The 221,452-nt window shown below is 72.6% G+C and carries 215 protein-coding genes, 2 tRNA genes and 1 pseudogene (2 of these 218 cut by a window edge); 138 read left to right on the top strand and 80 right to left on the bottom strand.

Annotated elements, in window-relative coordinates:
* From gltB to pyk, 3 genes are all read left to right on the top strand, one after another.
* Window positions 1–2,579, top strand: partial view of a glutamate synthase large subunit gene (gene gltB / locus ACLQ21_RS02480; RefSeq protein WP_425661113.1) — the 3' portion only. 1,999 nt of this gene lie to the left of the window's left edge; 2,579 of the gene's 4,578 nt are visible here — the last part of the coding sequence; its start codon lies off the left edge, out of view; its stop codon occupies window positions 2,577–2,579.
* Window positions 2,572–4,026 carry a glutamate synthase subunit beta gene (locus tag ACLQ21_RS02475; RefSeq protein ID WP_425661111.1) on the top strand — a complete coding sequence of 485 codons (1,455 nt, stop codon included), beginning with the start codon at window positions 2,572–2,574 and terminating at the stop codon, window positions 4,024–4,026. Before gltB ends, ACLQ21_RS02475 begins: the two co-directional genes overlap by 8 nt.
* A 110-nt stretch (window positions 4,027–4,136) precedes the next feature.
* Window positions 4,137–5,630, top strand: a complete 1,494-nt coding sequence (gene pyk, locus ACLQ21_RS02470) for a pyruvate kinase (protein ID WP_425661109.1) — start codon at window positions 4,137–4,139, stop codon at window positions 5,628–5,630.
* 109 nt (window positions 5,631–5,739) lie between these two features.
* Here the strand turns inward: pyk and ACLQ21_RS02465 are convergent.
* A tRNA-Leu gene (locus ACLQ21_RS02465) sits at window positions 5,740–5,821 on the bottom strand.
* Window positions 5,822–5,870: 49 nt separating this feature from the next.
* Here ACLQ21_RS02465 and ACLQ21_RS02460 point away from each other — a divergent pair.
* Together ACLQ21_RS02460 and ACLQ21_RS02455 are read left to right on the top strand one after the other, a co-directional pair.
* On the top strand, window positions 5,871–6,515 hold the full coding sequence (locus tag ACLQ21_RS02460; RefSeq protein WP_425661107.1) for an ANTAR domain-containing response regulator: 645 nt from the start codon (window positions 5,871–5,873) through the stop codon (window positions 6,513–6,515).
* Between the two features lie 325 nt (window positions 6,516–6,840).
* Window positions 6,841–7,722 (top strand): DUF559 domain-containing protein, encoded by an 882-nt coding sequence (locus tag ACLQ21_RS02455; protein ID WP_425661105.1) that lies wholly within the window; start codon window positions 6,841–6,843, stop codon window positions 7,720–7,722.
* 198 nt (window positions 7,723–7,920) lie between these two features.
* Here the strand turns inward: ACLQ21_RS02455 and ACLQ21_RS02450 are convergent, their stop codons facing one another.
* Window positions 7,921–8,346 (bottom strand): PaaI family thioesterase, encoded by a 426-nt coding sequence (locus ACLQ21_RS02450; protein ID WP_425661103.1) that lies wholly within the window; start codon window positions 8,344–8,346, stop codon window positions 7,921–7,923.
* Between the two features lie 71 nt (window positions 8,347–8,417).
* Here ACLQ21_RS02450 and polA point away from each other — a divergent pair, with 71 nt between their 5' ends.
* The 6 genes from polA to ACLQ21_RS02420 all read left to right on the top strand — a co-directional run bounded on the left by polA (window position 8,418) and on the right by ACLQ21_RS02420 (window position 17,653).
* A complete protein-coding gene (gene polA / locus ACLQ21_RS02445) occupies window positions 8,418–11,039 on the top strand; it encodes a DNA polymerase I (protein ID WP_425661409.1) in 2,622 nt (873 codons plus the stop codon).
* 104 nt (window positions 11,040–11,143) lie between these two features.
* Window positions 11,144–11,608 (top strand): pyridoxamine 5'-phosphate oxidase family protein, encoded by a 465-nt coding sequence (locus ACLQ21_RS02440; RefSeq protein ID WP_425661101.1) that lies wholly within the window; start codon window positions 11,144–11,146, stop codon window positions 11,606–11,608.
* A gap of 67 nt (window positions 11,609–11,675) precedes the next feature.
* The gene (locus ACLQ21_RS02435; protein WP_425661100.1) at window positions 11,676–12,686 is read left to right on the top strand and encodes an LLM class F420-dependent oxidoreductase; all 1,011 of its coding nucleotides are present in this window, start codon (window positions 11,676–11,678) and stop codon (window positions 12,684–12,686) included.
* Window positions 12,687–12,721: 35 nt separating this feature from the next.
* Window positions 12,722–14,413, top strand: coding sequence for a DUF885 domain-containing protein (locus ACLQ21_RS02430; protein ID WP_425661098.1), 1,692 nt, complete (start codon window positions 12,722–12,724; stop codon window positions 14,411–14,413).
* 250 nt (window positions 14,414–14,663) lie between these two features.
* The gene (gene rpsA, locus ACLQ21_RS02425) at window positions 14,664–16,124 is read left to right on the top strand and encodes a 30S ribosomal protein S1 (protein WP_425661096.1); all 1,461 of its coding nucleotides are present in this window, start codon (window positions 14,664–14,666) and stop codon (window positions 16,122–16,124) included.
* A gap of 83 nt (window positions 16,125–16,207) precedes the next feature.
* Window positions 16,208–17,653, top strand: coding sequence for a serine hydrolase domain-containing protein (locus ACLQ21_RS02420; RefSeq protein ID WP_425661094.1), 1,446 nt, complete (start codon window positions 16,208–16,210; stop codon window positions 17,651–17,653).
* Here ACLQ21_RS02420 and ACLQ21_RS02415 read toward each other — a convergent pair.
* Window positions 17,650–18,273 carry a DUF4126 domain-containing protein gene (locus ACLQ21_RS02415; RefSeq protein ID WP_425661093.1) on the bottom strand — a complete coding sequence of 208 codons (624 nt, stop codon included), beginning with the start codon at window positions 18,271–18,273 and terminating at the stop codon, window positions 17,650–17,652. The two genes, ACLQ21_RS02420 and ACLQ21_RS02415, sit on opposite strands and share 4 nt — an antisense overlap.
* Window positions 18,274–18,374: 101 nt before the next feature.
* On the opposite strand from ACLQ21_RS02415, the gene ACLQ21_RS02410 reads away from it, so the two are divergent.
* Both ACLQ21_RS02410 and ACLQ21_RS02405 read left to right on the top strand, forming a co-directional pair.
* Window positions 18,375–19,997: a sensor histidine kinase gene (locus tag ACLQ21_RS02410; RefSeq protein WP_425661091.1), complete on the top strand. Its 1,623-nt coding sequence runs from the start codon at window positions 18,375–18,377 to the stop codon at window positions 19,995–19,997.
* Window positions 19,994–21,208: a diguanylate cyclase domain-containing protein gene (locus ACLQ21_RS02405; protein WP_425661089.1), complete on the top strand. Its 1,215-nt coding sequence runs from the start codon at window positions 19,994–19,996 to the stop codon at window positions 21,206–21,208. Before ACLQ21_RS02410 ends, ACLQ21_RS02405 begins: the two co-directional genes overlap by 4 nt.
* Here ACLQ21_RS02405 and ACLQ21_RS02400 read toward each other — a convergent pair.
* Window positions 21,190–22,026 carry a response regulator transcription factor gene (locus tag ACLQ21_RS02400; protein WP_425661087.1) on the bottom strand — a complete coding sequence of 279 codons (837 nt, stop codon included), beginning with the start codon at window positions 22,024–22,026 and terminating at the stop codon, window positions 21,190–21,192. The two genes, ACLQ21_RS02405 and ACLQ21_RS02400, sit on opposite strands and share 19 nt — an antisense overlap.
* Window positions 22,027–22,121: 95 nt before the next feature.
* Window positions 22,122–22,634, bottom strand: a complete 513-nt coding sequence (locus tag ACLQ21_RS02395; RefSeq protein WP_425661085.1) for a hypothetical protein — start codon at window positions 22,632–22,634, stop codon at window positions 22,122–22,124.
* Between the two features lie 135 nt (window positions 22,635–22,769).
* Here ACLQ21_RS02395 and coaE point away from each other — a divergent pair, with 135 nt between their 5' ends.
* From coaE to ACLQ21_RS02320, 15 genes are all read left to right on the top strand, one after another.
* Window positions 22,770–23,387 (top strand): dephospho-CoA kinase, encoded by a 618-nt coding sequence (gene coaE / locus ACLQ21_RS02390; RefSeq protein WP_425661083.1) that lies wholly within the window; start codon window positions 22,770–22,772, stop codon window positions 23,385–23,387.
* A gap of 9 nt (window positions 23,388–23,396) precedes the next feature.
* Window positions 23,397–25,448 carry an excinuclease ABC subunit UvrB gene (gene uvrB / locus ACLQ21_RS02385; protein ID WP_425661081.1) on the top strand — a complete coding sequence of 684 codons (2,052 nt, stop codon included), beginning with the start codon at window positions 23,397–23,399 and terminating at the stop codon, window positions 25,446–25,448.
* 126 nt (window positions 25,449–25,574) lie between these two features.
* Window positions 25,575–26,345 (top strand): LamB/YcsF family protein, encoded by a 771-nt coding sequence (locus ACLQ21_RS02380; protein WP_425661079.1) that lies wholly within the window; start codon window positions 25,575–25,577, stop codon window positions 26,343–26,345.
* Entirely contained in the window at window positions 26,342–27,994 is a 1,653-nt protein-coding gene (locus ACLQ21_RS02375) for a carboxyltransferase domain-containing protein (RefSeq protein WP_425661077.1), read from the top strand. Before ACLQ21_RS02380 ends, ACLQ21_RS02375 begins: the two co-directional genes overlap by 4 nt.
* Window positions 27,979–29,757, top strand: a complete 1,779-nt coding sequence (locus ACLQ21_RS02370) for an acetyl/propionyl/methylcrotonyl-CoA carboxylase subunit alpha (protein WP_425661075.1) — start codon at window positions 27,979–27,981, stop codon at window positions 29,755–29,757. Before ACLQ21_RS02375 ends, ACLQ21_RS02370 begins: the two co-directional genes overlap by 16 nt.
* 87 nt (window positions 29,758–29,844) lie before the next feature.
* A complete protein-coding gene (gene uvrA, locus ACLQ21_RS02365; protein ID WP_425661073.1) occupies window positions 29,845–32,757 on the top strand; it encodes an excinuclease ABC subunit UvrA in 2,913 nt (970 codons plus the stop codon).
* A complete protein-coding gene (gene uvrC / locus ACLQ21_RS02360) occupies window positions 32,754–34,712 on the top strand; it encodes an excinuclease ABC subunit UvrC (RefSeq protein WP_425661071.1) in 1,959 nt (652 codons plus the stop codon). The genes uvrA and uvrC overlap by 4 nt, the downstream gene beginning before the upstream one ends.
* Window positions 34,709–35,572, top strand: coding sequence for an RNase adapter RapZ (rapZ, locus tag ACLQ21_RS02355; protein ID WP_425661069.1), 864 nt, complete (start codon window positions 34,709–34,711; stop codon window positions 35,570–35,572). The genes uvrC and rapZ overlap by 4 nt, the downstream gene beginning before the upstream one ends.
* A 14-nt stretch (window positions 35,573–35,586) precedes the next feature.
* Window positions 35,587–36,564: a DNA-binding protein WhiA gene (gene whiA / locus ACLQ21_RS02350; protein WP_425661067.1), complete on the top strand. Its 978-nt coding sequence runs from the start codon at window positions 35,587–35,589 to the stop codon at window positions 36,562–36,564.
* 87 nt (window positions 36,565–36,651) lie between these two features.
* The gene (locus tag ACLQ21_RS02345; protein ID WP_425661065.1) at window positions 36,652–37,275 is read left to right on the top strand and encodes a superoxide dismutase; all 624 of its coding nucleotides are present in this window, start codon (window positions 36,652–36,654) and stop codon (window positions 37,273–37,275) included.
* Window positions 37,276–37,355: 80 nt separating this feature from the next.
* A complete protein-coding gene (gene gap, locus ACLQ21_RS02340; RefSeq protein WP_425661063.1) occupies window positions 37,356–38,363 on the top strand; it encodes a type I glyceraldehyde-3-phosphate dehydrogenase in 1,008 nt (335 codons plus the stop codon).
* Window positions 38,364–38,368: 5 nt separating this feature from the next.
* Complete coding sequence (locus ACLQ21_RS02335; RefSeq protein WP_425661061.1) at window positions 38,369–39,589, top strand: phosphoglycerate kinase; 1,221 nt, start codon at window positions 38,369–38,371, stop codon at window positions 39,587–39,589.
* Complete coding sequence (tpiA, locus tag ACLQ21_RS02330; RefSeq protein ID WP_425661059.1) at window positions 39,589–40,374, top strand: triose-phosphate isomerase; 786 nt, start codon at window positions 39,589–39,591, stop codon at window positions 40,372–40,374. The genes ACLQ21_RS02335 and tpiA overlap by 1 nt, the downstream gene beginning before the upstream one ends.
* Before the next feature lie 130 nt (window positions 40,375–40,504).
* Window positions 40,505–40,753: a preprotein translocase subunit SecG gene (gene secG, locus ACLQ21_RS02325; RefSeq protein ID WP_425661057.1), complete on the top strand. Its 249-nt coding sequence runs from the start codon at window positions 40,505–40,507 to the stop codon at window positions 40,751–40,753.
* Window positions 40,753–41,109 carry an RNA polymerase-binding protein RbpA gene (locus tag ACLQ21_RS02320; protein ID WP_425661055.1) on the top strand — a complete coding sequence of 119 codons (357 nt, stop codon included), beginning with the start codon at window positions 40,753–40,755 and terminating at the stop codon, window positions 41,107–41,109. Before secG ends, ACLQ21_RS02320 begins: the two co-directional genes overlap by 1 nt.
* A 76-nt stretch (window positions 41,110–41,185) precedes the next feature.
* On the opposite strand, the gene pgl is transcribed toward ACLQ21_RS02320, so the two are convergent.
* Genes pgl through tkt form a run of 6 tightly spaced genes read right to left on the bottom strand, consistent with a single transcriptional unit; the run spans window position 41,186 to window position 49,253 of the window.
* A complete protein-coding gene (pgl, locus tag ACLQ21_RS02315; protein WP_425661053.1) occupies window positions 41,186–41,887 on the bottom strand; it encodes a 6-phosphogluconolactonase in 702 nt (233 codons plus the stop codon).
* A complete protein-coding gene (locus tag ACLQ21_RS02310; RefSeq protein ID WP_425661051.1) occupies window positions 41,887–42,822 on the bottom strand; it encodes a glucose-6-phosphate dehydrogenase assembly protein OpcA in 936 nt (311 codons plus the stop codon). The genes pgl and ACLQ21_RS02310 overlap by 1 nt, the downstream gene beginning before the upstream one ends.
* A complete protein-coding gene (zwf, locus tag ACLQ21_RS02305; RefSeq protein WP_425661049.1) occupies window positions 42,819–44,423 on the bottom strand; it encodes a glucose-6-phosphate dehydrogenase in 1,605 nt (534 codons plus the stop codon). Before zwf ends, ACLQ21_RS02310 begins: the two co-directional genes overlap by 4 nt.
* Window positions 44,420–46,015, bottom strand: coding sequence for a glucose-6-phosphate isomerase (locus ACLQ21_RS02300; protein ID WP_425661047.1), 1,596 nt, complete (start codon window positions 46,013–46,015; stop codon window positions 44,420–44,422). The genes zwf and ACLQ21_RS02300 overlap by 4 nt, the downstream gene beginning before the upstream one ends.
* Window positions 46,012–47,118: a transaldolase gene (gene tal, locus ACLQ21_RS02295; protein WP_425661045.1), complete on the bottom strand. Its 1,107-nt coding sequence runs from the start codon at window positions 47,116–47,118 to the stop codon at window positions 46,012–46,014. The genes ACLQ21_RS02300 and tal overlap by 4 nt, the downstream gene beginning before the upstream one ends.
* A gap of 20 nt (window positions 47,119–47,138) precedes the next feature.
* Window positions 47,139–49,253, bottom strand: coding sequence for a transketolase (gene tkt / locus ACLQ21_RS02290; RefSeq protein WP_425661043.1), 2,115 nt, complete (start codon window positions 49,251–49,253; stop codon window positions 47,139–47,141).
* 217 nt (window positions 49,254–49,470) lie between these two features.
* Here tkt and ACLQ21_RS02285 point away from each other — a divergent pair, with 217 nt between their 5' ends.
* Window positions 49,471–50,376 (top strand): heme o synthase, encoded by a 906-nt coding sequence (locus tag ACLQ21_RS02285; protein ID WP_425661407.1) that lies wholly within the window; start codon window positions 49,471–49,473, stop codon window positions 50,374–50,376.
* Between the two features lie 64 nt (window positions 50,377–50,440).
* A complete protein-coding gene (locus ACLQ21_RS02280; RefSeq protein ID WP_425661041.1) occupies window positions 50,441–51,277 on the top strand; it encodes a hypothetical protein in 837 nt (278 codons plus the stop codon).
* Window positions 51,278–51,350: 73 nt separating this feature from the next.
* Here the strand turns inward: ACLQ21_RS02280 and ACLQ21_RS02275 are convergent, their stop codons facing one another.
* The 3 genes from ACLQ21_RS02275 to ACLQ21_RS02265 are packed head-to-tail and all read right to left on the bottom strand — an operon-like array spanning window position 51,351 to window position 53,765.
* Entirely contained in the window at window positions 51,351–51,857 is a 507-nt protein-coding gene (locus ACLQ21_RS02275) for a GNAT family N-acetyltransferase (RefSeq protein WP_425661039.1), read from the bottom strand.
* Between the two features lie 2 nt (window positions 51,858–51,859).
* Window positions 51,860–52,834 (bottom strand): Ppx/GppA phosphatase family protein, encoded by a 975-nt coding sequence (locus ACLQ21_RS02270; RefSeq protein WP_425661038.1) that lies wholly within the window; start codon window positions 52,832–52,834, stop codon window positions 51,860–51,862.
* 16 nt (window positions 52,835–52,850) lie between these two features.
* Window positions 52,851–53,765 carry a COX15/CtaA family protein gene (locus ACLQ21_RS02265; protein WP_425661036.1) on the bottom strand — a complete coding sequence of 305 codons (915 nt, stop codon included), beginning with the start codon at window positions 53,763–53,765 and terminating at the stop codon, window positions 52,851–52,853.
* 185 nt (window positions 53,766–53,950) lie between these two features.
* On the opposite strand from ACLQ21_RS02265, the gene sufB reads away from it, so the two are divergent.
* The 5 genes from sufB to ACLQ21_RS02240 all read left to right on the top strand — a co-directional run bounded on the left by sufB (window position 53,951) and on the right by ACLQ21_RS02240 (window position 58,072).
* On the top strand, window positions 53,951–55,369 hold the full coding sequence (sufB, locus tag ACLQ21_RS02260; protein ID WP_425661034.1) for a Fe-S cluster assembly protein SufB: 1,419 nt from the start codon (window positions 53,951–53,953) through the stop codon (window positions 55,367–55,369).
* On the top strand, window positions 55,369–56,592 hold the full coding sequence (gene sufD, locus ACLQ21_RS02255) for a Fe-S cluster assembly protein SufD (protein ID WP_425661032.1): 1,224 nt from the start codon (window positions 55,369–55,371) through the stop codon (window positions 56,590–56,592). The genes sufB and sufD overlap by 1 nt, the downstream gene beginning before the upstream one ends.
* Entirely contained in the window at window positions 56,589–56,918 is a 330-nt protein-coding gene (locus ACLQ21_RS02250) for a non-heme iron oxygenase ferredoxin subunit (protein WP_425661030.1), read from the top strand. The genes sufD and ACLQ21_RS02250 overlap by 4 nt, the downstream gene beginning before the upstream one ends.
* A gap of 63 nt (window positions 56,919–56,981) precedes the next feature.
* Entirely contained in the window at window positions 56,982–57,740 is a 759-nt protein-coding gene (gene sufC / locus ACLQ21_RS02245; RefSeq protein WP_425661028.1) for a Fe-S cluster assembly ATPase SufC, read from the top strand.
* Window positions 57,740–58,072 carry a metal-sulfur cluster assembly factor gene (locus tag ACLQ21_RS02240; RefSeq protein ID WP_425661026.1) on the top strand — a complete coding sequence of 111 codons (333 nt, stop codon included), beginning with the start codon at window positions 57,740–57,742 and terminating at the stop codon, window positions 58,070–58,072. The genes sufC and ACLQ21_RS02240 overlap by 1 nt, the downstream gene beginning before the upstream one ends.
* A 187-nt stretch (window positions 58,073–58,259) precedes the next feature.
* Here the strand turns inward: ACLQ21_RS02240 and ACLQ21_RS02235 are convergent, their stop codons facing one another.
* Window positions 58,260–58,613: a tryptophan synthase subunit alpha gene (locus ACLQ21_RS02235; protein WP_425661024.1), complete on the bottom strand. Its 354-nt coding sequence runs from the start codon at window positions 58,611–58,613 to the stop codon at window positions 58,260–58,262.
* A 53-nt stretch (window positions 58,614–58,666) separates the two neighbouring features.
* Window positions 58,667–60,451 (bottom strand): DEAD/DEAH box helicase, encoded by a 1,785-nt coding sequence (locus ACLQ21_RS02230; protein ID WP_425661022.1) that lies wholly within the window; start codon window positions 60,449–60,451, stop codon window positions 58,667–58,669.
* Window positions 60,452–60,522: 71 nt separating this feature from the next.
* Here ACLQ21_RS02230 and ACLQ21_RS02225 point away from each other — a divergent pair, with 71 nt between their 5' ends.
* The 6 genes from ACLQ21_RS02225 (at window position 60,523) to ACLQ21_RS02200 (ending at window position 67,701) form a co-directional block, all read left to right on the top strand.
* The gene (locus ACLQ21_RS02225; RefSeq protein ID WP_425661019.1) at window positions 60,523–61,671 is read left to right on the top strand and encodes an ROK family protein; all 1,149 of its coding nucleotides are present in this window, start codon (window positions 60,523–60,525) and stop codon (window positions 61,669–61,671) included.
* Between the two features lie 111 nt (window positions 61,672–61,782).
* Window positions 61,783–62,853: a substrate-binding domain-containing protein gene (locus tag ACLQ21_RS02220; RefSeq protein ID WP_425661017.1), complete on the top strand. Its 1,071-nt coding sequence runs from the start codon at window positions 61,783–61,785 to the stop codon at window positions 62,851–62,853.
* A 7-nt stretch (window positions 62,854–62,860) separates the two neighbouring features.
* Window positions 62,861–64,426, top strand: a complete 1,566-nt coding sequence (locus ACLQ21_RS02215) for a sugar ABC transporter ATP-binding protein (RefSeq protein ID WP_425661016.1) — start codon at window positions 62,861–62,863, stop codon at window positions 64,424–64,426.
* Complete coding sequence (locus tag ACLQ21_RS02210) at window positions 64,423–65,409, top strand: ABC transporter permease (RefSeq protein ID WP_425661014.1); 987 nt, start codon at window positions 64,423–64,425, stop codon at window positions 65,407–65,409. The genes ACLQ21_RS02215 and ACLQ21_RS02210 overlap by 4 nt, the downstream gene beginning before the upstream one ends.
* Window positions 65,406–66,407 carry an ABC transporter permease gene (locus tag ACLQ21_RS02205; protein WP_425661012.1) on the top strand — a complete coding sequence of 334 codons (1,002 nt, stop codon included), beginning with the start codon at window positions 65,406–65,408 and terminating at the stop codon, window positions 66,405–66,407. The genes ACLQ21_RS02210 and ACLQ21_RS02205 overlap by 4 nt, the downstream gene beginning before the upstream one ends.
* Window positions 66,408–66,450: 43 nt before the next feature.
* On the top strand, window positions 66,451–67,701 hold the full coding sequence (locus tag ACLQ21_RS02200; RefSeq protein ID WP_425661010.1) for a Gfo/Idh/MocA family protein: 1,251 nt from the start codon (window positions 66,451–66,453) through the stop codon (window positions 67,699–67,701).
* Window positions 67,702–67,755: 54 nt separating this feature from the next.
* Here ACLQ21_RS02200 and ACLQ21_RS02195 read toward each other — a convergent pair whose 3' ends face one another.
* The gene (locus ACLQ21_RS02195) at window positions 67,756–68,376 is read right to left on the bottom strand and encodes a biotin transporter BioY (RefSeq protein WP_425661008.1); all 621 of its coding nucleotides are present in this window, start codon (window positions 68,374–68,376) and stop codon (window positions 67,756–67,758) included.
* Between the two features lie 78 nt (window positions 68,377–68,454).
* Here ACLQ21_RS02195 and ACLQ21_RS02190 point away from each other — a divergent pair, with 78 nt between their 5' ends.
* Together ACLQ21_RS02190 and ACLQ21_RS02185 are read left to right on the top strand one after the other, a co-directional pair.
* The gene (locus ACLQ21_RS02190; protein ID WP_425661006.1) at window positions 68,455–69,210 is read left to right on the top strand and encodes an isocitrate lyase/PEP mutase family protein; all 756 of its coding nucleotides are present in this window, start codon (window positions 68,455–68,457) and stop codon (window positions 69,208–69,210) included.
* Window positions 69,211–69,402: 192 nt separating this feature from the next.
* Window positions 69,403–70,965: an ABC-F family ATP-binding cassette domain-containing protein gene (locus ACLQ21_RS02185; protein ID WP_425661405.1), complete on the top strand. Its 1,563-nt coding sequence runs from the start codon at window positions 69,403–69,405 to the stop codon at window positions 70,963–70,965.
* A gap of 108 nt (window positions 70,966–71,073) precedes the next feature.
* Here the strand turns inward: ACLQ21_RS02185 and ACLQ21_RS02180 are convergent, their stop codons facing one another.
* Complete coding sequence (locus ACLQ21_RS02180; protein WP_425661004.1) at window positions 71,074–72,705, bottom strand: DUF222 domain-containing protein; 1,632 nt, start codon at window positions 72,703–72,705, stop codon at window positions 71,074–71,076.
* Window positions 72,706–72,895: 190 nt separating this feature from the next.
* Here ACLQ21_RS02180 and ACLQ21_RS02175 point away from each other — a divergent pair, with 190 nt between their 5' ends.
* Window positions 72,896–73,555, top strand: a complete 660-nt coding sequence (locus tag ACLQ21_RS02175; RefSeq protein ID WP_425661002.1) for a trimeric intracellular cation channel family protein — start codon at window positions 72,896–72,898, stop codon at window positions 73,553–73,555.
* A gap of 13 nt (window positions 73,556–73,568) precedes the next feature.
* Here the strand turns inward: ACLQ21_RS02175 and ACLQ21_RS02170 are convergent, their stop codons facing one another.
* The 3 genes from ACLQ21_RS02170 to ACLQ21_RS02160 are packed head-to-tail and all read right to left on the bottom strand — an operon-like array spanning window position 73,569 to window position 74,928.
* Window positions 73,569–74,369 (bottom strand): SURF1 family protein, encoded by an 801-nt coding sequence (locus ACLQ21_RS02170; RefSeq protein WP_425661000.1) that lies wholly within the window; start codon window positions 74,367–74,369, stop codon window positions 73,569–73,571.
* The gene (locus tag ACLQ21_RS02165) at window positions 74,369–74,605 is read right to left on the bottom strand and encodes a hypothetical protein (RefSeq protein ID WP_425660999.1); all 237 of its coding nucleotides are present in this window, start codon (window positions 74,603–74,605) and stop codon (window positions 74,369–74,371) included. The genes ACLQ21_RS02170 and ACLQ21_RS02165 overlap by 1 nt, the downstream gene beginning before the upstream one ends.
* Window positions 74,602–74,928 carry a DUF3099 domain-containing protein gene (locus ACLQ21_RS02160; RefSeq protein WP_425660997.1) on the bottom strand — a complete coding sequence of 109 codons (327 nt, stop codon included), beginning with the start codon at window positions 74,926–74,928 and terminating at the stop codon, window positions 74,602–74,604. Before ACLQ21_RS02160 ends, ACLQ21_RS02165 begins: the two co-directional genes overlap by 4 nt.
* 80 nt (window positions 74,929–75,008) lie before the next feature.
* Between ACLQ21_RS02160 and fabG the strand changes: the two genes are divergently transcribed.
* Both fabG and ACLQ21_RS02150 read left to right on the top strand, forming a co-directional pair.
* A complete protein-coding gene (gene fabG / locus ACLQ21_RS02155; RefSeq protein ID WP_425660995.1) occupies window positions 75,009–75,716 on the top strand; it encodes a 3-oxoacyl-ACP reductase FabG in 708 nt (235 codons plus the stop codon).
* A gap of 69 nt (window positions 75,717–75,785) precedes the next feature.
* A complete protein-coding gene (locus ACLQ21_RS02150) occupies window positions 75,786–76,178 on the top strand; it encodes an SRPBCC family protein (RefSeq protein WP_425660993.1) in 393 nt (130 codons plus the stop codon).
* 114 nt (window positions 76,179–76,292) lie between these two features.
* On the opposite strand, the gene serB is transcribed toward ACLQ21_RS02150, so the two are convergent.
* Together serB and glgC are read right to left on the bottom strand one after the other, a co-directional pair.
* Window positions 76,293–76,937 carry a phosphoserine phosphatase SerB gene (serB, locus tag ACLQ21_RS02145; protein ID WP_425660991.1) on the bottom strand — a complete coding sequence of 215 codons (645 nt, stop codon included), beginning with the start codon at window positions 76,935–76,937 and terminating at the stop codon, window positions 76,293–76,295.
* Complete coding sequence (gene glgC / locus ACLQ21_RS02140; RefSeq protein WP_425660989.1) at window positions 76,934–78,172, bottom strand: glucose-1-phosphate adenylyltransferase; 1,239 nt, start codon at window positions 78,170–78,172, stop codon at window positions 76,934–76,936. Before glgC ends, serB begins: the two co-directional genes overlap by 4 nt.
* A 79-nt stretch (window positions 78,173–78,251) precedes the next feature.
* On the opposite strand from glgC, the gene glgA reads away from it, so the two are divergent.
* From glgA to ACLQ21_RS02125, 3 genes are all read left to right on the top strand, one after another.
* Entirely contained in the window at window positions 78,252–79,460 is a 1,209-nt protein-coding gene (glgA, locus tag ACLQ21_RS02135; RefSeq protein ID WP_425660987.1) for a glycogen synthase, read from the top strand.
* Window positions 79,461–79,491: 31 nt separating this feature from the next.
* Window positions 79,492–80,277 (top strand): ABC transporter ATP-binding protein, encoded by a 786-nt coding sequence (locus tag ACLQ21_RS02130; protein ID WP_425660985.1) that lies wholly within the window; start codon window positions 79,492–79,494, stop codon window positions 80,275–80,277.
* Between the two features lie 91 nt (window positions 80,278–80,368).
* Window positions 80,369–80,617, top strand: coding sequence for a type B 50S ribosomal protein L31 (locus tag ACLQ21_RS02125; protein ID WP_425660983.1), 249 nt, complete (start codon window positions 80,369–80,371; stop codon window positions 80,615–80,617).
* A gap of 183 nt (window positions 80,618–80,800) precedes the next feature.
* Here ACLQ21_RS02125 and ACLQ21_RS02120 read toward each other — a convergent pair whose 3' ends face one another.
* Window positions 80,801–81,616, bottom strand: a complete 816-nt coding sequence (locus ACLQ21_RS02120) for an exonuclease domain-containing protein (RefSeq protein ID WP_425660981.1) — start codon at window positions 81,614–81,616, stop codon at window positions 80,801–80,803.
* A gap of 49 nt (window positions 81,617–81,665) precedes the next feature.
* On the opposite strand from ACLQ21_RS02120, the gene ACLQ21_RS02115 reads away from it, so the two are divergent.
* Both ACLQ21_RS02115 and ACLQ21_RS02110 read left to right on the top strand, forming a co-directional pair.
* Entirely contained in the window at window positions 81,666–82,553 is an 888-nt protein-coding gene (locus ACLQ21_RS02115; RefSeq protein WP_425660979.1) for an alpha/beta fold hydrolase, read from the top strand.
* 7 nt (window positions 82,554–82,560) lie between these two features.
* Window positions 82,561–83,658: a glycosyltransferase family 4 protein gene (locus ACLQ21_RS02110; RefSeq protein ID WP_425660977.1), complete on the top strand. Its 1,098-nt coding sequence runs from the start codon at window positions 82,561–82,563 to the stop codon at window positions 83,656–83,658.
* A gap of 86 nt (window positions 83,659–83,744) precedes the next feature.
* On the opposite strand, the gene ACLQ21_RS02105 is transcribed toward ACLQ21_RS02110, so the two are convergent.
* A complete protein-coding gene (locus tag ACLQ21_RS02105; protein WP_425660975.1) occupies window positions 83,745–84,590 on the bottom strand; it encodes a Sir2 family NAD-dependent protein deacetylase in 846 nt (281 codons plus the stop codon).
* 21 nt (window positions 84,591–84,611) lie between these two features.
* Here ACLQ21_RS02105 and ACLQ21_RS02100 point away from each other — a divergent pair, with 21 nt between their 5' ends.
* Both ACLQ21_RS02100 and ACLQ21_RS02095 read left to right on the top strand, forming a co-directional pair.
* A complete protein-coding gene (locus tag ACLQ21_RS02100) occupies window positions 84,612–85,433 on the top strand; it encodes a TrmH family RNA methyltransferase (protein WP_425660973.1) in 822 nt (273 codons plus the stop codon).
* Window positions 85,430–86,692 (top strand): D-alanyl-D-alanine carboxypeptidase family protein, encoded by a 1,263-nt coding sequence (locus ACLQ21_RS02095; protein ID WP_425660971.1) that lies wholly within the window; start codon window positions 85,430–85,432, stop codon window positions 86,690–86,692. Before ACLQ21_RS02100 ends, ACLQ21_RS02095 begins: the two co-directional genes overlap by 4 nt.
* A 15-nt stretch (window positions 86,693–86,707) precedes the next feature.
* On the opposite strand, the gene ACLQ21_RS02090 is transcribed toward ACLQ21_RS02095, so the two are convergent.
* Window positions 86,708–87,511, bottom strand: coding sequence for an SGNH/GDSL hydrolase family protein (locus ACLQ21_RS02090; RefSeq protein ID WP_425660969.1), 804 nt, complete (start codon window positions 87,509–87,511; stop codon window positions 86,708–86,710).
* A 62-nt stretch (window positions 87,512–87,573) separates the two neighbouring features.
* Between ACLQ21_RS02090 and dinB the strand changes: the two genes are divergently transcribed.
* On the top strand, window positions 87,574–88,833 hold the full coding sequence (gene dinB, locus ACLQ21_RS02085) for a DNA polymerase IV (protein WP_425660967.1): 1,260 nt from the start codon (window positions 87,574–87,576) through the stop codon (window positions 88,831–88,833).
* A gap of 69 nt (window positions 88,834–88,902) precedes the next feature.
* Here dinB and ACLQ21_RS02080 read toward each other — a convergent pair whose 3' ends face one another.
* Window positions 88,903–89,145 carry a PspC domain-containing protein gene (locus ACLQ21_RS02080; RefSeq protein ID WP_425660965.1) on the bottom strand — a complete coding sequence of 81 codons (243 nt, stop codon included), beginning with the start codon at window positions 89,143–89,145 and terminating at the stop codon, window positions 88,903–88,905.
* A 106-nt stretch (window positions 89,146–89,251) separates the two neighbouring features.
* Window positions 89,252–89,337, bottom strand: a tRNA-Leu gene (locus ACLQ21_RS02075).
* Between the two features lie 143 nt (window positions 89,338–89,480).
* Between ACLQ21_RS02075 and ACLQ21_RS02070 the strand changes: the two genes are divergently transcribed.
* From ACLQ21_RS02070 to ACLQ21_RS02060, 3 genes are read left to right on the top strand one after another with little or no spacing between them, the layout of a single operon-like run.
* Window positions 89,481–90,773 carry a M20/M25/M40 family metallo-hydrolase gene (locus ACLQ21_RS02070; protein WP_425660963.1) on the top strand — a complete coding sequence of 431 codons (1,293 nt, stop codon included), beginning with the start codon at window positions 89,481–89,483 and terminating at the stop codon, window positions 90,771–90,773.
* A gap of 42 nt (window positions 90,774–90,815) precedes the next feature.
* Complete coding sequence (locus ACLQ21_RS02065) at window positions 90,816–91,649, top strand: undecaprenyl-diphosphate phosphatase (RefSeq protein ID WP_425660961.1); 834 nt, start codon at window positions 90,816–90,818, stop codon at window positions 91,647–91,649.
* Window positions 91,646–92,914, top strand: coding sequence for a cysteine--1-D-myo-inosityl 2-amino-2-deoxy-alpha-D-glucopyranoside ligase (locus tag ACLQ21_RS02060; protein WP_425660959.1), 1,269 nt, complete (start codon window positions 91,646–91,648; stop codon window positions 92,912–92,914). The genes ACLQ21_RS02065 and ACLQ21_RS02060 overlap by 4 nt, the downstream gene beginning before the upstream one ends.
* A gap of 79 nt (window positions 92,915–92,993) precedes the next feature.
* Here ACLQ21_RS02060 and ACLQ21_RS02055 read toward each other — a convergent pair whose 3' ends face one another.
* Window positions 92,994–93,932 carry a PAC2 family protein gene (locus ACLQ21_RS02055; protein ID WP_425660957.1) on the bottom strand — a complete coding sequence of 313 codons (939 nt, stop codon included), beginning with the start codon at window positions 93,930–93,932 and terminating at the stop codon, window positions 92,994–92,996.
* A 188-nt stretch (window positions 93,933–94,120) separates the two neighbouring features.
* Here ACLQ21_RS02055 and ACLQ21_RS02050 point away from each other — a divergent pair, with 188 nt between their 5' ends.
* The 10 genes from ACLQ21_RS02050 to ACLQ21_RS02005 are packed head-to-tail and all read left to right on the top strand — an operon-like array spanning window position 94,121 to window position 104,578.
* Window positions 94,121–94,792 (top strand): HAD family hydrolase, encoded by a 672-nt coding sequence (locus ACLQ21_RS02050; RefSeq protein ID WP_425661403.1) that lies wholly within the window; start codon window positions 94,121–94,123, stop codon window positions 94,790–94,792.
* The gene (locus ACLQ21_RS02045) at window positions 94,789–95,823 is read left to right on the top strand and encodes a tRNA (adenine-N1)-methyltransferase (protein ID WP_425660955.1); all 1,035 of its coding nucleotides are present in this window, start codon (window positions 94,789–94,791) and stop codon (window positions 95,821–95,823) included. Before ACLQ21_RS02050 ends, ACLQ21_RS02045 begins: the two co-directional genes overlap by 4 nt.
* Window positions 95,824–95,855: 32 nt before the next feature.
* Window positions 95,856–96,839 carry an FKBP-type peptidyl-prolyl cis-trans isomerase gene (locus ACLQ21_RS02040; protein WP_425660953.1) on the top strand — a complete coding sequence of 328 codons (984 nt, stop codon included), beginning with the start codon at window positions 95,856–95,858 and terminating at the stop codon, window positions 96,837–96,839.
* A 10-nt stretch (window positions 96,840–96,849) separates the two neighbouring features.
* Complete coding sequence (locus ACLQ21_RS02035) at window positions 96,850–97,860, top strand: helix-turn-helix transcriptional regulator (RefSeq protein ID WP_425660951.1); 1,011 nt, start codon at window positions 96,850–96,852, stop codon at window positions 97,858–97,860.
* Entirely contained in the window at window positions 97,857–98,801 is a 945-nt protein-coding gene (locus tag ACLQ21_RS02030) for a helix-turn-helix transcriptional regulator (protein ID WP_425660949.1), read from the top strand. The genes ACLQ21_RS02035 and ACLQ21_RS02030 overlap by 4 nt, the downstream gene beginning before the upstream one ends.
* Before the next feature lie 25 nt (window positions 98,802–98,826).
* Entirely contained in the window at window positions 98,827–99,048 is a 222-nt protein-coding gene (locus tag ACLQ21_RS02025; protein ID WP_425660947.1) for a twin-arginine translocase TatA/TatE family subunit, read from the top strand.
* Window positions 99,049–99,051: 3 nt separating this feature from the next.
* Entirely contained in the window at window positions 99,052–99,837 is a 786-nt protein-coding gene (gene tatC, locus ACLQ21_RS02020; RefSeq protein WP_425660945.1) for a twin-arginine translocase subunit TatC, read from the top strand.
* A complete protein-coding gene (locus tag ACLQ21_RS02015) occupies window positions 99,834–102,251 on the top strand; it encodes a DEAD/DEAH box helicase (protein ID WP_425660943.1) in 2,418 nt (805 codons plus the stop codon). The genes tatC and ACLQ21_RS02015 overlap by 4 nt, the downstream gene beginning before the upstream one ends.
* 16 nt (window positions 102,252–102,267) lie before the next feature.
* On the top strand, window positions 102,268–103,857 hold the full coding sequence (gene lnt / locus ACLQ21_RS02010; RefSeq protein WP_425660941.1) for an apolipoprotein N-acyltransferase: 1,590 nt from the start codon (window positions 102,268–102,270) through the stop codon (window positions 103,855–103,857).
* On the top strand, window positions 103,850–104,578 hold the full coding sequence (locus ACLQ21_RS02005; RefSeq protein ID WP_425660939.1) for a glycosyltransferase: 729 nt from the start codon (window positions 103,850–103,852) through the stop codon (window positions 104,576–104,578). Before lnt ends, ACLQ21_RS02005 begins: the two co-directional genes overlap by 8 nt.
* A 553-nt stretch (window positions 104,579–105,131) precedes the next feature.
* On the opposite strand, the gene ACLQ21_RS02000 is transcribed toward ACLQ21_RS02005, so the two are convergent.
* The 3 genes and pseudogenes from ACLQ21_RS02000 to ACLQ21_RS01990 form a co-directional block, all read right to left on the bottom strand.
* The gene (locus tag ACLQ21_RS02000; RefSeq protein ID WP_425660937.1) at window positions 105,132–105,872 is read right to left on the bottom strand and encodes a glycerophosphodiester phosphodiesterase; all 741 of its coding nucleotides are present in this window, start codon (window positions 105,870–105,872) and stop codon (window positions 105,132–105,134) included.
* Between the two features lie 350 nt (window positions 105,873–106,222).
* Window positions 106,223–107,152: pseudogene (locus tag ACLQ21_RS01995) on the bottom strand (SPFH domain-containing protein); the annotation flags it as partial.
* 14 nt (window positions 107,153–107,166) lie between these two features.
* On the bottom strand, window positions 107,167–107,625 hold the full coding sequence (locus ACLQ21_RS01990; protein WP_425660935.1) for an NfeD family protein: 459 nt from the start codon (window positions 107,623–107,625) through the stop codon (window positions 107,167–107,169).
* Window positions 107,626–107,735: 110 nt separating this feature from the next.
* Between ACLQ21_RS01990 and ACLQ21_RS01985 the strand changes: the two genes are divergently transcribed.
* From ACLQ21_RS01985 to ACLQ21_RS01975, 3 genes are read left to right on the top strand one after another with little or no spacing between them, the layout of a single operon-like run.
* Complete coding sequence (locus tag ACLQ21_RS01985; RefSeq protein WP_425660933.1) at window positions 107,736–108,527, top strand: SDR family oxidoreductase; 792 nt, start codon at window positions 107,736–107,738, stop codon at window positions 108,525–108,527.
* Window positions 108,527–110,533: a S9 family peptidase gene (locus ACLQ21_RS01980; protein WP_425660931.1), complete on the top strand. Its 2,007-nt coding sequence runs from the start codon at window positions 108,527–108,529 to the stop codon at window positions 110,531–110,533. Before ACLQ21_RS01985 ends, ACLQ21_RS01980 begins: the two co-directional genes overlap by 1 nt.
* A gap of 10 nt (window positions 110,534–110,543) precedes the next feature.
* Window positions 110,544–110,942, top strand: a complete 399-nt coding sequence (locus tag ACLQ21_RS01975) for a VOC family protein (protein ID WP_425660929.1) — start codon at window positions 110,544–110,546, stop codon at window positions 110,940–110,942.
* Here ACLQ21_RS01975 and ACLQ21_RS01970 read toward each other — a convergent pair.
* From ACLQ21_RS01970 to ACLQ21_RS01960, 3 genes are read right to left on the bottom strand one after another with little or no spacing between them, the layout of a single operon-like run.
* Entirely contained in the window at window positions 110,939–111,994 is a 1,056-nt protein-coding gene (locus ACLQ21_RS01970) for a phosphatase domain-containing protein (RefSeq protein WP_425660927.1), read from the bottom strand. The genes ACLQ21_RS01975 and ACLQ21_RS01970 overlap by 4 nt on opposite strands.
* On the bottom strand, window positions 111,991–112,908 hold the full coding sequence (locus ACLQ21_RS01965; protein WP_425660925.1) for a diacylglycerol/lipid kinase family protein: 918 nt from the start codon (window positions 112,906–112,908) through the stop codon (window positions 111,991–111,993). Before ACLQ21_RS01965 ends, ACLQ21_RS01970 begins: the two co-directional genes overlap by 4 nt.
* 9 nt (window positions 112,909–112,917) lie before the next feature.
* Window positions 112,918–114,057: a DNA glycosylase AlkZ-like family protein gene (locus tag ACLQ21_RS01960; protein WP_425660923.1), complete on the bottom strand. Its 1,140-nt coding sequence runs from the start codon at window positions 114,055–114,057 to the stop codon at window positions 112,918–112,920.
* A gap of 110 nt (window positions 114,058–114,167) precedes the next feature.
* Between ACLQ21_RS01960 and ACLQ21_RS01955 the strand changes: the two genes are divergently transcribed.
* Together ACLQ21_RS01955 and ACLQ21_RS01950 are read left to right on the top strand one after the other, a co-directional pair.
* Complete coding sequence (locus tag ACLQ21_RS01955) at window positions 114,168–114,767, top strand: GNAT family N-acetyltransferase (protein WP_425660921.1); 600 nt, start codon at window positions 114,168–114,170, stop codon at window positions 114,765–114,767.
* A gap of 61 nt (window positions 114,768–114,828) precedes the next feature.
* Window positions 114,829–115,887, top strand: a complete 1,059-nt coding sequence (locus ACLQ21_RS01950; protein WP_425660919.1) for a trans-sulfuration enzyme family protein — start codon at window positions 114,829–114,831, stop codon at window positions 115,885–115,887.
* Window positions 115,888–115,899: 12 nt separating this feature from the next.
* Here ACLQ21_RS01950 and ACLQ21_RS01945 read toward each other — a convergent pair whose 3' ends face one another.
* A complete protein-coding gene (locus ACLQ21_RS01945) occupies window positions 115,900–116,220 on the bottom strand; it encodes a hypothetical protein (RefSeq protein ID WP_425660917.1) in 321 nt (106 codons plus the stop codon).
* A gap of 111 nt (window positions 116,221–116,331) precedes the next feature.
* Here ACLQ21_RS01945 and ACLQ21_RS01940 point away from each other — a divergent pair, with 111 nt between their 5' ends.
* A complete protein-coding gene (locus ACLQ21_RS01940; protein ID WP_425660915.1) occupies window positions 116,332–116,862 on the top strand; it encodes a MarR family winged helix-turn-helix transcriptional regulator in 531 nt (176 codons plus the stop codon).
* 88 nt (window positions 116,863–116,950) lie between these two features.
* Window positions 116,951–117,397, top strand: coding sequence for a GNAT family N-acetyltransferase (locus ACLQ21_RS01935; protein WP_425661401.1), 447 nt, complete (start codon window positions 116,951–116,953; stop codon window positions 117,395–117,397).
* Here ACLQ21_RS01935 and ACLQ21_RS01930 read toward each other — a convergent pair.
* The 5 genes from ACLQ21_RS01930 to ACLQ21_RS01910 all read right to left on the bottom strand — a co-directional run bounded on the left by ACLQ21_RS01930 (window position 117,381) and on the right by ACLQ21_RS01910 (window position 121,946).
* Complete coding sequence (locus ACLQ21_RS01930) at window positions 117,381–118,787, bottom strand: M20/M25/M40 family metallo-hydrolase (RefSeq protein WP_425660913.1); 1,407 nt, start codon at window positions 118,785–118,787, stop codon at window positions 117,381–117,383. The two genes, ACLQ21_RS01935 and ACLQ21_RS01930, sit on opposite strands and share 17 nt — an antisense overlap.
* Before the next feature lie 133 nt (window positions 118,788–118,920).
* Window positions 118,921–119,613: a class F sortase gene (locus ACLQ21_RS01925; RefSeq protein ID WP_425660911.1), complete on the bottom strand. Its 693-nt coding sequence runs from the start codon at window positions 119,611–119,613 to the stop codon at window positions 118,921–118,923.
* Window positions 119,614–119,670: 57 nt separating this feature from the next.
* Window positions 119,671–120,318 carry a DUF4142 domain-containing protein gene (locus ACLQ21_RS01920; RefSeq protein WP_425660909.1) on the bottom strand — a complete coding sequence of 216 codons (648 nt, stop codon included), beginning with the start codon at window positions 120,316–120,318 and terminating at the stop codon, window positions 119,671–119,673.
* 244 nt (window positions 120,319–120,562) lie between these two features.
* Window positions 120,563–120,922, bottom strand: a complete 360-nt coding sequence (locus tag ACLQ21_RS01915) for a DUF1622 domain-containing protein (RefSeq protein WP_425660907.1) — start codon at window positions 120,920–120,922, stop codon at window positions 120,563–120,565.
* A 124-nt stretch (window positions 120,923–121,046) separates the two neighbouring features.
* Window positions 121,047–121,946, bottom strand: coding sequence for a helix-turn-helix domain-containing protein (locus tag ACLQ21_RS01910; protein WP_425660905.1), 900 nt, complete (start codon window positions 121,944–121,946; stop codon window positions 121,047–121,049).
* A 97-nt stretch (window positions 121,947–122,043) separates the two neighbouring features.
* Here ACLQ21_RS01910 and ACLQ21_RS01905 point away from each other — a divergent pair, with 97 nt between their 5' ends.
* From ACLQ21_RS01905 to rarD, 3 genes are all read left to right on the top strand, one after another.
* Entirely contained in the window at window positions 122,044–122,955 is a 912-nt protein-coding gene (locus ACLQ21_RS01905) for an SDR family oxidoreductase (RefSeq protein WP_425660903.1), read from the top strand.
* 44 nt (window positions 122,956–122,999) lie between these two features.
* Complete coding sequence (locus ACLQ21_RS01900; protein ID WP_425660901.1) at window positions 123,000–123,989, top strand: aldo/keto reductase; 990 nt, start codon at window positions 123,000–123,002, stop codon at window positions 123,987–123,989.
* Between the two features lie 126 nt (window positions 123,990–124,115).
* Complete coding sequence (rarD, locus tag ACLQ21_RS01895; RefSeq protein ID WP_425660899.1) at window positions 124,116–125,120, top strand: EamA family transporter RarD; 1,005 nt, start codon at window positions 124,116–124,118, stop codon at window positions 125,118–125,120.
* Between the two features lie 16 nt (window positions 125,121–125,136).
* On the opposite strand, the gene ACLQ21_RS01890 is transcribed toward rarD, so the two are convergent.
* Window positions 125,137–125,727: a hypothetical protein gene (locus ACLQ21_RS01890; RefSeq protein WP_425660897.1), complete on the bottom strand. Its 591-nt coding sequence runs from the start codon at window positions 125,725–125,727 to the stop codon at window positions 125,137–125,139.
* A 72-nt stretch (window positions 125,728–125,799) separates the two neighbouring features.
* Window positions 125,800–126,765: a LysR family transcriptional regulator gene (locus ACLQ21_RS01885; protein ID WP_425660895.1), complete on the bottom strand. Its 966-nt coding sequence runs from the start codon at window positions 126,763–126,765 to the stop codon at window positions 125,800–125,802.
* A gap of 70 nt (window positions 126,766–126,835) precedes the next feature.
* Here ACLQ21_RS01885 and ACLQ21_RS01880 point away from each other — a divergent pair, with 70 nt between their 5' ends.
* Both ACLQ21_RS01880 and ACLQ21_RS01875 read left to right on the top strand, forming a co-directional pair.
* The gene (locus tag ACLQ21_RS01880; RefSeq protein ID WP_425660893.1) at window positions 126,836–128,584 is read left to right on the top strand and encodes an FAD-binding protein; all 1,749 of its coding nucleotides are present in this window, start codon (window positions 126,836–126,838) and stop codon (window positions 128,582–128,584) included.
* A gap of 110 nt (window positions 128,585–128,694) precedes the next feature.
* Window positions 128,695–128,847, top strand: a complete 153-nt coding sequence (locus ACLQ21_RS01875; RefSeq protein WP_425660891.1) for a hypothetical protein — start codon at window positions 128,695–128,697, stop codon at window positions 128,845–128,847.
* A 50-nt stretch (window positions 128,848–128,897) separates the two neighbouring features.
* On the opposite strand, the gene ACLQ21_RS01870 is transcribed toward ACLQ21_RS01875, so the two are convergent.
* From ACLQ21_RS01870 to ACLQ21_RS01860, 3 genes are all read right to left on the bottom strand, one after another.
* A complete protein-coding gene (locus ACLQ21_RS01870; RefSeq protein WP_425660889.1) occupies window positions 128,898–129,425 on the bottom strand; it encodes a COG4315 family predicted lipoprotein in 528 nt (175 codons plus the stop codon).
* A 67-nt stretch (window positions 129,426–129,492) separates the two neighbouring features.
* Window positions 129,493–130,197 carry a zf-HC2 domain-containing protein gene (locus ACLQ21_RS01865; protein WP_425660887.1) on the bottom strand — a complete coding sequence of 235 codons (705 nt, stop codon included), beginning with the start codon at window positions 130,195–130,197 and terminating at the stop codon, window positions 129,493–129,495.
* Window positions 130,194–130,697 carry a sigma-70 family RNA polymerase sigma factor gene (locus ACLQ21_RS01860; RefSeq protein WP_425660885.1) on the bottom strand — a complete coding sequence of 168 codons (504 nt, stop codon included), beginning with the start codon at window positions 130,695–130,697 and terminating at the stop codon, window positions 130,194–130,196. The genes ACLQ21_RS01865 and ACLQ21_RS01860 overlap by 4 nt, the downstream gene beginning before the upstream one ends.
* 89 nt (window positions 130,698–130,786) lie before the next feature.
* On the opposite strand from ACLQ21_RS01860, the gene ACLQ21_RS01855 reads away from it, so the two are divergent.
* Both ACLQ21_RS01855 and ACLQ21_RS01850 read left to right on the top strand, forming a co-directional pair.
* Window positions 130,787–131,287 carry a hypothetical protein gene (locus tag ACLQ21_RS01855; protein ID WP_425660883.1) on the top strand — a complete coding sequence of 167 codons (501 nt, stop codon included), beginning with the start codon at window positions 130,787–130,789 and terminating at the stop codon, window positions 131,285–131,287.
* A gap of 112 nt (window positions 131,288–131,399) precedes the next feature.
* Entirely contained in the window at window positions 131,400–131,897 is a 498-nt protein-coding gene (locus tag ACLQ21_RS01850; protein WP_425660881.1) for a cupredoxin domain-containing protein, read from the top strand.
* A gap of 2 nt (window positions 131,898–131,899) precedes the next feature.
* On the opposite strand, the gene ACLQ21_RS01845 is transcribed toward ACLQ21_RS01850, so the two are convergent.
* Window positions 131,900–132,475 carry a hypothetical protein gene (locus ACLQ21_RS01845; RefSeq protein ID WP_425660879.1) on the bottom strand — a complete coding sequence of 192 codons (576 nt, stop codon included), beginning with the start codon at window positions 132,473–132,475 and terminating at the stop codon, window positions 131,900–131,902.
* Window positions 132,476–132,722: 247 nt separating this feature from the next.
* On the opposite strand from ACLQ21_RS01845, the gene ACLQ21_RS01840 reads away from it, so the two are divergent.
* The 4 genes from ACLQ21_RS01840 to ACLQ21_RS01825 all read left to right on the top strand — a co-directional run bounded on the left by ACLQ21_RS01840 (window position 132,723) and on the right by ACLQ21_RS01825 (window position 136,166).
* Entirely contained in the window at window positions 132,723–133,613 is an 891-nt protein-coding gene (locus ACLQ21_RS01840) for an oxygenase MpaB family protein (protein ID WP_425660877.1), read from the top strand.
* A gap of 18 nt (window positions 133,614–133,631) precedes the next feature.
* Complete coding sequence (locus ACLQ21_RS01835; RefSeq protein WP_425660875.1) at window positions 133,632–134,150, top strand: metallophosphoesterase family protein; 519 nt, start codon at window positions 133,632–133,634, stop codon at window positions 134,148–134,150.
* Between the two features lie 16 nt (window positions 134,151–134,166).
* Window positions 134,167–134,604, top strand: a complete 438-nt coding sequence (locus ACLQ21_RS01830; protein WP_425660873.1) for a hypothetical protein — start codon at window positions 134,167–134,169, stop codon at window positions 134,602–134,604.
* Between the two features lie 77 nt (window positions 134,605–134,681).
* A complete protein-coding gene (locus tag ACLQ21_RS01825; protein WP_425660871.1) occupies window positions 134,682–136,166 on the top strand; it encodes a protein kinase domain-containing protein in 1,485 nt (494 codons plus the stop codon).
* Window positions 136,167–136,177: 11 nt separating this feature from the next.
* Here ACLQ21_RS01825 and ACLQ21_RS01820 read toward each other — a convergent pair whose 3' ends face one another.
* Window positions 136,178–136,846, bottom strand: a complete 669-nt coding sequence (locus ACLQ21_RS01820; RefSeq protein ID WP_425660869.1) for a DUF4166 domain-containing protein — start codon at window positions 136,844–136,846, stop codon at window positions 136,178–136,180.
* Window positions 136,843–137,484, bottom strand: a complete 642-nt coding sequence (locus ACLQ21_RS01815) for an SRPBCC family protein (protein WP_425660867.1) — start codon at window positions 137,482–137,484, stop codon at window positions 136,843–136,845. Before ACLQ21_RS01815 ends, ACLQ21_RS01820 begins: the two co-directional genes overlap by 4 nt.
* Window positions 137,485–137,544: 60 nt before the next feature.
* On the opposite strand from ACLQ21_RS01815, the gene ACLQ21_RS01810 reads away from it, so the two are divergent.
* Window positions 137,545–138,747 carry a cysteine desulfurase-like protein gene (locus ACLQ21_RS01810; protein ID WP_425660865.1) on the top strand — a complete coding sequence of 401 codons (1,203 nt, stop codon included), beginning with the start codon at window positions 137,545–137,547 and terminating at the stop codon, window positions 138,745–138,747.
* Between the two features lie 6 nt (window positions 138,748–138,753).
* On the opposite strand, the gene ACLQ21_RS01805 is transcribed toward ACLQ21_RS01810, so the two are convergent.
* The gene (locus tag ACLQ21_RS01805; protein ID WP_425661399.1) at window positions 138,754–139,218 is read right to left on the bottom strand and encodes an ASCH domain-containing protein; all 465 of its coding nucleotides are present in this window, start codon (window positions 139,216–139,218) and stop codon (window positions 138,754–138,756) included.
* Between the two features lie 127 nt (window positions 139,219–139,345).
* Entirely contained in the window at window positions 139,346–140,017 is a 672-nt protein-coding gene (locus ACLQ21_RS01800) for an alpha/beta fold hydrolase (RefSeq protein ID WP_425660863.1), read from the bottom strand.
* Window positions 140,018–140,305: 288 nt separating this feature from the next.
* Here ACLQ21_RS01800 and ACLQ21_RS01795 point away from each other — a divergent pair, with 288 nt between their 5' ends.
* Complete coding sequence (locus ACLQ21_RS01795) at window positions 140,306–141,007, top strand: RraA family protein (protein ID WP_425660861.1); 702 nt, start codon at window positions 140,306–140,308, stop codon at window positions 141,005–141,007.
* A gap of 36 nt (window positions 141,008–141,043) precedes the next feature.
* Here the strand turns inward: ACLQ21_RS01795 and ACLQ21_RS01790 are convergent, their stop codons facing one another.
* Together ACLQ21_RS01790 and ACLQ21_RS01785 are read right to left on the bottom strand one after the other, a co-directional pair.
* Window positions 141,044–141,430, bottom strand: coding sequence for a pyridoxamine 5'-phosphate oxidase family protein (locus ACLQ21_RS01790; protein WP_425660859.1), 387 nt, complete (start codon window positions 141,428–141,430; stop codon window positions 141,044–141,046).
* 53 nt (window positions 141,431–141,483) lie between these two features.
* Complete coding sequence (locus tag ACLQ21_RS01785) at window positions 141,484–142,203, bottom strand: GNAT family N-acetyltransferase (RefSeq protein ID WP_425660857.1); 720 nt, start codon at window positions 142,201–142,203, stop codon at window positions 141,484–141,486.
* Here ACLQ21_RS01785 and ACLQ21_RS01780 point away from each other — a divergent pair.
* A complete protein-coding gene (locus ACLQ21_RS01780; protein ID WP_425660855.1) occupies window positions 142,178–143,017 on the top strand; it encodes an SDR family NAD(P)-dependent oxidoreductase in 840 nt (279 codons plus the stop codon). The two genes, ACLQ21_RS01785 and ACLQ21_RS01780, sit on opposite strands and share 26 nt — an antisense overlap.
* Before the next feature lie 10 nt (window positions 143,018–143,027).
* On the opposite strand, the gene ACLQ21_RS01775 is transcribed toward ACLQ21_RS01780, so the two are convergent.
* On the bottom strand, window positions 143,028–143,438 hold the full coding sequence (locus tag ACLQ21_RS01775; RefSeq protein WP_425660853.1) for a GNAT family N-acetyltransferase: 411 nt from the start codon (window positions 143,436–143,438) through the stop codon (window positions 143,028–143,030).
* A gap of 83 nt (window positions 143,439–143,521) precedes the next feature.
* Here ACLQ21_RS01775 and ACLQ21_RS01770 point away from each other — a divergent pair, with 83 nt between their 5' ends.
* Window positions 143,522–144,004 (top strand): pyridoxamine 5'-phosphate oxidase family protein, encoded by a 483-nt coding sequence (locus ACLQ21_RS01770; protein WP_425660851.1) that lies wholly within the window; start codon window positions 143,522–143,524, stop codon window positions 144,002–144,004.
* 7 nt (window positions 144,005–144,011) lie between these two features.
* Here ACLQ21_RS01770 and ACLQ21_RS01765 read toward each other — a convergent pair whose 3' ends face one another.
* Window positions 144,012–145,250 carry a saccharopine dehydrogenase family protein gene (locus ACLQ21_RS01765; protein WP_425660849.1) on the bottom strand — a complete coding sequence of 413 codons (1,239 nt, stop codon included), beginning with the start codon at window positions 145,248–145,250 and terminating at the stop codon, window positions 144,012–144,014.
* The gene (locus ACLQ21_RS01760; protein WP_425660847.1) at window positions 145,247–146,851 is read right to left on the bottom strand and encodes an amino acid permease; all 1,605 of its coding nucleotides are present in this window, start codon (window positions 146,849–146,851) and stop codon (window positions 145,247–145,249) included. Before ACLQ21_RS01760 ends, ACLQ21_RS01765 begins: the two co-directional genes overlap by 4 nt.
* Window positions 146,852–146,958: 107 nt before the next feature.
* Between ACLQ21_RS01760 and ACLQ21_RS01755 the strand changes: the two genes are divergently transcribed.
* Complete coding sequence (locus ACLQ21_RS01755; protein ID WP_425660845.1) at window positions 146,959–147,498, top strand: hypothetical protein; 540 nt, start codon at window positions 146,959–146,961, stop codon at window positions 147,496–147,498.
* The gene (locus tag ACLQ21_RS01750; RefSeq protein WP_425660843.1) at window positions 147,495–148,283 is read left to right on the top strand and encodes a thioesterase family protein; all 789 of its coding nucleotides are present in this window, start codon (window positions 147,495–147,497) and stop codon (window positions 148,281–148,283) included. The genes ACLQ21_RS01755 and ACLQ21_RS01750 overlap by 4 nt, the downstream gene beginning before the upstream one ends.
* A 12-nt stretch (window positions 148,284–148,295) precedes the next feature.
* Here the strand turns inward: ACLQ21_RS01750 and ACLQ21_RS01745 are convergent, their stop codons facing one another.
* Window positions 148,296–149,180 (bottom strand): hypothetical protein, encoded by an 885-nt coding sequence (locus ACLQ21_RS01745; protein ID WP_425660841.1) that lies wholly within the window; start codon window positions 149,178–149,180, stop codon window positions 148,296–148,298.
* 77 nt (window positions 149,181–149,257) lie between these two features.
* Here ACLQ21_RS01745 and ACLQ21_RS01740 point away from each other — a divergent pair, with 77 nt between their 5' ends.
* On the top strand, window positions 149,258–149,638 hold the full coding sequence (locus ACLQ21_RS01740) for a DUF2255 family protein (protein ID WP_425660840.1): 381 nt from the start codon (window positions 149,258–149,260) through the stop codon (window positions 149,636–149,638).
* 202 nt (window positions 149,639–149,840) lie between these two features.
* Here ACLQ21_RS01740 and ACLQ21_RS01735 read toward each other — a convergent pair whose 3' ends face one another.
* Window positions 149,841–150,497, bottom strand: coding sequence for a DsbA family protein (locus ACLQ21_RS01735; RefSeq protein ID WP_425660838.1), 657 nt, complete (start codon window positions 150,495–150,497; stop codon window positions 149,841–149,843).
* A gap of 69 nt (window positions 150,498–150,566) precedes the next feature.
* Here ACLQ21_RS01735 and ACLQ21_RS01730 point away from each other — a divergent pair, with 69 nt between their 5' ends.
* Together ACLQ21_RS01730 and ACLQ21_RS01725 are read left to right on the top strand one after the other, a co-directional pair.
* On the top strand, window positions 150,567–150,854 hold the full coding sequence (locus tag ACLQ21_RS01730; protein ID WP_425660836.1) for a DUF1905 domain-containing protein: 288 nt from the start codon (window positions 150,567–150,569) through the stop codon (window positions 150,852–150,854).
* A 74-nt stretch (window positions 150,855–150,928) separates the two neighbouring features.
* Complete coding sequence (locus ACLQ21_RS01725) at window positions 150,929–153,085, top strand: protealysin inhibitor emfourin (RefSeq protein WP_425660834.1); 2,157 nt, start codon at window positions 150,929–150,931, stop codon at window positions 153,083–153,085.
* A gap of 170 nt (window positions 153,086–153,255) precedes the next feature.
* Here the strand turns inward: ACLQ21_RS01725 and ACLQ21_RS01720 are convergent, their stop codons facing one another.
* A complete protein-coding gene (locus tag ACLQ21_RS01720; protein ID WP_425660832.1) occupies window positions 153,256–154,989 on the bottom strand; it encodes a thiamine pyrophosphate-binding protein in 1,734 nt (577 codons plus the stop codon).
* Between the two features lie 135 nt (window positions 154,990–155,124).
* Window positions 155,125–156,318 carry an AAA family ATPase gene (locus tag ACLQ21_RS01715; protein WP_425660830.1) on the bottom strand — a complete coding sequence of 398 codons (1,194 nt, stop codon included), beginning with the start codon at window positions 156,316–156,318 and terminating at the stop codon, window positions 155,125–155,127.
* A 108-nt stretch (window positions 156,319–156,426) separates the two neighbouring features.
* Here ACLQ21_RS01715 and ACLQ21_RS01710 point away from each other — a divergent pair, with 108 nt between their 5' ends.
* A complete protein-coding gene (locus ACLQ21_RS01710; protein ID WP_425660828.1) occupies window positions 156,427–157,131 on the top strand; it encodes a lysoplasmalogenase family protein in 705 nt (234 codons plus the stop codon).
* A 68-nt stretch (window positions 157,132–157,199) separates the two neighbouring features.
* The gene (locus ACLQ21_RS01705) at window positions 157,200–158,012 is read left to right on the top strand and encodes an aspartate/glutamate racemase family protein (protein ID WP_425660826.1); all 813 of its coding nucleotides are present in this window, start codon (window positions 157,200–157,202) and stop codon (window positions 158,010–158,012) included.
* A gap of 134 nt (window positions 158,013–158,146) precedes the next feature.
* Here ACLQ21_RS01705 and ACLQ21_RS01700 read toward each other — a convergent pair whose 3' ends face one another.
* On the bottom strand, window positions 158,147–159,112 hold the full coding sequence (locus ACLQ21_RS01700; RefSeq protein ID WP_425660824.1) for a helix-turn-helix domain-containing protein: 966 nt from the start codon (window positions 159,110–159,112) through the stop codon (window positions 158,147–158,149).
* A 386-nt stretch (window positions 159,113–159,498) separates the two neighbouring features.
* On the opposite strand from ACLQ21_RS01700, the gene ACLQ21_RS01695 reads away from it, so the two are divergent.
* The gene (locus ACLQ21_RS01695; protein WP_425660823.1) at window positions 159,499–160,290 is read left to right on the top strand and encodes a sensor histidine kinase; all 792 of its coding nucleotides are present in this window, start codon (window positions 159,499–159,501) and stop codon (window positions 160,288–160,290) included.
* Between the two features lie 31 nt (window positions 160,291–160,321).
* Here ACLQ21_RS01695 and ACLQ21_RS01690 read toward each other — a convergent pair whose 3' ends face one another.
* Complete coding sequence (locus ACLQ21_RS01690; RefSeq protein ID WP_425660821.1) at window positions 160,322–161,218, bottom strand: LysR substrate-binding domain-containing protein; 897 nt, start codon at window positions 161,216–161,218, stop codon at window positions 160,322–160,324.
* A gap of 75 nt (window positions 161,219–161,293) precedes the next feature.
* Here ACLQ21_RS01690 and ACLQ21_RS01685 point away from each other — a divergent pair, with 75 nt between their 5' ends.
* Window positions 161,294–161,584: a GNAT family N-acetyltransferase gene (locus tag ACLQ21_RS01685; RefSeq protein WP_425660819.1), complete on the top strand. Its 291-nt coding sequence runs from the start codon at window positions 161,294–161,296 to the stop codon at window positions 161,582–161,584.
* On the opposite strand, the gene dhaM is transcribed toward ACLQ21_RS01685, so the two are convergent.
* From dhaM to dhaK, 3 genes are read right to left on the bottom strand one after another with little or no spacing between them, the layout of a single operon-like run.
* Entirely contained in the window at window positions 161,585–162,271 is a 687-nt protein-coding gene (gene dhaM, locus ACLQ21_RS01680; RefSeq protein WP_425660817.1) for a dihydroxyacetone kinase phosphoryl donor subunit DhaM, read from the bottom strand.
* On the bottom strand, window positions 162,268–162,942 hold the full coding sequence (dhaL, locus tag ACLQ21_RS01675) for a dihydroxyacetone kinase subunit DhaL (RefSeq protein WP_425660815.1): 675 nt from the start codon (window positions 162,940–162,942) through the stop codon (window positions 162,268–162,270). Before dhaL ends, dhaM begins: the two co-directional genes overlap by 4 nt.
* Window positions 162,899–163,903 (bottom strand): dihydroxyacetone kinase subunit DhaK, encoded by a 1,005-nt coding sequence (gene dhaK, locus ACLQ21_RS01670; protein WP_425660813.1) that lies wholly within the window; start codon window positions 163,901–163,903, stop codon window positions 162,899–162,901. The genes dhaL and dhaK overlap by 44 nt, the downstream gene beginning before the upstream one ends.
* A gap of 182 nt (window positions 163,904–164,085) precedes the next feature.
* Between dhaK and ACLQ21_RS01665 the strand changes: the two genes are divergently transcribed.
* On the top strand, window positions 164,086–164,862 hold the full coding sequence (locus tag ACLQ21_RS01665) for an MIP/aquaporin family protein (protein WP_425661397.1): 777 nt from the start codon (window positions 164,086–164,088) through the stop codon (window positions 164,860–164,862).
* A gap of 98 nt (window positions 164,863–164,960) precedes the next feature.
* On the top strand, window positions 164,961–166,472 hold the full coding sequence (gene glpK / locus ACLQ21_RS01660; protein ID WP_425660811.1) for a glycerol kinase GlpK: 1,512 nt from the start codon (window positions 164,961–164,963) through the stop codon (window positions 166,470–166,472).
* Window positions 166,473–166,534: 62 nt separating this feature from the next.
* Here the strand turns inward: glpK and ACLQ21_RS01655 are convergent, their stop codons facing one another.
* Window positions 166,535–167,485 carry a hypothetical protein gene (locus ACLQ21_RS01655; RefSeq protein ID WP_425660809.1) on the bottom strand — a complete coding sequence of 317 codons (951 nt, stop codon included), beginning with the start codon at window positions 167,483–167,485 and terminating at the stop codon, window positions 166,535–166,537.
* 7 nt (window positions 167,486–167,492) lie between these two features.
* The gene (trpD, locus tag ACLQ21_RS01650; RefSeq protein WP_425660807.1) at window positions 167,493–168,545 is read right to left on the bottom strand and encodes an anthranilate phosphoribosyltransferase; all 1,053 of its coding nucleotides are present in this window, start codon (window positions 168,543–168,545) and stop codon (window positions 167,493–167,495) included.
* Window positions 168,546–168,614: 69 nt separating this feature from the next.
* Between trpD and ACLQ21_RS01645 the strand changes: the two genes are divergently transcribed.
* From ACLQ21_RS01645 to ACLQ21_RS01625, 5 genes are all read left to right on the top strand, one after another.
* On the top strand, window positions 168,615–169,259 hold the full coding sequence (locus ACLQ21_RS01645) for a cytochrome c oxidase subunit 3 (RefSeq protein ID WP_425660805.1): 645 nt from the start codon (window positions 168,615–168,617) through the stop codon (window positions 169,257–169,259).
* Window positions 169,260–169,272: 13 nt separating this feature from the next.
* The gene (locus ACLQ21_RS01640; protein WP_425661395.1) at window positions 169,273–170,088 is read left to right on the top strand and encodes a c-type cytochrome; all 816 of its coding nucleotides are present in this window, start codon (window positions 169,273–169,275) and stop codon (window positions 170,086–170,088) included.
* 45 nt (window positions 170,089–170,133) lie between these two features.
* Window positions 170,134–171,249: a Rieske 2Fe-2S domain-containing protein gene (locus tag ACLQ21_RS01635; RefSeq protein WP_425660803.1), complete on the top strand. Its 1,116-nt coding sequence runs from the start codon at window positions 170,134–170,136 to the stop codon at window positions 171,247–171,249.
* Window positions 171,246–172,832 carry a cytochrome b gene (locus ACLQ21_RS01630; RefSeq protein ID WP_425660801.1) on the top strand — a complete coding sequence of 529 codons (1,587 nt, stop codon included), beginning with the start codon at window positions 171,246–171,248 and terminating at the stop codon, window positions 172,830–172,832. The genes ACLQ21_RS01635 and ACLQ21_RS01630 overlap by 4 nt, the downstream gene beginning before the upstream one ends.
* An 85-nt stretch (window positions 172,833–172,917) precedes the next feature.
* Window positions 172,918–173,955: an LLM class flavin-dependent oxidoreductase gene (locus ACLQ21_RS01625; RefSeq protein WP_425660799.1), complete on the top strand. Its 1,038-nt coding sequence runs from the start codon at window positions 172,918–172,920 to the stop codon at window positions 173,953–173,955.
* Window positions 173,956–173,970: 15 nt separating this feature from the next.
* Here the strand turns inward: ACLQ21_RS01625 and ACLQ21_RS01620 are convergent, their stop codons facing one another.
* The gene (locus ACLQ21_RS01620) at window positions 173,971–175,134 is read right to left on the bottom strand and encodes a phosphotransferase family protein (protein WP_425660797.1); all 1,164 of its coding nucleotides are present in this window, start codon (window positions 175,132–175,134) and stop codon (window positions 173,971–173,973) included.
* A 58-nt stretch (window positions 175,135–175,192) separates the two neighbouring features.
* Here ACLQ21_RS01620 and ACLQ21_RS01615 point away from each other — a divergent pair, with 58 nt between their 5' ends.
* The gene (locus ACLQ21_RS01615) at window positions 175,193–176,245 is read left to right on the top strand and encodes an FUSC family protein (RefSeq protein ID WP_425660795.1); all 1,053 of its coding nucleotides are present in this window, start codon (window positions 175,193–175,195) and stop codon (window positions 176,243–176,245) included.
* Here the strand turns inward: ACLQ21_RS01615 and ACLQ21_RS01610 are convergent.
* Window positions 176,203–176,718 carry a hypothetical protein gene (locus tag ACLQ21_RS01610; protein ID WP_425660793.1) on the bottom strand — a complete coding sequence of 172 codons (516 nt, stop codon included), beginning with the start codon at window positions 176,716–176,718 and terminating at the stop codon, window positions 176,203–176,205. The genes ACLQ21_RS01615 and ACLQ21_RS01610 overlap by 43 nt on opposite strands.
* 33 nt (window positions 176,719–176,751) lie before the next feature.
* Here ACLQ21_RS01610 and ACLQ21_RS01605 point away from each other — a divergent pair, with 33 nt between their 5' ends.
* Window positions 176,752–177,213 carry an HD domain-containing protein gene (locus tag ACLQ21_RS01605; RefSeq protein ID WP_425660791.1) on the top strand — a complete coding sequence of 154 codons (462 nt, stop codon included), beginning with the start codon at window positions 176,752–176,754 and terminating at the stop codon, window positions 177,211–177,213.
* Window positions 177,214–177,243: 30 nt separating this feature from the next.
* Here ACLQ21_RS01605 and ACLQ21_RS01600 read toward each other — a convergent pair whose 3' ends face one another.
* Genes ACLQ21_RS01600 through ACLQ21_RS01585 form a run of 4 tightly spaced genes read right to left on the bottom strand, consistent with a single transcriptional unit; the run spans window position 177,244 to window position 181,365 of the window.
* Entirely contained in the window at window positions 177,244–178,338 is a 1,095-nt protein-coding gene (locus ACLQ21_RS01600) for a lipid II:glycine glycyltransferase FemX (RefSeq protein WP_425660790.1), read from the bottom strand.
* 11 nt (window positions 178,339–178,349) lie between these two features.
* On the bottom strand, window positions 178,350–179,402 hold the full coding sequence (locus tag ACLQ21_RS01595; protein WP_425660788.1) for a lipid II:glycine glycyltransferase FemX: 1,053 nt from the start codon (window positions 179,400–179,402) through the stop codon (window positions 178,350–178,352).
* Window positions 179,399–180,538 (bottom strand): lipid II:glycine glycyltransferase FemX, encoded by a 1,140-nt coding sequence (locus ACLQ21_RS01590; protein WP_425660786.1) that lies wholly within the window; start codon window positions 180,536–180,538, stop codon window positions 179,399–179,401. The genes ACLQ21_RS01595 and ACLQ21_RS01590 overlap by 4 nt, the downstream gene beginning before the upstream one ends.
* Window positions 180,539–180,591: 53 nt before the next feature.
* A complete protein-coding gene (locus tag ACLQ21_RS01585; RefSeq protein ID WP_425660784.1) occupies window positions 180,592–181,365 on the bottom strand; it encodes an EI24 domain-containing protein in 774 nt (257 codons plus the stop codon).
* Window positions 181,366–181,414: 49 nt separating this feature from the next.
* On the opposite strand from ACLQ21_RS01585, the gene ACLQ21_RS01580 reads away from it, so the two are divergent.
* The 20 genes from ACLQ21_RS01580 (at window position 181,415) to ACLQ21_RS01485 (ending at window position 201,662) form a co-directional block, all read left to right on the top strand.
* Window positions 181,415–182,452 carry a DMT family transporter gene (locus ACLQ21_RS01580; RefSeq protein ID WP_425660782.1) on the top strand — a complete coding sequence of 346 codons (1,038 nt, stop codon included), beginning with the start codon at window positions 181,415–181,417 and terminating at the stop codon, window positions 182,450–182,452.
* The gene (locus tag ACLQ21_RS01575) at window positions 182,415–183,296 is read left to right on the top strand and encodes an SDR family oxidoreductase (RefSeq protein ID WP_425660780.1); all 882 of its coding nucleotides are present in this window, start codon (window positions 182,415–182,417) and stop codon (window positions 183,294–183,296) included. The genes ACLQ21_RS01580 and ACLQ21_RS01575 overlap by 38 nt, the downstream gene beginning before the upstream one ends.
* On the top strand, window positions 183,296–183,553 hold the full coding sequence (locus ACLQ21_RS01570) for a DUF7218 family protein (RefSeq protein ID WP_425660778.1): 258 nt from the start codon (window positions 183,296–183,298) through the stop codon (window positions 183,551–183,553). Before ACLQ21_RS01575 ends, ACLQ21_RS01570 begins: the two co-directional genes overlap by 1 nt.
* Window positions 183,554–183,570: 17 nt before the next feature.
* The gene (locus tag ACLQ21_RS01565) at window positions 183,571–184,146 is read left to right on the top strand and encodes a DUF6328 family protein (protein WP_425660776.1); all 576 of its coding nucleotides are present in this window, start codon (window positions 183,571–183,573) and stop codon (window positions 184,144–184,146) included.
* 105 nt (window positions 184,147–184,251) lie between these two features.
* Window positions 184,252–185,463: a MalY/PatB family protein gene (locus ACLQ21_RS01560; RefSeq protein WP_425660774.1), complete on the top strand. Its 1,212-nt coding sequence runs from the start codon at window positions 184,252–184,254 to the stop codon at window positions 185,461–185,463.
* The gene (locus ACLQ21_RS01555) at window positions 185,460–186,770 is read left to right on the top strand and encodes an O-acetylhomoserine aminocarboxypropyltransferase/cysteine synthase family protein (protein ID WP_425660772.1); all 1,311 of its coding nucleotides are present in this window, start codon (window positions 185,460–185,462) and stop codon (window positions 186,768–186,770) included. The genes ACLQ21_RS01560 and ACLQ21_RS01555 overlap by 4 nt, the downstream gene beginning before the upstream one ends.
* Entirely contained in the window at window positions 186,767–187,753 is a 987-nt protein-coding gene (locus ACLQ21_RS01550; RefSeq protein ID WP_425660770.1) for a methylenetetrahydrofolate reductase, read from the top strand. Before ACLQ21_RS01555 ends, ACLQ21_RS01550 begins: the two co-directional genes overlap by 4 nt.
* The gene (gene metE / locus ACLQ21_RS01545) at window positions 187,750–190,041 is read left to right on the top strand and encodes a 5-methyltetrahydropteroyltriglutamate--homocysteine S-methyltransferase (protein WP_425660768.1); all 2,292 of its coding nucleotides are present in this window, start codon (window positions 187,750–187,752) and stop codon (window positions 190,039–190,041) included. Before ACLQ21_RS01550 ends, metE begins: the two co-directional genes overlap by 4 nt.
* Before the next feature lie 77 nt (window positions 190,042–190,118).
* The gene (locus ACLQ21_RS01540) at window positions 190,119–190,331 is read left to right on the top strand and encodes a KTSC domain-containing protein (protein WP_425660766.1); all 213 of its coding nucleotides are present in this window, start codon (window positions 190,119–190,121) and stop codon (window positions 190,329–190,331) included.
* On the top strand, window positions 190,328–190,711 hold the full coding sequence (locus ACLQ21_RS01535) for a hypothetical protein (RefSeq protein WP_425660764.1): 384 nt from the start codon (window positions 190,328–190,330) through the stop codon (window positions 190,709–190,711). Before ACLQ21_RS01540 ends, ACLQ21_RS01535 begins: the two co-directional genes overlap by 4 nt.
* A 226-nt stretch (window positions 190,712–190,937) precedes the next feature.
* A complete protein-coding gene (locus tag ACLQ21_RS01530; protein ID WP_425660762.1) occupies window positions 190,938–192,608 on the top strand; it encodes a TIGR04028 family ABC transporter substrate-binding protein in 1,671 nt (556 codons plus the stop codon).
* Window positions 192,605–193,546, top strand: a complete 942-nt coding sequence (locus tag ACLQ21_RS01525; RefSeq protein WP_425660760.1) for an ABC transporter permease — start codon at window positions 192,605–192,607, stop codon at window positions 193,544–193,546. Before ACLQ21_RS01530 ends, ACLQ21_RS01525 begins: the two co-directional genes overlap by 4 nt.
* The gene (locus ACLQ21_RS01520) at window positions 193,543–194,391 is read left to right on the top strand and encodes an ABC transporter permease (RefSeq protein WP_425660758.1); all 849 of its coding nucleotides are present in this window, start codon (window positions 193,543–193,545) and stop codon (window positions 194,389–194,391) included. Before ACLQ21_RS01525 ends, ACLQ21_RS01520 begins: the two co-directional genes overlap by 4 nt.
* Complete coding sequence (locus ACLQ21_RS01515; protein WP_425660756.1) at window positions 194,388–196,106, top strand: dipeptide ABC transporter ATP-binding protein; 1,719 nt, start codon at window positions 194,388–194,390, stop codon at window positions 196,104–196,106. The genes ACLQ21_RS01520 and ACLQ21_RS01515 overlap by 4 nt, the downstream gene beginning before the upstream one ends.
* Entirely contained in the window at window positions 196,106–197,134 is a 1,029-nt protein-coding gene (locus ACLQ21_RS01510) for an LLM class flavin-dependent oxidoreductase (protein WP_425660754.1), read from the top strand. The genes ACLQ21_RS01515 and ACLQ21_RS01510 overlap by 1 nt, the downstream gene beginning before the upstream one ends.
* Window positions 197,124–197,762 (top strand): CMD domain protein, encoded by a 639-nt coding sequence (locus ACLQ21_RS01505; RefSeq protein ID WP_425660752.1) that lies wholly within the window; start codon window positions 197,124–197,126, stop codon window positions 197,760–197,762. The genes ACLQ21_RS01510 and ACLQ21_RS01505 overlap by 11 nt, the downstream gene beginning before the upstream one ends.
* Window positions 197,759–198,355 (top strand): alkylhydroperoxidase domain protein, encoded by a 597-nt coding sequence (locus ACLQ21_RS01500; RefSeq protein ID WP_425660750.1) that lies wholly within the window; start codon window positions 197,759–197,761, stop codon window positions 198,353–198,355. The genes ACLQ21_RS01505 and ACLQ21_RS01500 overlap by 4 nt, the downstream gene beginning before the upstream one ends.
* Entirely contained in the window at window positions 198,355–199,014 is a 660-nt protein-coding gene (locus tag ACLQ21_RS01495; RefSeq protein ID WP_425660748.1) for a VOC family protein, read from the top strand. The genes ACLQ21_RS01500 and ACLQ21_RS01495 overlap by 1 nt, the downstream gene beginning before the upstream one ends.
* A gap of 69 nt (window positions 199,015–199,083) precedes the next feature.
* Window positions 199,084–201,366 (top strand): choline BCCT transporter BetT, encoded by a 2,283-nt coding sequence (gene betT / locus ACLQ21_RS01490; RefSeq protein WP_425660746.1) that lies wholly within the window; start codon window positions 199,084–199,086, stop codon window positions 201,364–201,366.
* A gap of 80 nt (window positions 201,367–201,446) precedes the next feature.
* Window positions 201,447–201,662 (top strand): dodecin family protein, encoded by a 216-nt coding sequence (locus tag ACLQ21_RS01485; RefSeq protein WP_425660744.1) that lies wholly within the window; start codon window positions 201,447–201,449, stop codon window positions 201,660–201,662.
* Between the two features lie 60 nt (window positions 201,663–201,722).
* Here ACLQ21_RS01485 and ACLQ21_RS01480 read toward each other — a convergent pair whose 3' ends face one another.
* Window positions 201,723–202,952 (bottom strand): cobalamin-independent methionine synthase II family protein, encoded by a 1,230-nt coding sequence (locus ACLQ21_RS01480; protein WP_425660742.1) that lies wholly within the window; start codon window positions 202,950–202,952, stop codon window positions 201,723–201,725.
* 188 nt (window positions 202,953–203,140) lie between these two features.
* Between ACLQ21_RS01480 and putP the strand changes: the two genes are divergently transcribed.
* Window positions 203,141–204,700: a sodium/proline symporter PutP gene (putP, locus tag ACLQ21_RS01475; RefSeq protein WP_425660740.1), complete on the top strand. Its 1,560-nt coding sequence runs from the start codon at window positions 203,141–203,143 to the stop codon at window positions 204,698–204,700.
* A 12-nt stretch (window positions 204,701–204,712) separates the two neighbouring features.
* On the opposite strand, the gene ACLQ21_RS01470 is transcribed toward putP, so the two are convergent.
* Window positions 204,713–205,750 (bottom strand): zinc-dependent alcohol dehydrogenase family protein, encoded by a 1,038-nt coding sequence (locus ACLQ21_RS01470; RefSeq protein WP_425660738.1) that lies wholly within the window; start codon window positions 205,748–205,750, stop codon window positions 204,713–204,715.
* A gap of 89 nt (window positions 205,751–205,839) precedes the next feature.
* On the opposite strand from ACLQ21_RS01470, the gene treS reads away from it, so the two are divergent.
* The 3 genes from treS to ACLQ21_RS01455 all read left to right on the top strand — a co-directional run bounded on the left by treS (window position 205,840) and on the right by ACLQ21_RS01455 (window position 210,661).
* On the top strand, window positions 205,840–208,059 hold the full coding sequence (gene treS / locus ACLQ21_RS01465; RefSeq protein WP_425660736.1) for a maltose alpha-D-glucosyltransferase: 2,220 nt from the start codon (window positions 205,840–205,842) through the stop codon (window positions 208,057–208,059).
* Between the two features lie 83 nt (window positions 208,060–208,142).
* A complete protein-coding gene (locus ACLQ21_RS01460; RefSeq protein WP_425660734.1) occupies window positions 208,143–209,099 on the top strand; it encodes a GlxA family transcriptional regulator in 957 nt (318 codons plus the stop codon).
* A gap of 290 nt (window positions 209,100–209,389) precedes the next feature.
* Complete coding sequence (locus ACLQ21_RS01455) at window positions 209,390–210,661, top strand: alpha/beta fold hydrolase (RefSeq protein ID WP_425660732.1); 1,272 nt, start codon at window positions 209,390–209,392, stop codon at window positions 210,659–210,661.
* 83 nt (window positions 210,662–210,744) lie between these two features.
* Here ACLQ21_RS01455 and ACLQ21_RS01450 read toward each other — a convergent pair whose 3' ends face one another.
* On the bottom strand, window positions 210,745–211,320 hold the full coding sequence (locus ACLQ21_RS01450; protein ID WP_425660730.1) for an NADPH-dependent FMN reductase: 576 nt from the start codon (window positions 211,318–211,320) through the stop codon (window positions 210,745–210,747).
* A gap of 208 nt (window positions 211,321–211,528) precedes the next feature.
* Here ACLQ21_RS01450 and ACLQ21_RS01445 point away from each other — a divergent pair, with 208 nt between their 5' ends.
* The 5 genes from ACLQ21_RS01445 to ACLQ21_RS01425 all read left to right on the top strand — a co-directional run bounded on the left by ACLQ21_RS01445 (window position 211,529) and on the right by ACLQ21_RS01425 (window position 215,214).
* Complete coding sequence (locus tag ACLQ21_RS01445; RefSeq protein ID WP_425660728.1) at window positions 211,529–212,374, top strand: alpha/beta fold hydrolase; 846 nt, start codon at window positions 211,529–211,531, stop codon at window positions 212,372–212,374.
* Window positions 212,375–212,526: 152 nt separating this feature from the next.
* Window positions 212,527–213,216: a hypothetical protein gene (locus ACLQ21_RS01440; protein WP_425660726.1), complete on the top strand. Its 690-nt coding sequence runs from the start codon at window positions 212,527–212,529 to the stop codon at window positions 213,214–213,216.
* 5 nt (window positions 213,217–213,221) lie between these two features.
* Window positions 213,222–213,935, top strand: coding sequence for a DUF2306 domain-containing protein (locus ACLQ21_RS01435; RefSeq protein ID WP_425660724.1), 714 nt, complete (start codon window positions 213,222–213,224; stop codon window positions 213,933–213,935).
* 44 nt (window positions 213,936–213,979) lie between these two features.
* A complete protein-coding gene (locus tag ACLQ21_RS01430; RefSeq protein ID WP_425660722.1) occupies window positions 213,980–214,207 on the top strand; it encodes a hypothetical protein in 228 nt (75 codons plus the stop codon).
* Window positions 214,207–215,214, top strand: coding sequence for an NAD(P)-dependent alcohol dehydrogenase (locus ACLQ21_RS01425; protein WP_425660720.1), 1,008 nt, complete (start codon window positions 214,207–214,209; stop codon window positions 215,212–215,214). The genes ACLQ21_RS01430 and ACLQ21_RS01425 overlap by 1 nt, the downstream gene beginning before the upstream one ends.
* 5 nt (window positions 215,215–215,219) lie before the next feature.
* Here ACLQ21_RS01425 and ACLQ21_RS01420 read toward each other — a convergent pair whose 3' ends face one another.
* Together ACLQ21_RS01420 and ACLQ21_RS01415 are read right to left on the bottom strand one after the other, a co-directional pair.
* Window positions 215,220–218,006, bottom strand: a complete 2,787-nt coding sequence (locus tag ACLQ21_RS01420) for a LuxR C-terminal-related transcriptional regulator (protein ID WP_425660718.1) — start codon at window positions 218,004–218,006, stop codon at window positions 215,220–215,222.
* A 136-nt stretch (window positions 218,007–218,142) separates the two neighbouring features.
* Entirely contained in the window at window positions 218,143–219,447 is a 1,305-nt protein-coding gene (locus tag ACLQ21_RS01415; RefSeq protein WP_425660716.1) for an alpha-amylase family protein, read from the bottom strand.
* Window positions 219,448–219,532: 85 nt separating this feature from the next.
* Between ACLQ21_RS01415 and ACLQ21_RS01410 the strand changes: the two genes are divergently transcribed.
* Window positions 219,533–220,168, top strand: coding sequence for a class I SAM-dependent methyltransferase (locus tag ACLQ21_RS01410; protein WP_425660714.1), 636 nt, complete (start codon window positions 219,533–219,535; stop codon window positions 220,166–220,168).
* A gap of 87 nt (window positions 220,169–220,255) precedes the next feature.
* On the top strand, window positions 220,256–220,501 hold the full coding sequence (locus ACLQ21_RS01405) for a hypothetical protein (RefSeq protein WP_425660712.1): 246 nt from the start codon (window positions 220,256–220,258) through the stop codon (window positions 220,499–220,501).
* A gap of 10 nt (window positions 220,502–220,511) precedes the next feature.
* Here ACLQ21_RS01405 and ACLQ21_RS01400 read toward each other — a convergent pair whose 3' ends face one another.
* Both ACLQ21_RS01400 and ACLQ21_RS01395 read right to left on the bottom strand, forming a co-directional pair.
* The gene (locus ACLQ21_RS01400; protein WP_425660711.1) at window positions 220,512–220,787 is read right to left on the bottom strand and encodes a hypothetical protein; all 276 of its coding nucleotides are present in this window, start codon (window positions 220,785–220,787) and stop codon (window positions 220,512–220,514) included.
* A 76-nt stretch (window positions 220,788–220,863) separates the two neighbouring features.
* Window positions 220,864–221,452, bottom strand: partial view of a glycoside hydrolase family 65 protein gene (locus ACLQ21_RS01395; protein ID WP_425660709.1) — the end only. 1,784 nt of this gene lie beyond the right edge of the window; only the last 589 of its 2,373 coding nucleotides appear in the window; its start codon lies off the right edge, out of view — the gene reads right to left on this strand; it ends in the stop codon at window positions 220,864–220,866.

Below are 221,452 nucleotides of genomic sequence, written 5' to 3'. Positions count from 1 at the left end.
GGATGCGCGTCGGCATCGTGGTCGAGGCCGGTGACGTGCGCGAGGTGCACCACGTCGCGCTGCTGATCGGCTACGGCGCGAGCGCCGTCAACCCGTACCTCGCGATGGAGACGGCCGAGCAGCTCGCCCTCTCCGGACAGCTCGGCGCCGACGTCGACACCGCGGTGCGCAACGTCATCAAGGGGCTCGGCAAGGGCGTCACGAAGATCATGTCGAAGATGGGCATCTCGACCGTCGGCGCCTACGGCGGCGCGCAGGCGTTCGAGGCGGTCGGCCTGTCGCGCGAGCTCGTCGACCGCTACTTCACCGGCACGCACTCGCCGCTCGGCGGTGTCGGCCTCGACGTGATCGCCGAGGAGAACCGGCTGCGCCACCGCTCCGCCTACCCCGACGAGCGCGCGCCCCTCGCCCACGAGCGGCTCACCACCGGCGGCGAGTACCAGTGGCGCCGCGACGGCGCCCCGCACCTGTTCAACCCCGAGACGGTGTTCAAGCTGCAGCACTCGACCCGCACGGGCCGCTACGACGTGTTCCGCGAGTACTCGCGGCTCGTCGACGACCAGGCCGAGGAGCTGAAGACGCTCCGCGGCCTGCTGCGGCTGCGCGCCGCGGCGGAGCCCGTGCCGATCGACGAGGTCGAGTCGGTTGCGTCGATCGTCAAGCGCTTCTCGACGGGTGCGATGAGCTACGGCTCCATCTCGCAGGAGGCGCACGAGACGCTCGCGATCGCCATGAACCGGCTGGGCGCGAAGTCGAACACCGGCGAGGGCGGCGAGGACGTCGACCGGCTGCTCGACCCCGAGCGCCGCAGCGCGATCAAGCAGGTCGCGTCGGGCCGCTTCGGGGTCACGAGCATGTACCTGTCGCACGCCGACGACATCCAGATCAAGATGGCGCAGGGCGCGAAGCCCGGCGAGGGCGGCCAGCTGCCGCCCGGCAAGGTGTATCCGTGGGTCGCCCGCACCCGGCACGCGACCGCGGGCGTCGGCCTCATCTCGCCGCCGCCGCACCACGACATCTACTCGATCGAGGACCTCAAGCAGCTCATCTTCGACCTCAAGCGCTCGAACCCGGCCGCGCGCGTGCACGTGAAGCTCGTGTCGCAATCGGGCATCGGCGCGGTCGCGGCCGGCGTCGCGAAGGCGAAGGCCGACGTCGTGCTCGTCTCCGGCCACGACGGCGGCACGGGTGCGAGCCCGCTCAACTCGCTCAAGCACGCGGGCACGCCGTGGGAGATCGGCCTCGCCGAGACGCAGCACACGCTGATGGTGAACGGCCTGCGGGAGCGCGTGAGCGTGCAGGTGGACGGGCAGCTGAAGACCGGCCGCGACGTCATCATCGGCGCGCTGCTCGGCGCGGAGGAGTTCGGCTTCGCGACCGCTCCGCTCGTCGTCTCCGGCTGCATCATGATGCGCGTCTGCCACCTCGACACGTGCCCCGTGGGCGTCGCGACGCAGAACCCGGCGCTGCGGCAGCGCTTCACCGGCAAGCCGGAGTTCGTGGTGCAGTTCTTCGAGTTCATCGCGCAGGAGGTGCGCGAGCTGCTCGCGTCGCTCGGCTTGCGGAGCCTCGACGAGGCGATCGGCCGCGGCGACCTGCTCGAGGTCGACCGCGCCATCGCGCACTGGAAGGCCGACGGGCTCGACCTCGCACCGGTGCTCACGCAGCCGGTCGGCGTGCAGGGAGCGCCGCGGCGGATGACCGAGCAGGACCACGAGCTCGAGCAGCAGCTCGACTCACGACTGCTCGAGCCGCTCGCGCGGGCGCTCGACGCGGGGGAGCGGCTCGAGCTCGACCTCGAGATCGCGAACACCGACCGCGCCGTCGGCACGATGCTCGGCAACGCGGTGACGCTGCGTGCCGGCGCCGACGGCCTCGAGCCGGGCACCGTCGACCTCACGCTGCGCGGCTCCGCCGGCCAGTCCCTCGGCGCGTTCGTGCCGCGCGGCATCGCGCTGCGCCTGCACGGCGACGCCAACGACTACGTCGGCAAGGGGCTCTCCGGCGGCCTCGTCACGGTGCAGCCCGCCGCGGACGCGGCGCTCGTCGCCGAGGACAACGTGATCGCCGGCAACGTGATCGGCTACGGCGCCACGAGTGGCGAGCTGTACCTGCGCGGCATCGTGGGCGAGCGGTTCCTCGTGCGCAACTCCGGCGCCACCGCGGTCTGCGAGGGCGTCGGCGACCACGCGCTCGAGTACATGACGGGCGGCATCGCCGTCATCCTCGGCCCCACCGGGCGCAACATCGGCGCCGGCATGTCGGGCGGCGTCGCCTACGTGCTCGACCTCGACGAGCGGCTGCTCAACCAGGACTCGTTCCACCAGGGCGAGCTGCGGGTCGAGCACCTGGAGGAGGAGGACGAGATCGAGCTGCGCGCGATCCTCGCGAGGCACGTCGAGCTGACCGGCTCGAGCGTCGCGCAGCGACTGCTCGACGGCGGCCTGCAGCGCGTCTCCAAGCTCGTGCCGCGCGACTGGGCGATGGTGCGATCCATCCGCCTCGACGCGCAGCGGCAGGGCGTCGACCCCGACTCGGACAACATCTGGCGGCAGATCCTGGAGGTGACCGGTGGCTGATCCCCGTGGATTCCTGAAGGTGACGGAGCGCGAGCTCCCGAAGAAGCGACCCGTGCCCGTGCGCATCCTCGACTGGCGCGAGATCGGCGAGCCCGGCGACAAGGCGGTGCTGCGACGGCAGGCCGGCCGCTGCATGGACTGCGGCGTGCCCTTCTGCCACCAGGGCTGCCCGCTCGGCAACCTCATCCCCGAGTGGAACGACCTCACGTGGCGCGGCGAGGGGAGGGCCGCGAGCGACCGCCTGCACGCGACGAACAACTTCCCGGAGCTGACGGGCAGGCTGTGCCCCGCGCCGTGCGAGTCGTCGTGCGTGCTCGGCATCAACCAGCCGGCCGTCACGATCAAGTCGATCGAGCAGTCGATCGCCGACGAGGCGTTCGCGAACGGCTGGACCGAGCCGCACCCGCCCGCGCGGCTCACCGGCAAGACGGTCGCGGTCGTCGGCTCGGGCCCCGCCGGGCTCGCGGCGGCGCAGCAGCTCACGCGCGCCGGTCACACGGTCGCCGTGTACGAGCGCGACGACCGCATCGGTGGCCTGCTGCGCTACGGCATCCCCGACTTCAAGCTCGAGAAGCGCCAGCTCGAGGTGCGTCTCGCGCAGATGACGGCAGAGGGCACCCGCTTCCGGGCCGGCGTCGAGATCGGCCGCGACCTCTCGTGGGAGCAGCTGCGCGAGCGCTTCGACGCGATCGTCATCGCCACCGGTGCGCCCGTCGCGCGCGAGCTCGACATCCCCGGCCGCTCGCTCGACGGCGTGCACCTCGCGATGGACTACCTCGTGCAGCAGAACCGCGCGATCGCCGGCACCGTGCCCGACAACCAGATCACCGCGGCGGGCAAGCACGTCGTCGTCCTCGGCGGCGGCGACACGGGCGCCGACTGCATCGGCACGGCGCACCGGCAGGGCGCGCTCTCGGTGACGAACCTCGCGATCGGCGTGCAGCCGCCCTCCGAGCGTCCCGAGCACCAGCCGTGGCCGGTGCACCCGACGGTGTTCGAGGTGCAGTCGAGCCACGAGGAGGGCGGCGAGCGCAACTACCTCGTCTCGACCGTCGAGTTCCTGGCGAACAAGGCAGGCGAGGTGCGCGCGCTCAAGGTCGCTGACACCGAGATCGTCGACGGCGTGCGCCGGCCCAAGCCGGGCACCGAGCGCGAGATCCCCGCGGACCTCGTGCTGCTCGCGCTCGGCTTCACCGGTGCGGATGCGTCGATCGGCGAGGCGCTCGACGTGCCGTTCCAGCGAGGCCTGCCGGAGCGCCGGCCCGACTTCGCGACGGATGCGCCCGGCGTGTTCGTCGCGGGCGACGCCGGCCGCGGCGCCTCGCTCATCGTGTGGGCGATCGCGGAGGGCCGCGCGGCGGCCGCCGCCGTCGACGCGTACCTCGAGGGCTCGACCGAGCTGCCCGCGCCCGTCCGCGCGAGCGACCGGCCCTTCGCCGCGGTCTGACGGCGCGGGTCCCGCTCGGACCGACCGAATCGGCGCCGGACACCTCGCTCTGGAAGGATGGGGTGTCCGCGCCGAACACCCAGGCGGCGCGAGGATGGAAAGAGAACCCGATGAGACGAGCCAAGATCGTCGCGACGTGGGGGCCGGCCCTTGCCGGCTACGAGAACACGAAGGCCGCGATCGCGGCCGGTGTGAACGTCGCGCGCATGAACCTCAGCCATGGAGACCGCAGTGTCCATGAGGAGGTGTACGCCAACATCCGCCGCGCATCCGACGAGCTGCGCATCCCGGTCGGCATCCTGGTCGACCTGCAGGGCCCGAAGATCCGGCTCGGCAAGATCCCCGGCGGCCCGTTCGAGCTGGTCGAGGGCGAGCGCTTCACGATCACGACCGACGACATCGAGGGCGACGGCGAGCGCGCCGGCACGACCTTCAAGGGACTGCCCGCCGACGTGAAGGCCGGCGACCCGCTGCTGATCGACGACGGCCGCATCACCCTGCGCGCGGTCGAGGTCACCGCGACCGATGTGATCACCGAGGTCGTCGTCGGCGGACCGGTGAGCTCGAACAAGGGCATCAACCTGCCCGGCGTCGCCGTCAACGTGCCGGCGCTCAGCGAGAAGGACGAGTCCGACCTCCGGTGGGCGCTCGACCTCGGCGCCGACATCATCGCGCTCTCGTTCGTGCGCGACGCATCCGACATCGTCCGCGTGCACGAGATCATGGCCGAGGAGGGCAGGAAGCTGCCCGTCGTCGCGAAGATCGAGAAGCCGCAGGCCGTCGAGAACCTCGCCGACATCATCGACGCGTTCGACGCGATCATGGTCGCCCGCGGCGACCTCGGCGTCGAGCTGCCGCTCGAGCAGGTGCCGCTCGTGCAGAAGCGGGCCATCGAGCTCTCGCGCCGCTGGGCGAAGCCCGTCATCGTCGCGACGCAGGTGCTCGAGTCGATGATCGAGAACTCGCGCCCAACGCGCGCCGAGGCGAGCGACTGCGCCAACGCCATCCTCGACGGCGCGGACGCGGTCATGCTCTCCGGCGAGACGAGCGTCGGCAAGCACGCGATCACCACGATCGAGACGATGGCGCGCATCGTCACCGCCGCCGAGGAGATGGGCCTCGGCCGCATCCCCCCGCTCGGCACGAAGCCGCGCACGCAGGGCGGCGCCGTCACGCTCGCCGCGCTCGAGGTCGCGGACTTCGTCGACGCGAAGGCGATCGTCGTCTTCACGGAGTCCGGCGACTCCGCCCGCCGCATGTCGCGGCTGCGCAGCGCCATCCCGATGTTCGGCTTCACGCCCGACCCCGAGGTCGAGTGCCGGATGCAGATGATCTGGGGCATGAACACCCACCTCGTCGACCGCGTCACGCACACCGACGAGATGATCGCGCAGGTCGACGACGTGCTGATCGGCAAGGGCCTCGTCGCGACCGGCGAGAAGGTCGTCGTCATCTCCGGCATGCCCCCCGGCACATCCGGCTCGACGAACGACCTGCGCATCCACCGGGTCGGCGACGTGCACGCCGAGGCGGTGCCCGCGTACCACGGCCTGCGCCGCATCCAGGTGCCGCACCCGTCGGCGCCGCATCCGACGGAGGGGTAGGGCCGCCGCAGCGGATGGGTCTCGATACGCGGCCCTTCGGGCTGCTACTCGACCTTGACACCTTCGGGCTCAAGTCGGCTGACGCCGACTTGAGCCCTTCGGTGTCAAGTGCCGGTGGTGGGACTCGAACCCACACTCCTCGCGGAAGCGCATTTTGAGTGCGCCGCGTCTGCCGATTCCGCCACACCGGCGAGGAGACCGGGCTGAGCCGGTCCCGCTGCGAACACTAGGCTAGTGGTCATGACCGACGACCTCTTCGCCGAGCCCGAGCTCGACACCGCAGCACCCGCCGAGACCCCCTCCACGGCCCGCACCGTGCTCGTCGCCGAGGACGAGTCGCTCATCCGCCTCGACATCGTCGAGACGCTGCAGGCCGCCGGCTTCGACGTCATCGGCGAGGCGGGCGACGGCGAGCGCGCCGTCGAGCTCGCGAAGGAGCTGAAGCCCGACCTCATCGTCATGGACGTGAAGATGCCCAAGATGGACGGCATCACCGCGGCCGAGCGGATCAGCGCCGAGAAGATCGCGCCCGTCGTGCTGCTCACCGCGTTCAGCCAGAAGGAGCTCGTCGAGCGCGCCGGCGAGGCTGGGGCGCTCGCCTACGTCGTGAAGCCGTTCACGCAGAACGACCTGCTGCCGGCGATCGAGATCGCGCTCGCCCGCTGGGACCAGATCCGCACGCTCGAGAGCGAGGTCGCCGACCTCGCCGACCGCTTCGAGACCCGCAAGCTCGTCGACCGCGCCAAGGGCCTGCTGAACCAGCGCATGGGGCTCGCCGAGCCGGAGGCGTTCCGCTGGATCCAGAAGGCCTCGATGGACCGCCGCCTCACCATGGCAGAGGTCGCGCAGGCCGTCATCGAGCAGCTCGGCACCCCCAAGAAGTAGCCCCCCGCGCATCCCCGCGCCTGAGTGGCGCCTCCCGCGGCTGAGTGGCGCCTCCCGCGCCTGAGTGGCGCCTCCCGCGCCTGAGTGGCGCCACCCGCGGCTGAGTGGCGCCTCCCGCGGCTGAGTTGGCGTCTCCTGCACGTGAATGGCGGCTCCCGCGCTTGAGTGACGCCTCCCGCGCTTGAGTGGCGCCTGGCGGCGTCAATGGCGCCTCCGGCACATATGCGGTGCTGCCCTCTTGGGCCGCGTGCCCCCGACCCACCTTCTGCACAGTCCGTCGCGACGCCTCGGCGGGCAACAACAGGATGCCGTCACCATGCTCGGCATGCTCAGTCCTCACGGCTTCACGATCAGAGAGGGGCTCGAGCGCGGTTACTCTGCGGCGGAGCTTCGCTCGATGGCGTTCACGGCTCCCGCTCGGGGAGCCCGAATCACGGCAGCGGTCGGTGACGAGGGGCGGGCGCTCTTCGAGGCGGTGCGCGTGCTCGCCCAGGATGACCAGTTCTTCTCCCACACGACTGCCGCTCGCATCCATGGCATGCCACTGCCCGCTCGCTTCGAGCGCGAGGCGTGCGTCCATCTCGCATCACCGACCGGGCGCTCGCGGATGCAGCGTCCCGGGGTGGTCGGCCATCGTCTGAAGGCGGCGGTCGAAGTGGTCGACGGCATGCGCGTCGAGGCCAGAGCCGACACATTCGTCCACCTCGCGACAATGCTGAGCCTCGAGGAGCTGGTCGCGGTTGGCGACTGGCTCGTGTCGCCGAAGCGGCGGGCGCCGCTGACGGTGGAGGAGCTGATGGGTGCACTGCGGCGCTACGACGGTGCGCGGGGGCTCCAACGGGCCCGCCGAGCGCTCGCACTCGTCCGCGTAGGGGCCGAGTCACCCCGTGAGTCGCTGCTACGTCTCCTGATCATCGGCGCATTGCCAGCACCGACGCTTCAGCACGAGGTCTTCGACGCGACCGGTGCATTCGTCGCCCGACTTGACCTGAGCTGGCCCCGACTCAAGCTCGGCGTCGAGTACGACGGCGACCATCACGCGGATCCTGCACAGCAGGAGCGCGACCGCATCCGGCTCGAGAAGCTGAGGGCGCTCGGCTGGCACGTCATCGTCGTCACCAAGGACGACCTGCTGGACGGCGGAAAGGAGATCCTCCGCCAGATCGTCGCGGCGTACCAGCGCTACGCCTCGTGGACCGCAGCCTGAGGGACTGCGCCACTCGGAGGCGCGAGCCGCGAGCCGCGTGGGGTGCGCCACTCAGCCGCGGGAGGCGCCACCCAGCCGCGGCAGGCGCCACTCAGGTGCGGGAGGCGCCACTCAGGTGCGGGAGGCGCCACTCAGGTGCGGGAGGCGCCACTCAGGTGCGGGAGGTGCGGGCTGCGCTGCGGGAGCGGGGGCGGCGCGTCAGCGTCGGCGCTTGATGAAGTTCGTGATGCGGATGGTCGAGGCGCGGCGGCCCTGGTCGTCGGTGCAGACGATCTCGTGCACCGTCATCGAGCCGCCCAGGTGGATCGCGCGGCACTCTGCCGTCACCCATCCGCTCTCGATCGACCGGGTGTGGGTGGCGTTGAGGTCGACGCCCACGGCGTAGCGGCCCTCGCCCGCGTGGATGTTCGCGCTCACCGAGCCGAGCGTCTCGGCAATGACGCAGTACGCGCCGCCGTGCACGAAGCCGACCGGCTGCCGGTTGCCGACCGCGGGCATGCGCGCGATCGAGTGATCAGCAGACAGCTTCACGAACTCGATGCCCATCTTCTGGGCGAGCTCCCCGCCGGGCCGCTCGCCCTGCGCCTCCAGCACCGCCTGCGTCTGCGCGTCGAGCTGGGTCACGTGGGCTCCCGGAAGTCGTGTCGGATGCGACGGCTAGGCTGACTGCCGTGTCGGACACGAAGCCTACCCTCATGGTCATCGATGGCCATTCCCTCGCGTTCCGGGCGTTCTTCGCCCTGCCGCTCGAGAACTTCGTCAACTCGGAGGGGCAGCACACGAACGCCATCCACGGGTTCCTGTCGATGCTCCTCAAACTGCTGCAGGACCACAAGCCGACGCACCTCGCGGTCGCGTTCGACATCTCCCGCTTCTCGTTCCGCACCCGCGAGTACGCCGAGTACAAGGGCACGCGCGACGAGACGCCGAAGGAGTTCAAGGGCCAGGTGCCGCTGCTCGAGGAGGCGCTCCACGCGATGGGCGTGCGCACGCTCTCGAAGGAGGACTACGAGGCCGACGACATCCTCGCGACCCTCTCGGTCGAGGGCCGCAAGGCCGGCATGGACGTCTTCGTCGTCTCGGGCGACCGCGACACCATCCAGCTCGTCAACGACGACGTGACGCTGCTCTACCCCTCGGTGCGCGGCGTCTCCGAGCTGAAGCACTACACGCCCGAGACGGTGCGCGAGCGCTACGGCATCGAGCCCGAGCAGTACCCCGAGATCGCGGCGCTCGTCGGCGAGTCGAGCGACAACCTCATCGGCATCGACAAGGTCGGCGAGAAGACCGCCGTCAAGTGGATCTCGCAGTACGGCACGCTCGAGAACCTGCTCGCGCACGCTGACGAGATCAAGGGCGTCGTGGGCAACAACCTGCGCGAGCAGCGCGAGCGCGCCGAGCGCAACCGCCGCCTCAACAAGCTGCTCACCGACGTCGACCTCGGGGTCAGCCCCGAGGCCCTCACGCGCGGACAGGTCGACGAGGCGAAGCTGCGCGACGTGTTCCAGCGGCTGCAGTTCCGCACCCTGCTCGACCGGGTGCTGAAGCAGGAGGGCAGCGGCGAGGCCGCCGCTCCGCTCGAGCCCGAGGTGCAGGCCCCCGCCGTGCAGAAGCTCGTCGACGAGGAGCTCGACCTGTGGCTGAGCCGCGCGAAGGGCACCGTCGCGGTCGCGCTCGCCCCCGACGGCACCGGCGGCATCGGCGGCTTCGGCGTCGCGACCGAGGGTGCGAGCGCCTACGTGCCCTACAAGGCCGGCACCGGCGACTACGACGGATTCGTGGAGTGGCTCGCGTCCGATGCCCCGAAGGCGCTCCACGACGTGAAGGCGTCGATCAAGGTGCTCGAGCGCGCGGGGCTCTCGCTCGGCGGCGCGGCCCACGACACCCGCGTCGGCGCGTGGCTGCAGACGCCGACCGCGCCGCCGAAGACGTTCGAGCTCGACTGGCAGACCGAGGCGCTCCTGGGCGCCACGCTGCCGGCGCCGGACCCGAACCAGCTCGTGCCCGAGATCGAGCCGGAGGAGCTCGGCACCGTCGCGTGGCTCACCGGCGAGCTCGCGCGCGCCCAGCGGCCGCGGCTCGACCCCGGCACGCTCGGCGTGCTCGACGACATCGAGCTGCCGCTCATGCCCGTGCTCGTGCGGATGGAGCGCCAGGGCGTGCACATGGACCGCCCGGTGCTGCAGCGCATTCTCGACCAGATGCGCGAGCAGGCGGCAGGGCATGCCGAGGCCGCCTACGCCGTGATCGGTCGCGAGGTGAACCTCGGCAGCCCCAAGCAGCTGCAGTCGGTGCTCTTCGAGGAGCTCGACATGCCGAAGACCAGGGCGACGAAGACCGGCTACTCGACCGACGCGCAGTCGCTCGCCGACCTGCAGGAGACGAACCCGCACCCGTTCCTGGGGCTGCTGCTGCAGCACCGCGAGACGATGAAGCTCGCGCAGATCATCGAGTCGCTGCTGAAGGCGATCCAGGACGACGGACGCATCCGCACGCGCTACGACCAGACCGGGTCGGCATCCGGCCGGCTGTCGTCGAACGACCCGAACCTGCAGAACATCCCCGTGCGCACCGAGGTGAGCCGCGAGATCCGCTCGGCGTTCGCGCACGGCCCCGAGTTCGAGACGATGCTGACCGCCGACTACTCGCAGATCGAGATGCGCATCATGGCGCACCTCTCGGGCGACGAGGGCCTCATCGAGGCGTTCCTCTCGGGCGAGGACCTGCACCGCTTCGTCGGCAGCCGCATCTTCGGCGTCGAGCCGAGCGAGGTCACGGCCCTGCAGCGCGTCAAGGTCAAGGCCATGAGCTACGGCCTCGCCTACGGGCTGAGCGCCTTCGGGCTCTCGAAGCAGCTGCGCATCTCGCAGGCAGAGGCGAAGCAGCTCATGCTCGACTACTTCCAGCGCTTCGGCGGCATCCGCGACTACCTGCGCGGCGTCGTCATGCAGGCGAAGGACGACGGCTACACGACCACGATCTTCGGCCGCCGCCGCCCGTTCCCCGACCTCACGTCGTCGAACCGCGTGCTGCGCGAGAGCGCCGAGCGGCAGGCGCTCAACTCGCCCATCCAGGGCTCGGCCGCCGACATCATCAAGCGCGCCATGATCGCGATCGACCGTCGCATCACCGACGAGGGGCTCGGCTCCCGCATGCTGCTGCAGGTGCACGACGAGCTCGTGTTCGAGGTCGCCGCGGGGGAGCGGGAGGCGCTCGAGGCGATCGTGCGCGCCGAGATGGGCGGCGCTGCCGACCTGTCGGTGCCGCTCGAGGTGCAGGTCGGCGTCGGCCCCAACTGGGACGCGGCGGCCCACTGAGCCGGGCGCTGCCGCTCGAGCCCCGCGCGCGCGGCAGCGGGCAGAAGCGTGGCCGTCGCGGAGGAGTGGTGCGCGCGGCCCTGTCGCCGCCTAGCGTGGTGCGCATGGCGATCGGTCAGCGCGAGCCCGCACGCACCCCTGCCGAGCGGCGCCGGGACGTCGAGCGCCGGCTCGAGCACGACGTCGATCTCTGGGTCGCGACGGCATCGGCCGACGGCGTGGCGCACCTCGTGCCGCTGTCGTTCCACTGGGACGGCGAGACGATCCTGCTCGCGACCTCGCCGGCGAGCCCGACGGGGCGCAACCTCGAGGCGACGGGGTCCATCCGCCTCGGCATCGGGCTCGTGCGCGACGTGACGATGATCGACGGCGACGTCGAGCCGCTCGACCTCGACGAGCTGCCGGCGGAGCGCGCGGGAGCGTTCGCCGCCCGCGCCGGCTTCGACCCACGCGAGTCGCGGGGCCGGATGCGGTGGTACCGCGTGCGGCCGCGGAGCATCCAGGCGTGGCGCGAGGTCGAGGAGCTGGACGAGCGGCAGCTGATGACGGACGGGCGCTGGCTCGCCTGACGCCGACGCAGCCCGCTGCCGCGCGGTGCGGCCGTCGGTACGCAGCCTGCGCCCCTAGGCTTGCCCCATGCCCGCGAGCACACTGCAGTACGGCCTCTTCGTCCCCCAGGGCTGGCGCCTCGACCTCGTCGGCATCGACCCGGCAGACCAGTGGCAGCGGATGCTCGAGGTCGCCCAGCGCGCGGATGCCGGCGCGTGGGACTCGATCTGGGTCTACGACCACTTCCACACCACGCCGCAGCCGACCGACGAGGCGACGCACGAGGCGTGGACGCTCATGGCCGCGCTCGCCGCGAGCACCTCGCGCGTCCGCCTCGGCCAGATGTGCACGTGCATGGGCTACCGCAACCCGGCGCTGCTCGCGAAGATCGCCGCGACCGTCGACCTCATCTCCGGCGGCCGGCTCGAGTTCGGCATCGGCGCCGGCTGGTACGAGCACGAGTGGCGCGCCTACGGCTACGGCTTCCCGGGCGTCGGCGACCGCATCTCGGCGCTCCGCGACGGCGTGCAGATCATCCAGCGACTGTGGGCCGACGGCGAGGCGACGCTCGAGTCGCAGTCGTTCACGGTCGACGGCGCCATCTGCCGCCCGCAGCCGCTGCAGCGCGGCCGCGACGGCCGCCCGCGCATCCCCACCTGGATCGCCGGCGGCGGCGAGCAGCGCACGCTCCGCTACGCCGCGAAGTGGGCCGACGCGACGAACTTCGGCGGCGGCCCCGAGCAGTTCGCGCGGAAGCGCGACGTGCTGCTCGGCCACCTCGACAAGGAGGGGCGCGACCCGGCGGAGGTGCGGCTCACCTCGAACCTCAACATCGTCGTGCGCGAGACCGAGGCCGAGGCCCGCCGCGTCGTCGACGAGGTGAACGCGCGCGCCGACTCGGCGATGCGCGCCGAGCACGCCGGCACGGGCTTCTCGACGCGCGGCGCGGTCGTCGGCACACCGCAGCAGGTGATCGACCACGTCGGCGCGCTGCGCGAGGCGGGACTCGGCACGCTCATCGCGTACATGCCAGAGGTCGCGTTCGAGCAGGACGGCATCGAGCTGTTCGAGCGCGACGTGATGCGCGCGCTCGCCTGAGCGGGAATCGGCCCGGTCCGCTCTAGGCTGTGGCCATGACTGACGCCAACGTCGGCGCCCCTTCGCGCCCGCAGACCGACATCGACCGCATCGCCGAGGACTACGTCCACCGCGCGGCGGTGCTCAACCCGGAGATCAACGTCTACGTCGGCCTCGAGGGCGACAAGGCGGGCTTCGGCGACTACTCCCCGGACGGTCGCGCCGCGAGCGCCGCCCTCGCGAGCGAGACGCTCGCGAGCCTCTCGGCAGCCGAGCCCGTCGACGACATCGACTGGGTGACGAAGACCGACCTGTCGCGCGAGCTGCAGCTCGAGCTCGACGTCGAGGCGTCCGGATGGGGCGACCGCGACCTCAACAACCTCGCGAGCCCCGCCACCGGCATCCGCGACATCTTCGACCTCATGTCGACCGGCTCGGAGGACGACTGGGCGACGATCGCCGAGCGCATGCGCAACGTGCCGGCCGCGATCGACGGCTACATCGCGTCGCTGCGCAACGGCGTCGCGACCGGCAACACCCCCGCTGGCCGTCAGATCGACAACGTGCTCGAGCAGTTCGCCGACTACCGCCCTGGCGCCGGCTTCTTCCACGAGCTCGCCGAGACGGCGAAGGCCGGCGACGCCGAGCTGCCGTCGTCGCTGCGCTCCGACCTCGCCGAGGCCGCCGCCGTCGCGACCGAGGCGCACGGCAGGCTCGCCGAGTTCCTGCGTGGGGAGCTCGCGGCGTCCGCGAACCGCGTCGACGCTGTGGGCCGCGACTTCTACTCGCTCATGTCGCGCCGCTTCCTCGGTGCCGACGTCGACCTCGACGAGACCTATGCGTGGGGCATCGAGGAGCTCGAGCGGATGCGCGACGAGCAGGAGGCGATCGCGAACGAGATCAAGCCGGGCGCCTCGGTGCAGGAGGCGATCGCGCACCTCGACGGCGACCCGAGCCGCAAGCTGCACGGCACGGATGCGCTCAAGGCGTGGATGCAGGAGACGAGCGATCGCGCGATCGACGAGCTCGGCCGCACCCACTTCGACATCGCCGAGCCGATCCGCGCGCTCGAGTGCATGATCGCGCCCACCCAGACGGGCGGCATCTACTACACGGGTCCCGCGGACGACTTCTCGCGCCCCGGCCGCATGTGGTGGTCGGTGCCCGAGGGCGTCACCGAGTTCGACACCTGGCGCGAGCTGACGACCGTCTACCACGAGGGCGTCCCGGGCCACCACCTGCAGATCGCGCAGGCCACCTACAACCGCGCGCAGCTCAACCTGTGGCGCCGAGCGTTCGCCGGCACCTCCGGCCACGCGGAGGGCTGGGCGCTCTACGCCGAGCGCCTCATGCAGTCGCTCGGCTACCTCGACGACCCGGCCGACCGGCTCGGCATGCTCGACGGCCAGCGGATGCGCGCGGCACGCGTCGTGCTCGACATCGGCGTGCACCTCGGCAAGCCGCGCCTCGACGGCACGGGGGAGTGGGACTTCGACTACGCGTTCGAGTTCATGAAGTCGAACGTCAACATGAACGAGCCGTTCGTGCGCTTCGAGGTGAACCGCTACTTCGGCTGGCCCGGCCAGGCGCCGTCGTACAAGATCGGCCAGCGCATCTTCGAGCAGATCCGCGACGCCGCGAAGGAGGCGGAGGGCGACGCGTTCGACCTCAAGCGCTTCCACTCGCGCGTGCTCAACATCGGCGGCGTCGGCCTCGACACGCTGCGGGAGGCGGTCCTCAGGGGCTGATCGCGAACCCATCCGTCTCGGGGACCCCTTCCACCGGGAGCGACCCGGTGCACCGGGTCCCCGCTGGTGGAGGGGGTCCCGGTGCGAGGGATGCGCGCGGCGGCGGCGGGGTCGGCGTCGGTTGTCGGTGCTGGCGGGCCAGGTGTAGGCTTGCTGGGTCACTCGTGTGGTGACGCACCCAATCCGAAACGCTGGATGGGCATCCGCATGCCCTCCGGCCCGATACCCCCAACAAGGCACCTTGAACTCTATGACCACTGCAACGACCACGGCTCCCAAGCAGGTCGCTGTGAACGACATCGGCTCGGCCGATGACTTCATGGCCGCCGTTGAGAAGACCCTGAAGTTCTTCAACGACGGCGACCTCATCGAGGGCACCGTCGTCAAGATCGACCGCGATGAGGTCCTTCTCGACGTCGGCTACAAGACCGAGGGCGTCATCCCCTCGCGCGAGCTCTCCATCAAGCACGACGTCGACCCGACGGAGGTCGTCGAGGTCGGCGACACCGTCGAGGCGCTCGTCCTCCAGAAGGAGGACAAGGAGGGTCGCCTGATCCTCTCCAAGAAGCGTGCGCAGTACGAGCGCGCCTGGGGCGACGTCGAGCGCATCAAGGACGAGGACGGCGTCGTCACCGGCACGGTCATCGAGGTCGTCAAGGGTGGCCTCATCGTCGACATCGGCCTGCGCGGCTTCCTGCCGGCGTCGCTCATCGAGCTCCGCCGCGTCCGCGACCTCACGCCGTACCTCGGCCAGGAGATCGAGGCGAAGATCCTCGAGCTCGACAAGAACCGCAACAACGTCGTGCTGTCGCGCCGTGCGCTGCTCGAGGAGACCCAGTCGGCCTCGCGCGGCCAGTTCCTGCAGTCGCTCCAGAAGGGCCAGGTCCGCAAGGGCGTCGTCTCGTCGATCGTCAACTTCGGTGCGTTCGTCGACCTCGGCGGCGTCGACGGCCTCGTGCACGTCTCCGAGCTCTCGTGGAAGCACATCGAGCACGCGTCGGAGGTCGTCGAGGTCGGCCAGGAGGTCACCGTCGAGATCCTCACCGTCGAGCTCGACCGCGAGCGCGTCTCGCTGTCGCTCAAGGCGACGCAGGAGGACCCGTGGCAGATCTTCGCCCGCACCCACGCCATCGGCCAGGTCGCACCGGGCAAGGTCACGAAGCTCGTCACGTTCGGCGCCTTCGTGCGCGTCGCTGACGGCATCGAGGGCCTCGTGCACATCTCGGAGCTGTCGTCGAAGCACGTCGAGACGGCCGACCAGGTCGTCGCGGTCAACGACGAGGTCTTCGTGAAGATCATCGACATCGACCTCGAGCGTCGCCGCATCTCGCTCTCGCTCAAGCAGGCGAACGAGGGCGTCGACCCCGACGGCACCGACTTCGACCCGGCGCTCTACGGCATGCTCGCCGAGTACGACGAGCAGGGCAACTACAAGTTCCCGGAGGGCTTCGACCCCGAGACGAACGAGTGGAAGGAAGGCTTCGAGGCTCAGCGCGAGGCCTGGGAGGCCGAGTACGCCGCAGCGCAGACGCGCTGGGAGGCGCACAAGGCGCAGGTCGCCGCTGCTCGCGACGCCGAGCTCCACTCGAGCGACGTGCCCTCGGGCGCCTCGTCGTTCGGCGGCTCGACCGAGGAGTCCGGCGCCGGCACGCTCGCCGACGACGAGGCTCTCGCGGCGCTCCGCGAGAAGCTCACCGGCTCGGCCGAGTAGCACCCACCACGACAGCGGGCCGCACCCTCAGGGGTGCGGCCCGCTTCGCGTCCGGCGGATGCGCGGCGTGCGAGGATCGGGGCATGCCAGCTCACGAGTCGCTCACGCACGCCCTCGACTACGCCGACCGCTGGCTCGCGTACCGCCGCTGGCGCCTCGCCATCCCCGGCGTGCAGGTCGCCGTCCGGGTCGGCGGGGAGCTGCTGCTCGACGCCGCGCACGGCACCGCCGACGCCGCGACGGGCGAGGCGCTCACCCCCGCGCACCGCTTCCGCATCGCCTCGCACTCGAAGGCGCTCGCCGCGATCGCCGCCATGCGGCTCGTCGACGCCGGCCGGCTGCGGCTCGACGACGAGGCGCAGCAGCACGTGCAGGCGATCCGCGGCACCGATGCCGGCGGGCTGCTGGTGCGCGAGCTGCTCTCGCACGGCGGCGGCGCCGTCCGCGACGGCGACGACGTCGCGTTCTGGCACCTCGCCGGCGACTTCCCCGACGCCGAGCGACTGCTCGACCTCGCGCGCGCCGGCGTCCAGCGTGTGCCGGCGTCCACGGAGTTCAAGTACTCGAACATCGGATTCGGCCTGCTCGGGCTCGTGATCGAGGCCGTCACGGGCACCGACTACGCCGACGCGCTCGACGCGCTGGTCGTCGAACCGCTCGGGCTCGCCGCGACGCGCGCCGATGTCGGCGGCGACGGCCCGCTGGTCGCCGGGCACTCCGCCCTGCACTCGCACCGGGAGCGGACGCCGCTCGGCAGCCCCGCCACGGGCGCGCTCGCCGCGGCGACCGGCGCCCTCTCGACCGCGGCAGAGCTCTCCGACGTGCTGCGCACGGTCGCCGACGCCGACGACCGGCTCCTGCTCGCGGCGAGCCGACGACGGATGCGGCAGCAGCTCTGGTCGACGACGGGTCGAGACGGCGGCACGGCCGGCTACGGCCTCGGGCTCATGCTGCGCGAGATCGACGGCCGCACGTGGGTCGGCCACGGCGGCGCGTGGACGGGGCAGGCGACGCGCACGCTCGTCGACGCCGAGCGCGACGTCGTGGTGAGCGTGCTCACGAACGCGATCGACGGCGGGGCGGAGGAGCTCGCCGTGGGCGTCGCGCGCATCGTCGGCACGGCGCTGGGGGACGACGCTGGGCTCGACGACCGGGGGCTCGAGGCCGACGCGGCGCTCGAGCCCAGTGGTCCCGCGCGGAGTGGCGACTCGGGCGCGCTCGCCCTCCTGCGCTCGTTCGAGGGCTCGTTCTCGAGCATCTGGGGGCGCGTCGACGTCGTCGAGCTCGGCGGCCGGCTGCTCGCGATCGCGCCGACCGCGCCCGACCCGCTGCAGGCCGTCGACGTGCTCACCCCCGAGGGGGACGACCGGGTGCGGATCGCGGCCGCGACCGGCATGGGATCGAGCCACGAGCACGCGATCGCCGAGCGCGACGCCCAGGGCCGGGTCGTCCGCTGGCGCGGCGCGTGGCGGATGGAGGCGGTCCCCGCCGTCCCCGAGCAGACCTCGGCCGCGCAGCCCGCCGCCTAGGAGTCCGCGAGCCGCTGCGTGGCGGAGCGCAGGTCGGCGTTGCGGCGCCTCCTCGCGGTGCGCCACAGCGACCACCCCAGGAGTGCGAAAAGCGCGAGCGCGACGAGCACGAGCACGGGCGCGACGATCGCGAGCAGCGAGATGCCGATCGCGCCGACATCCTCGATCGTCGAGACCACCGGCGCGGCCGTGCCCGCAGTCGCGACGTTCGCCGCGGGGCGCGTCATGGACTTGCCGACATGCACGGTGAGCGCGATGACGGCGCCCACGACGATCGGCACCCACTGGTTGGAGGCGAAGAACGCCGCCGGATCCGTCACCGCCACGGTGGATGCGGTGGACGACGACCCGAACACGAGTCCGCCGGCCGTCGGCCGCACGACGGACTGCAGCACGTCGTTGACGCTGTCGACCGCCGGGATCTTGTCGGCGACCACCTCGACCACGAGCAGCACCGCGACGATGCCGAGCACCCAGCCGTTCGACAGCCACGCCCACCCGTCGGGCAGCTGCAGCGCATCCGGGAAGAAGCGGTTCGCGACCCCGACGACGAGCAGCGGGATGTACGCGTTCATGCCGGCGGCCGCGGCCAGCCCCGAGCCGGTCAGGAACTCCAGCACGGTGCCTCCGATCCGGCGGCGCACGAAGCCGCTCGCGGCGATCGTAGCCGTCAGGGCCCGGCGTGCGCCGAGAAGGGTCGCGGGGGCGATAGCGTCTTGCTATGGACGCGGCTGTCACGGTGAGTCGCACCGACGCGGTGCGCCCTGATCGCACTCGCGAGCGCGCCACGGCGGTGAACCAGCTGCTGCTGGCCGCCGCGTGCCTCGTCGCGTGCGGCCTCGTGGTGGTGGTCGGCGAGCTCACCGCGGGCGACCTGCTGTTCGTCGGCATGCTGGTGCTGTTCGCCCTCACGGTGCTCGCGCTCGTCGTGCCCTGGAACCGCGTGCACCCGCGGTGGATCTCGATCGTGCCGATCGGCGACCTGCTCGCGATCTTCCTGCTGCAGATGGGCGACCCCGACTCCGAGCTCTGGCTGCTGTGGATGGTGCCGGCCACGTGGCTCGCGACCGTCGGCGGCTGGCGCGGGCTCGTGATCGGCGCCGGTGGCGCGTCGGTGCTGTTCTGGACGGCGCACCTGCTGGTCAACGAGATCGTCAACCCGGTGCAGACCTACCTCGGCCCGCTCGCCTTCACCGCCGCATCCATCGTCGCCTACGTCGCTGCCCGCCGAGCTGCCGCCCAGCGCGCGCTGCTCGACGAGCAGGCCTCCTACCTCGACCACGCCGTCGAGCGCGCCAGGCGGCAGGAGGACGCCGTGAGCGAGGTGCTCGACGCCGTCGACTTCGGCGTCGTCCGGATCGGCGCCGACGGCTCGATCCTGGTCGAGAACGACGCCCACCTGCGCCTCAACGCCTTCGACGAGTCGGTCGAGCTCTACGGCGCCGACGGCGTGACGCCGATCGAGCGCGGCCAGTCGCCCGCGGCCAGGGCGCGCCGCGGCGAGGTCTTCGAGAACGTGCTGTGCTGGCAGGGACGGCCCGGCGAGAGCCGGCGCGCGCTGCAGTCGACCGCTCGCCGCCTCGTCGACGTCGACGGCGCCGACGCGGGCGCCATCCTCATCACCCGCGACGTGACCGCCGAGCAGCTCGCCGGCCAGATGCGCGACGAGCTCGTCGCCTCCGTGTCGCACGAGCTCCGCACACCGCTCACGAGCGTGCTCGGCCACCTCGACCTCGCCCTCGACGGTGGCGATGTGGGGCCGCAGGCACGCCGCAGCCTCGAGATCGCCGAGCGCAACGCCTCGCGGCTGCTCGTCATCATCGGCGACGTGCTCGCCGCCACGGGCGACGGGCCAGGTCGGTTCGACGTCACGCTCGAGCGCGAGGACATCGCGCGGGTCGTGCAGGCGTCGGTCGAGTCGATGGAGCCGCGGGCCGCTGCCCGCAACATCCGCATCGACACCTCGGGCATCGAGACGGTCGAGGCCGACATCGATCCGCTGCGACTGCGCCAGGTGGTCGACAACCTGGTCGGCAACGCCGTCAGCTACCACACGGGCGACGGCCTCATCGAGGTCGGCGTGACGTGCGACGACAAGCACGCGTGGCTCGTGGTGCGCGACGACGGTCCCGGCATCGCCGAGGATGCGCTGCCGCGGCTCTTCGAGCGCCGCTTCCGTGCCGCCCCGGTCGGCAACATGTCGCCCGGCAACGGGCTCGGGCTCGCGATCAGCCGCGACCTCGTGCGCGCCCACGGGGGAGAGATCACGGTGCAGAGCGAACCCGGCGGCGGAGCGACGTTCGTCGTCCGGCTGCCGCTCGTCCGGCGAGGAGCCATGGCATGACACTCGATGCGAGCACGATCCAGTTCCTCAGCGCCGTCGTCATGCACGTCGCCGGCGGCGCGTTCGTGCTCGAGACGATGCTGCGGAAGGACGACCGAGCCGGCCGGGTGTGGGCGCTCGGCTTCATCGGCGGCATGATCGCCACGGAGGCCTACCTCCTGCGCGTCGTGAGCAGCGAGGCGTCGTGGTGGCTCGTCGCCGTCGGCAACGCGGCGTGGGTCGCCGCCCTCGGGCTGCTGTGGCTCGGCTGCCGCACGTACAACGGCCACCGGCTGCGCCGCTCGGCGGCAGCGGTCTTCGCGGCATCCGCCCTCATCGCCGTGGTCGTGCTGCTCGAGGGATCGGTGGCGGGCGACTGGTCCGGCTCGCCCGTCGTGTTCGCGGCGAACGCGGCGTTCCTGGCGCTCGGCGCGTTCGAGGCGACGCAGGGCGCGATGCGACGCACCGGCACCGCGATCGGCCTGAGCGTCACGCTCGGCGTCGCTGCCGCGTTCCAGCTCGCCCGGTGCATCGCCGCCCTGGTGCTCGGCGTCCAGCATCCCGTCTTCGCGACCTGGCTCAGCAGCGGGCTCGTCGGCATCGTCACGATCTGCCTCACGATCCTGATCGTGGTCCTCACCTCGGTGCTGCGCGCCGAGCAGGTGCGGCTGCGGGGCACCGAGGACTCGACCCTCATGGCGATCGCGCCCGACGGCGTGCTGCTGGAGCCGTCGTTCGTGCGCGTGCTGGGCGGCAGGCTCATGCGCGCGAACCGCCGCGCGGAGCTGTTCGCGGTGCTCGTGGTGAGGATCGACGCGCTCGGCCGCATCTCGACCGCCTTCGGCGCCGACGAGGCGGAGCACGTTCGGCAGGCGGCGCGCGCTGCCGTGCGCCGGCTGTCGCCGACCACGGCAGCCATGGGCACCGACGACGAGGGCAAGCTCATGCTCGCCTTCCAGCCGGCGTCACCGGCGGAGGCGCGACAGCTCGCGTCGCGCATGCACCGCGCGATGCTCGACCAGCTGCGCACGGCCGGGGTGCCCGTCATCCCGCCGATCGGCATGGGGCTCAGCGTGACGAGCACGAGCGGCTACGACCGCGAGACGCTGCTCGACGCGGCGCGCGCGGCCGCGAAGCGCGCGATCGCGAGCGACGACGTGTCGGTCGTGGTCGCCGGCGAGGACGACGACGCGGACGAGGCCGATCGCGGCGGTCAGGCCGTCCTGCGGTAGCCGACGCCGCGCACGGTCTCGATCCAGCGCGGCTCCGAGGGCGACTCGCCCAGCTTCCTCCGCAGGTTGGCGACGTGCACCTCGATCGCGCGCGCGTCGTGCTCGCTCAGGTAGTGGTCGGGCTCGCCGCGCTCGCCGCGCAGCATGCCGGCGAGCTGCAGCTTGCTCACGACGCGCCTGCCGGAGCCGAGCAGCATCCGGAGGATGTCGAACTCGCTGCGGGTGAGCTCGACCTCGGCGCCCTCGAGCTCGACGACCCGAGCGCCGGGCTCGAGGCGGAGCCCGCGGTGCTCGAGCGGCATCGCATCGGCCTCGTCCTCGAGCCACGGCGTCGATCCGGGATGCGTGACCGGCACCGGGGAGGTGACGAGCGACACGGGCTCGGGCACGGAAGCGGGCGCGGCCGCCGGCATCGCGGGCTGGTGCGCCGAGGGGTGGGAGGAGGCGAGCGAGCGCGGCCTGCGCATCATCGCCTCGATCCGGGCGCGCAGCTCGCGCGGCCGGAACGGCTTCACGATGTAGTCGTCAGCGCCCGTCTGGAGGCCGACGAGCGTGTCGATCTCGTCGCCGCGCGCCGTGATCATCACGAGGTAGGCGGTGCTGATGCTGCGGATCTGCCTGGCCGTCTCGAACCCGTCGATGCCCGGCATGTTGACGTCCACCGTGACGACGATCGGGTCGTGCTCGCGCACGAGGTCGACGCCGGTCGCCCCGTCGGCGGCCGTGTGGACGGTGAACCCGCCCTGCGTCAGGACCTGCGCGAGCAGCTCCCGGATGTCCTCGCCATCCTCGATGACGACCGCGACGTCCTGCTCCATTGCGTCTCCCACGTTCCGCACCGCGTGACTCGGTGCATGAGTGCGATCGTAGCGCCGACGTGCGACAGCGCCGACAGGCGTGCCGCCGGACCTGCTCATGCTGCCCTTGCCGTCGGTGTGCGGGGCGCGTGCCAGAGCATCGCGGCCGCCACCAGCAGGCCGAACACGGCCAGCAGCGGCAGCCCGAGCTCGGGTTCGAGCACCGATCGCGCGACCCCGCCGATCACCGGGACGCTCAGCGTCGGCTCCCACGCCTGCGCGCCGACGATGTGCTCCGCCGCGAGCGCTGGGCCGTCGGCATCCGCCGACGCGACGATCGCCCACTGGCCGTCCGGGAGGTGGGTGATCTCGATCACCCGCTGCGTGACGAGCTGGGGTGCGCCGGCGGTGGGGAGGCTGATGACGTCGCCGGGGCGCAGCTCCTCGGTGGCCAACGGCGTCGAGATGACGAGGTCGCCGACGGCGAACGCGGGCCGCATGGCGTCCGACGCGATCACCGACGTGTGCGCCAGTCCTGCGAGCGCGGCGCCCCAGAGGACGGCGGTGGTCGCGGCCACGATCCCGCTGAGGGCGAGCAGGGCGATGGCGATGCGCCGGATGGCGACCACGGCCCCTCCCTTCCGTCGGACGGTCGTGCTGCGGCGAGGCTATGACCGGCGCCTCAAGGAGCCGACGTGCAGGGCACAGGGGTCGCTTGAGGTTCCCTCAGGACATGCCGTGCACGACGTGCCAGACTTCTCGGCATGCCTCTCGTCGCGCTCACCGGCGGCATCGCCTCCGGCAAGTCCACGATCGCAGCCCGGCTCGCGGAGCACGGCGCGGTCGTCGTCGATGCCGACGCGGTCGTGCGCGAGCTGCAGCAGCCCGGGATGCCCGTGCTCGCGGCGATCGCCGAGGCCTTCGGCGACGAGCTGCTGCGGCCGGACGGGTCGCTGGATCGCGCCGCCCTCGGTGCGGTCGTCTTCGCCGACGAGCGCGCTCGGCACGCGCTGAACGCCATCGTGCATCCCGCTGTCGCGGCGGAGTCGGCTCGCCGCTTCCGGGCGGCGCTCGACGCCGATCCGCGCGCGGTGGTGGTCTACGACGTCCCGCTGCTCGTCGAGGCGCGACCCGACGACCCATGGGACCTCGTCGTGGTGGCGCATGCGCCCGAGGAGACCAGGGTGCAGCGGCTCGTCGAGCTGCGCGGCATGACCGAGGCGGATGCGCGCGCCCGCGTCGCGTCGCAGGCGAGCGACGAGCGCAGGCTCGCGATCGCGGATGCCGTGGTCGAGACCGGCGGCGACCTCCGGGTCACGCTCGCCCAGACGGACGCGCTCTGGGAGCGCCTCTCCAGCCAGGATGTGGGCGGCCGCTCGTAGGCTGGAGCCATGCAACCGACCCGTGCCGTCCGGCCGTTCGAGGTCATCAGCGAGTACACCCCGTCCGGCGACCAGCCCAAGGCCATCCGCGAGCTGAGCGAGGCGCTCGGCCGCGGCGAGACCGACGTGGTGCTGCTCGGCGCGACCGGCACGGGCAAGAGCGCCACCACGGCGTGGCTCGTCGAGCAGGTGCAGCGGCCCACGCTCGTGCTCGCGCACAACAAGACGCTCGCCGCGCAGCTCGCGAACGAGTTCCGCGAGCTGCTGCCCAACAACGCCGTCGAGTACTTCGTCTCGTACTACGACTACTACCAGCCCGAGGCGTACATCCCGCAGACCGACACCTTCATCGAGAAGGACTCATCGCTCAACGCCGAGGTCGAGCGGCTGCGGCACTCCGCGACGAACGCGCTGCTCTCGCGCCGCGACGTCGTGGTGGTCTCGACCGTCTCGTGCATCTACGGTCTCGGCACGCCCGAGGAGTACCTCGAGGCGATGATCGCGCTGCAGGTCGGCATGCGCATCGACCGGCAGGCGCTGCTGCGCCGCTTCGTCTCGATGCAGTACCAGCGCAACGACGTCGCGTTCACGCGCGGCACCTTCCGCGTGCGGGGCGACACGATCGAGATCATCCCGATGTACGAGGAGCACGCGATCCGCATCGAGCTCTTCGGTGACGAGATCGAGGCCATCACGACGCTCCACCCGCTCACCGGCGAGGTGCTGCAGACGCACGAGTCCGTCTCGATCTTCCCCGGCAGCCACTACGTCGCGGGCAACGAGCGCATGCAGCGGGCGATGGACCGCATCCGCGACGAGCTCGACGAGCGCCTCAAGCAGCTCGAGCGCGAGGGCAAGCTCCTCGAGGCGCAGCGGCTGCGGATGCGGACGACCTTCGACCTCGAGATGATGGAGCAGATCGGCTTCTGCTCCGGCATCGAGAACTACTCGCGCCACATCGACGGCCGCGAGGCGGGCGAGCCGCCGCACTGCCTGCTCGACTACTTCGCCGACGACTTCCTCGTCGTGATCGACGAGTCCCACGTCACGGTGCCGCAGATCGGCGCCATGTACGAGGGCGACGCGAGCCGCAAGCGGTCGCTCGTCGAGCACGGGTTCCGACTCCCGAGCGCGCTCGACAACCGACCGCTCAAGTTCGACGAGTTCCTCGAGCGCACGCCGCAGAAGGTCTACCTGTCGGCGACCCCCGGCAAGTACGAGATGGGCCTCGCCAGCTCGGTCGTCGAGCAGATCATCCGCCCGACCGGGCTCGTCGACCCGAAGCTCGTGGTGAAGCCGACGAAGGGGCAGATCGACGACCTGCTCGAGGAGATCCGCGTGCGAGCGGAGCGCGACGAGCGGGTGCTCGTGACGACGCTCACGAAGAAGATGGCGGAGGAGCTCACCGAGTACTTCACCGAGGCCGGCGTGCGGGTGCGCTACCTCCACTCCGACGTCGACACCCTCCGCCGGGTCGAGCTGCTGACGCAGCTGCGGCAGGGGCTGTTCGACGTGCTCGTCGGCATCAACCTGCTGCGCGAGGGCCTCGACCTGCCCGAGGTCTCGCTCGTGTCGATCCTCGACGCCGACAAGGAGGGCTTCCTGCGCTCCTCGACCTCGCTCATCCAGACCATCGGGCGCGCGGCGCGCAACGTCTCCGGCGAGGTGCACATGTACGCCGACCGGATCACCGACTCGATGCGCCTCGCGATCGACGAGACCGACCGCCGTCGAGCCGTGCAGGTCGCGTACAACCTCGAGCACGGCATCGACCCCACGCCGCTGCGCCGCCGCATCGCCGACATCACCGAGGTGCTCTCGCGCGAGCAGGCAGACACCGACGAGCTGCTGCAGGGCAGCCGCAGAGGCGCGCCCACGCCCAGGCTCGCTCGCGACCGCTCCGCGATGGACGGACCGACGCAGCTCGAGTCGATCATCGCCGACCTCACCGCGCAGATGACGGAGGCGGCGGGGGAGCTGAAGTTCGAGCTCGCCGCGCGCATCCGCGACGAGCTGCACGACCTGAAGCGCGACCTGCGCCAGATGCGTCAGGCCAGTTAGAGCGGGGGCCCTTTCGGGCCCCCGCCTGGCCTGACGCCGAGGCCCGTCCCGGGCCGAGGAGGCGAGCTGAGCGCGGGCGATCTCGGGCGACCCTGCGATGATGCCCTCCAACAGGAGGACCGCAGCATGCCCACCATCGACCTCAACGCCGATCTCGGCGAGAACGAGCCCGACCGGGTCGTGAGCGACGACGCGGCGATGCTGCGCGTCGTGACGAGCGCCAACGTCTCGTGCGGCTTCCACGCCGGCACGCCGGAGGGCATCCGCTCGACGCTCGCGGCCGCCGTCGCCGCCGGCGTGACGATCGGCGCGCATCCCGGCTACCGCGACCCGGAGGGCTTCGGCCGGCGCCCGATGGACGTCGACTCGGCGACGCTGCAGGCCCACGTCGAGTACCAGCTCGGCGCGCTCGACGCGCTCGCCCGCGCTGTCGGCGGCACCGTCGCGTACGTGAAGCCGCACGGTGCGCTGTACAACGCGATCGCGCGCGACGAGCGGCAGGCGAAGGACGTCGTCGCCGCGATCCGCGCGATCAGTCCCTCGCTCGTGCTGCTCGGGCTCGCGGGCGGCGCCGCGCTCGACGTCGCCGAGCGCGCGGGGCTCACCATCGCGGCGGAGGCCTTCGCCGACCGGGCGTACACGCCGGAGGGCACGCTCGTCCCGCGCAGCGAGCCTGGCTCCGTGCTGCACGACCCTGTGCTGGTCGCCGCGCGAATGGTGCGGCTCGCCGAGGAGGGCGTGCTCGAGGCCGTCGACGGGAGCGACGTCGCGGTGCGCGCGCAGTCGATCTGCGTCCACGGCGACAGCGCAGGGGCGGTCGCGATGGCGCAGGCGACGCGCGCGACGCTCGAGGCGGCCGGCGTGACGATCGCGCCATTCGCAGGGCCGACCGGATGACGCGGATCCTGTCCGCTGCCGACACGGCGCTGCTCGTCGAGGCCGCCGACCTGCAGGAGGCCATGCGGCTGCTGCCCGCGCTTCGCGAGGCCCGGCTGCCCGGCGTGACAGAGCTCGTGCCGGCGGCCCGCACCGTCCTCGTGCGCTTCGATCCGCTCAGCATCGACGCGGCCGCGCTCGCCGCGCTCGTGGGTGCCGTCGAACCGGCTGTTGCCCCCGCCGCGAGCGGCGAGGTGGCGACGATCCCGGTGCGGTACGACGGCCAGGACCTCGCGGAGGTGGCGGCGCTGCTGGACGTCTCGCCGGCCGAGGTGGTCGCACGGCACGCGGCAGCGACCTGGACGGTCGCCTTCACGGGCTACGCGCCCGGCTTCGCCTACCTCGTCGGCGACGACCCGCTCTTCGACGTGCCGCGCCGCCGCTCGCCGCGCACGCGCATCCCGGCGGGCTCGGTCGGGCTCGCGGGCCGCTTCTCGGGCGTCTACCCGCGCGAGAGCCCGGGCGGCTGGCAGCTGATCGGCCGCACCGACGCTCCGCTGTGGGATCTCGCGCGGCCCCAGCCCGCGCTGCTCGCGCCGGGCGCGACCGTGCGCTTCGAGCGCGTTGAGCGCGAGCTCGTGGACCTGCCTCCCGTCGCGCCGCGTGCGCGGCAGCCGGTCGTGGACGCTCACGCGCTCGAGGTCGTGCGACCCGGCATGCAGCTGCTCGTGCAGGACCTCGGCAGACCGGGTCTGGCCGCGCAGGGTGTCGGCGCCTCCGGCACCGCCGACCGGGCCGCGCTCCGCGAGGCGAACCGCGCGGTCGGCAACGCGCCCGGCGAGGCTGGCCTCGAGCTCGGGGGCGGCGGCGCGGTGCTGCGCTTCCGCGGCCCCGCCGTCGTCGCCCTCACCGGCGCGCTCGTGGACGCGTCGCTGCAGGGCGCGGCTGGCGGGCCGGCCGTCGATGCCGCGCGGATCGATGCCGCGGGGATCGATCCCGTGCCCGTCGAGCACGGCCACGCCGTGGCCGTCGACGACGGCGACGAGCTCCGGATCGGCGCGGTGCGCGACGGCGTCCGCGCGGTCCTGGCGGTGCGGGGCGGCTTCGCGCTCGAGCCCGTGCTCGGCAGCCTCGCGACCGACACGCTCGCGCACCTCGGCCCCTCGCCGCTCGCCGCCGGCGACGTGCTGCCGCTGCGCGGCCCGGCCGCCGGCATCGCCGCGGTCGAGCGCACGCGGGCGCCGCGCATCCCGCTGCCGCGAGCGGGGGAGGAGGTCGAGCTCGACATCGTGCTCGGCCCGCGCACAGCGTGGTTCACCGACGCGGCGCTGCGCGCGCTGACCGAGCAGCCGTGGACGGTGACCGCGCGCGCCGATCGCGTCGGCGCCCGCCTGGAGGGCGCGACGCCGCTGGATCGCGCGCTCGACGGCGAGCTCGACAGCGAGGGCGCGGTGACCGGGGCGATCCAGGTGCCGCCCGACGGCCAGCCCGTGCTGTTCCTGCCCGACCGCCCGCTCACGGGCGGCTACCCCGTCATCGCGGCGGTCGTCGACCGGCACCTCGACCTCGCGGGCCAGCTGCCGCCGGGCGCTCGCATCCGCTTCCGCGTCGCCGACGCCGCACCGATCGACCGGACACCGACCGGAGGGACACCGTGGAGACGATCCTGATCGCCAACCGCGGGGAGATCGCCGTGCGCATCGTGCGCGCCTGCGCGGAGGCGGGCTACCGCTCGGTCGCCGTCTACGCCGACCAGGATGCCGACGCCATGCACGTGCGGCACGCCGACGACGCGGTCGCCCTGCCCGGCACGACCGCCGCCGAGACGTACCTCAGCATCGATGCGCTGCTCGCCGCGGCCCGCACCGCCGGCGCCGACGCGGTGCACCCGGGGTACGGCTTCCTCTCCGAGAGCGCGGCGTTCGCCCGCGCCGTCGAGGCGGCAGGGCTCACCTGGATCGGCCCGACCCCCGAGAGCATCGAGGCGCTCGGCGACAAGGTGACGGCGCGGCGCATCGCGCAGGAGGCGGGCGCACCGCTCGCCGCCGGCACCGACCGGCCGCTCGCCGACGCCGCCGAGGCCGTCGCGTTCGCCCGCGAGCACGGGCTGCCGGTGGTCGTGAAGGCCGCGTTCGGCGGCGGCGGCCGCGGCCTGAAGATCGCGCGCACGCTCGACGAGGTGCCGGATGCGTTCGCCTCGGCCACGCGCGAGGCCGTCGCGGCCTTCGGGCGCGGCGAGTGCTTCATCGAGCGCTTCCTCGAGCGCTCCCGGCACGTCGAGGTGCAGGTGCTCGGCGACGGCCGCGGCGCCGTGGTGGTCGTCGGCGACCGCGACTGCTCGCTGCAGCGTCGCAGGCAGAAGCTGGTCGAGGAGGCGCCGGCGCCCGGCCTCACCGACGCGCAGCGCACCCGCATCCACGCGGCGGCCCGCGACATCTGCGCGGCCGTGGCGTACCGCGGCGCCGGCACGGTCGAGTTCCTGCTCGGCGCCGACGGCACCATCGCGTTCCTCGAGGTCAACACCCGGCTGCAGGTCGAGCATCCGGTCACCGAGGCGGTCACGGGCGTCGACCTCGTGCGCGAGCAGCTGCGCATCGCCGAGGGCCTCGGCCCCTCGATCGCCTCGACGCCGGAGCCCGTCGGGCACGCGATCGAGCTGCGGCTGAACGCCGAGGACCCCGGCCGCGGCTTCCTGCCGAGCCCCGGCCGGATCACCGCGCTGCGGGCGCCGGGAGGTCCGGGCGTGCGCTGGGATGCCGGCGTGGAGGCGGGCGACGTGGTCGAGGCCGCGTTCGACTCGCTCATCGCGAAGCTGATCGTGCACGCCGCCGACCGCGACGCCGCGCTCCTGCGGTTGCGCCGCGCGCTCCGCGAGCTCGAGGTCACGGGCGTCGCCACGGTCGCGCCGCTCGGGAGCGCGCTGCTCGACGAGCCGGACTTCTCGACCGAGGGCTTCGCCGTCTCGACGCAGTGGATCGAGGCGGAGCTCATGCCGAGGCTCGAGCCGCAGCTGCGCGCCGCGCCGGCGACGGTTCGGGAGCTGCGCCGCATCGCCGTCGAGGTGAACGGCAGGCGGGTCGTGCTGGGCCTGCCGGATGCACTGCTCGCGCTCGCCGCCGGCGCGCATCCCGGCGGCGCGCATCCTGGCGGTGCGCATCCTGCCGGCGCGCATCCCGGCGGTGCCGAGCCGACCGGCGCCGTGGAGGCCGCGCCGCCGGATGCGTCGGCGCTCCGCACGCCCATGCCGGGAACGGTCGTCCGGTGGCTCGTGTCCGACGGCGACGAGGTCGTGGAGGGCGAGGAGGTCGTCGTGCTCGACGCCATGAAGATGGAGACGCGCGTGGCCGCGCACCGTGCCGGCAGGCTCGAGCGGCTCGTCGAGCAGGGCGCGAGCGTCGCGGTCGACGAGGTCATCGCGCGCATCGGCGGCTGAAGCGGAGCGAGCACTGCAGCCGGGCGAGCGCTGAGCCGTGGGCGAACGCGCGGGACTCGTGTGGGTGGCCGCTCGTAGACTCTTCAGGTGACGACCACGACCCCCACGACCACCTCGGGCACCGCCTCGGGCACCGCCTCGGGCACGGCAGAGCTGCACGTCCGCGGCGCCCGCGAGCACAACCTCAAGGACGTCGACCTGCGCATCCCGCGCGACTCGCTCGTGGTGTTCACGGGGCTCTCCGGCTCCGGCAAGTCGTCGCTCGCGTTCGACACGATCTTCGCCGAGGGCCAGCGCCGCTACGTCGAGTCGCTCTCCGCCTACGCGCGCCAGTTCCTCGGCCAGGTCGACCGGCCCGACGTCGACTTCATCGAGGGCCTGAGCCCCGCGGTGTCGATCGACCAGAAGTCGACGAACCGCAACCCGCGGTCGACGGTCGGCACGATCACCGAGGTGCACGACTACATGCGCCTGCTGTGGGCCCGCATCGGCGTGCCGCACTGCCCCGTGTGCGGCGAGCGCATCCAGCGCCAGACCGTGCAGCAGATCGCCGACGAGCTCATGGGCCTGCCCGAGCGCACCCGCTTCCAGATCCTCGCGCCGGTCGTGCAGCAGAAGAAGGGCGAGTTCGCCGACCTGCTGCGCAACCTCGTCGCGACCGGCTACTCGCGCGCCGTCATCGACGGCGAGCTCACGCAGCTCGCCGACGCGCCCGCGCTCAAGAAGCAGGTCAAGCACGACATCGCGGTCGTGATCGACCGGATGGTGGCCGACCCCGGCATGCTGTCGCGCCTCACCGACTCGCTCGAGACGGGGCTGCGGCTCGCCGACGGTCTGGTGACGATCGACTACGTCGACCTCGACGACGACGCCGACGACCGCCGGCGCATCTTCAGCGAGAAGCTGTCGTGCCCGAACCGGCACCCCGTCGCGCTCACCGAGATCGAGCCCCGTACCTTCTCGTTCAACGCGCCGTTCGGCGCCTGCCCGGAGTGCACGGGCATCGGCACGCGCATGGCGGCCGACCCCGAGCTCGTGATCGCCGACGAGTCGCTCTCGATCCGCGAGGGCGCCGTCCTGCCGTGGACGCAGTCCGGGAAGGGCCTCTACACGTACTTCGAGCGGCTGCTCGCAGGCCTCGCGAGCGAGCTGGGCTTCTCGCTCGACACCCCGTGGAGCGAGCTCGACGCCGACGTGCGCCGCGTGATCCTGCACGGCACCGAGGGCAACGTCATGGTGCAGTGGCGCAACCGCTACGGCCGCCAGCTGCGGTACGCCTCGGGCTACGAGGGCGTCATGCCCTACATCCAGCGCAAGCACGCCGAGGCCGACAGCGACTGGGTGCGCTCGAAGCACGGCGAGTACCTGCGCGAGGTGCCGTGCCCCGAGTGCGGCGGCGCGCGCCTGCGGCCCGAGGTGCTGAGCGTGCTCGTCCACGGCAGCTCGATCGCGACGGTCTCCGACCTGAGCCTCGAGGAGGCGCACGCGTTCATGCACCACCTCGACCTCGACGAGCGCGAGGCGACGATCGCCGCCGCCGTGCTGCGCGAGATCCGCGCGCGGCTCGACTTCCTCATCCGCGTCGGGCTCGGCTACCTGTCGCTCTCGCGCGCGGCCGCGACCCTCTCGGGCGGCGAGGCGCAGCGCATCCGCCTCGCCACCCAGATCGGCGCGGGCCTCACCGGTGTGCTCTACGTGCTCGACGAGCCCTCGATCGGCCTCCACCAGCGCGACAACCGCAAGCTCATCGGCACGCTCGAGGCGCTCCGCGACCTCGGCAACACGCTCATCGTCGTCGAGCACGACGAGGACACCATCCGCACGGCCGACTGGATCGTCGACATCGGCCCGGGCGCGGGAGAGCAGGGCGGCGAGGTCGTGCACTCCGGCAGCTACGAGGCGCTGCTCGAGCACCCGACGTCGCTGACCGGCGCCTACCTGTCGGGGCGCGAGACGATCCCGACGCCCGCCGTGCGGCGACCCGTCGACCCCGATCGGATGCTGCGGGTCGAGGGTGCGCGCGCCAACAACCTGCAGAACGTCTCGGTCGACATCCCGCTCGGCGTCTTCGTCGCCGTCACCGGCGTCTCCGGCTCCGGCAAGTCGACGCTCGTCAACGACATCCTCCACAAGGTGCTCGCGAACGCGCTCAACGGAGCGCGGCAGGTGCCGGCCAAGCACACGCGCGTCACCGGGCTCGGCCACCTCGACAAGGTCATCCACGTCGACCAGGGGCCGATCGGCCGCACCCCCCGCTCCAACCCCGCGACGTACACGGGCGTGTTCGACAAGATCCGCAACCTGTTCGCCGAGACGGCCGAGGCGAAGGCCCGCGGCTACCTCGCGGGGCGCTTCTCGTTCAACGTCAAGGGCGGGCGCTGCGAGGCGTGCCAGGGCGACGGCACGCTGAAGATCGAGATGAACTTCCTGCCCGACGTCTACGTCGAGTGCGAGGTGTGCCACGGCGCGCGCTACAACCGCGACACGCTCTCGGTGCACTACAAGGGCAAGTCGATCGCCGAGGTGCTGCAGATGCCGATCGAGGAGGCCGCCGACTTCTTCGCGCCCATCTCGTCGATCCACCGCTACCTCAAGACGCTCGTCGACGTCGGCCTCGGCTACGTGCGGCTCGGCCAGTCGGCGACGACGCTCTCGGGCGGCGAGGCGCAGCGCGTGAAGCTCGCGACCGAGCTGCAGCGTCGCACCTCGGGTCGAGCGATCTACGTGCTCGACGAGCCCACCACCGGCCTGCACTTCGACGACGTGCGCAAGCTGCTCGAGGTGCTCGACGGCCTGGTCGAGAAGGGCAACACCGTGCTCACGATCGAGCACTCGCTCGACGTCATCAAGTCGGCCGACTGGGTCATCGACCTCGGCCCCGAGGGCGGCTCCGGCGGCGGCACGATCGTCGCGACCGGCACCCCTGAGGAGGTGGCGGAGGTGCCCGAGAGCCACACGGGCGGGTTCCTGAAGGAGATCCTCGGCGCCGGCGTGCGATGAGCGGCGCAGGCGCCTCCCGGCCGGGCGCCTCGCGCCCGCCCGCGTCCAGGACCGTCTCCTACAAGCCGGCGCCCGGCACGATCCCCACCGCTCCGGGCGTCTACCGGTTCCGCGACGAGCACGAGCGCGTGCTCTACGTCGGCAAGGCGAAGAACCTGCGCCAGCGGCTCTCCAACTACTTCCAGCCGCTCGAGGCGCTGCACGAGCGCACCCGCCGCATGGTGCTCACCGCCGTGCGCGTGGAGTGGACGATCGTCGCGACCGAGTTCGAGGCGCTGCAGCTCGAGTTCACCTGGATCAAGGAATACGAGCCGCCGTTCAACGTCCAGTTCCGCGACGACAAGTCGTACCCATACCTGGCCGTCACGATGGGCGACGACGTGCCGCGCGCGCTCATCACGCGCAACCGCGGCATCCGCGGCGCCCGCTACTTCGGGCCCTACACGAAGGTGTGGGCGATCCGCGAGACGCTCGACCTGCTGCTCAAGGCGTTCCCCATGCGCTCGTGCAGCCAGTCGATCTACGACCGCGCGGAGCGCACCGGCAGGCCGTGCCTGCTCGGCGACATCGGCAAGTGCTCCGCGCCGTGCGTCGGCCGGGTCACGTTCGAGGAGCACCGGGCGACCGCCAACGACCTCGTGACGTTCATGAACGGCGGCGACCAGGAGTTCGTCGACCGCGTGCGCGAGCAGATGCAGCGGGCGAGCGCGCGGCTCGAGTTCGAGCGCGCCGCTCGGCTGCGCGACCAGCTCTCCGCCCTCGAGACGGTGCTGTCGCGCACGAGCGTCGTGCTCGCCGACGGCGTCGACGCCGACGTCTTCGGGCTCGTGCACGACGAGCTGAGCGCGGCGGTGCACCTGTTCGCCGTGCGCGGCGGGCGCATCCGCGGCACCAAGTCGTGGGTCGTCGACACCGAGATCGACCTGACCGACGGCGAGCTCGCCACGCAGGTGCTGCGCATCGCCTACGACGGCGGCGACCCGCCGGCGCGGGAGGTGCTGCTGCCGAAGCAGCCCGACAGCGTGCCGGAGGTCGAGGCGTGGCTCGCCGACCGCCGCGCCGACCACGGGCTCAGCGGCCGCGTCGCCGTGCGCGTGCCGCAGCGCGGCGAGAAGCGCCGCCTCGCCGACTCCGCCGCGGTCAACGCCGCGCACGCGCTGCAGGTGTCGCGCACGAAGCGCACGAGCGACTACGTCACGCGGTCGCAGGCGCTCGCCGACCTGCAGGAGGCGCTCGGCATGACCGAGGCGCCGCTCCGCATCGAGTGCTTCGACGTGTCGCACCTCGGCGGCACCGGCGTGGTCGCGTCGATGGTCGTCTTCGAGGACGGCCTGCCGCGCAAGGACCAGTACCGCAAGTTCGCGATCGCGCAGACGACCGACGACACCGACTCGATCTTCCAGGTGATGACGCGCAGGGCGCGGTACCTGGTCGAGGGCGACCCCGAGGACACCGGCTCGCGCTTCGCGTACACGCCTCAGCTGCTGCTCGTCGACGGCGGCAAGCCGCAGGTGCAGGCGGCGCAGCGCGCGCTCGACGAGGCCGGCGTGCGCGGCGTCGCACTTGCGGGCATCGCGAAGCGGCTCGAGGAGCTGTGGCTGCCGGGGGAGGAGTTCCCGGTGATCCTGCCGCGATCGAGCGAGGCGCTCTACCTCGTACAGCGGCTGCGCGACGAGGCGCACCGCGTCGCGATCGGCTACCAGCGGCAGAAGCGCTCGAGCGCGATCGAGTCGCAGCTCAGCGGCATCCCCGGGCTCGGCCCCAATCGCGTGCGGGCGCTGCTGAAGCACTTCGGCTCCGCGAAGCGCGTGCGCGAGGCCGGTCCGGAGCAGCTGCGCGAGGTCGCCGGCGTCGGCCCAGCGCTCGCCGAGGCCATCGCTCGGGCGCTGGGCTCCGAGCCGAGCCAGGCCGATACGATGGAGGGAGCAGCCCAGCGACAGGAACCGGAAGCGTGAACGCCAGAGAGATCGTCATCATCACCGGCATGTCCGGCGCAGGGCGCACGACGGTCGCCAACGCGCTCGAGGATCTCGGCTGGTTCGTCGTCGACAACCTGCCGCCGACCATGCTGAGGGCGCTCGTGCGCACCGCGGGCGCGGCCGCGTCGACCGAGCCCAAGCTCGCGATCGTCGTCGACGTGCGCGGCGGCGCGCTCTTCGACGACGCGAAGCGCTTCGTCGAGATGCTCCGCAACGAGCAGAGCGTGCGCGTGCTGTTCCTGGAGGCGAGCGACGCCGAGCTCGTGCGCCGCTACGAGCAGGTGCGCCGGCCGCACCCGCTGCAGGGCGACGGCACGATCCTCGACGGCATCCGCATGGAGCGCACCCGGCTCGAGCCGCTGCGCGGCATGGCCGACGACCTGCTCGACACCACGGGCCTCAACCCGCACCAGCTGACGACGCGCGTCGGCGAGCGCTTCGCGCCCGGCGGTGAGCTCGAGGTGACCCTCACGGTGATGAGCTTCGGCTTCAAGTACGGGGTGCCGGTCGACGCCGACCTGATCGCCGACATGCGCTTCCTGCCGAACCCGTTCTGGGTGCCGGAGCTGCGCGGCCACGACGGCACCGAGGCCGTCGTCTCGGACTACGTGCTCGAGCAGCGCGGGGCGAGCGAGTTCGCCGACCGCTATCTCGAGGCGCTCGCGCCCGTGCTCGACGGGTTCGCGCGCGAGAACAAGCTGCACGCCGTGCTCGGCGTGGGATGCACCGGCGGGAAGCACCGCTCGGTCGCGATGGCCGAGCACCTGGCGAAGCGCCTCTCCGGCAGGCACGGACTGCGGGTCGCGGTGAAGCACCGGGACCTGGGGCGCGAATGACGAGAGGAGCAGGCGTGACACTGACCGACGACGTCAAGGAGGAGCTCGCGCGGGTGCGCGTGACGCGTCCCCAGACGAAGGCGGCTGAGGTCGCGACCCTGCTGCGCTTCGCCGGGGGGCTCCATGTCATCTCGAGCCGCGTCGCGGTCGAGAGCGAGCTCGACTCCGCGGCCGTCGCCCGCAGGCTCGCGCGCAGCATCCTCGAGCTGTACGGCGTGCGCGCCGAGATCGCGAAGATCTCGTCGTCGTCGAACCGCACGAGCGGCGCCTACCTCGTGCGCGTGATCGCCGAGGGCGAGACGCTCGCACGGCAGACGGGGCTGATGGATGCGCGACGCCGCCCGGTGCGCGGCCTGCCCAACAAGGTGACCACGGGCTCGCTCGAGGACCTCGCCGGCATCTGGCGCGGCGCCTTCCTCGCGCAGGGCACCCTCTCGGATCCCGGGCGCTCCGCCGCGCTCGAGGTGGCGTGCCCGGGCAACGAGGCCGCGATGGCGCTCGTGGGCGCCGCCGGCCGTCTCGGCGTGCCGGCGAAGTCGCGCGAGGTGCGCGGCGCGCACCGCGTGGTCATCCGCGAGGGCGAGCCGATCTCGCGGATGCTGACCACGATGGGCGCGCACGAGACGGTGCAGGCATGGGCGGAGCTGCGGCAGCGCCGCGAGGTGCGCGCCACCGCGAACCGGCTCGTGAACTTCGACGACGCCAACCTGCGCCGCAGCGCGCAGGCCGCGGTCGCCGCGTGCGCGCGCATCGAGCGAGCGCTCGAGATCCTCGGGCCGGAGGTGCCCGAGCACCTCGCGTACGCCGGCCGGCTCCGCCTCGAGCACCGCGACGCGAGCCTCGACGAGCTCGGCCACCTCGCCCAGCCGACCCTCACGAAGGACGCCGTGGCCGGGCGCATCCGCCGCCTGCTGGCCATGGCGGACCGCGCCGCGCAGGACCGGGGGATCCCCGACACCGAGGCAGCAGTCCCCGACGACATCGACGACTGACGCGACGCCCTGCCCGCCGCAAGTCGCGGTGGCTAGGATCGGATGGACCCACCGGCACGGGACCCGTGCCAGAGAGGAGAGCCAGCCATGGCCGTCTACACCCTTCCTGAGCTGCCGTACGACTACGCGGCGCTCGAGCCCCACATCTCCGCGAAGATCATGGAGCTCCACCACGACAAGCACCACAAGACCTACGTCGACGGCGCGAACACCGCGCTCGAGAAGCTCGAGGCGGCCCGCGACGCGGACGACTTCGGCGCCGTGAACAAGCTCGAGAAGGACCTCGCGTTCCACCTCGGCGGACACACGAACCACACGGTCTTCTGGGAGAACCTGTCGGGCGACGGCGGCGGTGAGCCGGACGGCGAGCTGCAGGCCGCGATCACCGAGTTCTTCGGCGGCTTCGGCAAGTTCCAGAGCCACTTCAGCCAGAACGCCACGGCCATCCAGGGCTCCGGCTGGTCGGTGCTCGCGTGGGACTCGGTCGGCTCGCGGCTGAACATCTTCCAGCTGTTCGACCAGCAGGGCAACATCCCCGTCGGCACGCACCCCATCCTCATGCTCGACATGTGGGAGCACGCCTTCTACCTCGACTACCTCAACGTCAAGGCCGACTACGTCAAGGCGTTCTGGAACATCGTCAACTGGCAGGACGCGCAGGCCCGCTTCACCGCGGCACGCACCCAGACCTCTGGCCTCATCCTCCGCTGACCCCCATCGTCACCACGTGACCGGGGCCCCGGGCACCGCGCCCGGGGCCCTTCCCACCCCGACAGTCAGGAACCCATCCCATGACCTTGAAGGTCGCCATCAACGGCTTCGGTCGGATCGGCCGCAACTTCGTCCGTGCAGCGCTTGCCCAGGGCGCTGACATCGACATCGTCGCGGTCAACGATCTCACCGACAACAAGACCCTTGCCCACCTGCTCAAGTACGACTCCGTCGCCGGCGTGCTCGGCCGCGAGGTGTCGGCCGACGAGGGCTCGATCCGCGTCGGCGACGACGAGTTCCGCGGCTTCGCCGAGAAGGACCCCGCAAAGCTGCCGTGGGGCGACCTCGGCGTCGACGTGGTCATCGAGTCGACCGGCCGCTTCACGAAGGTCGAGGACGCCTCGGCACACCTCACCGCCGGCGCGAAGAAGGTCATCCTCTCGGCACCCGCGAAGGGACCGGCCCCCACCTTCGTGATGGGCGTCAACCACGACCAGTACGACCCCGAGAACGACCACGTCATCTCGAACGCGTCGTGCACGACGAACTGCCTCGCCCCGCTCGCGAAGGTCTTCCACGAGTCGTTCGGCATCGAGCGCGGCCTCATGACGACCATCCACGCGTACACGGCCGACCAGAACCTGCAGGACGGCCCGCACAGCGACCTGCGTCGCGCCCGCGCCGCAGCGCTGTCGATCATCCCGACGTCGACCGGCGCCGCGAAGGCCATCGGCCTCGTGCTGCCCGAGCTCAACGGCCTGCTCGACGGCTACGCCCTGCGCGTGCCCGTGCCGACCGGCTCGATCACCGATCTCACGGTGCAGACCCGCGACGGCCTCACCGTCGACGAGGTGAACGCCGCCTACCGGGCGGCCGCCGAGTCGGGCCCGCTCAAGGGCTACCTGCAGTACACCGACGAGCCGATCGTCTCCGCCGACATCGTCGGCAACCCCTTCTCGTCGATCTTCGACTCCGGCCTCACCAAGGTGATGGGCGATCAGGTGAAGATCTCGAGCTGGTACGACAACGAGTGGGGCTACTCCTGCCGGCTCGTCGACCTCGCGGTCCTCGTGGGCTCGAAGCTCTGATCCGCATGGCGATCCGCACGCTCGACTCCCTCGGCGACCTCGCAGGGAAGACCGTCCTCATCCGGTGCGACTTCAACGTGCCGCTGCAGGACGGCGAGATCACCGACGAGGGCCGCATCGTCGCGTCGCTGCCCACCCTTCGCGCTCTGCTCGAGCAGGGCGCGAAGGTGGTGGCGATGTCGCACCTCGGCCGTCCGAAGGGCGCGCCCGAGGCGAAGTACTCGCTCGCGCCCGTCGCGGCGCGGCTCGGCGAGCTGCTCGGCACCGAGGTCGCGTTCGCGGACGACACGGTGGGGGAGGACGCCCAGCGCGTGCGGATCGCCCTGCAGGACGGGCAGCTGGCGCTGCTCGAGAACCTGCGCTTCGACCCCCGCGAGACGAGCAAGGACGCGCTCGAGCGCGCGGCCTTCGCCGCCGAGCTCGCTGCCGGTGCCGACGCGTTCGTCTCCGACGGCTTCGGCGTCGTGCACCGCGACCAGGCGAGCGTCGTCGAGATCGCGGGGGCGCTGCCGAGTGCCGCCGGCCTGCTCGTCGAGCGCGAGCTCGAGGTGCTCTCGCGCCTCACCGAGACGCCCGAGCGGCCGTACGCGGTCGTGCTCGGTGGCTCGAAGGTGAGCGACAAGCTCGGCGTCATCGAGCACCTGCTGCCGCGCGTCGACCGGCTGCTGATCGGCGGCGGCATGCTCTTCACCTTCCTGAAGGCGCAGGGGCACGAGGTCGCGTCGAGCCTCCTCGAGGCCGACCAGCTCGATCGCGTGCGCGGCTACCTCGCGCAGGCCGAGGAGCGCGGCGTCGAGCTGCTGCTGCCGACGGATGTCGTGGTCGCGGCGGCATTCGACGCGGACGCCGAGCACGAGACGGTCGCGGCCGACGCGATCGGCGCATCCCGCTTCGGCGATGCCGGCATCGGCCTCGACATCGGCCCTGACTCGGCCGCCGCCTTCGCCGACGCCATCCGCGGCGCTCGCACCGTCTTCTGGAACGGCCCCATGGGTGTGTTCGAGATGGCGGCGTTCGCGCACGGTACCAAGGCGATCGCGCAGGCGCTCACGGAGGTCGATGGCCTCGCCGTGGTCGGCGGTGGCGACTCCGCCGCCGCCGTGCGGCAGCTCGGCTTCGACGACGCAGACTTCGGACACATCTCGACCGGCGGTGGCGCGAGCCTCGAGTTCCTCGAGGGCGCACGACTGCCGGGTCTCGAGGCACTCGGATGGGAAGGACAGTGATGGCGAACCGCATCCCGCTGATCGCGGGCAACTGGAAGCTGAACCAGGACCACCTGCAGGCGATCGCACTCGTGCAGAAGCTCGCGTGGACGCTGCAGGACGCGAGGCACGACCACGCGGCCGTCGAGGTGGCGGTGTTCCCGCCGTTCACCGACCTGCGCAGCGTGCAGACGCTCATCTCGGCGGAGCGGTTCGAGCTCCGCTTCGGCGCGCAGGACGTCTCGGAGCACGAGTCGGGCGCGCACACGGGCGAGATCTCGGCCGCGATGCTCGCGAAGCTCGAGTGCTCGTACGTCATCGTCGGGCACTCCGAGCGCCGTCAGGACCACGCCGAGACCGATGCGATCGTCGGTCGCAAGGCGGCCGCTGCGCTGCGCCACGGCATCACCCCCATCATCTGCGTCGGCGAGACGGCCGAGGACCTCGAGCAGCACGGCGCCTCCGCCGTGCCCGTGCAGCAGCTGGGCGACGTGCTCGCGGAGCTGCCGGCAACCGGCGAGATCGTCGTCGCGTACGAGCCGGTGTGGGCGATCGGCTCCGGCCAGGCCGCGACCGCCGAGCAGGCGCAGCAGGTGTGCCAGGCGCTGCGGCACGTCATCGCGGAGGTGCGGGGCGACGAGGCGGCGGCCGCGACCCGCATCCTCTACGGCGGCAGCGTGAAGTCGGGCAACATCGCCGGCTTCATGCGCGAGCCCGATGTCGACGGCGCGCTCGTCGGCGGCGCGAGCCTCGACGCGGCGGAGTTCGCGGCCATCAGCCGCTTCCAGCAGCACGTGGGCACCTGACCCGCAGCGTCCGGATCGGCCGATGGGAATCCCTGCGATAGGATGCTCGTTGGACTTGACGCGGGCCGGCACCGATCGTGCAACGGCGCCGCGTATTTCGGCCATGGTCGAAGAATTGAGAAGAGGGCTAGTGGAGATTCTCCAGATCATCATGCAGGTGACCCTCGGCGTCACCTCCGTGCTGCTGACGCTGTTCATCCTGCTGCACAAGGGTCGCGGTGGCGGCCTGTCCGACATGTTCGGCGGTGGCGTCGGAGGCGGGCTCGGCTCGTCGGGCGTCGCTGAGCGCAACCTCAACACGATCACCGTCGGCGTGAGCCTCGCGTGGCTCGCCTCGATCGTCGTGCTCGGCCTCATCACCAAGTTCGCGGGCATCTGATGGCTTCCGGAGGCAGTGCGATCCGCGGCTCCCGCGTCGGCGCCGGTCCCATGGGCGAGCAGGACCGGGGATTCCACGCCGAGCGCGTGGCGATCTCCTATTGGGACGCGATGGGCAACGAGACGGTCCGCTACTTCGCGGCCGATCTCCCCGAGGACGAGATCCCCGAGGTCATCGACTCCCCGTCCACCGGCCTGCCAGCGGGCCGCGACAAGGAGAACCCGCCCCAGGTGGCGAAGAACGAGCCCTACAAGACGCACCTCGCGTACGTGAAGGAGCGCCGCACCCCCGAGGAGGCGGTCCAGCTGCTCGACGAGGCGCTGCAGAAGCTGCGCTCGGCAGAGGGCCGTGGCTGACGCGTCAGCACCATGAACGCCGAAGCGGCCGTCCTCTCTCGAGGGCGGCCGCTTCGCTGTCGGCGCTCGTCCGCCGCTAGTCGGCGAGCCGTCCTGCTGCGGCGTCGTCGAGCAGCATGAGCGTCTCGAGGCGGCCCTCGACCGCCCCGGCGGGCGCCTCGACCGCGCCCGCGCCGCTGTGCGCGAGTGCGACCGCCTCCGCCTTGTCAGCGCCGGCGACGATGAGCCAGACGCGCTCGGAGCCGTTGATCGCGTCGAGCGTGAAGCTGAGGCGCTCCGGCGGGGGCTTGGGGGAGTCGCGCACGGCGATGACCCGAGTGCCGACCTCGCCCACCCCGGGCAGGCCCGGGAAGAGCGACGCGACGTGGGCATCGGGACCCATCCCCAGCAGGGTGAGGTCGATGCCGCCGAGCGCCGCGAGCATCGCCGTCGCGCGCTCCGCGGCGTCGTCGAGCGACCGGCCGTCGGACGCGGGCAGCTCCCGCACGTTGTCGGCGGGGATCGGCACGCGATCGAACAGGGCCTCGCGCGCCTGCCGAGCGTTGCGGTCGGGTGAGTCGGCGGGCACGAAGCGCTCGTCGCTCCAGGTCACGACGACGCGCTCCCAGTCGATGTCGCGATCGACCAGCGACGCGAGCAGCTCGATGCCGACGCTGCCGCCCGTGAGCGCGATGGTCGCCCTGCCCTGCGCGGCGATGCACTCGGCGAGCAGCGCGGCCAGCCGGTCGGCGGTCGCCGCGACGAGCGCGGCGCGGTCGCCCTCGACGATGGCGCGCATCACCGCTCCTCGAGCGTCGAGAGGAGCACCTGCCGGTACATGTCGTCGGCGTCGAGCTTGCGCAGCTCCTCGGCGAGCTGGTCCTCGAGCCCGCGCGTCGACAGCGCGACGTGGTGCGACGGCTGGCCCGGCTGCACCAGCACGCCGACGGAGTCGCGCACCCGCGTGAGCGACGAGTCACCGGTCTCGCGGTGCAGCTCCACCGCGTGCAGCCCGCTGGACCCGACCGGGGTGTCGCCCGCCTCGTGCTTCTCGACCGTGACGCCGAGCCGCAGCTCGAGCCACGCGGCCATGAGGTGCACGCTCGGGTTCGAGAGGTCGCCCGAGACGAGCCCGGATCGCACGGTCTCGAACGGCGGCTGGTCGAGCAGCGCGGCGAGGTGGCCGCGCCAGTTCGTCAGCCGCGTCCACGCGAGGTCGGTGTCGCCGGGTGTGTAGCAGCCGGCGAGCGAGAGCAGCGCGCCGTGCGGGTCCTTCTGCTTGCCCGAGTCGGTGATGCGCCGCTGCGCGATCTGACCGAGCTGCGAGCCCGAGGGCCGGTCGGGCATGAACGACGGCCACCACGCGACCACGGGCGCGTCGGGCAGCAGCAGGCCCTGCACGATGCCGAGCAGGTGCGAGCCGATCTCGCCGTAGCACTGCAGCAGCACGACCTCGCTCGCACCGGCGTCGGCGCCGACGCGCAGCTCGGCGTCGAGGCGCGGCTCCTCGCGCGCGCTGACGTGATCGGGGTTGCGGGAGACGACGATGACGCGCATGGGGTGCTCGCGCGAGGCCGCGTTCGCGGCCCGGATGGCCTCCTCCTCAGCACCGATCTGGGTGTGCACGACGAGCGTGAGCACCCGGCCGAGCGCGACGACGCCGCCCTCGTCACGGATCTCGAGCATCCGCCGCTGCACCTCGGCGGTGGTGGTGCGGGACAGTCGGATGATCACGGTCGCCTCCAGTGCCTGCCGTCGTGTGCGAGCAGGTCGTGAGCGCTCTGCGGCCCCCACGAGCCCGGCTGGTACTGCTCCACCGGCCCGCCCTGCTGGTCCCAGTGCTCCTCGATGGGGTCGAGGATCTTCCAGGAGAGCTCGACCTCCTCGTGCCGGGGGAACAGCGGCGGGTCGCCGAGCAGCACGTCGAGGATGAGGCGCTCGTACGCCTCTGGGCTCTCCTCGGTGAACGCGTGGCCGTAGCCGAAGTCCATCGTCACGTCGCGCACGTGCATGCCGGGGCCCGGCACCTTCGAGCCGAAGCGCATCGAGACGCCCTCGTCGGGCTGCACGCGGATGACGAGCGCGTTCTCGCCCATCGTGCGCATGTCGGATGCGTCGAAGAGGTACTGCGAGGCGCGCTTGAAGATGATCGCGATCTCGGTGACGCGGCGGCCGAGGCGCTTGCCGGCCCGCAGGTAGAACGGCACGCCCGCCCATCGGCGCGTGTCGACCTCGAGCTTGATGGCCGCGTACGTCTCGGTCGCGGAGTCGGGGCGCATGCCCTCCTCCTGCAGGAAGCCCTTGACGTGGGCGCCGCCGTGCCAGCCGGCGTCGTACTGGCCGCGCGCGGTCGACTCGTCGAGCGGCAGCGGCACGCGCGCAGCGCGCAACACCTTCTCCTTCTCGACCCGCAGGTCGCGCGCGTCGAAGGAAACGGGCTCCTCCATCGCGGTGAGCGCGAACAGCTGCAGCAGGTGGTTCTGGATCACGTCGCGAGCTGCGCCGATGCCGTCGTAGTACCCGGCGCGACCGCCGACGCCGATGTCCTCGGCCATGGTGATCTGCACGTGGTCGATGTGGTTGGCGTTCCAGATCGGCTCCCACAGCTCGTTCGCGAAGCGCAGCGCCAGGATGTTCTGCACCGTCTCCTTGCCGAGGTAGTGGTCGATGCGGAAGACGCTGTCGGTGGGGAACACGGACTCCACGACCGCGTTCAGCTCGCGGGCGGAGGCGAGGTCGTGGCCGAACGGCTTCTCGATCACGACGCGGCGCCAGCGGCCCTCCACGGACTCGGCGAGCCCGGAGCGCTTGAGCTGCTGCGTGACGAGCGGGAACGCGTTCGGCGGGATCGACAGGTAGAACGCGTGGTTGCCCATCGTGCCGCGGGTCTCGTCGAGCTCGGCCAGCACGTCGACGAGCCGGTCGAACCCGGCGTCGTCGTCGAAGTCGCCCTGCACGAAGCGGATGCCCTCGGCGAGCTGCCGCCATGCGGCCTCGCGGAACGGCGTGCGGGCGTGCTGCTGCACGGCCTCGCGCACGACGTCGGCGAACTGCTCGTGCGTCCAGTCCCGGCGGCCGAAGCCGACCAGGCCGAAGCCCGGCGGCAGCAGGCCGCGGTTCGAGAGGTCGTAGACGGCCGGCAGCAGCTTCTTCCGCGCGAGGTCGCCGGTGACGCCGAAGAACGTCATCGCGTTCGGTCCGGGGATGCGCGTGAGGCGGTGGTCGGAGGCGTCGCGCAGGGGGTTCTGGCCGGCCGCGATCGTCGCTCCGGGAGCGGGCGCGGGCGCCGCGTCGACCGGGGCCGCAGGCGCGGCCCCGGTCTTCACGTCGGTCATCGCCTGGTGAGGGCGAGGAGCCGGTCGAGGCCCTCGTCGAGGTCGTCGAGCGTCAGTGTCAGCACGGGCCGGCCGTGCTCGGCGAGCACGCTCGCGTCGCCGGAGGCCTGCGCCTGGATGAGCTGCCCGAAGGTGAACGGCCGCCCGGGGATCTCGAGGTCCTCGTGCGGCTGACCGAGCAACTGCAGGAAGACGCCGTTCGGCGTGCCGCCCTTGTGGTACTGCCCGGTGGAGTGCAGGAATCGCGGTCCCCAGCCGAACGTCACCGGCCGGCCCGTGCGTGCGGCGAACGCAGCGCGGAGGCGCTCGAAGCGCGGCTGCCCGATGCGGTCGAGGTACGCGTGCACGGCGAGGTAGCCGCCGTCGCCGAGCTGCGCGAGCAGCGCGTCGACGGATGCCTCGAGCGAGTCGAGCGCGACGTCGGCGGTGCCGCGGATCTCGACCCCGGCATCCACCGCCACGGGCGCCGCCGCCGGCTCGAGGGCGTCGAGCAGGCCGCGGGCGGCGATCTTCGCCGACTCGACGTCGGGCTGGTCGAACGGGTTGATGCCCAGCAGGCGGCCGGCGACGGCGGTCGCGAACTCCCACACGAGCAGCTGCGCGCCGAGCGTGCCGGCCACCTCGACCTCGCCGTGCGCGACGTCGCGCGCCTCGCGCGCGGAGCCGACGAGGCGCACGACCTGCAGGTCGGGCAGCTCCGCCGAGAGCTCCGGTGCGTCCTTCTCGAGCACGACGGGCAGGATGCCGACGCCGTCCTTGCCGGTGGACTCGGCGATGAGCTGCTCCGCCCACTCGCCGAGGCCGACGATGTGCGTGCCGTCGGTCACGATGCCGAGCTTGTCGCGCAGCGGTCGCGTGCCCGCGATCACTGCCGCGAGCCGCAGGCCGGGGTTGTCGTCGGCGTCCTCGCTGATCTCGGGCAGCGCGGCGATCGCCTCGTCGAGCAGCTCGCGCACGTCGACGCCCGCGAGGCCCGTCGGCACGATGCCGAAGGCCGTGAGCGCCGAGTAGCGGCCGCCGACGTTCGGGTCGGCGTTGAAGACGCGGTAGCCGGCTTTGCGGGCGTCGGCGTCGAGCGGCGATCCCGGATCGGTGACGACGATGATGCGCTCGACCGGATCGATGCCGGCCTCGCGGTAGGCGGCCTCGAAGGCGCGCCGCTGGCTGTCGGTCTCGAGCGTCGAGCCCGACTTCGACGAGACCACGAGCGCGGTGCGCTGAAGGCCGTCGCGGAGCGCCCGCCGCACCTGCCCGGGCTCGGTCGAGTCGAGCACCGTGAGGTTCACGCCCTCGGTGCGGGTGATGACCTCTGGCGCGAGCGATGAGCCGCCCATGCCGGCGAGCGCGATGCGGTCGACGCCGCGCAGCCGCAGCTGCTTGCGGAGCGCCTCGATGTCGTCGACGAGCCCGCGGGTCTCGGCGGCGGCCTCGACCCAGCCGAGCCGGATCGACGCCTCGGCCTCGGCGGCCTCGCCCCAGAGCGACGCGTCGCCGGAGACCAGCCGACCGGCGACGCCGTCGGCGACGAGCTGCGGCACGACCCGCTCGATCGCCTCCTTGGCGGCGCCGGAGGCGGTGAGGATGAACGTCATCGGTCCGTCTCCAGGTGGCCCTTGACCGTCTCGACCAGCTCTGCCCACGAGGCGTCGAACTTCTCGAGGCCCTCGGTCTCGAGCAGCTCGACGACCTCGACGTACGAGACGCCGACGCCCTCGAGCGCGTCGAGCAGCGCGCTCGACTCGTCCTGGCGGCCGGTCACGGTGTCGCCGGCGATCGTGCCGTGGTCGGCGAGCGCCTCGAGCGTCTTCTCGGGCATCGTGTTGACCGTCTGCGGCGCGACGAGCTCGGTGACGTAGAGCGTGTCGGGGAGCGAGGGGTCCTTGACGCCCGTGGAGGCCCACAGCGGCCGCTGCGTGTTCGCGCCCGCCTCGAGCAGCGTGAGCGCCCGCTCGGTCGCAAACGTCTCCTGCCACGCCCGGTACGCGAGCCGCGCGTTCGCGAGGCCGGCCTTGCCCTTGAGCGCGGTCGCCTCCTCGGTGCCGATCGCGTCGAGGCGCTTGTCGATCTCGCTGTCGACGCGCGACACGAAGAACGATGCGACGGAGTGGATCTTCGAGAGGTCGTGACCCGCCTGCTGCGCGCGCTCGAGGCCGGTGAGGTAGGCGTTCATGACGTCGCGGTAGCGGTCGAGCGAGAAGATCAGCGTCACGTTGACGCTGATGCCCTCGCCGATCGTGGCGGCGATCGCCTCGAGGCCCTCCTGGGTGGCGGGGATCTTGATGAGCACGTTGTCGCGCGCGACCCGCTCGTGCAGCATCTTCGCCTGCGCGATGGTGCCGGCCGTGTCGCGGGCGAGGCCCGGCTCGACCTCGATCGAGACGCGGCCGTCGACGCCCTTCGTCGCCTGGAAGACGGGGGCGAACAGGTCGCACGCGTCGGCGACGTCCTTGGTCGTGAGCGCCGTGATGACCTCGTCGACGCTCGCATGCTGAGCGGCCAGCTCGACCACCGCGGCCTCGTACGTGTGGCCGTTCGCGATCGCGTTGGCGAAGATCGTCGGGTTCGTCGTGACGCCGACGACGTTGCGCTCCTCGATGAGCCGCGCGAGCGATCCGCTCGTGAGCCGCTCGCTCGAGAGGTCGTCGAGCCAGATGCTGACGCCCGCGTCGCTTAGTGCCTTCGTGTTCTCGTTCATGTGTCTGCCTCCTGGCCCGCTCAGCGGACCGCGTCGATGGATGCGCGAGCCGCCTCGACCACGGCTTCCGCCGTGAAGCCGAACTCGCGGAAGAGCGTCTGCCAGTCGGCGCTCGCGCCGAAGTGGTCGATGGCGACGGTGCGGCCGGCGTCGCCGACGATCCCGTGCCAGGTGAGGGCCGAGCCGGCCTCGACCGAGACGCGGGCGCGCACCGCGGCCGGCAGCACCGACTCGCGGTACTCCGCCGACTGCTCGGCGAACCACTCGAGCGACGGCGCAGCGACGACGCGCGTCGCGATGCCGTCGGACTGCAGCTGCTCGCGGGCCGCGAGGGCGAGCTGCACCTCGGAGCCGGTCGCGATCAGCAGCACCTGCGGCTCGCCGCCCGTCGCCTCGGCGAGCACGTACGCGCCCTTCGAGACGTTCGACGCGTGTGCGAGCGTGTCGCCCTCGGCGTCGCCGTCGCCGCGCTCGAAGACCGGCAGGTTCTGGCGGGTGAGGGCGATGCCGACGGGGCGGTCGCGGCGCTCGAGGATCGTCTTCCACGCCCACGCCGTCTCGTTGGCGTCCGACGGGCGGACGACCTCGAAGCCGGGGATGGCGCGGAGGGTCGCGAGCTGCTCGACCGGCTGGTGCGTCGGGCCGTCCTCGCCGAGCGCCACGGAGTCGTGCGTCCACACGTGGATGGGGTGCACGGCCATGAGCGCGGCCAGTCGCAGCGCGGGGCGCTGGTAGTCGCTGAAGATGAGGAAGGTGCCGCCGTAGGGGCGGGTCGGGCCGTGCAGCACGATGCCGTTGAGGATCGCGGCCATCGCGTGCTCGCGGATGCCGAAGTGCAGCGTGCGGCCGGCGGCGGATGCGTTCGGCCATGCCTTCGTCGCGTGCTGCGAGGGCGCGAAGGAGCCCTTGCCCTCGAGCGTCGTGTTGTTCGACTCCGCGAGGTCGGCGGAGCCGCCCCAGAGCTCGGGGATGACGTCGGAGAGCGCGTTGAGCACCTTGCCGGACGCGGCGCGCGTCGACACCTCGGTGCCCGCCTCGAACACGGGCAGCGCGGCCTCGACGCCGTCGGGCAGCTCGCCCGAGAGCAGCCGGTCGAGCAGCGCCTTCTTGTCGGCGTTCGCGGCAGCCCACGCGTCGAAGCGCTCCTGCCATGCGCCGCGAGCGGCCGCGGCGCGCTCCGCCGCGTTGCCCCGCGTGTACTCGAGCACGGCGTCGTCGACCTGGAACGACTGCTCGGGGTCGAACCCGAGCACCTCCTTGAGCGCCGCGACCTCGTCGCCGCCGAGCTTCGAGCCGTGGATCTTGCCGGTGCCCTGCTTCGTGGGCGCGGGCCAGCCGATGATGGTCTTGAGGATGATGAGGCTCGGCTTCGTGGTCTCGGCCTGCGCCTGCGCGATCGCGTCGTGCAGCGCCTCGACGTCCTCGACGTACTCGTGCGAGGTGGGGTCGTCGCCCTCGCGCCACGAGACCTCGAGCACCTGCCAGCCGTAGGCCTCGTAGCGGCCCTTCACGTTCTCGGTGAAGGCGATGTCGACGTCGTCCTCGATCGAGATCGCGTTGGAGTCGTAGATGGCGATGAGGCGGCCGAGCTCGTGGTGGCCGGCGAGCGAGCCGGCCTCGCTCGTGACGCCCTCCTGCAGGTCGCCGTCGCCGGCGATCACGTAGGTGTAGTGGTCGAACGGGCTCTCGCCGTCGGGCGTCGACGGGTCGAGCAGCTCGCGCTCGAAGCGCTGCGCGTAGGCGAAGCCGACGGCCGAGGCGAGACCCTGGCCGAGCGGGCCGGTGGTGATCTCGACGCCCTTGGTGTGGCCGTACTCGGGGTGGCCGGGGGTCAGCGAGCCCCAGGTGCGGAGCGACTCGAGGTCGCTCTTCTCGAGGCCGGAGCCGGTCAGGTAGAGCTGGATGTACTGCGTCAGCGACGAGTGGCCGACGGAGAGGATGAAGCGGTCGCGCCCGAGCCAGCGCTCGTCGGCCGGGTCGCGATCCATCACCTTCTGGAAGAGCAGGTGCGCGACCGGCGCGAGGCTCATCGCCGTGCCGGGGTGTCCGTTGCCGACCTTCTCGACGGCATCAGCCGCGAGCACTCGTGCCGTGTCGACGGCCTGCTGGTCGGTGGTGGTCCATTCGAATGCCAAGGAGGCTCCTTCATCTGGCGGCACGGAGCCGCGCACGGTGCGGACGGTTGCGACCCGTCCAGCATAGTGAGCGACCGCATCCTGACCGGGTGCGAGTCCCGCAAGGTGACGCTGCGAGTCAGATAGGATGAGGGTTGGCCTCGGCCCCCCACCCGCACTCTCGAACGGAACCTGCTGCATGTCGAACGCGTCCTCGCCCGGCGTCTCGACACCTCCGATGGTGGGGGAGCGCGAGCGGTCGCGCTTCGCGGTGAAGGCAGAGGCGTACGTCGCCCTCACGAAGCCGCGCGTGATCGAGCTGCTGCTCGTCACCGCGCTGCCGACGATGTTCCTGGCCGCCGGCGGCGTGCCCCCGATCGGCGCGCTGCTCGCGACGCTGCTGGGCGGCTTCCTGAGCGCGGGCAGCGCGAACGCGTTCAACATGATCCTCGACCGCGACATCGACCGCGTGATGCACCGGACCAAGCGCCGCCCGCTCGTCACCGGCACGCTGTCGGTGACCGAGGCGCGCGTGTTCGCGTGGACGCTCGCGGTCGTCTCGACGCTCGTGCTCGGCATCTTCGCCCACTGGCTCGCAGCGGCGCTCTCGGTCGCAGCGATCGCGTTCTACGTGGTCATCTACACGATGCTGCTGAAGCGCCGCACCGAGCAGAACATCGTCTGGGGCGGCATCGCCGGCTGCTTCCCGGTCGTGATCGGCTGGGCCGGCGTGACGGGCTCGCTCGACTGGCCCGCCTGGATCCTGTTCACGCTCGTGTTCCTGTGGACGCCGGCGCACTACTGGCCGCTGTCGATGAAGTACCGCGACGACTACGAGGCGGCGGAGGTGCCGATGCTGTCGGTCGTGCGCGGCCGGCCCATGGTGGGCATCCAGGTGATCCTCTACGCGTGGGCGTCGCTGGCGTGCACCCTGCTGCTGATCCCGGTCGCCGGCATGGGGCTGCTCTACTCGGGCGTCGCGATCGTGGCGGGCGGCTGGTTCGTCGTCGAGGCGCACGGTCTGTACGCCCGGGCGATCCGAGGTGCGCGCGAGGTGCGCGCGATGCGCGTCTTCCACGCCTCGAACACCTACCTGACGCTCGTGTTCCTCGCGGTCGGCATCGACCCGCTGCTGCCCTTCTAGCGAGCATCGCGCACCGCTCAGCGGGGCGGTAGGGTCACGGCATCGTCGACTCGAGCGAGGTCGCATGCTGCTGATGCTCCTGTGCGGCGCCCTGCTGGTCGCGGGCGTCGTGATCGCACTCCTCTGGGGCGGCGAGCCGCTCGTCGAACCGCGTCCTTCCTCGGACGCAGCACGTCCGCGACTCGCCGCGCTCGGGACCTACGCGCGCTGGTGTGCACTGCTCACCCTTGCGGGCACCGCCTCCGGCATCCTCATCGTCGGCGCCGGCGGACGGCTCGCCATGCGCCTGCTCGCCTCCACATCGCCCTCCGCGACCGGCCGGAGCACCGAGGGGCTCGCGGTGGTCGGCGACATCACGATCGAGGGCACGCTCGCGTTCGTGGCGTTCGGCGCGCTGCCGCTCGCCTTCGTCGCCGCCGCCGCCTATCTGCTCGCGGCGCCGTGGCTGCCGCGCGGGCGGCTCGCCGGTCCGGCGCTCGGGGTCGTCCTGCTCGTCACCGGTTCGCCGTTCGTCGACCCGCTGCGCGCGGACAACCGCGACTTCGACCTGCTCGGACCCGGCTGGCTCGCGGTGGCGGTCTTCGCGATGCTCGCGCTCCTCCAGGGGATGGCGGTCGCGGCGATCTGCGGGCGCGTCAGCCGTGCACTCGCCTCGGATTCGGAGCGGGCCCGCGGCGGCACCGCCGCAGCGCTCGTGCCGGCCGTCGTGCTCGTGCCCGTCGGCGTGGTGCTCGCGCTCGGAGCGCTCGTCGTCGCCGCGCTGCCGCGAGCGCTCCCGAGCGTCCTCGCGGCCCGCAGCGCTCCGCGCGGCATACTGCTCGGCCGGGTGCTGCTCGCCGTGGCTGTCCTCGCGGCTGCACCCGCGTTCATCGGTGCCGTCGTGTCGATCTCGACGCGGTGACGCGTGCGTCAGACGGTCGAGCAGCCGCAGCAGCCGCCGGCGTGGAGCGCCCCGCTGCTGCCCTGCTGAGCGGTCAGCGCACGCGGTGCTTGAAGCCGCGGTGCGAGCCGACGAAGCCGAGGCGCTCGTAGAAGCGGTGCGCGTCGGCGCGCTGCTCGTCGGACGTCAGCTGCACGAGCGCGGCGCCGGTCGCCTCGGCGGCGGGACCCATGGTCCAGCGCAGCATCGCCGTGCCGAGGCCGCCGGAGCGGTGGGCAGCCGCGACGCGCACCGCTTCGACGAGCAGCCGCGTGGCGCCGCGGCGAGCGAGCCCGGGGATGCGGGTCAGCTGCATCGTCGCGGCCAACTCGCCGCGCGCATCGACCGCCACGACGATCTCGTTCGAGGGGTCGGCGACGGCATCGTCGAAGGCTGCGCGGTAGTCGCCCGCAGCCTCGGGGGCGTCGGACTCGCCGCGCGCGGCCGCGATCGGGTCATCCGCGAGCAGCGCGACGATCGAGCGGAGGTCGTCCGGCGCCGCGCGGCGCAAGCGGTATCCGGGGCGCGACAGGTCGACCGGGAGCGGGAGGCTCGAGATCATCGTCACACCCGGTCGAGCATCTGCAGCAGGCGTCCCTCCCGGAGCGCCCACGGGCTGACGTCGAGCTCCTTCACGCCGAAGGCCCGCATCGTCTCGGACAGCACGATGCCGCCGGCGACGATCTGGAACGTGCGGTCGGGCGTGATGCCGGGCAGCGCCGCGCGCGAGCCCGCGTCCATGCGGGCGAGCCGCGGCACCCAGTCGTCGAGCTGCGCGCGGGTGAGCACGGCCCGGTCGCCGTCGCCGACGCCGGGCAGCACGTTGCCGGCGAGGCGCGCGAGCGACCGGATGGTCTTCGACGAGCCGATCACGTGGTCGGGCTTGCCGTGCGGTTTCACCTGCGCGACGGCGTCGTCGAGCACGGCCTTCGCGTAGAGCCGCAGCGCGCGCTGGTCGGCGGCGTTCGGGGGATCGGCGTGGAAGAAGCCGACGGTGCTGCGGCCGGCGCCGAGCGGCACCGAGAGCGCGATCGCAGGCTCCTCCTCGGCGCCGGAGGCGATCTCGAGGGAGCCGCCTCCGATGTCGAGCAGCAGGATGCGGCCAGCGGACCAGCCGAACCACCGGCGCACGGCGAGGAAGGTGAGCCGGGCCTCGTCGGCGCCCGAGAGGATGTCGAGCGTCACGTCGGCCTCGCGCTCGATGCGCGCGACCACCGACTCGCCGTTCGCCGCCTCGCGCAACGCGCTCGTCGCCATGACGACGAAGTCGTCGAGCGGCTCGCTGCGGGCGATCGCGGTGCACTCGCCGATCGCCGAGAGCAGCGCCTCGACGCCCTCGTCGCTGATCGACCCGTCGTCCTGCAGGTAGCGCATGAGGCGGAGCGTGAGCTTGTGGGACCGCTGGGGGACGGGCCTGCCGCCCAGCTGCACGTCGACGATGAGCAGGTGGACGGTGTTCGAGCCGATGTCGAGCACGCCGAGGCGCGCGCCGTGCTGGACGGCGCCGATCGCACCGTCGACCGGGCGAGTGGAGGTCATGGAGGCGATCCTGCCATCACGCGTCGACGCGACCGCGCACGGGCGCCTGCACCGGGCGCGCATCCGTCGGCGCGGATGCGCGCAGCGAGAGCACGACGGCGACGGCGATGGCGGTGGTGATGACCGACAGCAGCATGTGGATGCCGACGAGCCCGATCGGCAGGCCGGTGCGCGACTGCACGATGCCGACGACGATCTGCACGAGCACGGCGCCGAGCAGCGCGAGCGTCCAGCCGAGGTGGCGGCGAGGGCCGCGCATGGCGGCCGCGACGACCACCGCGACGACGAGCACCGCGAGCACGTAGCCCGGCCATGCGTGCACGTGCTGCATGACGGCCGGGTCGAGGCCGTTGCGCGCCGCGCCGCCGTCGCCCGCATGTGGGCCCGAGCCGGTCGTGAGCACCCCGACGAGCACGACCACGGCCAGCACCGCTGTCATCGCGTGCACGAGCGCCGACTGCCATCGCGGAGCGATGCGAGGGCCAGCGGGCCCGGTGACGACGCGCCACGCGAGGGCCGCGGCGACTCCGACGAGCACGACCGAGAGGATGAAGTGGATGCCCACCGTGTCGGGGCGCAGCGACATCCAGACGACGACGGCGCCGATGAGCGCCTGCGCGACGGTGAGGCCCAGCACGACCGCGGCGAGCGCGACGATGGTGCGGCCTGCCCGCTTGCGGATGGCGAGCACGAGCATGACGATCGCGATCACGACGACGATGCCGCCCCAGACGCGGTTCGAGAACTCGATGATGCCGTGGATGCCCTGCTCGGGCACGGGCGTGAACGACTCGGGCGTGCAGTTCGGCCACTCGGAGCAGCCGAGGCCGGATCCCGTCAGCCGCACGGCGCCGCCGGTGCCGACGATCACGATCTGCGACACGAGCGTCGCCCATGCCGCGACGAGCAGGCCGCGCGAGCGCTCCAGCAAGATGCACCTCTCCTCAGCCGTTCGCGATAGGATGTGAGGGAGCCCATCGGCTCCGAACCCCCGTGCCGCTGATCGCGGCGAGGCATGTGCGAAGGCCATTCAAGTATGGCCGACGCGGCGGTTCGGATCCGCGCGGAATGCCGAGGAGCACCGCCGGGTTGCAACCAAGGATGGAAGGGGGAGCGATGTCTGACGTCCTGATCGACCGGCCCGAGCTCGAGAGCCTGGGACAGTACGAATTCGGCTGGCACGACTCCGATGAGGCCGGTGCCGTCGCCAAGCGAGGCCTGAGCGAAGCGGTGGTCCGCAACATCTCGGAGCTGAAGAGCGAGAGCGACTGGATGCTCGAGCGACGGCTCAAGGGCCTGCAGCTGTTCGAGCGCAAGCCCATGCCGACGTGGGGTGCCGACATCTCCGGCATCGACTTCGACAACATCAAGTACTTCGTGCGGTCCACCGAGCGCCAGGCGCAGACGTGGGAGGACCTCCCCGAGGACATCCGCAACACGTACGACCGGCTCGGCATCCCCGAGGCCGAGCGCAGCCGCCTCGTCTCCGGCGTCGCGGCGCAGTACGAGTCCGAGGTCGTGTACCACCAGATCCAGGAGGACCTGGAGGCGCAGGGTGTCATCTTCATGGACACCGACACGGCGCTGCGCGAGCACCCCGAGTTCTTCGAGGAGTACTTCGGCACGGTCATCCCGTCGGGCGACAACAAGTTCGCCGCGCTCAACACGGCGGTGTGGTCGGGCGGCTCGTTCGTCTACGTGCCGAAGGGCGTGCACGTCGAGATCCCGCTGCAGGCCTACTTCCGCATCAACACCGAGAACATGGGCCAGTTCGAGCGCACGCTCATCATCGCCGACGAGGGCTCGTACGTGCACTACATCGAGGGCTGCACGGCGCCGATCTACTCGTCCGACTCGCTGCACTCCGCGGTCGTCGAGATCATCGTGAAGAAGAACGCCCGCGTGCGCTACACGACGATCCAGAACTGGTCGAACAACGTGTACAACCTCGTCACCAAGCGCGCCATCGCTGAAGAGGGCGCGACGATGGAGTGGATCGACGGCAACATCGGCTCCAAGGTGACGATGAAGTACCCGTCGATCTACCTCGTGGGCGAGCGCGCCAAGGGCGAGACGCTCTCGGTCGCCTTCGCCGGTCCGGGCCAGCACCAGGACGCCGGCGCGAAGATGATCCACATGGCGCCGTACACGACGTCGTCGATCGTCTCGAAGTCGATCGCGCGCGGCGGTGGCCGCGCCGGCTACCGCGGCGAGGTGCGGGTGGACGCGAACGCGCACCACTCCGCGAACAGCGTGGTCTGCGACGCGCTGCTCGTCGACACCATCTCGCGCTCCGACACGTACCCGGCGATCGACATCCGCGTCGACGACGTCGTGCTGGGCCACGAGGCCACGGTCTCGAAGGTCAGCGAGGAGCAGCTGTTCTACCTCATGTCGCGCGGTCTCGAGGAGACCGAGGCGATGGCGATGATCGTGCGCGGCTTCATCGAGCCGATCGCCCGCGAGCTGCCCATGGAGTACGCGCTCGAGCTCAACAAGCTCATCGAGATGAGCATGGAAGGATCCGTCGGTTGATGACTGCGACAGACACGACCCCCGCCCCTCAGGGCGCCGTGGCCGCGCCGGCCGCGCCCGTCGTCCCCATCCAGACCCGCTCCGAGCGGCCCACGTCGTTCGAGCCCGCCGATTTCGGCGTTCCGACCGGCCGCGAGGTGAACTGGCGGCTCTCCGACGTGCGCCGCCTCGCGCCGCTGTTCGTCGACGAGGAGACCGAGACCGGTGACCCCGGCATCGACTACGGGGTGGAGGCGCTCGTCGAGCGCGGCCTGCTCGTCGAGTCGAACGGGCTCGACGCCCCCGTGCGCGGCGAGATCTTCCGCCCCGAGGACGTCATCAGCGCGATCGCGTGGAAGCGGTCCGAGAACGCGCTGCACGTGCGCCTGCCCGAGGGCAAGGAGCAGCCCGAGCCGGTCATCGCCCGTCTCCACGGCACCGGCGCCGACCGCCACGCGAACGGCCACATCATCATCGAGGCCATGCCCGGCTCGATCGGCACGATCGTGCTGCACCACTCGGGCTCGGCGCGCTATGCGCAGAACCTCGAGATCATCGTCCGTGAGGGCGCGCGCCTCACGGTCATCTCGGTGCAGGACTGGCAGGACGACACCGTCCACGCCGCGACGCACCAGGCGGTCGTCGGCGACGGCGCGTTCCTCAAGCACATGGTCGTCTCGTTCGGCGGCGGCGTCGTGCGCGTGAACCCGTCGATGCGGCTCGCGGGTCACCGCGCCGAGGGCGAGATGTACGGGCTGTCGTTCGCCGACGCCGGCCAGCACATCGAGAGCCAGGTGTTCATGTTCCACGAGGGCACCGACACGCGCGGCAACGTGCTCTACAAGGGTGCGCTGCAGGGCATCGGCGCGCGCTCGGTCTGGGTGGGCGACGTCCTCATCGGCCGCGGCGCGACCGGCACCGACAGCTACGAGAAGAACCAGAATCTCGTGCTCACCGACGGCGCCCGGGCCGACAGCATCCCGAACCTCGAGATCCAGACCGGTGACATCGCCGGCGCCGGCCACGCATCCGCGACCGGTCGCTTCGACGACGAGCAGCTCTTCTACCTCGAGTCCCGCGGGATCGACGAGGAGGAGGCCCGTCGCCTCGTCGTGATCGGCTTCCTGATGGAGATCGTGCAGAAGATCGGCGTGCCCGAGATCGAGGAGCGCCTGGCAGAGGCGATCGAGGAGGAGCTGCGTCGCGGCGCCGGCCTCGCCCCGGCGACGAAGGCTGGGGCATGACGGCACAGCGCGCCTGCGGCGTGGGCGACGTCGCCGTGAGCGCGGCCATGAAGGTCGAGCTCGACGGCATCGCCGTCGCGATCGTGAAGGACTCGTCCGGCGCGATCCACGCGATCGGCGACACCTGCACGCACGGCGAGATCTCGCTCTCCGAGGGCTTCGTCGAGGACGAGGCGATCGAGTGCTGGGCGCACGGCTCGCAGTTCGCGCTGCGCACCGGCAAGCCCATGAACCTCCCGGCCTACGAGCCGGTACCGGTGTTCCCCGTGACCATCGACGGCGACGACGTGCTCGTCGACGTGCAGAACCCCCTGAATCAGCATTGACACCCCTGCAGTAGCTGCAGCCTGAGACTGTTCGCGGCTGCTGCCGCGGAGGAAGGAAGCGCCATGAGCGTGCTGGACATCAAGGACCTGCAGGTCTCCATCGAGACCGAGCAGGGCAAGAAGGAGATCCTGAAGGGCGTGGACCTTCGGATCGCCTCGGACGAGATCCACGCGGTGATGGGGCCGAACGGCTCCGGCAAGTCGACCCTCGCCTACACGATCGCGGGCCACCCGCGGTACTCCGTCGACGGTGGCTCGATCACCCTCGACGGCGAGGACGTGCTCGCGATGAGCGTCGACGAGCGTGCTCGCGCCGGCCTGTTCCTCGCGATGCAGTACCCGGTCGAGATCCCCGGCGTGACGGTGTCGAACTTCCTGCGCACGGCGAAGACCGCAGTGTCGGGCGAGGCGCCGCGCGTGCGCCAGTGGATCGGCGACGTCCGCTCCGCCATGGAGAAGCTGCGCATGGACCCGTCGTTCGGCGAGCGCAACGTCAACGAGGGCTTCTCGGGCGGCGAGAAGAAGCGCCACGAGATCCTCCAGATGGAGCTGCTCCGGCCGCAGTTCGCGGTGCTCGACGAGACCGACTCCGGCCTCGACGTCGACGCGCTGCGCATCGTCGCGGAGGGCGTGAACCGCATCAAGGGCGAGACGAACCTGGGTGTGCTGCTCATCACGCACTACACGCGCATCCTGCGCTACATCAAGCCCGACTTCGTGCACGTCTTCGTCGACGGCCGCATCGCGGAGCAGGGCGGCCACGAGCTGGCCGACCGCCTCGAGGACGAGGGCTACGACCGCTACCTGACGGCTGGCGTCTGATGGCACTCGTCGAGATCGATGCCGCGAAGTTCGACGAGGTCTCCGAGGCGCTCAAGGATGTCGTCGACCCCGAGCTCGACGTCAACATCGTCGATCTCGGCCTCGTCTACGACCTCGCGTGGGATGACGAGCAGGACGCGCTCGTCATCTCCATGACGCTCACCTCGGCTGGCTGCCCGCTCACCGACGTGATCGAGACCGAGATCGCCGAGAAGCTCGACGGCGTCGTGGAGCAGTTCCGCATCAACTGGGTGTGGATGCCGCCGTGGGGACCGGAGCGCATCACCGAGGATGGCCGCGAGATGATGAGGGCGTTAGGGTTCACGATCTAGAGCTTCGCTCGAGGCCGGGAGTCAGCTCTCGCAGCGGGACCCGGACGATCCAGTGGATCGTCCGTCCCTAACGCCGTCGCGAGCGCAAGCGAGCGATCTGGGTTTCACGATCTAGCGATCGGATACACCGACACCACGAAGGGGACGACCACGCCGGTCGTCCCCTTCGTCGTGCCTGCAGCAGCCCTCAGCGCGCGCGGCTGACCCGCGGAGACCACGCCCGCTCGGGCTCGGCCGGCGACAGCATCGACCAGACGGTGGTCGCGAGCGGCGGGTAGTCCTCGACGATGCGGCGCAGCACGCGGTCGCTGGTGTCGTGGTCCGGGCGGACGGCGGCGGGCAGCAGGATCCGCTCGGCGCGCAGCAGCAGCACGACGATCTCGTCGACGCTGGGCAGCTCGGTCATGAACTCCCAGGGGTCCTCGCCGGCGCGCAGCCGCTCCTCCACGAGCACCGAGCGCTCGTCCGCGGCCTCGGCGCGCAGCACCTCGAGGCTCGCGCGCCTGCGCGGCTCGGGGTGGGAGGCTTCGGAGTGACGCACCGATCCAGCCTAGCCCGCTGCGCTCACGGACACCGGGGCCGTGGTGCGTGCAGTCAGCGCTCTCGGTCGTGGCGCGGCTTGCGCGGCGGCCGGTCGTCCGACCCGCGCCGGTCACCGCGGTCGCCGCGCTCTGCACGCGACGGTCGCGCGCCCGTGTCGACCTGGATGTCGATGGGCACGCCCATGATGCGGGTCCTCGAGAGCTTCTCGAGCTGCGCGCGGTCGAGCTCGGGCAGCTCGACGAGCGTGTGGTCGAACCGGATCTGGATCCGTCCGAAGTCGTCACGGCCGAGGCCGCCCTCGTTGGCGAGCGCGCCCACGATCTGCCGCGGCTCGACGCCCTTGCGGCTGCCGACGGCGAGGCGGTAGGTCGTCGCATCCGACGGTCCGCGGCGCGAGCGACGCTCACCGTCATCGGCTCGGGCCGGACGATCGGCGCGCTCGGCGCGATCGGGGCGCGACGACTGCAGCGCCCGGTCGGCCCGCTCGTCGAGCAGCAGCGGCGTCTCGCCCTGCGCGACGACGGCGAGCGCCGCCGCGACGTCCTCCTGCGGCACGTCGTGGTGCTCGACGTAGTGGGCGACGATCTCGCGGAACCGCTCGATCCGGTCGGTCTCCGCGAGGGCTGCGGTGATGGCGTCGTCGAAGCGCGTGAGGCGGGTCGCGTTCACCTCGTCGGCGCTCGGCATGGGCATCACCTCGACCGTGGCGCGCGTCGCCTTCTCGATCGCGCTCAGCATGCGGCGCTCTCGCGGCGTGACGAAGCTGATCGCGTCGCCGGTGCGTCCCGCGCGTCCCGTGCGGCCGATGCGGTGCGTGTACGACTCGGTGTCGATCGGCAGGTCGTAGTTGATGACGTGCGTGATGCGCTCGACGTCGAGCCCTCGGGCGGCGACGTCGGTCGCGACCAGCACATCCAGGGCGCCGGAGCGCAGCTGCTCGATCGTCTTCTCGCGCTGCGGCTGCGCGACGTCGCCCGAGATCGCCGCGGCGGCGTAGCCGCGCGCGCGGAGGCGCTCGGCCACCGTCTCCGTCTCGTTGCGCGTGCGCGTGAACACGATGGCCCCCTCGAACGGCTCGACCTCGAGCACGCGCGTGAGGGCTTCGAGCTTCTGCTGGTACGAGACCATGAGCGCGCGCTGCGTGACGCTCGGGGAGCTCGAGGCGCCGCTGCGCACCGTGACCTCCGCGGGCTCGCGCAGGTGCTGCTGCGAGATGGCGCGGATCTGGCGCGGCATGGTGGCCGAGAACAGCGCGACCTGCTTCTCGGCGGGCGTCGACTGCAGGATCTGGTCGACGTCCTCTGCGAAGCCCATCCGCAGCATCTCGTCGGCCTCGTCCAGCACGACGTGCGTGAGGCCCGACAGGTCGAGCGTGCCCTTGTCGAGGTGGTCCATGATGCGTCCCGGCGTGCCGACGACGACGTGGACGCCGCGGCGGAGCGCGGACAGCTGCACGCCGTACGCCTGGCCGCCGTAGATGGGGAGCACGTGGATGCCGCCGAGGTGCGCGGCGTAGCGCTCGAACGCCTCGCACACCTGCACCGCCAGCTCTCGGGTGGGCGTGAGCACGAGCGCCTGCGGGCTCCGGCGGCTGACGTCGAGCGCCGCGAGCACCGGCAGCGCGAACGCCGCCGTCTTGCCCGTGCCGGTCTGCGCGAGGCCGATGAGGTCGCGTCCGGCGAGCAGCAGGGGGATGGTCTCGGCCTGGATCGCCGAGGGCGTCTCGTAGCCGACGTCGTCGAGCGCGCGCAGGATGCCCGGCGGGAGGCCCAGGCTCGTGAACGTCGTGCGCTCACCGTCGAGGTCGGCGGTCGGGGTGGTCTGCGCATCGGTCATGAGTCCAACGCTACGCGCTCGGCGGAGCACGCGCGGCACGGGTGAATGAACACCGGTGCGAGGATGAGCGGGTGAGCTCGCAGTCGACGACCCGGCGCAACCGCGCATCGGTGCTGGCCGCCGCGCGGTCCGCGGGCGACGCGTCGCGCGCGGAGCTCGCCTCTGCGACGGGGCTCAGCGTCGCGACCGTCTCACGAGCCGTCGCCGCGCTCATCGACGCCGGGCTGCTCGTCGAGCAGAGCGCGGTCGGCCCCGCGGGCGGCCGGCCGCTCGGCCGCGTGCGCGTCGACGACGCCGCCGCCACGGTGCTCGCCGTCGACGTCGCCGACCACCACACGACCCTCGCGCTCGTCGACCTCGGCGGCACCGTCCGCTGGAGCGACCGGCTCGACGACGCGCCCGCGGCCCCCGACGAGCGGCTCGCCCACACGCTGCGCGCGATCGAGGATGCGTGGCGCGCGCCACTCCTCCGCAGGCCGCCGGTCGCGGTCGGCGTCGCGATCCCCGGACCCGTGCAAGCCGACGGCACGATCGACTTCGCACCGGCGCTGCACTGGCATGGCATCCGTCTCGGCGACCTGCTGCGGCAGCGCCTCGACGCGCCCGTCGCGGTCGGGAACGACGCGAACCTCATCGCGGTCGCCGAGTCGCGCTGGGGAGAGCACCGCGACGCGACGAGCCTGATGGCCCTCGCCGTGTTCGAGGGCGTCGGCGCCGGCATCGTCGAGCACGGCCGGATCCTGGAGGGCAGCCGCGGCTTCGCCGGCCAGATCGGGCGCATGCTCGTGGGCCCCGACTCGATCGACCGGCTCTACGTCGACTTCGGCGACCTCGAGTCGCAGCTGGGCTCGACGGGACTCGTGCGTCGTGCGGTGGCGGACGGCATCGACCTGCCTGGCGTCGAGCCGTTCGCCGCGGTGTTCGCGGCGGTTGGGGAGGACTCGCCCGCCGGCGTGCTCGCACGGCGCGTGCTCGACGAGTTCGCGGTCGCCCTCGCCAACGTCTGCGCGCTGCTCGATCCCGAGGTGATCGTGCTCGCCGGCCGGTTCGCCCCGCTCGCGGGCACCGTCATCCCCGAGCTCGAGCGCCGGCTCACCGGGCGGGTGCTGCACATCCCACGGCTCGCGCCCGCGACGACGGCGGGCGACGGCGCGCTGCTCGGCGCGGCCGCGATCGCCGTCGACGCGTTCGGCTCGCTCGAGCGCCTCCTCGACGCGTAGGTCACGACTCGGAAACGGCGCTATGCGTCGCCGCATCGACGTGCCACACTGTCGTCACTATTTATCGCAGTCTGCATGAAAGTGCGGACACGGATGCAAGGAGGCATCGCCATGCGACAGCGCGCACTCGGTCTTGCGGCACTGGCGACGGCGGCTCTCGTCGTCGCGGGCTGCTCCACCGTCTCGAACCAACCGGCGCCCAGCGGCTCCGACGGGGCGGCCTCGGCCGGCCCGTTCACGATCGGCGTCAGCAACGGCTTCGTCGGCTCCGAGTACCGGACGCAGATGATCGCCGACATCGAGGAGGCGGCGTCCGAGTACCAGGACGCCGGAACGCTCGAGGACCTCGTGCTGGAGAACGCCGACACCGACGTCAACGGCCAGATCCAGCAGGTCCGCAACCTCATCAACGCGGGCGTCGACGCCATCATCGTCGACCCGAACTCCGGCTCGGCCCTCGACCAGGTGTTCCAGGAGGCGACGGAGCAAGGCATCCTCGTCTTCGCCATCGACCAGGCGGTGACCGCCGAGAGCGTCATCAACGTCGGCATCGACCAGGCGCTGTGGGCCGAGACGAGCGCGCAGTGGCTCGCCGAGAAGGTCGGTGACGGCGGCAGCATCGTCGCGGTCAACGGCATCTCGGGGCACCCCGCGAACGAGGCGCGCTGGGGCGCGGCCGAGGCGGTCTTCGAGGAGGCGGGCATCGAGGTGCTCACCACCGCCGACGGCGGCTGGGACCAGGCGACCGGCCAGCAGCAGATGGGCAACCTGCTCGCGACCTACCCCGACATCGACGGCGTGTGGACGCAGGACGGCATGGCGCTCGGCGTGCTGCAGGCGCTCATCGCCGCGGAGAAGCAGGACGAGATCGTCATGAGCGGCGAGGCCCGCAACGGCTTCCTCAAGCTCTGGAGCGAGCAGGGCGAGGGCTTCGAGTCGATCGGAGTCGTGAACCCTCCCGGCACCGGCGCGACCGCGCTGCACCTCGCGATGGCGATGCTGCAGGGCGCCGAGCTCGACGAGTCGCAGCTGCAGGACGGCAACACCCTCGTGCTCGAGCTCGAGGAGCCCGTGACGGCGGAGAACTTCGACGACGTCTGGGCAGAGGTCCAGGACCAGCCCGACACGTACGTGCTCGACTCGGTGCTCTCCGCCGAGGACGTGCAGCAGTTCCTGCAGTAGGCCCACCGTGACCGAGACCTCGCCGCTCGTGCGGCTCACCGGCGTGCGCAAGCGCTACGGCGGCGTCCGCGCGCTGCGCGGCGCGAGCCTGACCGCCGCGAGCGGCGAGGTGCACGGCCTGCTGGGGCCGAACGGCTCCGGCAAGTCCACGCTCGGCAAGGTGCTCGCGGGCTCCGTGCGTCCCGACGAGGCCGAGATCGAGCTCGCGGGGAAGCCGGTGCACATCGGCTCCCCGCGAGCGGCCGCCCGACTGGGCGTCGCCGCTGTCTACCAGCAGCTCAGCCTCATCCCCGAGCTCACGGTGGGGGAGAACCTCGTGCTCGGCAGCGAGCCGGGCAGGGCGGGGTTCCTCTCGGGCCGCGCCGCCCGCCGCCGCGCACGACCGGTGCTCGAGCGGCTCGCGCCCGCGCTCGGCGACGTCCACGCCGACCAGCCCGTGCGCGAGCTCACCCCCGGGCAGCAGCAGCTCGTCGAGATCGGCAAGGCGCTCCTGCGAGAGCCGCGCATCCTCATCCTCGACGAGGCCACCGCATCCCTGCACCGCGACCAGGTGGCGGTCGTGTTCGACATCGTGCGCGAGCTGCGCGACGGCGGCGCGAGCATCCTGTTCGTCTCGCACCGGCTCGACGAGATCACCGACCTGTGCGACCGGGCGACGATCCTGCGCTCCGGCGAGACGGTCGCCGAGACGGCGATGGCGGGCACCTCGCCCGACGAGCTCGTGCGGCTCATGGTGGGCGACGTGCAGGCGGTGGAGCGCGAGCACGGCGAGCGGCCCCGGGGACGCGTTCGGCTCACCGTCCGCGGCCTCACGGGCGGCGGCCTGCACGGCGTCGACCTCGAGGCGCGGGCAGGCGAGATCGTCGGGCTCGGCGGCCTGCAGGGCCAGGGGCAGTCGGAGCTGCTGCTCGCGCTCTTCGGCGCCACCGCGGCGACCGGCGAGGTGCAGGTCGACGGTGTGCCGGCTCGGCTCTCCTCCCCGCAGACCGCGTCCGGCCAGGGCATCGCGCTCGTGCCCGGCGATCGCGGCACGCAGGGCACGCTGCCGGTGCGACCGATCCAGGAGAACCTCGCGATCGCGAGCCTCGGCGGCCGCTCGCGGGTCGGCGTGCTCTCCGGCACGCGCGAGCGGACAGCGGCCCAGTCGATGGTCGACGCGCTGTCGATCAAGATCGGCAGCCTCGGCGATCCGATCTCGAGCCTCTCGGGCGGCAACGCCCAGAAGGTCGTGTTCGGCAAGTGGCTGCTCACCGAGCCGGGCGTCGTGCTGCTCGACGACCCGACCAAGGGTGTCGACGTCGGCGCGAAGGCAGAGATCTACCGCATCATCCGCCGCCTCGCCGACGAGGGGGCGACCGTGATCATCAACTCGAGCGAGGACCGCGAGCTCGTGACCGTCTGCGACCGCGTGCTCGTGCTGTTCGAGGGCGCCGTGCGCGCCGAGCTCGTCGGCGACGAGATCACCGAGGAGCGGCTCGTGCAGGCCGCGCTCGTGATCGGCGAGGGCCAGCAGGCCCAGGGTCAGCAAGCCCCGAGCGCCCAGGGCGAGACCCCACCGGAGGAGGCGCCATGACCGCGACGAAGGTCGACGCGATCGAGGAGCGGCGCCCCATCGGCGAGCGACTGGGCCGCGTCCGTGTCGCCTCGTGGGCGACGGCGGCGCTGCTGATCGTCGCCGTCATCGCGGCGGTCGCGCTGCAGCCGAACCTGCTCACGCCCTACGGCGTCGCATCGACGTTCGCGACCTTCCTGCCGCTCGTGCTCGTCGCGGTCGCCCAGGCGATCGTCGTCATCGGCGGCGGCCTCGACCTCTCCGCCGGCGCGATCGTCGCGCTCTCGAGCGTCGTCGCGGTGCAGGTGATGCAGGGCCAGGACGGCAGCGTGCTGCTCGGCTTCCTCGCCGCGCTCGGCACCGGCGTGGCGTGCGGCATCGTGAACGGGCTCGTCGTCAGCCGCCTCCGGCTCCAGCCGCTCATCGCGACGTTCGCCACCGCATCCGTCTTCTCCGGCCTGGCGCTGCTCGTGCTGCCCACGCCCGGCGGCACGGTGCCCGCGATCATCACCGGAACCTTCCGGCAGGCGGTCGGCGGGATCCCGGTGTCGGTGCTGCTCGTCGTGGCCGTGGCCCTCGGCTGGCTCGTGCTGCGGCAGCTGCGCATCATGCGGCACATCCGCGCCACGGGCGGCGATCCCGCAGCGGCGTTCGCCTCGCTCGTGCCCGTGGCGCGAGCGCAGCTCACGTCCTACGCGCTCAGCGGCGTCATCTGCGGGCTCGCGGGACTCGCGGTGCTCGGCAACTCGGGCTCCGGCGACCCCTTCATCGGCGGCGCCCTCGCCCTCAACTCCGTCGCGGCGGTCGTCGTGGGCGGCATCGCGCTCCGGGGCGGCATCGGCTCGCCCATCGGCGCTATCGCGGGCGCCATCACGCTCTCGCTCGCGTCGACGATCCTCTTCGCGCTCAACCTGCCGACGTCGTGGCGAGCGCTCGCCGCGGGCCTCGTCGTCATCCTGGCGCTGTCGCTCAGCGCCCTCGGTGCCCCGAGGAGGCAGCGATGAGCGCCGCGACGACGAACCCGGCGGGCACGACCACGACCTCCGCGAGCCGCGCGCGCACGCTGCTGCGCGACCCGGTCGTGATCGCAGGCGTCATCGCGATCCTCCTGGTCGTGATCGGCGGCATCCTGAAGCCCGGCTTCGCTTCGCCCGACCAGATCGTGAACATGCTGCGGGTCGCCTCGTTCCTCGGCATCATCGCGATCGGGCAGACCATCGTGGTGCTGTCGGGCGGCGAGGGCATCGACCTGTCGGTCGGCACCGTCGCGACGCTCGGCGCGATCCTCGCGAGCCGCACCATGAACGGGTCGGATGCGCTCATCGTGCCCGGCGTGCTGCTCGCGCTCGCTGTCGCGGCCGTCATCGGCCTCGTCAACGGCCTCGGCATCGTGCTGCTGCGCATCCCGCCGTTCGTCATGACGCTCGGCATGCTCGGCGTCGTCGGCGGCCTCATCCTGGTCGTCACCGGCGGCGTGGCGGACGGCCGCGCCGCGCCCGCGCTCGTGCAGCTCGTCAACGGCCGCGACGTGCTCGGCATCCCCGGCATCCTGCTCGTGTGGGCCGTGCTCGCCGTGGTCGTGACGCTCGTGCTGCGCCGCACCACGTTCGGCATGCGGCTGTACGCGACCGGTGCCGGCCGCGAGGCCGCCCGGCTCTCAGGCGTGCCGGTCGGTCGAGTCACGGTGACGGCGTACGTGCTCAGCTCGGTGTTCGCGGCGCTCGGCGGCATCGCGATGGTCGGCTACTCGCAGCAGGTGTTCCTCAACCTCGCGAACGACCTGACCCTGCCGTCGATCGCGGCCGTCGTCATCGGCGGCACCCTCGTCGCCGGCGGCGTCGGCGGCTACCTCGGCAGCGCGGTCGGCGCGATCGTGCTGACCGTGCTCACCAGTCTCCTGACGACGCTCAGCATGCCCGAGTGGGCGCGCATCGTCGTGCAGGGCGTCGTGCTCATCGCGCTGCTGGCGGTCTACGGCCGTCAGCGCAAGCTGCGCGCCTGATCCGCAGCCTCGGCTGCACCCCTTGATCGAGAGGATCCCCACCATGGCTCAGCGCCCAGTGCTCGGCGTCGGCATCGTCGGCGCCGGCTTCATCGGCGAGTTCCACGTGCGCTCGTGGATAGGCGTGCGCGACGCGGATGTCGTGGCCGTCGCATCCCGCACCCGCGAGAGCGCCGCTCGACTGGCCGGCATCGCCCAGGAGATCGGCGTCGGCGACGACGTGGTCGCGCACGACGACGTGCGCGCGCTTGTGCGCGACGACCGCGTCGACGCCGTGTGGGTGCTGACGCCGAACGACGTGCGGCTCGAGACCGTGCGCGCCATCGTCGAGGAGGTGCGCGCCGGCGCGAAGCTCACCGGTATCGCGATCGAGAAGCCGCTCGGACGCACGGTCGCCGAGGCGACCGAGATCCTCGAGCTCGTCGAGTCGGTCGGGCTGCTGCACGCCTACCTCGAGAACCAGGTCTACTCGCCGGCCATCACGCGCGCCCACGACCTCGTGTGGCGCCGCGGTGCGAGCGAGGCTGGCAGTCCCTACCTCGCGCGGTGCGCCGAGGAGCACTCCGGGCCGCACAAGGCGTGGTTCTGGGACGGCGCGAAGCAGGGCGGCGGCGTGCTGAGCGACATGATGTGCCACTCCGTCGAGGCCGGCAGGTTCCTGCTCACCCCGCCGGGAGTCGACCCCGCCGACTGGCTGACGCCGGTGTCGGTGACGGCGAGCATCCAGTCGCTCAAGTGGGGCAGGCCGGCCTACGCGGAGCGGCTCATGGAGCTCTACCCGGGCGCGCCCGACTACCGCGAGCGGCCGAGCGAGGACTACGCGCGCGCCGCGTGGGAGTTCGTGAACGGCGACGGCGAGACCGTGATCGCCGAGGGCACCACCTCGTGGAGCTATGTGGGCGCCGGGCTGCGACTCTCGTTCGAACTGCTCGGGCCTGAGTACTCGATGCAGTCGGACACGCTCGCGACCGAGTCGAAGGTGTTCCTGTCGCGAGAGCTCGGGCAGCAGGAGGGCGAGGACATGCTCGAGAAGCAGAACGCCGAGCAAGGGCTCATGCCGGTCGTCTCGGATGAGGCGGCCTCCTACGGCTACACGGGCGAGAACCGCCACGTGGCCGCCTGCTTCCGGCGCGGCGAGCAGCCGATGGAGTCGCTGCGCAACGGCGTCGCGGTCGCGGAGCTGCTGATGGCCGCCTACCTGTCGGCGCAGACCGAGCAGACCGTGCGTTGGCCCGTCGATGTCAGCGACTTCGTGCCGGACGTGGCGCAGGGCACCTGGAACCCGCGGCGCTGAGCCCGGAGACAGCGAAGGCCCGCGCTCGCGCGCGGGCCTTCGTCACGGATGCGGTCAGTCGTCGCGGCGGTCGAGGGCGCGCACCCCGGCCCAGGCGGCGGGCATCGCCGCGGCGGCGATCGCCCACTTCACGATGCCGCCGACGATGAAGGGCACGAAGCCGAGGCGGAGCGCTCCGGCCAGGTCGACGGGCGTGCCCATGGCGGCGAGCACCGCGGCCATGTAGGGGATGCCGAACGCGAAGGGGATGAGGCTCGCTGCGCCGAACAGGGCGATCGCGAGCAGCGGCCGGCGGTCCCAGCGGCGCTCGGCGAGCCAGCCCACCACAGCGGCGGTCGCGATGAAGCCGATGATGAAGCCGAAGCTCGGCTTGCCGACGGCGGCGATGCCGCCGGTGAAGGTCGCGAAGATCGGGGCTCCCGCGACGCCGAGCACCAGGTAGCCGGCCATCGAGGCGACGCCGCGGCTGAGGCCGAGCGTCGCGGCGACGAGCATGACGCCGAGCGTCTGGCCCGTGATCGGCACCGGCCACATCGGCACCTCCACCTGCGCGAGCGCCGCGACGACGGCGATGCCGGCGACGACGAGCAGCAGGTCCTTGGCGAGCGTGCGCTGGCCGACGAGCGCGTCGGCGAGCACGGAACGGCGTGGGAGCGGGTGCGCGATGGCAGTCATGGGGTCAGCCTAGGGCCGCGCCCGTCGCCGGCACCGCATCCACAGCGTGCGACGCCGCTCGCGCCGTAGCATCGAGGCATGAGCGATCTCGCACGCAAGGCCACCGCACTGCTCGCGATGCACGACGAGTTCGTCGTGCTCCCCACCGCGTGGGACGCGTGGTCCGCCCGCACGCTCGTCGACACGGGCTTCGCCGCGATCTCGATCGGCAGCCACCCGCTCGCCGAATCGCGCGGCCAGCAGGACAACGAGGGGATGAGCCTCGACGACGCGATGGAGGGCATCGCCCGCATCACCGCATCCGTCGACGTGCCCGTCACCGCCGACGTCGAGTCGGGCTACGGCGCCTCGCCCGCCGAGCTCATCGATCGGCTGCTCGCAGCCGGCGCCGTCGGGCTCAACGTCGAGGACACCGTGCACGGCGAGGGCAGGATGCGCGAGGCGCAGGAGCACGCGGACTACGTCGCCGGGCTGCGCGCAGCGGCCGACGCCGCGGGCGTCGACGTCGTCATCAACGCCCGCACCGACGCGTTCGCGCGGCCGGAGCTGCACGGCGGCGACCCGCTCGAGGAGGCGATCCTCCGGATGGAGCTCGCCGAGCAGGCCGGCGCCCGGTCGCTGTACCCGGTGCGGCCGCCCAGCGCCGACGCGCTGCAGGCGATCCTCACGCAGGTGTCGCTGCCCGTGAACGTGACGGCGCACCCGATCAAGGGGTCGGTGGTCGGTGGGCTGGCCGAGATCCGCGCGAGCGGCGCCCGTCGCGTGACCTTCGGGCCGCTGCTGCAGATGGCGCTCACCGAGTCGATCCAGGAGTTCGCGCGGCCGTGGCGCTGAGGGCGTGCACTGAGCCCGTGTCGCTGCGTCAGGTGCTGACGCCGCACAGCGCCGACTCGGGCGCCTCGTTGCGCTGGTAGACTGGACGGCTGGCTCGCTCAACGCGGGCCGAACCCCCAACCGCATCGAGAGAGGCTCCCGCGCGTGATCGCCGTGTCCGGATTCGAGCTCTCCGTCGGCCCGCGGACGCTCATGACCGACGTCTCCTTCCGCATCGAGCGGGGCGACAAGATCGGCCTGGTCGGCCGCAACGGCGCCGGCAAGACCACGATGACGAAGGTGCTCGCTGGCATCAGCGATGACCGCGACGGCCACACCTTCTCCGGCACCGTCGAGCGCAGCGGCGAGATCGGCTACCTGCCGCAGGACCCGCGCTCCGGCGACCCGAAGCAGACCGCGCGCCGACGCATCCTCGATGCCCGCGGCATCGGCGAGCTCGTCGAGGGCATGCGCATCGCGACCGAGCAGATGGGCGAGGGCGGCGCCGTCGCCGACGAGGCGATGCGCCGCTACAGCAGGCTCGAGGACCGCTTCCTCGCGCTCGGCGGCTACGCGGCCGAGGCGGAGGGCGCCGCGATCGCGTCGAACCTGCAGCTGCCCGACCGCATCCTCGACCAGCCGCTCGAGACGCTCTCCGGCGGCCAGCGCCGCCGCATCGAGCTTGCGCGCATCCTGTTCTCGGGTGCCGACACGATGCTGCTCGACGAGCCGACGAACCACCTCGACGCCGACTCCGTCGCCTGGCTGCGCGAGTTCCTCAAGGGCTACCAGGGCGGCCTGCTGATCATCAGCCACGACGTGCAGCTCGTCGAGGAGACCGTCAATCGCGTCTTCTACCTCGACGCGAACCGGCAGGTCATCGACATCTACAACATGTCGTGGAAGCTCTACCTGCGGCAGCGCGAGTCCGACGCGGAGCGGCGCAAGCGCGAGCGCGCCAACGTCGAGAAGCAGGCGAGCCAGCTCGAGCTGCAGGCGGCGAAGATGGGCGCGAAGGCGTCGAAGGCCGTCGCGTCGAAGCAGATGGCCAAGCGTGCCGAGCGGATGCGCTCCGGCCTGGAGGACGTGCGGGCGGTCGACCGGGTCGCGAAGCTGCGCTTCCCGAAGCCGGCTCCTGTCGGGAAGACGCCGATCATGGCGCGCGACCTCTCGAAGTCGTACGGCTCGCTCGAGATCTTCACGGCCGTCGACCTCGCGGTCGACCGCGGATCCCGCGTCGTGATCCTGGGCCTCAACGGCGCGGGGAAGACGACGCTGCTGCGGATCCTCGCGGGCGTCTCCGAGAGCGACACCGGTGAGATCGAGCGCGGCCACGGGCTGCGCGTCGGCTACTACGCGCAGGAGCACGAGACGCTCGACGTCGAGCGCTCCGTGCTCTCGAACATGCTCTCGGCCTCGCCCGACATCACGGCGACCGAGGCACGCCGCGTGCTCGGCTCGTTCCTGTTCACGGGCGACGACGCCGACAAGCCAGCGCGAGTGCTCTCGGGCGGCGAGAAGACGCGCTTGTCGCTCGCGATGCTCGTCGTGTCGAGCGCGAACCTGCTGCTGCTCGACGAGCCGACCAACAACCTCGACCCGGCGAGCCGCGAGGAGATCCTCGGCGCGCTCGGCGCCTACGAGGGCGCCGTCATCCTCGTCAGCCACGACGAGGGCGCCGTCGAGGCGCTCGATCCAGAGCGCGTGCTGATCATGCCCGACGGCACGGAGGACCTCTGGAACCCGGAGTACCTCGACCTCATCGGCCTGGCGTAGCGCCGACCTCATCGGCCCGGTCTCGGGCGACCTCATCCGCCCCGCGTAGCGCCAATCGCTCGTCGTAGCGCCAGCCGCCCGGTGTAACGGTGACAGAACCGTGCGGCGTCAGAACGGTGGTGGTGGTTCGTCGTCGGTCGGTTGGGGTGGGATGCCCCAGTGGCCGGTGGTGTCGGGCGGCTGCGGGTCGGGTCGGGTGTCGGGGTTGCGCCAGAGCTCGGTCTCGGCGCGCATCTGCTCGGCGGCCGCCTTGCGGCGGCGGCGCTTCTCGGCGGGCGTGGGCGCGGGGTCGCGGCCGCGGCGGGGCAGGTCGGTGAAGACGGGGCCGATGGGTTCGGGCTGGTCGCGGATGACCTGCCCGATCCCGGACGTCCACTCGAGCACCCCGCCGGGCAGCTGCCGCACGGTCCAGCGGGAGTCGTGCTTGAGCAGGTGGCAGCGCCGGCACAGGTGCTCGAGGTTGTCGAGCCGCGTCGGGCCGCCCTCGGACCAGGGGACGGTGTGGTCGACGTCGGCGCGGCGGGCGGGGTTCGGGCAGCCGGGGCAGCGGCACCAGCCGTCCCTGGCCTGCAGCCACAGCTTCTGCGCGACCGTCTGCCGGCGGGAGTCGACCGCGACCACGGTGCCGGTGACCGGGTCGGTGAACAGCCGCTCCCAGGTCGCCGTCGCCGCCGCGATCCGCCGCGCCGTGTCCCGGTCGACGAGCACCCGCCCGTCGATCGACGCCGGCAGGTCCAGCCCCTGCAGGGCCGGGTCCTGCTCGCGCGGGTCGTGGAGCAGCGTGGTCGCCGGGATCAGGATCCCGACCGTCGCCCGGATCGCGGAGATGCCGTGCAGATCCTCCGGCACCACCCCGGCCAGCAGCAGCTCCTGCGCCGCATCGCAGCGGAACTGGTCGAAGGTGCGCGGCTCGTCCTTCGGCTTGCCGCGCGCGGCCTGCGTGAGCCGGTCGAAGATCGCCGACAGCTCCAACGACGGGCCGTGCACGACGAGGTCGGACATGCCGTCGCCGGCGTCGAACAGCTCCACCCGCCGCCGCTGCCGGGCGGTGTCGTGCCGCACCTGCAACGGCTCGGAGAGCACCTCGTTGACGACGAACTTCGCCCGCTTCCGCAACCGGCCGGGACTGGTGGTCTCGGCGATCGCGACCAGCGCCGCCACCACCTCGTCGCGCTGCGCCGCGTCGACGCCCGGGTCGAGCCGCACCGCGCGCGTCTCCGACTCGATCACCCGCAGATGCCCGGTCGTGATCCTGCCTTCGGCGGCGGCCTGATGGGCGGCGGGCAGCTCGGTGACGATCGTCCACGCCTCCGTCATCCGCCGCTCCATGCCCGCCCCCGACAGGCCCAGCTCGACCGCCGCGAACGACGCCAGCTCCCGCACCCGCGGACCCGCGTCGCCGGCCATGTCGATCATCCGCTGCAGGTGCGCCGCCATCAGCGCCCGCCGCTCACCCTCCACCCGCGCCGACCTGGTCTCGATCGCCCGCATCCGCGCCGCGAACTCGCCGTCGAGCCGCTGCCGCTCCTGCGCCGCGGACTCCGGCTCGCGCGGCAGCGGCGGCAGCTGCGCGCCCGCCTCGACCTCCGCGTCGGTCATCGCCATCAGCTGGGCGGTCGACTGCCGATCGAACGCATCGAGCGACGCCTGCAGCTCCTCCGCCGACGCCCCGTACGGGTCCAGCGCACCGCCACGGACGGCCTCGATGTAGGCCTCCGCATCGATGCCCCACTCGTCCATGACCGCATTGGATCACGGGCCACTGACATCGCTGCCCGGCTGTGGACAACCGCCCAGCCCGGGCGGTCTCGACACGGTCAGGGCACTGCGCGCCCGGACCGGCTCGACCAACGGGGGAGAAGCGGGGCGCGGCCGTGGGATCCTCGATGCTGGGCGCACGAGCGCCATCTCGAGACGGAAGGAGCGCGCGATGGAAGAGCCCACGGGCTGGCTCGCGACCGCGCGGCTCACGTTCTCGATCATCGGCATCCTGGCGTTCGCGATCTCGGGTGCGCTGCTCGCCGTGCAGAAGCGCATGGATGTCGTCGGCATGGCGGGGCTCGCGGTCGTGACCGCGACGGGCGGCGGCATGCTGCGCGACGTGCTGATCGGCGCGACCCCGGTCGCGGCCCTCGTCGAGTGGTGGATGCTCGCGGTCGCGCTCGGCGGCGCGCTCGTCGTCATCGCGCTCCACCGGTGGATGGAGCGGCTCGACAAGCCCGTGCTCGTGTTCGACGCCATCGGGCTCGGCGTGTTCGCGGTCGAGGGCGCGCGCAAGGCCATCGAGTACGGCGTGGGCCCGGTCGGCGCCGCCTTCGTCGGCATGCTGACGGGCATCGGCGGCGGCATGCTGCGCGACGCGCTCGCCAACGACATCCCCGCCGTCTTCCGGCGCGACTCCCGGCTGTACCTGCTGCCGGCGCTCGTGGGGTCGAGCGCCGCGGCGGCGGCGGTCGAGCTCGGCTACGGCAACTGGGTCGTGCTCGCGGTGCTCGCCGCGCTCGTGACCGCGCTGCGCATCATGAGCGAGCTGCTGCGCTGGCACGTGCCGGCGCTGAAGACCGAGGCGATCCCGATCATCCGGGAGTGACGGCGCGCGGGGCTCAGCGCCGATCGAGGATGTCGTCCTCGACATCGGCGTCGCTGCGCCGCTTGCGCGGCGGCCGCTCTACCGGCACCGTCTCGCCGCGCCGCGCGTCGCGCATCGCCCACACGAGCGCCGCGAACCCGCCGAGGGCGAACACGTACCACTGCAGCGAGTACGACAGGTGGGGTCCCTCGTCGAGCACCGGCCGCACGGCCACGGCGACGTCGGTGGGCACCTCGCCGCCCTCGGTCACGAGCAGTCCGTAGGCGCCCGTGTACGTCGGCGCCCCGAGGTCGGCCGCGATCGACGGCAGGTCGACCGACGCGATCTGCCCCTCGGGCGCACCGCGGCCGGCGATCCGCCCCTCGTTCGGGCGCAGTCGCGCGACGACCGTCGTCCGGCCCTCCGGCGTCGCCGGCGCGGTGATGGGCTGCTCGGCGCCCTCGGCCTGGTCGATCCAGCCGCGGTCGACGAGGAACACCGTGCCGTCGAGCGTGCGGAACGGGGTGATGACGTCGAAGCCGACCTCACCCTCGCGCCAGCGGCCGCGCAGCAGCAGCTGCTCCTCGACGAGGTACTCGCCCTCGAGCAGCACGGGCGTCCACTGCTGGTCGACGTCGAACGTGTCGAGCGCCGGCAGCGCATCCGTCACCGCCACGGGCGCGCGGTCGTAGTTCGACTCGAGCCGGTCGATCGCGGCGAGCGCCTGCTCGCGGCGGTCCCACTGCCACCAGCCCAGGAAGCAGCAGACGAGCGCGAACGCGATGGCCAGCGCGAGGTAGCCGAGCCAGCGAGGCTCGCGGAGGAGTCGCAGCATCAGGCGACTCGCTCCACGGTCTCGCCGAAGGCGGTCACGGTGACGGGGAACGCGCGCGAGCGCAGCCACGCCGCGAGCGAGTCGCGGTGCGCGTCGCACGCGGCCCACGTCTTCACCCGGTCGTCGGCGTGGATGCGCGGATTGCGCCAGTGCACCGCGTGCACGGCAGGCGCGGCGCAGCCGGCGGCGGAGCAGCGCGCGCCGACGTCGCCGTCGAGCATCGAGAGCAGGCTCACGCAGCGGTCTCCGTGGGCTCCGCCGCGGACGGGTCGGCGTCGCTCGGTGCCCGATACGTCGGCGTCGCGGGCAGCGCGTTCGGCGCCACGCGAGCCTGATCGGACGTCGTCCGGCTCGTCGCGTTCGCGATCACGACCGCGAAGTAGGGCAGGAAGACGGCGAAGAAGGCGGGGATGAGCTTCCACCAGTCGGGCACGATGAAGAACACCCCAAGTGCGGCCACCCGCACGAGCATGAGGATCAAGTACAGCCGGAATCGCCTCTCCCGCTCCTCATCAGGGGACATCGGGAGGTCGGTGATCGACGCGGATCGAGCTCGCATGGCTCCTAGGAGTCTACGCCCGCGCGACCGGCGCCGTCTGTGCTCTGGGCGGAATCACCGAGAGCCCTAGGCTGGCGAGCATGACCTCTCGCACCGTGCTCGTCACCGGCGGCAACCGCGGCATCGGCCGCGCGATCGCCCAGTCCTTCCTCGACGCCGGCCACCGCGTCGCGATCACGTCGCGCGACGGATCCGGCCCGGAGGGCGCGCTCGCCGTGGCAGCGGACGTAACCGACGCGGCATCGATCGACGCGGCATTCACGCAGATCGAGGCGGAGCTCGGCCCGGTCGAGGTCGTCGTCGCGAACGCCGGCATCACCCGCGACACGCTGCTCATGCGCATGAGCGAGCAGGACTTCTCGGACGTCGTCGACACGAACCTCGGCGGCGCCTTCCGGGTGGTGCAGCGGGCATCCAAGGGGATGCTCCGCGCCAAGTGGGGCCGGGTCGTGCTGATCTCGAGCGTCGTCGGGCTCTACGGCGGCCCCGGCCAGGTCAACTACGCGGCCTCGAAGGCGGGGCTCGTCGGCATCGCGCGGTCGATCACGCGCGAGCTCGGCGCGCGCGGCATCACCGCGAACGTCGTCGCCCCCGGTTTCATCGAGACCGATATGACCGCGGCGCTCGACGACGCGACCCAGGCCGAGTACAAGAAGGCGATCCCGGCCGGCCGGTACGGCTCGCCCGAGGAGATCGCGGCCGTCGTCCGATGGATCGCGAGCGACGACGCCGCGTACGTCTCGGGGGCCGTCATCCCCGTCGACGGCGGCCTCGGCATGGGCCACTAGGCGCGGGGCCACTAGACGCGGGGCACGGGACTACTGGGCACGGGACCACTGGGCACGGGGCAGCACATCGTGGAGAGCCGGCACCTCAGCGTCGTCATCCGTCGCGATCCCCGCGAGGTGGCCGCGTTCGCACGCGATCCACAGCACCTGCCGGAGTGGGCGGCGGGGCTCGCCGAGGGCGGGCTGCGCGACGATGGCGACGCGCTCGTCGTCGAGTCGCCGATGGGGGAGGTGCGCGTGCGCTTCGCGCCGCCGAACCCGTTCGGGGTGCTCGACCACGACGTGACGCTGCCCGACGGCACGACGGTGCAGAACCCGCTGCGCGTGCTCGCGCATCCGCTCGGCGCCGAGGTCGTCTTCACGCTGCGGCGGCTCGAGGGCGTCACGGCGGATGCGTTCGAGGCCGACGCGAGGGCCGTCGCGGCCGACCTCGAGCGGCTCCGCGGGCTGCTGGAGCGGTAGCGCCCGAAGCAGCAGCGCCCGCAACGGAGGCGCCGCCACAGGACGAGGGCGGATCCGCCTCCGCTCGGGCACGAGCGCCGGGATCGCCTCCGCATGGGCGGTCCAGGCCGCGGGTCAGGCGGGCAGCAGCGCGATGAGCTCCCGGAAGTCGGGCACGTCGACGATGTGGCTCGCGCGGGCGCGGACGGCGGGCTTCGCGCAGAACGCGACCGAGATCCCCGAGGCGGCCATCATGAGCAGGTCGTTCGCGCCGTCGCCGACCGCCATGATCCGCTCCCGCGGCACGCCGAGGTTCAGCCGCAGCGACTCGAGCGTGTCCCGCTTCGCCCCACCGTCGATGACGGGACCGGTGGAGCGGCCGGTCAGGCGCCCATCCGCTACCTCGAGCCGGTTCGCCCGGGCGTGGTCGATGCCGAGCTCGGCCGCGAGCGGGTCGAGCACCTCGTGGAAGCCGCCCGACACCGCGGCGATCCGGCCGCCGCGCTCGTGCACGGCGGCGATGAGCTCGGGCACGCCGTCGGTGACGGTGATCTGCGCTCGCGCCTCGTCGACGATCGACGCCGGCAGCCCCTCGAGCACGAGCAGCCGCTCGGCGAGCGATGCGGCGAAGTCGAGCTCGCCGCGCATGGCGCGCTCGGTCACCTCCGCGACACGGCGCTCGGCGTCGGCGCCGACCGCGCGCGCCAGCAGCTCGATGACCTCGTCGCGGATGAGCGTCGAGTCGACGTCGGTGACGACCAGCAGGCTGGCCGCCGTCACTGCATGATCTTCTGGCCCTTGCCGACCGTCACGATGCCGGACGTCGAGATCGCGAAGCCGCGCGCCCGATCCGCCTCGTGGTCGACGCCGATCTGCACGCCGGGCCCGATCTCGACGGCCTTGTCGATGATCGCGCGCCGCACCACGGCGCCGGCGCCCACGTGCACCTGGTCGAAGAGGATCGCGTCCGAGACGGTCGCGCCCGCGTCGACGGTGCACCACGGCGAGACGACGCTGCGCACGATCGACGCGCCCTGCACGACGGAGCCCGCGCCCACGATCGCCTCGTTGACGTCGGCTGCCCGACCCCACGCGTCGCGCGTGAACTTCGCCGGCGGCGCGTTGACCGTCTGCGTGTAGATCGGCCACTCGCGGTTGTAGAGGTTGAAGATCGGCAGCGCCGAGATGAGGTCCATGTGCGCGTCGAAGAACGACTCGATCGTCCCGACGTCGCGCCAGTAGTACTTGTCGCGCTCGGTCGCGCCCGGCACGGTGTTGTTCTTGAGGTCGTACATCGCGGCCTCGCCGCGCTCGACGAACCAGGGCACGATGTCGCCGCCCATGTCGTGGCCCGAGTTCTCGAGCTGGTTGTCGACCGTGACGGCCTCGACGAGCGCGTCGGCGTCGAAGACGTAGTTGCCCATCGACGCGAGCACCTCGCCCGGTCCGACCGCGTACTCGGTCGCGTCGGCGGGCTTCTCGTGGAAGGCCTTGATGAAGCCGTCGCGCTCCTCGTCCTCCTCGATCACGCCGAACTGGTTGGCGAGCTCGATCGGCTGACGGATCCCCGCGACGGTCGCGCGCGCCCCGGAGGCGATGTGCGCCGCGATCATGTCGCGGAAGTCCATGCGGTAGACGTGGTCGGCACCCACGACGACGACGATGTCGGGCTTCTCGTCGGAGATGAGGTTGAGCGACTGGAAGATCGCATCGCCCGAGCCGGCGAACCAGTGCTTGCCGGTGCGCTGCTGCGCCGGCACGGAGGTGACGTAGGCGTTGAGCATCGACGACATGCGCCACACCTGCGAGATGTGCCGGTCGAGCGAGTGCGACTTGTACTGCGTCAGCACCACGATCTGCCGCAGGCTCGAGTTGATGAGGTTCGAGATGGCGAAGTCGATGAGCCGATAGGCGCCGCCGAACGGGACCGCGGGCTTCGCCCGATCCGCAGTCAACGGCATCAGCCGCTTGCCCTCGCCACCGGCCAGCACGATCCCGAAGACCTTCTTGTCCATGTGCGCCACCCTATGTCCCCCCGGTGAGCATCACCAGAGAACTCCGCCGGATGCCGCACCGCGCGGGTAGCGTGAGGCCATGCGCATCGACCTGCTCACCAAGGAGTACCCGCCCGCCGTCTACGGGGGCGCCGGCGTCCACGCGGCCGAGCTCGTGAAGGCGCTGCGGCGCTCGATCGAGGTGCAGGTGCGGTGCTTCGGCGAGCCACGCGACGAGGCGGACGTGACCGCCTACGACGTGCCCGCCGAGCTCGCCGACGCGAACGGCGCGCTGCAGACGCTCGCCGTCGACCTGCAGATCGCCGACGCGGTCGTCGGCAGCGAGCTCGTGCACTCGCACACCTGGTACGCCAACGAGGCGGGCAGGCTCGCGCAGGAGCTGCACGGCATCCCGCACGTCGTCACCGCGCACTCGCTCGAGCCGCTGCGCCCCTGGAAGGCCGAGCAGCTCGGCGGCGGCTACCGGATCTCGAGCGACATCGAGCGCCGCGCGTACGAGGCGGCCGATCGGGTCATCGCGGTCTCCGACGGGATGCGCGCCGACATCCTGCGCTCGTACCCGGCGCTCGACCCCGACCGCGTCGTGACCATCTACAACGGCATCGACCTCGACGCCTGGTCGCCGAACCCCGACGCCGACCGTGCGCGAGAGCTGGGCCTCGACCCCGACCGCCCATCCGTCGTGTTCGTCGGCCGCATCACGCGCCAGAAGGGCCTGCCGCACCTCTTGCGCGCGGCGAGCGCGCTGCCCGACGACGTGCAGCTGGTGCTGTGCGCGGGTGCGCCCGACACGCCCGAGATCCTCGAGGAGGTCAAGGCGCTCGTCACCGAGCTGCAGTCGACCCGCGAGGGCGTCGTCTGGATCGACGCAGTGCTGCCGCGCGACGACCTGCGCGTGCTGCTCACGCACGCCACCACGTTCGTGTGCCCGAGCGTCTACGAGCCGCTCGGCATCGTCAACCTCGAGGCGATGGCGTGCGGCGCACCCGTCGTCGGCAGCGCGACCGGCGGCATCCCTGAGGTCATCGACGACGGCGTCACGGGCTTCCTCGTGCCGATCGACCAGGTGCAGGACGGCACCGGCACGCCGACCGACCCCGACCGCTACGTCGCCGACCTCGCCGACGCACTGCAGCGCATGGTCGCCGACCCGGCCGCCGCGAAGCGGATGGGGGAGGCGGGGCGACAGCGCGCCCGGGAGCGCTTCGACTGGGGCCGGATCGCCGAGCAGACCCGCGAGGTGTACGAGACCGTCATCGCCGAGCGCGCCGCCCGCCCTGCGCGCTGAGGCACCGCCGACGCTCGATAGGCTCGCAGGCATGGCCAGTGTCCTCGAGCTCACCGATGTCTCGTTCGTCCGGAGCGGCAACCGGATCCTCGACTCCGTCTCCTGGACGGTCGACGAGGCCGACCGCTGGGTGATCCTGGGGCCGAACGGTGCCGGCAAGTCGACGATCCTGCAGCTCGCGTCGGCGCACTCCCACCCGACGACCGGCACGGTCGACCTGCTGGGGGAGCGGATCGGCAAGGTCGACGTCTTCGAGCTGCGCACGCGCATCGGCCTCGCGGCCACCGGGCTCGCCCGCCGCATCCCCGCCACCGAGCGGGTCGGCGACGTCGTGCTCACCGCCGCCTACGCCGTCACCGGCCGCTGGCAGGAGCGCTACGAGTCGTTCGACCTCGAGCGCGCCGCGGAGGTGATGGACGCGTGGGACCTCAGCGCGCTCTCCACCCGCACGTTCGGCACGCTCTCCGACGGCGAGCGCAAGCGCGTGCAGATCGCTCGCGCCGTGATGACCGACCCGGAGCTCATGCTGCTCGACGAGCCCGCCGGCAGCCTCGACCTCGGCGCGCGCGAGTCGCTGCTGCAGTCGCTCGAGGACTACGCCTCGAGCAGCCTCGCCCCGGCGATCGTCATGGTCACCCACCACGTCGAGGAGATCCCGCCCGGCTTCACGCACGGCATGCTGCTGCGCGACGGCGGCATCGTCGCGGCGGGGCCGCTCGACGAGGTGCTGACGGATGCGCACCTCACCGAGACCTTCGGCCTGCCGCTCGAGGTGCGGCACGAGGGCGGCCGCTGGTCCGCCCGCGCGTCGCGCTGAGACTCGCCCGACTCTCACATCCCTGATACAATCGTCTGTCGGCCAGCACGTCGGCCGAAGACTTCCCGCGCTCGAGCGACCAAGGACTGACATGAAGACCGAGATCCACCCCGACTACCAGCCGATCGTGTTCCGCGACCTCGCCTCGGGCGAGACGTTCCTCACGCGCTCGACGGTCACCAGCAACAAGACCATCGAGCTGGACGGCGAGACCTACCCGGTCATCGACGTCGAGATCTCGAGCGCCTCGCACCCGTTCTACACGGGCAAGCAGCGCATCATGGACTCCGCCGGCCGCGTCGAGAAGTTCAAGAACCGCTACAAGGGCTTCGGCGGCTGAGCCAGCCCCACACGCGTCGAGAGGGCGGCGAGCTTCGGCTCGCCGCCCTCTGTCGTCTCGCACCGCTCGTCGAGTAGCTCGGCGGCGCAGCCGCCGCGCGTATCGAGACGAGGATGTCGCGGCGTGTGATCTCGATACGCGCGCGGCCTGCGGCCGCGAGCTACTCGATCAGCGGGGCTGGGGTCACCGCCGGAGCGGCCAGCCCCGCCCCGCGCTGAACGACGGATCGGTGCGGCGCCGGAACTCCTCGAAGTCGACGGCCTGCTCCTCGGCCCACGACGCGGTGAGGTCGTGCAGCGAGATCGGGTCGATGCGCAGCTCGGGGAACCGCGCCGCCATCGCCTGGGCCACCCGGCCCGCGGCGATCGCGTCGGCGCTCGCGTCGTGCGCGTCGAGCAGCTCGACGCCGTACACCTCGGTCGCGACCGTGAGCGTGCGCTTGCCGCGGCGGAAGCGGTCGACGCGCCGGTCGATCACCATCGGATCGATCACCGGGCGGGCGACGATCGTGTCGAGCCCGTAGCGGCGGCACTCCGCGTCGAGCAGCGAGAAGTCGTAGGCGGCGTTGAACGCGCACACCGCGAGTCCCTTCGCGAGGTGGGCGGCGATCGTGTCGCGGATCTCGCGCACGGCGTCCGCCGGCTCCGCGCCCTCTGCCCTCGCCCGCTCCGTCGTCACGCCGTGCACGGCGATCGACCCCTCGGGGATCTCGATGCCGGGGTCGACGATCCAGGAGCGCTCCTCGACGACCGAGCCCGACGCATCCAGCACACCGACGTACGCCGTCACGATGCGCGCCTCGGTCGGGTCGACGCCCGTGGTCTCGAGGTCGAACACGACGAGCCGGTCGATCCAGCGGTTCGGCGCGTCGGCGCTCACCTCGAGGATGGGCCGCTGGAGGTTCGGGCGCTGGGCCGCCGCCTGCGGGGCGATGACCGGCCGCGCGGGCTCGGGAGCAGCGCTCTCGAGGAGCGTGCCGTGGAGCTGGACGTCTGCCATGCGCCCACGGTAGCCGCGGCCGCCCACACCCGCCGGTAGGCTCGGCGGGATGCCGATCGACTCCCCGTACCGCGCGCTGCTCGACGCGCTGCCGCAGCGCGAGCGACGAGTCGAGATCGACGGCGTCGGCACCGCCGTGTTCGAGTACGGCGCCGAGGACGCGCCGGCCATCGTCTTCGTGCACGGCTTCCGCGGCGACCACCACGGGCTCGAGCCGATCGCCGCGCACCTGCCCGGCTACCGCGTCATCGCGCCCGATCTCCCCGGCTTCGGTGGGTCGGATGCGCTGCCGCACGCGACGATCGAGGCGTATGCCGCGTGGCTGCGGGCGTTCGTCGCGGCCGAGGCGGGCGCCGCCGGCGCAGCCCCCGCAGTGCTCGGCCACTCCTTCGGCTCGATCGTGGTCGCGCACGCGGCGGCCGGCGGCCTCGACGCATCCCGCATCGTGCTCGTCAACCCGATCGCCACCCCGGCGCTCTCGGGCGCCAACCGGGTCGGCTCGCTGCTCGCGCTCGCCTACTACCGCGCGGCCGCGGCGCTGCCGGAGCGAGCCGGGCTCGCCGTGCTCGGCGCGCCGCCGATCGTGCGCGGGATGAGCGCCTTCATGGCGAAGACCCGCGAGCGTCCGCTGCGCGCCTGGATCCATGACCAGCACGACCGCTACTTCTCGCGCTACGCGTCCCGCCGCTCGGTGCTCGAGGCGTTCGACGCGTCGATCCGCCACACGGTCGGCGACGTCGCGCCGCGCATCGCGCTGCCGGTGCAGCTCATCGCGGCCGATCTCGACGACATCACGCCGCTCGCGCAGCAGCACCGGCTGCGCGGGCTGTTCCCCGACGCGCGGCTCTCGGTGCTGCGCGGGGTCGGGCATCTCGTGCACTACGAGCAGCCGCGCGAGGCGGCCGCGATCATCCGCCGCTTCCTGGCAGAGCGGTAGCCGCGCCGTGCGCATCCTCTTCGACTGCCGCTACGTGCGGCTCGAGCGCCACGACGGCATCTCCCGGTTCTCGGCCGAGCTCGTCGCCGAGCTCGCGCGCGACCACGACGTGACGATGCTCGTGAGCGACGAGCGCCAGCTGTCGATGCTGCCGGCGCTCCCGCACGTGCTCGGGCCGTCGGCGACCGGCGCGCTCGAGCCGCTCACCGCCTGGCGACTGCGGCACGTGCCCGTCGACATCGCCTACTCGCCGATGCAGACGATCGGCACCGGCGGCCGGGCGTGGCCGATGGTGACGACCGTGCACGACCTCATCTACTACCGCCACCGCACGCCGCCGCGCAGCCTGGCGGCGCCCATCCGCGGGCTCTGGCGGCTCTACCACCTCTCCTTCGCGCCGCAGCGGCTGCTGCTCGACGGCGCCGACGGCATCGTGACGATCTCGGAGACCACGCGCGAGCTGATCCGGCGGCACCGACTGACGCGCCTCCCGGTCGCGATCGTCCCGAACGCGGCGGCCCCGCTCGGCGCGCCGGTGACGCACACGGCCCCGCCGACGAAGCGGCTCGTGTACATGGGCTCCTTCATGCCCTACAAGGACGTCGAGACGCTCGCGCGCGCCACCGCGCTGCTGCCCGACCACGAGCTGCACCTGTGCAGCCGCATCGACGCGGCGAGCCGCGACCGGCTCGAGCGGATCGCGCCCGGCGCATCCGTCGTCTTCCACGACGGCGTCTCCGACGAGGCCTACGCCGACCTGCTGCGCAGCGCGACGGCGCTCGTGCACGCCTCGCGCGACGAGGGCTTCGGCATACCGCTGCTCGAGGCGATGAGCCTCGGCGTGCCCGTCGTCGTCGCCGACACGGCGATCTTCCGGGAGGTCGGCGGCGACGCCGCGCGGTTCTTCCCCGTCGGTGATGCGGATGCGCTCGCGCGCGCCGTGCGGGAGCTCGAGGGGGAGTGGGCGGCCGTCTCGCGCGCGTCGCTCGAGCAGGCGGCGCGGTTCAGCTGGCGCGCGTCGGCGGAGCGGCTGAGCGCGTTCCTCGAGCGGATCGCGGGGGAGCGCGGAAGCACGCACAGGCGCTCGCACGGAGCGAGCGGCTAGGTCTCGATACGCGCGCGCCTTCGGCACGCGCTACTCGACCCTGACAGCTCCGCGCTCGCGACTTCGTCGCGTTGAGCGCTCTGCTGTCAGAAGGGCGCCACCAGGGCGTCGGCGATCGCCGTCAGCGATTCGCTCGTGCCGCCCTCGACGCGCACGGTGGCGCGCGAGTCCCAGCGCGTCTCGCCGCGGTTGACGATCACGATCGGCACGCCGGTTCGACGCGCCACCTCGAGCAGCCGCGTCCCCGAGTTCACGACGAGCGACGAGCCCGCGACGAGCACGACCGAGCCGGCCGCGACGACATCACGCGCCTCGGCGAACACCTTCGGCGGCACCGTCTCGCCGAAGAACACGACATCCGGCTTCAGCACGCCGCCGCAGACCGGGCAGTCCGGCACCACGAACTCGCGCGACGGGTCGATCTCGACGTCGCCGTCGGGCTGCAGCCGCACCTGGTCGGGCACGACGATCCACGGGTTGAGGCGCTCGATCTCGTCGGCGATGCGGTGCCGGTCGAACGTCGTGCCGCACTGCAGGCACGAGACCGTGTGCATCTGCCCGTGCACGTGCGTGACCCTCGACGAGCCCGCGCGCTCGTGCAGGTCGTCGACGTTCTGCGTCGCGATGCCGGTGATCAGGCCGGCCTCCTCCATGAGGGCGAGCGCTCGGTGGCCGTCGTTCGGGTGCACCGAGGTGAAGCGGCGCCAGCCCAGGTGGCTGCCCGCCCAGTAGCGGCGACGCGCCGCGTCGCTCGAGCGGAACGTGTCGAACACCATCGGCGTGCGGGCCGGCGCGCCCTCGCCGCGGTAGTCGGGGATGCCCGAGTCGGTCGAGATCCCGGCGCCCGTGAGCACCGCGATGCGCTTGCCGCGGAGGAGGTCGATCGCTGCGTCGAGCACTCCGCCACAGTACTCGCCGCTAGGCTCGTCCATCGGAGACCCGGGGGAGGACGCATGCCGATCATCGCGATCGACTCCCTCGACGACCCCCGGCTCGACGACTACGTCGCCCTCACCGACGTCGCGCTGCGCCGCCGCACGGAGCCCGCCCGCGGCCTCTACATCGCCGAGTCGCAGACGGTGCTCGAGCGGGCCCTCCGCGCCGGCCACGAGCCCCGCTCCGTGCTCGTCGCCCCGCGCTGGCTGCCGCAGGTCGAGGCGCTGCTCGGTGACCGCGACGTGCCCGTCTTCGTCGGCGAGGAGCCGGTGCTCGAGGAGCTCACCGGCTTCCACCTGCACCGCGGCGCGCTCGCGTCGATGCAGCGTCCCGCGCTGCCGGATGCGTCGGCGCTGCTCGCGCACGCCCGTCGCGTCGTCGTGCTCGACGGCCTCGTCGACCACACGAACGTGGGCGCCGCGTTCCGCTCGGTCGCCGGCATCGGCGCGGACGCCGTGCTCGTCACCGCCGCGTGCGCCGACCCGCTGTACCGCCGCAGCGTGCGCGTGTCGATGGGCACGGTGCTGCAGGTGCCGTGGACCCGCATCGAGTCGCTCGAAGCCGCCATGCCCGCCTTCCGCGACGCGGGCTTCGAGGTGGTCGCGATGGCGCTGCGCGACGATGCCGTCGACCTCGACGCCTACGCGGCGGATGCGGCCGACCGCGTCGCGCTCGTGTTCGGCTCCGAGGGCCCCGGCCTCGGCGCTCGCGCGATCGCCGCCGCCGACCGGGTGGTGCGCATCCCGATGCACCACGGCGTCGACTCCCTCAACGTGGCCGCCTCCGCGGCCGTCGCGATGTGGGCCCTGCGCGCCGAGCCGAACGGGAGACGATCATGACGGTCACCGCCGCGACCCAGCGGGCGCAGCGCCCGCATCCGCTCGTCGTGCTGCTGCGCGTCGCCGTCGCGATGCTGCTCGTCGCCGTCGTCGCGCTCGGCGTCGCCGTGCTGCTCGCGCCCACGCCCGCCGTCGAGGCGACGCCCGTCGAGGCGACCGCGGAGCCGCTGCCGCAGGCCTCGATCGACTGGCCACCCGCCGCGAGGGCCGCCGGCTACGGCGTCGTCGGCATCGACGGCGCTCCCGACAGCTGGGCGACCACCGGCAGCGACCAGGCGCATCCGATGGCGAGCGTGACGAAGCTCGTGACCGTGCTCATCGTGCTCGAGGCGCACCCGCTGGTCGGCGACGATCGCGGCCCCACCATCACGCTCGACGGCGACGACGTGTCGGCGCAGGCCCGCGCGCTCGACGAGAACGCACCGATCGCGCCCGTCTTCAACGGCATGCAGGTGACGCAGCGCGACCTCGTCGAGTGGTCGCTCGTCGACTCCGCCGGCAACGCCATCTGGTCGCTCGCGAACTGGGCGTTCGGCGACATGGACGGCTTCCTCGCGGCCGCCGACGCGTGGGCCGAGCGCCACGGGCTCGACCAGACGAACCTCGACGACCCCGCGGGCCTCGCCGCCGGCAGCGTCTCGAGCGCCGAGGACCTCACGCGCATCGCGCTCATGGCGGTCGAGGACCCTGTCGTGCTCGCCACGATCCAGCTCGAGTCGGTGCGCATCCCCGGCATCGGCCTCGCGCCGAACACCAATCGCATCCTGGGCGAGCACGACATCGACGGCGGCAAGACCGGCACGCTGAAGGTGTGGGGCCGCAACCTGTTCGTCACCGCGATCCGCGAGGTCGAGGGGGTCGAGCGGCGGGTGGTCGGCATCGTCATGGGCACGATCGCGGCCGACGAGACCGACGCGGCGATGATCCAGCTGCTCGAGAGCGTCTGGCCGAACTTCGGCGTGCGCACGATCCTCCCCGAGGGCACGGTCGTGGCGGCGTACCGAGCACCCTGGGGCGCGACGACGGATGCCGTCACGACCGGTGCGCTCGAGGCGCACGTGTTCGCCGACGCAGCGCCCGGCTGGACGGCCAGCGCCGAGCCGATCGAGGCCGGCACACCGGCGAGCGCCGTCGGCGAGGCGCGGCTCGAGGTGGGCGACGTCGCCGCTCCGGTGCGGACGACCGGGCTGCTGCTCGGACCGGATGCCTGGTGGCGCGTCATGAACGCGCCGACGGTGCTCGGCTGGTACTGGGACTAGCTCCCCTCGAAGGGGTCAGTCCTCGACGTGCTCGACCGGGAGCACCGGGCCGGCTGTCGGCCGCTTCGGCTGGATCATGTCGCCCGACGACTGCCCGCGCAGCCGCCGCACGACCCACGGCGCGAGGTGCTCCCGCGCCCACGCGATGTCGTCGAGCTTCACCCGCTGCCAGCTGCGCGCCGGCAGCGGCACGGGCTCCATCGGCGTGAGCTCGTGCCGCACGCCGAGCGCGTCGAGCACCAGGATCGCGATCGCGTGGTGCCCGTAGGGCGAGAAGTGCAGCCGGTCGGGCGCCCACATGCGGGGCTGCTGCAGCTGCCGCGCCGACCACATGTCGGCGATGATCGCGCCGTGCTTGGCGGCGATGCCGTGCAGGTTCGCGTTGTAGATGCCGACCTTGCCGCGGATGCCGCGCAGCACCGGCGTCATGGCGATGTCGGGCCCATTGAAGAGCACGACGTCGGCGCCGGTCGCGCGCAGCCGGCCGATGACCGTGTCGATGCGCGCGGCGAGCTCGTCCGGGTCGCCGCCGGGGCGGATGAGGTCGTTGCCGCCGGCCGAGATGGTGATGAGGTCGGGCTCGAGCGCGATCGCCGGCTCGAGCTGCTCGTCGACGATCTGCTGCAGCAGCCGGCCGCGGATCGCCAGGTTCGCGTAGGCGAAGTCCGGACGGGTGCGCGCGAGCTCCTCCGCCACCCGGTCCGCCCAGCCGCGCACGCCGTTCGGCACGCCCGGCTCCTCATCGCCGACCCCCTCCGTGAAGCTGTCGCCGAGCGCCACGTAGCGCGAGTAGGGGTGCTCCATGCCGGGATGCTGCATGCCCCCATCCTGCCCGCCCGTCGTGCCGCGCGCATGTCGGCGGCCCGTGGGACGATGACGGGGTGAGCAAGCAGGACGGGTCCGATCGCCTCGTCTCGGGCCCGGACGTCGACGACTCGACCGCGACGATCCTGCACGTCGACCTCGACGCGTTCTTCGCGTCCGCCTCGCTGCTGAGCCGCCCTGACCTGCTCGGGCTCCCGGTCGTGATCGGTCACGACTCGACCCGCTCCGTCGTGACCGCAGCCACCTACGAGGCCCGCCGGTACGGCGTGCACTCGGCGATGCCCATGGCGCGGGCGCTGCGGCTGTGCCCGAACGCGGTCATCCTCGAGCCCGACTTCGGCCTCTACCAGCGGCTCTCGAAGCAGGTGATGGGCATCCTCGACGACGTCTCGCCCGACGTCGAGCGGCTCGGCATCGACGAGGCGTTCGTCGGCATCGCGGGCCTCCGGCGGCTCGCCGGCGGCGCGAACCGCATCGGCCCCGCGCTGCGCGCGCGCATCCGCGCCGAGACGGGCCTCGTCGCATCCGTCGGCGCCGCGGGGACGAAGTACGTCGCGAAGCTCGCGTCGTCGCGCGCGAAGCCCGACGGGATGCTCGTCGTGCCCGACGACGCCGTGATCGGCTTCCTGCATCCGCAGCCGGTCTCGGCGCTCTGGGGTGTCGGCCCGGCCCAGCAGGAGCGGCTCGCGCGCTACGGCCTCCACACGGTCGGCGACGTGGCCCACACGCCGCAGGAGCGGCTCGCCGCGTGGTTCGGCCCGGCGACCGGCGCCCACCTGGCCGCGCTCGCCTGGGGTCGCGACGCGCGCGCCGTGCAGGAGCGCGTCGTGCAGGAACGCGGCCACGAGCAGTCCTTCGGCCACAACCACACCTTCCACCACGACGTCACCGACCGCAGCGAGCAGCAGGGCGAGATCCTGCGGCTCGCGACCGGCGTCGGGCGGCGGCTGCGCGACGCCGGCGTGCAGGCACGCACGATCACGCTCACCGTGCGGTTCCACGACTTCCGCACCATCACGCGCTCGCGCACGCTGCCCGAGCCGACGGATGTGACGCGCGTCATCGTCGAGACGGCGTGGTCGCTGCTCGACGCGCTCGGCGAGATCCCGCCCGTGCGGCTGCTGGGCGTGCGCGCGAGCGGCGTGCAGGACGCCGCCGACCTCGGGCTGCTGTGGGACGACTCGGCGACGTGGGGAAGCGCAGAGCGCGCGATGGACGCGGTGCACGACCGGTTCGGCGCGGCCGCCGTGGCGCCGGCGAGCATGCTGCGGCGCGAGCGCAAGCGCGACGACACCGGCCCGTCCGGCGGCGACTGAGCCGCAGTCGACTGCGATCAGTCCCGGCTCGATCGGCCGCATCCGCGCCGACGAGCCGCTCGGGGTGCGTCAGCGGCGCCCGAGCCACCGCTCGACGGGGATCGAGCCGGACTGGTTGGGCGTGAGCACCCACACGACCAGGTAGAGGCCCCAGCCGACGACCGGCAGCGCGAACAGCAGGAGCATGACGAGGCGGATGAGCCACACGTTGATGCGCAGCTTGGCGGCGATGCCGCCGCAGATGCCCGCCAGCAGCCGCTCGGGGCCGCGGCGGAAGCCGGAGGAGCGGATGGAGTCGAAGACGGAGGCCATGGCGCGAGCGTAGCCGCGCAAGCCGTGCGGCGGCAGGGAGGCTGCGGGTGGAGGAGACCGGGGAAACGGGAAGAGGCCCGGAGCATCTGCTCCGGGCCTCTCTCTGTGCGCGAGGGGGGACTTGAACCCCCACGCCCTAATACGGGCACTAGCACCTCAAGCTAGCGCGTCTGCCATTTCCGCCACCCGCGCAAGGTGTTGCTGCCACCAGGCGTCTCCGCCAGGTGCCGATCTCGCCGTGCATTGCTGCACTGCAGGACCGAGAGACGACTCTAGCACGACCGCTCAGCGCCCGACGACCATGGGCCGCTCCGCGCGACGGCTACCCTTGGGTGGTGACCGATGGCCTCTCTCGCACCGCGCAAGTCGCTCGCGACCTCATCCGGTTCGACACCCAGAACTGGGGCGGCGGTCGATCCTCCGGCGAGGCCGACGCGGCCGCCTACGTCGTCGGCGTGCTCGCCGCCATGGGCGTGGAGAGCCAGACCTTCGAGCCGGCGCCAGGCCGCGCGAGCGTCGTCGCCCGCGTCGAGGGCACCGACCCGACGCTGCCGCTGCTCGTCGTGCACGGGCACCTCGACGTCGTGCCGGCGGACGCCTCGGAGTGGAGCGTCGACCCGTTCGCCGGGGAGGTGCGCGACGGCTGCCTGTGGGGACGCGGCGCGGTAGACATGAAGGACATGGACGCGATGATCCTCGTCGCACTCGAGCGCATCCTCGCCGCCGGCAAGCGGCCGCGCCGCGGCCTCGTCGTCGCGTTCTTCGCCGACGAGGAGGCCGGCAGCGAGCTCGGCGCGCGGTGGCTCGTGCGCCAGCACCCCGAGCTGTTCGCGGGCGCCACCGAGGCGATCAGCGAGGTCGGCGGCTACTCGGTCGAGATCGCCGGCAGGCGCGCGTACCTGCTGCAGACCGGCGAGAAGGCGCTGCAGTGGATCCTGCTGCGCGCGCGAGGCACCGCAGCGCACGGCTCGCAGCACATGCGCGACAACGCGGTCACGAAGCTCGCTCGAGCCGTCGCGGACGTCGGCGCGCACGAGTTCCCCGTCGAGCTCACCGACACGACCCGAGCGCTCATCGCCCGCGTCGCGGAACTGCTCGGCGTCGACGACGGCGACGCCGACGCGGTCGCCGAGCGCACCGGCACGGTCTCGCGGTTCCTGCGCTCGAGCCTCCGCCACACCGCGAACCCGACCATGCTCGACGCCGGCTACAAGCACAATGTCATCCCCTCGGTCGCCGAGGCGCGCATCGACGTGCGCCCGCTGCCGGGCCGGGAGCGCGAGGCGCTCGACGCCATCCGCGCGATCGTCGGCGACGACATCGAGGTCGAGCTCGTGCACGGCGACATCGGCATCGAGCACCGCTTCGGCGGCGAGCTCGTCGACGCGATGGTCGCGTCGCTCGGCCGGCACGACCCCGGCGCGCCCGTGCTGCCGTACATGCTCTCGGGCGGCACCGACAACAAGTCGCTGTCGGAGATCGGCATCGCCGGCTACGGCTTCGCGCCACTGCGGCTCACGCCCGACCTCGACTTCGCCGCGATGTTCCACGGCGTCGACGAGCGCGTGCCGCTCGATGCGCTCGACTTCGGCACCGACGTGCTCGAAGACCTGCTGCTGACCTACTGACCTGCCCACCTGCAGACCCCTGCCCTCTACCGATTCGGAACCATGGACTGGCTCATCGCGATACTGCTCGGTGCGCTCCAGGGCGCCACCGAGTTCCTCCCCATCTCGTCCAGCGCGCACCTGCGCATCGCCGGTGAGCTGCTGCCGGGCGCGGAGGATCCCGGTGCGACCTTCACGGCGATCACGCAGATCGGCACCGAGGTCGCGGTCGTCGTCTTCTTCTGGCGCGACATCTCGCGGATCATCGCGAAGTGGTTCGGCGCCCTGCGCGGCAAGGTCGCGAAGGACGACCCGGACGTGAAGATGGGCTGGCTCGTCATCATCGGCACGATCCCGATCGTGCTCGCGGGCGTGCTCTTCCAGGACCTCATCCGCGACCAGTGGCGCAGCCTCTGGATCACCGCGACGGTGCTCATCGTCTTCGGCATCATCCTCGGCCTGTGCGACATGCTCGGCAACCGCGTGAAGACGCTCGAGACGACCACGTACCGCGACGGATTGCTCATCGGACTCGCCCAGGTGCTCGCGCTCGTCCCCGGGGTCTCACGCTCCGGCGCGACGACCAGCATGGGCCGCGCGCTGGGCTACGAGCGGCCGGCGGCCGCGAAGTACGCGTTCTTCCTGGCCGTGCCCGCCGTGTTCGGCGCCGGCCTCTACGAGACCGCGCAGGCGATCACCGAGCCCTCCTCCGTCGGGCTCGGCTGGGGGCCGACGATCGCGGCGACGATCGTCGCGTTCCTCGTCGGCATGGCGGTCATCAAGTGGCTCATGGCGTTCCTCTCGCGCGGATCGTTCCTGCCGTTCGTGCTCTACCGGATCGCGCTCGGCACGGTGCTCCTCGTCGCGCTCAGCGCGGGCTGGATCGAAGCGCAGTGAGGGCTTGGCAGCAGGTCCGAGTCCCGTCGCTGGATGCGCTGGGGCACGGCACGGGGGAGCGGCCGAGCGTGCACGACGTGCGCCGCGACGGCCGGGCCGTCGTGCCCGCCGGACGGACGGCATCCATGTACACGTGCGGCATCACGCCCTACGACGCGACCCATCTCGGCCACGCGTTCACCTACCTCGCGTTCGACACTCTCACGCGCGTGTGGCTCGACGCGGGCATCGAGGTGCGCACGGCGATGAACTCGACCGACGTCGACGACCCGCTGCTCGAGCGCGCCGCCCGCGACGGCGTCGACTGGCGCGAGCTGGCCGATCGGCAGCAGCGGCTGTTCCGCGCCGACATGGAGGCGCTGCGCATCCTGCCGCCCGACTCGTGGGTCGCGGTCACCGAGCGCATCCAGCCGATCGCCGACGCCGTGCGGCGGATGCTCGACTCGGGCGACGCGTACACGCTGCCGGCCGACGACGCCGTCGAGCGGGGTGCGGTCGACGTGCTGTTCGACACGACGAAGCGGCGGCAGTTCCCCGTCGGGACCGGCAGCCGCACCGACGCCGCCGAGATGCTCGAGCTGACGCGCGAGTTCGGCGGCGACCCCGACCGCCCGGGCAAGCGCTCGCCGCTCGACCCGCTGCTGTGGCGCGCGGAGCGGCCGGGGGAGCCCGCGTGGGACTCGCCGGTCGGCCGCGGTCGGCCCGGGTGGCACGTCGAGTGCACGGCGATCGCGATGGCAGAGCTCGGCGCCCCGTTCACGGTCGCCGCCGGCGGCCGCGACCTGCGGTTCCCGCACCAGGAGATGCAGGGCCACCACGCGCTCGCGCTCGGCGCCCCGATGTTCAGCGACGTGCGCCTCAACGCGGGCCTCGTCGCCTTCGAGGGCGAGAAGATGTCGAAGTCCCTCGGCAACCTCGTGCTCGTCTCGCGGCTGCTCGAGCAGGGCGCGCGCCCGGAGGCGCTGCGGCTCGCGCTGCTCGACCACCACTGGCGCGAGGACTGGGAGTGGTTCCCGGACCAGCTCGAGGCGGCGGAGCAGCGGCTCGACCGCTGGCTGGTGTGGTCGACGACGCCCGACGACGACCCGTCGCTGTCGGAGTCGATCGTGCCGTGGTTGCGCGTGACGCTCGCCGACGACCTGCACACGCCGGCGGCGCTGCAGGCGGTCGACGCGTTCATCCTGCGGGCGCCGGCCGACGCGGGCAGCCTCGCAGCGATCGACGCGCTGCTGGGCGTCGACCTGAAGAGCGTCCGCCCGCGCTGACAGCCGGTTCCGGGACCTCTTTCACCAACGGGGACCCGGTGCACCAGGTCCCGTTCGGTGGAAGGGGTCCCGTTCCGGGTCAGACGGGCGGCGCCGGCGGCGCGTCGTCGGGCTCGTCGCCCTTCGGGTCCTGCGACGGCCTCGAGCTCTCGTCGCGCAGGAAGCGCTCGAACTCGTGCGCGATGGCCTCGCCGGACGCCTCGGGGCTCTCGACGGCGTCGCGCTGCTCCTCGAGCTTGCCGATGTAGGCGCGCATGTCGTCGTCGCGCTCGGTGAGCTCGTCGATGCCGCGCTCCCACTCGCCCGACTGCTCGACGAGGTCGCCGAGCGGGATCGTGACGTCGACCATCTCGGAGAGACGGTCGACGAGCGCGATGACGGCCTTCGGCGCGGGCGCGTTGTGCACGTAGTGCGGCACGGACGCCCACAGCGACGCCGTGTGGATGCCCGCCTCCTGCGCGGCGAGCGACAGCACCGTCATGATGCCGGTCGGTCCCTCGTACTCGCTCTGCAGCACCCCGAGGCGCGACTGCAGCTCTCGGCTGTCGCTCGTGATCGACGTGGAGATCGGGCGGGTGTGGGGCACGTCGGCGAGCATGGCGCCGACGAAGACGATCGACTCGATCTCGCAGCCGCGCACGATCTCGAGGAACTCGGCCGCGTAGGCGGTCCAGTTGCGGCTCGGCTCCGCGCCGACGAGCGCGAAGAGCTCGCCCTCGTTGCCGCTCGAGACGTCGAGCCCGGCGTCCGCGGCGAGCGCCTTGCGTGCTGACGGGCGCGTCGGTGCGTAGGCGATCGTCGAGGGCCACTGCAGGGCGCGGGTGCCGTCCTCGAGCGTGCGCACCACCGGCCGGTGCATCGCGAAGTCGACGAACTCATCCGGCTCGATCTCGTCGAAGGGCTCGAGCGCGCACGCGTCGATCAGCCGGCGCACCGCGCCGCTCGCCGCATCGCCGGCGTCGGTCCAGCCCTCGAACGCGACCACCATGATGCGGCCCTCGATCGGTCCTCGTGCCACCCGCGACACCTCCTCCACGTCGAACGCCGAGTCTACGCGCGCGGTGGAGCTTAGAGCGGAGGCGCCTGCGCGCCTCCGCCGCGACCCCAGCGCCGGGGCCCGTCCCGGGCCCCGGGAACGCGGTGGAGCTGGGAGCCGGCGGCGCTCAGGGCGGCAGCGCTCTCGCTCACGACTAGGCTGTCGAGGTGATGACCCTGCCTGCCGCCGTGCTGTTCGACATGGACGGGACCCTCATCGATTCCGAGCCCGCGTGGATGGCGGCGGAGTCGCGCCTCGCCGCCGAGTTCGGCCTCGAGTGGACGCCGGAGGACGCTGCGGCGCTCGTCGGCGTCGACCTCTGGGACGGCGCCCGCTACTTCATCGCGCGCGGCGTGACGATGGACGCCGACGCGATCGTCGAGCGGCTCGTCGACGAGGTGATCGCCGACCTCGGCGACGCCCTCCCGGCCCGGCCCGGTGCGCTCGAGCTGCTGCGGCAGCTGCGCGAGGAGCGCGTGCCGGTGGCGCTCGTCACGATGTCGACGCGAGCGCTCGTCGACCGCGTCGAGGCGGCCTTCGCGGCGGCGCTCGGTGCGACGCCCTTCGACGTCACCGTCGCCGGCGACGAGTGCGAGCGCGGCAAGCCGCACCCGGAGCCGTACCTGCGCGGCGCGGCGCTGCTGGGCGTCGAGGCTGCGGATGCGGTGGCCGTCGAGGACTCCTTCACCGGCGTCGCGAGCGCGCTCGCCGCCGGCATCACCACCATCGGCGTGCCGCACGCCGTCGACGTCTCGCAGGTGCCGGGCGTCGTCCACTGGCCGACCCTGGCTGGGCGCACCCCCGCCGACCTCGCGGCCGCGATCAGAGAGGCCCGCGCATGATGGGCAGGACCGGCCCCTTCCAGTGGGGCGACGTGGTGCAGGTCACCGGCCCGAAGCAGCGGATGAACACCATCGTCCTCACCGAGGGCAAGCACCTCCACACGCAGCACGGCTCCGTGCCGCACGACGACTTCGTCGGCGCCGACGACGGCTCGCTCGTGCAGGTGGGGGAGGCGCCGCACCTCGCGATCCGGCCGCTGCTGCACGACTACGTCATGTCGATGCCGCGCGGCGCCGCCATCATCTACCCCAAGGACGCGGCGCACATCGTCGGCTTCGCCGACATCCACCCCGACCTGACCGTCGTCGAGGCGGGGGTCGGCTCCGGCGCGCTGTCGCTGTTCCTGCTGCGGGCGCTGCACGGCACCGGAAGGCTCGTCTCGTTCGAGCGCCGCGAGGAGTTCCGCGCCGTCGCCGAGTCGAACGTCACCGGCTTCTTCGGCGAGCGGCCCGCCAACTGGCAGACCGTGCTGGGCGACCTGGAGGACGAGCTGCCCGCGCACGTCGCCGACGGCGAGGCCGACCGCGTGCTGCTCGACATGCTCGCGCCCTGGGACTGCGTCGACGCGACCGCCCGCGCCCTCCGGCCCGGCGGACTCGTGCTCTGCTACGTCGCGACCGTCACGCAGCTCTCCCGCACGGTCGAGGCGATCCGCGCCGACGGGCGCTTCACGGCGCCGAAGTCGTCGGAGACCCTCGTGCGTGGCTGGCACGTCGAGGGCCTGGCGGTGCGTCCCGACCACCGGATGGTCGCGCACACGGGCTTCCTCATGACGGCTCGGCGCGTGGCCGACGGCGTCGACCTGCCCTCCTTCCGCCGCCGCGCGGCGAAGGCCGACTTCGCCGACGCCGACGTCGAGGCGTGGACGCCCGGTGCGGTCGGCGACCGCACGCCGAGCGACAAGCGCGCGCGTCGCGCCGCCCGCGATGCGCGCATCCAGGCGGAGGCGATCACGAGCGGCGGACGCCCCGGCCAGGCCGGCGACGAGCCGCCCACCGGGCAGCCGCCGACGTCGGCGCAGGTAGACTGACCCGAGTCTCCCCGACCTCGAAAGGCATCGCCGTGCGCACACGCCCTCTCTCGATCGCCGCGCTGCTGGTCGCAGCAGCCGGCCTCACCGCGTGCCAGGCGCCCGCGGGCTCCATGGACGGGTGCACGCCGCTGCTGCAGCCCGGGGCCGCGACCGAGCAGGTGAGCGTCGAGTCCGGCGAGGGCGCCCCGGCCGTCGAGTTCGACATCCCGCTCGTGTCCGATGGCGACCAGGCGCAGGTGCTCGGCGGTGAGGGCGGCGAGCGCGCCGCCGAGGGCGACATCGTCGACGCCGACTACGTCGTCTTCTCGGGCAAGACCGGCAGCCTCATCTCGAGCTCGTACGAGGCATCCGATCAGGGCCAGCCGCCCGCGACGCCGCTGCGCCTCTCGGTCGGCGGCGAGTCGGTGCTCGCCGACGCCATCGCCTGCGGCGCGCCCGGCGCGAGCATCGTCGTGACGACCACGATCGCGAGCCTCTTCGGCCCGAACGCCTCGTCGCCCGAGCTCGACATCGCCCCCGCCGACACCGCCGTCGTCGTGCTCGGCGTGAGCGACGTGCACCCCGGTCGCGCAGAGGGCAGCGCCCGGCCCGGCCAGGAGGGCATGCCGGCGATCGCGCTCGCTCCCGACGGCCGCCCCGGCGTCACCTTCCCCGGCACGCCCGCGCCGGAGGGCCTCACCGTGATGGAGAGCATCCGCGGCACCGGCGAGGAGGTCGCCGAGGGCGACCGGCTGCTCGTGCACTACACCGGCATCGTCTGGGAGACCGAGGAGGTGTTCGACTCCTCGTGGGAGAAGGGCGCACCCGCCGTCTTCACGATCGACGACGAGAACCTCATCCCGGGCTTCGTGGATGCGGTCGTCGGCCAGCCGATCGGCAGCCAGGTCGTCGTCTCGATCCCGCAGGAGCTGGGCTACAACGACCCGGCCACGCGCCCCGCCTCGATCGGGGAGGGCGAGCACCTGCTGTTCGTCATCGACATCCTCGATCGGCTCGAGCCCGCCGCCGAGTGACCGCGCGCTGATGCCGAGGATCGAGGCCGAGGAGCGGCAGTTCTCGCTGCTGCTCGCGCTCGTCGACACGCGCGCGGGCGTCACCAAGCACGAGCTGTTCGAGCGGGTCGCCGGCTATCAGGACCAGCGCCCCGGTGACGCGCTCGAGCGCATGTTCGAGCGCGACAAGGATGCGCTGCGCGAGCTCGGCATCGTCATCGACGTCGTGCAGCCGCCCGGTGACGACAGCAACCACGACGCCCGCTACCGGGTGCTCGACGGTGTGCTCGGCGATCCGGCGGAGCTGCAGTTCGATGCGGACGAGCGCGAGCTGCTCGACCTCGCGCTGCGCGTGTGGCACGAGGGCGGCCTCACGGAGGAGGCGCAGCGCGCGGCGCTCAAGCTGCGCGCCGACCCCGAGTTCCGCGGCGGCCTGCCGCTCGAGCGCACCCCCGGCCGCACGGAGCCGGCCGCCGTGCTGCAGCCCCGACAGCGACCGCGCGAGAGCGCGTTCCAGGCGCTGAAGCGCGCCGCAGACCGCGGCCGCGAAGTGGTCTTCGACTACCTCAAGCCCGGCGAGCGCACCCCGCGCACCCGCACGGTGCAGCCGTGGGCGACCGTGCTGTTCCGCGGCAGGTGGATGCTCGTCGGCCACGACCTGGGCGCGGAAGACACGCGCACCTTCCTCATGCAGCGCATCGTCTCGCCGGTGCGGGACCGCGCGCCGAAGCGCCCCTTCCACGCGCCCGCCGACGCGGCGTCCGCGGCTCTCGCCAAGCTCGAGGAGATCTGGCGCACCGCGACGGTCGGGGTGCAGGCGGTGCCCGGCAGCGACGCGGACATCCGCTTGCGCCACCGGCCCGGCACGGTGGAGGAGGACGGGCTGCTCGTCATCCACCACGCAGACCGCCACCTGCTCGCCGACGAGCTCGCGGGCTTCGGCGCCGACATCGCCGTCGTCTGGCCCGAGGAGCAGCGCGAGCTCGTCCGTCAGCGCCTCGAGCGCATCCGCGACCTGCACGTCGACCGGATTGCCGCGTGAACCCCCGCGTCGAGCGCGGCCTCGGGCTGCTGCTGTCGCTCATCCAGTACGTCACCGCAGCGGGCTCCGTCACCGTGCAGGAGGCCGCGACCCACTTCGGCGTGGACGAGGAGCGCATCCGTGAGGCCGTGCAGCGCGTCTTCATGGCCGGCGTGCCCGACGGCGCGGGCGACTTCGTGCGCTTCGACATCGACTTCGACGCCTTCGAGGAGAGCGACGTCATCTCGGTCACGATGCGGCCCGCCTTCGAGGACGAGACCGTGCGGCTGTCGCCGCGCGAGGCGAGCGCCCTCATCGCGGGCCTGACGCTCGTCGCCGGCTACACCGACGCCGCACCCGAGCGCGTCGACGCCCTGCGCGAGAAGCTGCGGCGAGCCGCCTCGACCGGGGCCGACACCGTTGCCGTCGACGCGCTCGCCGTGCCCCGCACCGCGCAGATCGTCCGCGACGCGATCCGCGGCCGCCGCGTGCTCGCGGTCGACTACCGCAAGCCGGGGGAGGGCACGACGCACCGGCGCGTCGCCCCCGTGCGGCTCGAGCTGCGCGAGGGACAGGTCTTCGTCGAGGGCGTCGACCTCGACCGGCAGGGGATGCGCACATTCCGGCTCGACCGCATCGAGGCCATCGAGCCGGTCGACGACGCGTGGCCCGAGCAGCTGCCCCCTCACGAGCGCGTCGTCGCCGGCACCGCGCAGGTGGTCGCGACGCGCGCCGCCGCCGCGATGCTCGCCGACTACGCGACGACCGAGCCCGTCTCGGTCGACGGCGAGCGGGTGCGGATCGACATCGAGGTGTGGAGCGAGGCGAGCGTGCTGCGCGCCGTCGCCGCGTGCGGCGGTGACGCCGAGATCGTCGCGCCGGAGAGCTTGCGCCGGGCCATGCACCGCTTCGCGGTCGATGCGCTCGGCGACGGCGAGGCCGTCATCGACGGCGACCGCTAGACTGGACACGACGGAAGGGGACGCCATGCCTTGGGGGAACGCGTTCAACGGCTGGCACCTGCTGATCATCCTGATCGTGGTGCTGCTCGTGTGGGGCTCCACGAAGCTGCCCGCGCTGGCCGAGAGCCTCGGCAAGTCGGCGAAGATCCTGAAGAAGGAGCTGCGCTCCGACGACGAGCCGAAGGGCGGCACCGGCGACCGCTCGACGTCTGAGACGGGCAGCGACTCGACCACCGACCAGCGCTAGCGGATGGCGCGGCCACGGGCCCGCGGCACCCGCAACCCTGAGGGCCGCATGCGACTGGGCGAGCACCTCGTCGAGCTGCGGCGCCGCCTCATCATCTCCGCTGCGGCCATCCTCGTCTGCACCATCGGCAGCTTCTTCGCGGTCGACTGGCTGCTCGAGGTGCTGCAGCGGCCGCTCACCGAGCTCGCGGAGCAGGGCAGGGTCACCGACCTCGTCTACTCGACCGTCACCCAGGCGTTCGACCTCAAGCTGCGCATCGCCATCACCATGGGCGTCATCGTCGCGAGCCCCTTCTGGCTGTACCAGCTCATCCGATTCTTCCTGCCCGGGCTGCGCACGAACGAGCGCAAGTACGTCTTCGGCTTCCTCGCCGCCGCGCTGCCGCTGTTCCTCGCCGGCTGCGCCGCCGGCTGGTTCGTCTTCCCGCACATCGTGCAGCTGCTCGTGCAGATCGCCCCGGGCGGCACCCTGACGTACCTCGACGCCACCCCGTACTACGACTTCGCCTTCAAGCTGCTGCTCGCCGTCGGCATCGGCTTCGTGCTGCCCGTCTTCCTCGTGGTGCTCAACTTCGCCGGCGTCATCACGGGCAAGGGCATCCTGCGGGCCTGGCGCTGGGCGGTCATCGGGATCACCTTCTTCACCGCCATGGCGACGCCCGCCGCCGACGTCATGAGCATGTTCCTGCTCGCCATCCCGATGCTCGCGCTCTACTTCGGCGCCGCCGGCATCGCCATCTGGCACGACCGCAGGGTCGCGAAGCGCGAGGCTGCGAAGGTGGACGCATGAGCATCGCGACCGACGCCTTCGCCCGTGCGATGCCGTTCGGCCTCGACCCGTTCCAGCGGGAGGCGTGCGAGGCGATCGAGGCGGGGTCGAGCGTGCTCGTCGCCGCGCCCACCGGCGCCGGCAAGACCGTCGTGGCCGAGTTCGCGATCCACCTCACCATGGAGGCGCCCACCGGCCGGGTCTTCTACACGACGCCCATGAAGGCGCTCTCGAACCAGAAGCACCGCGAGCTCACCGAGGTCTACGGCGCGGCATCCGTCGGTCTCCTCACCGGCGACACCTCGATCAACGGCGACGCCCGGATCGTCGTCATGACCACCGAGGTGCTGCGCAACATGCTCTATGAGGGCCGAGACCTCTCGGCGCTCGAGTACGTCGTGATGGACGAGGTCCACTACCTCGCCGACCGCTTCCGCGGCCCGGTGTGGGAGGAGGTCATCATCCACCTCCCGCGCCATGTGCGGCTCGTGTCGCTCTCGGCCACCGTCTCGAACGCCGAGGAGTTCGGCGCCTGGCTCGACGCGGTGCGCGGCGACACCAGCGTGATCGTGAGCGAGCACCGGCCCGTGCCGCTCGACGCGCACGTGCTCATCCGCGGCCGGCTCGTCGACCTCTTCGACTCGAAGGCGGCGGAGGAGTCGCACAAGCCCGGCCGAGAGCTCGTCGAGCTGGCCCGCGGCAGCGACATCTCGGACTCGGCGGCGCACGGCCACCGCGACCGCGGCGGCCACAACCGGTACCGGTCGAGGCGCCCGCCGCGAAGCGGGCACCGGCCCGTGCAGGGGCGCGGCGGCTTCGGCAACCGGGTCGATCGAGTGCAGCTCATCGCGATGCTCGACGAGCGCGAGATGCTGCCGGCGATCGACTTCATCTTCTCGAGGGCCGGCTGCGACGCGGCCGTGCAGCAGGTCGTGCAGGGCGGGGTGCGCCTCACGACCCCGGAGGACCGCGCCGAGATCCGCGCGATCGTCGACGAGCGGTGCCGCCTGCTCGACGACGCCGACCTGGGTGTGCTCGGCTACTTCGACTGGCTCGACGGGCTCGAGCGGGGCGTCGCCGCACACCACGCGGGACTCCTGCCGGTGTTCAAGGAGGTCGTCGAGGAGCTCTTCCGCGCTCGGCTCGTGAAGGTCGTGTTCGCGACCGAGACGCTCGCGCTCGGCATCAACATGCCGGCGCGCACCGTCGTGCTCGAGCAGCTCGAGAAGTTCAACGGCGAGGCGCGCGTGCGCATCACGCCGGGGGAGTACACGCAGCTCACCGGTCGCGCGGGCCGTCGCGGCATCGACACCGAGGGGCACGGGGTCGTCATCTGGAACGGCAACCTGCAGCCGGTCGAGGTCGCGTCGCTCGCCTCCCGACGCACGTATCCGCTGCACTCGAGCTTCCGGCCGACGTACAACATGGCCGTGAACCTCGTCGACCGGCTCGGGGTCGTCGGCACGCGCGAGGTGCTCGAGACCTCGTTCGCGCAGTTCCAGGCCGACCGCTCGGTCGTGCAGCTGGCGCGCCGGGTCGTCGACCAGCGCGCGAGCCTCGCCGGCTACGAGTCGTCGATGACGTGCCACCTCGGTGACTTCTCGGAGTACGCGGCGCTCCGGCGCGAGCTGACCGACCTCGAGCGCGAGGATCAGCGGCAGGGGCTCAGCCACGGCGAGCACGAGCGGCTGCAGCGCGAGCTGAAGCGCGTGCGCACTCGGATGCGCGCGCATCCGTGCCACGCGTGCCCCGACCGCGAGCAGCACGCCCGCTGGGGCGAGCGCTACTGGCGGCTGCGCCGCGACATCGAGAAGGTCGAGCGGCAGATCGACCGGCGCACCGGCCAGATCGCTGAGCGCTTCGACCGCATCACCGAGATCCTGCGCGAACTGGGCTACCTCGAGCAGCACGAGCACGGCGAGCGGGTCTCCGGCGCCGGCGAGGTGCTGCGCCGCATCTACGGCGAGCGCGACCTGCTCACGGCCGAGAGCCTCCGCCAGGGCCTGTGGAACACCCTCGACGCGCCCGCGCTGGCCGCGATCGCGTGCGCGCTCGTCTACGAGGGCAGGCGCGACGACGGCATGCTGCCGGAGCGGATGCTGCCGAAGGGCCCGTTCCTCGACGCCCTCGACGCCACGCAGCGGCTGTGGTCGCGGCTCGACGACCTCGAGCAGGAGCATCGGCTGCCCGGCTCCTTGCCGCTGCAGACGGGACTGACGCTCGCGATGCACCAGTGGGCCCGCGGCTACCCGCTCGACGGCGTGCTGCGCGGCACCGAGCTGGCGGCCGGCGACTTCGTGCGCTGGACGAAGCAGACGATCGACGTGCTCGAGCAGATCGAGCAGGTCGCGCCGAAGCGGCTCTCGCGCACCGCGCGGGAAGCGGTCGACCGCATCCGCCGCGGCGTCGTCGAGGCATCGGGGTCGGCGCTGTGATGGAGACGGCACGGTGATGGCCGCGACCGCTCGCACCGGCACGCCGCCGAGGCTCCGCGCCCGGCAGCCGCTGCCGCTCGCCTACGCCTGGGCGGCGGCGATCCTCGGCGGCGCGATCCTGCCGTTCGCGTTCCAGCCATTCGACTGGTGGTTCCTGGTCGTGCCGGCCGTCGCGCTCGCCATGGCCGCGCTGCGCGGACGCTCGCTCCCCGCCGCATTCTGGCTCGGCTTCGCGACCGGCGGCATCTTCTTCCTCCTGCACATCCAGTGGATCACCGTCTACCTCGGGCCCGTGCCGCTCGTCGCGCTCACGGCCTGGATGGCCGTGTGGTGGGGGCTGGGCGGCATGGCGCTCGCGCTCGCGTGGCGCTGGGGCGAGCCGCGGATGCAGGGGGCGCTCGGCGCGTTCCTCGGCATGCCCGCGCTGCTCGGCGGCGTCTGGACGCTGCGAGAGTCGCTGTCGTCGAGCGTGCCGTGGGGAGGCTTCGCCTGGGGCCGGCTCGCGCACACGCAGGCGTCGAGCCCGCTCGCCGACACGACGAGCTGGGTCGGGTTCGCGGGGCTGACCTTCCTGCTCGCCGCGCTCTCGGCGCTGCTCGTGCAGCTGCTACTCCAGCACCGCACCATCGTGCGCCGCCGCCTGACGATCGCGGCGGCCGCGCTCATCGCCGTCGTCGCCATCCCGGCGTTCCCGGTCGAGACGACCGGCACCATCCGCGTCGGTGCCGTGCAGGGCGCGAGCGAGGCGGGCCTGCTCGCCCCGTACACGCGCGGCGAGATCCTGCAGGAGCATGTCGACGCGACGCGCCTGCTCGCCGGTGAGGAGCTCGACCTGCTGGTCTGGCCCGAGAATGCCGCCGAGTTCCACGCCGACGAGGACCCGGCGACGATCGCGACCCTCGACCGCGTGACGGCCGCGTTCGACGCGCCGCTCGTCGTCGGCACGGTCACGAGCGACGGCGACGACACCTACAACGCCCTGCTGCAGGTCGAGCCGGGAAAGGGCGCGGTCGCCGAGTACCGCAAGCGGCACCCCGTGCCGTTCGCCGAGTACCTGCCGGAGCGCTGGCTGTTCGAGCCGATCCTCGACGCTCTCGGGTTCCTCGAGCTCATCCCTCGCGACTTCTCCGTCGACCCCACGAGCCCCAACGCGTTCGACGTCGCCGGCACGGTCGCGGGCGTCGCCATCTGCTTCGACATCATCGACGACCAGCTGGCGCGCGAGATGGTCGCGACGCACGGCGCCGAGATCATCCTCGCCCCCACGAACAACGCCGACTTCGGCCGCGGCTCCGCCGAGAACGTGCAGCAGCTGGCGATCGCCCAGCTGCGGGCGGTCGAGGCCGGCCGCGCGGTCGTGAACATTTCCACCGTCGGCACGAGCGCGATGATCGCGCCCGACGGCACCATGCTCGACCGGCTGCCGCAGTACGAGCCGGGCGCGATGCTCGAGGAGCTGCCGCTGTCGACCACCGTGACTCCGGGCATCCGTCTGGGAGCATGGGTCGACGCGGCGCTGTGCATCGGCGCCGCGCTCGCGCTGGCCGGCCTCGGATTCGCGGCCCGCGCGACCCGGCACGACGATCGAAGGAGAGCGGATGCCTGACGTGATGATCGTCGTCCCCACGTACAACGAGGTCGAGGGGCTCGAGCGCACCGTGGGCAGACTCCGCCAGTCGGTGCCGCACGCGGAGCTGGTGATCATCGACGACGGTAGCCCTGACGGCACGGGTCAGCTCGCCGACCGGCTCTCGAAGGCCGACGTCGGCACGCTGGTCATCCACCGCACCGAGCGCGGCTACCGCTCGGCGGTCATCGAGGGGATGCGCTTCGCCATGTCGCGCGGTGCCACGAAGGTGGTCGTCACGGACGCCGACGGCTCCTACGACGCGGACGGCCTGCCGGAGCTGCTCGCGGTCTCCGCGAGCGGGGTGGACCTGGTGATCGGCTCGCGCTTCGTCGAGGGGAGCGACGTGCGCAACATGAGCCGACGCCGGCACCTGACGTCGCGGCTCGGCAACGCCTACGCGCGGGGCCTGCTCGCGACGGGCGTGCAGGACCTGACGAGCTCGCTGCGCGTGTACCGCACCCGCGTCCTCGAGCAGATCGACCTCGACGCGATCCAGGTGGACGCGTACGCGTTCCAGATCGCCATGGCGGTGCGCGTCGCGCAGGCGGGCGGCACGATCGCGGAGGTGCCGATCGGTTTCATCGAGCGCGCGGTCGGCGCCTCGAAGATGCGCCTCGCGGAGGAGCTCCGGGCGCTCTCGGCCGTCACGAAGTGGTCGCTCTCGGGCGTGCGCGCGCTGCCGAAGGCGCCGCGCTGACGCTTCCCCGTTGATCGAGCAGCACGGCCCCTTACCGGTGATCGAGCAGCACGGCCGAAGGCCGCGCGTATCGAGATCCCAGCCGCCGGAACCGGAGAACGGCCCGGTCTCGATACGCGCGGGTCTCCGGCCCGAGCTACTCGACCAACGGAGTAGTGAGCAAGCCGCCGACACCGGAGAACAGTCCGGTCTCGATACGCGCGGGCCTCCGGCCCGAGCTACTCGACCAACGGGACGGGGATACGCGCGAGCCTCCGGGCCGAGCAGCTCGCTCCCTTCTCCCGCTGATCGAGTAGCACGGTCGAAGGCCGCGCGTATCGAGATCCCAGCCGCCGGAACCGGAGAACGGCCCGGTCTCGATACGCGCGGGCCTCCGGCCCGAGCTACTCGACCAACGGAGTAGTGGGCAAGCCGTCGACACCGAAGAACAGTCCGGTCTCGATACGCGCGGGCCTCCGGCCCGAGCTACTCGACCAACGGAGGGGGCGCGGGCCTCCGGGCCGAGCTGCTCGACCAACGGGACGGGGACACGCGGGGGCCCGCGGATCGCGGGTCAGAGCAGGGGGAGCGCCAGGTCGCAGCGGTCGGTCACGATGCCGTCGACGCCGAGCGCCAGCAGCTCGCGCATCTCTGCCTCGTCGTTGATGGTCCACACGTGCACCTCGACGCCGGCGCGCCGGTAGGCGGCGACGCTGCGCTCCGTGACGATCTGGACGCCCTTCGCGCGCCGCGGCACCTGCACCGCGACGACCGGCGCGAGGATGCTCCGCAGCCTGCCGTGCAGGCCGAGCCGCTGCGCGACGATCGCCTGCGCCATCATCGACCTCGACGCGCTCGTCGCCACCTCCGGCAGCAGCTCCTGGGCCTGGCGGCGCCGGCGCTCCGAGAACGAGGTGAGCAGCACGCGATCGACGGCCTTCGCCTCGACGACCGCGCGCACGGCAGGCACGACCGACGCATCCGACTTCAGGTCGAGGTTCCAGTGCGCGTCGGGCAGTGCCAGCAGCGCCTCGCGGAGGCCCGGCACCTGCTCGCCCTGCCCGAGGTCGATCTGCTGCAGGTCGCGCCAGAGCGTCCGCTCGATCACGACGTCGGTGCCGGCGACCCGGTCGAGGCTCGGGTCGTGCGCGAGCACGGCGACGCCGTCGGCTGTGGCGTGCACATCCGTCTCGAGGAACCTCGCACCGGCGTCGACCGCGGCGATGAACGCCATCATCGTGTTCTCCGGCGCGCCGAGGGCGAGCCCGCGATGCGCGAGCACCCTCGGCGACGCCGGGGTCAGATAGGGGCTCACGCCCGGGTGGCGCCGCCGTCGTCGGATGCGCCCGGCTGGCCGCCGAGGTCGGCGTCCGTGGCGGCGCGCCGGCCGGAGGCCGGGCGGGGAGCGTCCGCCGAGGCCTCCCTCGCCGTCTCGATGGCCTCGCTGTAGTCGGTGTCGGGCGTCTCGTCGGCGAGCGACGTCGACGACGAGACCGTGTCGGTGCGGCCCGCGTCCTGCGGGTCGATGCCGCTCGCCTGCAGCGTCTCCGCGATCGACGGCACCTCGACGTCGCTCACCGAGTCGGCCTGGAACGTCTCGTCGAGGATCGACGGCTCCGCGGCGTCGGTGCGCTTGCCCTTCGGCTTCGCGAACGGGAGGTCGGCGCGGCCCTCGAGGAAGCCGCGGCCGACGCTCTGCAGCGCCTCGGTGAGCTCGGACGGGATGATCCACAGCTTGTTCGCGTCGCCCTCGGCGAGCTTCGGCAGCGTCTGCAGGTACTGGTACGCGAGCAGCTTGTCGTCGGCGTCGCCCTCGTGGATGGCGGCGAAGACGCGCTCGATCGCCTCGGACTCACCCTTGGCGAGCAGCACCTGGGCCTCGGCGTCACCCTTGGCGCGCAGCACCTGGGCCTTCGCCTGGCCCTCGGCGCGCAGGATCTCGGACTGGCGCAGACCCTCCGCCTCGAGGATCTGCGACTGCTTCGAGCCCTCGGCGGTGAGGATCGCGGCGCGGCGGTCGCGCTCGGCGCGCATCTGCTTCTCCATCGAGTCCTGGATGGAGTGGGGCGGGTCGATCGCCTTCAGCTCGACGCGGCCGACCCGCAGACCCCACTTGCCGGTGGCCTGGTCGAGCACGTTGCGCAGCTGCCCGTTGATGGTGTCGCGGCTCGTGAGCGCCTCTTCGAGATTCATGCCGCCGACCACGTTGCGGAGCGTCGTGGTGGTGAGCTGCTCGACGGCCGACAGGTAGTCGGCGATCTCGTAGGTCGCGGCGCGCGCATCCGTCACCTGGAAGTAGACGACCGTGTCGATCGAGACGACGAGGTTGTCCTCGGTGATCACCGGCTGCGGCGGGAACGAGCGCACCTGCTCGCGCATGTCGACGTGGTACGAGACCCGGTCGATGAACGGCACGAGGAAGTTGAGGCCCGGCTGCAGCACCCGGTGGAAGCGGCCGAGCCGCTCGACCACGCCGGTGAAGCCCTGCCTGATGACCCGGATCGACCTGAAGAGCGTGACGAGCACGAACAGGACGACCAGGACCACGACGATGGTCAGGAACGCTCCGAGGATGAATCCTCCGTCGAACGGCATGGGTGCTCCTTGGGTTATCGCTGGGCGGGGACGACGACGGCCGTCGCCCCCTCGATGGCGGTGACGACGATGCGCTCGCCGACGTCGGGGTCGCGTGGCTGCACGGCGGGGGAGAGGCGGGCGGTCCACACGTCGCCGTTCGCGAGCGTGACCTCCCCGGCGCCGCGCTCGAACGAGCGCGTCACCTCGCCGCCCATCCCGAGCAGGGCCTCGATGCCCTGCTTGTTGACCTCGCCCGACTCCTGCAGCCGCTCCAGCAGCTTGGGGCGCACGAGGAACAGCAGCAGCAGCGCCGCGGCCGCCGCGATCAGGATCTGCACCCACCACGGCAGGCCGGTGATGCTCGAGACGAGGCCGACGGTCGACGCGAGGCCGATCATCAGGAACGTGAACTCGAGGGTGACCATCTCGACGATGAAGCACACGAGCGCAACGACGAGCCACACGACCCATGCGTACTGGACGAGATCCACGACCCCAGCATAGGGAGCGGATGTGGGAATGCAGACCGGCGCGCAGGCCCTCGGCTCCCGCGCTCCGGGAGGGGCGTAGCAGTAGGGTCGACGGGAACGAAGGAGCTCCCGTGACAGACCACGCCCCCGCCCCCCTCGAGCCAGGCTCGCTCACCGGCCGAACGGCCCTCGTCACCGGCTCGAGCCGCGGCATCGGCGCCGCGACCGTCGCGCTGCTGGCGGCCGCCGGGGCGGATGTCGTGGTCAACTACCGGGCGAAGGCGCCGAGGGCCGAGAAGGTCGTCGCCGCCGCGAAGGAGCAGGGCGTCGAGGCGATCGCCGTGCAGGCCGACCTCACCGACGGCGAGAGCGTCGCGGCCATGTTCGAGGCCGCGCGCGACCGCTTCGGCGGCGTCGACATCCTCGTCATGAACGCCTCCGGCGGCATGGAGAGCGGCATGGGGGAGGACTACGCCATGCGCCTCAACCGCGACGCCCAGGCGGCGCTGCTCGACGCAGCGCTGCCCGTGCTGCGCGACGGCGCGCGGGTCGTGTTCGTCACGAGCCACCAGGCGCACTTCATCCGCACCACGCCGACGATGCCCGAGTACGAGGCCGTCGCCCGCTCGAAGCGCGCCGGCGAGGACGCCCTGCGCGAGCGCATCCCCGCGCTGCGAGAGCGCGGCATCGAGCTGGTCGTCGTCTCGGGCGACATGATCGAGGGCACCATCACGGCGACGCTGCTCGAGCGCGCGAACCCGGGCGCGATCGCGAGCCGCCGCGAGGACGCCGGCAAGCTCTACAACGTCGAGGAGTTCGCGCGCGAGGTCGCGCTCGCCGCCGTCGAGCCCGTGCCGGCCGACAGCACCCGGCTCGTCGGCGACGTCACCGGCTTCGGCGACGCCGAGGGGACTCAGCGCTGATGCACGCCGAGGACATCGAGCGGCTCGTCGCGCTCTCGCGTCCCGCGGTGCATCCGAGCGGCGCGTGGGCGATCGTCGCCACCAGCCGACCGAGCCTGCGCGCGAACCGCAACGTCGGCCAGCTGTGGCGCGTCGACCTCCCTGACGGCACCCGCCGCCGGATCACCGGCGGCGTCGCCGACCGCGAGCCGCGGCTCACACCCGACGGCGCCACGGTGCTGTTCCTGCGCGCCGACGCGTCCGGCAAGGCGCAGGTGTGGGCGATGCGCACCGATGGCGGCGAGCCCGTGCAGGCCACCGCCGTCGACGGCGGCGTCGACGAGTTCGCCATCGCGCCCGACGGCGATCGGATCGCGTTCACGAGCAGCGTCGTCGAGCCCGGCCGCTACGGATCCGTCGAGGGCCTCGACGCCGCGCACGAGTCCCCGCGGCTCATCACCCGCAACCGGAACCTCGCCAACGGCACGGGCAGCCTCGTCGGTCGCCGCACCCACGTGTTCGTCGCCCCCATGCCCGAGCTCGACGCCGAGCCCTTCTACGAGCGCGCGCCGCACCCGCACGACACGCCGGCGACGAGCGACGACGCTCCGCGCGCCGCGGCCGCCACTCGGCTCAGCCACGGCGAGTTCGACCACAGCCGGCCGGTGTTCTCGAGCGACGGCCGACGCGTGCTGTGCATCACCGCCCGGCACGCCTCGCGCGACGACGACCTGCTGAACGCGGTCGTCGAGTTCGACGCCGACGTCGCCGACGGCGAGCCTCACATCATCCTCTCCTCGCGCGCCGGCCTCTCGGTCGGCGAGGTGCAGCCCACGCCCGACGGCGGCTTCGTGCTGCTCGCGCAGCGGATGGGGGAGTCTGGCCGCGACTTCGTGGCACGGAACACGCAGCTGTTCGTGCTCGAGCAGCCGGGCGCGCACCCCGAGGAGGTCACGCACGAGGCGACGTGCGACCTCGGCGAGGGCGGCAGCCACGCGACCGTCGTCGACGACGGCGTGCTCGTGCAGGAGCGGCGGCGCGGCCGGGTCCGCCTGCTGCTGGTCACCGGCGGCGGCACCAAGGAGCTCATCGGCGGCGAGCTCGAGGTGCTCGGGCACGGCGTCGGCGACGGCGTGACCGTCGCGACCGTCACGACGCCCACATCGGCGGGCGAGATCGCGGTGCTCGACGACCGCGGCGTCACCGTCGTGACCGACTTCGGCGCGCGGCTCGGCGAGACCGGGATCGTGCTGCCCACCGAGCACGACGTGCCCGCGCGCGACGGCGGCACCGTGCACGGCTGGGTCTTCGTGCCGGAAGGTCCCGGCCCGCACCCGGTGCTGCTCAACATCCATGGCGGCCCGTTCGCGCAGTTCGGCGTCGGCGTCTTCGACGAGGCGCAGGTCGCCGTCGCCGCCGGCTACGCCGTCGTGCAGTGCAACCCGCGCGGATCGGCCGGCTACGGCCGCGAGCACGGCCTCGCGATCCGCCAGGCGATGGGCACCGTCGACATGCACGACGTGCTGGACTTCCTCGACGGCGCGATCGCCGCGCACGCCGAGCTCGACGGCGCGCGCCTCGGCGTGATGGGCGGCTCCTACGGCGGCTACCTGACGGCGTGGACGATCGCGAACGACGACCGCTTCGCCGGCGCGATCGTCGAGCGCGGCTTCCTCGACCCCGAGTCGTTCGTCGGCACGAGCGACATCGGCTGGTTCTTCTCGGAGGAGTACACGGGCACCGACGCCGCTGCCGTGCGCAGGCAGAGCCCGATGGCGCGCGTGGGTGACGTGCGCACCCCGACGCTCGTGATCCACTCCGAGGAGGACTGGCGGTGCCCGCCCGAGCAGGCGCAGCGCTACTGGTCAGGGCTCAAGCGCAGCGGCGTCGAGACGGCGCTGCTGCTGTTCCCCGGTGAGAACCACGAGCTCACGCGGTCGGGGCAGCCCCGGCACCGCGTCGAGCGCTTCGAGCACGTGCTGGGCTGGTGGGCGAAGCACCTGCCGACGGCGCAGAACCACCTCTGACGGCGCGACGATGATCGGCGACAGCCCGCTCGTGCAGGTGGCGCAGCGCGCCGTCGACCTCGAGCGGGCCGTCGCCTTCTACGTCGACCTGCTCGACGTGCCGGTCGCCGCGACGTTCGACCCGCCGGGGCTCGCGTTCCTCGTGCTCGGCGACACGCGGCTGCTGCTCGAGCGCGGCGCCCCCTCGGCGCTGCTCTACTTCGCCGTCGACGACCTGGACGCGCGCGTCGAGCGACTGCGCGCATCCGGGGTCGCGATCGTCGCCGAGCCGCACACGATCTTCGGGCATGCGGATGCGACGCTCGGTCCCGCGGGCACGGAGGAGCGGATGGCGTTCCTCACAGACAGCGAGGGCAACACGGTGGCGCTCGTCGAGCACCGGCAGCACGGGGCACAGCCGGGCGCCTAGGTCATCGCCCCGCTCTCGGCGTCGACCGCCTTGAAGACGAGGTCGCGCGCGGTCGTGTCGATGAGGCCGAGGCGGTGCACGATCCGCGCGGCGTCGTCGTAGCTGCTGTGGAAGCGGATGCCCGCCGCCTCGAGCTGGTCGCGGGCCTCGCCGGTCACCGGCACGACCTCGTGGATGAGCACGGCCACCACGAAGTCGGGACCGCGCCGCAGCATCTCGGCACCCACCTGAGCATCGGCCTGCCCGCTGTCGCCGAGGAACATGAATCGGCACTCAGGGAACAGCTGGCGCTCGCGCTCGAAGTTCTGGAGCTTGCGCTCCTTGATCGACGCCTTCGTGAAGAGGTTGAGGAACGAGCCGCCGAGCACGGCGTGCGGCGGCAGCCCGAGTCCCGAGAGGCCGTTGCGCGTGTACTGCTCGATGAGGCCCTTCGGGCCCTCGGGCCGCGCGGTGACGAACGTGAGGTCGCCGGGCCGCGACGGCTCGGCGGAGCGTCCTGCGTCGAGCGCGATCAGCAGCTCGATGACGCCCGGGTAGACCTTGCCGCGCGGGTAGCGGTCGTCGTGCAGCATCGCCTTGACGGTGTCGTCGATGTCGCACAGGATGCGCAGGTCGTGGGAGGGTGCGGCCTCCGCCTCCTGGGCGATGTGGTCGAGCACCGCGAGCCGGTCCGCCTCCGTGAGGCGCTCGAAGACGACGTGCTCGAGGTCGTGGCGGTCGCCGGTCGCGTTGAGCAGGTACTTCATGTCGCGGAAGTCGGCGCCGGTGAGCGACACGAGCATCTCACGGATGCCCGTCGAGATGACCGGGTCGGGCGCGAGGCGGCGCAGCGCGTGCACCACTCGGGCGCGCATCGCCGGGCTCAGCTCGTCGACGCGCTCCTCGCACAGCAGCTTCACGAGCGCCCGGCGCTCGTCGCCGCGGAAGAGGCCGGTGATGCGGTTGCCGGCGATCGTCGCGACCGTGCGGTCGAGGTCGCTCTGTCCCAGCAGCGCTTCGAGCGAGCCCACGGGGGTCGCCCGCAGCTCGGCGAGGGATGGTGTGGGGTTCACAGGCTCGATCCTGGCATCCGGACGCTGAGAGCGGCGGCATCGATGCGCGCGTCGAGCCGCGCGACCCGCCCGACGGCGTCACCGTCGAGCTGCACCGGCAGCGGCGCGTCGACCGCTCCGAGCGTCACCCGCAGGGCGCGCCGATGCCGCAGGACGCCCTCCGCGCGCGCGATGCCCGCGCCCGCGGCCGCGATCCTGCCCCAGTGCGCGAGGTGGCGCGGGCTCACCGCGGCGACGTGCAGCAGTCCGTCGTCGAGTCGCGTGCCGGGCAGCACGTGGAGGCCCGCGGGGATGCGCGCGGCGTTGTGCACCAGCACGCTCCAGGCCCGCGTCGACTCGACCTGGCCGCCGTCGAAGCGACCGCGCACGGCGAAGCTGGGGTGACCGAGGCGCCGGGCGCCCGCGGCGAGGTAGGCGGGCCAGCCGACGCGTCGCTTCGCGCGCAGCGAGGACGCCTCGACGGCGAGCGCGTCGTTGCCGACGCCGACGACCACGAGGAAGGGCCGCTCGGCGTCGCGGCTGCCGTCGGCGCGCGTGAGCACGACCCGGCCGAGGTCGACCGCGGTGATCGCGCCGCCGACGGCGATGCGCGCGGCGGCGACGGGGTCGCGGAGCGGCAGGTCGAGGTTGCGGGCGAACAGGTTCGCGGTGCCTGCGGGCACGATGCCGAGCGGCACCCCGGTGCGCGCGACCGCGCCGGCGACCTCCCGCACCGTGCCGTCGCCGCCGACCGCGACCACGGCATCCGCACCCGCAGCGACCGCGTCCCGGGCCTGCCCCGCGCCGCCGTCGGTCTCGGTCGTCTGCACCACTCGGGCATCGATGCCCCGGCGAGCGGTCTCGCGGAGCACGGCGTCGACGGCGCGCTCGAACCCCCTGGCGGTCGGGTTGCCGATCACGACGAGCGTTGGCACCTGGTCAGGCTAGCGAGCGGGACGCGCCGGGCGGCGCGCCTCCTCGATCGCGAGCCGGACGCCGAGGAACGCCGCGAGCGACTCGAGCTCGGCGTCGACGGCCCGACGCTGGCGGGCGTCGGCGTCGACGTCCCAGTGGATGCGCGCGACCCGCAGCGTACCCACGTCGCGATCGGTGCGCGCATCGACCTTGCCGATGAGCCGGTCCCCGTCGAGGATGGGCAGCGCATGCACGCCCCAGCGCCGCTTCGCGGCGGGCGTGTACTGCTCGAGGGCGTACTCGAAGTCCCACAGCTCCGCCATGCGGCGGCGGTCGGCGATGAGCCGGTCGAGCGGCGACAGCAGCGCGACCCTGCCGCTGAAGTCGGCGGCGTCCGCACCGGGATCCAGCCGCCAGCTCCCGCGCATCCCCTCGATCCGCACCGGCTCACCGGTGTCGCCGAGGTGCGTGGCGCGCTCGATGCCGCTCGCCCGCAGCCATCGCTCGCGCCAAGTCGTCCACGCGGCTTCCACGTCGATCGGCTCGCCCGGTGGCAGGACGCGCTCCGCGAGGTCCCAGATGCGCGACTGCCCGACGCGCTCCGCCACGACCACCTCGCCGCGCACCTGCAGCAGCTCGAGCAGCATCGCCACGTCGCGGCCGGTGTTCCAGCCGCTCGAGCGGAACGGCGCGTCGGCGGTGTCGTCGATGTCGGACTGGGGGAGCGGACCATCGAGCCGCAGCTGCTCGAGCACGCGCTCGCGGAAGCCCGCGTTCGCCTGGAGCCAGGCGCGGCTGCCGTCGCCGATCGCCCCTGGCTCGCGGCCGATCGCCAGCAGCCACGGCAGGTCGCGCATCGCCCGCAGCCCGATCGCCCACGCCGGCATGGGGTGGCGGTGCGGGCCGAGGTGCTCGAAGAGCGACTGGTCCACCTCGACCGCACGGCGCACGTCGTCGGGCTCGAGCCCGGGGATGCGCGTGCGCGCGATGTGCTCCGCCGACGGGCAGACGATGTCGGTCGGGTTGAGCGGCAGCAGCGTCAGCTGGGCGACGACCTCGGCGATGTCGTCGGAGCCGTCGACGAGCGCGCGGTCGGCGTCGAGCAGCTGCGCACGCACGGCGATGCGGCGCGCGTCCTCGCGCGACAGGGCGCGGATGGGCTCCGGCATGGCGCCGATCGTAGGGGGCGGGGCCGACACGACGCCCGCCTCCCGGGCACTCGATGCGCGCCGCTCGGCGGGCGCTGGCCGGCGCCGGCCCGCTGCGGCATGATCGGCCCATGCTCGAGCAGCTGCGCATCGTGCCCGCCAACGAGGCGAGCGCCGATGACCTCGACGCCGTGTTCGGTGCCGAGGGCGCGGGTGCACGGTGCCGCTGCCAGCGCTACCGGCTCGCGCGCGGCGAGAGCTTCGGCGGCATGCCGCTCGAGGAGCGCATCGGACGGCAGCTGGAGCAGACGGCCGCGGGCGACCCCTACGCGCCGACGACGAGCGGCCTGGTCGCGTACCTCGACGGCGAGCCCGTCGGCTGGGCGGCCGTCGCGCCAAGGTCGGAGCACCACGGCCTCGTGCGGGTGTTCACGGTGCCGTGGCTCGGGCGCGACGAGGACCCGGCGGATGGCTCGGTGTGGGCGATCACGTGCCTGTTCGTGCGCGCCGGGCACCGCAAGCGGGGCATCAGCCGCGAGCTCGCGGCGGCGGCGGTGCGCTTCGCGATCGAGCGGGGTGCCCGCGCCGTCGAGGCGTACCCGATCGCGACCACCGCGGTCATCGCCGAGGAGCTGCACGTCGGCACCGTGCCGACCTTCGCGGCGGCCGGGCTCTCGGAGGTGTCGCGCCCCACGCGGCGCCGCGTCGTCATGCGGCGCGAGGCCGGCTGATCGCGCGACGCGTCGCGTCACGAACCCGGGCTGCCGGGTCGTCGGATGCCAGGATGAGCGCATGCCTGATCGCCCCACGCTGCGCCCCGAGACCGTCGCCGTCAGCGCCGGACGCCCGCCGCGCATCCCCGACGCGCCGATGAACGAGCCCGTCACGTTCGCGAGCGCGTTCGTCGCGGGTGGCCCCACCGAGTACGCGCGCTACGGCAACCCGAGCTGGACCGCGCTCGAGGACGCGCTCGGCGCGCTCGAGGGCGGCACGTGCTCGACGTTCGCGAGCGGCATGGCCGCCGTCAGCGCGGTGCTGAGCCTCGTGCCGCACGGCGGCACCGTGGTGGTGCCCCGGCACGCCTACCAGGGCACGCTCGCGCTGCTCGACACCGAGGCGGGCACCGGCCGGTTCGACGTGCGTCGCGTCGACATCGCCGACGCGGATGCGGTCGAGGCCGCGCTGCCCGGCGCGGCGATGGTGTGGCTCGAGTCGCCCACCAATCCGGCGCTCGAGATCGCCGACATCCCGCGGCTCGCCGCGACCGCCCGAGCCGCGGGGGTGCTGAGCGCCGTCGACAGCACGTTCGCATCGCCGCTCCTGCAGCGCCCGCTCGAGCTGGGCGCCGACATCGTCGTGCACTCGGCGACGAAGCTCATCGCCGGCCACAGCGACGTCGTGCTGGGCGCCGTCGTGACGGGCGAGGACGAGCTGACCGACCGCATCCGCTCGCACCGCAGCCTGCACGGCGCGATCCCAGGGCCGATGGAGGCCTTCCTCGCGCTGCGGGGCCTGCGCACCCTGTCGGTCCGGCTCGAGCGCGCCGAGGCGAACGCCCGCGAGCTCGCGCGTCGGCTCACGGATGCCCCGGGCGTGCTCGAGGTGCGCGATCCCGGGTTCGGGACGGTGCTGGGCATGGTGCTCGCGGATGCCGCCGCCGGCGACCGGGTCATGGATCGCGTGCGGCTGTGGATCCCCGCGACGAGCCTCGGCGGCGTGGAGTCCACGCTCGAGCGGCGACGGCGCTGGGCGACGGAGGCCCCGAGCATCCCGGAAGGGCTGATCCGACTCTCGGTCGGCATCGAGCACGTCGAGGACCTCGCCGACGACCTGCTGGCCGCGCTCGGGTGAGCGGGGGAGCGGTCAGCGAGCGCGCAGCGCCCTGACGGTCAGCACCGGGGCGCCGGTGTCGCTCCAGTGCGCCGGGGTCGCGGCGGTCGGCTCGTTCGCGCCCCGCACCGCTCGCTTCGCCGACTCGAGGTCCGCGTGCCTGCCGAGCGAGGCGCCGGTGCCGTCGACGGCCACGTAGTCGTCGAGGCTGCGCTCGACGAATCCGAGGTAGTGCACGCCGTCGGCGTCGCTGCGCGACGCGACCCAGAGGTCGACGCCCGGTGAGATCCAGGTGAGGGAGCCACGGAGCGTGCGATCGGAGGCCGTCGTGCCTTGCACCAGCGTCTGCGACATCGGTCCGCTCCTTCGCGATTCGGGGATCGTTAGTTCGACGATCGAAAGGTATCATCTTCGAGCAGTATGCTGGAACCACGGATTCGGCGAAGCTTCTCGAGGAGGTACGGCATGACCGAAGCGACAGCGGGGGCAGAGAGCTCGGGCTACTGGTACCCGGAGCACCGCGTGCCCTCGAGCGTCGACGTGCTGAACCTGCTGCGGCGATACCGCGCGGCGGAGGGTGCGATGCGCGCACGGACGCGCTCGTCGATGGGGATGGGGGAGACCGACCTGCTCGCGCTGCGGATGCTGCTCCAGGCGCAGCGCAGGGGAGAGGTCATGCGGCAGCGCGACCTCGGCGGCGTGCTCGGCCTCGCGTCGCCCTCGGTCACCGCTCTGGTCGACCGGCTCACGAAGAGCGGGCACGTGCGACGCGAGCCGCACCCGGACGACCGGCGGGCGACGATCGTCGTGCCGACCACCGACTCCGACGATGAGGTGCGGGCCACGCTCGGGGCGATGCATCGGCGCATGATCGACGTCATCGACGCGATGGACGAGCGCGAGCGCCTCGCCGTCGCCGGCTTCCTCGACCGCATGTCGGGTGCGATCGAGCAGGTCGACGAGCACGACCAGCAGGCCGCGCCCTTCCAGCGCTGACTGCTCGTAGGCTCGCAGGGTGAACTCCAGCATCCTCTCCGACGGCGCCGTCCTGCGCCCCGCGCACCCCGGTGACGAGCCCAGCATCATGGCGCTCATCCAGGCGCTCGCCCTCTACGAGCGTGAGCCCGACGCTGTCGAGAACACCGCCGAGATGCTCACGGCGACGCTCTTCGGGCCCGAGCCGCGCGTCTTCGCCCACGTCGTCGAGCGCGACGGCTCGATCGTCGGCATCGCGATCTGGTTCGTCACGTACTCGACCTGGACCGGCACGCACGGCATCTGGCTCGAGGACCTCGTCGTCGACGAGGCACAGCGCGGCCGCGGCTACGGGCGGGCACTGATGACCGCCCTCGCCGGGGTGTGCGTCGAGCGCGGCTACCGCCGGTTCGAGTGGACCGTGCTCGACTGGAACGAGCCGTCGATCGGCTTCTACCGCGCGATCGGCGCCGAGCCCCTCGCGGAGTGGACGACGCAGCGGCTGACGGGGCAGCGCCTCGAGGAGCTCGCGGAGGCCGTCACGCCGTCGGCGTGATCCCGTTCACGCCGAGGTCGTGCCACAGGTGCGCGAGCGTCGCGGCACCGGATCGCAGCACGTCGAGCGAGGCGCTCTCGTCGCTGTCGTGCCAGTTGTCCTCGACGAGGCCCGTGCCGAAGAACACCACGGGCACGCCGAGGCTGCGCGCGAGCAGCTCCGCCGGCCCGCCGCCGGCATTGCCCATCCTCCCGACCTCCGGCACGCCGAATCCCTTCGCCATCGAGCGCGCGAGCGCGTCGACCACCGGGTGCTCCGGGGTGCGGTACGGCTCCTGCGCGGTCTTCGCCTCGACGGACAGGCGGTGCCCGTAGCCCTCGCCGATGGCGTCCTCGAGCCAGCGTCGCAGCTGCTCGGCCACCGTCTCGACGTGCTGACCGGTCGTGATGCGGATGCTGAGGTCGGCAGAGGCCATGGAGGGCACGGCGGCGCGCGCGACGCCGACGGGGTCGCCGGCGGCGAGCGCGATGACCTCGAGCGCCGGCCGCTCCCAGAGCCGCTCGAAGACGCTGAAGCCCGCCTCGCCGTTGATGCTGCGCGTGTGGGATCGCTCGAGCCAGTCGTCCGCGTCGAACGGCAGCGCCGCGAGCTCCGCGCGGCGCTGGTCAGAGATCGGCTCGACGTCGTCGTAGAACCGCGGGAACGCGATCCTGCCGTCCGCGTCGTGGAGCAGTCCGAGCAGCCTGCCCAGCTCGATGGCGGGGTTCGGTGCGGTCCCGGAGACCGCGCCGCTGTGGATGTCGGTCAGCGGGCCGAGCACCTCGATGGTCGCGCCGACCATGCCACGGACGCTCGTGCACAGCGCCGGGTGATCCGCCCGCCACAGCAGCGTGTCGGAGAAGAGCACGACGTCGGCGTCGAGCCGAGCGCGCTGCTCGTCGAGCATCGCGGCGAGCCCGGGAGAGCCGGCCTCCTCCTCGCCCTCGACGATCACCTTGAGGTTGACCGCGGGCGCCGTCCTGCCGGTCGCGTGCAGGTGCGCGCGGAGCGCCCACAGGTGCGCGATCACCTGGCCCTTCGCGTCCGAGCTGCCCCTGCCGAACAGGCGTCCGTCGCGCACGACGGGCTCGAACGGCGCCGTCTCGTCCCAGTTCTCATCCTTGACGGCGCGCACATCATGGTGGCTGTAGACGATCACCGTCGGAGCGCCGGGCGCCGCGCACCACTCGGCGTACACCGCGGGGCCGGTCGGTCCGCTCCAGATCTCGGTGAGCGGGAAGCCGACATCGCGGAGCGCGCCCGCGAGCCAGAACGCGGACCTGCGGAGGTGATGCTCGCGCTCGGGCACGCCGGCGACGGACGGGATGCGCACCCACTCGGACAGCTGGTCGACGAGCGCCGCGTCGTGGGCGTCCAGGAACTCCCGGATGTCTTGCTCGGCCTGCTCCATCGACTGCTCCGCCCTGACGCATCCCGTGCGCATCGGCTGCAGCAGACGCGCGTACGGCGAACGCTAGCCCGGGCGGCGCTGCGGCGGTATCTGCCCCTTCCCAGGTTCCGACGCCGAGCGCCGATAATGCACATTATGTCGGATCGGGCGGAGACGACCCCTCCCTGCTCGGCGGTATCACCGGTTCCGCGATCACCACGATGTTCTCGGTGTAGCGCCCGGTGACCTCATCGACAGGCCCGCCGCAGGTGATGAGCACGAGCCGGTGTAGACCGTCGGTCGCGAACAGCGTCGGGTCGAGCGCTTCTCGCGGGCTGCCGTCACGCGCGACGACGCGATAGTCGTGCGGCGTGCCGCCACGGTCCTCGACGCGCAGGACCTGCCCGGGCTCGAGCTCGAGGATGGCGCTCATGGCGCTCCCATCGCCCGTGGGCGTCATGTGGCCCGCGAGCACCGTGCTGCCCGCGGTCCCTCCTGGCAGCGCGCCCGGCGCCCACCAGCCCACCCGCGCCGGGTCATCCGGGATCTGCAGCGCGCCGGAGGGAAGGGTGCCGACCGGCACCACATCGGCGCCGTCGGTCTCGGTGAACGAGAGTCGGGCCGGCGGCAGCAGCACCGGCGCCGCCGGTACCGGGGCTGCCGAACGCTCCTGGCCGTCGTCGGTCGGCGCCGGCGGCGGCGAGGCGGACGGCCGGTCGGTGACCCCGACATAGGCGATCGGCTCAGCAGGACGCGCTTCGACGACCGGCGCCTGGGCGAGCACGTGCACACCGACGGCGATGAGGCAGGCGCCGGTCACGCCCGTGGCGGCGGCGCCCAGGAGCATCGATCCACCCCTGGGCGCCGCCGCGTGGCGCGGCGTCGATCGTCGCCGTGGCTTCACTCAGGCTCGCACCCGCCCGCGGCGCGCGAGCAGCAGGAGCGCCATCGCGACGGCGAGTGCACCCGCGACGGTGAGCGATGCACCGATCGCGGCCTGCGAGCCGTCCGGGGTGAGCCCGGTGGGCACGCTACCCGGGGCGCCGGCATCCATCTGCATCAGGTGGTCGAGGTGGCCCTGGATCACGGGACGCGCCGCTTGCGCCAGCGCGATGACGGCGGCGTCCGAACCGGAGGCGATCTCCTGGTCGGTGGCGGCGAGCGACGCCCTGTGGCCGTCGATCTGCGAGGCGATCCACGCGGTGTCATACGCCTCGCCAGTGTTGGCCTCGACCTGCTGGAGCGCGGCTTGCTGCTCGGGCGTCGGCTCGGCCGGCAGCTCGACGCCCAGCTCGGTCGCAGCTGCGGTCAGGTTGGCATCGAGCGTCTGGTGATCGGTGACGAGCTGCGCGCCCATCTCTCGGACGGCGTCGCTCGCGCCGCGCTCCTGGGCGGAGGTGCCGGCCGCGATCTCGGCCAGGTTGCTCTGATGCGCGGCCTGCATCCAGGTGGTGTCCTGGTCGGACACCTGGGCTGAGGCCGCGGGCACGACCAGGAAGAAGGCGGCGAGCAGAGCGCCGGCGCCGAGGGAGGCGCGTCGAACAAGTTTCATGATCCCATCGCGTCGTTGCGGCTGTGACGAACGTCACCGCACGATCTTGTACCCCATTTCGGCTCGACCGCGATGTGTCAGGCAGGTATTCGCTGGGCACTGGCTGAACGCCGTGCCGCCGGTCGACCACGCACTCCCCCGCCGCATCGCACGGGACGACAGATCGCCATGTTCATGCTCTCTGCGACCCCTCGGGACGATGCTTCGCTGATGCGTCCGCGCCGCGTCGCGGCGCCGAGCGCGCTCACGTCGAGGCCTGCTCGGGCCCCTGCTGCCAGGGCCAGCGACCGGAGACCTCGAGCTCCAGCGTGAAGCTCAGGAACGTGCGGATGAGCACGATCAGGCCGAGCACGCCGACCGACTCGAACGTCGGCGCTATGGCGACCGTGCGGATGATGTCGGCTGCGACGAGGAGCTCCAAGCCGAGCAGGATGGAGCGACCGAGGGACCGCCGATACCGGTGGTAGACACCGTCCTTGTCGCGCCTGCGGATCAGGGCGCCAGCAGCGATGACGGTAGCCACGGCGGCGCCCGCGACGATGGCCAGGACCCCGGCGAGATCGACGACCCTCCCGGCAGTCTCGATGATCTCCTGCACCGGCACGCCCATCCCTTCCCGGAGCCAGCGCCAGCCGGCTGCAGCGGTGGCGCATCCGGCCAGGGCGACGTGCAGCGACGCTAGCGCGGAGGCACCACGCTCGCGATCCCCGAGTTGCGCAACTGGCGCGTCAGCGATCCGTCGCGCCGGCACGTGCGCTGCCGTCGACGGGCTCAGCACTCGTGGCCACCCAGCTCGCGATGAGGCCGAGCGCGTCGCTCGATGCCGAGCCGGGCGCCGCCGTGAAGGCGATCAGCTGCAGGCCGCGCTCGTCGCTGACGTCGAGGGCTTCGAAGGACAGGTCGATGTCGCCGACCAGCGGATGCGTGATGGCCTTCGCTCCGGTGCGGTGCTCGCGGACGTCGTGGGACGCCCAGAGGGTCCTGAACGCGTCGCTGCGCGTCGCGAGCTCGCCGACGAGGTCGCTGAGCTCGCGATCGCGCGGGGCCCGTCCCGCCTCGCTGCGCAGCAGCGCGACCACCTGCTCGGCCGAGTCGTCCCACCGACGGTAGAAGCGCCTCGCGCGCTCGTCGAGGAAGAGGTAGCGCGCGAAGTTCGGCGGCTGCTCGGGGCTCTCGAGCATCTCCGAGAAGAGCGCGCGCCCGAGGCGGTTGATCGCGACGACGTCGAGCCGACCGTTCTGCACCACCGCGGGGACCCCGTGCATCGCTTCGATCAGCTGCTGCATGCCCGGGCGGATGGTCTGCGTCCTCGCGCGCGAGCGCCGCGACCTGCGCACTCCCCCGTCGTCGGCCGCGCGCACGAGGTCGTGCAGGTGATTGCGCTCCGCCGCATCGAGCCGGAGCGCGCGGGCGATGCCGTCGAGCACGGCGTCGGAGACGCCGCTGGCGTTGCCCCGCTCGAGCCGCACGTAGTACTCGACGCTCATGCCTGCCAGGAGTGCGACCTCCTCGCGACGCAGCCCCGCCACCCGTCGGCGGCCGCCGAAGTCGGGCAGGCCGACATCCGCGGGCGTGAGCCTGGCCCGTCTCGTGGTCAGGAACTCGCGGATGTCGCTCCGGATGTCCATGGGACGACGCTAGGCCACCGCACCGGTCCGAGGGAGTCCCTGGCAGTGCCCCTATGGACAGGGACTCCCAGTGCGTGCGCGAGGCGACCTTGACTGGATGCATCCGCAGAGCACGCCCGCCACCGAATGGCGAGGCGGCCGCAGCAGGGAGGGCATCCACATGGTCGACACGCAGAAGGTCTGGCTCATCACCGGCGCGAGCCGCGGCATGGGCATCGACATCGCACGGGCCGCGCTCGCCGCCGGCCACTCGGTGGTCGCGACGGCCCGCGACGCCCAGCGCGTCGCGGATGCCGTCGGCACGCACGATCACCTGCTGCCGATCGCGCTCGACGTGACGGATCCCGCATCCGTGGACGCCGCCGTCGCAGCTGCAGTCGAGCGGTTCGGGCGGATCGACGTGCTCGTGAACAACGCGGGCAAGTTCTACGCCGGCTACTTCGAGACGCTCAGCCCGGCGCAGTTCCGCGCGCAGCTGGAGACGAACTTCTTCGGTCCGCTGCAGGTGACGAGGGCGGTCCTCCCCCGGTTCCGCGCGCAGCGGTCCGGGCAGATCATCACCATCACGTCGACGGCCGGCCTCGTCGGCGGTGGCTTCACATCGGCATACGCCGCGTCGAAGCATGCGCTCGAGGGATGGATGGAGTCGCTCGCGCAGGAGGTCGAGCAGTTCGGCATCCAGACCATGTCGGTCGAGCCGGGCTTCTTCCGCACCGAGCTGCTCGTCGAAGGCGCATCGACGATCTGGCCGGCGATCGAGATCGACGACTACGCCGAGGCCACGGCGGAGACGATCGAGGCGTGGCGCGGCATGCACGGCGCCCAGGCCGGCGACCCGGCGAAGCTCGCCGCGGCGCTGGTCACGCTGTCCGACGGCACCGCGCTCCCCGGCCGGTTCATCGCCGGCGCCGACGCGATGGACGCCATCGAGCAGAAGCAGGCGACGGTGCAGCAGCAGATCGACGCCAACCGCGACCTGTCGGCCTCGCTGTCGTACGCCTCGGCCTGACCATCACCCCCGAAGAACGCAGCACCCGACGACAGGACGCACGCATGCAGACAGCACAGCTCGGGACCCTCGAGGTCTCCCGCATCGGCCTCGGCGCGATGACGATGGCCGGCACGTACACCTCGGAAGGCGGCCTGGACCACGACGAGTCCATCCGCACCATCCGCCGCGCCATCGACCTGGGCGTCACCCACATCGACACGGCCGAGATCTACGGACCGTTCCTCAGCGAGGAGATCGTCGGTCGTGCGGTCGCTGGACGGCGCGACCCGGTCGTCATCGCTACGAAGTTCGGCCTCGTCTCCCACCGCCACGGTGCCGACGCCGTGCCCGGTGCGACCGACAGCCGCCCGGCCAGCATCAGGGCTGCGGTGGAGGGGTCGCTGCGTCGACTGGGCACCGACCGCATCGACCTGTACTACCAGCACCGCGTCGACCGCACCACGCCGATCGAGGAGACCGCGCAGGCCGTCGCCGACCTGATCGCTGAGGGCAAGGTGCTCCACTTCGGTCTCAGCGAGGCATCGCCCGACACGATCCGCCGTGCGCACGCGGTGCAATCGGTCACGGCGCTGCAGACCGAGTACTCGCTCTGGACCCGTGATGTCGAAGCGGAGATCCTCCCGCTGCTGCGCGAGCTCGGCATCGGATTCGTGCCCTACTCTCCCCTCGGGCACGGACTCCTCACCGGCCAGATCCGGTCGGCCGACGACTTCGCCGACGACGACTGGCGCAAGCGCAACCCGCGCTTCGTCGGCGACAACTTCCGTCGCAACCTCGCGCTCGTCGACACGGTGACGGCGATCGGCGCGGAGATCGGCGCCACCCCCGCGCAGACGGCGCTCGCCTGGATCCTCACGCGCGGGCGTGACATCGCGCCGATCCCCGGCACCCGCCGGGTCTCGCGCGTCGAGGAGAACACCGCCGCGGAGGCGATCGAGCTGTCCCCGGACCAGATCCGGCGGCTCGACGCGCTGCAGCCGGCAGCGGGCGAGCGGCATGACGAGGCGAACTTCGCGTCGATCGACCGCTGAGCGACGGTCGCCCGGGTCTGCGGTGCACCGTGCCGCCGCGGCCCGGGTCACTGGCTAGGCTGGGTCGTCACCGCGGATGGGCGATGTGCCGCCTGTTCCCATTCCACGTCGTCCCAGCGGAGTCCCATGGCATCGTCACGTGCTCGAGCGCGGCCTTCGTCCGCCGCTCTCGGCGTCGCGGCGTCGCTCGGCGCCTCCGTGCTGTTCGGCGTCCTCTTCCTCATCCCGCCGTTGCTGCAGCCGCTCGACGACCTCGAGATCGTCGCCTGGCGCGTCGTCGCCACGCTGCCCGTGCTCGTCGTGCTCATCGTCCTGACCGGCGGGCTGCGCGATGTCCGCGCGGTGCTGGCGCGGGTCGCACGGCGGCCGCTGCTCGGGGTCGTGCTCGTCGTCGACGCCGCGCTGCTGGCAGTGCAGCTGTGGCTCTTCGGCTGGGCGCCCATCAGCGGCCACGGACTCGACGTCGCGACCGGCTACCTCCTGCTCCCCCTCACCCTCGTGCTCGTCGGAGTCGTCCTCCACGGCGAACGGCTCTCGCGGCTGCGACTCGCCGCCGTGATCGCTGCCGGCGTCGGTGTCGGCGCGGCGCTGCTGCTCGGCGGAGCGGTCGGCATCGCCACGGTGCTCGTCGCGCTCGGCTACCCCGTCTACTTCGATCTCCGCCGGCGCTTCCGGCTCGACGGGCACGGCTCGACGATCCTCGAGCAGGCGGTGCTGCTGCCGATCGCGGTCACCATGCTCATCACGCGCGGCGCCTCCGGCACGTCGGATGCGTCATGGTCGCTCGCCCCTGGCATCGTGCTGCTGGGCGTCGTGAGCGGCGTCGCGCTCTGGCTGTACCTCTCGGCCAGCCGGGTGCTGCCGCTCGGGCTGTTCGGCCTGCTCAGCTACCTCGAGCCCGTGCTGCTCGTCGTCGCGTCGACCCTGCTGCTGGGCGAGCTCGTCGGGCTCGCCGATGCGCTGGTCTACGGCCCGATCGCCTGCGCGCTGATGCTGCTCGCGCTCGAGTCACGCACGGGCCGCTCGGCTCGAGGTCGCCGACCGCACGGGCCGACTCCCGTCCCGGCGGGTCACGCATCCGCGCACTCCCCCGCCGACGAGGGCAGCAGGCAGGCGTCGCCCACCTCCTGAGCGCGGTGTGGCCGACTCACGACCAGCCATCGCTCGGAAGCTCGCCCGACCACAGACGCTCGCCGTGGCCGAGCAGCGCATCGACCGCATCATCCGCCGCGGCCATCGCCCGTCGTCGTACGAGCGCCTCGATGCCCCGCCGGTGCACAGCCGTCGAGATCGCCCGGAGCAGCTCGTCGGGCAGCTGTGCGGTGCGGCCGCAGATGACGTCGACGAGGGCGAGCAGCTCGTCGTCGCTGAGCGCACCGATGCCGCGGTCGTCGCGCTCCGCCTGTGCTTCGCGCTGCAGCTCCCACGACGGTCTGGTCGAGCTCGCCATCGCCGCGAGCCAGTCGTGGTCGCCCTCCCGGTCCAGCTGCCGCAGCCGTGGGAGCACGAGGTCGGCGGGGAGGTGCCGCTCCTCCGCGGGGAGCAGGCGGCGCAGCTGGCCCCGCAGCGCGATCGTGCTCCGACCGATGCGCGCCGCGATCTCGTCCGGATCGCACCCGTCCCTGCTCGCCGCGAAGACGGCGGCGAAGTCCTCCTCCGTCCACGGCATCCCGGAGCGGGGAGGCCACTGCCTGCGCGTGTCGCGGATCTGCTCGAGTCCGTCTGCAGCGATGCTCATGCGCACACTGTGCGACAGCGGCCGCGCGCGCGTCGGCGACGCCGTCCGGTGCTGTGGAGAACGGCGCTTCCTTCAGCGCTGCGCGCGCGACGCGACGGTGACGCGCTCCGCGAGCTGGGTGCCGGGCGCGGCGAGCCGGTCGACCGTCTCGAAGACGAGCTGCTGCATGGCGGCCGCCGCAGCCGAGGGTCCGACATCGGTGCGCCGAGCCAGGTTGACGGTGCGCGAGAGCTGCGGGCGCACCAGCCGTGTCGAACGCAGTCCCGGACGGTCGATGACGACCATCGCCGGCACGACCGCGACCCCGATCCCCCGCTCGACGAACCGCAGCACCGCATCCATCTCCGCCCCCTCGACCGCGATCGACGGAGTGAGCCCGGCCGCCGCGAACGCCGCGTCGGTCGCGACGCGCAGATCGTAGCTGCGGCTGAACGCCACCTGGGGCATCGTCGCGAGCTGCGCGAGCGTGACCTGGTCCCGCTGCTGCCCGCGCTTCCCCTCCCCCGTGCTGGCGGCGGAGACGACCACGAGCTCCTCGGACAGCAGCGGCAGCAGTTCGGTCGACGGCGCCGCCGCCCGCTCGCCGCGCGTGACCACCAGCGCGAGGTCGAGCGCGCCCTCGTCGAGCGCGTCCACCAGCGAGCGCGAGCCGCCCTCGGTGATGTGCAGCTCGATGCCCGGATGCGCGACCCGGTACGCCGCCAGCACGTCGGCGACGAGCGACACGCACAGCGTCGGCGGAGCGCCCAGCCGCACGCGGCCACGGCGGAGTCCCGCGAGCTCGTCCAACTGCTCCCTCGCGCTGCGCGCGTCGCCGAGCATGCGGCGGGCGACCGGCAGCAGCACCTCCCCGGCTGCCGTCAGCGTCACGCCAGAGGGCGCCCGGCGGAACAGCGCCGTGCCGAGCTCAGCCTCGAGCGCACCGATCTGCCGGCTGAGCGACGGCTGCGCCACGAACAGCTCCTCCGCCGCCCGGGTGAAGTTGGCGAGGCGAGCGACCGCCTCGAAGGAGCGCAGCTGCTCGAGTCGCATGCTCATACCGTATCGACATGGCAGTCAGGAGAACAATGCATTGGACGCATTGCGCACGGCTTCGTACGTTGGATGCATGATCGCACCGCACGCGCCAGAGCGCATCCTCTCGACCTCCGTCCTCGTCATCGGCACCGGTGGCGCCGGGCTGCGCGCCTCGATCGAGCTCGCGCAGCGGGGCGTGCAGGTGCTCGCCGTGGGCAAGCGGCGCAAGCACGACGCCCACACGACCCTCGCGGCCGGCGGGATGAACGCGGCGCTCGGGACGATGGACCCCGAGGACTCCTGGGAGCAGCACGCCGCCGACACGCTGCGCGAGTCGTACTTCCTCGCCGACCCGGCGATCGTCGAGACCGTCGCACGGCATGCCCCGCGCGCGATCGCGGAGCTCGAGGCCTGGGGCATGCCCTTCGCCCGCGAGGAGGACGGCCGCATCTCGCAGCGCTTCTTCGGCGCGCACACCTACCGCCGCACCGCGTACGCCGGCGACTACACCGGCCTCGAGCTGCAGCGCACCCTCATGCGTCGCGCCGCCGAGCTGCAGGTGCAGATCGTCGACACGATCTACATCACGCGGCTGCTCGTCGCCGACGGCACGATCTTCGGCGCCTACGGGTTCGACATCGTCGACGGCACGCCCGTGCAGATCCATGCGGATGCGGTCATCCTCGCCGCGGGCGGGCACACCCGCATCTGGCGGCACACGTCCTCGCGCCGCGACGAGAACACCGGTGACACGTTCCGGCTCGCCGCGCTCGCGGGCGCGAGGATCCGCGACGCGGAGCTCGTGCAGTTCCACCCCTCCGGGCTGCTGGAGCCGTCGGACGTGGCGGGCACCCTGGTGTCGGAGGCAGCGAGAGGCGAGGGCGGGATCCTCACGAACGCGCTCGGCGAGCGCTACATGGAGCGGTACGATCCCGAGCGCATGGAGCTCTCCACCCGCGACCGCGTCGCACTCGCCGGCTTCACCGAGATCGCCGAGGGGCGCGGCACCGAGAAGGGCGGCGTCTACCTCGACGTCTCGCACCTCCCCCGCGAGCGCATCCTGCAGCAGCTGCCGCGGGTCTACCGCACCCTGATCGACCTGCAGATGCTCGACATCACCACGACGAAGATGGAGATCGCCCCGACCGCCCACTACTCCATGGGCGGCGTCTGGGTGGCGCCCGACGACCACAGCACCGGCGTCGACGGGCTCTACGCGATCGGCGAGGCATCCTCCGGCCTGCACGGCGCGAACCGGCTCGGCGGCAACTCGCTCATCGAGCTGCTCGTGTACGGACGGATCACGGGCGAGCACGCCGCGGACTACGTGGCGGCCCGCACCGAGGTGCGCCGCGACCCGGCCGAGGTCGCATCGGCCCGCGCCGAGATGGCGTCGCTGCTGCGCGACCGCGGCACCGAGTCGGCGCGTCGGCTGCAGCGCGAGACGCGCAACCTGATGACCGAGCATGCCGGCGTCGTGCGCACCGAGCAGGGACTCCGGGCGGCGCTCGAGTCGCTCTTGGCGCTCGAGGAGCGCGCGCAGCACGTCACCGCGCATCCCGACATCGCGGGGTTCGACGACCTCGCGCACGCCTTCGACCTGCTCGGGTCGCTGCTGGCCGCGCGGGCGACGCTCGAGTGCGCGCTCGAGCGGCGGGAGACCCGCGGCTGCCACAACCGTGCGGACTTCCCGGAGACGGACCCTGCGCTGCAGGGGAACTTCGTCTGGTCGCCGCGCGACGGCGTCAGCTTCGAGCCCCTGTCGCCCGCTCCGGAGAGCTTCCGCGCCCTGGCGGAGGCGGGCGTCGACGACTCGGTCGCGGGCAAGCTCGTCGAGTAGGCGCGTCCCGCGGGCCGGAGGGCGTGGGATGCGCGCCCACGCCCGATCGCTGGCAGGCTTGGACCGGCACGGTCGACGCGCCGGGCCCTCGTTCCTCAGGAAGGCAGACCATGGACCTCATCGCCGCAGCAGCGCACGACTCGAGCGTGGCGCTCGACAACCCCTTCATGCTGCTCATCATCGTCTCGGCCGTCGCGGTCACGGCGTCGATCGTCGCGCTGCTCGGCGCGTTCGCGCTCGTCATCTCCGGGCGCGCGGAGTGACAGCCCGCCGCCGCTGACGGCGATGCCGTCGAACGGCGGCGGCGAGGACGTCACTCCGCCATGCGCTCCCCCGCCGGCGACAGCACCCACCAGACGTCGTTGACGCCTTGACCCGCGACATCGCCGGGCACCGAGTCGCCGGCGAAGGTGTAGAGCGGCCAGCCGTTCAGCGTCAGCTGCGTGGCACCGTCGACGCCGGTGATGGTGCCGACCTCTCCGGTGAGGCCTTCAGCCGCAGGCATCTCGGCGTCGGTCGTGACGGCCGGCCAGTTGGCGGCGCACTGGCCCTCGCACGAGCTGGTGCCGCTGCCCTGCGTGTCGTTGTCGAACATGTAGACGGTCATCCCGTCGCCGTCGACGACGATCTCGCCGAGCGACGACTCCGCGACCATGAGGTCGGCCGATGCCGTCGACGCGTCGGGTGAGGCCGACGTCGTCGGCTCGGCGGTCGGAGCCGTGGATGCCTCTGCGGGTGACGAGGCGGGCGGCGCGCTGGATTCCGGTGTCGAGCTCGCGCAGCCGGCGAGCGCGACGATGAGCAGTCCGGCGGCGAGCGCCGGGGTGTACCTCGAGGTCATGGGAGCGTCCCTTCGTGAGCGGCCGCGGATGCGGTCACTGGGAACACGCAGCAGCGGCGCGCGAGGTTCACTGCTCGGCGATCTCCGCTCGCATGAGCACCTCGCCGCTGCCCTCCATGCGGATCTCGACCGCTGCGATCTCGTCGACGTCGAGTGCGGTGGCGGCCGTCAGCCTCGCCGTCGCCCCGGGGACCGCACGCCAGCTGGACACCTCGCTCGCATTCCCGTCGCGGTCCCGCACGACGAGCGTGTAGGGCAGACCCGTCGAGGCTCCCGCTCCCCCGTCGCCGCCGTAGCGGCACTCGAGCTCGATGCGGGTGCCCCACGCGGCGGATGCGAGCTCGACGGAGGCGACGAGCGGTGCGTCGACCACTGCGGCCAGCTCGACGGCGCGGCCGCCGCCGGCAGGCGGGAGCAGGGCGCTGACGGCGACGATCACCGCGACGATGATCGCGGCGGCGGTCGCGAGCGCGCCGGTCCACCGACCGCGGCGGCGACGCGCGTCGTGGGCGGCGCGTGCGAGCAGCGCCGCCCTGGCGCCCGTTCCCACGGGCGGCCACTCCTGGGGGGCCTCGTCGCCCCGCAGCGACTGCGCGCGATCGGGATCGACGCGCCCGAGCAGCCCGAGCGTGGGCGCGACGTCCGCGATCGATCGCACGCACCGGTCGCACGACTCGAGGTGCTCCTCGAACGCGCGCCGGTCGGCCGGGCTCAGCGCTCCGAGCAGGTAGGCGGCGTCCCAATCCGCGAAGTCCGCGTGGTCGGCGCTCACCGCGTCACCCCCTTCTCCTGGAGCGCGAGGCGCAGCGCGCGCAGCCCGTAGTGGAGGCGCGACTTCACCGTGCCCTGGGGGATCCCCAGCTCCTCCGCGATGCTGGCGACCGAGCGGCCACCGTAGTACGCGCGCACGATGACCGCTCGGTGCTCGACGCTGAGACCGGCGAGGGCCTCCTCCACGAGCATCGCCTCGAACAGCGCGTCGGTCGCGTCGGGCGACTCGCGCTCCGGGGTCTCCGGGAGCAGCACCTCGTGCCGGCGCCGCGCGCTCCGGGACTCGTCGATGACGAGGTGCCGCGCGACGGTGAACATCCACGCTCGCGCGGTCGCAGGGTCCTCGAGGATCCTCGGCGTGCGCCAGGCGCGCAGCAGCGTCTCCTGCACGACGTCGTCGGCGCCCGCCCGGTCGCCCGTCAGGTGCACGACGTAGCGCCAGACCGGTGCTGCGTGCGCGTCGTACAGCGCACCCAGCAGCGTCGCGTCGTCGGGCGGCATCGCATCCCACCTCCTCATGGAGGACACGGACTGGCGCGTCCCCAGGTTCATCGATGAACCTCGCACGTCCGCGCGTCGTGTCACAGAGTATGGACCCGCTCAGCGCCGCCGGCGCCTTCGAGATCACCGGACTGCCGATGCATCCGCTGCTCGTCCACGCCGTCGTGATCCTGACCCCGTTGACCGCACTCGCACTGATGCTCGGCAGCGTCTGGCCCGCGGCGCGTCGGCGGCTCGGCATCGTCACGCCGCTCGCCGCGCTGGCGCTCGTGGTGCTCGTCCCGGTCACGGTGGCCGCCGGGGAGGCATTGCGCGACATCGTCGGCCGCCAGCCCGCCGTCGACGCGCACGAGGGCTACGGTCGGATGCTGCTGCCCTGGGTCGCCGGGATGCTGGTCGTCGCGGTGGCGCAATGGGCGTGGTTCCGCTGGGGTGCACAAAAGGCGACGGATGCGCCGCGACCGGGCGCGCGCCTCGTCCCGATCGTCCTCACCGTCCTCGCGATCGCGGTCGGGGGCGGGTCGACGGTCATGGTCGCGCTGATCGGCGACTCCGGCGCCAGGGCCGTCTGGGGCGGGCTCGTCGGATGACGCCACCAGCGCCCATCCGGGCGGGCGACCCGCACCGAACCACCGTAGGGCGACGGGCTACGCTCGTGCCCACCCGACGGCCACCACCGGCCTCGACCGACTGGAGCAGCGCATGACACGCAGAACCCTCAGCATCGCGGTCTTGCTGACCGCCGCATCCATCGCCCTCGCGGGCTGCAGCGGCGCTGCGCCCTCGGCACCCGCCGACAGCGCCGCGCCGCCGGCCGCCGAGACGCAGGCGCCGGTCGAGACGACCGGCCCGACCGAGAGCGCGTCGGAGTCCGCCTCCGACCCGGCCGCCTCGGCCGCGACGACCCTGCTCGCCGTCGTCGGCACCGAGGAGGACCCCGACGCGTACGAGATCGCCCTCACCGACGAGAGCGGCGCCCCCGTGACGACGCTGCCGGCCGGCGACTACTCGGTCACGTTCGTCGACCGCTCGTCGATGCACAACTTCCACATGACGGGTCCCGGCGACGTCGACGTCAGCACCGACATCGCCGGCACCGACGAGTCGACGGTCGAGCTCACGCTCGTCGAGGGCACCTACGAGTACGTCTGCGACCCGCACGTGCCGAGCATGAACGGCTCGCTCGAGGTCACCGGCTGACGTCAGTCGCGCTCCCCGAGGACCTTGCCCACGACGGGCCACGACTTGAGCATGCCCAGCTTCACGTTCTTGGGCCGCTGCATCTCGCCGTGCTTGGCGCCGAGGATGATGACCGTGCCGGCGAACGCCGGGATGATCCACTGCAGCACGCGCAGCTGATCCTGCGCCGACTGCAGCTCAGGGGATGCGGTCGCCGAAGGCTCCGTGGCGCCCTCGGCGCCCTCCTCCGAGAGCGCGTCGACCTTCTTGCCGAGGATGCTCGAGTACAGCGTCACCCCTGCCCCCACCACGGTCACGCCAGCCTTGATCCAGGTCCAGCGCATGACGCCGTCCTGGCTCGCGTAGCGTCCCTTGTTCTCCCACAGGATCGGCACGAGCGAACCCAGGTGCGCGACGAACGCGCCGGTCTGCACGGGCGCCCACTTCATCCATCCTCGGCTCGACAGGCGCGTGCGCTCCCTCGGGTCCTTCGCCTCAGCGGTGGCGCCGTTCAGGCCGATGGCGCCCATGAGCGAGCCGCCGAACCAGGCTGCCGCCGTCAGGTCGTGCACCGAGCGAGCGATGAGGTTGCCAGACATGTTGACTCCGATCCGTGAGTGTCGTGAGGCTCAACGCTGACCGATATGTACCCCAGAGTAAAGACCTGACTCCAGGCGCACGCCGGGTCTACGCTGGAGCGCACCACGCCTGGCCGTCGCGCCCTGGCCGAACTCCGGGAGGTCACCGGTGACCCGAGCACCCGCGGCACGGCCGCGCCGCACCGCTCCCGCTGCCCGGCGCTCGTCGGGTCTCCTCGGGCGCGCAGGGGGTGGCGCGGAGGACGCGATGGGCAGGCTGCGAGCGCGGCTGCTCACCGCGCTCGCGGGCGATCCCGACGGCTCGCCCGCCTGGGTGCGAGCGCTCGCCCGCGGCGACGATGCCGGCTTCTTCGCCGAGGATGGCCCCGCGTGGACGGTCCACGCCAGCATGGCGACGATGGTCGCCGGCATCCGGGCGCTGCTGCTGCAATCGCTGCATCCCGGTGCGCTCGCCGGCGTGCACGACTGGTCCCGCTACCGGGAGGAACCGCTCGCGCGACTGGCCGGGACGGTGCGCTGGGTCGTGTGCGTGACGTACGGGTCGACCGAGCAGGCGCGGCAGGAGACGGCGCGCGTGGGTCGGCTCCACTCCCGCGTCGCCGGCACGTACGTCGACGGCCACGGCGTCGAGCGCGCCTATGCGGCGAGCGATCCGGGTCTCGCCGATTGGGTGCACCTCGCGTTCACCGACGCGTTCCTCACGTGCCATCGCGCTTGGGGCGGACCCATCCCAGGGGGCGAGGACGCGTACGTCGCCGACTGGGCGACGGCCGCCCGGCTCATGGGAGTGCCTGATGCCCCGACCACGACCGCGGAGCTGCAGCACCGGCTCGCCGGGTACCTCGAGCGCGGCGAGCTGCGCGGCGGCGAGCGCGTGCGCGAACTCGTCTCGTTCCTGCGCCGGCCACCGGTGCACGGCGCGTCGCGCCTCGGGTACCGCCTGCTCTTCGAGGGTGCGGTCGCGACGATCCCGCGCCCTTGTCGACGACTGCTGGGCGTGCGCCGCTCGCCCCTGCCCGTCGTGACCGGCACGCGGGTGGTGCTCGCCATCGCGGGGCGCGCGCTGGCCTCGGGCGACGGCCGACCCGCCCACGACTGGGCGCGCGAGCGGCTGCAGCGACTGCGATCGGCGGGCTGAGCCCGGCAGACTGGCCCCGTGACGACCCGACTGCTGCTGCTGAGCGACACCCACGTGCCCGTGCGCGCGAAGGCGATGCAGGACCAGGTGTGGCGGATGGTCGACGAGGCGGATGTCGTCGTCCACGCCGGCGACTGGGTCGCGGCCTCGCTGCTCGACGAGCTCGAAGGCAGGGCGAAGCGACTCGTGGGCGTGGCAGGCAACAACGACGGCCCGGAACTCTGGCAGCGGCTCGGCGAGGTCGCGCGCGTGGAGGTCGAGGGCGTCCGATTCGCCGTCATCCACGAGACGGGCGCCGCCGCGGGCCGAGAGCGCCGGTGCGACGAGCGGTTCGGGCACGGCTCGCCCGATCCGGCCGACGTCGTCGTCTTCGGACACTCTCACATCCCCTGGGACTCGGCGACGCCGGGCGGGCTCCGCCTGCTCAACCCGGGCTCGCCCACCGATCGCCGTCGCCAGCCGGTGGGCACTGCGATGACCGCGATCGTCGACGACGGGGCGCTGCACGACGTGGCGCTGGTCGCGACGCCGCGCTGAGGGCTATCGTCCACGCATGGACGGCGACACGGGCACGCTCCCGGTGCAGCCCTACCGGGGCATCAAGATCGTCCTCGCCGTGCTCGGCACGATCACGCTCGCCGCGGGCGCCACCGCGGTCTTCCTCAGCTCGAACGACGCCGGCGCCGCCTCGCTCGTCATCGCGGGCGCGGCGCTGCTCGCGCTCGGCGTGCTCGTCGAGCGGATCAGCTGGGTGAAGGCCGGCCCGGTGGAGCTGCAGCTGCTCGAGCTCGCCCGCATCCAGGCGGAGACGGCGGCCGCGGTCGAGGCGGGTGACCGGGAGCGGGCCGCGCAGCTGAGCGACCAGGCCGCGACGCTCGTGGCGTCCGTCAGTCCGCTCGCGGCGCAGTACAGCCGGCTGCGGGGCGCGTCGGCGAGCCCGCGCCCGGCCCCGCCGTCGGACGGCGGGGCCGGGCCGGCCGCATCCCGCTGACGCGGTCGCGCGCAGCTCGGCCGTGGGGTACATCCGCGTGCGCAACCGATACGCTGGCCGTGACGGTGGAGGACACCATGCATGCAGCCGACCCGCTCCAGCCAGGGAGCGTGCTCGCCGGGCGATACCGCCTCGGCCCGCTGCTCGGCTCCGGGGGGATGGCCTTCGTCCACCGCGCGACCGACGAGGTGCTCGGGCGCGAGGTCGCGCTCAAGGCGCTCATCCGCACCACCACCGATCCGACCGAGCTGCAGCGCATCCAGTCCGAGATCGACCTGCTCGCGACCCTGAGCCATCGGTCGCTCGTGACGCTGTTCGACGCCGGCAGCACGACGGTCGACGGGAGCACGATCACGTACCTCGTGATGGAGCTCGTCGACGGGCCGGCGCTCGACGCGCGGCTCGCGCTCGGACCGCTCGCGGAGCCCGATGTCGCTCGGATGGCGCGGGACCTCGCGGAGGCGCTGGTCGTCGTGCACGCCCAGGGCGTCGTACACCGGGATCTCAAGCCCGCGAACATCCTGCTCGCCCCCTCGCCGCTGCCGGGCCGGGAGTTCGACGCGAAGCTCGCCGACTTCGGGATCGCGGCGCTCGTCGACGCGGCTCGCCTGACCGCGACGGGCACCGTGCTCGGCACGGCCGCGTATCTCAGCCCCGAGCAGGCGACCGGCGCGCGCGTCGGCCCGCCCTCGGACGTCTACTCGCTCGGGCTCGTGCTGCTCGAGACGCTCACCGGACGCCGCGAGTTCGCGGGGTCGATGCTGGAATCGCTCAGCGCGCGCCTGACGCGCGACCCCGACATCCCCGGCTCGCTCGGCTACGAGTGGAAGTCGCTGCTGACGGCGATGACCGCGCGCGACCCCGACGCACGGCCGACCGCCGCGGCGGTGCTCGAGCGGCTCGAGGAGCGCCCGGGCGGCACGCCGATGCTCGTCGGCGGCGCAGCCGGCGCGACGGCCGCGATCGCGCCGGCCACGGACGCGACCGCGGTCCTCCCCGCTGCGGCGGCCGCGACGACCGCCGACACCGCGCCTGCGATCGCGGAGGCGACTCCGCCCACGGCGGCGCGCGCACCGCAGCCGTCGCCGGTCGCAGCACCCCCGCGCCGACGGCGGTGGGCACTCGTCGGCGGCGTCGCGGCCGGCATCGCGCTCCTCGGCGCGACCGTGGCGTTCAGCCTGCAGGGAGCACTGGACCAGCCGACCGCCCAGCCGGAGGTGGTCGAGACGACCCCACCCGTGGCCGATCCCACGCCCGCCCCGGTCGAGACGACCGCGCCTGCCCCCGTGGCGGAGGAGCCCGCCGTCCAGGAGCCCGCAGTCGAGGCACCGGTCGTGGAGCAGCCTGGGGTCGAGGCGCCCGTCGTCGAGGCGCCCGTGGTCGAGGAGACCGTGGTCGAGGAGGACACGGGCAACGCCGGCAACGGGAATGGCAATGGCAACGGCAACGCCGGCAACGGTGGCGGTCAGGGCAGCGGGAACGGCGGCGGGAACGGCAACGGCGGCGGCAACGGCGGCGGCAGCGGGAACGGCGGCGGCAACGGGAACGGCAACCGCCCCTGACGCCGTGCGCGTCACGTGCGCACTTCGTGGCGCCGCGGCTTCAGCCGCTCCGGCGCATCCGTGACCGGCACCCACTCGCAGTCGAAGGTGCCCCGGTACCCGAACAGGAACCCGAACCGCTCGTGGTGCACCTCGAGATCGATGTGGAACCTGCCCTCGCGATCATCGAAGCGCTCCCGCAGCCTCGCGCGACCGCTCGCCCACATCGGGAATCGGAACGCGACCGGACCCTCGTAGAAGCGCTGCGCATCCGACGTCAGCAGCAGGGCTCCCTCGTCGTCGACAGCGAGGTCGAGATCGACGGCCAGGTGCTGGTGCGTGCCGAGGTAGTCGACGATGCGGCGCCCGTCGAGCACCATGGTCGCGTCGAACCGACGCAGGCGTCCCCGGAGGTCGTACTCGCGCACGAACGTGACCGTCTCCCGGCCGAACGGGTCGCGGTACGGGTAGTTCTCGATCCGGAACGGCACGTCCTCTCCGACGTCCGGCACGAGGATGTTCCGCAGCCGGCCGAGCTGCAGGAAGGGCACCGTCCACCAGGGGCCGCGGCGCACGCTCGTCATCACGCCGGTGCCGATGCACGCCTCCCCCGAGTCGAGGCCGACCCCGAAGCGCCGCTGCAGCATCGGGTGCAGCCGCGCGAAGTCCGGGCCCAGCGCCTCGGCGAACATCGACGTCATCGGGGGCGCTCCGGACGGGGACGCTGCGGATGCGGCAGCGCCGCGAGCGCCGCGGGCGCGTCGTGCAGGTGGTGGGCGCGGCGCGCGCCTCGGGGCTCTCGTGAGCAGCGACCGGCGCGCGGGCGCTCGGGTCGCCACACCCACAGCACGCTGCGGAGCGGCCACTGCTCCGGCGCCTCACCTCGCTCGAGCCAGATGCGGAGGCGGTCGAAGCTCCACGCCGTCGCCCAGCCGAGCAGCGGCCGCACGAGCAGGTCGAGGGCGCGCCCCCAGCCCGGCTCGTAGTCGTAGCCGGTGCTGAAGCGGGTGCCGCCGTCCGCGGCGACGTACCGCCAGTAGCCGCGCCCCTCCCGGATCGCCGACAGCGGATCGGCGGTCGAGAACCGCAGCGCCGACGTGCGCGTGCCGTCGGACCGCGAGCGCTCGCCGAGGCTCACGCCATGGCCCCGGATGGTGCGGAGCGGCACGCGCCGCGTGTAGGTGAACCGCGATGCGCCGGTGTCGGTCTCGCCGTCGGGCACGATCTCGGAGAACCGCAGGTCCCAGCGGCCGTGCAGCTGCGGGTCCTGCGTCAGCGCCCAGACGGCCTCCGGATCCACGTCGATCCCGATCTCGACGTAGATGCCCCTGCGCGCCACCCTCCGAGCCTAGGCGACGCCCCCGTAGCCTGACCTCGACCCACGCACCCCAGGAGCACCATGACCCTCGATGTCGCAGCGCTGCGCGCCCAGTTCCCCTCGCTCACCTCGGGCATCGCCCACTTCGACGGCCCGGGCGGCACGCAGACGCCCGCGGTCGTCGGCGAAGCGATCGCGCGCACCATCACCGCCCCGCTGTCGAACCGCGGGCGGGTGATGCAGAGCGAGCGCAACGCCGACACCGTCGTCGGCGACTTCCGTGCGGCCATCGCCGACCTGCTCGGCGGCCGCGCGGAGGGCGTCGTCTACGGCCGCAGCGCCACTCAGCTCACGTACGACGTCTCGCGCGCGCTCGCGAAGACGTGGGCCGCGGGAGACGAGGTGGTCGTGTCGCAGCTCGACCACGACGCCAACGTGCGGCCGTGGATCCAGGCCGCGGAGGCCGTGGGCGCGACGGTGCGCTGGCTCCGCCTCGACCCCGGCACGGCGGACCTCGACCTCGGCGAGCTCGACGCCGTCATCACCGACCGCACGCGACTCGTCGCGGTCACCGGCGCATCCAACCTGCTGGGGACGAAGCCCGACGTCGCGCGCATCGCGCGGCGCGCGCACGAGGTCGGCGCGCTCGTCTACGTCGACGGGGTGCACTTCGCGGCGCACGCTGCCGTCGACGTCGCGGCGCTCGGCGCCGACTTCTTCGTCTGCTCCCCGTACAAGTTCTTCGGCCCGCACTGCGCGGCGCTCATCGCCGAGCCCGCCCTGCTCGAGTCGCTCTCCCCCGACAAGCTGCTGCCGTCGAGCAACGCCGTGCCGGAGCGGTTCGAGCTCGGCACCCTGCCCTACGAGCTGATGGCCGGCACCACCGCCGCGGTCGACTTCATCGCGGCGCTCGCCCCCGCGGGCGGGACGCGGCGCGAGCGCATCGTGGTCGCTCACCACGTGGTCGACGAGCACGAACGGCGGCTGCGCGGCAGGATCGAGGCCGGCGTCGCCGAGCTCGACGGCAGCGTCACGCTGCACTCCGTCGCGGCCGACCGCACGCCGACGCTGTTCCTGACGTTCCGCGACCGCGACGCCACCGACGCGTACCGGTCCTTCGCCGACCGCGGCATCCTCGCGCCGGCCGGCACGTTCTACGCGCTCGAGCCCTTCCGCGCGCTCGGCCTCGACGTCGACGGCGGTCTGCGCATCGGGCTCGCGGCCTACAACGACGACGCGGAGATCGACCGGCTGCTGGAGGCGCTCGTCGAGTTCGTCGGCTGATCGCGCCTACCGGCGTGCGTCGGCGTGCTCCGGGGGCCAGACGACCGCGAAGCGCTCGAACACGATCTCGTCGTCCTCCGACCACTCGGCGCCGCGGGCGGCCGCGGTGCGCTGCCAGTAGCGACGGTGCTCGCGCCGCCAGCTCTCGAGCGAGCCGTCGTCCTCGCCCTCTGCGGCGGCGAAGGCCTCGTCGGCGCTGCCGAACGGACCGACGCGCAGCTCCACGCTCCGGATGACGATGCGCGGCACGCCGCGGCCATCGCAGGCGATCCAGTGCGACCCGATCCTCGGCACCGGGTCGCCGCGCTCGAGGAAGTCGGCGACCAGCTCGGCCGTCGCCCGCTTGCGCCCGCTCAGCACGATCTCGAGGAGCGCGTCGGCGAGGCGCACGGAGTCGCCGAAGTGCTCGACGGTGTGCTCCGGGGATGCGGTGACGGCCTCCGGGTGCGCTGCGGCGTACGCGCGCCACATGGCGGCCGCGGCTGCGAGGTCGGGCGGAGCCGCGGGCTGCGAGGGATCGGTCACGGGATCGATCGTGCCAGACCGCGCCGGGTGCCGGATCCCGTGCCGAGTCCGGCGATCGTGCCCGCCTGCGAGCTCAGGCGTGGGCGAGGATCGCCGCTGCGACCGCGCGGGGCGCGGACCTCTGCGCGTTGTGCGGGCGGCCGGGGATGTGGACGAGCGAGGCCACCGGAGCGCGATCGCGCAGGAGCCTGCACCACTCGGGACCGGCGATGGGGTCCCGCTCACCGCGGATGATCAGCAGCGGCACGGTCAGCAGCGCGACCCGCTCCTCGAGCGGATACGCCAGCATCGGCCGCAGCTGCGCGAGGTACCAGGGCACACCGCAGCGCACGTAGTCGGTGGCGACGATCCAGTTCGTGCCCGGCGTCTCCAGGAGCGTGTCGACCGAGAGTGCTCGCAGCTGCGCGCCGGCCGAGCGGTGGGCGACATCCGTCACGGGTCCGATGATCACGACGTGCGACACGAGGTCGGGCCGCTGCACGCCGAGCTCCACCGCCCACTGCGTGCCCATCGAGTGGCCGACCAGCACGACGGGTCCGGCATCGAGCGACGCGACGACCTCCGCGAGTGCCGCCGCCATGGTCTCGACGTCGACGTCGCCCCGCGGCTTCGGCAGCCCGGCGAAGCCGGGCAGGTCGACCGAGAAGACGGCGGCGTCGGGCAGCAGGGCGTCGTGCAGCTTCGCGAGGTAGCGGCTCGACATGCCGATCCCGTGCACGAGCACGACCGCCGGCCCTCCCGGCACGGGCGTCCGCGTGTCCGTCGTGACGCGGAAGGCGAGCTCTCCGACACTGAACCGGCGCGCGCGTCGTCGTCGCTGGCGCCTCACGCGGGCACGACGGCGAGATGTGACATGACCTCACCGTAACCCGCGCCACGGAGGCCGTCCCGCCGCGCCACGCCGAGCGCGAAGCCGATGCAGCGACCCGGGAGGACGCGAGCCGTGCCGCTCGGGCACCGTGACACGCGCGACGGCATCCGCCATGATCGACGTCGGCGCCTCCAGCCGCGCGCCCGCAGAGATGGAGCCACGATGACCTCCGACCCGCTCGCCGCGTTCCGCGACCTGACCACGGCGCACGTCGCGGATGCGTGCATGCGGCTCGGGCTGCCGGTGCGATGCGGTCCCAGCTCGCTCAGCCCGCTCGTCGCCGGCACGCGCTTCGCGGGGCGCGCGCTGCCGGCCCGTCACAGCGGCAGCGTCGACGTGTTCCTCGAGGCGCTCGAGCATGCGGCGCCCGGTGACGTGCTCGTCGTCGACAATGCGGGACGCATCGACGAGGCGTGCGTCGGTGACCTCGTGGCGCTCGAGGCGGCTCGCGCGGGACTCGCGGGCATCGTGATCTGGGGGCTCCACCGCGACACCGTCGAGCTGCGCGAGATCAGCCTGCCGGTGCTGAGCCTCGGAGCCTCGCCGACCGGCCCGGCCGCCGTCGAGCGCCAGCCGGCCGACGCGCTGATGGCAGCGCGCTGCGGCGACCACACGGTGACCGCCGACGACGTCGTGCTCGCCGACGACGATGGCGCGATCTTCCTGCCGCGCTCGGACGCGAGCCGGATCGCCGAGGCGGCGACGGGCATCCGCGACACCGAGCGACGCCAGGCCGCCGCGATGCGCGAGGGCATCAGCCTCCGGTCCCAGACCCGGTTCGCCGAGTACCTGGCCGCCCGCGACGAGCGCGGCATCACGTTCCGCCAGCACCTGCGGAGCATCGGCGGCGCGATCGAGGAGTGACGGGACGGCTGCGAGCGCACCGGCGGCGACCCACCGTCAGCCAGGTCGGACGTTGCCCAGCAGCCGCTCGACCGCGATCTCGATGACGACCCGCTCGGGGTTCGGCCGCGGCTGCCGGTAGCGCTCCGCGTATCGGCGCACCGCCTCGGCGACGCGCTCCGGGTGGTCGCTCACGGTCGCGCGTCCCTCGACCGTGCACCACCAACGCCCCTCGACCTGCGAGACCGACACTCGGCTGCCGGGGTGCGCCCGCAGGTTGCGTGCCTTGTAGCTCGAGTCCGAGGTGATGACCCGCACCAGCTGCGACGCCGCGTCGAAGGTGGCGCCCACCGGCACCTGGTGGATCGTGCCGTCCGGGCGCAGCGAGGCGAGCGTGCAGAGCCTCCGCTCCCGCCAGAACTGCTCGAAGTCCATGCGCTCCATCGACCCTCCCCCGTCAGCGTAGGGGGACGGCGCCGCTCGCAGCGTGCGACGGGTCAGGCGGCGAGCGAGCGACGCATCAGCCACCGCGGCCGGCCGCCCGACTTCGAGGAGGTCAGGACGACGCGCTCGAAGCCGACCGACTCGAACAGGCGCGTCGTGCCGACGTAGGCGAACGCCGAGCTCACGCGATCCGCGCCGGTCGCGATCGGGTACGCCTCCAGCACGGGCGCACCCCGGTCCTGGGCGAACACGATCGCGCCCTCCAGCAGGTGCGTCGCGAGGCCCTGCCTGCGGAACGCGGGACGGATGACGATGCAGACGATGCTCCACGCACCCGTGTCGTCGACGGCCGGGATCGTCCGCGAGTGCGTGAGCCGGTGGTGGCTGCTGCGGGGGCTCACCGAGCACCAGCCCGCCGGCTCGCCGTCGACGTAGCCGACGACGCCCGGCGGGGTGCCCTCCTCGGCGAAGCGGCGGAGGCGCGCGGGCCGCTCCGCGGACGGCAGGTCGCGGAGCTCGGCGTTCGGCACGCGGTAGCTGAGGCACCAGCACGCCGGCGCGGCGGGGTCGCTCGGCGCGAGGATCGCGGCGACATCGCCGAAGCGGTCCGGCGTGGCCGGATGCACCTCGACGGCGGCGATCATGCGCTCGATGATGCAGCGCGGCGCGTCGCGGCGCCAGTGCCCGACGGCTGCAGCGCCTACAGTCGATCCATCGCGCGAGCGCGCGCCGACGACCCGGAGCCACATGCCCTCTCGCACGATCCTGCTCACCGGCGCCTCCGACGGCATCGGCGCCGCCGCGGCGCGGCAGCTCGCCGCACGCGGGCATCGCCTGCTGCTCGTCGGACGCTCCCCCGACAGGACGGCGGCGGTCGCGCGCGAGATCGGCGCTGCCCACTTCGTCGCCGACTTCGCGAGGCTCGACGACGTGCGGAGGCTCGCGCGCGAGGTCTCCGCGGCGACGGACCGGATCGACGTGCTCGCGAACAATGCCGGCGCGCTCCTCGGGCGGCGCACCGTGACGGTGGACGGCAACGAGGCGACGCTGCAGGTCAACCATCTCGCGCCGTTCCTGCTGACGCAGCTGCTGCTCCCGCGACTGCTCGCCGGCGAGGGCATCGTGGTCAGCACGGCCAGTTCGGCGGCGCGCCGGCTCGCCCGCTTCGACATCGACGACCTCGGCGGTGACCGCTCGTACAGCCCCAGCCGCGCGTACGGCAACGCGAAGCTCGCGAACATCCTGCACGCACGCGGCCTGCAGTCGCGCTACGGCCGCGACGGCATCCGCGCGGTCGCGTTCGATCCGGGCAACGTACGGACGAGCTTCGCCCGCGAGAGCACGAGCATCCTGCGGCTCGTCTACCGCACGCCGCTCGCGCGGCTCGTGCTCATCAGCGCCGAGCAGGGCGGCACGAACCTCACGTGGTTCGCCGACGGATCGCCCGGCACGACATGGCAGCCCGGCACCTTCTACACCGAGCGGTATCCCGCGACGGCCGCGCAGACGAATCCGCTCGTGCATGACGACGCGCTCGTCGACCTGCTCTGGGAGCGCAGCGAGGCGCTCGTGGCCGCGAGGGAGTGACGCTCGCTCGTCAGCCGCGCACGGTCAGCGTCATCCCCTGCGGGTCGCCGTCGGCCGCGCGGAACCCGATGCTCTCGTACACCGAGACGGCCTCGGGGCTCGCGAAGAGCCCGACGACCGCCTCGGCGGGCGCGGCGGCGCGCACCCAGTCGAGCAGCCGCTCCACGATCGTGGTCGCGATGCCCTGGTCGGATGCCGCCGGGTCGACCATCACGTCCTGCACGTAGCAGTAGCGCACGCCGTCGCCGACGAGCCTGCCGACGCCGACGGGCGCGCCGTCCTGCAGGGCGACGACCCCGTGCAGCGAGCGATCGAGCGAGCCGCCGATCGTCTCCCAGTCGAAGTGGTCGAGCCAGCCGACCGCCTCCGCGACCGCGCGCTGCTCCTCGACGGTCGGCACGCGGTCCTCGAAGGTCACCATGCCAGCACGATACGTCCTCCGTGCCGCCCGCGGGCCGGACGCCGCTCGGCGTTCGCACAGCCGGCGGTGGCAGGTTCTCCTGCATGACCGCATACGACGAGCAGCTGAAGACCATCGCCGACATCATGCGCTCCACGCGCATCGCGTCGCTCGCCTACCTCTCGATCGACGGCGGGCTCGTGTCGACGCCGATGGGGACGCAGGACTTCACGGAGCCGGGCACCGTCTGGTTCATCACCGAGCGCAGCACCTCCAAGGTCGCCGCGATCGAGGCAGACCCGCGCGTGAACGTGCACTACGCGGGCAAGAGCGGCTGGGTGTCGCTCTCGGGCACCGCGCGCTACGTCGACGACCGCGCGAAGCTCAAGGAGCTGTGGGATGCGTCGGCCGGAGTGTTCATGTCCGGCGGCCCTGACGACGCCGACAACGGCCTGCTCGAGGTGACGGCGTCGACGGCGGAGTACTGGGACTCCCCCGGCAAGGTCGCGACCGCCGTCAACCTCGTGAGGGGGCTCGTCTCGGACGGAGAGCCCGACCTCGGCGACTCGGGGGTCGTGCCGCTGTAGGCGCCGCTCAGGCGGGGCCCACGTCGAGCGCGAAGCCCGCGCGACGCAGCCGCTCCACCAGCACGTCGCCCATCGCGACCGCCGCGGTCAGCACGCCGCCCACCTGGCTGCAGCGGCCGCCCTCCACGGCGAGCGCGAGCCCCGCCTCGCCGAGCATCACCGAGGTCGCGGCGTAGCCGGGGTCTCCCTGCGCCTTCACCTCAGCGCGGTAGCGCCGGCCGTCGGCGGTGCGCGTCGTGGTCTCCATCGTGAACGAGCCGGAGCGCCGACGCTCCTCGGACGGCCCGTCGCCCGGCGATGGCAGCAGCCGGTCGAGCACCAGACGCACGCCCGGTGTCGCCATCGCGGCCACGAGCGCGGCCATGGCCGCCGCGATCCCGGCCGCGCGCATCCGCCCGCCTATCCCATGCCCGGTCGGCACGACCTCGCGATAGCGGAACCGCGGCCCGTAGCCCGTGCCGTCGGCGGCGCGCAGCAGCGCGTCGGAGCGGCGCACGAGCCTCGCGTTGTAGCCCGCCATCACGAAGGGCGCATCCCACTCGCCGGTCTCGGCGTCGAGGAACGGGCGCGAGACGTCCCGCTGGCCGGGCGCGGCCTCGCCGGCACGACCGCTCAGCGAGGCCGGATCGGCGAGGATGCGCCGCAGCGACGGGTCGTGCCGCGCGCGGTCGAGCTGCAGCCGCATCGTCTCGATCGTGCCGCCGCTCAACCCGCCGGCGAGCCGCCGCACCCGCAGCGTCGTGTCGGTCAGCGAGCCGGCGCCGTCGGCCATGGCCCGCCGGTGCAGCAGGTGCACGGCGAGGTCGGAGGGGACGGAGTCGAAGCCGCATGAGACGACGATCCTCGCGCCGCTCGCGCGTGCCGGCTCGTGCACCCGCTCCACGAGCTCCCGCACGAACAGCACCTCGGCGGTGAGATCGGCGTAGTCGGTGCCGGCCTCCGCGCACGCCGTCGCGAGCGGCAGTCCGTGCCGCTGGTACGGCCCGACGGTGCTGACCACGACGCGGGAGCGCTCCACGAGCGAGCGCAGGCTGGCCGTGTCGCCGCTGTCCGCGACGACGGTCGGCCAGTCCGCGGCGGCTGGTCCGAGCTCGCTGCGCACCGCGCGGAGGCGCTCCTCGGAGCGCCCGGCGAGGCCGATGCGGAGCCCGTCGGGCGCGGCTCGCGCGAGGTGCTCTGCGACGAGCCGGCCGACGAAGCCGGTCGCGCCGAAGAGCGCGAGGTCGAGCTCGCGGTCACCGCTCACGGTCGCGGGTCGCCGCGGCCGTTCCGCCGCGCTCGCCGCTCGCCGGGCACGCGCGGGCGGGGCGCCAGCACCGGGGCGATGCCCGTGATGCCCTCGCGCTGCGAGGCCGCCGCCATGATCGTCGGGCGCGCGGCGAACCAGCCGGCGATGAGCAGCGGGATCAGCACGACGAGCGACAGCAGCACCCAGCGGCCGGTCTCCGAGAAGCCCATCGTCACGAGCACGAACAGCAGGAACGCGAGCGTCAGGTAGCCGGTGAAGGGCGCGCCCCACAGCCGGAAGGCCGGCCGCTCGAGCCTGCCCTCCCTCGCGAGGCGCACGAAGCGCATGTGGCAGAGCATGATCGTCGCCCAGCCGCCGATGATGCCCAGCGCAGAGACCTCGAGCACGATCTCGAAGGCCTGCGACGGGAACAGCGCGTTCAGGCCCACCCCCAGCAGCGTGAGCACGCCGGTGAGCATGATCCCGCCGTACGGGACGCCGTGGGACGACATCCGCCCCGTGAACGCGGGCGCAGAGCCGTTGACGGCCATCGACCGCAGGATGCGGCCGGTCGAGTAGAGACCGGCGTTGAGGCTCGACAGCGCGGCGGTCAGCACGACGAAGTTCATGATCGCGGCGCTCGTCGCACCGGCCGCCGGGCTGCCGATGCTCGCGAAGAAGGTGACGAACGGGCTCACGCCCTCCTCGTACGAGGTGAAGGGCAGCAGCAGCGAGAGCAGCAGGATGGAGCCGACGTAGAACACCGCGATGCGGATGATGACGGTGTTCACCGCGCGCGGCATCACCTTGGCGGGCTCGGCCGTCTCGCCCGCGGCGGTGCCGACGAGCTCGATGGCGGCGTACGCGAACACGACGCCCGCGATCGCCAGCACCGGCGCCACCACGCCGTTCGGGAACCAGCCGCCGTTCTCGGCGATGACGCTGAAGCCCGTGGGGCCGTCGACGGTCGTGCCGTTGAACAGCAGGAACGCGACACCGATGATGAGGAACGCGACGAGCGCCGCGACCTTGATGATCGCGAACCAGAACTCCATCTCGCCGAACACGCGCACCGAGACGAGGTTGAGGGCGAGCACGACGACGAGCGCGACGAGCGCCGACACCCACTGCGGCGTCTGCTGCATCCACTCGATCTGGAACAGGTCGCCGAAGGTGCGGAAGTAGAGCGCGGCGGCAGTCACGTCGACGATCGAGGTGAACGCCCAGTTGAGGAAGTACATCCAGCCGGCCGCGAACGCCATCTTCTCGCCGAAGAACTCGCGCGCGTACGAGACGAACGAGCCCGACGACGGCCGGTGCAGCACGAGCTCGCCGAGGGCGCGCAGGATCAGGAACGCGAACACGCCGCACAGCAGGTAGACGAGCACGAGCGACGGCCCGGAGTTGGCGAGCCGGCTGCCGGCGCCCATGAACAGGCCAGTGCCGATCGCGCCGCCGATCGCGATCATCTGGATCTGTCTGGGCTTGAGCGTCTTGTGGTACCCGGACTGCTCGTCGGCGTAGTCCTGGACCGCCATCAGCTCGTCGCCGAGATGCTCCCTGTCGTTCTCCAGCTCGCTCGCGAGGTGCTCCTCGTGCGGACGGGTCGGTCGTGCCATGGTCGCCTCCGCGCGACGCGCTCCAGCGTCGCAGGAAGCACGCTAGACCCAGCGACGGCGACGCCGCGATCCCCATCTGCACAAGTGCCGGCCCGTAGCATGCGACCGTGGCAGTGGATCCCGAGGAGGCGGTGTCTCCAGAAGACGCCGCGGCGGTCGAGCGCGCGCGAGCCGTGCTGCTCGCGGTCGCGGCGCGGCTCGCGGCCGCCGGAGCCCGGGACGAGGCGCTCGCCGAGCACGTCGTGCCGCGGCCGCTGCTCGGCATCCCGAGGCGACCCACCATGCGCAGGCTCGGCCGGGCGTGGCGGATGGGTGCGCTGCTGCTCACCGCGGACGGCTCGGTGTGGCGCACGGGCGTCTCGACCCGCGTGACCGAGCCCGGTCGCCCGCAGCACCACTCCGCATCCGTCGAGCAGCGCCGCGCCTGGCGCGCTGCGGCCATCCAGGGCGGATTCCCGATGGGCGAGACGGTGAACCACGGCGTCGAGCGGATCGCGCTCGACGACTCGCTCGTGGACGGACCCGGGCCGCTCGTCGTGCGCGACGGGCAGGCGTGGGTGCGCTGGGGCTCGGATGCGCCGGTGCAGCTCGAGCGCTACCTCGACGACCTCGCCGACCTGCTGCTGCACCCACCGGAGGGCACGTGACCGACGCCTACCTCACCGCCCTCGGCGGCGACCGCTACCTCCCGAGCGAGCACGCGGGCGGCGCCTGGCAGCCGGGCGAGCTGCACTTCGCGCCGCTCGGCGGGCTGCTGACGCACGCCATCGAGTCGCATCGGGCGGCCGCGGGCGGCGCTCCGCTGCTGCTCAGCCGCATCGCGTTCGACATCCTCGGCTTCCTCGCGCTCGACGAGATCGCGGTGCGCGTCGCGACCCGCCGCCCGGGCCGCACGATCGAGCTGACGGAGGCGACCGCATCCATCGCCGGCCGGGACGTCGCCGTGGCTCGCGCCTGGCACAGCGTGGCCGGCGACACGGCCGCGGTCGCCGGCGGTGCCGCCGATCCGCTCCCGTCCCCGTCGACGGCGCGACCGGCGGCCTTCGACCCCGCGTGGGGCGGCGGGTTCGTGCGCTCGCTCGAGCTGCGGCAGTCGGGCGAGGCCGCGCCCGGTCGCAGCACGAGCTGGATCTCGAGCCGGCACCCGCTCGTCGAGGGCGAGGCGGTCAGCCCGCTCGCCCGATGGCTCGGCCTCGTCGACGTCGTCAACGGCGTCGCCGTGCGGGCGACGCCCGACGCGTGGATGTTCCCCAACCTCGACCTCACGGTGCACCTGCTGCGGCAGCCCGAAGGCGACTGGGTCGGGATGGACACCACCGTCGCGTTCGGCCCGACGGGCCAGGGCATCACCGGCGCCGCGCTCCACGACGAGCGCGGCCACGTCGGGCACGCGATGCAGACGCTCACGGTGCGGCCGACCGCACGATCCTGACCGCTCCGCGGCTCAGCGTGCGCAGCTCGCGACCACCCACGCGAGCAGCGCGTTGCGCTGGTCGTCGGGCACGGGGAGCCGCAGGTCGACCGGCTCGTCGCCGGCCGTCGCGCGGATCGTGAGGATCGTGCCCTGCTTGTCCTCGGCGACCGCGTGCAGGTCGCACCGCGCCGGCACGAGCGGCACGTCCACGACCGTCGGCGCGGCGCCAGCGATGACGCCGATCGCGACCGGCAGCGCCTCGAGTCGCTGCCCGGCCGCATCCGCCGGCGCCAGCAGCACGGTCGCGAGCACCGCGTCGATGCTGCCGAGCGGGGCCGCCGCTCCGGGTCGCGGCGACACCTCGAGCCGCAGCACGGCGGGGCCTACGCCGTCGGGCGGGATGTCCGGCTCGAGCCAGGAGACCGCGGCGACGTCGCGCTCGAAGGCGCGCAGGTCGCAGATCAGGTCATCGGCGGTCCTGACGTGCCCGAACGGGTCCTCGGGCACTCCTTCGAGCACCGTGCCGTCCTCGAGCTCGAGGGTGGCACGGTGCTCCACCGGTCCGCTGGCGCACGTCGGCTCGGGCAGCTGCAATCGCAGGTTGCGGCGAGCGCCCGACGGGATGCGCGCCTCGTCCACGCGCTCCATCGGGGCGCTCCACACGCTCGACTCGTACGTCGCCCGCTCGACGACCAGCTCGTGCGCGCCCGGATTGGTCACGCGCAGCTCGATGAAGCCGCCCGCGACGTCGCCGCGCAGCTGGACCACCTCGAGCTGCACCACCTCGGGTTCCACCGAGGCGACCGTCGCCTGAGGCGCTCCCCCGCAGCCGGTCAGGCCGACGAGCGCCAGGAGCGCCCCGGCGGGCCCGGCGCGGCGCACGAACCAGGCTCCGCTCATCGTCCGCCGTCGCACGCCGACATCCTCGCACCGGCGCATCCACAGCGCGATGCCCCCTGTCGCCCGGCCCCGCGCGCGGCCATCATGGCCGCATGAGCGCGCAGTGGGATCCGGTCGACCTCACGGCGATCGCGGCCGCCGACGAGCTGCGCATCTCGTCGCGACGCCGGGACGGCAGCCTCAGCACGCCGGTCACCATCTGGAGCGTGGCGCTCCACGGGGTCGTGGTGGTCCGTTCCGCGTACGGCGCCGAGAGCGGCTGGTACCGGCGTGCGCTCGCACGCGGCGCCGGGCGGATCAGCGCCGCCGGCGTCGAGCGGGATGTGCGGTTCCAGCCCGGCGACCACTTCGACCAGGCGCTCGTCGACGACGCCTACCGGCGCAAGTACGCGCGCTACCCGGACGCCGTCGTGCGCACCGTCGCGGGCGAGCACGTGCACGGGCTCTCGCTCATCGTCACGCCGGAGGCCTAGCGCGCTCCTTGGAGTCGCGGCTTCCGGTACCGACCTGCGGGTCGACGGGGCGCGCACCCGCAGACCCGTACCGGAGGGTCGGCAGGGTCGTGACTCCCGGTACCGACCTGCGGGTGTACGCCGCCCGCACCCGCAGATCGGTGCGGGCGCCGCGGCGCGCTGCGGGAGACTCGGCAGCCGGATCGGCGACCGCCGCTCCCCGTCAACCGGCGAGCGCCGCCTGGATCGCCGTCTCCACGTCGTCGTACCGCTGCAGCTCGACCTGCTCGCCATCGACGAAGAACGTCGGCGTCGACTGCACGCCGAGCGCGACCGCCGCGTCGGCGTCGAGCTGGACCCGCTCGAGCGTCGCCGGGTCGGCGACCGCCGCGTCGTAGGCGGCGAGGTCGAGCCCGAGCTCCTCCGCGTAGCCGCGGAAGGCCGCAGCGGCGTCCTCGGTGCCCGCCCACTCCTGCTGGCGCTCGAAGAGCGTCGCGTGCATGGCCTCGAGCTCGCCCTGCTGCGCTGCCGCCTCGGCAGCGAGGGCGGCAGGCACCGCGTTCGGGTGGCCCGGCAGCGGGAAGTACCGCACCGCGAACGTCACCTGACCCTCGTAGCGGTCGCGCAGGTCCTCCACGATCGGGTGGAACTGGCCGCACGACGGGCATTCGTAGTCGAAGAACTCCACCACCACCGGAGCGCCCTCGCCCGCGTCGTCCAGCACGTGCGTCGACTCGTCGACCACGGCGACCGCGCCGCTCGCGCCCTGCGCGGCGGGCGCGGCCGATTCCCACGGGCGCACGACCGCGAGGGCGACGGCGACGATGAGGACGAGCGCCCCGACGACCGCGACGATGCTGACGAGCGCGTTCTTCTGCATGGCTCCCAGGCTACCGGCGGCACGGGCCGCACCCGCCCCGTCCCGGTCGGCGGGCGGTAGCGTGCGCGCATGGAGCTCGCGTTCACGGCCGTCGCGATCGAGTGGCGGGGTCCGGCCCCGTTCGTCTTCGTGCCGGTCCCGCCGGACGAGTCGGAGCTCATCCACGAGAGCGCCCGCGAGCTCACCTACGGCTGGGGCGTCATCCCCGCGGAGGCGACGATCGGCGGCACGACCTTCACCACGTCGCTGTTCCCGCGCGACGGCGGCTACCTGCTGCCCCTGAAGGTCGCGGTGCAACGGGCAGAGGGCGTGGGCGTCGGCGACGCCGTCGGCGTGCGGATGCGCCTCGGCCGCTGATCGGTCAGCGCCCGCGGGTACGATCGGCGACGCCTCGCGGCGACCGCGGGGGCGACGCGCTCGAGGAGGCCGGCATGGACATCGCAGCAGGGATCGGCCGCGGGCTCGCCGACATCGCCCGGCACGCGGAGCGCACCGTGCACCGCCTGGCTCGGCCGACCGCGATCGCGCTCGCGCCCGTGCTGCTGCGGCAGGCGAAGGGGCTGCAGACCTCGCTCGTCTGGCTGCCCGAGCCCCAGGGCTCCCGCCACGGCGTCGTCGGCGAGGGCGACGGCGCCCCGCTGCGGCTGCTCGCCATCGGCGACTCGACCGCGACCGGCGTCGGCGCCGAGCGGCTCGACGACGGGCTCGTGCTGCAGGTCGCCGCACAGCTCGCGGCTCGTCGGCAGCGGCCCGTCGCGTGGCGCATCGAGGGCCAGGAGGGCTCGAACGCCGGTGAGGTGCTCGGGCGGCACCTGCCCGTCGTCGAGACCGTCGCGCAAGAGGGGCCGTGGGACGCCATCCTGCTGCTCGTCGGCGCGAACGACGCGCTGCAGCTCGTCAGCCGACGCGCGTTCGAGCGCTCGATGCGCGGGCTGGTGGAGGCGCTGCTGCCGCACCTCGCGGAGGGCGGCGTGCTCGGGCTCGCCGGAGCGCCGCAGATCGACACCTTCGAATGGCTGCCGCAGCCCATCCGCTCCCTGCTCGGCGGTCACGCCCGCAGCCTCGACGAGGCGCTGCAGCGCATCGCCGCGACCGAGCCGCGCACGATCCACCTGCCGACGCCCGCGATCCTGCATCCCGAGCTCCACGCCCCCGACGGGTTCCACCCCTCGCCGGCCGGCTACCGGCTCTGGGCCACGCTCATCACGCCCGGCCTCGACGCCGCCATCACGTCCATCGCCCGCGTGCGGCACGGCATCGTGCCGCCCTACCTGCTGGAGCGCATCGCGGCGGCGCCGTCGCCCGCCGCTTCGGTCGCCGAGCGCACCCTGGGCGTCGACCACGGCATCCGCGCCGAGCGCGCCACCGCGCCGCTCAAGCCGCACGCGCGCGCCGAGCGCCCCTCCGTCGTGCCCGGCGAGGCGGGGCCGGAGCGCACGGTCAGCGACGCGCAGCACGCCACCACGCTGCCGGGCACGAGCGTGCGCGAGGAGGGCGACGGGCCGACGGGCGACGTCGCGACCGACGAGGCCTACGACGGGCTCGGCCTCGCCTGGAGCATGCTGCACGAGGCGTTCGGGCGCGACTCCCTCGACGGCACCGGGATGCCGCTGCTCGCGACCGTGCACTACGGCACGCGCTACGACAACGCGTTCTGGGACGGCGAGCGGATGGTCTTCGGCGACGGCGACGGCGAGGTCTTCGCGGGCTTCACGAGCGCCGTCGACGTGATCGGCCACGAGCTCGGCCACGGCGTCATCGCGTCGACGGCCGATCTCGTCTACCGCGACCAGTCAGGCGCGCTCAACGAGTCGATCGCCGACGTGCTGGGTGCGCTCGTGAAGCAGCATGCGCTCGGCCAGTCGGCGGACGAGGCCGACTGGCTCATCGGCGCGGGCGTCTTCACCGACCGGGTGGCGGGCGTCGCGCTGCGCTCGATGGCCGAGCCGGGCACCGCCTACGACGACCCGGTGCTCGGCAAGGACCCCCAGCCGGCGCACATGCGCGACTTCGTCGTCACGAGCGACGACCTCGGCGGCGTGCACATCAACTCCGGCATCCCCAACAAGGCGTTCCACCTCGTCGCGACCGCGATCGGCGGGCGCGCGTGGGAGGCGCCGGGTCGCATCTGGATCGACGCCCTCACCGGCGGCCTCCCCGCCACCGCCGACTTCGCGACCTTCGCGGCCGCGACCGTCGACGCATCCGTCGCCCGCTACGGCGACGACGCGCCCGAGACCCACGCTGTGCGGAAGGCGTGGGCGGCCGTCGGCGTCACCGATGAGCCGGTGGCGGATGCGGCGGCCGACGACGCCGTCCGGGTGGCGCGCACCGGCGGCATGCTGGGGCGCACGCGCGCGGCGGTGCTCGAGCTCGAGGTCATCCCGGGCGACGATCTCGAGCACCTCGACACGCTCCTCGCCTCGGGCACGCTCGCCGAGCTCGACGGGCAGGCGCTGCCCGACGCGCCGATGTGGCGGGTCACGGTCGAGACGCGCTGCGACGTGACCGTCGCGGAGCCGCTGCTGCCGGAGGAGGTGCTGGCGCTGTTCCGCCGGCTGCTCGAGCTGGGCGACGAGCCCGCCTGACCCTCCGCCCGACGCCGCGCGTCGGGTGTCGGGTGTCGGCCCAAGGGTCGCGACACTCCGGCCGGATGCCGACACTCCCGCCTTGTCGGCTCGAGGCCGCGCGCGTCGGGCGTCGGCCCACGGCTCGAGTGTCGCGACACTCCCTCCAGGAGCCGACACTCGCTGCAGGGTCAGCGCGTCGCCGCCCGCATCGCCGCCTCGCGGACCTCGACGATGTAGGGCGCGACGACCTGCTGGCTGATGCGGCAGTCGGCGACGAAGACCCCGTCCGCGCCCGTGGCGATCCAGCCCTCGAGCTGCGCGAGGTCGTCGAGCCGCTCGATCACGGCGGCCTCCGCGCCGAGCGCGCGACCCAGGGCAGCGAAGTCGACCTGCTCGATGAGCATCGGCTCCTCCGCGACGCCGCGCACCCCGTACTGGTGCACCTCGGCGCCGTAGGCGGCGTCGTTGCAGACGATCACGATGCCGCGCCGCACCGTGCGCACGACCGAGTCGAGGTCGGCGAGCCCCATGAGCCCGCCGCCGTCGCCGGTGACGAGCACGACGGTCGACTCCGGCCGCGCGGCGCCGGCGCCGACGGCGCTCGGCAGCCCGAGCCCGATGGTCTGGAAGGCCGTGCCGACCATGAGGAGCCGCTCGGGGTCGGCGACCGAGAGGTGGGTCGGCGCCCAGCCGATGAAGTGCCCGCCGTCCTGCACGATCACGCGGTCCGCGGGCAGCAGCGACTCGAGCGCGTGGAACAGGCTGCGCGGGTCGAGCCGGCCGTCCGCCGCGAGCTCGTCCCCTGCCGGACGGTCGCGGTGCACGCCCGCGACGTCGGCGAATCCGGCCTCAGCCCAGCCCGCATCGCCGCGAGTCTCGACGCTCTGAGCCTCCTCAACGCTACCGAGCAGCGCGAGCAGCATCTCGGCGACGAGCCGGGCGTCGCCGCGCACGAGCTCGTCGACCCGCGAGTTCGTCGGCGCTTCCAGCACATCGACCTGGACGACGTGCGCGTCGTCGTCGAAGGCGTCGCCGAAGCGGGTCTGGAAGGCGTTGAGCCCCGCGCCCACCACGAGCACGACGTCGGCGTGCTCGATGGCCTCCGCGGCGCGCTCGGCGGCGAAGCCGCCGCAGATGCCGAGGTGCCGCCGGTCGTCGGCGAAGATGCCGCTGCCGAGGGCGCTCGAGGCCGTGCGCGCGCCGAGGCGGGCACCGAGGGCGCGGAGCGCCTCGGCAGCACCGGCGAGGTGCGCGCCGCGGCCGGCGAGCAGCAGCGGCCGGCGCGCCTCGGTCAGTCGCTGCGCGACCTCCGCGAGCTGCTCGGCGTCCAGCGCGATGAACGGCTCGACGGGCGCGTGCTCGGTCGCGCGCTCGCCGTCCTCCTCGAGCTCGGCGTGCGCGATGTCGTAGGGGATCGCGAGCACGACCGGGCCTCGCGCGGCGAGCGCCGTCTCGACCGCTCGCCCGGCGGCGGCTCGCGCATCCGCACGCCCGACGACGATCGTGGGAGCGCCGACCGCGGTGGCGATGCCGGCCTGGTCGATGTCGAAGGGCCGCGCGCCTGCGGTCGGCCGGTCGCCGACGACCATCACGAGCGGGATGCGCGCGAGCGCTGCCTCGGCGAGCGGCGTGATGGCGTTCGTGAAACCGGGGCCGTAGGTGACCGACGCGACGCCCAGGCGGCCGCTCGCGCGGTGGTACGCGTCGGCCGCCGCGACGGTCGCCGCCTCGTGCCGCACCGCGGTGAGCGTCATCGCGCCGCGGCGCACGACCGCGTCGAGGAACCAGGCGTTGCCGTTGCCCATGAGGGCGAAGACATCGCTCGCGTGCTGCTCGAGCTCGGCGGCGACCGCCGCCGAGACGGTGATGCTGCGGGCCGGGGCGTCGGTGAGGCCGTCGGTGTAGTCAGAGGCGTCGGACATGGTGCTCCAAGGGAGACGGGAGGCCCGGCGACACTGCACGGAGCCTCGATCGATGAAGGTCCATGTGTGTCGCGCGCGGCTGCGCGTGGCCCCATTTCTCGAGACCCGGCACCCGAGGCGCCTGACAGGGAGATGCTAGCCGACCGCCGGGGCTGTCGTCGGCGGCTCGGGATCGGGCTCGCGGAACGTCTCACGGGCGGCGGTCGGCAGCCCGAGCTGCGCGTCGTGCGGATGCGCGCGCAAGTGCTCGCGCATCCGTGGGATGGCGAAGTCGACCCTGCCGCGCTCCGGCGCGACGATGATGCCCGCGTCGAGCAGGCGCGACCGCTGGCGCCCGGCGTTGCCGATCGAGACGCCCATCCGCTCGGCGACGTCAGCGGTCGACGCTGGTCCGTCGTCCTCGGCCATCGCGATGAGGTAGTCGCGATCCCTGCCGGAGAGCCCGCGCAGCGCGGGGACGATGACGCTCTCGCCCATCGCGGCGTGCGCGACGTGCACGGCGTGCTGCACCGCATCCGTCACGATCTCGGTGACGCTCGGCTGGTACTCCCACGCCCGGGCGCCGATCGACTGCACGAGGAAGGGATAGCCCTCGCTCGCGCGAGCCGCCATGTCGAGCGCGGCCTCGCCGATCGTGCGGCCGCGCTCCCGCACCGGGATGGCGATCGCCGCGCGGGCCTCGGCGAGCGTGAGCGTGTCGAGCCGCACCTGCTGGGCACGGCGGAAGAACGTGAGCCCGTCGGCGTCGAGCGCCGCGGCGATCGACGCGGGCACGCCGGCCGCGACGATCGCGACCCGGCGGTCCTGGCGCTGCAGGTGCTGCACCGCGATGGCGATGCGCCGCAGCTCGTCGAGCGACGACGCGGAGACCTCGTCGAGCGAGAGGAGCAGCCCGGCGCCGCGGGCCTCCGCGAGCTCGACGAGCCGCTCGAGCATGCTCTCGAGCCGCGGCTCGCGCGGGTAGTGCGGCACGACCTGCGTCGTGGCGCCACCGAGCTGGGGCAGCGTGAGTCCGGTCCACTCGCGCGAGAACGCGTCGGGGTCCTGCTCCTCGAGCAGGGCGGGCAGCCGATCGTGCTCGAGCACCTCGATGAGGCCGACGTGGAGGGTGCCGTGCACGACGCTCCAGTCGCGGGCGCGCGCCTCGTCCTCGAGGGCGTTCAGCAGCACCGTCTTGCCGACGCCGCGCATGCCCGTGACGAGCGCGGCGCGGAAGGGCGACCACGCGCCGAGGCCCAGCACCTCGCGCCACTCGTCGAGCAGCGCGTCGCGGCCGGCGAGCATGGGCGGCGAGATGCCGAATCCCGGGCGGAAGGGGTTGTCGTGCACGGCGCCACTCTCCCACCCGCCGCCGACAGCGGCCCGGCACGGCTCGACCGGCGCGGCGCGCCCGCCGCCGGTCCCGGAGAACCGCGGTGCCCGTGGAACGATGGCCGCATGCCCACGACTCCCCTGCCGAGGCCCTTGCGGCTCGGCTTCTGGATCGCCGGCTGCCTCCTCGCCGTCAACCTCCTGGCGGCGACGCTGCTCGCCCTCGAGGTCGGTGACGCGGGGCTGCTCGAGCAGCTGCGCCTCGTGCTCATGTGGGCGCTGCTGCCGCCCATCTGGATCGCGCTCATCGCCATCGGCGCGCTGCGGCGCGCGGTCGGCCGCTGGCACGTCGCGGCCGCGGCGCTCTGCGGCCTCGGCGACGGGCTGGGCGCCGCCACCGACCTCACCATCGTGCTGCTGAGCCTGTTCCTGCTCGGCCACATCGCCTACCTCGTCGCACTGTGGCCGACGCGCCGCCGGTCGCTCGCATGGGGCCCGGGCGCGATCGCGTATGCCATCGTCGGCCTGATCTCCGGCGGCATCATCGCCATCGGCGCCGGCCCGCTCGCGGTGCCCGTGCTCGTCTTCGCACTCGTGCTCGTGGCGGTCGCGGCCTTCGCCGCGATCGACGTGCCGGGGCTGCTCGGCGGCCTGCTCTTCATGATCGGCGACCTCGTGCTGGGCCTCAGCCTGTTCGTCATCGAGATCCCCGAGCCGCTCGCGTCGATCGTGGTGCTCACCGCGTACGCCGCGGCCCAGGCGCTGCTGGCCGTGAGCCTGCAGCAGCGGCTCCGCCTGGGCGTCGGCCACGAGACGCACGCCTCGGTATAGTCGGAGCTTCTGTGCGAGACATTCAACACAGGCTGGACGTATGGAGCCGGGTGCGCTGAGATCGACCCATGCACCCCTCCCCTGACACTGTGCTGGGCATCCTCGGCGGCATGAGCTGGCACTCGACCGCGCAGTACTACCGCGCCATCAACGAGCACGTCGCGGCCGCCCGCGGCGGGCACGCATCCGCACGCATCCTGCTGTCGAGCCTCGACTTCGCCGAGGTGCGCGACTGCCAGCTGCGGGGCGACTGGGCCGCCGCGGGCGCGCTGCTCGCCCGAGAGGCCGCCGCGCTCGAGCGCGCCGGCGCGGGCTCGATCGCGATCGCGACGAACCTCATGCACCGCGTCGCCGGCGACGTCGAGGCCGCCGTCGGCGTGCCCCTCGTGCACATCGCCGACGCCGTCGCCGAGACCGCGCACGGCCTCGGCGCGAGCACCCTCGGCATCGTCGGCACGCGCTGGGTGATGTCGGAGCGCTTCTACGCCGACCGGCTCGCGCGGCACGGCATCGCGACCGTCGTGCCGCCCACCGGTGCGCAGGCCGAGCTCGACCGCATCGTCTTCGACGAGTTGACGCAGGGCGTGGTGACGGATGCGTCGCGCGCCGTGTTCCGTGACGCCTTCGCCGCGCTCGAGGCCGAGGGCGCCGACGCGATCGTGCTCGCCTGCACCGAGATCATGCTGCTCGTGGGCGCCGCGGACGCGGGCGTGCCGCTCATCGACTCGTGCGCAGCGCACGCGACCGCGCTCGCGCGCATCGCGCTCGGCGAGCGCTCAGCGGGGGCGCTCGCCCCAGACCCGCTGCATCGCGTCGAGCACCGTGCGGATGGCGGGGACGCGCTCGGCGCCGTTCCGGTGCAGCGAGACCGTCCGGCCTGAGCCCTCCGCGAGCGGCGCGACCACGACGTCGTCGCGCGTCGACACCCGCAGCGCCGTCGCCGGCAGCGGCGTGACAGAGCCGGTCGCGGCGACGAACGACTGGTGCCGCCGGCAGCGCTCGCACGACGGCCGGATTAGGCCGGACGGTGGAGCGTCTCCGATGGAGCCTCACGGAACGCGTCGCGGTAGGCGGCGGCGAAGCGACCCAGGTGCAGGATGCCGAGCCCGCGGGCGACCGCGCGGACGGTCGTGGCATCGCGGTCGGCTGCCAGGAGCGCCTCGCGCGCACGGCGAAGACGGATCTGCCGCAGATAGGTCATCGGCGGCGTGCCGAGGTCACGACGGAAGCCCTCCTGCAGCGCTCGCGCGCTCAAGTGGACCTCCGTAGCCAGACGCAGCGTCGTCCACGGCTCTGCCGGCCGCTCCTCCATCAGCTCTAGCGCGCGCTTGATCGCCGAGCCGAGCCGCGTGGGGCGGTCACGGTCGACGGCACCGCTGTGGCTGTGCGGCTGGCCGAGCAGGAGACCGTCGAGCACGAACCCTTCGACGTGCGCGGCCATACGCGCATCCCCGACCGCGACCGTGGGATGGTCGAGCTCGTCGTTGAGGAGGTCCAGGACCGTTCGCCAGCGGCGTCCGAAGGGGCTGCGGAGGTCGGCGGCGAAGTCGAAGATCAGGGGGCCGCGCAGGGATCGGCCGAGCAGCTGCTCGAGCCGCGACTCCAGTAGGGCCCGCGGGATCATCAGGCACAGCTGCTGACAGCCCGCCGCCCACGCGATCTCGGCCGGGGCTTCAGGCGAGTACACGAGTCCCTCGCCCGGAGCCGTCGCGACCGGTTCGCCGGTGCCGCTCCTCGAGCGCGCGCGGCCCCGAAGCGTGATGTTCGCGTGGAAGTTCTCGGCGTCGGCGGTGCGCAGCCGTATCCGACGCCCGTACGCGAGCCGGCCGACCGTCACTGCTCCGACACGCATGCCGGCCACCTCCATGGCGAGGCCGGCGGAGCCGTCGGCGAGGTCGAGCCGGTGCGGGAGATAGAGCTGGGTGACGATCCGCTCGGCCTCGTCGCGGTCGTCGGTCCTGCGCCGTGTGTAGGTCGTCATCCGCGACCGGCCCCCGTCTCCGGGCCGACCACGATCCAGCCGGCAGCACCCTGCACGGCACGCCTCGTCCCGGCGCCGAGCCACATCCGTCGGTCCCCACCCCGAGCCGGCCCATCGGCAGTGGAGCCCGGCTGCGAGGCTCGGACGGTTCGGGCAGCGCACATGACCCGACATGCTACGGGCGCTCCATGAGCCGAACCCGGGAGCGCGCGACGAGCCGGCTCGCGCCGCCCCGTAGCCGGATCACGCACGCTGGCGCCGAGCTCGCATGCGGAGCCCGCAGCAGATGTCAGCCTCGATCCGATGGCCGCCAGCCTCATGGCCGCCAGCACGGCCCACCCCACTCGAGGCGCCGCGCCTCGAGTCCGACTGCAGGAGGTCACACCGTGCCAGAGCCCGCCGCCCGGTCGGCTGTCGAGTCCTCGGCCGGGGGCGTCGCAGCGCCTGTCCGCTGGTCCCCCACGCCGCACCACGAGTTCCTCGCGGGGCTGACGGAGGAGGTCAACCACCACTTGCGCACAGCGCTGACGCCCGTCCTGGGTCACGCCGAGCTGCTGATCGAGCAGCAGCACCGGATCCCCACGGACCTGCACCCGTCGCTCACCGCCGTGATGCGAGCCGGACGGCGACTCAACGACGTCGTGCTCGGGATCTGCGAGCTCCTGCGCATGGCGTGCGTCGACCCGAGCGCCGTGGAGACGATCAACGTGTGGGAGCTGCTCTCCGACGAGCTGGCGACGCACCGGGCCCGTGCCGCGCGGCAGCTCGTGCGGCTCGCCATCGGCGGTGATCCGGTCGAGGCACATGGCGTGGATGCGGAGCGTCTCGGCCGCGCGGTCCGCGAGCTGCTCGACAACGCCTTGAGGTTCTCGCCGGAGCGGTCGACGGTGCGCGTCACCACGACGGCCGCAGCGGAGTGGATCCGGATCACGGTGAGCGACGACGGCGACGGCATCGATCCAGCGGACCACGAGCGGCTGGTCAGGCCGTTCGAACGCGGCTGCGATCCGCGGCAGCCCCGCCCGGGATTGGGGCTCGCGCTGGCGTCCGCCGTCGCGGCGTCGCACGGCGGCCGCCTGGTCCTCTCCGAGAGCTCGAGCGGGGGCCTGGAGGTCACGCTCGAGCTCCCGGGCGGCGTCCGCCCGCCAGCGCGAGCGGCTGGACCACCGGATGCATGAGCGCCGGTCGGCGGCTCGCGCTCGTCAGGCGTCAGCCGACGCCCTCGGTCCACAGCCGCTGCATCGCGTCGAGCACCGTGCGGATGGCGGGCACGCGCTCGGCGCCGTGCCGGTGCCGCAGGGAGACGGTCCGGCCTGAGCCGTCGGCGAGCGGCGCCACCACGACGTCGTCGCGCGTGAGCACCCGCAAGGCCATCGCCGGCAGCAGCGTCACCGATCCGGTCGCGGCGACGAACGACTGCGCGGCGAGGAAGTCGTCGGTCTCGAACTGGATCGTCGGCGCGAAGCCCGCGTCGGCGGCGAGCGACTCGAGGTGCTGCCGGCACCGCTCGCAGCCGCCCACCCAGTCCGCGCCCGCGAGCGCGGCGAGCTCGACCGGCGAGCCGTCCGCGAGCTCGTGGTCGGCGGGCAGCACGATGCACGAGGGGTCGGCACCGAGCTCGATGCGGGTGAGCTGCACGTCGTCGTGGAGCTCGTCGTACTCGAAGGCCACGGCCACGTCGGCATCACCCGCGAGCACGGCCTCGATCGCCTCCGGCGGTTCGAGCTCGATGACGCGAGCCGTCAGCCCCGGCACCGCGAGCCGAGCGGCGGCGATCGCGCGCGGCACGAAGTCGGCGAGCGCCGAGGGGAAGGCAGCGATCGTGACGGTGCCGGCGCCCTCGGCGAGCGAGCGCAGCTCGGCCTCGGCGGAGCCCAGCAGGCCGGCGATGCCGTCCGCGTGGCGCAGCAGCCGCTGCCCGGCCTCGGTGAGCGTGACGCCGGTCGACGAGCGCAGCAGCAGGCCCTGGCCGACCTCCTCCTCGAGCAGGCGGATGTGCTGGCTCACGGCAGGCTGCGTCCAGCCGAGGGCGCGCGCGCCGCCCGAGACCGATCCTTCGCGCGCGACCGTGCGGAAGATCAGGATGCGTCGCGGGTCCAGCTGCATGGTCCCAGCATGCCGTACCCACGCTCGGCCCACCGCTCATCCCCCGCGCACAGCAACCCGGCGTACGGTGGCGCCATGACCGACCAGCAGCAGATCGAGATCGTCGACAACCCCGATGGCCGGCGCTTCGAGGCCCACGTCGACGGCGCCCTCGCCGGCTTCGCCGACTACCGCGACCAGGAGGGCGTGCGCGCCTTCCCGCACACGGAGGTGGATCCGGCGTTCGGCGGGCGCGGCATCGGCTCGACACTCGTGGACGAGGCGCTGCGCGCGACGATCGCGTCGGGCAAGCGGATCCGACCGCAGTGCTCGTTCGTCGCCGCGCGCGTGACGAAGGACGAGTTCGCAGCGCACGTCGTGCAGTAGCTACTCCCCGAAGCGGTCGCGCACGAGCGCCTCGATCGCGTCGATGGCCTCGTGCGCCTGCGGGCCCATCGCCTCGAACGACACGCGCGAGCCGCGGTCGAGCCCGAGTGCGAGCACCCGCAGCAGGCTCTTCGCGTCGACGCCGTTCACGGTGACGGTTGCGTCGAAGCCGCTCACCGTGCGGACGAGCTCCGACGCGGGGCGCGCGTGCAGGCCGTGCTCGTTCTCGAGCGCGATCTCGAGGCGGGCGGTCGATCCGACGGCCGCGCCCGTCCCGGAAGCATCCGCTTCCCGCGCGGCCGCCGGCTGGGGCGCGGCGGCGGCCGGCTCGGCGGCCGCGACCACGGCGTCGAGGCCATCGCCCGCCTCGGCGGCGACGGCCGCCGCCACGGCTCCCTCCACGATCGGCGCATCGGCGATCCGGATGCGCTCGGGCGCGTCCGAGAGCTCGACGGCCGTCTCCGCGGTGAGCACCGCCGAGCCGAGGTCGCACAGCACGACCACGCCGTCGCCGGACTCCGCCTCGCCGAGCGCCGCCTGCACGCGGTCGAAGCTCGTGCCGATCCCGCCGTCGTCGGTGCCGCCCGCGGCGATGATCGCGACGGACGGCGCCATCTGGGCCGCGAGCTCGACGACACCCTCTGCGATCAGGGCAGAGTGCGAGACGATGACGAGCCCGACGCTCACCGGGTCTCCGCCGCCGCGCGCAGCATGAGGGCGGTCGACTCGCTGCCGGGATCGCGGTGGCCGATCGCCCGCTCGCCCAGGTACGACGCGCGCCCCTTGTGGGCGACGAGCGGCTCCGTCGCCGCGGCGCCGTCGGCTGCGGCGGCGGCCGCGGCGTCCAGCACCGCCCGCACGTCGTCTCCCGCGGCGGCGGCGGCGTCGACCGCCGGGGTCCACGCATCCACCATCGTCTTGTCGCCGGGCTCGGCCTTGCCGCGCGCGACGATGCCGTCGCGCGCCGCCGTCAGCACGTCGACGAGGGCTGGAGCGTCGAGCTCGGTGCGCTCCCCCGCCGCCATCGCGCCCTTCAGGAAGGCGGTGCCGTAGAGCGGGCCGGCCGCGCCGCCGACGGTGGAGATGAGGGTCGTGGCGACGAGCTTCAGCACGGCGCCGGGCGTCGCGGCGTCGTCGAGGGCGTCGAGCTTGCCGAGCACGGCCTGGAAGCCGCGGTCGAGGTTCTCGCCGTGGTCGGCGTCGCCGATCGCCCGGTCGAGCGCCGTCAGCTCCTGCTTGCGGCGCGCGACCTCTGCCGCGACGGCCTCGATCCAGCGCCGGGTCCACGCCCCGTCGAGCGAGGTCACAGGATCCCTACCTTCCCCATCGCAGCGCCGCCGTGTGCACCGGTGCGTCATAGAGGCCCAGCAGCTCGTCGTCGACCTGCAGCAGCGTGATCGACACGCCCTGCATCTCGAGGCTCGTCACGTACGAGCCCACGAGCGAGCGAGCGAGCTCGATGCCGCGCTCCGCGAGCACCTCGGCGGCGCGCCGGAAGACGATGTAGAGCTCGGACTGCGGCGTGCCGCCCATGCCGTTGACGAGCAGCACGACCCGGTCGCCCTTCGAGAACGGCAGGTCCTCGAGGATCGGCTCCATCAGCCGGTCGACGATGCGGTCGGCGGGCTCGATGGCGATGCGCTCGCGACCGGGCTCGCCGTGGATCCCGATGCCGATCTCGATCTCGTCCTCGGCGAGCGTGAAGCTCGGCTCCTGCGCGTGCGGCACCGTGCACGGCGACAGCGCCATGCCCATCGACCGCACCCGGCTGTTCACCGTGCGAGCGACCTCCGCCACCTCGTCGAGCGTGTCGCCGCGCTGCGCTGCCGCGCCCGCGAGCTTCTCGACGAGCAGGGTGCCGGCGACGCCGCGGCGGCCGGCCGTGTAGAGCGAGTCCTTCACCGCGACGTCGTCGTCGACGATGACGGTCTGCACCTCGATGCCCTCGGCGAGCGCGAGGTCGGCCGCCGTCTCGAAGTTCAGCACGTCGCCGGTGTAGTTCTTCACGATGTGAAGCACGCCGGAGCCGGCGTCGACCTGCTTCGTCGCCTCGAGGATGGGGTCGGGGGTCGGCGACGTGAACATCGCGCCCGGCACGGCGGCGTCGAGCATGCCGAAGCCCACGTAGCCCGCGTGCAGCGGCTCGTGGCCGGACCCGCCGCCCGAGACGAGCCCGACCTTCCCGTTGATCGGCGCGTCCGCGCGGACCACGACGAAGGGCGGATCCACGACGACGCGCACGAGGTCGGCGTGCGCGGCGGCGAAGCCGGCGACGCCTTCGTCGACCGTCTTGGTGGGGTCGTTGATGAGCTTCTTCACGGTGCGCCTCTCCTTGAGCTGAGCCAGTGCGGCTCACGCTACGCCCCGGCGGCGGGAATCTCGATGGAACGGTTCGAAGATCTCTCGGATTCCGGGCGCAGCGGGGCTATCGTGTGCCGTACCACCCGTGCGGGCGGTACGGGCGACGAGGCCCGTGGACGAGAAAGTAGGGACCCGTGGACTTGAACCTCGGTCTGGTATTCCTCTCGGAGCTGGTGGGCACGGCGATGCTCGTCCTGCTCGGCTGCGGGGTGGTCGCGAACGTCGTGCTCAAGGGCAACAAGGGCTTCGGCGGCGGCTTCCTCATGATCAACTTCGGCTGGGGCTTCGCCGTCTTCGCCGGCGTCGTCGTCTCGATCTACTCCGGCGCGCACATCAATCCCGCCGTGACGGTGGGACTGCTCGCGAACTCGCTCGCGGAGGGCGTCGCGTACAACTGGGCGGCGCTCCCCGTCTACCTCGCCGGCCAGTTCATCGGCGCCTTCCTCGGCGCCGTGCTGTGCTGGCTCGCCTACAAGCAGCACTTCGACGCCGAGGAGGACCCGGGCGCTAAGCTCGGCACCTTCTCGACCGGCCCCGCCATCCGCTCGACCGGCTGGAACCTGATCACGGAGATCATCGGCACCTTCGTGCTCGTGTTCGTCGTCATCGCGTTCGGCGCGCAGAACGGCACGGAAGACGGCGTCCCCGCGGGCCTCGCCGCGCTCGGCGCACTGCCCGTCGCCCTGCTGGTCGTCGGCATCGGCGCGTCGCTCGGTGGTCCGACCGGCTACGCCATCAACCCCGCTCGCGACCTGGGCCCTCGCATCGCGCACGCGGTGCTGCCGATCAAGGGGAAGGGCTCGAGCGACTGGAGCTACGCCTGGATCCCCGTCGTCGGCCCCGTCATCGGCGGCGCGCTCGCCGGCCTCACGGCACCGATCCTGATCGCGACGGTCATCTCGGGCGCCGCGGCCTGACGCACCGAGGAGGGGGCACGGCGGCCCCCTCCTCGTCGTAGCGGCCGCGCGCCGCGCCCCCATCAGCACAGCATCCATCACAGAACGAAGGAGTTCCGGTGAACGACTACGTCATCGCCATCGACCAGGGCACGACCTCGACTCGCGCCATCCTCTTCGACCACGCCGGCAGCATCGTCGCCACCGGCCAGCTCGAGCACGAGCAGATCTTTCCGCAGGCCGGGTGGGTCGAGCACGACCCCAAGGAGATCTGGAGCAACACCCGCGAGGTCATCGGCCAGGCGCTCTCGAAGGCCAACGTCACGCGCCACAACGTCAAGGCGATCGGCATCACCAACCAGCGCGAGACCGCGGTGGTGTGGAACCGGACCACCGGCGAGCCCGTCTACAACGCGATCGTCTGGCAGGACACGCGCACGCAGAAGATCGTCGACCGGCTCGCCGACGGCGACGTCGAGCGCTACAAGCAGAAGGTGGGCCTGCCGCTCGCGACCTACTTCTCGGGCACGAAGATCGTGTGGATCCTGGAGAACGTCGAGGGCGCCCGGGAGGCCGCCGACGCGGGCGACCTCATGTTCGGCACGACCGACTCGTGGGTGCTCTGGAACCTCACGGGCGGCGTGAACGGCGGCGTGCACGCGACCGACGTCACGAACGCGTCGCGCACGCTCTTCATGGACCTCGAGTCGCTCGAGTGGGACGACGAGATCCTGGCCGACTTCGACGTGCCGCGCTCGATGCTGCCCGAGATCAGGTCGTCCTCCGGCGAGTTCGGCGTCGCGGCGTCGGAGTCGCTGCTGCGCGAGACGCCGATCACCGGCATCCTCGGCGACCAGCAGGCGGCGACCTTCGGGCAGGCCGCGTTCGACCAGGGCGAGGCGAAGAACACCTACGGCACGGGCAACTTCCTCATCTTCAACACGGGTGAGGAGATCGTCCACTCCAAGAACGGCCTGCTGACGACGGTCGGCTACAAGATCGGGGACGAGCCGACCCACTACGCGCTCGAGGGGTCGATCGCCGTGACGGGCTCGCTCATCCAGTGGCTGCGCGACAACCTCGGGCTCATCAACGACGCGCCCTCGGTCGAGAAGCTCGCGGCGACGGTCGACGACAACGGCGGCGCGTACTTCGTGCCGGCGTTCTCGGGGCTCTTCGCGCCCTACTGGCGGCCGGATGCGCGAGGCGCGCTCGTGGGCCTCACCCGGTACGTCAACAAGGGCCACATCGCGAGGGCCGCGCTCGAGGCGACCGCGTTCCAGACGGCCGAGGTCGTCGACGCGGTGAACGCCGACTCGGGCGTCGACCTCACGGAGCTCAAGGTCGACGGCGGCATGATCGCGAACGACCTGCTCATGCAGTTCCAGGCCGACATCCTGCAGGTGCCGGTCATCCGCCCGGTGGTCGCCGAGACGACGGCGCTCGGTGCGGCCTACGCCGCCGGCCTCGCCGTCGGGTTCTGGAGCTCGCTCGACGAGCTGCGCCAGCAGTGGCAGGAGGACCGGCGCTGGGAGCCGCAGATGGAGCAGGAGGCGCGGGACCGCACGTACCGCAACTGGAAGAAGGCCGTGCAGAAGACCCTCGACTGGGTCGACGACGACGTCTCCTGAGACGCGCGGAGCGGGGCGGCCGTCGGCCGCCCCGCTCCGTCGTGTGCGGCGGCCGTGCGGCGCTACTGCGCGCGGTAGACCGGGTCGCTCAGCCAGATGACGGCCGCGCCGATCGCGATCACGATCATCGTGGCGCGCGCGGTCGAGATCGCGAGCACGATCGAGGCCCACCAGTCGTCGTCGTCGGAGAGCCGGCCGCGCGCGGTCGGCTGCTTCGCCGAGATCGCGACGGCGATGGCGATGAGATCGAGGCAGACGAGCATCGTGATGACCGCGGCTCGCAGCCGCGGGCCCTCCCCCGTGCGCGACGCGCGACCGGAGCCGTGCGGCTCCGCGACGTTCGCGACGGGCAGCAGCGCGCGCATCCACCCGTCGAGCCACCAGCCGAGCAGCACGAGGCCGAGCACCAGCAGCAGCAGCACGACGCGCGTGACCGTCTCGTCGAGCGCGGTCCGCGCCTCCTCCCACGGGTCGCCGACGAGGCGGCCGCGGATGGCGGGCAGCGCGCGGCCGAAGAACGCCGCTCCGGCCGTCGCGTAGCCCAGGGCGACGATGAGGATCGTGAGCGGATGCCGCATCCGCACGAGCATCCACGCGATCACGAGCGCTCCGCCGGCGCAGAACTGGATCGCGTCGAGCGCACCGTAGGTCGTCGCGCCGAGCAGCGACGTCGACTGCATGAGCACCGTCGCGCCCTCCGCGGCCGCGAAGAGCACGATGCAGTACAGCGCGCCGATCCGGTAGCTGCGGGAGGCTGGTGCGACGAGCGTCGCGAGCAGCAGCAGCAGCGCACCGATCGTGCGCAGCGTGACCGACGGCGTGAGCGCGGGCGGTCGGTGCAGCAGCAGCGTGAGGCCGTAGCAGGTGAGCAGGCCGCCGATGGCGAGCGCGACCAGCAGCAGCGACCGGGAGGCGCGATCCGCCCACGAGAGCGGCCACGTCTGCCACACCTCGTCCCGCGACCACGTCGACTGCCGCTGCGCCCTCGGACGCTCCGCGACCGGTGCTGTCACCGCGGGCTCAGCTCGCGGCGGCACGCCACGCGTCGAGCGTGCGCGTCGCCGCCCCGGAGTCGACCGCGGCCCGCGCGACCTCGAGCTCCTCCGCGAGCCGCTCGACGAGCGGGCGGTCCTTCTGCCGCACGTCGCCGTCGAGCCGCCAGGCGACGAGCGCCGCGGCGGCGTTCAGCAGCACGATGTCGCGCACCGCGCCCGGCTCGCCTGCGAGGGTACGCCGCAGCACCTCGGCGTTGTGCTCCGCCGAGCCGCCGCGCAGGTCGTCGAGCTGGGCGCGCGGGATCCCGAGCTCGCGCGGATCAATGTCGTGCTCGACCACGTCGCCGCGCGCGACCTCCCACAGCGCCGAGTGGCCGGTGGTGGTGAGCTCGTCGAGCCCGTCCTCGCCGCGCACGACGAGCGCCGTCGCGCCCCGGGTGGCGAACACGCCGACGAACTGCTCGATGACCCGCTTGTCGGCGACGCCCACGAGCGAGACCTCCGGGCGGGCGGGGTTGACGAGCGGGCCGAGGTAGTTGAAGACGGTCGGCACGCCGAGCTGCGCGCGCACGGGACCGGCGTGCCGGAAGCCCGGGTGGAAGCGCGTCGCCCAAGCGAACGAGATGCCCGCGGCGTCGAGGATGCGCCGCACGACGGCGGGGTCGTCGTCGGCGGGCACGAGGCCCAGCGCGTCGAGCACGTCGGACGCGCCCGAGGACGACGAGACGGCGCGGTTGCCGTGCTTGAGCACCGGCACGCCCGCTGCCGCGACGACGATGCTCGCGGTGGTCGAGATGTTGACGGTGTGCTGGCGGTCTCCACCCGTGCCGACGATGTCGACGACACGGGTGTCGCCCGGCAACGGCACGGCGGCCTCGAGGATGGCGTCGCGGAAGCCGACGAGCTCCTCGGCGACCACGCCCTTGCCGCGCAGGGCGATGAGGAAGCCGGCGATCTGCGCCTCGGTGGCGCGCCCGGCCACGATCTCGGCCATGGCCCACTCGGCCTGGCGGATGGCGAGATCCTCGCCCTCCAGGAGGGTCTCGAGCACCACTGGCCAGGTCAAGAGACGATCCATGGCTCCAGCCTAGCTATCCGCGGCACGCTGGCCTGCCGGGTCCTCCGCCCGCGGCGAACTGTCACTAGGATGGGATTCGTGTCCACTACTGCGCTCTCCCCGTCGCCGTCGGCGCCGATGATCAGGCGGCCGAACACCGTTGCGGTCGGCACCATCGTCTGGCTCGGCAGCGAGGTCATGTTCTTCGCCGGCCTGTTCGCGATCTACTTCACGCTGCGCTCGATGTCGGGAGACCTGTTCTCGACCGAGGCCGAGAAGCTGAACGTGCTCTTCGCCACGATCAACACGCTCGTCCTGCTCGCCTCGAGCTTCACCTGCCAGGCGGGCGCGAACGCTGCGGAGCACCACCAGGCGTTCCGCTCCGGCGGGAAGCTGCAGTTCGCCAAGTGGGGCATGGTCGAGTGGTTCTACCTCACCTACGCCATGGGTGCCGTCTTCATCATCCTGCAGGTGTTCGAGTACATCGTGCTCATCAGCCACGGGGTGACGTTCTCGTCGAACTCGTACGGCTCCGCGTTCTACATCACCACCGGCTTCCACGGCCTCCACGTCACGGGCGGGCTCTTCGCCTTCCTCTTCGTGATCGGTCGCGCATACGCCGTCAAGCGCTTCACGCACAAGGAGGCGACGAGCGCGCACGTCATCTCCTACTACTGGCACTTCGTCGACGTGGTCTGGATCGGCCTGTACCTCGTCATCTACTGGCTCAAGTAAGCAACGGTTGGGACTGAGAACGTTGGCATCACGCAAGAAGACCGGTCGCAGGCACCCGCTCGCCAGCGCGGCGCTGCTCATCATCGGACTCGTCGCCGCAGGCGGCGCGTCCGCCGCGGTGGGCTCCGTCGCCAATGCTGAGCCGGCGACGACCCCCCACTCCCAGCAGCTCACGGCCGCGGACGGCGAGCAGCTGTTCCGCGCGAACTGCGCATCGTGCCACGGCCTCAACGCTGAGGGCACCGAGAACGGCGTCAGCCTCATCGGCGTCGGCGCGGCATCCGTCGACTTCCAGGTCATGACGGGCCGCATGCCGATGGCGATGCAGGGCCCGCAGGCGCTCGAGCGCGAGGTGCTCTTCACGCAGGAGCAGTCCGACGCGATGGCGGCGTACATCGCCGGGCTCGCGCCCGGACCGGGGATCCCGACGGAGGAGATGCTCGACACCTCAGTGGTCGACGCCGAGGGGATCGCAGCGGGTGCCCAGCTCTTCCGCATCAACTGCGCCATGTGCCACAACGTGGCCGGCGCCGGTGGAGCGCTGACGGAGGGCAAGTTCGCGCCCGCCCTCAACGACATCGATGCCGCGCACATCTACGAGGCCATGCTCACGGGTCCGCAGAACATGCCCGTGTTCAACGACGAGAACATCAACCCGGAGCAGAAGCGCGAGATCATCGCCTACCTGCACTACCTGGACGACAACCCCTCGGTCGGCGGCTTCGATCTCGGCAGCCTGGGCCCGGTCTCCGAGGGCCTGTTCATCTGGATCTTCGGTCTCGGCGGCATCGTCGCGATCACGGTCTGGCTCACGTCGAAGCCCAACTGAGCCATGACCCACGACACTCCCCAGCACCCCGAGAGGACCAGCAGCATGTCGGCTGAAGGCCAGGCTCCCACGGACCAGCACGAGGTCGCGGTGTACGACCGCGGCGCTGCGGTCGTGCAGTCGGACGCGTTCGAGAACCCCGGCCTGCCGCCGCACCGCCCGCGCCAGACCGACCTCCACCCTGAGAAGGAGCGCCGCGCCGAGCGCCAGGTCGTCCTGTGGTTCCTGCTGTCGATGATCGGCTCGGTGATCGCGATCGTCGCGTACATCGCGATCCCGATCGTGCCAGGCGACATGGGCACCGTCCGGTACAACAACCTCTTCCTCGGTCTCGGCATCGCGCTCGCGCTGCTCGGCGTGGGCTTCGGCGGCATGCACTGGGCTCGCCAGCTCATGAGCTCGCACGAGGTCGTCGAGGAGCGTCACCTGTCGCGCGGCTCGCAGAAGAGCCGCGCCCGTGCCGTCGAGATCTTCCAGCTCGGCGACCAGGAGTCGGGCTTCTCCCGCCGCTCCCTCATCCGCAACACGCTCATCGGCGCGGTCGCGCTCCTGCCGCTGCCCGCGGTCGTGCTCTTCCGTGACCTCACGCCGGCGACCGACCCGGTCGAGGAGCTGTCGTACACGATGTGGACCGCCGGCGAGCGGCTCGCGCTCGACCCGTCGGGCACGCCCATCCGGGCGGACGACGTCACCATCGGCTCGGCGTTCCACGTCATGCCCGAGTCGCTCAAGGAGATCGGCCACAACGAGGGCTACCTCGACCAGAAGGCGCTCGCCGCCGTGCTGCTCGTGCGCCTGCCCGTCGATCGCCTCAAGGAGGAGCCGGGCCGCAAGGGCTGGTCCTACGACGGCATCGTCGCCTACTCGAAGATCTGCACGCACGTCGGCTGCCCCGTGGCGCTGTACGAGCAGCAGACGCACCACCTGCTCTGCCCGTGCCACCAGTCGACGTTCGACGTCAGTGAGCACGCGAAGGTCATCTTCGGACCGGCGAAGCGGCCCCTCCCCCAGCTGCCGATCACGGTCGACGCTGAGGGCTACCTCGTCGCCCAGCGCGACTTCACCGAGCCCATCGGGCCGTCGTTCGCGGAGCGCCTGGGTCGGGTCGACCCGGAGCACGTGCCGCTGTCGTCGGCCGCTGACAGGGAGACCCGCGCATGACCTCCACCGCTCCGCGCCCCACCATCACCGCCGCCGCCTCGAACTACCTCGACGAGCGCACGAGCATCTCGACCATGGTCGCGACGCTCGGCCGCAAGGTCTTCCCCGACCACTGGTCGTTCATGCTCGGCGAGGTCATCCTCTACTCGTTCGTCGCGATCCTGCTCTCGGGCACGTTCCTGACGTTCTTCTTCGAGCCGTCGATGACGGCCGTGCACTACGACGGCTCCTACGTCCCGCTCAAGGGCCTGGAGATGTCGGCCGCCTACGCGTCGACCATCAACCTCTCGTTCGACGTGCGCGGCGGCCTGCTCATGCGCCAGCTGCACCACTGGGCGGCGCTGCTGTTCATCGCCGCGATCGGTCTGCACATGCTCCGCGTGTTCTTCACCGGCGCGTTCCGCAAGCCGCGCGAGATCAACTGGGTCGTCGGCTTCGTCCTCTTCATCCTCGCGATGGCCGAGGGCTTCACCGGCTACTCGCTCCCCGACGACCTGCTCTCGGGCAACGGCCTCGCGATCATCAACGGCATGATCAAGGGCATCCCCTTCGTGGGCAACTGGGTCTCGTTCATGCTGTTCGGCGGGCTGTTCCCGGGCGACGACGTGGTACCGCGACTCTTCGTGCTGCACATCATGCTCCTGCCGGCGCTCGTGATCGCCTTCATCGGCATCCACCTCGTGCTCATGGTCGTCAACAAGCACACGCAGTTCGCCGGCCCTGGCAAGACGAACGACAACGTCGTGGGCGCACCGATCATGCCGCTGTTCGCCGCGAAGGCCGGCTCGTTCTTCTTCATCGTGTTCGGCGTGCTCGTCGCGATCGCGTCGACCTTCACGATCCTGCCGGTCTGGGAGTACGGACCGTACGACCCGTCCCCCGTCTCTGCCGGCACCCAGCCGGACTGGTACATCGGCTTCGCCGACGGGGCGCTCCGGCTCGCGCCGGGTCTCGAGTCCGAGATCCTGGGGCTGACGATCTCGTGGAACATCCTGCTGCCGATGGCGGTGCTCGGGCTCTTCATCGTGCTCGTGATGTTCTATCCCTTCATCGAGCAGTGGATCACGGGCGACAAGCGCGAGCACCACATCGCCGAGCGTCCCCGCAACAACCCGACGCGCACGGGCATCGGCGCCGCGGGCATCATCTTCTACGCGGTGATGTGGGCTGCGGCGTCGTCCGACCTGATCGCGACGCACTTCCACCTCAACGTCTTCCAGGTCACCTGGGCCCTGCAGGCGCTGCTCATCCTCGGCCCGATCATCGGCTTCTGGGTGACTCGCCGGATGGCGCTCGCGCTGCAGAAGAAGGACCGGGAGATCCTGCTGCACGGCTACGAGTCGGGCAACATCCGCCGGCTCCCCGGCGGCGAGTACATCGAGGTGCACGAGCCGCTCGACGAGTACGAGTCGTGGAAGCTCAAGGCCTTCGACACGTACGAGCCGGTGATGGTGCGACCGAACGCCAAGGGCAGGATCACCCCGGCGACGCACGTCCGCGCGGCGCTCACGCGCTGGTTCTTCGAGGACCGCATCGCGCCGGTCAGCCGCGGCGAGCTCGAGGCTGCGAAGCACGACCACTAGGTCGACGGCATGACGAAGGGCCCGGGAGCGATCCCGGGCCTTTCGATTTCGGAATACCGGGCGACGTGGTCGAGTTGGCCCCAGCATGCCCCTCGAATTCGGTGTCCACACGTTCGCTGCCGTCCCCGTCGTCGACGGGTCCCCCCTGAGCCATGCGCAGGTGCTCCGCGACGTCGTGCAGGAGGGCATCGCCGCCGACCGCGCCGGGCTCGGCTTCTTCGGCGTCGGCGAGCACCACCGCGAGGACTTCGCGATCAGCGCCCCCGAGATCGTGCTGGGAGCGCTCGCGACGGTGACCGACCGCATCCGCCTCGGCACGGCCGTGACCGTGCTGTCGTCGAACGACCCGGTACGCGTGTTCGAGCAGTTCTCGACCCTCGACGGCATCTCGAGCGGCCGCGCCGAGCTCATCGTCGGCCGGGGCTCGTTCACCGAGTCGTTCCCGCTGTTCGGCTACAGGCTCGAGGACTACCAGGCGCTGTTCGAGGAGCGGCTCGAGCTGCTCGCGGCGCTCGTGCGCGAGGAGCCGGTCACGTGGTCCGGGCGGCTGCGTTCGCCGCTCACGGAGCAGTCCGTGCACCCGCGCTCGCACGCCGCGGAGCACGGCGGGCGGATGCCCGTGTGGGTCGGCGTCGGCGGCTCACCCGAGTCGGTCGTGCGCACCGCGCGCCACGGCTTCGACATGATGCTCGCGATCATCGGCGGCAGCCCCGCCCAGTTCGCGCCGTTCTCGGGGCTGTACCGCAAGGCCATGGAGCAGTTCGGCCATACGGGCGGCCGCGTCGGCATGCACTCCCCCGGCCTGGTCGCCGAGACGGACGCCGAGGCGAAGCGCATCCTCATGCCGCAGTGGCTCGTGTACCGCAACCGCCTCGGTCGTGAGCGCGGCTGGGGCGAGGGCACGGAGCGCGAGTTCGACGCGGGTGCCGCCGAGCACGGCGCGCTGTTCGTGGGCAGCCCGGAGACGGTCGCGCAGAAGATCGTCTGGGCCCACGAGACGCTCGGCATCGAGCGCTTCGACCTCAAGTACGACTCGGGCACCCGGCACGAGGACAACGTGCGCACGATCGAGCTGTTCGGCACCGAGGTCGTGCCGCGCGTGCGGGCGCTGCTGGGCGAGTAGCCCCGGCGGGAGCGGCTAGCGGAGGAGCGCCTCCGCGCGCTCCAGCAGCTGCTGGGCGGCAGCGCCGCCGCGGTCGTCGCCGCGACCCGCGCTCGCCAGCGCATGACCCATGAGGTGCGTCGCGGCGATCGCGGCCACCCGCTGATCCGACGCCCAGCCCGCCTGCAGCTCGTCGGCGAACGCGGCGAGCGCTCGACCCGCATCCGTCATGGGCGTGCGCTCGATCGCCGACACGACGACGTGCCCGAACAGCGCGCCGCGGTCGTCGGCCGGGTCGCCGAGGCCCGCGGTGTCGATGTCGAGGATGCCGGTGATCGTCGACGGCGCAGCCTCGTCGACGAAGACCTGCCCGAGGTGCAGGTCGCCGTGGATCGTGACCGGTCGCGGCAGCACCGTCGCGCGGTAGCGCTCGGCCACGGACTGGGCGAGCCGCGCGGTCTGCCGGCCGAACAGCGGGGCGGTCTCCTGCATCCGCTCGGCGTACCAGTCGACGCGGCGCGCGAGCGACTCGCGCGCGCCGATCGCGACGGGCACGGTCGCGATGTGCCGCGTCAGCTCGTCGAGCCCGCGCGCGAACGTGGCTCGGTCGATGCGCTCGAAGACGTCGATCGCGGGTACGCCGGGCAGCTCGCCCAGCAGCACGAGCCCCGCCTCCGAGAACCCCAGCGAGCGGGGCACCGGCACGCCGGCCGCTCGGAAGCGCTCGTGCAGGTCGTGGATCGACGAGGCGAGCGACGGGTGCACGACCTTCGCGAACCAGCGGTCGGTCGCCGTCTCGACGCGCAGCACGGCGCGCTTGCCGGGCCGGTACGCCTCCATGCGCAGCTTGGCGCCCTCGGCGGCGATGCCGAACTTCGACAGCACGACGCCGGCGGCCTCGGGGTACGAGACGGCCGGCAGCGACGGCAGCGCCGGGTCCTGCGGGTAGGCCCACGCGGTCAGGCGCCGACCGGAGGCGTCGACGAGCTCGACCGTGTGCTCGTCCATGGGCGCGCTCGGCGACGTGTTGACGTAGATCGTGACGCGCTCGATCGCGTCCTCGCGCGTGCGGACGCCGCAGGAGAAGCCGACGATGAAGCCCTCGTTCACGGGTTCGACGTCCTTCTGCACGAAGTCGACGAGCTCGCGCCCGCTCTCCGCCACGAGCCGCATGAGGATGGCGGCGGCGTTGTCGAGCATCCCCCCATCCAACACCGCCCTCGCTGGGTTGCCGTCGCGGCGCGCGTATCGTGGGGCCATGCGGTGGCTCGGACGACTCCTGGTCGAGCAGCAGGCCCCGTGGCTGCAGGTGCTCAAGGTGCTCGTCGCGATCGCCGTCGCCTGGTTCGCGAGCGGCCTGCTGCTGGGCACCGAGCTGCCGATCTTCGCGGCGATCGCAGCGCTGCTCGTGGTCGCGCCGAGCGTGAGCCAATCGGTCGGCAAGGGCCTCGAGCGGTCGGCCGGCGTGCTCGGCGGCGTCGTGCTCGCGTGGCTCGCGGGCCTCGTGCTGCCGTCAGGGCCGATGCTCGTGCTCGCGGTGACCCTGGTCGCCGTGGTGATCGCGCGGGTGCTGCGGCTCGCGCCGATGGCGGCGAACCAGCTGCCGATCAGCGCCATGATCCTGCTCGCGCTCGGCGCCGGCGCGAGCCCACTGCTCGGCTTCGAGCGGGTCGTCGAGACGATCATCGGCGCGGCGTGCGCGCTCATCATCAACCTCGTCGTCGTACCGCCCGTGCAGCACGAGCCGGCCGAGCAGGTGATGCGCGAGACGGCGCACGCCGTCGCCGACGCCTACGAGCACGTCGCCCGCGCCCTCACCTCGAAGGACGCCCTCGACGGCGCGCGGCTGCTCGCCGAGGCGCGGGCGCTCCGCACCCACGTGCAGCGAACGCGGGCGGCGATGGACGCGCTCGAGGAGTCGACGCGCCTCAACCCGAGGGCGAAGGGGATGCGCGATCGCATCGAGCGCGACGAGCGGCTGCTGCTGACCCTGACGGTGCTCGTCAACCGCGTCATCGGCATGGCGCGCACGATCGCCGACCGCTTCGATGCATCCGTCGCCGACGATCCCGTCGTGCACCGCGTCGGCGCCGAGTCGCGGCGCATCGCCCACGCGGTTCGCACGCTGGTCGACAGCCACGCGCTCGACGACGGTCGCACCACGTCGATGCCGATGCTCGACGGGCCCGCGCTCACGACGCCCATCGCCGTGCCCGCACCGAATCCCGCCCACTGGGTGCTCATCGGCGCCCTGCTCGAGGACGTGCGTCAGGCGCGCGAGTCGCTCGAGGGCAGCGGCGAGGCCGAGTAGGGCGTCAGCCAGCGCAGCCGCCAGAACTCATCGGCGGAGAGCTCGAACGAGTGCGTGTCGACGGCGACCGACCGGCGCACCGCGTCCGGGTCGAGGTGCGGGCGCGCGATGATCGACACCGCGCTCTGCCGCAGCAGCGCCGACCGGCCGTAGTGAATCGCGAGGATGTCGGGGGTCGCCGGGGTATCGGAGACGACGTAGGCGCTCGAGAGGAGCCGCGAGATGCCGAGCATGCGCCACGAGAAGTGCCGGCCGGCCCATGCCGCCTCGGCGATGACCTCGCGGTCGCCCTTGTCGGGCCGGTAGTACTCGTAGACCTCGCGCAGCTGCAGCGGCGAGCTGCGCACGAGCTCGAAGGTCAGCCGCGGGTTCCTGCGCTCGGGGTGCGTCCAGTACGGGAACGTCGTCGCCCGGATCGCCCACGTGCCGCGCAGCAGCCTCGCCAGCTCGGCAGGATCGGCGACTCGTGACATGGGTTCAGGATAGCCACCGGATACGCTCGCGTCATGGCGAACGACGACCTCGAGCGCGCGGTGGCCGTCGCCGCCCGTGCCTTCGACGGCCGCGTCGACCGCCAGGGGCAGCCGTACATCGCCCACGCCATCCGCGTCACGCTCGACGTCGAGGGCGACGACGAGCAGGCGGTCGCGATGCTGCACGACGTGTTCGAGTGGGGCACCGTGACGCTGCGCGAGTTCCATGCGCAGAAGTTCCCCAAGCGCATCATCGACGCGGTCGACGCGCTCACCAAGCGGCAGGGCGAGTCGATCGCCGAGCACGTCGCGCGCGTGCGGGCGAGCGAGCTGGCGACGACGGTCAAGATCGCCGACCTGCGCGACAACGCGCTCGAGTGGCGCCTCGACGCGCTCGACGGCGAGACCAGGGCGAAGCTGCTGGCGATGTACCGCGAGACCGCCGAGCACCTCGGCACGAGCCTCGACGAGATCTGCGGCCGCGCGGTCGAGTGACTCGTACGCACGAGGCTGCCGCCGGGGCGGCTACCAGATGCCGAAGGGGCGGCGCCGCACGCGGCGCTCGATCGGCAGCAGCAGGCGCAGGAAGAGCCGGTAGCGGCGCTGGTCGAGCACGAGGTCGTGGCTCGGCAGGTGGTCGACGATCGGCCCGAAGACGCGCTTGAAGACGCCGGGCCCGTGCAGCCGGTGCGAGGTGTCGTCGGCCGCCCACGACGGCGGCGTCGCGTAGGCGTCGTAGACCTCGGCGCCCTGCTCCTTGAACCACTGCATCGCGCGCCAGCGGATCAGGTGCGCGCCGCCGCGGATGGCGCGGTCGGGCACCGAGCCGCCGTCCTTGGCGAGCGCGTAGCGGCCGAAGCGGATCATGAAGGCGGATGCCTGCGGGCCGTCGTGCGCGCCGTCGTACCCGAACCAGAAGTGGCCGCTCCCCTGCGCGACGGCGGCGCTCCAGAGCGTGCGGTAGTACTCGAAGGGCTTCATGCCCTCGACGCCCTTGCCACCGGAGACCGTCTGCATGAGGCCGTACATCGTGCGGTAGGTGTCCTCGCCGGGCTCGACCTTCTCGACCCGGTAGCCGTTGCGCTCCGCGTAGCGGATGTGGTTGCGGAGGCTCTTCTTGAAGCCCGCGAAGATCGTCTCGACGTCGGGCGTGAGATCGACGAGCACGGTGTGGGTGTTCTGCTGGATGTCGTTGGCGGCGCGGTAGCCGGCCGCGGCGAGCGCGTCGCGGTGCTCGGGCGTGTCGACGACGAAGGGCTCGACCTTGACGGCGTAGACGCCCTTCGCGGCGCCGCCGCGAGCGTCGCGGAACGCACGAGCGATGCCGCCGAGCTGCTCGAAGGAGGCGCCGGGGCCGGTCGCGAAGTACCAGAAGCGGCCAGCGAGCGAGCGGTGCTCGAGCGCGAGCGCGTGGACCGTCTCGGGCCCCTCGAGCACGAGGTGCCGCGGGTGCAGCCGCTCAGTGCGCTTGAGCGTCGCGTAGGCGCTGCTCTGGGTCCACTGGCCGCCATCCGGGTTGCGCTGCACGAGCGCGTCCCAATCGGCGATCTCGGCCGTCGTCGCATCCCGGAGCGTCCAGCGTGCGCTCGACATCGTCACCACTTCCCTGTCCTCGTCCACACCCGGCACGCTCACCACAGGCCCGTGTACCGGCGCTTCACGCGCCACTCGACCGGGCGCACGGCCTTCCGCCACACCTGCTGCGCCCGCGGGCGCAGCAGCAGGTCGTGGCTGGGCGCGAAGTCGCTGATCTCGCCGAACTGCTGCTTGAAGCGGGCGAGCCCCGCCATCCAGTGGTCCGGGTCGTCCTTCGCCCACGTGGGCGGTGCGCCCATCATGTCGAGCCCCGTGAAGCCGCGCTCGCGGTAGTGGCGCACGCGCGTCCAGCGGCCCAGGTGGGCGCCGCCCTCGATGAGCCGATCCGGGCGGGAGCCCTCGTCCTTGTCGATCACGGTGCGGCCGAACGGGATCGTGAAGGTCACCGTCTGCGGACCGTCGCCGCCGTCCTGACCGAGCCACCAATCGGCCTGACCGCGGCTCGTGAAGGCGCGCCAGATCGTCTTGTAGTAGTCCTCGCCGCGCATGCCGGCGAGCCCCTTGCCGCCGCGGATGGTCTGCATCCGCTGCCACGCGAGATCGAACAGTGCCTCGTCGCCCTCGACGCGCTCGATCGTGAAGCCGTCGCGCTCCGCACGCCGGATGAGCTTCCTGGCGGTCTTCGAGAACGACGAGAAGATCTCGTCCTCGGAGCGCTCGAGGTCGATGACGACCGTGTGCGTGTGCAGCTGCACGTCCTCGGCCTGCGCGAGTCCCGCATCCGCGAGCATGCGCAGCGCCTCCGGCGTGCGCGGCAGGCGAGGCTCGAGCTTGACCGAGATGAGTCGCGGATGCGCCCGGCGCACGTACGCGCGCGTCGCCTCGACGATCGCGCGCATGTCGGGGTGCAGCGGCGCGCTCGGGAAGTACCAGAAGCGGCCGATCCATCCGTCGCGCTCGAGCGCGAGCGCGTAGACCGGCGTCTCCGCGTCGTACACGAGGTGGTGGGTGCGGAAGCCGTCCCACCGCTTGAGCTCGGCGAAGGCGAGCGTCTGGGTGAACTGCCCGCCGTCGGGGTTCGTGAGCACGAGCGCGTCCCAGTCGCGCAGCTCCGCCTCGGTGGCCGGGCGCAGTCGCATGTCGGTCATCGCAGGGTGTCCGGGCCCTTCTTGATGCGCCACTCGATGCGGCGCACGGCCCGCTCCCACAGCTTGTGGCGCAGCGGGTGCAGCACGAGGTCGAAGGATGGCAGGAAGTCGGTGATCGGGCCGAACCGCAGCTTGAACTGCGCGAGGCCGTAGAACGGGTGCGACTCGTCGTCGGCGCGGTCCGACGGCGGCGTGCCGGCGAGGTCGAAGGCGAGCTTGCCGTCGGCGATGCAGTCCTGCATCGCCGTCCACAGCAGCAGCGCCGAGCCGCCGTTGATCTTGCGGTCGGGCCTCGAGCCGCCGTCCTTGTAGACGGCGGTCCGACCGGCGGTGGTGACGAAGATGCCCGCTTGCGGCTCGTCGCCGTCGTCGTCGTAGCCGAAGTAGAAGCGGCCGGTGCCCGCCTCGGTGAAGGCGCCCCAGAACCGGTCGTAGTACGCGCGCTCCCGCATGCCGTTCATGCCCTTGCCGCCCTGCACCGTCAGCATCATGGCGTGCATGCGGTCGAACGTCTCCTGCGTGGGCTCCGGCCGCTCGACGCGGTAGCCCTTCTTGACCGCGCCGCGCACCTGCCGACGGATCATCTGCGAGAACGAGGCGAACAGCGCCTCCTCGCCCTGCGCGAGGTCGAGCACCACGGTGTGGGTCATGACCTGCATGTCGCGGCTCTGCTCGAGGCCGAGCCCGAGCAGCTCCTCGATGCGCGCGGGCGTGCGCTCGAGGTGCGGCTCGACCTTGACGACGAGCAGCCCGGGCTCGCGCGCCGCGAACGCCCGCAGCCCCTCGATGACCGGCGCCATCGCGGTCGCGGTCGGACCCATCGGCAGGTACCAGTAGCGGCCGAGCGACACCTTGCCCTCGAGCGCGAGGGCGTGGATGCGCTCGGTGCCGACCCGACCCTCGGACGCATCGGTGGCGGGCCCATCCGCAGCGGGCCCATCCGTAGCGGGCCCATCCGTAGCGGGCACAGGCGCGTCGATGACGAGGTGCACGGGCTCGAGCCCGTCGAAGCGCTTGGTCTCGGCGAACGCCGACGACTGCACCATGTGCCCGCCGTCGGGGTTCGACTCGATCCGCGCATCCCAGTCGGCGATCTCGTCGGGGGATGCGCGTCGGACGGCAGCAGGAACGGGCATGGAACCTCTCGGTCGGACGGGAGGCTCCAGCCTACTTGGCGAGGAGAGGAGGGCTACGAGGCGCGCTCGGCCGCCGTCGACTCGCCGCGCAGATCGCGCACGAGCAGCGTCCCGCCGACGATCGCCGCCGGCATCGCGACCACCGCGAGCCCCGGCACGAGCAGCAGCAGGTAGGCGACCATGCCGAAGCCGAGGGAGCGCCAGCGGTGCGCCGCGAGCAGCGCCCGCCGCTCGGCGAGCGTCATCCCGCGCGCGTCGCCGGCGATGCCGGTCAGCTCGCGCGCCAGTGCCCGGCCGCCGAGCACGGCACCGGTGACGAGCCCGAGCACCGAGCCCACGAGCGGGATGAGCCCGACGACGAACACGACCAACGCGGTGCCGACGGCCATGCCGATCAGCACCGCCGCGTCGCGCAGCCCCTTGGCGGCTGATCGCCAGAACCCGAGCTCGGCGCCCTGGTGCACGCCGCCGAGCCGCTCCTCCACCGATCGCGAGATGCGCTCGTAGAACGGCTCCCCGACGGTGAGGGTGATGGCCGCGAACGTCAGCACGCACAGCACCACGGCGCCCACCACGATGCCGAGCGCCAGCGCCGTGCGCAGCAGGTCGGACCACAGCGCATCCCAGCCGTCGGCGAACGGCGTGAGCGCGGTCGCCCATCCGCCCACCTGGAACGCCAGCAGGATCAGCAGGCCCAGCATCACGAGCCCGACGATCAGCGCGGGCACGGCGCCCAGCAGCATCAGGCCGGGGTCGCGCGACCAGGTGGCGAAGCCGCGGAGCAGGATGCCGGCGCCGGCGAGCAGCTCGGAGAGGCGTTGACGCATGCGGCAATGCTGGCATGCTCCGCCGGCACGCTCTCCGTAGGATCGACCCGTGCCGACCCTGCCCGCCTCCGCCGAGGGGGCCCCGCGCCGCCCGATGCACGCGGCCGCGGTGCTGCTCGCGGCCGTGCTGTGGGGCACGACCGGCACCGTGGCGCACTTCGCCCCGGCCGGCTCGTCGGCGCTCGCGATCGGGCTCGCGACGTTCGGCATCGGCGGGCTCGTGCTCGCGGCGATCTCGTTCCGCCGGGTCGTCGCGGTGCTGCGCGAGCGTGCCCACCTCGGCTGGCTGCTCGCCGGCGCCGTCGGCGTGGTGCTGTACCCGGCGGCGTACTACCCGTCGATGACGCTCGCGGGCGTGGCGGTCGGGAACGTGGTCGCGCTCGGCTCCGGCCCCATCTTCGCCGCGCTGCTCGAGTGGACGGTCGACCGCCGCCGCCCCGACGCGCGGTGGGCGATCGCGACCGGCATCGCGGTCGTCGGCATCGTGCTGCTCGCGGTCGGCGGGCATGCCGGTGCCGATGGGTCGAGTGCCGGGGCGGACGCGTCGGCGGCCACGGGCGTCGGGCTCGCCCTGCTCGCAGGCTTCGGCTACGCGCTCTACGCGTTCGCGGGCGCTCGCCTCATCGGCCGCGGCGCGAGCGCCTCCGGCGCGATGGGCTCGCTCTTCCTGGTCGGCGGCCTCGCGTGCCTCGGCTGGCTCGCGATCGTGGGCCTCGGCCCGCTGCTCGCCCCGGCGGGGCTCCTCACGATCGGGTACCTCGCGCTCGTGCCGATGGCGCTCGCCTACCTGCTGTTCGGCTATGCGCTGCGCGCGCTCCCCTCGTCGAGCGCGACGACGCTCGCGCTCGCCGAGCCCGTGGTCGCGACGCTGCTCGCCGTGCTGGTCGTCGGCGAGCGGCCGACGCCCCTCGGCTGGGCGGGCCTCGTCGTCGTCGCGATCGGCATCGCGCTGCTCGCGGCGCCCAGAAGGCTGGGAGCGGGCCGATTGACGCTCCGAGGCCCGCGAGTAGGTTCGGGGTACAGCACCGCACGTGAAGGAGACCCCGACCATGACCGAGCAGGACCCCCGCACGAAGCACCACGCTGACGAGTTCCCGACGCAGCAGCAGCCCGAGCAGCCCGGCATGACGGCGCCGATGGACCCCGCGCCGGACCACGGCGAGTCCGGCTGGGTCGGCCGCGGCAGGCTCGAGGGCCGGCGCGCCCTGATCACCGGCGGCGACAGCGGCATCGGTCGCGCGGTCGCGATCGCGTATGCCCGCGAGGGCGCCGACGTCGCGATCGTGCACCTGCCGGAGGAGGCCGAGGACGCCGCCGAGACCGGCAGGCTCGTCGAGGAGGCAGGGCGGCGGTTCCACGCCATGGCGCTCGACCTCACCGAGGAGCAGGCGTGCGTCGACGCCGTCGCCGGCACCGTGCAGGAGCTGGGCGGGATCGACATCCTCGTCAGCAACGCCGCCTACCAGCGGCAGCGCGACGGGATCGAGCAGATGCAGGTCGCCGAGGTCGAGCGGGTCTTCCGCACGAACCTCGTCGCGGCGATCGTGCTCGCCCGTGAGGCGGTCCCGCACATGCAGCCCGGCTCCTCGATCATCTCGACGACGTCGATCCAGGCGCAGGAGCCCTCCCCCGGCCTGCTGGACTACGCCATGACGAAGGCCGCGCTCGTCGCGTTCACCGAGGCGCTCGCGCAGGAGCTCGGCGAGCGCGGCATCCGCGTCAACGCGGTCGCGCCCGGCCCGATCTGGACGCCGCTCATCCCCGCGACCGACTTCCCAGACGAGAAGGTCGAGCAGTTCGGCCAGGACACGCCGCTCGGCCGCGCGGGGCAGCCCGCGGAGCTGGCCGGCGCCTACGTCTACCTGGCGAGCGAGGAGGCGTCGTACGTCTCGGGCGCCGTCGTGCCCGTCACCGGAGGAAGGGGTTTCTGATGCCCAACCCGAGCATCAAGGACGAGGAGCTCTACCGGAAGCTCAAGGACGAGGGCAACTCGTCCGAGAAGGCCGCCCGGATCGCGAACGCCGCCGCGCGCGACGGCCGCTCGAAGGTCGGCGAACGCGGAGGCGACGCCGAGCGCTACGAGGACCGCACCGTCGACGAGCTGCGCGAGCGCGCGAAGGAGCTCGGGCTGGAGGGCACCTCGAAGCTCAAGAAGGACGAGCTGATCGAGCGCCTGCGCGACCACTGACGTGACAGGATGCGCTTGTGAGCGAGGGCGCGAGACACGGGTCGGGCAGCGACGGGCGAGGCGACCGCCGCGAGCGCGACGACCGTGAGCGGGCCGAGCATGGCCGTGACGAGACGCCCGAGGAGCGCGCCGACCGCAACTTCTCGGACATCCTGCAGGAGCTGCGCGTCGTGCTCACCGGCACGCAGCTCATCTCGGGCTTCCTGCTCGCCGTCGCCTTCCAGTCGGGCTTCCAGGAGCTCGACACCGACGAGGTGCAGCACTACCTCGTGCTCGTGGCGATCGCTGCGCTCGCGACGCTGCTGGGGATGACGCCGGTGCTCGTGCACCGCCTCCACTTCCAGCGCCGCATGAAGCGGCAGATCGTGCGCCTCTGCAACGTGCTGCTGCTCGTGACGCTCGCGGTGGTGTCGATGCTCGTCGTCGGCGTGACGAGCTTCATCTTCGAGGTCGTCGTCTCGGCCGCCGCGGGGCTGTGGGCGTCGATGGGATGCGCGGTCGCCGTCGTCGCGCTCTGGGTGCTCGCCTGGGCGGCGCGCCGCAACGGCCGATCCGAGCCCGACCGATCCGAGCCCGACCGGCCCGAGGCCTGAGCCGCCCGAGGCCTGAGCCGCCGCATGTCGCCGTGTTACCGGCTCGCTGGGCGGCGACCGGGATGCCTGCTTGTCTGAATCCGTCACGACGACGGAGGGATGGGCATGGACGGTCACGGTCACGTCAGCAGGCGCGACGAGCACCCGTGGGATGCCATCCAGCGGGTCGATCTCGAGCGTCCATCGAGCCGCAAGTGGAGCCTCCACCCCGGCACGATCGGCGCGTGGGTCGCCGAGATGGACTTCGGCACCGCGCCTGCCGTGCGCGAGGCGCTCCGCCGCGCCATCGCCGACGACGTCGTCGGGTACCTGTCGCCCGCCACCGCTGCGGAGCTCGGCGCGGCCACCGCGGCCTGGCAGGCGCGGGAGCACGGCTGGGACGTCGACCCCGAGCGCGTGCACGCGGTCTCCGACGTGATGGCGGCGCTCGGCGTCGCCGTCGAGGAGTACTCCCCCGCGGGTTCGCCCGTCATCGTGCCGACGCCCGCCTACATGCCGTTCCTCACCTACCTCGAGCGCCTCGGCCGACCGGTCGTGGAGGTGCCGGGCGTCGTCGTCGGCGGCCGCTGGCAGCACGACCTCGACGCGATCGATCGCGCGTTCCTCGACGGCGCACGCACGCTCGTGCTCTGCAACCCCCACAACCCGACCGGCACGGTGCTGCCGCGCGAGGAGCTCGAAGCGATCGCGCTCGTCGTGGAGCGCCATGGCGGCCGCGTGTTCGCCGACGAGATCCACGCGCCCATCCGCTTCGACGGCCGCGCGCACGTGCCGTACGCATCCGTCTCGGACGCGGCCGCCGGCCACACGGTCACCGGCACGAGCGCGTCGAAGGCCTGGAACGTGCCCGGCCTCAAGGCCGCGCAGCTCATCACCTCGAACGACGCGGACGAGGCGGTGTACCGCCGGTTCGGCTTCGCCGTGGTCCACGGCGCATCGACGCTCGGCGTCATCGCCGCGACCGCCGCCTACCGCGACGGTCGGGACTGGCTCGACGGCGCCGTCGCCTACCTGCAGCGGAACCGCGACCTGCTGACCGCGCTCATCGCGGAGCGGCTGCCGGACGTGCGGTGGCGAGCCCCGGAGGCGACCTATCTCGCGTGGCTCGACCTGGGTGCGCTGGCCCTCGGTGCACGGGGGCTCGGCGACCCCGCCGCCCTGCTGCGCGATCGGGCCGGTGTGACGCTCACCGACGGCGCGCTGTGCGGCACCGGCTTCGCCGACCATGTGCGGCTCGTGTTCGCTACGCCCGCTCCCGTGCTCGAGGACGCGGTCGATCGCATCGCGGCCGCGCTCGCCCCGGCGGTCGCACGATGACCGGGGCACTGGGCTTCGAGACCCGGCAGGTGCACGCCGGCGCGATCATCGACGGTGAGGCAGGTGCGCGGATCACGCCGATCTATCAGAGCGCCGGCTACGTCTTCGACAGCTTCGACGACGGCGTCGAGCGGTTCGCGGGCCGCAGCGCCCGGCGCGCCTACTCGCGCAACGACAACCCCACCAACGTCGTCGCGGCGCGGCGGATCGCCGACCTCGAGGGCGGCGTCGATGGAGTGCTCGTCGCGAGCGGCCAGGCCGCGATCGCGATGGCGCTCGGCGCGCTCGCCGAGGCCGGCGACCACATCCTCACGACCGACCGGCTCTACGAGGGCACGCGCGAGATGTTCCGCGGCGCGCTGCGCCGGCAGGGGCTCGCGTTCGAGGCGCTGCCGATCGACGCCGACGAGGAGACCTGGGTCGCCGCCGTGCGGCCCGAGACGCGCGCGATCTACGCCGAGTCGATCGCCAACCCGCTCGGCGAGGTCGCCGATCTGGCGCTGCTGGGCCGCGTCTCGGCGCGCACGGGCGTGCCGCTCGTGGTGGACAACACGGTCGCGACCCCGTACCTGTGCCGGCCCGTCGAGCACGGCGCTGCCGTCGTCATCCACTCGACGTCGAAGTGGCTGGGTGGGCACGGCTCCGTCATCGGCGGTGCGATCATCGACGGCGGGAGCTTCGACTGGGCTGCGGCCGCGGAGCGGTTCCCGCAGCTGCACGAGCCGCGGCCGCACGGCGCGCCCTCCTTCGCTGAGCGCTTCGGCGACGCCGCGCTCGGCGCGTACCTGCGCTCGGTCGTCGTGCTCGAGCACGGGCCGACGATGCCGCCCTCGAGCGCGTTCCTGCTGCTGCACGGCATCGAGACGCTGTCGCTTCGGATGCAGCGGCACGTCGCGAACGCGGTCGCCGTCGCCGAGGCGCTGCGCGCCCACCCCGCGGTCGCCCGCGTGCACTACCCCGGAGCGGACGACGGCCAGGCCGACCTCGTCGCGCGCCTCCTGCCCGACGGCGCCGGCTCGATCGTGTCGATCAAGCTCGCGGGCGGCCGGGATGCGGCCAGGGCGTTCCTCGACGGCCTGCGGCTCGTCACCCAGATGACGCACATCGGCGACGTCCGCACGCTCGCGATCCACACCGGCAGCACCATCCACGGCAAGCTCACCGACACGGAGCGCGAGCGGCTCGGCATCACCGAGGGACTCGTGCGCGTCTCGGTCGGCATCGAGCTCGCCGATGACATCATCGCCGACCTCCGGCAGGCGCTCGACGCCGTGCCGGCTCGCGAGCTCGAAGCGGTGGTCTCGTGAGCCGGCTGCGCTACTCGTTCGAGCTCTTCCCGCCGCGGGACGAGGCGGCCGCGCGGCGCGTCGACGTCGCGGTCGACGCCTTCGCCGCGCTCGAGCCGGAGTTCGTCTCGGTCACCTTCGGTGCCGCCGGCACCTCGACGGAGCATTCGCTCGACGTGCTGCAGCGGCTGCTCGACCGCGGCGCAAGCCCGATGGCGCACCTCACGTGCGCGGGCCTCGAGGTGAGCGAGACCGCGCGGCTGGTGCGGCAGTTCCTCGACGCCGGGATCACGAAGTTCCTCGCCCTCCGCGGCGACCCGCCGCTCGAGCCGGCGGCGCGGCCCAGGCGCACCCTCGGCTCGGCGTCCGAGCTCGTGCAGCTCATCGGCCGGGTGGAGGCAGAGCGCGTGCCCTACGCCGAGACGCCGCTGCCCGGCCTCCACGGCACCGCCCTCGGTGAGCGGCGGGGCGCCGCGCTCGCCGAGCGGCGCGCGGCGACCGAGATCGCGGTCGCGGCGTTCCCCAACGGCCACCCGGGTGCGGGCACGCGGCGCGCCGACATCGACGCACTCCTCGCCAAGCAGTCGGCCGGCGCCACGATGGCCATCACGCAGCTCTTCTTCGACCCGTACGACTACGCGCGCTTCGTCGAGCTCGCGCGGGCGCGCGGCGTGACGATCCCGATCGTGCCCGGCGTCGTCGTGCCGACGACGGCCCGTCGGCTCGAACGCTCGGCGGAGCTGGCCGGCGAGGCCGTGCCGCGCGTGCTCTTCGAGCGGCTCGCCGCCGCGACCCCCGACGACGCACGCAGGCTCGGCGTCGACGCGGCGATCGCGCTCATCGGGGCGCTCGCCGAGCACGACCCGGGCGCCGTGCACCTGTACACGTTCAACGACCACCGTCCGGCGATCGACGTGCTGGCGGGCGTGGGCGCGCTGCGCTCCGCACCGACCGCGGCATCCCAGGCATCCACCGCTGCACCCATCCCGACCGGAGCACCATGAACACCATCTCCCCCGCCTTCGCCGGCGGCACGATCCTCGGCTACCCGCGCATCGGGCGCCGCCGCGAGCTCAAGCGGGCGCTCGAGGCGCACTGGCGGGGCGCGATCGACGACGACGCCTTCCACGCCGCGGCGCGCGACAACCGCATCGCCGACCTGCGGCGACTGCTCGCGCTCGGCCTGCGGGCCGACGACGCCTCCATCCCGATCGAGGCCGCGCACTACGACCACGTGCTGGATGCGACGCTCACGTTCGGCGCGGTGCCCGCGCGCCTGCGCGGTCGGCTGCCGGACGGTCTCGCCGGGGAGTGGCTGCTCGCCCGCGGCGACGGCGACGACGTGCCGCTCGAGATGACGAAGTGGCTCGACTCGAACTACCACTTCCTCGTGCCGGAGCTCGACGGGGACTCGACGTTCGCGCTCGCCGACTCGCGCATCGTCGACCGCTTCGTCGAGGCGGGCGAGGCCGGCGTGCACGGCCGACCCGTCGTCGTGGGCCCCGCTACCTACCTCGCGCTCGCGAAGGGGACCGGCGTCCGTCCGCTCGACCTCGCCGCACGGCTGGTGCCCGCCTACGCCGAGCTCGCGGCTGCGCTCGCCGCAGCCGGCGCCACCTGGATCCAGCTCGACGAGCCGGCGCTCGTCGCCGACCACGACGACGCGAGCCTCGCGGAGCTGCAGGAGGTCGCTCGCGCCGGCGCTGATGCGGCGCGCGCCGCGGGACTGCGCGTGCTGCTGCATGTCGGCCACGGCGACGCGACCGGCCGCGTCGAGCCGCTCGCCGACGCCGTCGACGCGATCGCCGTCGACCTCGTGCGCGGCACGGCGCCCGACATCGGTGCGCAGCTCATCGCCGGGCTCGTGCACGGCCGGAACGTGTGGCGCACCGACCTCGATGCCGCGCTCGCGTCGCTGCGCGCGCTCGCCGCCCGCGGACCGGTGTCGGTCGGCACGAGCACGACGCTCCTGCACGTGCCGCACGACCTCAGCGCCGAAGAGGCGCTCGACCCGAGACTGCGGTCTTGGCTCGCGTTCGCCGACCAGAAGATCGAGGAGGTGGTCGCGCTGGCGGCCGCGCTCAGGACCGACGACGACGAGGCACCGCTCGACGAGGCCGTCGAAGCCGTCTTCGCCGCCGCGCGCGCCGCGGTCACGGATCGCCGCGCGGCGCCCGGCGTGCGGGACGGCGCCGTGCGCGCGCGCATCGCCTCGCTGCCCGACGAGGCACGCGACCGCACGGAGTACGCGGAGCGGGCCGCGCTCCAGCGCGCGGCGCTCGCGCTGCCGCCGCTGCCGACCACCACGATCGGCTCCTTCCCGCAGACCGGCGACATCCGCTCCGCTCGCGCCCGCAACGCCCGCGGCGAGCTCGACGATGCGGGCTACGCCGAGGTGCTGCGCGCGGAGGTGCGGCGGGTCGTCGAGCTGCAGGAGGAGCTCGGCCTCGACGTGCTCGTGCACGGCGAGCCGGAGCGCAACGACATGGTGCAGTACTTCGCCGAGCACTTCGACGGCTTCGCCGCCACCGAGCGCGGCTGGGTGCAGTCGTACGGCTCGCGTGCGACCCGCCCGTCGATCCTGTGGGGCGACGTGTCGCGGCCCGAGGCGTTCACCGTCGAGTGGATCGCGTACGCGCAGTCGCTCACCGAGAAGCCCGTCAAGGGGATGCTCACGGGACCCGTGACCATCCTGGCGTGGTCGTTCGTGCGCGACGATCAGCCGCTCGGGGAGACCGCCGACCAGGTGGCGCTCGCGCTGGCCGACGAGATCGCCGACCTCGAGGCGGCCGGCATCCGCATCGTGCAGGTCGACGAGCCGGCGCTGCGCGAGCTGCTGCCGCTGCGGCGCGAGGCTCGGCCCCGGTACCTCGACTGGTCGGTCGGCGCGTTCCGGCTCGCGACCGCCGGGGCGATGCCCTCGACGCAGATCCACACGCACCTCTGCTACTCGGAGTTCAACACGGTGGTCGATGCGATCGACGGGCTCGACGCCGACGTCACGAGCATCGAGGCCGCGCGCTCGAAGATGGAGGTCGTCGACGCGCTCGCCGAGCACGGCTTCTCGCGCGGCATCGGACCGGGCGTGTACGACATCCACTCCCCGCGGGTGCCCTCGACGGCGGAGCTCGACGAGCTGCTCGCGACAGCGACCGCGGCGATCCCCGCCGAGCTGCTGTGGGTGAACCCGGACTGCGGGCTGAAGACGCGCGGATACGCCGAGACGGTCGAGAGCCTCAGGAGGCTCGTCGAGGCAGCCGACCGCGCTCGCGCTGAAGCCGCCGTGCGCTGATCGGCGCGCGTGACGCACTGCGAGCGATGCAGCGCGACGCTCGTGTGGCGAGGCGTTCGCGGGACTACCGTGGGCGCATGCCGCGGATGCAGCCGGTGGAGTCGTCGAGCGTCGACGCGGTCGGCTTCGATGCGGTGCGCAACGAGCTGACCATCCGGTTCGTCAGCGGTGGCACCTACGTCTACGCCATGGTGCCGCGCGCGGTGTTCGAGGCCCTCCTCGGCGCCGACTCGATCGGGCGGTTCGTGAACGAGCACATCAAGCCGCGCTACCCGGTGCGGAGCTCATGATGCTCTCGCTCGAGCTCGCTCGCCGCATCCGCGATGCGGGCGTGCTGTGGGATCCGGCTCCCGGCGACCGCTTCACGATCGACCGCGAGAGCGTGGCCGGCGACGTCTTCTGGATCAGCCACCTCACGATCGACGTGCACGTGATCCAGGGCCAGCCGGTGCTCGGCTTCAACGGCACGACCGAGTGGGCGCTCGACTCCGTGAGCCTCGACAGCGCGCTCTGGCTGCCGCGCGAGGATCAGCTGCGCGAGCTGCTCGGCGACCGCCTGCTCGCGCTCGAGGCCGGCGACGGCTGGGTCGTGCGCACCGTCGACGGGCGCTTCCGCGACCGCGACGCCGAGGTCGCCTACGCGCTCGCCCTGCTCGCCGCGCTCGAGTGACGCGGCACCGCCCCGAGCGGCCCCGCCCCGGGTGGTCGCGACACGCCGCGAGTGGCGCCCGGGGTGGTCACGACACGCCGCCGTCGACTCGGCCCGCCCGGCGTGTCGTGACCACCCGCCGACCGCTGCGCGAGCTGTGTGACGCCGTGTTGCACGCCGGAGTGCGACCGCCGGCGTGATCGGCTTTGCTTGTGCCTGCACCAAGCACCGCTTATGGAGGTCCACCGTGATCCGCAGCACCCGAGAGCGCTCCACCCCGCGCATCCGCATCGCCCTCGCCGCAGGGCTCGCCTCCACGTTGGCGCTCACGGCATGCGCGACGAGCCAGGCGGCGGCACCCGGCGCCCCCGACGGCGGTCCCGTCACCGGCGGCACCCTCACCTACCTCGAGCACCAGGCGTACACGTCGCTGTACCCGCCGGCCGCCGGCTTCTACCCGAACGGCGCGCTCGTCAACAACCTCACCGCGCGACTGCTCCACCAGGACCCGGAGACGCTCGAGCTCGAGCCGTGGATCGCGACGGCGCTGCCGGAGGTGAACGCCGACGCGACCGAGTACACCTTCGACCTGCGCACCGACGTGACGTACGCCGACGGGACGCCGCTGACGCCCGAGAACGTGGTCGCGAACCTCGACCTCTTCGGCAGCGGCGACCAGGACCGCGCGCTCATCGTCTCGGAGGCGATCAACAACTACGAGCGCGGCGAGGTCGTCGACGACGACACCGTCCGCTTCCACTTCAGCGCCCCCGCCCCCGGCTTCGCGCAAGCGGTGTCGACCATCAACTCGGGGCTGCTCGCTGACGCGACGCTCGAGCGCGACTCCGAAGGCTTCGGCCCCGGGAACGCGGCCGACATCATCGGCGCGGGCCCCTTCACGGTCGAATCCGAGGAGGTGGGCACGAGCATCCGCCTCGCCGCCCGCGAGGACTACGACTGGGCGCCCCCGTCGGCGGAGAACCAGGGCCGTGCCTACGTCGACGCGGTCGACATCGTGATCGCACCAGAAGACAGTGTGCGGATCGGCTCGCTCGCAGCTGGTCAGGCGCACATCGCCCGGCAGGTGGAGCCGCAGCATGAGGAGCAGGTGACCGCCGCCGGCCTCGGCCTGCACGCCGCGCAGACGAACGGCGTGAACAACGGCTTCAGCTTCCGCTTCGACCACCCGCTGCTGCAGGACATCCGCGTGCGGCAAGCGCTCATCGCCGGCATCGACCGCGAGGAGGTCGTCTCGTCGATCTTCTCCGACGCCTACCCGCTGGCCACGTCGTCGCTCAGCAGCACCGCGCTCGGCTACAGCGAGCAGGCGGACGCGTATGTCCACGACCCCGCCCTCGCCGCGCGGCTGCTCGACGAGGCCGGCTGGACGGTCGGCGCCGACGGCATCCGTGTGCGCGAGGGCCAGCGGCTGCACCTCGTCGTGAACGAGGCGCTCCCCCAGCCTCGCTCGCGCGACGTCGTCACGCTCGTCGCCCAGCAGCTGCGCGAGATCGGCGTGGAGCTCGAGCTCTTCCAGGGCGACCAGGCCGCGCAGACGGCGGCGTCGAGCGACATCGACCAGGTGCAGATCTACCACTCGATGGTCGGCCGCGCCGACTTCGACGTCGTCAAGAGCCAGTTCTCGATCGACAACCGCAACACCCTGCGCAACGTCGACGCGAGCGGGCAGCCGATCGACGCCGAGCTCGAGGCGCTCCTGCAGCGGGTCGCGTCCGAGCCCGACACCGAGGCGCGCGCCACCGCATCCGCCGCCGTCCAGGCCCACCTCACCGCGCAGGCGTACGTGCTGCCGTTCTTCGAGGAGCCGCAGGTGTACGGCGTGCAGCCGCACGTGCAGGGCTTCGAGACCGAGTCGGTCGGCCGGCCCTCGCTCGCCGGCGTCTGGCTCGAGCGATGACGGCCCGCTTCGCGCTCCGCCGCACGGGCCAGGCTGCGCTCGTCGTCATCGCGACCTTCGTGCTGGCCTTCCTGCTGCTGCAGGCGCTGCCGGGCGACGCGATCGTCGCCCGGTACGCGAGCCCCGAGCTCGGCCTCACCGCGGCGCAGCTGCAGGAGCTGCGCGTCGTCTACGGCGCCGACCAGCCGATCTGGGTGCAGCTGTGGCACTCGGCCGCCGGCTTCCTGACCGGTGACCTCGGCACCTCGCTGCAGAGCGGCGCGAGCGTCGAGACGCTGCTCGCGGCCGCGCTGCCGTCGACGCTGCTGCTCGCGTCGCTGGGCTTCGTCGCCGCGGTGCTGCTCGCCGTCGCCGTCGCCGTGGCGGCGACGGCCGCGCGCGCCGGATGGCTGCGTCGGGCGTTCCGCTCGCTGCCGCCACTGCTCGTCTCGATCCCGGTGTTCTGGCTCGGCATCGTGCTGCTGCAGGTGGTGTCGTTCCGCCTCGGACTCGTGCCGGTCATCAACGCGAACCCGGTGCAGGCGCTCGTCCTGCCGGTGCTGACGATCGCGGTGCCGATCGCCGCGCCGCTCGCCCAGGTGCTGATCCGCAGCATCGACGACACCGTCGCCGAACCGTTCATCGCTGTGGCGCGAGCGCGTGGCGCGGGCGAGGCCTGGGTGTTGTCGCGCGAGGTGGCGCGCAATGCGCTGCTGCCGACGCTCACGATCGCGGGCGTGCTCTTCGGTGAGCTGATCGCCGGCGCCGTCGTCACCGAGACCGTCTTCGCCCGCACCGGCCTCGGCCGCCTCACCCAGGAGGCGGTCGCATCGCGCGACATCCCCGTGCTGCAGGCGATCGTGGTGATCTCGGCGATCGGCTTCGTCGCCATCAACCTGGCCGTCGACCTCGTGTCGCCGAGCATCGACCCGCGGCTGCGTCGGGCGGTGCACGCGTGAGCGCCATCACGGCCGTGCTCGGCGAGCGCGCAGCGCCCCGCACCACCCGGCCCCGACCGACCGCGACGCTCGTGCTCGCGATCACCGTGCTCGTCATCGCCCTCGCGTGGGCGGTGCTGCCGTGGCTGTTCACCGCGCAGGACCCGATCGCCGGCGTCGCCGCCGACGCGCTGCAGGCGCCGAGCTCCGAGCATCCGTTCGGCACCGACGCGACCGGCCGCGACCTGCTCGCGCGCGTCATCTTCGGCGCCGGCAACTCGCTCTCGGGCGCCGCCATCGCCGTGCTCGTCGGCCTCGTCGTCGGCACCGCGATCGGCGTGCTCGCCGGTTCGCTCGGCGGCCTGCTGGAGGAGGCGCTCATGCGCGTCGTCGACGTGCTGCTCGCGATCCCCGGGCTGCTGCTCGCACTCAGCGTCATCGTGCTGCTCGGCTTCGGTGTCGCGAACGCGGCCATTGCCGTCGGCGTCACCTCCATCGCCGTCTTCGCGCGGCTCGCCCGCTCGCAGGTCGTGCGCGTGCGGCGCAGCGACTACGTCGAGGCCGCGTTCGGCTCAGGCGGCACGTTCCTCGGCGTGCTCGGCCGCCACGTGCTGCCGAACTCGCTCGGCGCGGTGCTCGCGCTCGCGGCCCTGCAGTTCGGCAGTGCCATCCTGCAGATCTCGACGCTCGGCTTCCTCGGCTACGGCGCGCCGCCGCCCATCCCGGAGTGGGGCCTGCTCATCGCCGAGAGCCGCGACTACGTCGCCACCGCCTGGTGGCTCACCACACTGCCCGGCGCCATCGTCGCGGCCGTCGTCCTGTCGGCGAACCGCGTCGCCGCAGCCATCAGGGAGAGAAGCGCATGACCGATCCACTGCTCCGCATCGATGACCTCGCCGTCTCGTACCGCACGGGGCACACTCACCGTGGCCACGGCCGCCGGACCGCGGTCGACGGCGTCAGTCTCGAGCTCGGCCGCGGCGAGGTGCTCGCGCTCGTCGGCGAATCCGGGTCGGGCAAGACCACGATCGGCCAATCGGTCATCGGCCTGCTCGCTGCCGGCGGCCGCGTCGACCGCGGCGCGATCGAGCTGCGGCTCGCCGGCGGCCCCGTCGACCTCACCCGGCTGCCCGCGCGCGCCGTCCAGGAGCTGCGCGGCCGGCGGATCGCGCTCGTGCCGCAGGACCCGGGCACCTCCCTCAACCCCGTGCAGACGATCGGCGCCTCGGTCGCCGCTCCGCTGCGCATCCACCGCTGGGGCACCCCCGACCGCATCCGCCGCCGCGTCGTCGAGCTGCTCGACCGCGTCGGACTCGACGACCCGGAGCTCCGCGCGCGGCAGTACCCGCACGAGCTCTCCGGCGGCATGCGCCAGCGAGCGCTCATCGGCGCGGCGATCGCGCTCGAGCCCGACCTGATCATCGCCGACGAGCCGACGAGCGCGCTCGACGTCACGGTGCAGCGGCGCATCCTCGACCTGCTCGACGACCTGCGTGCCGAGCTCGGCTCGAGCCTGCTGCTCATCACCCACGACCTCGCCGTCGCCGCCGAGCGCGCCGACACGATCGCGGTGCTGCGCGGCGGCGCGCTCGAGGAGGCCGGTCCCGCGCGGTCGGTGCTGCACGAGCCCGCGACCGCCTACACGGCCGCGCTGCTCGCCGACGCGCCGGCGCTCGCCGACGAGCCGCCGCGGCCACCGCGACCGGCCGGCGAGCCGTTCCTGGTCGTCGACCGCCTGCTGCACGAGTACGGGCGCGGCAAGGATGCGTTCCGCGCCGTCGACGACGTCACCTTCGCGGTCGAGCGGGGCACGACGCACGCGCTCGTCGGCGAGTCCGGCTCCGGAAAGACGACCATCGGGCGCGCGGTCGCGGGCTTCCACGCCCCGACGGCCGGAGCCATCCGGATCGGCGCCCACGACGTGCCGGCCGAGCGCCGCGACCGGGCCCTGCGCCGCGTCGTGCAGCTCGTGTCGCAGAACCCGTACGCGTCGCTCGACCCCCGCCGCACCGTCGGGCAGACGGTCGGCGAACCGCTGCGCAACTGGCGCGCCGCCGACGGCGGCGTGCGCGACCGCCGGGAGCTCGCGCGGCGCGTCGCGAGCGCGATCGACCGCGTCGCCCTGCCGGCGGACGTCGTCGACCGGCTGCCCGCCGAGCTCTCCGGCGGGCAGCGCCAGCGCGTCGCGATCGCCCGGGCGCTCATCATCGAGCCCAACCTCGTCGTGCTCGACGAGGCGGTGTCGGCGCTCGACGTCACCGTGCAGGCGCAGATCCTGCAGCTCCTCGAGCAGCTGCAGCGCGAGCTCGGCCTCACCTACCTCTTCATCACCCACGACCTCGCGGTCGTCCGCCGCATCGCCGACACCGTCACGGTGCTGCGGCGAGGCACGGCGGTCGAGACGGGCACGGCGCACCAGCTGCTCACCGACCCGCAGCACGACTACACGAGGGCGCTGCTCGACGCGGTGCCCGCACCCGACGGGCTGCTCGACCGCTCGGCGCGGCAGCCCACGACCGCACTGCCGACGACCGCGCTGCCGGCTACTGCACTGCCGATCACTGCACTGGAGGTGGCGTGATGGCGCCCTCGATCGGATTCTTCACCCGCGTGCTCGACGACGCCGACGCGGCCGAGCGCTACCGCATCGCGCTCGACCAGGTCGCGCTCGCCGAGCAGCTCGGCTACCGCTCCGCCTGGGTCGCGCAGCACCACCTCGACGGCGCCGAGGGCGGACTCCCGTCCCCGTTCGTGCTGCTCGCGGCCGCCGCGGCACGGACTTCGCGCATCCGACTCGGCACCGCGATCCTCACGCTCGCGCACGAGCAGGCCGCGCGCGCCGCTGAGGACGCCGCGGTGCTCGACGTGCTCTCGGGCGGCCGCGTCGAGCTGGGCCTCGGCACCGGCGGCAGCCCGCGCACGCTCAGCGCCTTCGGCGAGGACGTCGCGCACCGGCGCGCCATCTACGACGCGAAGCTCGTGCGGCTGCGCTCGCTGCTCGACGGATCGGCCGACGTCGAGCTGTACCCGCGCGCCGAAGGGCTCGCGCACCGCCTCTGGCAGGCGACGTTCTCGGCCGAGGGCGCCCGCGCGATCGGCGCGCAGGGCGACGGGCTCATGCTCTCGCGGGTGCAGCCGCCGCCCGCCGACCTGGCGGAGGGCGCGACCCCGCCCCGGGTGTGGGAGGTGCAGCGGCCGCTCGTCGAGGCGTACCGGGAGGCGCTGCCCACCGGCGTCGCCCCGCGCATCCTTGCGTCGCGCAGCGTCGTCGTCGTCGACGCCGCCGACCGCCGCGCCGTCCGCGCGCACGCCGAGCACGGCATCGGCCGACAGCTCTCGCAGCTGCACGGCGTCACGCCTGGCTCGCTCTCGATCGACGAGCTGCTCGAGCGCAGCGAGACGCACCTCGGCACCCCCGCGGAGGTGATCGAGTCGCTCGCGGCCGATGTCGTCGCCGCCGGGGCGACGGAGGTGTCGATCCAGGTCCACTCGGTCGACCCGCAGCCGCGCATCGCGGCGCGCTCGCTCGAGCTGTTCGCGCGCGAGGTCGCGCCCGCGCTCGGCTGGAAGGTCGGGCACCACCACGAGGAGGAGCGCCATGTCGCTTGACGTCATCGACCATCTCGCCGAGATCCCCGCGGGATCCCGGCTCGACCGGATCCGCCGCGGCCGACCCGACGCGCGCGAGCACGCGCAGCAGAGCTTCATCGCGCTGCTCGAGCCGGCCGAGCCGGGGCAGCTGACCCTCGCCGACCGGTATGCGATCGCCGCGTTCGTGGCGCTCCTGCACGACGACTCCCCCACGCCCTCTCGCGCCGCCTCGTTCTACCTCGAGCTGCTCGCCGACGAGGCGGACGTCGAGCTCGTGCGTGCCGTGCGGCGCGCGGCCGACGCGGGGCGCGCGACCGGCCCCTACGGCGACTACCGCGAGCCGGACCTCGCGGACGAGGCGCTACCCGGCCCGGTCGCCACCGTCGACCGCGATGCGATCCCCGCGCCGCTCGCGGCCGCTCTCGAGCACGCGCACCTGCTCGTGCTGCATCCGCGCGACGCCCGGCCGGCTGCGCTCCGGGCGCTCGTCGACGCGGGCTGGGGAGCCGACGCGATCGTCTCGCTCAGCCAGCTGGTCGCCTTCCTCGCGTTCCAGCTGCGTCTCGTGCACGGGCTGCGGACGCTCGCCGAGACCCCGCACGCCGACACCGAGACCGCGACCCAGCTGCAGGAGGCCCGCGCATGACCGCCATCGACGACCGGCCCGACCTGCGCCGCCCCGAGCGCTTCACGCAGCGAGGGCTCGGCTGGGCGCCGTGGGCGCCGCCGGTGCCGGAGGACGAGCTCACCGACGTGCAGCGCGACGCGCTCGTCGAGGCGTCGCGCTCGTCGAGCCCGTACTTCCGGCTCCTCGCGCGGGATCCGGAGGCGCTGCGCGCGCGCACGCTCACCGATCTCGACATCTTCGGCAACGAGGCGGGCGGCCTGCCTCGGTGGGAGCGCGAGCTGTCGGCGACCGCCGCGTCGCGCGTCAACGGATGCGTGTTCTGCGCCTCGGTGCACGCCCGCGCCGCCTCGCGGCTCTCGGGCCGCACCGACGACGTGCAGCGGCTGCTCGACGAGGGTGTCGGCGCCCGCGTCGACGACCGCTTCGACGCGATCGTCGACGCCGCGGCCGCGCTGACGGCCACGCCCGCCGCGTTCGGTCCGGAGCACGTGCAGCGCTTGCGCGCCGCCGGCATCGACGACGCCGGCATCGCCGACCAGATCGCGGGCGCCGCGTTCTTCCAGTGGGCGAACCGGCTCATGCTGTCGCTCGGCGGGCCGGAGGTGGTGTGATGGGCGCGCCCGGCATCCTCGACCACGTCGTGCTCGCCGGTCCCGACCTGGCCGCGACGATCGACGAGGTGGCGCGGCGCACCGGCGTGCGCGCACCGCTCGGCGGGCGGCACCCGAGCGGCACAGCGAACGCGCTCATCGCCTTCAGCTGCGGCGGTCGACGGGTGCGGCAGTACCTCGAGCTCATCGGCCCCGACGCCGACGGCGGCTGGGCCGCCGCTGACGTCGCGCGCTTCGGGATCGACGCGCTGCCAGGGCCAGCGGTGGTGAGCTTCGCGATCGCGCCGGACGACCTCGACGCGACCGTCGAGCGGGCTCGAGCGGCGGGCGCTGGCATCGGCGACGTCGTGCCGCTGTCCCGGCGCACGCCCGACGGCCGCGAGCTCTCTTGGCGGCTCGGCCTCCCCGAGGACGAGCGGCAACCGCCCTTCCTCATCGATTGGGGGTCCACCGCGCATCCCGCGCTCGACGACATCCCGGTGCTCGAGCTCGTCGCGCTCCGACGCCGCACGCCCGATGTGGCCGCCGAGACCGCTCGGCTCCAGGGGCTCGGCGTGCAGGTCGGCCCCGGCGCGGATGCGCTCGAGGTCGTCGCGTCGGACACCGAGGGGCTCGAGATCGAGGTCGAGGCGGGCGGCCGCCGCATCGTGCTGCGCTGACGGACCGCGCGCGCTCGGAGTCCGGCTAATGCGAACAGCGTCCCGAAACGTGGGATGCTGGAGGACGTGATGACGTCGAACGAGGGTGAAGAGCAGGAGCGCAGCGGCGCACAGCAGGCAGCGGACGAGAGCGCGGGACGCGCGGCACCGCCGAAGATCGAGCGCACCCGCTTCGGCGGCACCGAGCGCCGTCCCGATCGGCAGCGCGACGAGCCGCCGGTCTCGCGCAGCGACCTGAGCAAGGGTCCCGCCGAGGTCATCGAGCATCCGCAGGCGCGCGTGCACTGGCCCGTGCTGCTCATCTCCGCGGCGATCATCATCGCGTTCTCGGCGTGGGCGATCCTCATGCCGGAGACGGCGAAGAGCACCATGCTCGCGACGGTGACGTGGATCGCGACGAACCTCGGCTGGTACTACGTCGTCACGGTGACGCTCGTGGTGGCGTTCGTGCTCTGGGTCGCGCTCGGCAAGGAGGGCAAGGTCCGGCTCGGGCCCGACCACTCGCGTCCCCAGTACGGCCTGTTCACCTGGGTGTCGATGCTCTTCGCCGCCGGGGTGGGCATCGACATGCTCTTCTACTCGGTCACCGGACCGGTCGCGCAGTACCTCGACCCGCCCGCGATGGAGGGCGGTACGAGCGCCGCCGCCGCAGACGCGGTCGTGTGGACGATGTTCCACTACGGCATCGCCGGCTGGTCGATGTACGCGCTGCTCGGCATGGCGATGGGCTACTTCGCCTACCGCTGGGGCATGCCGCTGTCGATCCGGGCGGCGCTCTACCCGCTGCTCGGCAAGCGCGTGCGCGGCCCGCTCGGCGACAGCATCAGCACGATCGCGCTCGTGGGGACCGTCTTCGGCGTCGCGACCTCGATGGGCATCGGCGTCGTGCTGCTGAACGTCGGCATCTCGCTGCTGTTCGGCTTCGAGCAGGGCCTCGGCCTGCAGATCGCGCTCGTGATCGTCGCCGTCGTGCTCACGATCGCTGCCACGACGTCGGGCGTCGACAAGGGCATCCGCTGGATCTCGGAGCTCAACCTCTGGAGCGCGGCGGCGCTCATGATCTACATCCTCGTCACCGGCCAGACCGCGTTCCTGCTCAACGCCTTCGTCGAGAACATCGGCCGGTTCCTGCTGACGCTCCCCGAGCGCACGCTGCAGACCTTCGCGTACGAGCCGGACGGTGCCGAGTGGATGGGCGGCTGGACGCTGTTCTTCTGGGCGTTCTGGCTCGCGTGGGGGCCGTTCGTCGGCGTCTTCCTCGCCCGCATCTCGCGCGGACGCACGTTGCGCGAGTTCGTCATCGCGGCCATCACGGCGCCGGTGCTCTGCGACTTCATCATCGTGTCGCTGTTCGGCAACTCGGCCCTGTGGGAGGTGCTGCAGGGCAACGAGGCCTTCGCCCAGCTGGCCGTCGACAGCCCCGAGCAGGGCTGGTACGCACTGCTCGGCATGTTCCCGGGCGCGATGTTCCTCATCGGCCTCGGCACGCTCTCGGGCCTGCTGTTCTACCTGACGAGCGCGAACTCCGGCGCGATGGTCATGTCGAACTTCTCGACCTCCATCGCCGACCCGCAGCAGGACGGCCCGAAGTGGCTGCGCATCTTCTGGGCGCTCGTCACGGCCGTGCTCACGATCGCCATGCTCATCGCCGGCGGCGTCACGACCATGGAGTACGCGACGCTCATCTTCGCGCTGCCCGTGACGATCATCGCCTACCTCGTGATGCTGTCGTTCTCGAAGGCGCTGCGCATGGAGCGCGCGGAGCGCGAGGGGCTCGTGCTGCGGCGCCGCACCATGGCGCCGGCCGGAGGCAGGGCGCCGGAGCGATCGTGGGCGCAGCGGCTCGAGCGCATGCGCGCATTCCCGTCCAAGCGGCAGGTCGAGCAGTTCCTCGACCGGGTCGTGCGGCCCGCGATCGACGACGTCGCCGCGGAGTTCCGTGCGCAGGGCTACGAGGTCGAGAAGAGCTCGATGGCCAATCCCGACACGGGCGTGGACGAGCCGCTGCTGCGGGTCTCGATGGACGAGCAGCGCGACTTCCACTACCAGGTCGCGATGGTGGAGGCACCGGTGCCGATGTTCGGCGGCCGCATGTCTCGCGAGATCGACGTCTACTACCGGCTCGAGGTCTTCACGCAGACGGGCTCAGGCGGCTACGACCTCATGGGACTCACGAAGCAGCAGATCATCGACGACGTGCTCGACCGGTACGAGGCGCACCTCGGCTTCCTCGCCTACTCCTCCGAGACCGACGTCGCCTCGGTGCTCACGCCCCGCATGCAGCAGCCGACCGGCACGCTGCCGGCGCTCGAGCAGGGACCCGATCCCGACGACGAGTCCAAGCTGGGGTAGCCCCTTCCGCTCCGTCCGGTTCCGCGGTTGGCTTGTCCCCCAGCGAGGAGATCCCTCGCAAGCAGTCGAGGAGGATTGCCATGGCATCGGTAGCCCGTATCACCACCATCAGCTCGCGCTCGGACGAGAGCTTCGAGGACGCCGTCAGGAGGGGCATCGAGCGCGCCAGCGAGACGCTGCGCGGCATCGAGGGCGCCTGGGTCAAGGACCACGTCGTCAACATCAAGGACGGCAGCATCGTGTCCTGGCAGGTGAACCTCGAGGTCACCTTCGTGCTCGACGACGGCGGCCAGTAGGCCGCGCCCGCTCGCGGCGCGGCGGCAGTGCACGCTGCCGCCGCGCCGCTGCCGGTGTCGTCAGACGATCGAGGCGGCGACGCCCAGGCGCTGCTCCGCGAGCCGCGCACCTTGACCGAGCGCCTCGAGCTTCGCCACCGCGATCGACGGGTGGATGCGTCCGCCCAGGCCGCAGTCGGTCGACGCGATGACGCGCTCCGGCCCGACGATGCGGGCGAACCGCTCGATGCGGTCGGCGACGAGCTCAGGGTGCTCGACGACGTTGGTCGCGTGCCCGATGACGCCGGGCGCGATGCGCTTGCCGTCGGGAAGCTCGACCTGCTCCCAGACCCGCCACTCGTGCTCGTGCCGCGCGTTCGCGGCCTCGAAGGAGTAGCTGCCGGCGTTCACCTCGAGCACGAGGTCGACGATGTCGGCGAGGGCGATGTCGGTGGTGTGCGGACCGTGCCACGAGCCCCAGCACAAGTGCAGGCGCACCTGCTCCTCGGGCAGGCCGCGGATCGCGTGGTTGAGCGCCTCGACGCGGATGCGCGTGAAGTCGAGGTAGTCGGCGATCGACGGCTCGGGGTTGATCTGGTCGAAGTTCTCGGCGAGCGACGGGTCGTCGATCTGCACGATCAGGCCGGCGTCGACGATCGCGCGGTACTCCTCGCGCAGCACCTCCGCCCACGCCCAGATATGCTCCTCCTCGCTCGCGTAGTGGCGGTTCGCGATGCGCGACGCCGAGCCCGGCGAGAGCGCGGTGAGGAAGCCCTGCCCGCCGCCCGACGCATCCAGGCCCGCCTTGAGGTTCGCGATGTCGGTGGCGATCGCCTGCTGCCCGGTGTAGCGGAGCGCGCCGGTCGTGGCGGGGAACGCCGTCGCCGGGGACGATTCGAGCAGCGGGTGCTCCGGGTCGAGGTAGGCGTCGGCGAAGCGCACCCAGTCGCGGCGGTCCGGGAACGACGTCAGGCGGATGTCGCCGGGCGCCGAGCGCTGCGCCGGCTCGGTGAAGATGTCCTCGCCGGTCACCTCGAGCCCCTCGACGCGCTGGAAGACGTAGCTCCACCAGGCCGCGTAGTCCTGCGAGCTCGACATCGCCTTGCCGTACTCGCCGTCGCCCACGATCGTGATCCCGAGGTCGCGCTGCCGCCGCACGAGGTCGGCGACCGCCGCGGTGAGCAGCGATTCGAACTGGGGCCCGCGCTCGAGCGTGAGGCCGTCGGCGGCGAGGGGGCGGGCCGCGTTCGCGGCGATCAGCTCGGGCGTGCGGGGCAGGCTGCCGGCGTGCGAGACATCGATGCGGGTCATGGTGGTGTGCCTTCCGGGTCGGTGCGGCCACGCTATGGCGGCCCGGCTCGGGCGGCGAAGGCGGCCGCGTCACGGTTCGTCACAACGCGCAGAGCTGCCGGCCGGGCAGGGGCCGCGGCTCCGGTCGCATGTATCCCTGTGCGCGGGGTATGCGTAAGGTTGGTGCCGAATCCACCGGGGGGACAAGGATGTCTGACGTAACGTTCCAGCTGCTCGCGATCGCGATCTACTTCGCCGCGATGATCGGCATCGGCATCTACGCCGCACGAAAGACCAAGAGCCACGAGGACTACATGCTCGCCGGCCGCGAGCTCAGTCCGTTCACGGCGGCGCTCTCCGCGGGCGCCTCCGACATGTCGGGCTGGCTGCTGATGGGCCTCCCGGGGGCCATCTACGCCGCCGGCCTCATCGAGGCGTGGATCGCGATCGGACTGACGATCGGCGCCTACCTCAACTGGAAGTTCGTCGCCCCGCGCCTGCGCGCCTACACCGAGGTCGCGAAGAACTCCATCACGATCCCGAGCTTCTTCGAGAACCGCCTCCGCGACCGCTCGAGAGCCCTGCGCATCGTCTCGGGCCTCATCATCCTCATCTTCTTCACGTTCTACGTCTCCTCCGGGATGGTCGCCGGCGGCGTCTTCTTCGAGTCGACGTTCGGCGCGAACTACATCTGGGGCATGCTGCTCGTGAGCGGCGTCACGCTGCTCTACACGCTCTTCGGCGGCTTCCTCGGCGCTTCGCTCACCGACGTCGTGCAGGGCCTGATGATGTTCATCGCGCTCATCCTCATCCCGATCATCGCCTTCTTCACCGTCGGCGGGCTCCAGGGCGTGCAGCAGGGCATCACCGATTCGGGCGCTCAGCTCTCGGGGCTCATCCCCGCCGACGTCGACGGCATGGTCGTGCTCGGCATCATCTCCTCGCTCGCCTGGGGACTCGGGTACGTCGGCCAGCCGCACATCATCGTGCGGTTCATGGCGCTCAAGTCGGTCGCCGACGCGCGCCCCGCGCGCCGCATCGGCATCGGCTGGATGGTCATCTCGCTCATCGGCGCCGTCATCTCGGGCTTCATCGGCATCGCCTTCGTGCAGCAGTCGGGCATGGAGCTCGCGAACCCCGAGACGGTCGTGCTCGCGATGTCGCAGGCCCTCCTGCACCCCTTCGTCGCCGGCCTCGTGCTGGCTGCGGTGCTCGCGGCGATCATGTCGACGCTCTCGAGCCAGCTCATCGTGTGCTCCTCGGCGCTCGTCGAGGACCTGTTCCAGGTGTTCGTCAAGCGGCAGCCCTCGCAGAAGGTGCTCGTCATCCTCGGGCGCGCGTGCGTGCTGGCCGTGGCGACCATCGCCGCAGTGCTCGCGATCAGCCCCTCCGACACCATCCTCGGCCTCGTCGGGTTCGCGTGGGCCGGCTTCGGCGCCGCGTTCGGCCCGATCGTGCTGCTCAGCCTCTTCTGGCGCCGCCTCACCAACTGGGGCGCGCTCGCCGGCATGATCGTCGGCGCCGCGACCGTGTTCATCTGGGATGCGATCGAGCAGGCCACCGAGATCGGCTTCTTCACGCTCTACGAGATCGTGCCCGGGTTCGTGCTCAACATGCTCGTCGCGATCGTCATCAGCCTCGTCGTGCACCGCCACGACGGCGAGGTCGACGAGGAGTTCACGCGCACCGGCAAGATCGTCGCGCTCAAGCGCGGCGAGGAGCTGCCCGTCTCCCGCGCCGCCGCGGCCGACCGGAACATGCTCCCCTGAGCTGACGCGCCGTCACCGCCGCGGGTCGATCATCGTGACGCCCGCGGCGGTCGCGCGATCGAACTCGGGCAGCAGCGCGCAGGCCTCGACGAGGCCGACGGTGCGCTCGACGAGCCGCTGCGGCTCGAGCACGCCCCGCTCGATGAGCGCGAGCATGCCCGGGTAGTCGGCCGCCGCCATGCCGTGGCTGCCGAGCACATCCAGCTCCCACGCGATCACGCGCGACATCGGCACGCGCGGATGCCCGTCCACCGGCGGCAGCAGGCCGACCTGCACGTGCCGACCGCGACGGCGGAGGCTCAGCACCGCATCCGCACTGGTCTCCTCGCTGCCGACCGCGTCGACGGAGACGTGGCTGCCGCCGCCGGTGATCGACGCGATCTCCGAGGGCACGTCGCGGCCGTCGGCGAGCACCGTCTGCTCGGCGCCCAGGCTGCCGGCGAGCGCGAGCGCGGCAGGGTTGCGGTCGACGGCGATCGGGCGCGCGCCGAGCGCTCGGGCGATCATGACGGCGCTGAGCCCGACGCCGCCCGCGCCGATCACGGTCACCCACTCCCCCGGCGCGACTCGGGCTCGGCCGACGAGCGCCCGGTAGGCGGTCGCGAAGCGGCAGCCGAGGCTCGCGGCGGTCGCGAAGTCCACCCCGTCGGGGATCGCCACGAGGTTCGCGTCGGCCGCGTGCAGCGCCACCTGCTCCGCGAACGAGCCCCAGTGGGTGAAGCCCGGCTGCTGCTGCCACGGGCACACTTGCGCATCGCCCGCGAGGCACCACTCGCACCGGCCGCAGCCGCACACGAACGGCACCGTCACGCGGTCGCCCAGCGCCCAGCGCCGCACGCCCTCGCCCACCGCCGACACGACGCCCGCGAGCTCGTGCCCCGGCACGTGCGGGAAGGCGATCTCGTCGTGACCGGCCCACGCGTGCCAGTCGCTCCGGCACAGCCCCGTGGCCATCACTCGCACGACGACCCCGCCGGGCGGCGCGACCGGCTCGGGCACGTCGGCGACCCGGGGCGTGCTGCGGACGGCGTCGAGGAGCAGGGCGCGCATGCCTCGATCCTGGCAGGGCGCGGGTCCGGCCCGGGCGCGCCGCGGCGACGCACTCGGGACGATCACGCTGGCGTGATAGGACTGCATGCGTGGATGAGCCCGACGAGCACGGCCCCGAGATCACCTACGACGAGCAGCGCTACCCCGCTCGTCCCCGTCGCCTGCGCCCGCGCGACCAGTTCCGCGGCGGCAGCGTGCGGCGGTTCCGCACCGACCCGCGCACGGCGAACGGGTCGAACCCGTCGTACGTGGAGTGGCTCGTGCGGCAGTCGATGCTCAAGGACGCCGACGTCCTGAGCCGGCAGCTGTCGGGGCAGCCGTCCATGTGGCGCAACCCCTACGCCCGCCCCGACGCTCGGCGCGCGATCGGCGTCAGCGACGTGTGGTTCACCGCCTACCCGATCTCGCTCATCACCCGGCCGGGGCAGTCGTTCCTCGACGCGCTCGGCGAGGAGGCCCTGTGGGAGGCCTTCGAGCACGTCGGCATCAACGGCCTCCACACCGGGCCCGTGAAGCGCGCCGGCGGCATCACCGGCTGGCACGAGACGCCCAGCGTCGACGGCCACTTCGACCGCATCAGCACGCAGATCGACCCCGCCTTCGGCGACGAGGATGCGTTCCGTCGCCTCTCCGACGTCACCGACGCGCACAACGGCAGCGTGATCGACGACATCGTCCCCGGCCACACGGGCAAGGGCGCCGACTTCCGGCTCGCCGAGATGGCGTTCAAGGACTATCCCGGCATCTACCACATGGTCGAGATCCCGCCGGAGGACTGGCACCTGCTGCCCGATGTGCCGGAGGGCAGGGACGCGGTCAACCTCGACCCGTCGTGCGAGCGGGAGCTGAGCGACCGCGGCTACATCATCGGCGAGCTGCAGCGCGTCATCTTCTACGTGCCCGGCGTCAAGGAGACGAACTGGAGCGCGACGGCGCCCGTGCTCGGCGTCGACGGCGTGGAGCGCCGCTGGGTGTACCTGCACTACTTCAAGCAGGGGCAGCCGTCGATCAACTGGCTCGACCCGACGTTCGCGGGGATGCGCCTCGTCATCGGCGACGCCCTGCACTCGCTGGGCGACCTCGGCACGAGCGCCCTGCGCCTCGACGCCAACGGCTTCCTCGGGGTCGAGAAGGCGGCGGAGGGCCTCCCCGCCTGGTCGGAGGGGCATCCGCTCTCGCACGCGGCGAACCACATCATCGCCGGCATGGTGCGCAAGGTCGGGGGCTTCACGTTCCAGGAGCTGAACCTCACGATCGAGGACATCCGCGACACGAGCGCCGTGGGCGCCGACCTGTCGTACGACTTCGTCAGCCGGCCCGGCTACCACCACGCGCTCGCCACCGGCGACACGGAGTTCCTGCGGCTCACGCTCACGACGTCGCTCGAGCTCGGCGTGGAGCCGGTCGGGCTCGTGCACGGGATGCAGAACCACGACGAGCTCACCTACGAGCTCGTCCACTGGGCGACGCTGCACCGCGACGACCCCTACCCGTTCCGGCACGAGGAGGTCACCGGCGCCCAGCTCGCCGAGACGATCCGCGCCGAGCTCACCGAGAAGCTCACCGGCTCCGCCGACTACAACCGCGTCTTCACGCAGAACGGCATCGCCTGCACGACGACGTCGCTCATCGCGGCCACGCAGGGCTTCGAGCGGCTCGATGACATCACCGACGAGGCGATCCCGGGCATCCGCGACGCGCACCTGCTGCTCGCGAAGTACAACGCGTGGCAGCCGGGCGTCTTCGCGCTCTCGGGCTGGGACCTCACGGGCATGCTCACGGTGCCGGCGGAGCAGGTGCAGGACCTCATCAGGACGGGCGACACGCGGTGGATCGAGCGCGGCGCGCACGACCTGCTCGACGCCTTCCCCGACGCCACGACCTCGACCTCCGGCATGCCGCGCGGGCGGGCGCTCTACGGCTCGCTGCCGGCGCAGATCGAGCAGCCGGACTCGTTCGTGAACGGCCTCGCCGAGGTGCTGCGGATCCGCCGCTCGCACGGGGTCGCGACCGCGACGCAGCTCGACGTGCCCCACGTCGCGCACCCGAGCATGCTCGTGCTCGTCCACCGGCTCGACGACGGCGTCGCGACCGACCCGGATGCGCGCATCCAGGTGACGGTGCTCAACTTCTCGGGTGAGCCCGTCGACGGCACCGTGCACTCCGAGGCGCTGACGACCCAGTGCACCGTCATCGACGCCGCGACCGGCGACAGCATCGGCCACGTCGACGACCTGCAGAGCTTCAGCGTCAGCCTGCCGCCCTACGGCGGGCTCTTCCTGACGCTCGAGCCGATCGTGCAGGACTGAGGGCGAGACGGATGGGCTGAAGGGGCTCAGAGGGACCGAGGGCGTCCGGAGGGACGGAGAGCGTTCAGAAGAGCTGAGGAGCGATGGAACCGCGCATCGTCATCGTCGGATTCGACTCCGCGCAGATCCTCGACGTCACGGGCCCGCTCGAGGTCTTCTCCACCGCTTCCCGCTTCTTGCGGATCCCCGGCTACGAGACCGAGATCGTCAGCACGGATGGCGGGCAGGTGCGCTCCACGAGCGGGCTCGAGTTCGCCTCCGCACCCATCGATGCGGTCGTCGGTCCCGTCGACACGCTCGTGGTCGCCGGCGGCCGGGACATGGAGATCGCAGCTGCCGACGCGAAGCTCGTCGACGGCATCCGTCGGATCGCGGGCGAGTCGCGCCGAGTGACCTCGGTCTGTTCCGGCGCGTTCCTGCTCGCCGCTGCGGGCCTGTTGGACGGCCGCCGAGCGACCACGCACTGGGCCGAGTGCGAGCTGCTCGCGCGCCGCTACCCGGAGGTCTCGGTCGAGCCGGACGCCATCTACGTCCACGACGGGAACGTCTGGACGTCAGCGGGCGTCACCGCGGGGATCGACCTCGCTCTGGCGCTGGTCGCCGACGACCACGGCCGGTCCGCTGCGGCGACGGTCGCCCGCCGTCTCGTCGTGTACCTGCGACGCTCGGGAGGCCAGCAGCAGTTCTCGGCGCTGCTGGCCGCGCAGTCGATCGACGACGAACCGATCCGCGATCTGCTCGAGTGGCTGCCCGACCACCTGACGGACGACCTGTCCATCCCCGTCATGGCCGCGCACGCCCACCTGTCGGAGCGCCAGTTCAGCCGGCGGTTCAAGACCGAGGTCGGCACCACGCCGGCCGAGCACGTCGAGGCGCTGCGGTTGGCGCACGCGTGTCGGCTGCTGGAGACCACGCTCAGCCCGGTGGAGCTCGTGGCTCGCGAGAGCGGCTTCGGCACGCCCGAGACCATGAACCGGGTCTTCCGCCGTCGCCTGAGCACCACGCCGAGCGACCACCGCCACCACTTCGGCCCAGCCTGATCACTTCCCGTCGGACGCGGCGGCGCGTGCTGGATGGGCCGCCACCGTCGTGGCCGAGATCGTCAACCTCGCGTCCTACGCGGACCGGTGCGGCGGCCGTACCGTGAATCCATCACCCAAGCCCGCCGCAGCACTCGCGCGGCGCGGCCCTCGGAACGGAGTCCGTCGTGATCGCCAGGTCGAGCCTCATCGCCGCCCCTTCCCCCGAAGCGCCCGGGCAGCGCCGCGCGACCGGGCAGCGTCCCCCCACCGTCCCCGCGCGCGTGCGGCGGGACCGCATGGGATGGGTCGTGGGAGGGTCGCTGGCCACCGGGGCGGTGGCCGCCGCCCTCCTGGTCGCCGCGCCGCTCGGACCCGCCACCGAGAGCGCCGTCACCGGCTCGGTGCTGTGCGGGTTCGCACTGGGTTGGGCCATGCTCGCGGTGCTCTCGACGCGATCCACCGATCGTCCGCAGCGCTGGGCGTTCGCGCCGGCGCTGGTCATGGGCATCGGCGGTCTGCTGCTCGTGCTGTTCGGCTCGCCGATGCGGCTCGTCGTCAGCTGGGTCTGGCCCCCGGTCATGCTCGGACTCGCCATCTGGATGACGGTCCGTGTCGGCCGGCGGCTGCGCGGCTCGCGCACTCGATGGCTGCTCTACCCGGTGATCGCGATGCTCGCGCTCTCGTCGGTCGGCGCCGGCTACCAGACGCTCGGCGAGGCCGCGGCCGCGCAGGCGCCCGTCCCCGGCCGGCTGATCGATGTCGGCGACCATCACCTGCACCTGCACTGCACCGGCTCCGGCAGCCCCACCGTCGTGCTCGAGGCGGGCGGCGGCAACATGTCCTCCGACCTCTGGCGGATCACTCCGGCCGTGGCGAGCGACACCCGGGTGTGCGTCTACGACCGCGCCGGCCGGGGATGGAGCGACCCCGCGCCCAGCGCACCTCACGGCATCCAGATCGCGACCGACCTGCACACCCTGCTGGAGCGAGGCGGCGAATCGGGACCGTACCTGCTGGCCGGGCATTCCTTCGGCGGCCTCTACGCGCAGGTCTTCGCCGCCCGCTATCCGAGCGAGGTCGCCGGCATGGTGCTGATCGACTCGACGGCGCCGAGCGCGGCAGCAGCCGAGCACGAGGACCGCCCCTACCTCCTGAACCGTGTCTTCGCACTCGCAGCGGCCCCGGCTCAGCTGGGGCTGGGCCGCTTGGTCTCCGTGGTCGCGGCCGACGGCCCGCCCCCGGATGGCGATCGGCAGGCGCCCGCTCGCGTCATCACTGCTGCCGACGTCCGCAGCACCATCGATGAGTACGCGGACGCGGGTGACGCGGCGAGGGAAGCGGCATCGCTCACCGACCTCGGAGACACGCCGCTGATCGTCGTGACGGCGAGCGGGCATGACGCCGCATCGTCCGCCGCGCAGGCGCGGATGGCTGCGCTGTCGACCAACAGCGCACATCGCCTGATCGCGGGCGCGAGCCACGCGGGCCTGGTCGCGGAGCCCGATGGAGCCGCCGCGACCGCTCGAGCGATCCTCGACGTGGTCGCATCGGTGCGGGATGGCGGATCCCTCGCTCAGTGACCGCGCACGTCGCGCGCGCAAGCCCCTCCGCAGACGCAGAGAAGCGGGCCTCCCCTTGGGTGGCCCGCTTATGCAGCAGTCGATCAGGCGTCGACGAGCTCGCCCTTGCGCACGCTCTCGAGCGCGCGCGTCCACTCGATGAGCTGGTCGAGCATCGGTGCGACCGATGCGGCCTGCAGCTCGGTGGGCTTGAAGGCGGAGAAGTTCTCGAAGTCGGTGAAGAGCGAGAACATGCCCGTCTTCTGCACGTGGGCGATCTGCAGCTCCGAGAGGATGCCGCGGAGGTGCTCGACGGCGCGCGCACCCATGGCCGAGCCGTAGCCGACGATGCCCGCTGCCTTGTTGTTCCACTCGGCGTTCAGGAACGAGATCGCGTTCGCGAGCGCCGGCGTGACGGAGTGGTTGTACTCGCCGGTGACGAAGACGTAGCCGTCGAACTCCGCGATCTTCGCCGCCCACGCCTGCGTGTGCTGCTTCGTGTACTGCTGGTACGCCGCCGGCATCGGCTCGTCGTACAGCGGCAGGTTGAAGTCGGCGATGTCGACCAGCTCGTACTCTGCGTCGCCGCGCTGCTGCGCGAGCTCGGTGACCCACTGCGCGACACCCAGGTTGATGCGGTTGGGTCGCGTGCTGCCGGTGATGATGGCGATCTTCGTCATGGATTCGATTCCTTCTGGAGTTCGGGGACTGCCGCGTGGGCATCCCGGCGGACGTCTTGCCACTCTAGCCAACCGCTTGCAATTTGAACTATTCCCGGTCACCGTCGCGCGTGCCAATTAGGCGCCCTCCGATGTCGCTCACGTGCGATTTGGGGTACAAGCACGTACCCTGGATGCCCAACCGCAGCGCCGCGACGAAGGAGCCGCCATGACCGAGGTCGTCGTCAACTCCCGCATGCTTGGCCTGCGAGACGTGCGGCTGCACGTGGACGACCGTGGCGTCGGCAGGCCGGTGGTGCTGCTGCACGGATGGCCGCTCTCGAGCGCGACGTGGGCGCCGCAGCTGCCGTGCCTCGTCGACGCGAGCTTCCGCTCGATCGCCTACGACCGCCGCGGGTTCGGGCAGAGCGACAAGCCCAAGACGGGCTACGGCTACGACACGCTCGCGGACGACCTCGCGGGCGTGCTCGAGGCGCTCGACCTGTGGGACGTCACGCTCGTCGGCTTCTCGATGGGCGGCGGCGAAGTGGCGCGCTACATCGCCCGGCACGGCGAGGAGCGGCTCAGGAGCGTCGTGTTCGCCTCGTCGGTCACCCCGCGCATGATGCACCTTCCCGACAACCCGCAGGGTCCGCTCAGCGCGATGAAGGCGGGCGCGATGACCCTCCAGCTGACGACCGACCCCGACGGCTTCTTCGACCGGTTCACGAAGGACTACTACTCGCGGAACGCCGACGGCGAGGTGCTGGTGACCGAGGCGGATCGGCAGCGGGCGATCGCACTGTGCAAGCAAGCCGACCGGCTCGCGGCGCTCGAGGCGATGCAGTCGTTCGGCATCGCCGACTTCCGCGACGACCTGACGAAGGTCACCGTGCCGACGCTCGTCATCCACGGCGACGCGGACGGCATCGTGCCGTTCGAGGGCTCGGGTGCCCGCACGCACGCGGCCATTCCCGACAGCGAGCTCGTGGTGCTGGAGGGCGCCCCGCACGGCTGCAACCTCACGCACGCCGGCGCGTTCAACGCAGCGCTGCTGCGGTTCCTCAAAGCCTGAGGCCGCCCCGCCGACCGGTGCGGGAGTCCGCGCGAGCACGGCGAAGATCACCACGACGATCACCACACCTGGTGATGCCCGGCCACCAGGTCGCTCCGTAGCTTGAGAGCAACCCCCGCCGCTCCGGGCGGGGACGCGCAAAGGAGCAGGACGTGGCCCCCACAACCTCACACCTCGCCCGGGCGGCCGGCGTCTCCGCCATGCTGTCGGGCCTGCTGTACATCGCGATCCAATTCGTCCATCCTGCCGAGACCGTCGCCGCCGTCGCGACACCCGGATGGGCGATCGTCGCCTGGATGACTGTCGCGGTGGGAGTCCTCGGGCTCATCGGCGTGACGGGCATGTACCTGCACCAGCGGGAGGAGTCCGGCGTGCTCGGGCTCCTCGGCCTGCTCGTCTTCGGAGGCTTCCTGCTGACCGCCGCGGCGTTCAGCTTCGTCGAGGCCCTCGTGCTGCCGGCGATCGTGACGCAGGCGCCGGACGTGGTCGAGGACATCCTCGGCATCTTCAGCGGTGCCCCCGCCGATGGCAGCCTCGGCGCGCTCGAGGGGTTGGGCACGTTCGCCTTCGCCGCGTACCTGCTCGGCGGCCTGCTGTTCGGCGTCGCGACGTTCCGAGCACGGATGCTGCCGCGCTGGGCGGGCATCCTCCTCGCTGTCGGGGCACTGTCCACGCTGCTGGTGCCCGTGCTCCCCCACACCCTCGGTCGGTTCGTCGCCGTGCCGGTCGGGCTGGCGCTGGTCTGGCTGGGCGGCTCGCTCTGGACCGCTCGGCGAGGGCGCGCCGACGACGCCGCGGGCACCCGGGATCGAGCACGGCTCGACCCGACCACCGCCGCCTGACACCGATGGACGCGATCATGGACGCAGCGCCCGCGCCGCCGCGAGCTCGAGCACCTCGAGCCACCCGGACGGCACGCAGGCTCGGCTGGCTCGTCCCGACGGCGATCATCGCGCTCGGGCTCATCCCGATCATCGCGAACGCGCTGCGGCGCGCAGCGCTCTCGATGGGTGCCGGCGGCGCCGGTGCCGAGCCGGCCGCCCCACTGACCCTCGCGGTGCTCCTCCACATCGTCGGGGCGACGATCTTCGTGATCCTCGGCGCGTTCCAGCTCTCCGCGGGCCTGCGCCGCAATCGACCCGCGTGGCACCGCACCGCGGGCCGGCTGCTGCTGGGCATCGGGCTCGTCGCCGCCCTGTCGGGCCTCTGGCTCAGCGTCTCCTCCGCGCTGGCCGGCGGGAGCGAGCTCCTGTTCGTGCTCCGGCTGCTCGCTGGCACGGGCATGGCGGTGAGCATCGTGCTCGGCTTCGCCGCCATCCGGCGCCGCGACGTCGCTCGTCACCGGGCGTGGATGATCCGCGCGGTCGCGATCGGTCTCGGCGCCGGCACCCAGGTGTTCACGCTCGGGCTCGGCGAGGCGATCCTCGGCGAGACGGAGCTGAGCGTCGCGCTCCTGAACGGTGCCGGCTGGGCCATCAACCTCGCCGTCGCCGAGCTCGTCATCCGCCGCCCGAAGCGCCGTGGACGCCCCTCCGCCGCCCGGGTCGCCGCACTGCCATGACCTCGACTCCCTCCCTCTCCGGGCCCGGCGCCTACGAGCTCCGCGTGAGCGGACATCTCGACGACCGCCGCGCAGCGTGGTTCGACGGCGTCGACCTCACTCGCGAGAGCGACGGCACCACCACGCTCCGCGGCCCGGTCGCCGACCAGGCAGCGCTGCACGGACTGCTCACCAGGGTGCGCGACCTCGGGATGATCCTCATCTCCGTGCGAGCGATCGAGACCCCCGACCACCTCTCTCAACCCCGACGACCCCGACAAGGAGCCCGATGATGAAGCACCGACGTGCCATCGACACCGATGCGACGCTGATGAAGGCAGCCGTGCACCGCCGCTTCGGCGGCCCGGAGGTCGTCCGGATCGAGGACGTGCCCAAGCCCTCGCCGGGCACCGGCGAGGTCCTCGTCGAGGTGCGCGCGACCACGGTCAGCGCCGCCGACCACCGCGCCCGCACCAAGGACGTGCCGAAGGGTGTGAAGCTGCTCTCGTCACTCACGCTCGGGTTCTTCGCCCCACGCATCCGCGTCCTCGGCATGGACGCCGCCGGGATCGTCGAGGCGGTGGGTCCGGGCGTCACGGCGCTCCGCCCGGGCGACGAGGTCGTGACGATGCTGACGCCCGGGTTCGGTGGGCACGCGGAGCACGTCGTGGTCCCGCAGGGCGCGGCCATCGCGCGCAAGCCCGCGAGCTTGAGCTTCGAGGAGGCGGTCGCCGTGGTCTTCGGCGGCATCACCGCGCGGGCATTCCTCGACCGCGCCGGTCTCGCTCCCGGCGCATCCGTGCTGGTCAACGGTGCGTCCGGCGCGGTCGGCTCAGCCGCCGTGCAGCTCGCGCACCTCGCTGGTGCGCAGGTCACCGGGGTCACCAGCGGCGGCAACGCCGAGCTGGTCCGCTCGCTCGGCGCAGACCGGGTCATCGACTACTCGACGACCGACTTCGCGCACGAGTCGCACCGCTACGACGTGATCGTCGACTGCGTCGGCAACGTGCCGTTCCGTCAGCTCGAGCCGCTCATCCAGCCGGGCGGAGCGCTGCTCTCGGTCATCGCCGATCTCGCCGGCGTCGTCGGCGCTCGCAGCCGCAGCCGACGCACCGGCAAACGGATCGTCGCGGGCAACGTGCCGTTCACGACCGACCAGCTCGCGGAGGTGGCACGGCTCGCCGAGGCCGGTCTGCTCAAGCCCGTCATCGACCGGTCGTTCGACCTCGCCGACATCGCCGACGCGCATCGCTACGTCGACACCGGCCGCAAGAAGGGCAGCGTGGTCGTGCGCATCTGACGCGGTCAGGCGGAGCGGCCTCGCTCGCTCCCGAGCTGCCCGGTCTCGCGGCCGCGCAGCACGGCCGCCCGCCGGCTCGTGACACCGAGCTTGGCGTAGATGCTCTTCGTGTGCGTCCGCACGGTGTTGAGCGACACGACCAGCCGGCGCGCGATCTCTGGGCCGCTCAGCTCGGTGTCGAGCAGGCCGAGCACCTCGCGCTCGCGGGGGCTCAGCGGCTCGAACAGCGTCGTCGCGGTCTCCGTGCGACGCGGCGTCGGGTCGCCGTGCGCGAACGAGCCGAGCAGTCGGGTGACGTACTCCGGGTTCGGGGCACTGCGCGCGGCGGCCCGGAGGAGCACGGCCATGGGATGCCCCTCGTCGACGAACACGCGCACGTAGCCCTCGGGCTCCGCGAGCGCGAGCGCCCGCTCGAGCGGCACCAGGGCAGCAGGCAGGTCACCGCCGAGCTGATGCGCGATCGCCTGCAGCACGAGGATCTCGATGACCGTCCCGCCCCGACCGCCGGCGTCCGCGGCATCGAGGAGGCGATCGAGCAGCCGGATCGCGTCCCGGCGGGAGTCGGTCCCCGGCTGCGTGCGGTGGCGCGCGAGCAGGATCCTCGCGAGGGTGACGTGCTCGAACTCGCGCAGGAACGAGAGGTCGTCGTCGACCGACAGCCCGAGCTCGCGAGCCCAAGCGAGGGCTTCTGCCACCCTCCCCTGCCCGAGCCACGCGCGCGCCCGGAGGGCGGGGATCGGGCGCAGGTTCGGCGCCATGTCGGCGACATAGACGCGGTCCGCGTCGTCGAGCAGCGCGACCGCAGCGGCGGAGTCGCCCTCCGCGGCTCGGAGCTGCGCCATCGCCTCGCGCCAGCGGTACGGGTGCTTGGGCAGTCCGGTGTGCTCGCCGAGGCGCTCGCTCTGCGCGAGATGCCCGGCCGCGGCGTCCAGCGCTCCCCACTCACGCTGGATGGTGCTGATCCCGACGTGCATGTCGGCGATGCCGCGCGGGGCCGGCGCCGGTTGCGCGAGGGCGAGCTGCAGCCCATGCTCGTAGCTCGACAGCGCGTCGTCCAGCCGGCCCTGCGTCACGCGGATGTCGGCAAGGGTGATGGCGCAGCCGAGCACGTCGGAGATGTAGCCGGCAGTGCGGAAGCTGGCCGACGCCTCGGCGTAGCCGTCGTACGCGCCCTCGAGGTCACCCCTCCCCCACAGCGCAAGTCCCAGCAGCGCGGAGGCCGCTCCGCGGCGGAAGTGATCGTCCGGCTCGACCAGATCGAGGGCGCGACGAGCGTGGTGCTCCGTCGCGGCGGCGTCACCACCGGCCAACGCGAGGCCGGAGCGGTACACCGCGACGGCTGCAGGGAGCCGGCGGCGCTCCGTCGCGTCCACGACGATCGGCTCGGTCGGCTCGGCATCCGTGCCCGCCCGTTCGGGCTCATCCGCGTCGACCCAGCGCTCCGCGTCCCGCAGTCGCGGCTCGACACCCTGCACCTCGCCGGTCGAGAGGAGGGCGCCAACGAAGGCGAGGCTCAGCACCGGACGGTCGCGGAAGAGCTCCTCGGGGAGCGTTTCGAGCCATGCGCGGAGCGTGACCTCCCGTCTCGCGCGGCTCATCGCCGGGACCGCCCCCTCGATGAGGTGCGCGGCGAGCGGATGGTCGCCGGCGGCGAGCGCGTGGTGGATCGCGGCGTCGTGGTCGCCGTGCTGCGCGAACCAGCCGCTCGCCCGCCGGTGCAGCTCGGCCACCTCGACCGGCCGCTCGTCCAGCAGCCGCGACTGCAGCACCTCGGCGAAGAGGTGGTGGTAGCGGTACCAGCGCCGGCGGTCGTCGAGCGGCACGAGGAACAGGTTCGCCCGGTCGAGCGCCTCGAGCATCGCGCGGCCGTCGGTGCGGCCCGTCACCGCGTCGCACAGCGCCGCGCTCATGCGGCCGAGGATGCACGTGTCGAGCAGGAACGCGCGGATGTGCTCCTGCTGGCGCTGCAGCACCTCCTCGACCAGGTAGTCGACGATGTAGCGGTCGTCGCCCGCGAAGGCGGCGACGAAGCCCGCGAGATCATCCCGGCCCTGCATCGAGAGCGCCGCGAGCTGCAGTGCCGCGATCCACCCCTCCGTGCGGGTCCCGAGCGTCGAGACGTCCTGCGCGGTGAGCGGCAGGTGCATCGCTTCGACGAGGTACGCCGCGGCCTCCTCGGCGGTGAAGCGAAGATCGGCGGCACGGAGCTCGGTGAGCTCGCCACGAGCGCGCATCCGTGCCAGCGGGAGCGGTGGATCGGCGCGGCTCGAGAGCACGAGGTGCAGTCGCGCGGGTGCGTGGTCGAGCAGGAACGCCATCCCGTCGTGCACCTCGCGGGACTCGATCACGTGATAGTCGTCGAGCACGAGCACGACGTCTCGCTGCAGCGTCGCGGCGTCGTTGAGCAGCGCGGTGAGGACCTGTCGGATCGTCGGCGATCGCGCCTCCAGCAGCGCGAGCGCGTCGGTGCCGACCGTGGGCGCCACGGTCCTCAGCGCGGTGATGACGTACGTCCAGTACAGGGTGGGCTCGTTGTCGCCGGCGTCGAGCGACAGCCAGGCGGCCGAGCCCTCGCCGACGGAGGCTCGCTGTCGGCGCTCCAGCCACGCGGCGAGGAGCGTCGACTTGCCGAAGCCGGCCGGTGCGGAGACGAGGGTGAGCGCCGAGCCCATCCCCTCGTCGAGCCGATCGAGCAGTCGCGGCCGCGGCACGGCGCGCCGCTGGTGCCGCGGGAGGTAGGTCTTCGACTCGAGCAATCGATGACCGACGAGCGCGTCGGCGAGCGTCTCCATCGATCCACCTCGTCTCCCAGCCCGCGACTCGGTTGCGCGGCATCGCCCGGCCCTCGACCCGACACGATCGGACTCATGGTCCCGCGACATGCGCGGCGGGACAACTCGCGCTCGCCTCAGCCGCTGCGGGCCGCCTTCAGCTCGAGAGGATCGCCCAGCCGCGCGCCGGCAGCGCGATGCGGCCGCCCTCCACGCCGCCGGTGCCCGCGAGCGCGGTGGCCGCGTCGGCGGCGGGCAGCCGCACCGCCTCGTCGGTGAGGTTGAGCGCGGTGATGATGGCGGCATCCGCCGTCGCCGTGCGGCAGACGATCGTGCCGTTGGCGACGTCCACGACGTCGGTCTGCGCCCTCGTCAGCCACGGATGCCGGCGCCGGATGGCGATCAGCGTGCGGTGCAGGTCGAGGGCCGCCCGGGCGACCTCCGGCAGCTCGTCGCGGGCCGGCGGGGCGTCGGGCAGCTCGGGGCGGATCGCGTCGTCGCCGCCGATCCGCTCCTCCTTGACGCCCTCGGCGCCGTATTCGTCGCCCGCGTAGATCGCGGGCGTGCCGGCGACCGTGCACAGCAGCGCGAGCGCGTGCGGCGCGAGGTCGGCGCCCACGGCGGTGGCGATGCGCGTCACGTCGTGGTTGCCGATGAACGTGTAGGGCGTGAAGGTCGCGAGCAGCGCGTTGTGCCGGCCGAGCGCGTGCTGCAGCTCGAACAGGTTGCGCTCGGCGAGGCTGTGCCAGATGCCCTGCCACAGCTCGTACTGCGTCACCGCGTCCATCGTCGACGCCTCGACGAGCGCGGCGTAGTCGCCGTGGATGACCTCGCCGAGGATCCACGCATCCGGGTGACGCTCCCGCACTGCGGGCAGCACTCGCGCCCAGAATTCGGGCGGCACGCTGTAGGCGGCGTCGAGCCGCCAGCCGTCGGCGCCGCGGTCGAGCCAGTGGGTCATGACGCGCGTGACGAGCTCGGCCGTCGCATCCGTCGTGTGGTCGAGCGCGACGAGCGCGTCGTGTCCCTCGAAGACGTCGGCGTCGCCGTCGTCGCCGAGCCGGAACAGCGCCGCCTCCGGGCTGTCGCGGTGCTGGAGCGCTGCCTGGAACGCGGGGTGCTCGCGGCCGACGTGGTTGAAGACGCCATCGAGCAGCACCCGGATGCCGCGGTCGTGCGCCGCCGCGACGAGCCGGTCGAAGTCGCTGTCGTCGCCCAGCCGCGGGTCGATGCGGAAGTGATCGGTCGTGTCGTAGCCGTGCGTGCTGCTCGCGAACACCGGTCCGAGCGCGATGCCGTTGAGCCCGAGCTCGACGACGTGGTCGAGCCAAGCCTCGAGTCGGGGCAGGCGGTGCACGACGGGGGCGGATGCGTCGGCGTCGCGGATGGGCGCGCCCGTCGCGCCCAGCGGGTAGACGTGCCACCACATCGCCGACAGGGACCAGTGCTCGAGCTCGCGCATCCGGCCATTCTCCCGCGCTCGCGCTGAGCGATCGCGGGGTGGCCGAGCCGTGCGGCGGCCGCCGCTCGCGAGTAGCGTCGAGCGCATGAGAGGCGAGGCTCGCGAGGGGCCGACGGCGAAGCAGCGGCGCGTGTGGGACAAGGCCGCGCCCACCTACGACGTCACCATGGCGCGGCTCGAGCGCGTCTGGTTCACCGGCGGCAGGGAGTGGATCGGGACCCGCGTGCACGGGCGGGTGCTCGAAGTGGCGGTCGGCACCGGCAGCAACGTGCTGCTCTTCCCGCCCGACGCAGTCGTCACCGGGATCGACGTGAGCCCCGGGATGCTCGCCGAGGCCAGGCGGCGACTGACGGAGGCCGGCCGCGCCGCGACCCTGCTCGAGGCGGATGCGCAGCGGCTGCCCTTCGACGACGCGTCCTTCGAGACGGTGGTGTGCGCGTTGGGGCTGTGCAGCATCCCCGACCCGGCAACGGCCATCCGCGAGATGCACCGCGTGCTCGAGCCTGGCGGCACGCTGCTGCTGCTCGACCACGTCGTGAGCACCTGGTTGCCGCTGCGGCTCGCGCAGCGGCTGGTCGAGCTCGGCTCCGTGCCGTTCGCGGGCGAGCACTTCACCCGCCGACAGCGGCCGCTCGTCGAGGCCGCCGGCTTCTCGATCGACGAGGCGGAGCGGCTGAAGGCCGGGACGATCGAGCGCATACGGGCGACGAAGCCGCACTGACCGGCGCCATCGCCAGGTGATGGACCGCGGCCTTGCGCCTATGAGATCGCCAGCCGTTTCCTTAGCCGACGCGGCTAATATTGAGACATGGCTAGGAGCCCTGCTCCGAACGTCGCCTTCAGCGAAGCCCAGATCGAGGAGCTGCTGCTCGACCTGAACACGCATGTCACCGGACCCGAAGGGCTCCGGGCGTGGGCATCCGACACGGCGGTCGACGTCGACCGTCTCACCGCCACTCCGATCCTCACCTACATCCGGCTCGCTCGGCACGACGACCACGGGTGCGTCATCGTGCTGATGCTGCTCGACGGCGTCTGGGAGCGCGCGCTGTAGCGCGATGGCGTCAGCTCTGGGATGCCGCGAGCATCAGCACGACGACGAAGAGCGCGATCGCGCCCAGCACCGTGCCAGCGATCGCGGGAGCCACGCGAGCCGCACGACCGGCCTGATGCCGACGGGCGCCGAGCAGACCGAGCAGGATCGCGACGGCAGCGACCGGCCCGGCGATGTAGTCGCTGACCACCGGCAGCATCGCGCCGATGAGCGCCGCGACGCCGAGGATGAGCGCCGACTCCCCTACCCAGCCACCGTCGCGATGATCCGGTGGCTCGTCGCGCATGGTCCGATTCTGACGCATGCGGCAGCGATCGGCGCTGTGAAGCGCGCGGCGCTGTCACGCCCGTTCGGGCCGCTGCTCATGCCTCCGCGCGCAGCGCTGTCTCGAAGGGCCGCGGAGCGCGACCGTCGGGCTGCGCCGGGCGGGGTCCGGGGTCGGCGAGCGGCGGCGTCCTCGCCGTCTGCCGCCCGGGTCGCAGCACGAGCTCGTCGTCGAAGTGGCCGATGCGCAGCGGCGGACCCTCCCCCAGCTCGTACGTCGTCGCATCCGGCCCGATGTCGACGCGCAGGGTGCGGCCGTGCAGCCGCACGCCGAACGCGAGCCTCGTCAGCTGCGGCGGCAGCCTCGGCGCGAAGCGCACGCCGACCGCGCTCTCGCGCATGCCGCCGAAGCCGGCGGCGAGCGCCGTCCAGAGGCCGGCGAGCGATGCGATGTGGAGGCCCTCGTCGGTGTTCTCGTGCAGATCGTCCAGGTCGAGCGTCGCCGCTTCGGCCAGGTAGTCGGCGGCCAGCTCGAGCTGTCCCACCTCAGCGGCGATGACCGCTTGCGCGGCCGCGGAGAGCGACGAGTCGCGCACCGTGAGCGCCTCCTGGTACGCGAACGCGCGCGCCTTCTCCCGCGGGGTGAACGCCTCGTGCGCGAAGTGCAGCGCCAGCACGAGATCCGCC

The organism is Agrococcus sp. DT81.2, from assembly GCF_049844935.1.
In the GTDB taxonomy this organism is placed as follows: Bacteria; Actinomycetota; Actinomycetes; order Actinomycetales; family Microbacteriaceae; genus Agrococcus.
This window is presented reverse-complemented; position numbering and strand designations above follow the sequence as displayed.

What these genes read in the sequence shown, in the direction of transcription:
- pyk (WP_425661109.1), top strand. Translation starts at nt 4,137, where the DNA reads ATGAGACGAGCCAAGATCGTCGCGACGTGGGGGCCGGCCCTTGCCGGC.
- ACLQ21_RS02460 (WP_425661107.1), top strand. Translation starts at nt 5,871, where the DNA reads ATGACCGACGACCTCTTCGCCGAGCCCGAGCTCGACACCGCAGCACCC.
- ACLQ21_RS02455 (WP_425661105.1), top strand. Translation starts at nt 6,841, where the DNA reads ATGCTCAGTCCTCACGGCTTCACGATCAGAGAGGGGCTCGAGCGCGGT.
- polA (WP_425661409.1), top strand. Translation starts at nt 8,418, where the DNA reads ATGGTCATCGATGGCCATTCCCTCGCGTTCCGGGCGTTCTTCGCCCTG.
- ACLQ21_RS02440 (WP_425661101.1), top strand. Translation starts at nt 11,144, where the DNA reads ATGGCGATCGGTCAGCGCGAGCCCGCACGCACCCCTGCCGAGCGGCGC.
- ACLQ21_RS02435 (WP_425661100.1), top strand. Translation starts at nt 11,676, where the DNA reads ATGCCCGCGAGCACACTGCAGTACGGCCTCTTCGTCCCCCAGGGCTGG.
- ACLQ21_RS02430 (WP_425661098.1), top strand. Translation starts at nt 12,722, where the DNA reads ATGACTGACGCCAACGTCGGCGCCCCTTCGCGCCCGCAGACCGACATC.
- rpsA (WP_425661096.1), top strand. Translation starts at nt 14,664, where the DNA reads ATGACCACTGCAACGACCACGGCTCCCAAGCAGGTCGCTGTGAACGAC.
- ACLQ21_RS02420 (WP_425661094.1), top strand. Translation starts at nt 16,208, where the DNA reads ATGCCAGCTCACGAGTCGCTCACGCACGCCCTCGACTACGCCGACCGC.
- ACLQ21_RS02410 (WP_425661091.1), top strand. Translation starts at nt 18,375, where the DNA reads ATGGACGCGGCTGTCACGGTGAGTCGCACCGACGCGGTGCGCCCTGAT.
- ACLQ21_RS02405 (WP_425661089.1), top strand. Translation starts at nt 19,994, where the DNA reads ATGACACTCGATGCGAGCACGATCCAGTTCCTCAGCGCCGTCGTCATG.
- ACLQ21_RS02400 (WP_425661087.1), bottom strand. Translation starts at nt 22,026, where the DNA reads ATGGAGCAGGACGTCGCGGTCGTCATCGAGGATGGCGAGGACATCCGG.
- coaE (WP_425661083.1), top strand. Translation starts at nt 22,770, where the DNA reads ATGCCTCTCGTCGCGCTCACCGGCGGCATCGCCTCCGGCAAGTCCACG.
- uvrB (WP_425661081.1), top strand. Translation starts at nt 23,397, where the DNA reads ATGCAACCGACCCGTGCCGTCCGGCCGTTCGAGGTCATCAGCGAGTAC.
- ACLQ21_RS02380 (WP_425661079.1), top strand. Translation starts at nt 25,575, where the DNA reads ATGCCCACCATCGACCTCAACGCCGATCTCGGCGAGAACGAGCCCGAC.
- ACLQ21_RS02375 (WP_425661077.1), top strand. Translation starts at nt 26,342, where the DNA reads ATGACGCGGATCCTGTCCGCTGCCGACACGGCGCTGCTCGTCGAGGCC.
- uvrC (WP_425661071.1), top strand. Translation starts at nt 32,754, where the DNA reads ATGAGCGGCGCAGGCGCCTCCCGGCCGGGCGCCTCGCGCCCGCCCGCG.
- ACLQ21_RS02345 (WP_425661065.1), top strand. Translation starts at nt 36,652, where the DNA reads ATGGCCGTCTACACCCTTCCTGAGCTGCCGTACGACTACGCGGCGCTC.
- gap (WP_425661063.1), top strand. Translation starts at nt 37,356, where the DNA reads ATGACCTTGAAGGTCGCCATCAACGGCTTCGGTCGGATCGGCCGCAAC.
- ACLQ21_RS02335 (WP_425661061.1), top strand. Translation starts at nt 38,369, where the DNA reads ATGGCGATCCGCACGCTCGACTCCCTCGGCGACCTCGCAGGGAAGACC.
- tpiA (WP_425661059.1), top strand. Translation starts at nt 39,589, where the DNA reads ATGGCGAACCGCATCCCGCTGATCGCGGGCAACTGGAAGCTGAACCAG.
- ACLQ21_RS02320 (WP_425661055.1), top strand. Translation starts at nt 40,753, where the DNA reads ATGGCTTCCGGAGGCAGTGCGATCCGCGGCTCCCGCGTCGGCGCCGGT.
- pgl (WP_425661053.1), bottom strand. Translation starts at nt 41,887, where the DNA reads ATGCGCGCCATCGTCGAGGGCGACCGCGCCGCGCTCGTCGCGGCGACC.
- zwf (WP_425661049.1), bottom strand. Translation starts at nt 44,423, where the DNA reads ATGACCGACGTGAAGACCGGGGCCGCGCCTGCGGCCCCGGTCGACGCG.
- ACLQ21_RS02300 (WP_425661047.1), bottom strand. Translation starts at nt 46,015, where the DNA reads ATGACGTTCATCCTCACCGCCTCCGGCGCCGCCAAGGAGGCGATCGAG.
- tal (WP_425661045.1), bottom strand. Translation starts at nt 47,118, where the DNA reads ATGAACGAGAACACGAAGGCACTAAGCGACGCGGGCGTCAGCATCTGG.
- ACLQ21_RS02285 (WP_425661407.1), top strand. Translation starts at nt 49,471, where the DNA reads ATGGTGGGGGAGCGCGAGCGGTCGCGCTTCGCGGTGAAGGCAGAGGCG.
- ACLQ21_RS02280 (WP_425661041.1), top strand. Translation starts at nt 50,441, where the DNA reads ATGCTGCTGATGCTCCTGTGCGGCGCCCTGCTGGTCGCGGGCGTCGTG.
- ACLQ21_RS02275 (WP_425661039.1), bottom strand. Translation starts at nt 51,857, where the DNA reads ATGATCTCGAGCCTCCCGCTCCCGGTCGACCTGTCGCGCCCCGGATAC.
- ACLQ21_RS02270 (WP_425661038.1), bottom strand. Translation starts at nt 52,834, where the DNA reads ATGACCTCCACTCGCCCGGTCGACGGTGCGATCGGCGCCGTCCAGCAC.
- sufB (WP_425661034.1), top strand. Translation starts at nt 53,951, where the DNA reads ATGTCTGACGTCCTGATCGACCGGCCCGAGCTCGAGAGCCTGGGACAG.
- sufD (WP_425661032.1), top strand. Translation starts at nt 55,369, where the DNA reads ATGACTGCGACAGACACGACCCCCGCCCCTCAGGGCGCCGTGGCCGCG.
- ACLQ21_RS02250 (WP_425661030.1), top strand. Translation starts at nt 56,589, where the DNA reads ATGACGGCACAGCGCGCCTGCGGCGTGGGCGACGTCGCCGTGAGCGCG.
- sufC (WP_425661028.1), top strand. Translation starts at nt 56,982, where the DNA reads ATGAGCGTGCTGGACATCAAGGACCTGCAGGTCTCCATCGAGACCGAG.
- ACLQ21_RS02240 (WP_425661026.1), top strand. Translation starts at nt 57,740, where the DNA reads ATGGCACTCGTCGAGATCGATGCCGCGAAGTTCGACGAGGTCTCCGAG.
- ACLQ21_RS02230 (WP_425661022.1), bottom strand. Translation starts at nt 60,451, where the DNA reads ATGACCGATGCGCAGACCACCCCGACCGCCGACCTCGACGGTGAGCGC.
- ACLQ21_RS02220 (WP_425661017.1), top strand. Translation starts at nt 61,783, where the DNA reads ATGCGACAGCGCGCACTCGGTCTTGCGGCACTGGCGACGGCGGCTCTC.
- ACLQ21_RS02210 (WP_425661014.1), top strand. Translation starts at nt 64,423, where the DNA reads ATGACCGCGACGAAGGTCGACGCGATCGAGGAGCGGCGCCCCATCGGC.
- ACLQ21_RS02205 (WP_425661012.1), top strand. Translation starts at nt 65,406, where the DNA reads ATGAGCGCCGCGACGACGAACCCGGCGGGCACGACCACGACCTCCGCG.
- ACLQ21_RS02200 (WP_425661010.1), top strand. Translation starts at nt 66,451, where the DNA reads ATGGCTCAGCGCCCAGTGCTCGGCGTCGGCATCGTCGGCGCCGGCTTC.
- ACLQ21_RS02195 (WP_425661008.1), bottom strand. Translation starts at nt 68,376, where the DNA reads ATGACTGCCATCGCGCACCCGCTCCCACGCCGTTCCGTGCTCGCCGAC.
- ACLQ21_RS02190 (WP_425661006.1), top strand. Translation starts at nt 68,455, where the DNA reads ATGAGCGATCTCGCACGCAAGGCCACCGCACTGCTCGCGATGCACGAC.
- ACLQ21_RS02185 (WP_425661405.1), top strand. Translation starts at nt 69,403, where the DNA reads ATGACCGACGTCTCCTTCCGCATCGAGCGGGGCGACAAGATCGGCCTG.
- ACLQ21_RS02180 (WP_425661004.1), bottom strand. Translation starts at nt 72,705, where the DNA reads ATGGACGAGTGGGGCATCGATGCGGAGGCCTACATCGAGGCCGTCCGT.
- ACLQ21_RS02175 (WP_425661002.1), top strand. Translation starts at nt 72,896, where the DNA reads ATGGAAGAGCCCACGGGCTGGCTCGCGACCGCGCGGCTCACGTTCTCG.
- ACLQ21_RS02170 (WP_425661000.1), bottom strand. Translation starts at nt 74,369, where the DNA reads ATGCTGCGACTCCTCCGCGAGCCTCGCTGGCTCGGCTACCTCGCGCTG.
- ACLQ21_RS02160 (WP_425660997.1), bottom strand. Translation starts at nt 74,928, where the DNA reads ATGCGAGCTCGATCCGCGTCGATCACCGACCTCCCGATGTCCCCTGAT.
- fabG (WP_425660995.1), top strand. Translation starts at nt 75,009, where the DNA reads ATGACCTCTCGCACCGTGCTCGTCACCGGCGGCAACCGCGGCATCGGC.
- glgC (WP_425660989.1), bottom strand. Translation starts at nt 78,172, where the DNA reads ATGGACAAGAAGGTCTTCGGGATCGTGCTGGCCGGTGGCGAGGGCAAG.
- glgA (WP_425660987.1), top strand. Translation starts at nt 78,252, where the DNA reads ATGCGCATCGACCTGCTCACCAAGGAGTACCCGCCCGCCGTCTACGGG.
- ACLQ21_RS02130 (WP_425660985.1), top strand. Translation starts at nt 79,492, where the DNA reads ATGGCCAGTGTCCTCGAGCTCACCGATGTCTCGTTCGTCCGGAGCGGC.
- ACLQ21_RS02125 (WP_425660983.1), top strand. Translation starts at nt 80,369, where the DNA reads ATGAAGACCGAGATCCACCCCGACTACCAGCCGATCGTGTTCCGCGAC.
- ACLQ21_RS02120 (WP_425660981.1), bottom strand. Translation starts at nt 81,616, where the DNA reads ATGGCAGACGTCCAGCTCCACGGCACGCTCCTCGAGAGCGCTGCTCCC.
- ACLQ21_RS02115 (WP_425660979.1), top strand. Translation starts at nt 81,666, where the DNA reads ATGCCGATCGACTCCCCGTACCGCGCGCTGCTCGACGCGCTGCCGCAG.
- ACLQ21_RS02105 (WP_425660975.1), bottom strand. Translation starts at nt 84,590, where the DNA reads ATGGACGAGCCTAGCGGCGAGTACTGTGGCGGAGTGCTCGACGCAGCG.
- ACLQ21_RS02100 (WP_425660973.1), top strand. Translation starts at nt 84,612, where the DNA reads ATGCCGATCATCGCGATCGACTCCCTCGACGACCCCCGGCTCGACGAC.
- ACLQ21_RS02095 (WP_425660971.1), top strand. Translation starts at nt 85,430, where the DNA reads ATGACGGTCACCGCCGCGACCCAGCGGGCGCAGCGCCCGCATCCGCTC.
- ACLQ21_RS02090 (WP_425660969.1), bottom strand. Translation starts at nt 87,511, where the DNA reads ATGCAGCATCCCGGCATGGAGCACCCCTACTCGCGCTACGTGGCGCTC.
- ACLQ21_RS02080 (WP_425660965.1), bottom strand. Translation starts at nt 89,145, where the DNA reads ATGGCCTCCGTCTTCGACTCCATCCGCTCCTCCGGCTTCCGCCGCGGC.
- ACLQ21_RS02065 (WP_425660961.1), top strand. Translation starts at nt 90,816, where the DNA reads ATGGACTGGCTCATCGCGATACTGCTCGGTGCGCTCCAGGGCGCCACC.
- ACLQ21_RS02050 (WP_425661403.1), top strand. Translation starts at nt 94,121, where the DNA reads ATGACCCTGCCTGCCGCCGTGCTGTTCGACATGGACGGGACCCTCATC.
- ACLQ21_RS02045 (WP_425660955.1), top strand. Translation starts at nt 94,789, where the DNA reads ATGATGGGCAGGACCGGCCCCTTCCAGTGGGGCGACGTGGTGCAGGTC.
- ACLQ21_RS02035 (WP_425660951.1), top strand. Translation starts at nt 96,850, where the DNA reads ATGCCGAGGATCGAGGCCGAGGAGCGGCAGTTCTCGCTGCTGCTCGCG.
- ACLQ21_RS02025 (WP_425660947.1), top strand. Translation starts at nt 98,827, where the DNA reads ATGCCTTGGGGGAACGCGTTCAACGGCTGGCACCTGCTGATCATCCTG.
- tatC (WP_425660945.1), top strand. Translation starts at nt 99,052, where the DNA reads ATGGCGCGGCCACGGGCCCGCGGCACCCGCAACCCTGAGGGCCGCATG.
- ACLQ21_RS02015 (WP_425660943.1), top strand. Translation starts at nt 99,834, where the DNA reads ATGAGCATCGCGACCGACGCCTTCGCCCGTGCGATGCCGTTCGGCCTC.
- lnt (WP_425660941.1), top strand. Translation starts at nt 102,268, where the DNA reads ATGGCCGCGACCGCTCGCACCGGCACGCCGCCGAGGCTCCGCGCCCGG.
- ACLQ21_RS02005 (WP_425660939.1), top strand. Translation starts at nt 103,850, where the DNA reads ATGCCTGACGTGATGATCGTCGTCCCCACGTACAACGAGGTCGAGGGG.
- ACLQ21_RS01980 (WP_425660931.1), top strand. Translation starts at nt 108,527, where the DNA reads ATGCACGCCGAGGACATCGAGCGGCTCGTCGCGCTCTCGCGTCCCGCG.
- ACLQ21_RS01975 (WP_425660929.1), top strand. Translation starts at nt 110,544, where the DNA reads ATGATCGGCGACAGCCCGCTCGTGCAGGTGGCGCAGCGCGCCGTCGAC.
- ACLQ21_RS01960 (WP_425660923.1), bottom strand. Translation starts at nt 114,057, where the DNA reads ATGCCGGAGCCCATCCGCGCCCTGTCGCGCGAGGACGCGCGCCGCATC.
- ACLQ21_RS01955 (WP_425660921.1), top strand. Translation starts at nt 114,168, where the DNA reads ATGCTCGAGCAGCTGCGCATCGTGCCCGCCAACGAGGCGAGCGCCGAT.
- ACLQ21_RS01950 (WP_425660919.1), top strand. Translation starts at nt 114,829, where the DNA reads ATGCCTGATCGCCCCACGCTGCGCCCCGAGACCGTCGCCGTCAGCGCC.
- ACLQ21_RS01945 (WP_425660917.1), bottom strand. Translation starts at nt 116,220, where the DNA reads ATGTCGCAGACGCTGGTGCAAGGCACGACGGCCTCCGATCGCACGCTC.
- ACLQ21_RS01940 (WP_425660915.1), top strand. Translation starts at nt 116,332, where the DNA reads ATGACCGAAGCGACAGCGGGGGCAGAGAGCTCGGGCTACTGGTACCCG.
- ACLQ21_RS01935 (WP_425661401.1), top strand. Translation starts at nt 116,951, where the DNA reads ATGGCGCTCATCCAGGCGCTCGCCCTCTACGAGCGTGAGCCCGACGCT.
- ACLQ21_RS01930 (WP_425660913.1), bottom strand. Translation starts at nt 118,787, where the DNA reads ATGGAGCAGGCCGAGCAAGACATCCGGGAGTTCCTGGACGCCCACGAC.
- ACLQ21_RS01925 (WP_425660911.1), bottom strand. Translation starts at nt 119,613, where the DNA reads ATGCTCCTGGGCGCCGCCGCCACGGGCGTGACCGGCGCCTGCCTCATC.
- ACLQ21_RS01920 (WP_425660909.1), bottom strand. Translation starts at nt 120,318, where the DNA reads ATGAAACTTGTTCGACGCGCCTCCCTCGGCGCCGGCGCTCTGCTCGCC.
- ACLQ21_RS01910 (WP_425660905.1), bottom strand. Translation starts at nt 121,946, where the DNA reads ATGGACATCCGGAGCGACATCCGCGAGTTCCTGACCACGAGACGGGCC.
- ACLQ21_RS01905 (WP_425660903.1), top strand. Translation starts at nt 122,044, where the DNA reads ATGCATCCGCAGAGCACGCCCGCCACCGAATGGCGAGGCGGCCGCAGC.
- ACLQ21_RS01900 (WP_425660901.1), top strand. Translation starts at nt 123,000, where the DNA reads ATGCAGACAGCACAGCTCGGGACCCTCGAGGTCTCCCGCATCGGCCTC.
- rarD (WP_425660899.1), top strand. Translation starts at nt 124,116, where the DNA reads ATGGCATCGTCACGTGCTCGAGCGCGGCCTTCGTCCGCCGCTCTCGGC.
- ACLQ21_RS01890 (WP_425660897.1), bottom strand. Translation starts at nt 125,727, where the DNA reads ATGAGCATCGCTGCAGACGGACTCGAGCAGATCCGCGACACGCGCAGG.
- ACLQ21_RS01885 (WP_425660895.1), bottom strand. Translation starts at nt 126,765, where the DNA reads ATGAGCATGCGACTCGAGCAGCTGCGCTCCTTCGAGGCGGTCGCTCGC.
- ACLQ21_RS01880 (WP_425660893.1), top strand. Translation starts at nt 126,836, where the DNA reads ATGATCGCACCGCACGCGCCAGAGCGCATCCTCTCGACCTCCGTCCTC.
- ACLQ21_RS01875 (WP_425660891.1), top strand. Translation starts at nt 128,695, where the DNA reads ATGGACCTCATCGCCGCAGCAGCGCACGACTCGAGCGTGGCGCTCGAC.
- ACLQ21_RS01870 (WP_425660889.1), bottom strand. Translation starts at nt 129,425, where the DNA reads ATGACCTCGAGGTACACCCCGGCGCTCGCCGCCGGACTGCTCATCGTC.
- ACLQ21_RS01860 (WP_425660885.1), bottom strand. Translation starts at nt 130,697, where the DNA reads ATGCCGCCCGACGACGCGACGCTGCTGGGTGCGCTGTACGACGCGCAC.
- ACLQ21_RS01855 (WP_425660883.1), top strand. Translation starts at nt 130,787, where the DNA reads ATGGACCCGCTCAGCGCCGCCGGCGCCTTCGAGATCACCGGACTGCCG.
- ACLQ21_RS01850 (WP_425660881.1), top strand. Translation starts at nt 131,400, where the DNA reads ATGACACGCAGAACCCTCAGCATCGCGGTCTTGCTGACCGCCGCATCC.
- ACLQ21_RS01845 (WP_425660879.1), bottom strand. Translation starts at nt 132,475, where the DNA reads ATGTCTGGCAACCTCATCGCTCGCTCGGTGCACGACCTGACGGCGGCA.
- ACLQ21_RS01840 (WP_425660877.1), top strand. Translation starts at nt 132,723, where the DNA reads ATGGGCAGGCTGCGAGCGCGGCTGCTCACCGCGCTCGCGGGCGATCCC.
- ACLQ21_RS01830 (WP_425660873.1), top strand. Translation starts at nt 134,167, where the DNA reads ATGGACGGCGACACGGGCACGCTCCCGGTGCAGCCCTACCGGGGCATC.
- ACLQ21_RS01825 (WP_425660871.1), top strand. Translation starts at nt 134,682, where the DNA reads ATGCATGCAGCCGACCCGCTCCAGCCAGGGAGCGTGCTCGCCGGGCGA.
- ACLQ21_RS01820 (WP_425660869.1), bottom strand. Translation starts at nt 136,846, where the DNA reads ATGACGTCGATGTTCGCCGAGGCGCTGGGCCCGGACTTCGCGCGGCTG.
- ACLQ21_RS01810 (WP_425660865.1), top strand. Translation starts at nt 137,545, where the DNA reads ATGACCCTCGATGTCGCAGCGCTGCGCGCCCAGTTCCCCTCGCTCACC.
- ACLQ21_RS01805 (WP_425661399.1), bottom strand. Translation starts at nt 139,218, where the DNA reads ATGTGGCGCGCGTACGCCGCAGCGCACCCGGAGGCCGTCACCGCATCC.
- ACLQ21_RS01795 (WP_425660861.1), top strand. Translation starts at nt 140,306, where the DNA reads ATGACCTCCGACCCGCTCGCCGCGTTCCGCGACCTGACCACGGCGCAC.
- ACLQ21_RS01790 (WP_425660859.1), bottom strand. Translation starts at nt 141,430, where the DNA reads ATGGAGCGCATGGACTTCGAGCAGTTCTGGCGGGAGCGGAGGCTCTGC.
- ACLQ21_RS01780 (WP_425660855.1), top strand. Translation starts at nt 142,178, where the DNA reads ATGCCCTCTCGCACGATCCTGCTCACCGGCGCCTCCGACGGCATCGGC.
- ACLQ21_RS01775 (WP_425660853.1), bottom strand. Translation starts at nt 143,438, where the DNA reads ATGGTGACCTTCGAGGACCGCGTGCCGACCGTCGAGGAGCAGCGCGCG.
- ACLQ21_RS01770 (WP_425660851.1), top strand. Translation starts at nt 143,522, where the DNA reads ATGACCGCATACGACGAGCAGCTGAAGACCATCGCCGACATCATGCGC.
- ACLQ21_RS01760 (WP_425660847.1), bottom strand. Translation starts at nt 146,851, where the DNA reads ATGGCACGACCGACCCGTCCGCACGAGGAGCACCTCGCGAGCGAGCTG.
- ACLQ21_RS01740 (WP_425660840.1), top strand. Translation starts at nt 149,258, where the DNA reads ATGAGCGCGCAGTGGGATCCGGTCGACCTCACGGCGATCGCGGCCGCC.
- ACLQ21_RS01735 (WP_425660838.1), bottom strand. Translation starts at nt 150,497, where the DNA reads ATGCAGAAGAACGCGCTCGTCAGCATCGTCGCGGTCGTCGGGGCGCTC.
- ACLQ21_RS01730 (WP_425660836.1), top strand. Translation starts at nt 150,567, where the DNA reads ATGGAGCTCGCGTTCACGGCCGTCGCGATCGAGTGGCGGGGTCCGGCC.
- ACLQ21_RS01725 (WP_425660834.1), top strand. Translation starts at nt 150,929, where the DNA reads ATGGACATCGCAGCAGGGATCGGCCGCGGGCTCGCCGACATCGCCCGG.
- ACLQ21_RS01720 (WP_425660832.1), bottom strand. Translation starts at nt 154,989, where the DNA reads ATGTCCGACGCCTCTGACTACACCGACGGCCTCACCGACGCCCCGGCC.
- ACLQ21_RS01710 (WP_425660828.1), top strand. Translation starts at nt 156,427, where the DNA reads ATGCCCACGACTCCCCTGCCGAGGCCCTTGCGGCTCGGCTTCTGGATC.
- ACLQ21_RS01705 (WP_425660826.1), top strand. Translation starts at nt 157,200, where the DNA reads ATGCACCCCTCCCCTGACACTGTGCTGGGCATCCTCGGCGGCATGAGC.
- ACLQ21_RS01700 (WP_425660824.1), bottom strand. Translation starts at nt 159,112, where the DNA reads ATGACGACCTACACACGGCGCAGGACCGACGACCGCGACGAGGCCGAG.
- ACLQ21_RS01690 (WP_425660821.1), bottom strand. Translation starts at nt 161,218, where the DNA reads ATGCAGCTGGACCCGCGACGCATCCTGATCTTCCGCACGGTCGCGCGC.
- ACLQ21_RS01685 (WP_425660819.1), top strand. Translation starts at nt 161,294, where the DNA reads ATGACCGACCAGCAGCAGATCGAGATCGTCGACAACCCCGATGGCCGG.
- dhaL (WP_425660815.1), bottom strand. Translation starts at nt 162,942, where the DNA reads ATGACGCACCGGTGCACACGGCGGCGCTGCGATGGGGAAGGTAGGGAT.
- trpD (WP_425660807.1), bottom strand. Translation starts at nt 168,545, where the DNA reads ATGGATCGTCTCTTGACCTGGCCAGTGGTGCTCGAGACCCTCCTGGAG.
- ACLQ21_RS01645 (WP_425660805.1), top strand. Translation starts at nt 168,615, where the DNA reads ATGGGATTCGTGTCCACTACTGCGCTCTCCCCGTCGCCGTCGGCGCCG.
- ACLQ21_RS01635 (WP_425660803.1), top strand. Translation starts at nt 170,134, where the DNA reads ATGTCGGCTGAAGGCCAGGCTCCCACGGACCAGCACGAGGTCGCGGTG.
- ACLQ21_RS01630 (WP_425660801.1), top strand. Translation starts at nt 171,246, where the DNA reads ATGACCTCCACCGCTCCGCGCCCCACCATCACCGCCGCCGCCTCGAAC.
- ACLQ21_RS01625 (WP_425660799.1), top strand. Translation starts at nt 172,918, where the DNA reads ATGCCCCTCGAATTCGGTGTCCACACGTTCGCTGCCGTCCCCGTCGTC.
- ACLQ21_RS01620 (WP_425660797.1), bottom strand. Translation starts at nt 175,134, where the DNA reads ATGCTCGACAACGCCGCCGCCATCCTCATGCGGCTCGTGGCGGAGAGC.
- ACLQ21_RS01615 (WP_425660795.1), top strand. Translation starts at nt 175,193, where the DNA reads ATGCGGTGGCTCGGACGACTCCTGGTCGAGCAGCAGGCCCCGTGGCTG.
- ACLQ21_RS01610 (WP_425660793.1), bottom strand. Translation starts at nt 176,718, where the DNA reads ATGTCACGAGTCGCCGATCCTGCCGAGCTGGCGAGGCTGCTGCGCGGC.
- ACLQ21_RS01605 (WP_425660791.1), top strand. Translation starts at nt 176,752, where the DNA reads ATGGCGAACGACGACCTCGAGCGCGCGGTGGCCGTCGCCGCCCGTGCC.
- ACLQ21_RS01595 (WP_425660788.1), bottom strand. Translation starts at nt 179,402, where the DNA reads ATGACCGACATGCGACTGCGCCCGGCCACCGAGGCGGAGCTGCGCGAC.
- ACLQ21_RS01590 (WP_425660786.1), bottom strand. Translation starts at nt 180,538, where the DNA reads ATGCCCGTTCCTGCTGCCGTCCGACGCGCATCCCCCGACGAGATCGCC.
- ACLQ21_RS01585 (WP_425660784.1), bottom strand. Translation starts at nt 181,365, where the DNA reads ATGCGTCAACGCCTCTCCGAGCTGCTCGCCGGCGCCGGCATCCTGCTC.
- ACLQ21_RS01575 (WP_425660780.1), top strand. Translation starts at nt 182,415, where the DNA reads ATGACCGAGCAGGACCCCCGCACGAAGCACCACGCTGACGAGTTCCCG.
- ACLQ21_RS01570 (WP_425660778.1), top strand. Translation starts at nt 183,296, where the DNA reads ATGCCCAACCCGAGCATCAAGGACGAGGAGCTCTACCGGAAGCTCAAG.
- ACLQ21_RS01560 (WP_425660774.1), top strand. Translation starts at nt 184,252, where the DNA reads ATGGACGGTCACGGTCACGTCAGCAGGCGCGACGAGCACCCGTGGGAT.
- ACLQ21_RS01555 (WP_425660772.1), top strand. Translation starts at nt 185,460, where the DNA reads ATGACCGGGGCACTGGGCTTCGAGACCCGGCAGGTGCACGCCGGCGCG.
- metE (WP_425660768.1), top strand. Translation starts at nt 187,750, where the DNA reads ATGAACACCATCTCCCCCGCCTTCGCCGGCGGCACGATCCTCGGCTAC.
- ACLQ21_RS01540 (WP_425660766.1), top strand. Translation starts at nt 190,119, where the DNA reads ATGCCGCGGATGCAGCCGGTGGAGTCGTCGAGCGTCGACGCGGTCGGC.
- ACLQ21_RS01535 (WP_425660764.1), top strand. Translation starts at nt 190,328, where the DNA reads ATGATGCTCTCGCTCGAGCTCGCTCGCCGCATCCGCGATGCGGGCGTG.
- ACLQ21_RS01525 (WP_425660760.1), top strand. Translation starts at nt 192,605, where the DNA reads ATGACGGCCCGCTTCGCGCTCCGCCGCACGGGCCAGGCTGCGCTCGTC.
- ACLQ21_RS01515 (WP_425660756.1), top strand. Translation starts at nt 194,388, where the DNA reads ATGACCGATCCACTGCTCCGCATCGATGACCTCGCCGTCTCGTACCGC.
- ACLQ21_RS01510 (WP_425660754.1), top strand. Translation starts at nt 196,106, where the DNA reads ATGGCGCCCTCGATCGGATTCTTCACCCGCGTGCTCGACGACGCCGAC.
- ACLQ21_RS01505 (WP_425660752.1), top strand. Translation starts at nt 197,124, where the DNA reads ATGTCGCTTGACGTCATCGACCATCTCGCCGAGATCCCCGCGGGATCC.
- ACLQ21_RS01500 (WP_425660750.1), top strand. Translation starts at nt 197,759, where the DNA reads ATGACCGCCATCGACGACCGGCCCGACCTGCGCCGCCCCGAGCGCTTC.
- ACLQ21_RS01495 (WP_425660748.1), top strand. Translation starts at nt 198,355, where the DNA reads ATGGGCGCGCCCGGCATCCTCGACCACGTCGTGCTCGCCGGTCCCGAC.
- betT (WP_425660746.1), top strand. Translation starts at nt 199,084, where the DNA reads ATGACGTCGAACGAGGGTGAAGAGCAGGAGCGCAGCGGCGCACAGCAG.
- ACLQ21_RS01485 (WP_425660744.1), top strand. Translation starts at nt 201,447, where the DNA reads ATGGCATCGGTAGCCCGTATCACCACCATCAGCTCGCGCTCGGACGAG.
- ACLQ21_RS01480 (WP_425660742.1), bottom strand. Translation starts at nt 202,952, where the DNA reads ATGACCCGCATCGATGTCTCGCACGCCGGCAGCCTGCCCCGCACGCCC.
- putP (WP_425660740.1), top strand. Translation starts at nt 203,141, where the DNA reads ATGTCTGACGTAACGTTCCAGCTGCTCGCGATCGCGATCTACTTCGCC.
- ACLQ21_RS01470 (WP_425660738.1), bottom strand. Translation starts at nt 205,750, where the DNA reads ATGCGCGCCCTGCTCCTCGACGCCGTCCGCAGCACGCCCCGGGTCGCC.
- ACLQ21_RS01460 (WP_425660734.1), top strand. Translation starts at nt 208,143, where the DNA reads ATGGAACCGCGCATCGTCATCGTCGGATTCGACTCCGCGCAGATCCTC.
- ACLQ21_RS01450 (WP_425660730.1), bottom strand. Translation starts at nt 211,320, where the DNA reads ATGACGAAGATCGCCATCATCACCGGCAGCACGCGACCCAACCGCATC.
- ACLQ21_RS01445 (WP_425660728.1), top strand. Translation starts at nt 211,529, where the DNA reads ATGACCGAGGTCGTCGTCAACTCCCGCATGCTTGGCCTGCGAGACGTG.
- ACLQ21_RS01435 (WP_425660724.1), top strand. Translation starts at nt 213,222, where the DNA reads ATGGACGCGATCATGGACGCAGCGCCCGCGCCGCCGCGAGCTCGAGCA.
- ACLQ21_RS01425 (WP_425660720.1), top strand. Translation starts at nt 214,207, where the DNA reads ATGAAGCACCGACGTGCCATCGACACCGATGCGACGCTGATGAAGGCA.
- ACLQ21_RS01420 (WP_425660718.1), bottom strand. Translation starts at nt 218,006, where the DNA reads ATGGAGACGCTCGCCGACGCGCTCGTCGGTCATCGATTGCTCGAGTCG.
- ACLQ21_RS01415 (WP_425660716.1), bottom strand. Translation starts at nt 219,447, where the DNA reads ATGCGCGAGCTCGAGCACTGGTCCCTGTCGGCGATGTGGTGGCACGTC.
- ACLQ21_RS01410 (WP_425660714.1), top strand. Translation starts at nt 219,533, where the DNA reads ATGAGAGGCGAGGCTCGCGAGGGGCCGACGGCGAAGCAGCGGCGCGTG.
- ACLQ21_RS01405 (WP_425660712.1), top strand. Translation starts at nt 220,256, where the DNA reads ATGGCTAGGAGCCCTGCTCCGAACGTCGCCTTCAGCGAAGCCCAGATC.
- ACLQ21_RS01400 (WP_425660711.1), bottom strand. Translation starts at nt 220,787, where the DNA reads ATGCGCGACGAGCCACCGGATCATCGCGACGGTGGCTGGGTAGGGGAG.